At 61.2% G+C, this 197,837-nt stretch carries 171 protein-coding genes, 1 tRNA gene, 1 other RNA gene and 1 pseudogene (1 of these 174 cut by a window edge); 110 read left to right on the top strand and 64 right to left on the bottom strand.

Annotated features, from left to right (window positions below):
* Window positions 1-516: 516 nt before the first annotated feature.
* The 3 genes from ACIROW_RS12680 to ACIROW_RS12670 form a co-directional block, all read right to left on the bottom strand.
* Window positions 517-858: a DUF6572 domain-containing protein gene (locus ACIROW_RS12680; RefSeq protein WP_402275931.1), complete on the bottom strand. Its 342-nt coding sequence runs from the start codon at window positions 856-858 to the stop codon at window positions 517-519.
* Window positions 859-951: 93 nt separating this feature from the next.
* Complete coding sequence (locus ACIROW_RS12675) at window positions 952-1,629, bottom strand: hypothetical protein (protein ID WP_402275929.1); 678 nt, start codon at window positions 1,627-1,629, stop codon at window positions 952-954.
* 95 nt (window positions 1,630-1,724) lie between these two features.
* Window positions 1,725-2,012: a hypothetical protein gene (locus ACIROW_RS12670; RefSeq protein WP_402275926.1), complete on the bottom strand. Its 288-nt coding sequence runs from the start codon at window positions 2,010-2,012 to the stop codon at window positions 1,725-1,727.
* Window positions 2,013-2,043: 31 nt separating this feature from the next.
* Here ACIROW_RS12670 and yecR point away from each other — a divergent pair, with 31 nt between their 5' ends.
* Window positions 2,044-2,370 carry a YecR family lipoprotein gene (yecR, locus tag ACIROW_RS12665; RefSeq protein ID WP_402275924.1) on the top strand — a complete coding sequence of 109 codons (327 nt, stop codon included), beginning with the start codon at window positions 2,044-2,046 and terminating at the stop codon, window positions 2,368-2,370.
* Between the two features lie 443 nt (window positions 2,371-2,813).
* On the opposite strand, the gene ACIROW_RS12660 is transcribed toward yecR, so the two are convergent.
* The gene (locus tag ACIROW_RS12660; RefSeq protein ID WP_402275921.1) at window positions 2,814-3,470 is read right to left on the bottom strand and encodes a DsbA family oxidoreductase; all 657 of its coding nucleotides are present in this window, start codon (window positions 3,468-3,470) and stop codon (window positions 2,814-2,816) included.
* Window positions 3,471-3,683: 213 nt separating this feature from the next.
* Between ACIROW_RS12660 and ACIROW_RS12655 the strand changes: the two genes are divergently transcribed.
* On the top strand, window positions 3,684-4,115 hold the full coding sequence (locus tag ACIROW_RS12655) for an SRPBCC family protein (RefSeq protein WP_402275918.1): 432 nt from the start codon (window positions 3,684-3,686) through the stop codon (window positions 4,113-4,115).
* Between the two features lie 40 nt (window positions 4,116-4,155).
* Window positions 4,156-4,611 carry a MarR family winged helix-turn-helix transcriptional regulator gene (locus ACIROW_RS12650; RefSeq protein WP_402275916.1) on the top strand — a complete coding sequence of 152 codons (456 nt, stop codon included), beginning with the start codon at window positions 4,156-4,158 and terminating at the stop codon, window positions 4,609-4,611.
* A gap of 9 nt (window positions 4,612-4,620) precedes the next feature.
* Here the strand turns inward: ACIROW_RS12650 and ACIROW_RS12645 are convergent, their stop codons facing one another.
* Window positions 4,621-5,082: a hypothetical protein gene (locus ACIROW_RS12645; protein ID WP_402275914.1), complete on the bottom strand. Its 462-nt coding sequence runs from the start codon at window positions 5,080-5,082 to the stop codon at window positions 4,621-4,623.
* Between the two features lie 178 nt (window positions 5,083-5,260).
* On the opposite strand from ACIROW_RS12645, the gene gcvA reads away from it, so the two are divergent.
* From gcvA to ACIROW_RS12630, 3 genes are all read left to right on the top strand, one after another.
* A complete protein-coding gene (gene gcvA / locus ACIROW_RS12640; RefSeq protein WP_402275911.1) occupies window positions 5,261-6,166 on the top strand; it encodes a transcriptional regulator GcvA in 906 nt (301 codons plus the stop codon).
* A gap of 85 nt (window positions 6,167-6,251) precedes the next feature.
* Window positions 6,252-7,079, top strand: coding sequence for an EamA family transporter (locus tag ACIROW_RS12635; RefSeq protein ID WP_402275909.1), 828 nt, complete (start codon window positions 6,252-6,254; stop codon window positions 7,077-7,079).
* A gap of 58 nt (window positions 7,080-7,137) precedes the next feature.
* Window positions 7,138-7,911, top strand: a complete 774-nt coding sequence (locus ACIROW_RS12630) for an SDR family oxidoreductase (RefSeq protein ID WP_402275906.1) — start codon at window positions 7,138-7,140, stop codon at window positions 7,909-7,911.
* Window positions 7,912-7,951: 40 nt separating this feature from the next.
* Here the strand turns inward: ACIROW_RS12630 and ACIROW_RS12625 are convergent, their stop codons facing one another.
* Entirely contained in the window at window positions 7,952-8,635 is a 684-nt protein-coding gene (locus ACIROW_RS12625) for an alpha/beta fold hydrolase (RefSeq protein ID WP_402275903.1), read from the bottom strand.
* A 616-nt stretch (window positions 8,636-9,251) separates the two neighbouring features.
* Here ACIROW_RS12625 and ACIROW_RS12620 point away from each other — a divergent pair.
* Window positions 9,252-11,984, top strand: coding sequence for an autotransporter domain-containing protein (locus tag ACIROW_RS12620; protein ID WP_402275901.1), 2,733 nt, complete (start codon window positions 9,252-9,254; stop codon window positions 11,982-11,984).
* A 19-nt stretch (window positions 11,985-12,003) separates the two neighbouring features.
* Here ACIROW_RS12620 and ACIROW_RS12615 read toward each other — a convergent pair whose 3' ends face one another.
* The 3 genes from ACIROW_RS12615 to ACIROW_RS12605 form a co-directional block, all read right to left on the bottom strand.
* A complete protein-coding gene (locus ACIROW_RS12615) occupies window positions 12,004-13,563 on the bottom strand; it encodes an FAD-dependent monooxygenase (RefSeq protein WP_402275899.1) in 1,560 nt (519 codons plus the stop codon).
* Window positions 13,564-13,799: 236 nt separating this feature from the next.
* The gene (locus tag ACIROW_RS12610; protein ID WP_402275897.1) at window positions 13,800-14,504 is read right to left on the bottom strand and encodes an ArsR/SmtB family transcription factor; all 705 of its coding nucleotides are present in this window, start codon (window positions 14,502-14,504) and stop codon (window positions 13,800-13,802) included.
* A 29-nt stretch (window positions 14,505-14,533) separates the two neighbouring features.
* On the bottom strand, window positions 14,534-15,025 hold the full coding sequence (locus tag ACIROW_RS12605) for a VOC family protein (RefSeq protein ID WP_402275894.1): 492 nt from the start codon (window positions 15,023-15,025) through the stop codon (window positions 14,534-14,536).
* 383 nt (window positions 15,026-15,408) lie between these two features.
* On the opposite strand from ACIROW_RS12605, the gene ACIROW_RS12600 reads away from it, so the two are divergent.
* From ACIROW_RS12600 to ACIROW_RS12520, 17 genes are all read left to right on the top strand, one after another.
* Window positions 15,409-17,175, top strand: a complete 1,767-nt coding sequence (locus ACIROW_RS12600; RefSeq protein WP_402275892.1) for a diguanylate cyclase domain-containing protein — start codon at window positions 15,409-15,411, stop codon at window positions 17,173-17,175.
* 90 nt (window positions 17,176-17,265) lie between these two features.
* Window positions 17,266-18,234, top strand: a complete 969-nt coding sequence (locus ACIROW_RS12595; protein WP_402275889.1) for a LysR family transcriptional regulator — start codon at window positions 17,266-17,268, stop codon at window positions 18,232-18,234.
* A 96-nt stretch (window positions 18,235-18,330) separates the two neighbouring features.
* Window positions 18,331-19,524: a CaiB/BaiF CoA transferase family protein gene (locus tag ACIROW_RS12590; protein WP_402275887.1), complete on the top strand. Its 1,194-nt coding sequence runs from the start codon at window positions 18,331-18,333 to the stop codon at window positions 19,522-19,524.
* Window positions 19,521-20,480, top strand: a complete 960-nt coding sequence (locus tag ACIROW_RS12585) for a hydroxymethylglutaryl-CoA lyase (RefSeq protein ID WP_402275886.1) — start codon at window positions 19,521-19,523, stop codon at window positions 20,478-20,480. The genes ACIROW_RS12590 and ACIROW_RS12585 overlap by 4 nt, the downstream gene beginning before the upstream one ends.
* Window positions 20,481-20,553: 73 nt before the next feature.
* Complete coding sequence (locus ACIROW_RS12580; protein WP_402275883.1) at window positions 20,554-21,900, top strand: MFS transporter; 1,347 nt, start codon at window positions 20,554-20,556, stop codon at window positions 21,898-21,900.
* 396 nt (window positions 21,901-22,296) lie between these two features.
* Complete coding sequence (locus ACIROW_RS12575) at window positions 22,297-23,244, top strand: TauD/TfdA dioxygenase family protein (protein ID WP_402275880.1); 948 nt, start codon at window positions 22,297-22,299, stop codon at window positions 23,242-23,244.
* Window positions 23,245-23,348: 104 nt separating this feature from the next.
* A complete protein-coding gene (locus ACIROW_RS12570) occupies window positions 23,349-24,899 on the top strand; it encodes an ABC transporter substrate-binding protein (protein WP_402275877.1) in 1,551 nt (516 codons plus the stop codon).
* Window position 24,900: 1 nt separating this feature from the next.
* Window positions 24,901-25,818, top strand: a complete 918-nt coding sequence (locus tag ACIROW_RS12565; protein ID WP_402275875.1) for an ABC transporter permease — start codon at window positions 24,901-24,903, stop codon at window positions 25,816-25,818.
* A complete protein-coding gene (locus tag ACIROW_RS12560; RefSeq protein WP_402275873.1) occupies window positions 25,811-26,710 on the top strand; it encodes an ABC transporter permease in 900 nt (299 codons plus the stop codon). Before ACIROW_RS12565 ends, ACIROW_RS12560 begins: the two co-directional genes overlap by 8 nt.
* Window positions 26,710-27,729, top strand: coding sequence for an ABC transporter ATP-binding protein (locus tag ACIROW_RS12555; RefSeq protein WP_402275870.1), 1,020 nt, complete (start codon window positions 26,710-26,712; stop codon window positions 27,727-27,729). The genes ACIROW_RS12560 and ACIROW_RS12555 overlap by 1 nt, the downstream gene beginning before the upstream one ends.
* Complete coding sequence (locus ACIROW_RS12550; protein ID WP_402275867.1) at window positions 27,726-28,805, top strand: ABC transporter ATP-binding protein; 1,080 nt, start codon at window positions 27,726-27,728, stop codon at window positions 28,803-28,805. The genes ACIROW_RS12555 and ACIROW_RS12550 overlap by 4 nt, the downstream gene beginning before the upstream one ends.
* Window positions 28,806-28,846: 41 nt before the next feature.
* A complete protein-coding gene (locus ACIROW_RS12545) occupies window positions 28,847-30,010 on the top strand; it encodes an acyl-CoA dehydrogenase family protein (protein WP_402275864.1) in 1,164 nt (387 codons plus the stop codon).
* 10 nt (window positions 30,011-30,020) lie between these two features.
* On the top strand, window positions 30,021-31,487 hold the full coding sequence (locus ACIROW_RS12540; protein ID WP_402275861.1) for a hypothetical protein: 1,467 nt from the start codon (window positions 30,021-30,023) through the stop codon (window positions 31,485-31,487).
* A 26-nt stretch (window positions 31,488-31,513) separates the two neighbouring features.
* Window positions 31,514-32,935 (top strand): LLM class flavin-dependent oxidoreductase, encoded by a 1,422-nt coding sequence (locus ACIROW_RS12535; protein WP_402275858.1) that lies wholly within the window; start codon window positions 31,514-31,516, stop codon window positions 32,933-32,935.
* A gap of 16 nt (window positions 32,936-32,951) precedes the next feature.
* The gene (locus ACIROW_RS12530; RefSeq protein ID WP_402275857.1) at window positions 32,952-33,794 is read left to right on the top strand and encodes a TauD/TfdA dioxygenase family protein; all 843 of its coding nucleotides are present in this window, start codon (window positions 32,952-32,954) and stop codon (window positions 33,792-33,794) included.
* A gap of 19 nt (window positions 33,795-33,813) precedes the next feature.
* Window positions 33,814-35,283: an FAD/NAD(P)-binding protein gene (locus ACIROW_RS12525; protein WP_402275855.1), complete on the top strand. Its 1,470-nt coding sequence runs from the start codon at window positions 33,814-33,816 to the stop codon at window positions 35,281-35,283.
* Between the two features lie 19 nt (window positions 35,284-35,302).
* Window positions 35,303-36,700, top strand: coding sequence for an LLM class flavin-dependent oxidoreductase (locus ACIROW_RS12520; protein ID WP_402275852.1), 1,398 nt, complete (start codon window positions 35,303-35,305; stop codon window positions 36,698-36,700).
* A 324-nt stretch (window positions 36,701-37,024) separates the two neighbouring features.
* Here the strand turns inward: ACIROW_RS12520 and ACIROW_RS12515 are convergent, their stop codons facing one another.
* From ACIROW_RS12515 to ACIROW_RS12485, 7 genes are all read right to left on the bottom strand, one after another.
* Window positions 37,025-37,282, bottom strand: coding sequence for a hypothetical protein (locus ACIROW_RS12515; protein ID WP_157137835.1), 258 nt, complete (start codon window positions 37,280-37,282; stop codon window positions 37,025-37,027).
* A gap of 95 nt (window positions 37,283-37,377) precedes the next feature.
* Complete coding sequence (locus tag ACIROW_RS12510) at window positions 37,378-38,139, bottom strand: amino acid ABC transporter permease (RefSeq protein WP_402275849.1); 762 nt, start codon at window positions 38,137-38,139, stop codon at window positions 37,378-37,380.
* Window positions 38,139-38,891 (bottom strand): amino acid ABC transporter permease, encoded by a 753-nt coding sequence (locus ACIROW_RS12505; protein ID WP_402275847.1) that lies wholly within the window; start codon window positions 38,889-38,891, stop codon window positions 38,139-38,141. The genes ACIROW_RS12510 and ACIROW_RS12505 overlap by 1 nt, the downstream gene beginning before the upstream one ends.
* Before the next feature lie 96 nt (window positions 38,892-38,987).
* Entirely contained in the window at window positions 38,988-39,824 is an 837-nt protein-coding gene (locus ACIROW_RS12500; RefSeq protein WP_402275845.1) for an ABC transporter substrate-binding protein, read from the bottom strand.
* A 352-nt stretch (window positions 39,825-40,176) separates the two neighbouring features.
* A complete protein-coding gene (locus ACIROW_RS12495) occupies window positions 40,177-40,464 on the bottom strand; it encodes a DUF4148 domain-containing protein (RefSeq protein WP_402275843.1) in 288 nt (95 codons plus the stop codon).
* Between the two features lie 258 nt (window positions 40,465-40,722).
* Complete coding sequence (locus tag ACIROW_RS12490) at window positions 40,723-41,508, bottom strand: DUF2145 domain-containing protein (protein WP_402275841.1); 786 nt, start codon at window positions 41,506-41,508, stop codon at window positions 40,723-40,725.
* 50 nt (window positions 41,509-41,558) lie between these two features.
* A complete protein-coding gene (locus ACIROW_RS12485; RefSeq protein WP_402275839.1) occupies window positions 41,559-41,981 on the bottom strand; it encodes a hypothetical protein in 423 nt (140 codons plus the stop codon).
* Window positions 41,982-42,160: 179 nt separating this feature from the next.
* On the opposite strand from ACIROW_RS12485, the gene ACIROW_RS12480 reads away from it, so the two are divergent.
* On the top strand, window positions 42,161-42,898 hold the full coding sequence (locus ACIROW_RS12480) for a helix-turn-helix domain-containing protein (protein WP_402275838.1): 738 nt from the start codon (window positions 42,161-42,163) through the stop codon (window positions 42,896-42,898).
* A 22-nt stretch (window positions 42,899-42,920) separates the two neighbouring features.
* Here ACIROW_RS12480 and ACIROW_RS12475 read toward each other — a convergent pair whose 3' ends face one another.
* Window positions 42,921-43,811, bottom strand: a complete 891-nt coding sequence (locus tag ACIROW_RS12475) for a LysR family transcriptional regulator (protein ID WP_402275835.1) — start codon at window positions 43,809-43,811, stop codon at window positions 42,921-42,923.
* Between the two features lie 214 nt (window positions 43,812-44,025).
* On the opposite strand from ACIROW_RS12475, the gene ACIROW_RS12470 reads away from it, so the two are divergent.
* A complete protein-coding gene (locus ACIROW_RS12470; RefSeq protein ID WP_402275832.1) occupies window positions 44,026-44,832 on the top strand; it encodes a TauD/TfdA dioxygenase family protein in 807 nt (268 codons plus the stop codon).
* 6 nt (window positions 44,833-44,838) lie between these two features.
* On the opposite strand, the gene ACIROW_RS12465 is transcribed toward ACIROW_RS12470, so the two are convergent.
* Window positions 44,839-45,873 carry a response regulator gene (locus tag ACIROW_RS12465; protein ID WP_402275830.1) on the bottom strand — a complete coding sequence of 345 codons (1,035 nt, stop codon included), beginning with the start codon at window positions 45,871-45,873 and terminating at the stop codon, window positions 44,839-44,841.
* Window positions 45,854-49,315 (bottom strand): ATP-binding protein, encoded by a 3,462-nt coding sequence (locus ACIROW_RS12460; RefSeq protein ID WP_402275827.1) that lies wholly within the window; start codon window positions 49,313-49,315, stop codon window positions 45,854-45,856. The genes ACIROW_RS12465 and ACIROW_RS12460 overlap by 20 nt, the downstream gene beginning before the upstream one ends.
* A 510-nt stretch (window positions 49,316-49,825) precedes the next feature.
* Between ACIROW_RS12460 and urtA the strand changes: the two genes are divergently transcribed.
* The 8 genes from urtA to ACIROW_RS12420 all read left to right on the top strand — a co-directional run bounded on the left by urtA (window position 49,826) and on the right by ACIROW_RS12420 (window position 57,503).
* Entirely contained in the window at window positions 49,826-51,088 is a 1,263-nt protein-coding gene (gene urtA / locus ACIROW_RS12455; protein WP_016834172.1) for an urea ABC transporter substrate-binding protein, read from the top strand.
* A 142-nt stretch (window positions 51,089-51,230) separates the two neighbouring features.
* Window positions 51,231-52,148 carry an urea ABC transporter permease subunit UrtB gene (gene urtB / locus ACIROW_RS12450; RefSeq protein WP_402275823.1) on the top strand — a complete coding sequence of 306 codons (918 nt, stop codon included), beginning with the start codon at window positions 51,231-51,233 and terminating at the stop codon, window positions 52,146-52,148.
* A 34-nt stretch (window positions 52,149-52,182) separates the two neighbouring features.
* On the top strand, window positions 52,183-53,370 hold the full coding sequence (urtC, locus tag ACIROW_RS12445; RefSeq protein WP_402275820.1) for an urea ABC transporter permease subunit UrtC: 1,188 nt from the start codon (window positions 52,183-52,185) through the stop codon (window positions 53,368-53,370).
* Window positions 53,367-54,134, top strand: a complete 768-nt coding sequence (gene urtD / locus ACIROW_RS12440) for an urea ABC transporter ATP-binding protein UrtD (protein ID WP_007884565.1) — start codon at window positions 53,367-53,369, stop codon at window positions 54,132-54,134. The genes urtC and urtD overlap by 4 nt, the downstream gene beginning before the upstream one ends.
* A 31-nt stretch (window positions 54,135-54,165) precedes the next feature.
* Entirely contained in the window at window positions 54,166-54,855 is a 690-nt protein-coding gene (gene urtE, locus ACIROW_RS12435) for an urea ABC transporter ATP-binding subunit UrtE (RefSeq protein ID WP_007884563.1), read from the top strand.
* A 27-nt stretch (window positions 54,856-54,882) separates the two neighbouring features.
* Window positions 54,883-55,905 carry an aliphatic amidase gene (locus tag ACIROW_RS12430; protein ID WP_402275816.1) on the top strand — a complete coding sequence of 341 codons (1,023 nt, stop codon included), beginning with the start codon at window positions 54,883-54,885 and terminating at the stop codon, window positions 55,903-55,905.
* 41 nt (window positions 55,906-55,946) lie between these two features.
* Window positions 55,947-57,125: a formamidase gene (gene fmdA / locus ACIROW_RS12425; RefSeq protein ID WP_402275813.1), complete on the top strand. Its 1,179-nt coding sequence runs from the start codon at window positions 55,947-55,949 to the stop codon at window positions 57,123-57,125.
* 81 nt (window positions 57,126-57,206) lie between these two features.
* Window positions 57,207-57,503, top strand: a complete 297-nt coding sequence (locus ACIROW_RS12420; RefSeq protein ID WP_402275810.1) for an FmdB family zinc ribbon protein — start codon at window positions 57,207-57,209, stop codon at window positions 57,501-57,503.
* 28 nt (window positions 57,504-57,531) lie between these two features.
* On the opposite strand, the gene ACIROW_RS12415 is transcribed toward ACIROW_RS12420, so the two are convergent.
* Window positions 57,532-58,488 carry an AraC family transcriptional regulator N-terminal domain-containing protein gene (locus ACIROW_RS12415; protein ID WP_402275807.1) on the bottom strand — a complete coding sequence of 319 codons (957 nt, stop codon included), beginning with the start codon at window positions 58,486-58,488 and terminating at the stop codon, window positions 57,532-57,534.
* Window positions 58,489-58,665: 177 nt separating this feature from the next.
* Here ACIROW_RS12415 and ACIROW_RS12410 point away from each other — a divergent pair, with 177 nt between their 5' ends.
* The gene (locus ACIROW_RS12410) at window positions 58,666-59,517 is read left to right on the top strand and encodes an oxidoreductase (protein ID WP_402275805.1); all 852 of its coding nucleotides are present in this window, start codon (window positions 58,666-58,668) and stop codon (window positions 59,515-59,517) included.
* 222 nt (window positions 59,518-59,739) lie between these two features.
* The gene (locus tag ACIROW_RS12405) at window positions 59,740-59,994 is read left to right on the top strand and encodes a hypothetical protein (RefSeq protein ID WP_402275803.1); all 255 of its coding nucleotides are present in this window, start codon (window positions 59,740-59,742) and stop codon (window positions 59,992-59,994) included.
* Between the two features lie 84 nt (window positions 59,995-60,078).
* On the opposite strand, the gene ACIROW_RS12400 is transcribed toward ACIROW_RS12405, so the two are convergent.
* Window positions 60,079-60,522, bottom strand: a complete 444-nt coding sequence (locus ACIROW_RS12400; protein WP_402275801.1) for a winged helix-turn-helix transcriptional regulator — start codon at window positions 60,520-60,522, stop codon at window positions 60,079-60,081.
* 168 nt (window positions 60,523-60,690) lie between these two features.
* On the opposite strand from ACIROW_RS12400, the gene ACIROW_RS12395 reads away from it, so the two are divergent.
* A complete protein-coding gene (locus tag ACIROW_RS12395; protein ID WP_402275798.1) occupies window positions 60,691-61,461 on the top strand; it encodes an SDR family oxidoreductase in 771 nt (256 codons plus the stop codon).
* A gap of 95 nt (window positions 61,462-61,556) precedes the next feature.
* Here the strand turns inward: ACIROW_RS12395 and ACIROW_RS12390 are convergent, their stop codons facing one another.
* Window positions 61,557-63,656: a TonB-dependent receptor family protein gene (locus tag ACIROW_RS12390; RefSeq protein WP_402275795.1), complete on the bottom strand. Its 2,100-nt coding sequence runs from the start codon at window positions 63,654-63,656 to the stop codon at window positions 61,557-61,559.
* A 354-nt stretch (window positions 63,657-64,010) separates the two neighbouring features.
* On the opposite strand from ACIROW_RS12390, the gene ACIROW_RS12385 reads away from it, so the two are divergent.
* The 8 genes from ACIROW_RS12385 (at window position 64,011) to ACIROW_RS12350 (ending at window position 73,032) form a co-directional block, all read left to right on the top strand.
* Window positions 64,011-64,715, top strand: coding sequence for an SDR family oxidoreductase (locus ACIROW_RS12385; RefSeq protein ID WP_402275792.1), 705 nt, complete (start codon window positions 64,011-64,013; stop codon window positions 64,713-64,715).
* A 15-nt stretch (window positions 64,716-64,730) separates the two neighbouring features.
* Entirely contained in the window at window positions 64,731-65,366 is a 636-nt protein-coding gene (locus ACIROW_RS12380; RefSeq protein ID WP_402275789.1) for a LysE family translocator, read from the top strand.
* Between the two features lie 313 nt (window positions 65,367-65,679).
* Complete coding sequence (locus tag ACIROW_RS12375; RefSeq protein ID WP_402275786.1) at window positions 65,680-66,453, top strand: enoyl-CoA hydratase/isomerase family protein; 774 nt, start codon at window positions 65,680-65,682, stop codon at window positions 66,451-66,453.
* A gap of 86 nt (window positions 66,454-66,539) precedes the next feature.
* Complete coding sequence (locus tag ACIROW_RS12370; protein ID WP_402275783.1) at window positions 66,540-67,613, top strand: ABC transporter substrate-binding protein; 1,074 nt, start codon at window positions 66,540-66,542, stop codon at window positions 67,611-67,613.
* Window positions 67,614-67,627: 14 nt separating this feature from the next.
* Entirely contained in the window at window positions 67,628-68,695 is a 1,068-nt protein-coding gene (locus ACIROW_RS12365; protein WP_402275780.1) for an ABC transporter ATP-binding protein, read from the top strand.
* A 30-nt stretch (window positions 68,696-68,725) separates the two neighbouring features.
* Window positions 68,726-70,477, top strand: a complete 1,752-nt coding sequence (locus ACIROW_RS12360; protein WP_402275777.1) for an ABC transporter permease subunit — start codon at window positions 68,726-68,728, stop codon at window positions 70,475-70,477.
* Window positions 70,478-70,505: 28 nt separating this feature from the next.
* The gene (locus tag ACIROW_RS12355; protein ID WP_402275774.1) at window positions 70,506-72,065 is read left to right on the top strand and encodes an AMP-binding protein; all 1,560 of its coding nucleotides are present in this window, start codon (window positions 70,506-70,508) and stop codon (window positions 72,063-72,065) included.
* Between the two features lie 109 nt (window positions 72,066-72,174).
* Window positions 72,175-73,032, top strand: coding sequence for an IclR family transcriptional regulator (locus ACIROW_RS12350; RefSeq protein WP_402275964.1), 858 nt, complete (start codon window positions 72,175-72,177; stop codon window positions 73,030-73,032).
* Here ACIROW_RS12350 and ACIROW_RS12345 read toward each other — a convergent pair.
* Window positions 73,029-73,919 carry a DMT family transporter gene (locus ACIROW_RS12345; RefSeq protein ID WP_402275771.1) on the bottom strand — a complete coding sequence of 297 codons (891 nt, stop codon included), beginning with the start codon at window positions 73,917-73,919 and terminating at the stop codon, window positions 73,029-73,031. The genes ACIROW_RS12350 and ACIROW_RS12345 overlap by 4 nt on opposite strands.
* A gap of 132 nt (window positions 73,920-74,051) precedes the next feature.
* On the opposite strand from ACIROW_RS12345, the gene ACIROW_RS12340 reads away from it, so the two are divergent.
* A complete protein-coding gene (locus tag ACIROW_RS12340; RefSeq protein ID WP_402275769.1) occupies window positions 74,052-74,498 on the top strand; it encodes an Lrp/AsnC family transcriptional regulator in 447 nt (148 codons plus the stop codon).
* 48 nt (window positions 74,499-74,546) lie between these two features.
* Here the strand turns inward: ACIROW_RS12340 and ACIROW_RS12335 are convergent, their stop codons facing one another.
* The 3 genes from ACIROW_RS12335 to ACIROW_RS12325 all read right to left on the bottom strand — a co-directional run bounded on the left by ACIROW_RS12335 (window position 74,547) and on the right by ACIROW_RS12325 (window position 77,034).
* Window positions 74,547-76,100, bottom strand: coding sequence for a methyl-accepting chemotaxis protein (locus ACIROW_RS12335; RefSeq protein WP_402275766.1), 1,554 nt, complete (start codon window positions 76,098-76,100; stop codon window positions 74,547-74,549).
* 208 nt (window positions 76,101-76,308) lie between these two features.
* Complete coding sequence (locus ACIROW_RS12330) at window positions 76,309-76,542, bottom strand: hypothetical protein (RefSeq protein ID WP_402275764.1); 234 nt, start codon at window positions 76,540-76,542, stop codon at window positions 76,309-76,311.
* A gap of 111 nt (window positions 76,543-76,653) precedes the next feature.
* Window positions 76,654-77,034 carry a hypothetical protein gene (locus tag ACIROW_RS12325; RefSeq protein ID WP_402275761.1) on the bottom strand — a complete coding sequence of 127 codons (381 nt, stop codon included), beginning with the start codon at window positions 77,032-77,034 and terminating at the stop codon, window positions 76,654-76,656.
* Window positions 77,035-77,260: 226 nt separating this feature from the next.
* Between ACIROW_RS12325 and ACIROW_RS12320 the strand changes: the two genes are divergently transcribed.
* The 8 genes from ACIROW_RS12320 (at window position 77,261) to ACIROW_RS12285 (ending at window position 91,144) form a co-directional block, all read left to right on the top strand.
* Entirely contained in the window at window positions 77,261-78,055 is a 795-nt protein-coding gene (locus ACIROW_RS12320; protein ID WP_402275759.1) for a MipA/OmpV family protein, read from the top strand.
* 9 nt (window positions 78,056-78,064) lie between these two features.
* Entirely contained in the window at window positions 78,065-78,763 is a 699-nt protein-coding gene (locus ACIROW_RS12315; protein WP_402275756.1) for a response regulator transcription factor, read from the top strand.
* Entirely contained in the window at window positions 78,760-80,118 is a 1,359-nt protein-coding gene (locus ACIROW_RS12310; RefSeq protein ID WP_402275753.1) for a sensor histidine kinase, read from the top strand. Before ACIROW_RS12315 ends, ACIROW_RS12310 begins: the two co-directional genes overlap by 4 nt.
* A gap of 157 nt (window positions 80,119-80,275) precedes the next feature.
* Window positions 80,276-81,526, top strand: coding sequence for an Hsp70 family protein (locus tag ACIROW_RS12305; RefSeq protein ID WP_402275750.1), 1,251 nt, complete (start codon window positions 80,276-80,278; stop codon window positions 81,524-81,526).
* Window positions 81,527-81,715: 189 nt separating this feature from the next.
* Window positions 81,716-83,899 (top strand): CHASE2 domain-containing protein, encoded by a 2,184-nt coding sequence (locus ACIROW_RS12300; RefSeq protein WP_402275962.1) that lies wholly within the window; start codon window positions 81,716-81,718, stop codon window positions 83,897-83,899.
* 543 nt (window positions 83,900-84,442) lie between these two features.
* Window positions 84,443-86,083, top strand: coding sequence for a ShlB/FhaC/HecB family hemolysin secretion/activation protein (locus ACIROW_RS12295; protein WP_402275747.1), 1,641 nt, complete (start codon window positions 84,443-84,445; stop codon window positions 86,081-86,083).
* A 1-nt stretch (window position 86,084) separates the two neighbouring features.
* On the top strand, window positions 86,085-90,353 hold the full coding sequence (locus tag ACIROW_RS12290) for a beta strand repeat-containing protein (protein WP_402275744.1): 4,269 nt from the start codon (window positions 86,085-86,087) through the stop codon (window positions 90,351-90,353).
* Between the two features lie 20 nt (window positions 90,354-90,373).
* Entirely contained in the window at window positions 90,374-91,144 is a 771-nt protein-coding gene (locus ACIROW_RS12285; RefSeq protein ID WP_402275741.1) for a FecR domain-containing protein, read from the top strand.
* An 81-nt stretch (window positions 91,145-91,225) separates the two neighbouring features.
* On the opposite strand, the gene ACIROW_RS12280 is transcribed toward ACIROW_RS12285, so the two are convergent.
* Entirely contained in the window at window positions 91,226-91,999 is a 774-nt protein-coding gene (locus ACIROW_RS12280) for a 3',5'-cyclic-nucleotide phosphodiesterase (RefSeq protein ID WP_402275738.1), read from the bottom strand.
* Between the two features lie 427 nt (window positions 92,000-92,426).
* Between ACIROW_RS12280 and ACIROW_RS12275 the strand changes: the two genes are divergently transcribed.
* The 6 genes from ACIROW_RS12275 to ACIROW_RS12250 all read left to right on the top strand — a co-directional run bounded on the left by ACIROW_RS12275 (window position 92,427) and on the right by ACIROW_RS12250 (window position 101,263).
* Window positions 92,427-94,067 (top strand): GAF and HD-GYP domain-containing protein, encoded by a 1,641-nt coding sequence (locus ACIROW_RS12275; protein ID WP_402275736.1) that lies wholly within the window; start codon window positions 92,427-92,429, stop codon window positions 94,065-94,067.
* A 125-nt stretch (window positions 94,068-94,192) separates the two neighbouring features.
* On the top strand, window positions 94,193-95,107 hold the full coding sequence (locus ACIROW_RS12270) for a LysR family transcriptional regulator (RefSeq protein WP_053194735.1): 915 nt from the start codon (window positions 94,193-94,195) through the stop codon (window positions 95,105-95,107).
* Between the two features lie 300 nt (window positions 95,108-95,407).
* Entirely contained in the window at window positions 95,408-96,745 is a 1,338-nt protein-coding gene (locus ACIROW_RS12265) for an MFS transporter (RefSeq protein ID WP_402275733.1), read from the top strand.
* 120 nt (window positions 96,746-96,865) lie between these two features.
* Window positions 96,866-97,849, top strand: a complete 984-nt coding sequence (locus tag ACIROW_RS12260; RefSeq protein WP_402275731.1) for a M14 family metallopeptidase — start codon at window positions 96,866-96,868, stop codon at window positions 97,847-97,849.
* A gap of 33 nt (window positions 97,850-97,882) precedes the next feature.
* Window positions 97,883-99,505, top strand: coding sequence for a methyl-accepting chemotaxis protein (locus tag ACIROW_RS12255; protein WP_402275728.1), 1,623 nt, complete (start codon window positions 97,883-97,885; stop codon window positions 99,503-99,505).
* Between the two features lie 258 nt (window positions 99,506-99,763).
* Window positions 99,764-101,263, top strand: a complete 1,500-nt coding sequence (locus ACIROW_RS12250) for a SulP family inorganic anion transporter (protein WP_402275725.1) — start codon at window positions 99,764-99,766, stop codon at window positions 101,261-101,263.
* On the opposite strand, the gene ACIROW_RS12245 is transcribed toward ACIROW_RS12250, so the two are convergent.
* The 11 genes from ACIROW_RS12245 to ACIROW_RS12195 form a co-directional block, all read right to left on the bottom strand.
* Window positions 101,247-101,873 (bottom strand): DUF2325 domain-containing protein, encoded by a 627-nt coding sequence (locus tag ACIROW_RS12245; RefSeq protein ID WP_402275722.1) that lies wholly within the window; start codon window positions 101,871-101,873, stop codon window positions 101,247-101,249. The two genes, ACIROW_RS12250 and ACIROW_RS12245, sit on opposite strands and share 17 nt — an antisense overlap.
* 36 nt (window positions 101,874-101,909) lie before the next feature.
* Complete coding sequence (locus ACIROW_RS12240; RefSeq protein WP_402275720.1) at window positions 101,910-102,521, bottom strand: superoxide dismutase; 612 nt, start codon at window positions 102,519-102,521, stop codon at window positions 101,910-101,912.
* A 203-nt stretch (window positions 102,522-102,724) separates the two neighbouring features.
* Entirely contained in the window at window positions 102,725-103,498 is a 774-nt protein-coding gene (locus ACIROW_RS12235; RefSeq protein WP_402275717.1) for a hypothetical protein, read from the bottom strand.
* 615 nt (window positions 103,499-104,113) lie between these two features.
* Window positions 104,114-104,725: a hypothetical protein gene (locus ACIROW_RS12230; protein WP_402275715.1), complete on the bottom strand. Its 612-nt coding sequence runs from the start codon at window positions 104,723-104,725 to the stop codon at window positions 104,114-104,116.
* Window position 104,726: 1 nt separating this feature from the next.
* Window positions 104,727-106,973, bottom strand: a complete 2,247-nt coding sequence (locus ACIROW_RS12225) for a hypothetical protein (RefSeq protein WP_402275713.1) — start codon at window positions 106,971-106,973, stop codon at window positions 104,727-104,729.
* Between the two features lie 17 nt (window positions 106,974-106,990).
* On the bottom strand, window positions 106,991-109,312 hold the full coding sequence (locus ACIROW_RS12220; protein WP_402275710.1) for a type VI secretion system Vgr family protein: 2,322 nt from the start codon (window positions 109,310-109,312) through the stop codon (window positions 106,991-106,993).
* 124 nt (window positions 109,313-109,436) lie between these two features.
* Complete coding sequence (locus tag ACIROW_RS12215; protein WP_402275708.1) at window positions 109,437-109,940, bottom strand: DUF1993 family protein; 504 nt, start codon at window positions 109,938-109,940, stop codon at window positions 109,437-109,439.
* 244 nt (window positions 109,941-110,184) lie between these two features.
* Complete coding sequence (locus tag ACIROW_RS12210; protein WP_402275705.1) at window positions 110,185-111,729, bottom strand: efflux transporter outer membrane subunit; 1,545 nt, start codon at window positions 111,727-111,729, stop codon at window positions 110,185-110,187.
* A 29-nt stretch (window positions 111,730-111,758) separates the two neighbouring features.
* Window positions 111,759-114,983, bottom strand: a complete 3,225-nt coding sequence (locus tag ACIROW_RS12205) for an efflux RND transporter permease subunit (RefSeq protein WP_402275703.1) — start codon at window positions 114,981-114,983, stop codon at window positions 111,759-111,761.
* Between the two features lie 63 nt (window positions 114,984-115,046).
* Window positions 115,047-116,261 (bottom strand): efflux RND transporter periplasmic adaptor subunit, encoded by a 1,215-nt coding sequence (locus ACIROW_RS12200; protein ID WP_402275700.1) that lies wholly within the window; start codon window positions 116,259-116,261, stop codon window positions 115,047-115,049.
* An 11-nt stretch (window positions 116,262-116,272) separates the two neighbouring features.
* A complete protein-coding gene (locus ACIROW_RS12195; protein ID WP_402275698.1) occupies window positions 116,273-117,115 on the bottom strand; it encodes an alpha/beta hydrolase in 843 nt (280 codons plus the stop codon).
* A gap of 342 nt (window positions 117,116-117,457) precedes the next feature.
* On the opposite strand from ACIROW_RS12195, the gene ACIROW_RS12190 reads away from it, so the two are divergent.
* The 3 genes from ACIROW_RS12190 to ACIROW_RS12180 all read left to right on the top strand — a co-directional run bounded on the left by ACIROW_RS12190 (window position 117,458) and on the right by ACIROW_RS12180 (window position 121,351).
* A complete protein-coding gene (locus ACIROW_RS12190; RefSeq protein ID WP_402275696.1) occupies window positions 117,458-118,477 on the top strand; it encodes a LysR family transcriptional regulator in 1,020 nt (339 codons plus the stop codon).
* Window positions 118,478-119,251: 774 nt separating this feature from the next.
* Window positions 119,252-120,256 carry an AraC family transcriptional regulator N-terminal domain-containing protein gene (locus ACIROW_RS12185; protein ID WP_402275693.1) on the top strand — a complete coding sequence of 335 codons (1,005 nt, stop codon included), beginning with the start codon at window positions 119,252-119,254 and terminating at the stop codon, window positions 120,254-120,256.
* Window positions 120,257-120,343: 87 nt separating this feature from the next.
* Window positions 120,344-121,351 (top strand): aldo/keto reductase, encoded by a 1,008-nt coding sequence (locus ACIROW_RS12180; RefSeq protein ID WP_402275690.1) that lies wholly within the window; start codon window positions 120,344-120,346, stop codon window positions 121,349-121,351.
* A 25-nt stretch (window positions 121,352-121,376) separates the two neighbouring features.
* On the opposite strand, the gene ACIROW_RS12175 is transcribed toward ACIROW_RS12180, so the two are convergent.
* From ACIROW_RS12175 to ACIROW_RS12160, 4 genes are all read right to left on the bottom strand, one after another.
* Window positions 121,377-122,054: a hypothetical protein gene (locus ACIROW_RS12175; protein WP_402275688.1), complete on the bottom strand. Its 678-nt coding sequence runs from the start codon at window positions 122,052-122,054 to the stop codon at window positions 121,377-121,379.
* A 283-nt stretch (window positions 122,055-122,337) separates the two neighbouring features.
* Entirely contained in the window at window positions 122,338-123,093 is a 756-nt protein-coding gene (locus ACIROW_RS12170; protein ID WP_402275686.1) for an HpcH/HpaI aldolase/citrate lyase family protein, read from the bottom strand.
* 98 nt (window positions 123,094-123,191) lie between these two features.
* A complete protein-coding gene (locus ACIROW_RS12165; protein WP_402275683.1) occupies window positions 123,192-124,460 on the bottom strand; it encodes a D-amino acid dehydrogenase in 1,269 nt (422 codons plus the stop codon).
* 188 nt (window positions 124,461-124,648) lie between these two features.
* Window positions 124,649-125,833, bottom strand: coding sequence for a branched-chain amino acid ABC transporter substrate-binding protein (locus tag ACIROW_RS12160; RefSeq protein ID WP_402275680.1), 1,185 nt, complete (start codon window positions 125,831-125,833; stop codon window positions 124,649-124,651).
* Window positions 125,834-126,014: 181 nt separating this feature from the next.
* On the opposite strand from ACIROW_RS12160, the gene rnpB reads away from it, so the two are divergent.
* Together rnpB and ACIROW_RS12150 are read left to right on the top strand one after the other, a co-directional pair.
* An RNA gene (gene rnpB, locus ACIROW_RS12155) (RNase P RNA component class A) lies at window positions 126,015-126,347 on the top strand.
* Between the two features lie 86 nt (window positions 126,348-126,433).
* Window positions 126,434-127,576 carry an enoyl-CoA hydratase/isomerase family protein gene (locus ACIROW_RS12150; RefSeq protein ID WP_402275677.1) on the top strand — a complete coding sequence of 381 codons (1,143 nt, stop codon included), beginning with the start codon at window positions 126,434-126,436 and terminating at the stop codon, window positions 127,574-127,576.
* An 11-nt stretch (window positions 127,577-127,587) separates the two neighbouring features.
* On the opposite strand, the gene ACIROW_RS12145 is transcribed toward ACIROW_RS12150, so the two are convergent.
* Both ACIROW_RS12145 and ACIROW_RS12140 read right to left on the bottom strand, forming a co-directional pair.
* Window positions 127,588-128,151, bottom strand: a complete 564-nt coding sequence (locus ACIROW_RS12145) for a TetR/AcrR family transcriptional regulator (protein ID WP_402275674.1) — start codon at window positions 128,149-128,151, stop codon at window positions 127,588-127,590.
* Complete coding sequence (locus tag ACIROW_RS12140; RefSeq protein WP_402275671.1) at window positions 128,151-128,624, bottom strand: DUF1348 family protein; 474 nt, start codon at window positions 128,622-128,624, stop codon at window positions 128,151-128,153. Before ACIROW_RS12140 ends, ACIROW_RS12145 begins: the two co-directional genes overlap by 1 nt.
* 586 nt (window positions 128,625-129,210) lie before the next feature.
* On the opposite strand from ACIROW_RS12140, the gene ACIROW_RS12135 reads away from it, so the two are divergent.
* The 5 genes from ACIROW_RS12135 (at window position 129,211) to ACIROW_RS12115 (ending at window position 134,866) form a co-directional block, all read left to right on the top strand.
* Entirely contained in the window at window positions 129,211-130,038 is an 828-nt protein-coding gene (locus ACIROW_RS12135) for an NAD-dependent epimerase/dehydratase family protein (RefSeq protein WP_402275669.1), read from the top strand.
* Between the two features lie 12 nt (window positions 130,039-130,050).
* A complete protein-coding gene (locus ACIROW_RS12130; protein ID WP_402275666.1) occupies window positions 130,051-130,929 on the top strand; it encodes an SMP-30/gluconolactonase/LRE family protein in 879 nt (292 codons plus the stop codon).
* Window positions 130,930-131,012: 83 nt separating this feature from the next.
* Window positions 131,013-132,044: a TRAP transporter substrate-binding protein gene (locus tag ACIROW_RS12125; protein WP_402275664.1), complete on the top strand. Its 1,032-nt coding sequence runs from the start codon at window positions 131,013-131,015 to the stop codon at window positions 132,042-132,044.
* 37 nt (window positions 132,045-132,081) lie between these two features.
* On the top strand, window positions 132,082-133,995 hold the full coding sequence (locus tag ACIROW_RS12120; RefSeq protein ID WP_402275661.1) for a TRAP transporter large permease subunit: 1,914 nt from the start codon (window positions 132,082-132,084) through the stop codon (window positions 133,993-133,995).
* Between the two features lie 91 nt (window positions 133,996-134,086).
* Window positions 134,087-134,866, top strand: coding sequence for a 2-keto-4-pentenoate hydratase (locus ACIROW_RS12115; RefSeq protein ID WP_402275659.1), 780 nt, complete (start codon window positions 134,087-134,089; stop codon window positions 134,864-134,866).
* Window positions 134,867-135,048: 182 nt separating this feature from the next.
* Here ACIROW_RS12115 and ACIROW_RS12110 read toward each other — a convergent pair whose 3' ends face one another.
* Complete coding sequence (locus ACIROW_RS12110) at window positions 135,049-135,333, bottom strand: HU family DNA-binding protein (protein ID WP_007880659.1); 285 nt, start codon at window positions 135,331-135,333, stop codon at window positions 135,049-135,051.
* A gap of 653 nt (window positions 135,334-135,986) precedes the next feature.
* Here ACIROW_RS12110 and mraZ point away from each other — a divergent pair.
* The 17 genes from mraZ (at window position 135,987) to lpxC (ending at window position 155,624) form a co-directional block, all read left to right on the top strand.
* Complete coding sequence (mraZ, locus tag ACIROW_RS12105) at window positions 135,987-136,415, top strand: division/cell wall cluster transcriptional repressor MraZ (RefSeq protein ID WP_402275655.1); 429 nt, start codon at window positions 135,987-135,989, stop codon at window positions 136,413-136,415.
* 12 nt (window positions 136,416-136,427) lie between these two features.
* Entirely contained in the window at window positions 136,428-137,387 is a 960-nt protein-coding gene (gene rsmH, locus ACIROW_RS12100; protein ID WP_402275652.1) for a 16S rRNA (cytosine(1402)-N(4))-methyltransferase RsmH, read from the top strand.
* Entirely contained in the window at window positions 137,384-137,656 is a 273-nt protein-coding gene (gene ftsL, locus ACIROW_RS12095; RefSeq protein WP_402275649.1) for a cell division protein FtsL, read from the top strand. The genes rsmH and ftsL overlap by 4 nt, the downstream gene beginning before the upstream one ends.
* Window positions 137,653-139,434, top strand: coding sequence for a peptidoglycan D,D-transpeptidase FtsI family protein (locus tag ACIROW_RS12090; RefSeq protein ID WP_402275646.1), 1,782 nt, complete (start codon window positions 137,653-137,655; stop codon window positions 139,432-139,434). The genes ftsL and ACIROW_RS12090 overlap by 4 nt, the downstream gene beginning before the upstream one ends.
* Window positions 139,434-140,975: a UDP-N-acetylmuramoyl-L-alanyl-D-glutamate--2,6-diaminopimelate ligase gene (locus ACIROW_RS12085; RefSeq protein WP_402275644.1), complete on the top strand. Its 1,542-nt coding sequence runs from the start codon at window positions 139,434-139,436 to the stop codon at window positions 140,973-140,975. Before ACIROW_RS12090 ends, ACIROW_RS12085 begins: the two co-directional genes overlap by 1 nt.
* The gene (gene murF / locus ACIROW_RS12080; RefSeq protein ID WP_402275641.1) at window positions 140,975-142,411 is read left to right on the top strand and encodes a UDP-N-acetylmuramoyl-tripeptide--D-alanyl-D-alanine ligase; all 1,437 of its coding nucleotides are present in this window, start codon (window positions 140,975-140,977) and stop codon (window positions 142,409-142,411) included. Before ACIROW_RS12085 ends, murF begins: the two co-directional genes overlap by 1 nt.
* 1 nt (window position 142,412) lies before the next feature.
* On the top strand, window positions 142,413-143,582 hold the full coding sequence (gene mraY / locus ACIROW_RS12075) for a phospho-N-acetylmuramoyl-pentapeptide-transferase (RefSeq protein ID WP_016835724.1): 1,170 nt from the start codon (window positions 142,413-142,415) through the stop codon (window positions 143,580-143,582).
* 34 nt (window positions 143,583-143,616) lie between these two features.
* Window positions 143,617-145,689 carry a UDP-N-acetylmuramoyl-L-alanine--D-glutamate ligase gene (gene murD / locus ACIROW_RS12070; protein WP_402275638.1) on the top strand — a complete coding sequence of 691 codons (2,073 nt, stop codon included), beginning with the start codon at window positions 143,617-143,619 and terminating at the stop codon, window positions 145,687-145,689.
* Window positions 145,689-146,954, top strand: coding sequence for a putative lipid II flippase FtsW (gene ftsW / locus ACIROW_RS12065; RefSeq protein ID WP_402275636.1), 1,266 nt, complete (start codon window positions 145,689-145,691; stop codon window positions 146,952-146,954). Before murD ends, ftsW begins: the two co-directional genes overlap by 1 nt.
* Window positions 146,951-148,027 carry an undecaprenyldiphospho-muramoylpentapeptide beta-N-acetylglucosaminyltransferase gene (gene murG / locus ACIROW_RS12060; protein ID WP_402275633.1) on the top strand — a complete coding sequence of 359 codons (1,077 nt, stop codon included), beginning with the start codon at window positions 146,951-146,953 and terminating at the stop codon, window positions 148,025-148,027. Before ftsW ends, murG begins: the two co-directional genes overlap by 4 nt.
* Entirely contained in the window at window positions 148,024-149,445 is a 1,422-nt protein-coding gene (gene murC / locus ACIROW_RS12055) for a UDP-N-acetylmuramate--L-alanine ligase (RefSeq protein ID WP_402275630.1), read from the top strand. Before murG ends, murC begins: the two co-directional genes overlap by 4 nt.
* Entirely contained in the window at window positions 149,445-150,476 is a 1,032-nt protein-coding gene (locus ACIROW_RS12050) for a D-alanine--D-alanine ligase (RefSeq protein WP_402275628.1), read from the top strand. The genes murC and ACIROW_RS12050 overlap by 1 nt, the downstream gene beginning before the upstream one ends.
* Before the next feature lie 9 nt (window positions 150,477-150,485).
* Window positions 150,486-151,259 carry a cell division protein FtsQ/DivIB gene (locus tag ACIROW_RS12045; RefSeq protein ID WP_402275626.1) on the top strand — a complete coding sequence of 258 codons (774 nt, stop codon included), beginning with the start codon at window positions 150,486-150,488 and terminating at the stop codon, window positions 151,257-151,259.
* Between the two features lie 10 nt (window positions 151,260-151,269).
* Window positions 151,270-152,502 carry a cell division protein FtsA gene (gene ftsA, locus ACIROW_RS12040; RefSeq protein ID WP_007878109.1) on the top strand — a complete coding sequence of 411 codons (1,233 nt, stop codon included), beginning with the start codon at window positions 151,270-151,272 and terminating at the stop codon, window positions 152,500-152,502.
* Window positions 152,503-152,651: 149 nt separating this feature from the next.
* Window positions 152,652-153,845, top strand: coding sequence for a cell division protein FtsZ (gene ftsZ / locus ACIROW_RS12035; protein WP_402275624.1), 1,194 nt, complete (start codon window positions 152,652-152,654; stop codon window positions 153,843-153,845).
* Between the two features lie 176 nt (window positions 153,846-154,021).
* The gene (locus tag ACIROW_RS12030) at window positions 154,022-154,528 is read left to right on the top strand and encodes a peroxiredoxin (RefSeq protein WP_402275622.1); all 507 of its coding nucleotides are present in this window, start codon (window positions 154,022-154,024) and stop codon (window positions 154,526-154,528) included.
* Between the two features lie 160 nt (window positions 154,529-154,688).
* Window positions 154,689-155,624: a UDP-3-O-acyl-N-acetylglucosamine deacetylase gene (lpxC, locus tag ACIROW_RS12025; protein ID WP_402275619.1), complete on the top strand. Its 936-nt coding sequence runs from the start codon at window positions 154,689-154,691 to the stop codon at window positions 155,622-155,624.
* Window positions 155,625-155,732: 108 nt separating this feature from the next.
* Here the strand turns inward: lpxC and ACIROW_RS12020 are convergent, their stop codons facing one another.
* The gene (locus ACIROW_RS12020; RefSeq protein WP_402275617.1) at window positions 155,733-156,242 is read right to left on the bottom strand and encodes a DciA family protein; all 510 of its coding nucleotides are present in this window, start codon (window positions 156,240-156,242) and stop codon (window positions 155,733-155,735) included.
* Window positions 156,243-156,295: 53 nt separating this feature from the next.
* Between ACIROW_RS12020 and ACIROW_RS12015 the strand changes: the two genes are divergently transcribed.
* The 7 genes from ACIROW_RS12015 (at window position 156,296) to ACIROW_RS11985 (ending at window position 164,448) form a co-directional block, all read left to right on the top strand.
* Window positions 156,296-157,270, top strand: coding sequence for a M23 family metallopeptidase (locus ACIROW_RS12015; protein ID WP_402275615.1), 975 nt, complete (start codon window positions 156,296-156,298; stop codon window positions 157,268-157,270).
* Between the two features lie 295 nt (window positions 157,271-157,565).
* Window positions 157,566-160,337 (top strand): preprotein translocase subunit SecA, encoded by a 2,772-nt coding sequence (gene secA, locus ACIROW_RS12010; RefSeq protein WP_402275613.1) that lies wholly within the window; start codon window positions 157,566-157,568, stop codon window positions 160,335-160,337.
* Window positions 160,338-160,529: 192 nt separating this feature from the next.
* On the top strand, window positions 160,530-160,850 hold the full coding sequence (gene sugE, locus ACIROW_RS12005; RefSeq protein ID WP_029363820.1) for a quaternary ammonium compound efflux SMR transporter SugE: 321 nt from the start codon (window positions 160,530-160,532) through the stop codon (window positions 160,848-160,850).
* 4 nt (window positions 160,851-160,854) lie between these two features.
* Window positions 160,855-161,610 carry a DUF2272 domain-containing protein gene (locus tag ACIROW_RS12000; protein ID WP_402275611.1) on the top strand — a complete coding sequence of 252 codons (756 nt, stop codon included), beginning with the start codon at window positions 160,855-160,857 and terminating at the stop codon, window positions 161,608-161,610.
* A gap of 78 nt (window positions 161,611-161,688) precedes the next feature.
* Window positions 161,689-162,924, top strand: a complete 1,236-nt coding sequence (gene argJ, locus ACIROW_RS11995; RefSeq protein WP_402275609.1) for a bifunctional glutamate N-acetyltransferase/amino-acid acetyltransferase ArgJ — start codon at window positions 161,689-161,691, stop codon at window positions 162,922-162,924.
* Window positions 162,925-163,156: 232 nt separating this feature from the next.
* Window positions 163,157-164,032 carry an ATP-binding protein gene (locus ACIROW_RS11990; protein WP_402275607.1) on the top strand — a complete coding sequence of 292 codons (876 nt, stop codon included), beginning with the start codon at window positions 163,157-163,159 and terminating at the stop codon, window positions 164,030-164,032.
* Window positions 164,033-164,052: 20 nt separating this feature from the next.
* Window positions 164,053-164,448 carry an NUDIX domain-containing protein gene (locus ACIROW_RS11985; RefSeq protein ID WP_402275605.1) on the top strand — a complete coding sequence of 132 codons (396 nt, stop codon included), beginning with the start codon at window positions 164,053-164,055 and terminating at the stop codon, window positions 164,446-164,448.
* A 15-nt stretch (window positions 164,449-164,463) separates the two neighbouring features.
* Here ACIROW_RS11985 and yacG read toward each other — a convergent pair whose 3' ends face one another.
* From yacG to ispB, 9 genes and pseudogenes are all read right to left on the bottom strand, one after another.
* Window positions 164,464-164,652, bottom strand: coding sequence for a DNA gyrase inhibitor YacG (gene yacG / locus ACIROW_RS11980; RefSeq protein WP_402275603.1), 189 nt, complete (start codon window positions 164,650-164,652; stop codon window positions 164,464-164,466).
* A 33-nt stretch (window positions 164,653-164,685) separates the two neighbouring features.
* Complete coding sequence (gene zapD / locus ACIROW_RS11975) at window positions 164,686-165,441, bottom strand: cell division protein ZapD (RefSeq protein WP_402275601.1); 756 nt, start codon at window positions 165,439-165,441, stop codon at window positions 164,686-164,688.
* A gap of 150 nt (window positions 165,442-165,591) precedes the next feature.
* A complete protein-coding gene (coaE, locus tag ACIROW_RS11970) occupies window positions 165,592-166,242 on the bottom strand; it encodes a dephospho-CoA kinase (RefSeq protein ID WP_402275599.1) in 651 nt (216 codons plus the stop codon).
* Between the two features lie 27 nt (window positions 166,243-166,269).
* Window positions 166,270-167,133 (bottom strand): prepilin peptidase, encoded by an 864-nt coding sequence (locus tag ACIROW_RS11965; protein ID WP_402275597.1) that lies wholly within the window; start codon window positions 167,131-167,133, stop codon window positions 166,270-166,272.
* Complete coding sequence (locus ACIROW_RS11960) at window positions 167,133-168,335, bottom strand: type II secretion system F family protein (RefSeq protein WP_402275595.1); 1,203 nt, start codon at window positions 168,333-168,335, stop codon at window positions 167,133-167,135. Before ACIROW_RS11960 ends, ACIROW_RS11965 begins: the two co-directional genes overlap by 1 nt.
* 22 nt (window positions 168,336-168,357) lie before the next feature.
* Window positions 168,358-169,509: pseudogene (locus tag ACIROW_RS11955) on the bottom strand (ATPase, T2SS/T4P/T4SS family); the annotation flags it as partial.
* A gap of 207 nt (window positions 169,510-169,716) precedes the next feature.
* Window positions 169,717-171,015 carry an HlyC/CorC family transporter gene (locus ACIROW_RS11950; RefSeq protein ID WP_402275592.1) on the bottom strand — a complete coding sequence of 433 codons (1,299 nt, stop codon included), beginning with the start codon at window positions 171,013-171,015 and terminating at the stop codon, window positions 169,717-169,719.
* Between the two features lie 166 nt (window positions 171,016-171,181).
* Window positions 171,182-171,258, bottom strand: a tRNA-Pro gene (locus ACIROW_RS11945).
* 22 nt (window positions 171,259-171,280) lie between these two features.
* On the bottom strand, window positions 171,281-172,270 hold the full coding sequence (ispB, locus tag ACIROW_RS11940) for an octaprenyl diphosphate synthase (protein ID WP_402275590.1): 990 nt from the start codon (window positions 172,268-172,270) through the stop codon (window positions 171,281-171,283).
* A 271-nt stretch (window positions 172,271-172,541) separates the two neighbouring features.
* Between ispB and rplU the strand changes: the two genes are divergently transcribed.
* From rplU to proB, 4 genes are all read left to right on the top strand, one after another.
* Window positions 172,542-172,853, top strand: a complete 312-nt coding sequence (gene rplU / locus ACIROW_RS11935) for a 50S ribosomal protein L21 (RefSeq protein WP_116436658.1) — start codon at window positions 172,542-172,544, stop codon at window positions 172,851-172,853.
* Window positions 172,854-172,888: 35 nt separating this feature from the next.
* Complete coding sequence (gene rpmA, locus ACIROW_RS11930; RefSeq protein WP_016834239.1) at window positions 172,889-173,152, top strand: 50S ribosomal protein L27; 264 nt, start codon at window positions 172,889-172,891, stop codon at window positions 173,150-173,152.
* 377 nt (window positions 173,153-173,529) lie between these two features.
* The gene (obgE, locus tag ACIROW_RS11925; RefSeq protein WP_402275587.1) at window positions 173,530-174,639 is read left to right on the top strand and encodes a GTPase ObgE; all 1,110 of its coding nucleotides are present in this window, start codon (window positions 173,530-173,532) and stop codon (window positions 174,637-174,639) included.
* Window positions 174,640-174,760: 121 nt separating this feature from the next.
* Complete coding sequence (proB, locus tag ACIROW_RS11920) at window positions 174,761-175,879, top strand: glutamate 5-kinase (protein ID WP_402275584.1); 1,119 nt, start codon at window positions 174,761-174,763, stop codon at window positions 175,877-175,879.
* A gap of 76 nt (window positions 175,880-175,955) precedes the next feature.
* Here the strand turns inward: proB and ACIROW_RS11915 are convergent, their stop codons facing one another.
* Entirely contained in the window at window positions 175,956-176,522 is a 567-nt protein-coding gene (locus ACIROW_RS11915; protein WP_402275582.1) for a CNP1-like family protein, read from the bottom strand.
* Between the two features lie 6 nt (window positions 176,523-176,528).
* Window positions 176,529-177,122 carry an RNA pyrophosphohydrolase gene (locus tag ACIROW_RS11910; RefSeq protein ID WP_402275580.1) on the bottom strand — a complete coding sequence of 198 codons (594 nt, stop codon included), beginning with the start codon at window positions 177,120-177,122 and terminating at the stop codon, window positions 176,529-176,531.
* A gap of 237 nt (window positions 177,123-177,359) precedes the next feature.
* Here ACIROW_RS11910 and ACIROW_RS11905 point away from each other — a divergent pair, with 237 nt between their 5' ends.
* Together ACIROW_RS11905 and ACIROW_RS11900 are read left to right on the top strand one after the other, a co-directional pair.
* Entirely contained in the window at window positions 177,360-179,084 is a 1,725-nt protein-coding gene (locus ACIROW_RS11905; RefSeq protein ID WP_402275577.1) for a proline--tRNA ligase, read from the top strand.
* A 17-nt stretch (window positions 179,085-179,101) separates the two neighbouring features.
* The gene (locus ACIROW_RS11900) at window positions 179,102-179,776 is read left to right on the top strand and encodes a lytic transglycosylase domain-containing protein (RefSeq protein WP_402275575.1); all 675 of its coding nucleotides are present in this window, start codon (window positions 179,102-179,104) and stop codon (window positions 179,774-179,776) included.
* A 72-nt stretch (window positions 179,777-179,848) separates the two neighbouring features.
* On the opposite strand, the gene ACIROW_RS11895 is transcribed toward ACIROW_RS11900, so the two are convergent.
* The 3 genes from ACIROW_RS11895 to ffh all read right to left on the bottom strand — a co-directional run bounded on the left by ACIROW_RS11895 (window position 179,849) and on the right by ffh (window position 182,520).
* Window positions 179,849-180,274 (bottom strand): hypothetical protein, encoded by a 426-nt coding sequence (locus tag ACIROW_RS11895; RefSeq protein ID WP_402275573.1) that lies wholly within the window; start codon window positions 180,272-180,274, stop codon window positions 179,849-179,851.
* A gap of 195 nt (window positions 180,275-180,469) precedes the next feature.
* Window positions 180,470-180,928 carry an SWIB/MDM2 domain-containing protein gene (locus ACIROW_RS11890; RefSeq protein WP_402275570.1) on the bottom strand — a complete coding sequence of 153 codons (459 nt, stop codon included), beginning with the start codon at window positions 180,926-180,928 and terminating at the stop codon, window positions 180,470-180,472.
* Between the two features lie 224 nt (window positions 180,929-181,152).
* A complete protein-coding gene (gene ffh, locus ACIROW_RS11885; protein WP_116436621.1) occupies window positions 181,153-182,520 on the bottom strand; it encodes a signal recognition particle protein in 1,368 nt (455 codons plus the stop codon).
* Window positions 182,521-182,817: 297 nt separating this feature from the next.
* On the opposite strand from ffh, the gene ACIROW_RS11880 reads away from it, so the two are divergent.
* From ACIROW_RS11880 to ACIROW_RS11835, 10 genes are all read left to right on the top strand, one after another.
* On the top strand, window positions 182,818-183,780 hold the full coding sequence (locus ACIROW_RS11880) for an ABC transporter substrate-binding protein (protein WP_116436620.1): 963 nt from the start codon (window positions 182,818-182,820) through the stop codon (window positions 183,778-183,780).
* Window positions 183,781-183,805: 25 nt separating this feature from the next.
* The gene (locus ACIROW_RS11875) at window positions 183,806-184,627 is read left to right on the top strand and encodes an ABC transporter permease (RefSeq protein ID WP_402275568.1); all 822 of its coding nucleotides are present in this window, start codon (window positions 183,806-183,808) and stop codon (window positions 184,625-184,627) included.
* Between the two features lies 1 nt (window position 184,628).
* Entirely contained in the window at window positions 184,629-185,426 is a 798-nt protein-coding gene (locus ACIROW_RS11870) for an ABC transporter ATP-binding protein (protein ID WP_402275566.1), read from the top strand.
* Window positions 185,427-185,586: 160 nt separating this feature from the next.
* A complete protein-coding gene (locus tag ACIROW_RS11865; RefSeq protein ID WP_402275564.1) occupies window positions 185,587-186,396 on the top strand; it encodes an inner membrane protein YpjD in 810 nt (269 codons plus the stop codon).
* A complete protein-coding gene (locus ACIROW_RS11860; protein ID WP_402275562.1) occupies window positions 186,393-186,668 on the top strand; it encodes a PP0621 family protein in 276 nt (91 codons plus the stop codon). The genes ACIROW_RS11865 and ACIROW_RS11860 overlap by 4 nt, the downstream gene beginning before the upstream one ends.
* A gap of 7 nt (window positions 186,669-186,675) precedes the next feature.
* Window positions 186,676-187,284: a 1,6-anhydro-N-acetylmuramyl-L-alanine amidase AmpD gene (gene ampD, locus ACIROW_RS11855; RefSeq protein WP_402275559.1), complete on the top strand. Its 609-nt coding sequence runs from the start codon at window positions 186,676-186,678 to the stop codon at window positions 187,282-187,284.
* A 491-nt stretch (window positions 187,285-187,775) separates the two neighbouring features.
* On the top strand, window positions 187,776-190,754 hold the full coding sequence (locus tag ACIROW_RS11850; RefSeq protein ID WP_402275557.1) for a ribonucleoside-diphosphate reductase subunit alpha: 2,979 nt from the start codon (window positions 187,776-187,778) through the stop codon (window positions 190,752-190,754).
* Between the two features lie 147 nt (window positions 190,755-190,901).
* Window positions 190,902-192,092 carry a ribonucleotide-diphosphate reductase subunit beta gene (locus tag ACIROW_RS11845; protein WP_402275555.1) on the top strand — a complete coding sequence of 397 codons (1,191 nt, stop codon included), beginning with the start codon at window positions 190,902-190,904 and terminating at the stop codon, window positions 192,090-192,092.
* Window positions 192,093-192,596: 504 nt separating this feature from the next.
* Window positions 192,597-193,313, top strand: a complete 717-nt coding sequence (locus tag ACIROW_RS11840; RefSeq protein WP_265211169.1) for a histone H1-like DNA-binding protein — start codon at window positions 192,597-192,599, stop codon at window positions 193,311-193,313.
* Window positions 193,314-193,548: 235 nt separating this feature from the next.
* The gene (locus ACIROW_RS11835; RefSeq protein WP_053201110.1) at window positions 193,549-194,091 is read left to right on the top strand and encodes a YggT family protein; all 543 of its coding nucleotides are present in this window, start codon (window positions 193,549-193,551) and stop codon (window positions 194,089-194,091) included.
* A gap of 98 nt (window positions 194,092-194,189) precedes the next feature.
* Here the strand turns inward: ACIROW_RS11835 and ACIROW_RS11830 are convergent, their stop codons facing one another.
* From ACIROW_RS11830 to prmA, 4 genes are all read right to left on the bottom strand, one after another.
* Window positions 194,190-194,738 (bottom strand): peroxiredoxin, encoded by a 549-nt coding sequence (locus ACIROW_RS11830; RefSeq protein WP_402275552.1) that lies wholly within the window; start codon window positions 194,736-194,738, stop codon window positions 194,190-194,192.
* Between the two features lie 47 nt (window positions 194,739-194,785).
* Complete coding sequence (locus ACIROW_RS11825; protein ID WP_402275550.1) at window positions 194,786-195,721, bottom strand: carbohydrate kinase family protein; 936 nt, start codon at window positions 195,719-195,721, stop codon at window positions 194,786-194,788.
* 103 nt (window positions 195,722-195,824) lie between these two features.
* A complete protein-coding gene (locus tag ACIROW_RS11820) occupies window positions 195,825-197,111 on the bottom strand; it encodes a DUF3426 domain-containing protein (RefSeq protein ID WP_402275548.1) in 1,287 nt (428 codons plus the stop codon).
* An 82-nt stretch (window positions 197,112-197,193) separates the two neighbouring features.
* Window positions 197,194-197,837, bottom strand: partial view of a 50S ribosomal protein L11 methyltransferase gene (gene prmA, locus ACIROW_RS11815; RefSeq protein WP_402275546.1) — the 3' portion only. The gene runs 274 nt beyond the window's last position; the window shows 644 of its 918 coding nt (coding positions 275-918); its start codon lies off the right edge, out of view — the gene reads right to left on this strand; the stop codon is at window positions 197,194-197,196.

The following is a 197,837-nucleotide window of genomic DNA, read 5'->3' as shown; positions in this document are numbered from 1 at the left end:
ACACTGCTAACAGAATATTTTTTCTCATAAGCAAGACGAAGATTGGCAACTTGTCTATTCAGAATTGGCGTCCGCTGCTGGCCGATTGCGGACCTTCGGAAATAAAATTCATGGCAAGCGAAGGTTGATGCAGCAGCGCTCCGTAAGTTCGCGCGGGTGTGAGGGAAGCAAACGCCCCTCCATGTAGGGGCCATCAATGTTTGGGACTATTCAACCCGGATGATTACGGTGCCCTCTCCATAATCAACTTCTCCGTATTGCTTGTTAAGCACCGTAGAGGCCGGAAACTCGAAACTTCGTTCAATCAAATCGAAGTCAATTGGTTTCCTCAAGATTGCAAAATAGCCTGTCGGATTGCTTCCCGATCGGTAGGTTGTCGCGAGCTGATTACCGTGTGCAAGTAACAAGTTTAATATTGGGTCCAATAATGCATATCTTGGCAACCCGACAAAATCATCTCTACATAGCTTCACTTTCATTACTTTCTCTTTCTGGCGGATTGCGGACCCCAAGATATTAAGCGGCGTCGTCAAGGTATCCTTGTCCCGCATGCGTATATTGCAGCGCCGAGCCGTACTCTTTCGCCACCAAAAAAGCCGCATCAAGAAAGCGCAGGGTTTCATCAGTAGGTCGAAAGTGGCAATATATTTCAATAACGCGCGGTCGGCCCTGAGCTGCGGGATAGGCTTCGAAAATTTCCCCAGACTCAATAAATCCAAGATAGCGATTTATTTTCTCCTCGAGCAATAGCAGGCTCTCCCTATCCCATGGCATATGAGCAAAGATGCTGAGGACAACACTCCCGGTTTCTTTGTCAATACCGGCAGCATCAATGACCGAGGAATTTTCTATTGTCATATTAAGAACTCATGAAGCATGAACGTCTGTTCTTGGCCCAAAGCGGGCCACTTCGCTTCGGTCGTCAGTAGTTCTATTTTAAGAACTAACAAGCTATTTCCTTTCCACGCAACTCGGATAAGGCATCGTCTCCCCAGTAACAATTTTACAAAGCTTAAACGGCATTAATAATTTAAACCGATCTATCCACTCGGTGCTATCGATTTCTAATGCGGTTGAAGAAGCTGTTCCTTGTATTGCCCACTGAAGACTGTAGTAATCCTCCATCCCCTTCACCGCTGCGATGATCATCGCCTCGCTAGTATGTCCGGACGATGTAGGCGACGTTCCGCAACTCACAACAGCAGTAAATGCATCGTTGCCATCAATCTTGGCTTGCGATATTGCTTTGACACTAAAGGATTCCGGGCATGCCCGTTTATACGCGCCGGCAAACGTCTCAACAAATTTCTGAGGCGTGACATTCATATTGGAGGAGAGTCCCTTTACTGCGGTGAGGGTAATCATCTGCGTCCAGCTCTTAACGGACTCTCCGCTCGGAACAGCTTCTCTTATGTAGTTAGGTCCATTTGTCTTTTCAAACGCTGACTTGAAATTGGATGGCATAGAAAATGCCACTATTTGTCCGTAGACCGGACTGACGTTGGTATATGACTTGGCGTTCCTGAGAATTTCATCCAATTTTTCTTTTGATACATCTGTCTGAGCAAATGCGGAGAGCGATACCGTAATAAAAGCCAATAGACCGAAAGATACTATTTTTTTTATCAATTTAATTCCCCGTTGTTTTTAATCTTTTTATCTAAGAACTACTATTCAACTGAAATAACGAATTTGCACGGAAAAATGCAGAAAGTCGCCACAGCTTATTTCCGCTCCTGGTCGATTGCAAACGTTGACGCCCAATCTACTCGAAACTGTATCAGAATTTCTTGCTGGGGAATATTTTGTCCAAACCGGCGCAAATCGGCGAATCCGCGCACTGTATGCGCGACCAGTGATCCTTGCCCGGCCTGACTTTGCGGCTCGCCGTCCACATGCTCTTTTGACTCATAATCCGTTGGTACCCTCGTAATTCGATCGGCATCATGCGGTTCGGCGCTTCGGTGCTTGATCGCAATCAAAATATAAAATCGGCTAGAATGCGCGCTCAAATAAAGTCATTACAAATAAACGGGGGGCAGCATGAAGAACGTTTGGGGCATTACTTTGTTGATTATATTGGCACTCGCAGGATGTGCAACACAGAAGCAACTCGTACCGACAGGTGGCAGTAAAGCCGACGGCACGGTGAAATTATCTTTTGAGCATGGGCCTTTCGAAACGCCAAGAATAAACATGACTCAAGGTACCGCTGCAGCCAAACGACGTTGCGAAGCGTGGGGCTATTCGGGAGCAGAACCATTCGGCGGTTCGACGAAGCAATGCGTTGAAAATTCGGGGAGAACCTGCGGCACCTGGCGCGTGACATATGAGTTCCAATGCACCGGCACCAACACCCATGACAGATAGTTAAACAATATTTAACCGTAGCAGCCCATCTCGGGCATCAAAGAAAAAGCCCGCTGAGCGGGCTTTTTCTTTGGACTTGGATGCCGGCTTCTGGCCGATAGCGGAACATCTACTCCAATTTTTGCCCAAAAGAAGACACGATCGTAGAACGGAGATGCCCTTCAGCTATTTCAAGACTCTCGAACATGGATCCCTTCTCAGTGTTATGCCATATGGGAAGACGCCACTGGGGTTCCTCAGCGCAAAAGCGGAAAAAAGGAGGGGGAGGCAACTTGCCGGAAGCGGACAACTTGACTTCAGGTCTTGATGCAAAAGAAGCGCCAGCTGCCGACTGGTATTGCTGCGACAACTACCATGTCGATTTGATTCCTTCCTCGCTGGCGGTCGCTTCCGGCGCCCGACCTCTCCGGTCAGCGCCAAAGCGCGCACAGTCCTTGCCGCCATCACTCTCCGTTGTCGCCTGCCAGAATAGCCCGAAGCTGCTCTTCAAATACTTCCGGCGGCTGGCCTCCCGAAATCAGGTAGCGGTCATTCACGATGACGGCCGGCACGCTGCGGATGCCGCGCTGGGTCCACAGCGTTTCTTCTTGCCTCACTTCCTGAGCGAATCGATCGGACGCCAATACTTCGCTTGCCTCGGCGCCATCCAGGCCGGCTTGTGTGGCGAGTTCCGCCAGCACGTGTCTGTCTGCGATGTTTTTGCCGTCAGTGAAATAGGCCTTGAGCAGGACCAGTTTGAGCGCCGCTTGTGCATTCTTCTCTTTCGCCCAGGCGAGCAGGCGGTGCGCGTCGAAGGTGTTGTAGACGAGGCTGGCGTCATCGCGGTTCATGGTGAAACCGACGGTGGCCGCCCGGGCGCGGATCTGTTCGCGGTTGATGCGCGCCTGGTCGGCGGTGATGCCGTATTTCTCGGTGATGTGTTCCAGTTGCGGCTGCCCGGCTGCGGGCATGCCGGGGTTGAGCTCGAAGGGGTGGACGGCGAAGTCGATGCGCGTCTCCGGACCGAGGCGTTCGAGCGCGATATTGAGGCCAGCCAGTCCGATCGCACACCAGGGGCATACCACGTCGGAAACGAAATCGATTTTCAAAGCATTATTCATGGCGATACCTTATGGCATGGCGCCCGTCGTCGGGCGGCGTTGATGGATGAAGACATTGTAAGGCGGATGCGCGAGTGCCGTCCGGGGCGTCCCGGAGATGTGCGGCGCCGGCCGCGTGCCGACATCTCCAGGTGACCCGAGTGACGGCAATAAAGGGTTGATCATTTAAATATGTACGCTTATAATAAGTTTACTTATTAAATGGAGTTCAACATGCCAGTCACCACGCACGCCACTGCTTCCTATCATCACGACACCATTGCATCGGCCGCCGCCATCTGGGAATTCTTCAAGGCCGTTTCCGATTGGAAGAGCTGGAATGCGGGCGTATACTCTTGCGAGCTTGACGGCCCCTTCGCCGAGGGCGTCTGGATGAGGATGGTGCTGCCTGATCAGGAAGTCATCCGGTCGCAACTGATCGAAGTCAGCGCGCCCAATTCGTTCACGGACGAGACCATGCTTGGCGACGTTGCGGTGCGCGTAAAGCATGAAATCCGTCCGCTCCCGAACGGGACCCATCGGATTGTGTATACGATCGATGTCGAGGGGGAGGGCGCCGAAGATATTTGCGCCGGTGTTTCCGCAGACTTTCCGGATGTCTTGCGCGCACTCGCGGCCCAGGCAGAAACGCAGCGCAGCCAGTGAGCCAGGCAATCCACGTTGATTTCACAGCACCGAGGTATGAATGTCAAAGACCAAGCCGCTTCCGACCAGCCATCACGGACCTTCAGACAGTCCGGGTTTTTTGCTCTGGCGCATATCCAATACGTGGCAGCGTGAACAGCGCGCCGCCTTGCAGCCGCTGGGTTTGACGCATACGCAATTTGTGATGCTGGCAGTCGCCACATGGTTTGGTTCGGACGAGCCGCTCACGCAGATGCGCTTGTCACAGCTGACAGGCAGCGATCCGATGACGACTTCTCAGGTAATCAGGGCCTTGCTTGCAGATGGGTTGTTCGAGAGGGAGGCCCATCCTACCGATACCAGGGCCAAGGTCATCTCGGTGTCCAAGGCAGGACGTGATCTTGCGCGCAAGGCGGTGGTTGTCGTCGAGGCGGTCGACCGCAAGTTCTTTGCACCCTTGGGCGAGCAACAGTCCAGTCTCGTGCATCTCTTCCAGAAATTGCTCGACAAGCAATAAGCGCCGGCATCACACTGCCGGATTCTCCTGATGCCGGTAAAGAATCGCTTTCAGGAACAGCTTGAGATCCCGCTCCAGGTCGACGCCAAAATCCTGTCTGGCGATGCCCCGAAATGTCGCCGGCTCCAGCAAAGGATCGATGTCATCGGTCGTCCGCACGGCGCCACCCAGCGCGTCGAATCTGACGGCATAGGAGTAGTCGGGATTCGCTACGGAATCGGGATTGTGCGCATGACGCCGCACGTGGAAACTCAGGCTCAGGTATTCCGGCTTCTGGGCATCCTCGCACACTTCACCGGCCCACCAACCCGCCGCCTGCAATTCAGTTCTCAATGCTGCGACCGTGTTCTTCACCGTGTCCGCGGCCCTGGCGGTGATCATGTCAAAGTCCTCCAGCGCCTGCCGCAATTCATCTTCCGCCGCTTGCTTCTCGGACGCTATCTCGCGCAGCGCCTCAGCCAGTATTCCCATGGTTCTTCTTTCAGTTCGTCGAAGAGGGAATGGTAGCCGACAAGCGCCGGAAATCCATGAAGAATTTACCGGCAGGGCGACTCGCTGGCTGATCCTTTGCGGCGAACGTACAGAATGTTCTATCATGAGCTTCCATTCATGAAGAGCGGCTTGCGACTTGTCCGCCGGGAACGATACGATGAGAGACTTGCCGCCTACCGCCACCCTGCGCGCCTTTGAAGTGGCGACACGCCACGCTACCTTCACCTCCGCCTCGGAGGAACTGCATGTCACCCAGAGTGCGGTCAGTCATCAGCTCAGGCATCTTGAGGAAATCTGGGGACTGCAGTTGTTCCAGCGCGGGAAGTCGTTGACGCTGACACCGGCCGGCGCAGCGCTGGCGCCGATCGTGCGCGCGTTCTTCATGAATCTGGAGGCGACGCTCACTGACCTGCGCGAGCAGAAGGGCCGGGTCCGGCTCAAGGTCAGCACCACCTATTCCTTCGCGCTGAAATGGCTGCTGCCCCGATTGCCCGCCCTGGCCGAGCAACATCCAGAAATCCTGGTCACGCTGGAAACCACCGACAAGGCCATCAACTTTTCCAGCGCGGAGCCGGACGTGGCGATTCGGTTCGGCACCGGCAACTATCCGGCGCTGCACTCGGAATTCATGTTCAGGGAACAGATCTTCCCGGTCGCCAGTCCCGACCTGCTCAAACGCTTCGGCATGCCGCAGGAGCCCGCCGAATTGTTGCGCTATCCACTGTTGACGCGAGACGGCGCAGACCTGGTGCCGAAGTGGGAGTTCTGGTTCCAGCAAATCGGCGTGGGCATTTCTGCGCTCAAGGAAAACGTCCGCTTCGCCGACACCAACATGACCATCGAGGCGGCATTGCTAGGCCAGGGAGTTGCGCTGGCGCGCAGCGGCCATGTCGAGACCGAGCTCGGGGAAGGCAGCCTGGTGCGGTTGTTCGACCTGCCGTTTCCTTCTCCGGTCGCCTACTATTTCGTCTGCCCCAAAGGCGTCGAATCGCAGCCGCACGTCGTCAGCTTCCGCAACTGGCTGCTGGAGGAGTCGGGCAGGGCCGAGCAGGGCTACAGATAAGAGTGCAGAGGGGTATGAAGAATTGCTCATCCCTGAATGAAGAGACTTCGCTTTAGTCGGGGCGCCGGTTTGCTTAGTATGGCGCATGCCCTTTCACATCATTGCACTGATACTTTTTGCGGCGCTCCTGCACGCAAGCTGGAACGCCCTCTTGCGAGGCGGCGCCGACAGGCTGTGGTCGATGACCATCATGTGTCTGGCGGTGGCGCTTGCCAGCGGCGCTGTCGCCTTGTTCCTCGCACCACCGGCCAGGGCCAGCTGGATGTACGCGGTGCTGTCTGCGGTGCTGCATGTCGGCTACAACCTGTTTCTCGTGCGCAGCTATCGCGCCGGCGACCTTGGACAAACCTATCCCATTTCACGCGGCTCTTCCCCGCTGCTGATCACCATCGCGGCATCGGCTTTTGCCGGCGAGCGGGTGGCGCTGAGCGCCCTGCTTGGCATCGCACTGGTGGCCGGCGGCATCATTTCGCTGGCCTTCAACGGCCGCAAGCTGGCCGTGCCGAGCCTGCCGTATGCGCTGGGTACCGGCTGTTTCATTGCCGCCTACAGCGTGGTGGACGGCATCGGCGTACGCCTGTCGGGCGCGCCGATGGCGTACACGGCATGGATGTGCGCCTTGTGGGGTGTGCTGATGCCGGCGGTCTACATCGGCCTGCGCGATGCCGGCAGTTTATTCACCATGCGGCCGGGATTCCTCACCGCCTTCGTCGGCGGCCTGGTCTCGCTGCTGGCATATGGCATCGTCATCTACGCCATGTCCGGCGCACCCATGGGCGCCGTGTCGGCGCTGCGTGAAACCAGCGTGCTGTTTGCCGCGCTGATCGGCTATTTCTTCCTCGGCGAGACCCTCACCGTGCGCAAGATGCTGGCGTGTGCGGTGATTGCCGCCGGCACCATCATCATCGGTTGACGGCGCATTGCTGCGCACGCCTGCCTGTTTTTTTCACCACCACACAAAGGTCCTTAACATGGATACGGTCTCACATGCCGACTCACAGGCGCCGCTGATTCTGATCACGGGCGGAAGCCGCGGCGTAGGCGCAGCGACCGCTCGGCTCGCCGCCGCGCAAGGTTATGACGTCGCCATCAGCTTCGTCGCCAATGAGCCCGCCGCGCTCGCGGTCGTGGCCGATGTCGAGGCGCTCGGACGTCGCGCACTGGCGGTGCGTGCAGACAGTGCCGATCCTGAACAGGTCGTACAGTTGTTCGCCGCCATCGACCGAACCTTCGGCAGCATCGACGTACTCGTCAACAACGCCGCGATGCTGGCGCCGCAGTCGCGGCTGGAAGATCTTGGATTCGTGCGCATGCAGCGCATCTTCGCCGTCAACGCGATCGGTCCCATCCTCTGTGCGCAGCAGGCGGTGAAGCGAATGTCGACGCGTCACGGCGGGAGCGGCGGCGTCGTCGTCAACATCTCCTCGGCCTCCGCCCGGCTCGGCAGTCCCAACGAATATGTAGACTACGCTGCATCGAAGGGCGCCCTCGAGACCTTCACCACGGGCTTCGCCAAGGAAGTGGCGCGCGAGGGGATACGCGTCAACTGCATTCGCCCCGGGCACATCTATACGGAGATGCATGCCAGCGGCGGCGAGCCGGGACGGGTGGATCGCGTCAAGGATTCGATCCCGATGGGAAGAGGCGGCCAGCCGGAAGAAGTCGCGCGCGCGATCCTGTGGCTGGCAAGCGCCGAGGCGTCCTTCATCACCTGCACCTTCCTGGACGTCACCGGGGGCAAGTAAGTTGCCGGACGCGCTCAGTTGTTCCGCCGCCGCGTTTTTCTCATTTGCAGCGCGGTTGGATCGCCAGCAATTGAGGCCAGCGCACATCCCAGTCTCCGTCGTGCGCCATGCCGCTGACCACTTGCTCTTGCGCGCAAGCGCCGACGTGGGTGACGAAGCTGTGCACGATGGCCGGCGGAACGATGCTGTCGTCGGCGCCGCTGAAATGGCGTTGCGGCAGGCCGGCGACCTTGGCGGCAACATCCATCGGATTGAGCGAGTCCGGCATCAGCGAAACGCGGTGCAGGCGATTGACCGCGTCATGGTCGAGGTTGCCCGCCACCGTGCGCAAGGACGCGACATCCTGCCGTCTGGCGGCAAGCAGCACGGCAATTGCACCGCCGCCCGAATAGCCGACCAGGTTGACGCGCTGCCCTGGCAAGCGCGCCATGTAGCGGCTGACGGCGTCATTCATCGCAGCCACCACTTCGGGCGCGAAACGTTTTCTGGTCCAGTAAGCGGCATCGCATTGTGGGTTGTCGCTCATCGGTGTGAACTGGCACGGCCGCGCCAGATACACCACGTTGGCGCTGCGGTCCGCCGCCGCCAGCCGCAGGCCCAGTGCACGGTGCGGCGTCGGGTCGTCCGACGGCTGGGTGCGCGTACGCCAGGCCAGGCCGTCGCCTTCGATATACACGGTGACGGGCAAGTCGGTACGCAACAGGCGCACATACGCCGTCAACACAAAAGATCCCGCGGTTACTTGTTCATGCTGCAAACCAGCCGACTGCGCGATCGCGTCCGCCTGCCTGCGTGGCGCCTCGGCACATCCGGTAATCAGCATGCATAGCCCGACGTACAAGACTACGCACAGTATGTGCGTGAGTGCTGCCGGCATCGTGGTGCATGCGTTCCTGGGTTGATGGCAGAGCATGTTTGTCGGCATTGTTGAGTGTTTTTTGCAGCAGGCCATAACGTAACTGCGGCGCTCCATTCGCGCAAGTCGTTTGGCAGGGCCGCCGTCGCAAACAAAGCAAATCTACTGCTTGTCCATTTGATAATTAAAAATTTCAAAATAGCGAGACAGGCGATCAAGCGGCGGCGGGCGCCCTTGTAGTATTGCCCGCAAAAAAAGGGGCAATGCAAATCTGGTCGGTTTCAAACGCCCCTCCACGGCGTGACTTTTGATCGTTTTTTCGTCGTCTTATCCGGCAAAAAACACCGGCGTTGTAGCGCGTTTGGGCTACATACCGGATGGGGGTTTCTCTATAGCCTGTGGAGGCTATGCAGCGCGTAATTTGCGTTGTTGCCCACAAGATAAAAATATGAACCGCAACCAAAATGATCATCCGGGGGGATGCATGTTTCGACTCGGCAACGACCGCGTCGCACGTCGCTTTCTTTCGTCGTCGCTATTGACCTCGGCATCGAACTCACTTTGGCGGCGTGTACGCATCGTGGCAAAAGCTGCATGGCCAAGTGTCATCGCGTTGACGACGGCTCTCCTGCTGCTGATGCCGGCGAGCTGGTTTAATCCGGCCTATGCGGTCGGGCCGACGATTACCGTGTCGATCGGAGCCGCCAATCTGCAGCGCGGCCTCGCCGCCACTTTGCAGGCAACCGCCAGTGGCGGCACTGCCCCGTATACATACGCCGTTACCGGCGGTGCGTTGCCGGCAGGACTGAACCTTGCCGCAGCTACCGGCACCATCACCGGGATACTTTCCACCGCCGGCGCATATTCGTTCACGCTTACCGCCACCGACAGCAACAGTTTCACCGGCGCGCAAGCGTTCATCGGCACCGTCGGTGCGGGCGCACCGGTGACCGCCAATAGCGGAGCAACGGTGGGCTACGGCAGCAGCAACAACAGCATCCCAGCGTCGATTAACGGTGGCACCCCAACTTCCCTGAACATCACCACGGGGGCGGCGCACGGCACGGCAACACCCAGCGGCGTCAACACATTTACCTATACCCCGACCGCCGGCTATAGCGGCACGGATGCCTTCAGCTATACGGCGACCAATGCAGTCGGCACCTCGGGCGTGGCGACCGTCACCGTCACTGTCGGCGCGCCGACGATCGTGATTGCGCCATCTACGGCATGGTTTGCCACGCAAGGTGCGAGCTATACCCAGACGCTGACCTGGAGCGGTGGCGCTGCACCCTACAGCACCATCACCGTAACCGGCTTGCCGACGGGATTGACCTTCTCCACAACACCTTCGAGTGCGACGATATCGGGCACGCCGACGCAGGTGGGAAGCTTTTCCGTGACGGCATCGGCAACCGACAGCAGCACGCCGACACCGATCCCCAAGATGCAGACTTTCACGCTGACCGTCAGCGCCGGCGTTCCGGTTGCGGTGGCTGACAGCGCCAACACGCAGGCGAATCAGGCGGTGACGATTCCGGTGACGGTCAACGATAGCGGGTCCATCACCTCGGTTTCGGCAGGCGCACCTGCGCACGGCACAGCTGTCGTCAATGGCCTGAACGTGCTTTATACGCCTGCCGCCAACTATGTCGGCGCCGACAGCTTCACCTATACCATCATCGGACCGGGCGGCACGTCTGCGCCGGCTACGGTGAGCGTGACCGTGACATCGCCGGGCGCGCCGACTTCGGCGGCGCAAACCGCTACCATGCAAGCCGGGCAAGCCGTCACGCTACATGTCGGCGCGGCTGCCGCCAACGGCCCGGTCACGGCTGTCGCGATTGCCGCAGCACCGGGATCAGGCAGCGCGGTAGTGAGCGGCACCGACATCATCTATACGGCAGCGGCAGGATTCAGCGGCAGCGTGCAGTTCAGCTATACGCTGACAAATGCCTTCGGCACATCCGCAGCGATCATCGTGAACATCACCGTCGCCGCACGCTCCAATGCCGCCAACGATGTGCAGGTCAAAGGACTGGTCGCAGCGCATGGACAGACCGCCAGCCGTTTCGCCACGGCGCAGCTGGGCAACTTCAGTCGTCGTCTGGAAAGCCTGCACGGCGACGGTTGGGCGCGCTCCAGTTTCGGTCTCGGGTTTGCACAGCCGGTCGCACCGGCCAAGCCGCTGCTGGCGCAATGGAACGAGGGCGAAGTCGATCGCGTGGTCGGAGCACCGTTGCAGGCGGGCATGCGTAAAGTGGGCTGGCCGCTGCTGAGTCAGGCGAGTCCGGTCGGCACGACGCCGCTCGCCGGCGCCGGCAAGGATCTCGACGCCTTGCCTGAACTTCCGAACAAGACCTCCAGCAATGCCAAGCAGGAGTTGTCGCTGTGGATCGCCGGCACGGTCGACTTCGGCCAGCGCAACGCCAATGGCCAGCAGGAAGGTTTCCGCTTCACCACCAACGGCATCAGCATGGGCGCCGACTATCGCCTGAGCGATCAGCTGACCATCGGCGTGGGTACCGGCTATAGCCGCGACCGCAGCGACATTGGAGAGAACGGCAGCAAGAGCGTCGGACAAAGCGTGGTGGCTACGGTGTACGGCAGCTTCCGGCCAACGCCGAACATCTTCGTTGACGGCATGCTCGGCTACGGCGCGCTCAACTTTGACTCGACCCGTTATGTGACGGATGACGGCAGCTTCGCCACCGGTCAGCGCGGTGGCAATCAACTGTTCGTCGCGCTATCGAGCGGCTATGAATTCCGCGGCAATAGCTGGATGTGGTCACCTTACGGCAAGCTCGACCTGGCCTCGACCACGCTGGGGCAATACACCGAAACTGCCGCCGGCAATAGCGCGCTGACCTACTTCAAGCAAAGCGTGCGCACCAGCAGCGGCACGCTCGGCCTGCGCACCGAAGGCCAATACCTGAGTCGTGTCGGCATGTGGACGCCGCGCGGCCGCATCGAATACCGCCGGCAGTTTTCCGGCGCGGGCGAAGCGGGGATTTCGTATGCCGACCTGGCGTCGTCAGGGCCGGCCTACGTGATCCGCTCCGACGACAGCTTCACCGGCAACTGGACCGCCGGTATCGGCATGCGCCTGCTGCTGGCCGGCGGTACGTCCTTCATCGTCGACTACAGCAGCAATCTGAACGTCGGGCAAGGGCGCTATTCGTCGATCCTGTTCGGGATCAATATGCCCTTGCGTTGATGAGCGTTCACAGGCGCTTTCAAAACCATCGCGCAGCGGCCTGAGCAACTTCCTCAGGATCAGCAGCGCCGTCGCCGGCCCAGGCGACGATGCCGTCCGGCCGCACCAGCAACGCGCTCAGGCCGAGTTTGTTGCTGGCATCGCTTGCGAAATACGTGATGCGTCCATGCCAGCGCTGCATCATTGTTTGCAGCGGCGCATCGGCGCCAAAATCCAGCAACAAACCTTTGCCGTTGCGAAGATGCTCGCCGAGCCGGCTGCCGTCGGCCAGTATGAAATCCGGAGCGCTACGACCAACCAGCGGATGCTTGTCACCGAGTTCATAACGCAACGACAAGCCCCAGACCCGTTCGGCGAAATAGGTCGCGCCGTCGCGTGTGGCGATCAGATCGCGGATCACGGCGGCGAGCGCGCGCGGACTTTCACCCGGACGCATGAGGCCGACCTGAGCGCGCGACCAATCGAGTATTTGCGCACCCACCGGATGACGCTCTGTCTCATAACTGTCGAGCAAGCCATCCGGCGCATCGCCGCGAATGGTCGCCGCGAGTTTCCAGCCGAGGTTCATCGCATCGCCGAGTCCGAGGTTCAGTCCCTGACCGCCCAGCGGTGAGTGGACATGTGCGGCGTCACCGGCCAGCAGCACGCGGCCTTTGCGATAAGTCGCAGCCTGGAAGGCGCGGTCGGTCCAGGTCGCGGCGAGCCTCAATGCCGTCACCGTGACGTCAACGCCGGAGATGCGGCGCAACACCGACTCCACATGTTCCCGCGTGACCGGTTGCGTGCGATGAAAAGCGCCGCCGTCGAAGTCGACCATGGCGATGGTACCGGGCGGCTGGAAGGTGAACATGCCGGCGGGCGTGTAGTGGCGACCCGGCGGCAGCAATTGCGGATCGGCCATCTCGGCTTCGACCGAGTAGCCGGTGAACTCCGGTTCGGTGCCCGCAAATCCAAAGCCGCCGATCTTGCGCACCGTACTGCGTCCGCCGTCGCATCCGACCAGCCAGCGCGCACGGAAAGTCTGAGCGCCGGCGTGAATGTCCACGTGCTCATCCGACTGTTCGACGCCATCCACGCCGGCGCCGCGCATGATCTCCGCGCCCACCGCGTCAGCGCGTGCGCCGAGAACCGCTTCGATGTGTTGCATGTCGGTGGCGATGCCGGCATCGGCCGGACCAGATAAGTGATAGGGCCACTTCGCGTGATCGACCTGATCGAGATAAAACTGCATGCCGGCGAAGTGGCCGCCGGCGCGACGCTGCTGTTGCAGCCAATGCGGCGTCGAGGCTGTCGCATTGGCCGCAGGCGAGGGCGCGTTGACGGCCTCCAGCAGGCCGCGCCGATGAAGAGCTTCGACGGTCGGAATGGACAGGCCGCGCATACCGAAGGGCAATTGCTTCAGCGGCGATTGCGGATTGCCGGCCTGCTCCAGCACCAGCACCGATACGCCGGCAAGGCGCAATTCGCAGGCGAGGAACAGGCCGACCGGACCGGCGCCGGCGACGATGACATCATGGATGGGGAGAAGGGGGGGAACTGATGAAACGGATGGAGCAGGTGGAACGGATGACGCGTGCATGAATGACTCCCTGATGATCGTTCGACCGGAGCGGTTCGTTGTCTTGAGAACCGCACAGACGAACAGAAAGCGCCGGATGGCGCCGATGTTCGTCGTGGGACTCATGCACGGGCATGGACAGAGCTTCTTTTAGAGAAGGACCTGGGCTGGACCACACCAAGTCTGCCTTTTTCGACCTGCGTAATATAGCCGCCGGATGGCGGACGCGCAAGAGCGCGATTTTTTTCTTGCAATACTTAACGAGCCGCCAGGGAAGGAATCAACACGGCCTTGCCGCTGGCGGTGACGGTCAGGGCACGGCTGGCTTCATCGCGCCGAAGCCAGCCGCGGTCAATGAACGCATCCAGCAAGGCCACCGCCAGCGGGCCGGCAAAGTGGTCGCGTCGCTCCGACCAGTCGACGCAGCCGTACAGCGCGTGTTTGCTTTGCAAACCATCCACCAGCTCCGCCGGCAGGCCGAGTTCCTTCAGACCAACGACGCCCGCCTGCGTCAACGGATAGTCATGCCCGTCGCCTTCAGCGCTTGCGACCCAGCCCCGTTCGACGAAGCTCCGGCACAACTGCACACCCAGCTCGCCGGCGAGATGGCCGTAGCAACTGCGCGCATGGCGCAGCCCGCGCATCGCCGGCGCTTGCCAGCGCGTGTTTTCCGGCAAACTGCCATCGGCCACGCGCAGCAGGGCTTCGAGCGCATGCGCCACGTTGCCGTCGGCCAGCATGAAATAACGATGCCGGCCTTGCGCGCGGACGCTTGCCAGCCGCTCGTCCACCAGCAGCTTCAGATGTTGCGACGCCGTGGGCGCCGTCACGCCGGCGTGGTCGGCCAGTTCTTTCGCCGTGTAGAAGCGGCCGTCCAGCAAGCGCGACAGCATGAGCGCCCGCGTCGGGTCGCCGATGGCGGCGGCGACACGGGCAAAGCGGGGTTGGGCAAGTGGATTCATGTCGGATTCCCGGAAGATGACGTCGGATACTACGATACACGTCCCGGGCCGGACGCGAGATCCGGCCGGTACAGTGAAATGTCGTCGTACTGCGCCAGTTCGATGTAATTTCCTTCCGGGTCCTGGAGCAGTGCAATGCGCAAATCGGGCCTGATCCTGACAGGCGCAGCGAGGGATGCGGCGCCGCATTCCAGCGCGAGCTGCGACGCTTCATCGATGTCATCGACGATGAATGTCAGGAATGCCGCGCAGGGCTCCCGCAATATATTCGTGGCGGCCCTGGATCGGGGCGCATGGACCGTCGGATTGCTCGGCGCAAGCAATTTCAGCCGCTCGCCGAACGGCGCCTGCAGCCTGGCAACGGCATAGCCGGCGTCACAAAAGAGGGAGCCGCCGGCAGGCACGGGGGGCGCCACGATCTTGTTGACCAGCGAGAACGAAAACGCAGACACATAGAACGTGATCAGTTCGTCGATGTTGATGCAGGACATGCCGATTTCGGTCGGTGCGAGAATGGCCACGGAGTACTCCAGTCAGGAAAGAAGCGATGCGATAAGTGTAGAGCCGTCTGCACCGTGAATGCTTCGGTCCGGAACGAACTGTCGCCGCAGCCTTGCGCCCAGCCAATGTGTCGCGCTTCCGTGTCACTTTCATCTCACTTCGGTCTTGCTTCCTCGACATCCTGCGCACGGACCTTGCGCAATAGCGCCAAGTCATGAATGATGTCCCGAGACGTCCTTGATGCCGCGCGCTGAAAAAAAGCACGCTCAGTCGCTTCAATTTTCTCTCCCGGCAGCCGATAAGCAACAAGGGGAACACCGTCCGCAGCGGATCGCATCGCATCGCATCTTGCGCGGCGACGGAAAACATTAAAACAAGCAGGCAAAAAAGCAAGGAACGGCACATGATCCACCTACTCCGCTCATCATCGTCGCTGGCGAAGGTGTTGGTGTTGCCGTTCATCGGACTGATCCTGCTGGTGTCGCTGCTGGTCGGCGTCCTGTCTTATCTTGCCGGGAGGCATGCGGTGGTGTCGGTGGCTGAGCAATTGCTCGACCAGACCGCCGATCGCGTGGCGCTGACCGTCGAGCGCCACATCGACGGCGCCGCCTCGGTGCTGGAATCGGCCTTTCCACGCGGCTTGCCGGCGGCAACCGACCTCAACACCGACCTCGACAACCTGCGTTCGCGCTTCTGGATTTCGACCTCCCTGCATCCGGAACTCAATAACTATGTGTTCTACGGCAACCGCAGCGGTGACTTCGTCGGCCTGTTCCGCTACGCGCTCGACGACGCAGAACTGCGCGTCAAACGGGCCACCGTCGGCTATCGCAGCGCCTACCGTTTCACCAGCGTGGACGGCCAGCTCAGCATGCCGAAGAACGACGCCACCGACTTCGATCCGCGCGCGCGGCCGTGGTACGTCGCCGCCCAGCACAGCGACCGTGACGTCTGGAGCGACATCTACATCAACTACTGGGACAAGGACCTGGTCGCCACGCGCGCGCGCCGCGTGCTGTCGAAGAGCGGCCAGTTTGAAGGCGTGGTAGCCACCGACGTTTCGCTCAAGGCGCTCAATGACTTCGTCAGGGGTTTGCATGTCAGCCGCCACGGTGAAGTCTTCATCATGGAATCCAACGGCCATCTGATCGCCTCCTCCAACGGCGAGAACGTCTATACCGAACAGCAAGGCAAGGTCGGCCGCCTGCGCGCCGAGAACAGCCGCAGCCTGATCATCCGCAACGCCTACGGCACGCTGCAGAAGCACCTCGCCGAGATCGAAAACATGGGCGGCGCCGACACTACCTTCACCTTCAGCGGCCAGGACGGCGAACTGACCTACGCCGCCTATTCGTGGGTGCGCGACGGCGCCGGCCTGTCCTGGGTGACCGTGGTGGCGGTGCCGCGCAGCGACTTCCTCGACACGCTCGACCAGAACGCGCGCTGGACCGTGGTGATCGCGGTGCTGGCGGTGGCCATCGCACTGGCGCTCGGCCTCAGTATCGTCCAGTGGGTGGTGCGCGACGTGCGCCGGCTGTCGCGTGCGGCGGCGCGCATCGGCAAGGGCCAGATGAACGTCGCGCTGAAGATCGAGCGGCGCGACGAGATCGGCCAGCTGGCGCAGAACTTCATGGAAATGCAGAACGAGCTCAGCACCGACAAGCTGACCGGCGTCACCAGCCGTGCGGCAGTGCTGCGCTACCTCGACGCGGCTGTCCACAAGCGCGGCCGTCGCGCCGCCGAGCTGTTCGACAAGTTCACGGTGATGTTCATCGACCTGAACCGCTTCAAGGCAATCAACGACAAGCTCGGCCATGAGTATGGCGACCTCACGCTGATCGAAGTCGGCCAGCGCCTGCGCTCCATCATGCGCGACGACGACGTGGTGGCGCGTTTCGGCGGCGACGAATTCGTGCTGGTGTTCTGGGGCGTCGCCGACGCTGCCTTCGCCGACAAAGTACGCAAGAAAATCGAAGGCGTGCTGGCGCCGCCGCTGCTGTGCCTGCAGGATGTCGAGGGCGCCGACGGCATGACCGTGGGCGCTTCCGTCGGCGTGTCCTTCTATCCGCAGGATGCGAAAGATGCCGAGACACTGATCAAGCTGGCCGACCAGGGCATGTATGAAGACAAGGCGGCCGGCCGCAAGGACGGCGAAGAGCCGCGTCGCTGATGCAGGGATGATGCAACTCGAGCAGAGGCGCCGGAGTAGTGGCACACTGCACGCTGAAAATATCGATCCACCGCGACCCTCGGCAACTCCATGACGCTCACCAGCAACCTGCTACGCCGCCTCGATCTCACCACCTTGCGCCTGTTCGTCTCGGTGCAGGAAGAGGGCACCCTCACGCGGGCCGCCGCACGTGAGGCGATCGCGGTCTCCGCCGCCAGCAAGCGCCTGGTCGAACTGGAACAAGCCATCGGCGTCGCCCTGTTCGTGCGCCACGCGCGCGGCATGGAACTGACGCCGGCCGGCGAGACGCTGTTCACGCATGCGCGCCGCGTGCTGCTCAGCGTCGAGACCATCGGCCTCGAATTATCCGAACATGCACAGGGTGTGCGCGGCTACGTGCGCATGGTCGCGAATCTGTCGGCCATCGTCGAGTTCCTGCCGGAAGACCTGATGGCGTTTTCACGCTTGCATGAGCAGGTCAAGCTCGACCTCGAAGAACGTCCCAGCGGCAGCGTAGTCAAGGGCGTGCAGGACGGCTGGGCCGATCTTGGCATCTGTTCCGGCGACACCGAGACCCACGACCTGCAAACCGGCCTGTATCGCCGCGACCGGCTGGTGCTGGTGATGCGCGACAACCATGCGCTGGCCGGCGGCAAGACGGTCGCCTTCGCCGACACGCTCGACTTCGACCACGTCGGCCTGCATGCCGACAGTTCCATCAACGCGCGCACTCACCTCGCCGCACGCAGTAGCGGCAAGTCGCTCAAGATGCGCATCCATGTGCCCGGCTTCGACGCCGTGTGCCGGATGGCGCAGGCCGGCATGGGACTGGGTGTGATTCCTTCCGGCGTGTACGAAGCGATCGGACGCTCGCTCGGCCTGACCGCGATTCCGCTGAGCGACGACTGGGCCAGCCGTGAGCTGAAGATCGTGGTGCGCGACCTCAAGGGTTTGTCGCCGGTGTCGCGTGCGCTGTACGATTACCTGGTCACGGCGGAAGACCGGGCCGGAGCCGGTGCAGCGAGCAAGCCTGGACAAGAAAAGAAAAAGAAAAAATAGCGAGCGTTCGCGTTTGGCGAACGCTGCTTGCCGATTTGCGGTTGGACGTCGGAGACAGTCATTCCTATCCTGTAAAAAAGGAAGAAGGAGACTGTAATGAGTGGACCACTCAAAGGAATACGCGTCATCGAGATCGGCACCCTGATCGCCGCACCGTTCGCCGCGCGCGTGATGGCCGAGTTCGGCGCCGACGTGATCAAGATCGAAGCCCCCGTCAACGGGGATCCCATCCGCAAATGGCGCAAGCTGCACGAGGGCACCTCGCTGTGGTGGTACCTGCAATCGCGCAACAAGAAATCGCTGTCGGTCAACCTGAAGTCGACGCAAGGCATCGCGCTGATCAAACAGCTCGCGGCCGATGCCGACGTGCTGATTGAAAACATGAAGCCCGGCGCGCTGGAAAGCCTCGGCCTCGGCTGGGACGTGCTGCAGGAAATCAATCCCAAGCTGACCCTGGTGCGCATCTCCGGCTACGGCCAGACCGGCCCGTACAAAGACCGTCCCGGTTTCGGCGCCATCGGCGAAGCCATGGGCGGCATCCGCTACACCACCGGCGAACCCGACGGCGTACCGGCGCGCGCCGGCATCAGCCTGGGCGATTCGCTGGCCTCGCTGCATGCGGTGATCGGCGCACTGATGTCGCTGCTGCGCGTGAAGACTGGACAAGGCCTCGGCCAGGTGGTCGACGTCTCGCTGGTCGAGAGCGTGTTCAACCTGATGGAAAGCCTGGTGCCCGAATACGACCTGCTCGGCCACGTGCGCGAACGCAGCGGCGGCGCCTTGCCCGGTATTGCGCCGTCGAACACGTATCCGACCCGCGACGCCGGCTACGTCGTCATCGCCGGCAACAGCAACCCGATCTTCAAGCGCCTGATGCACGCCATTGGCCGCACCGACCTGGCCGACGATCCGGCCTTCGAACACAACGACGGCCGCGTGCGGCAAGTCGCGCTACTCGATGCCGCCATTGCCGGCTGGACCTCCCTGCACAGCATGGAACACGTGCTGGCGGTGTTGGAACAGGCCGGCGTGCCGTCGGGCCGCATCTATTCCATCGCCGACATCGTCGCCGATCCGCATTACCAGGCGCGCGACATGATCCTGTCGGCGCAGCTGCCCGGCGGCGTCAAGGTCAAGATGCCGGGCATCGTGCCCAAATTGTCCGACACGCCCGGCGAGATTCATTGGCAAGGTCCTGCGCTCGGTGAACACACCGTCGAGGTGCTGTCCGGCCTCGGACTGGATGCAGCGGAAATCCGTCGCCTGCAACAGGAAGGAGTGGTGCAATGAGCGCCGTCAAAAACAACGACGCCAACCGCCTGATCGTGCAGGAAGTGGCGCCGCGCGACGGCTTGCAGATCGAGCCGAGCTGGGTGTCCACCGAAGACAAGATTGCGCTCATCGACGGACTGTCGCAAGCCGGCTTCACGCGCATCGAAGCGGGCTCCTTCGTATCGCCGAAGGCGATCCCGGCGCTGCGCGACGGCGATGAAGTGTTCCGCCGCATCGCCCGCCAGGACGGCGTCACCTATGTCGCGCTGATTCCCAATCTCAAGGGCGCCGAGCGCGCGCTGCTGGCCGGCGCCGATGAACTCAACATGGTCATGTCGGCCAGCCAGACCCACAACCGCGCCAACATGCGCATGAGTTGCGAAGCATCGCTGGCCGGCTTCGGCGACATCGTCGCGCTGGCGCGCCGGCCGGGCATGGATGTCACACTGAACGCGACCATCGCCACCGCCTTCGGCTGTCCGTTCGAAGGCAGCATCGACGAAGACCGCGTGCTGGCCATCGTCGACGCCTATCTGCGGCTCGGCGTCGACGGCATCACGCTGGCCGACACCACCGGCATGGCCAACCCGCGCCAGGTCGCGCGCATCGTGCGGCGCGTGCTGGCGGTGTTGCCGGCGGCGGCGCTGACGCTGCATTTCCACAATACGCGCGGGCTCGGACTGGTCAACGTCGTGGCCGCCTACGAAGTCGGCGCGCGCCGTTTCGATGCAGCGCTCGGCGGACTCGGCGGCTGTCCGTTCGCGCCGGGCGCCTCGGGCAACATCTGCACCGAGGACCTGGTCAACCTGTGCGACGAAACCGGCATCGCGACCGGCATCGACCTGCCGCAACTGCTGGCCCTGTCGCGCAAATTGCCGGCGCTGCTGGGCCATGAAGTGCCGGGCCAGCTCGCCAAGGCGGGACGCAACTGCGACCTGCATCCGATACCGGCCGCGCTGCAAGCGGCCGCCTGAAGAACAACCACAAGAGCACATCGCCATCAACCACCGGCGCGGCATTCTCCATGCCGCGCCCACAGGAGACAACATGCATACCAACACCGCAGCAGGGTCGGCATCGGCCCCGCAAGAACTAGTCACGCCGCACGAGCTCAATCATGACGACAGCCTGGTCGCCATCGTGCGCAAGGCCGCCTGGCGCATCATGCCGCTGATCATGATCTGCTATTTGTTCGCGTTCTTCGATCGCATCAACATCAGCTTCGCCAAATTCCAGCTGCAGGGCGACCTCGGCCTGAGCGACACCGCCTACGGTCTCGGCGCCAGTCTGTTCGTGGTCGGCTACGTCTTGTTCGAAGTGCCGAGCAACATGTTCCTCTACAAGGTCGGTGCGCGCCGTTGGATCGCCCGCATCATGATTTCATGGGGACTGGCGACGGCGGCGATGGTGTTCGTCTCCAGCGAATGGCAGTTCTACGCGCTGCGCTTTGTGATCGGCGCGATGGAAGCGGGCTTCGCACCCGGCGTGCTGTACTACCTGACGCTGTGGTTCCCGGCCTCGTATCGCGGCCGCATCACTTCGATGCTGTTCCTGGCGTCGGCGTTCGCCGGCCTGATCGGCGCGCCGGTGTCGGGCATGATCCTCGGTCACATGGAAGGCGCCTTCGGCATCCGCGGCTGGCACTGGCTGTTCATGCTGGGCGGCTTGCCATGTATCGGTCTTGGCCTGGTGGTGTTGTGGCAGCTCAAGGACAAGATCGAAGACGCCGGCTGGCTGACCAAGCGCGAGCAGCAGATCCTCGCCGCCAACGTCACGCGTCCGAGTGCGCACGAGCGCGGCCACTCGCTGCTCAGCGCCATCAGGACGCCGGGTTTCCTGATGCTGGGCCTGGTGTACTTCCTGATCCAGGTCGGTTCCTACGGCCTCAACTTCTGGGCGCCGCATCTGATCCGCACCGCCGGCACGCAGAATCCGACCATCATCGGCCTGCTCACTGCAGTGCCTTATATCTGCGGCGCAGCGGCGATGATCATCGTCGGCCGCTTGTCGGATGCACGCGGTGAACGCCGTCGCTTCGTGATCGGCTTGCTGGTGCTGGCGACCATCGGCTTCTTCGCCGCCGGGGTGTTTGAAAAACAGACCGTGTTGCTGATCGTCGCGCTGGGCGTCATGGGCGCCGGCGTGGTGGCCGCCATCCCGGCCTTCTGGGCGCTGCCGCCCAAACTGGTCACCGGCGCCGGCGCAGCAGCAGGCATAGCATTAATTAATACGCTGGGCCAGCTCGGCGGCATCGTCAGCCCGGTCATGGTCGGCCGCATCAAGGACCTGACCGGCAGCACCACGCCGGCGTTGTATGCGATCGGCGGCATGACCCTGCTGTGCGCCTTGCTGCTGACCTTTGCGATGCCGGCCAGCTTGCGCGAGAAGGAATGAGCTCTCTGCCATCGCAGTAAAAACTGCGATAAAACGCGCAGTAAAGAAAGCGCTCCGGCTCTCCGCCGGCGCGCTTTTTTCATGTGCAGAAAACTTGCTGCAACGTCGTATTCCACAACAAAACGAAGGCCGTAAACCGCATACCCATATTCGCTTTGGCGCCGCCTCTGCTTGACCGGAGGAAACGCAACAATCCCTTCTAAAGTTATACGAAATCGTTCTTGGACTCGGACGATTTTCGCTTCCTATAATCGCCTTCACCCCATCGCATCCTACCCGGACTGTAGGGATGCACTTCTCCATACCTGAAGATCGCGAGCGTTATCCGTTGCGTTGAAAGTATGGACCACGACTTCCGATATTTCGTTGCTGCGCGCAACTACGCATGGAGAAATGATGAACACGATCACCCGTAACGCCATCCCGACTTATCAACGCATCAGCGTCAAGCCATCGGCCGTGCACATCGGCGCAGAGATTTCCGGCGTCGACCTGGCTCGTCCACTGGCGTCTGAAGAAATCGCCGAGATCCGCGCGGCGCTGCTGCAATGGAAAGTGATCTTCTTCCGCGACCAGCACCTGAGCCACGCCCAGCACGTCGCCTTCGGCAAGCAGTTCGGCGACCTCACGCTGGGGCATCCGGTGTTCGGCTACGAGCCCGGCTATCCGGAGGTCTATTCGGTCGGCCGCGATCGTTTCAAGAGCCGCTTCGACGGCGCACGCCTGGTGCGGCCGTGGACCGGCTGGCATACCGATGTCACCGCCGCGATCAATCCGCCGGCCGCCTCCATCCTGCGCGGCGTGGTGATTCCGCCCTATGGCGGCGACACCCAGTGGACCAACCTGGTGGCCGCTTACCACGGCCTGTCGCCGGCCTTGCGCGCCTTCGTCGACACCTTGCAGGGCGAGCACAAGTTCACGCCGCCGGAAGGCAACAAGGCCAAGCAGGAATTCGTCAGCAAGGTCGCGGCCACGCCGCTGGTCAGTCACCATCCGCTGGTGCGCGTGCATCCCGAGACCGGCGAGAAGGCCTTGTACGTCAGCCCGTCCTTCCTCAAGAACATCGTCGGCCTGCATCCGCGCGAGAGTGAGCAGTTGCTGGCGCTGCTGTTCGAACACGTGGTGCGTCCGGAATACACGGTGCGCTTCAAATGGGAAGAAGGTTCGCTGGCGTTCTGGGACAACCGTTCCACCGCCCACCTGGCGCCGGTCGACATCTACGAGACCGAGTTCGAGCGCCAGCTGTACCGCATCACGCTGGTCGGCGACGTGCCGGTCGGCCCTGACGGCAAGCCCTCGGTCAGCATCGAAGGCGAGCCGGTGGCGGCGCACAGCGTCGAGTAATTCCGGATCATCGGCGACGCCTGCGTCAGTGCGGGCTGTCGTTCACTTTTCATTTATTTGTCTACAACAAACAGGGCGCGACCGCGTCACGAGGGAGTTTTTGCATGGTGTTTTCCAAAGTCATCAGGGCGTTGCTGGCCGGCGGCGTACTCGCCGCATCGGTGCTGGCGTCCGGCGTCGTTCATGCCACCACCGACAAGCCGGCGGTCGATCGCGACACGCTGGTGGTCGGCGTGGAAAAGGAGTTCCAGAACCTTGACGGCCTGGTCACCATCAGCGGCGATTCGCTGCGCTACGGCTGGCAGATCTACGACACGCTGTACGGCTTCGACCTGGAGGGCAAGATCGTGCCGCGCCTGGCGACCAGCGTGACGATTTCACCCGACTCCAAGGTGTTCACCTACAAGCTGCGCAAGGGCGTGAAGTTCCATAACGGCACGCAATTCACTTCCAAGGACGTCAAGGCCTCGGTCGAGCACATCCTCGATCCCAAGAGCAAGAGCACGCGTCGCCCTTACTTCGCACCGATCGTCGACAGCATCGAGACGCCGGACCCTTACACTGTCACCTTCAAGCTGAAAGTGCCGGACGGCGCCTTCCAGAACAAGGTCGCCGGCTACCTGTACATCTTGCCCGGCGACTACCTCGCCAGCCTGGCCAATCCGGATGCCTTCGCCCAGGCGCCGGTCTCGCTCGGCCCCTACAAGGTCAAGCGTTATGCACCGGGCGGCAGCGAACTGGTGCTGGAGCGCTTCGACGATTTCTGGGGTGAAAAACCGAAGATCAAGACCCTGATCTTCAAGGCCATCACCGAACCGGTCAGCCGCGTCAACGCCATCCTGCGCGGCGAGATCGACGTCGCCGTGGTGTTGCCATTCCCCGACTACGACCGCCTGAAGAAGGAAGCCGGCCTCGACGTGATTTCGTCGCCGGTAGCCTCGCCGCTGTACATCCGTGTCTACACCGACGATCCGGCCTCGCCGTTCTCCAAGCGTGAAGTGCGCCAGGCGCTGAGCTATGCGATCGACACCAACGCCATCATCAAGAGCGTGCTGCACGGCGTCGGCGAACCGCTCGGCACCTTCATCTCCAACTACTATCCGTACGGCGCGAAAAAATCGATCAAGGCCTATCCCTACGATCCGAAGAAGGCCAGGGAATTGCTGGCCAAGGCAGGCTATCCGAGCGGCTTCGAGACCACGCTGAACATCCAGGGCGACCTGCCGAAAGAATTGTCGGAAGCCGTCGCCGCCTACTGGGGCCAGATCGGCGTCAAGGTCAAACTCAATCGCCTGACCTACGCCGCCTTCCAGCGCCTGAACAATACCCATGCCTCCGGTCCGCTGGCCCTGTCGCAATTCACCAACGCCTTGTATGACCCGATCCATCCGGTCGGCGGCGCGTTCTCCAAGGACGGCTCCTGGTCCAACTATAACAATCCGGAAGTCGAGGCCTTGCTGCAAAAGGTCAACAGCGTCTCCGGCGCACAGCAGCGCGGCGAGATCTTCGAGCAGGTCGGTCAGATCCTGCATGACGACGCCGCCGGCTTCTTCCTGTCCGAGTATTTCTACATCTACGCCAAGAAGAAGAGCGTACAGTGGGATGTGCAAAAGGGCTCCGGCTTCCTGAACTTCCGCACGGCAGGCTGGAAATAACATGCCGGCTTTCCTGCTGCGCCGCATCGGCTCCGCCCTCGTCACCTTGCTGCTGATGTCGGTGCTGATCTTCGTCATGGTGAGAATGGTCGGCGACCCGGCTCACCTGATGATGCCGCCGGAAGCAACGGAAGCCGACCGCGCGCTGTTCCGCGAACAGCTCGGCCTCAACGATCCGGTGCCGGTGCAATATGCGCGCTTTCTCTCCACCATCGTGCGCGGCGACTTCGGCAATTCCTTCCACTTCGGCGTGCCGGCGCTGAGCATCGTCGAAGACCGGCTCGGTCCGAGCCTGCTGCTGACCTTGAGCGCGCTGGCGTTTGCAATTTTTACGGGCGTGCCGCTGGGCATTGCGGCGGCGGTGAAGAAGGATGGTTTCGCCGATCAGTTCTCAAAAATATTTGCGGCGCTCGGCCAGGCCGCGCCGCCGTTCTTCTTTGCGCTGTTGTTCATCCGCCTGTTCTCGGTCGGCTTCGGTTGGCTGCCCACCGGCGGCTACGGCAGCTGGCAGCATCTGGTGCTGCCGGTGATCGCATTGGGCTGGTATTCGGCCGCCGGTTTGTGCCGGCTGACGCAGGCCAACCTCACCGCGGTGCTGCAGTCGGAGTACGTCAAGATGGCGCGCATCAAGGGCGTGCCGGAACACGTGGTGGTGCTCAAGCACGCGCTCAAGAATGCGGCGCTGCCGGTGATCACTTTTGCGGCGTCGCAGTTCGGCATCCTGATCGGCGGCGCGGTGTCGATCGAAGCGGTGTTCTCCTGGCCCGGCTTCGGCAGCCTGATGGTGGAATCCATCAATCAGCTCGACTTCACCGTGGTGCAAGCCGCCGTGATCGTTTCCACCCTGCTGTTCATCGTGATCAATTTCACGGTGGACCTGTTGTACGCCCTGATCGATCCGAGGATTAGCCATGTCTGACGCCATCATCCAGCACGCTCCATCGTTGCCGCAGTCGTCCGTGCCGGCAGTACGCTCGTCCCGTCCCGCCTGGTTGCGCTGGACGCGGCACTGGCAGTTCCATCTGTCGGTCGCGGTGCTGGCGGTGGTCATCGTTTCGGCCGCGCTGGCGCCATGGCTGACCGCCTACGATCCCAACGGCATCGACCTCGGCAGCGCCTTGCAGGCGCCGTCGCTGGCGCATTGGTTCGGCACCGACCAGCTCGGCCGCGACGTGCTCAGCCGCACCATGTTCGGCGCCCGGCTGTCGCTGTTCATCGCGTTCTGCGCTGTCTTCCTGGCGGGTTGCGGCGGCACGCTGATTGGCATTCTGTCGGCGTATTTCGGCGGCTGGATCGACAGCGTCACGATGCGCCTGGCCGACATTCAATATTCCTTGCCGCCGGTGATCCTGGCGATGGTGGTGATCGGCGTGATCGGTCCCAACACCGCCAACGTCATCATCGTTGTCACTATCGCCAACTGGGCGCGCTTCGCCCGCGTGATCCGCGCCGAAGCGCTCAGCATCAAGCACCGCGACTATGTCTTGCTGGCGCGCCTGGCCGGGGCTTCGCCGTTGCGCGTGGCCTTGCGCCATATCCTGCCGAACGTACGCAATACCTTCCTGGTGCTGTTGACGCTGGATATCGGCCTGATCATCATCCTGGAAGCGGCGCTGAGTTTCCTCGGCCTCGGCGTGCAGCCACCCGATCCGTCGTGGGGCACCATGATTTCCGACGGTCGCGGCCAGCTCGAACACGCGTGGTGGACTTCGGTCATGCCCGGCATCGTGATGATGCTGACTGTGCTGGCCGCCAACCTTGCGGGTGACCATTTGCGCGAAGGCACGCGCCTGATCGGCGAGGTCGACTGATGGGCGCGGCGGATATCCCTAATCACGAAGTCTTGCGCAAGGAAGTGTTGAGGGTCAGCGGCCTGACCTCCGACATCGCCACACCGGGCGGTCGCGTCAAGGTGGTCGACGGCATCAGCTTCGGCCTGCGCGCAGGCGCGACATTGGGGCTGGTGGGCGAGTCCGGTTCGGGCAAGAGCATGACCTGTCTGTCCATCCTCAACCTGTTGCCGGCATTCGGCCGAGTCACCGGCGGCTCGGTGCTGTTCAAGGGCGAAGACCTGGCGACCAAGTCCGCCGACGAGATGCGCAAGATCCGCGGCGGCCAGATCGGCATGATCCTGCAGGATCCGATGACCTCGCTCAATCCGCTCTACCGCATCGGCGACCAGATCGGCGAAGTCTTCAAATACCATCACGGCGAGCGCAGCAAGCGCAGCCGCTGGCAGCGCGCCATCGACGTCATGAAGCGCGTGCACATTCCCGCCCCGGCGCAACGCGCGGCGGCTTATCCGCACCAGTTCAGCGGCGGCATGCGCCAGCGCATTTCGATCGCCATCAACGTCGCCTGCCAGCCCGACCTGCTGATCGCCGACGAGCCGACCACTGCGCTCGACGTCACCATCCGCCAGCAGATCCTGCGCCTGCTCAAGGAAATCCAGCGCGAGCGCGGCACCGCCATCATCCTCGTCACGCATGACCTGCACACGGTATCCAAGTTCTGTGACGAGGTGGCGATCATGTATGCCGGCCGCATCGTCGAGCAAGGTCCGGTGGCGCGCATCTTCGCCAGGCCGGCGCATCCCTATACACGCGGCCTGCTCGACGCCACACCGAAGATCAGCACCGACATGGCGCGCCTGCAGGAAATTCCGGGCCAGCCGCCGGCCGCCGGCCAGCACTGCAGCGGTTGCCGTTTCGCTTCGCGCTGCACCCGCGCGGCTGCGTTGTGCAGGGAATCGTATCCGCCGCTGGCGGCCACTGATGGCGATGGGCAGCATCAGGTGGCGTGCTGGTATCCGCTCGAGACCGCAGCATGAATAAAACATCTGAAAGCGCTTATATCGAGGTCAGCGACCTGAAGAAGGATTATCAGGTGCGCCGTCATTTCCTCGCCCGTCCGGCCACGCTGGCGGCGGTGGCGGGGGTGTCGTTCACGATCGAGCAGGGCGGTACCTTCGGCCTGGTCGGCGAATCGGGCTCGGGCAAATCGACCATCGCCAAACTGATCATGGGCGCCGAGCGCCCGACCTCGGGGCAGGTCGTCATCGACGGCCATCGTTTCGGCCCGCAGGCATCGGCGAGCGAGGATGCCTGGCGTTACCGCGCCCTGCAGCCGGTGTTGCAAGACCCTTACGGCGCGCTCAATCCGCGCATGAAGATCGGCAACATCATCGCCGAACCGCTGCGCATCCAGCGCTGGAAACAATGGAGCCGCCACGCCGGCAATCCTGGCGCGGACGGAGCTGTCCCCGCGCTTGCCAACAGCGATGCCTACGCCCGACGCGTGGCCGAGCTGCTGGAACTGGTCGGCCTGCGCGCCGACTATGCCGAGCGCCTGCCCAACGAACTCAGCGGCGGCCAGCGCCAGCGCGTGGCGATCGCCCGCGCACTAGCGCTGGAGCCGCGCATCCTGGTGCTGGACGAACCTGTGTCGGCGCTCGACGTCTCGATCCAGGCGCAGGTGCTGAACCTGCTCAAGGACGTGCAGGCCGAACTCAATCTGACCTATCTGCTGATCTCGCACGACCTCGCCGTGGTCGCCTACATGAGCACGCAGATCGGCGTGCTCTACCTCGGCCAGTTCATGGAGATCGGCAGCAAGGAGCAGGTCGTCAATCGTCCGGTCCATCCCTATACGCAAGCCTTGATCGCCGTATCGGATCCCGACAGCGGACTCGATGACGACGTCGTGACGGGAGAAATCCCGTCGCCGCTGAATTCGCCATCGGGCTGCCCATTCCATCCACGCTGCCCGCGCGCCGACAGCCGCTGCGCCGAGAGCAAGCCTTTGCTGCGTCAGCTCGGACCGGGGCACTGGGCCGCCTGCCACTACGCCGAGGCAATTGCACAGACAGATGAGAGCACCGACATCGTGAGCGCCATCGCCGCATAAGCGCAGCGGCCGCTCATCCCATATTCATATCAGGAGACAACATGGCAAGCCCCCACACCATCCTCGAGCGCGACGAATTCCGCACGCTCGACCAGCTCGCGCGCACCGATTTCCGCGCCTGGAGCATCGCCCACGAACGCGACGGCAAGCTGCCGGTCGAGAACCTCACGCGCATCCATGCGCTCGGCCTGCTGCACGCCGCAGCGACCAGCAACAACGGCGGTCGCGACGGCAGCCTGCTGGGCCGCGATCCCGGCGTCTTCCTGCAGGCGGTGCGCACCATCGCGCGCGGCGACAGTTCGACCGCGCACTGTTATCAGGTGCACAACCACACGCTGTGGCTGCTGGAAGAACTCGGCACGCCGCAGCAGCGCGAGCGCTTCCTGCAACCGCTGACTTCCAAGTTCAGCCTGCTGGCCTCGGTCGGCAGCGAGCCGGGCCGCACCAACATGTACGTGATGCAGACCAAGGCCAAACGCGTCGACGGCGGCTGGCAGCTCAACGGCGTCAAGAACTTCGCCACCAACGGCCCGCTGGCCGACTACATCATCGCCTTCGTGGCGATCGATGGCGTCGACGATTATTTCAAGAACCACATGATGGTGATCCTCGAGCCGGACATGCCCGGCATCACGCTCAGCGACGACTGGTACCAGCCGCATGGCATGCGCGCCGCGCGCAGCTCGGTGATCACGCTGCAGGACGTGTTCGTACCGGACAGCCACGTGCTGGGCGAGCCGGGTTCCTATCCCAAAGGTCGTTGGCAAGGTCGGTATCACCTCGGCTTCGCGGCAAATTACCTGGGCGCGTCGGAAGGTCTGTATGGCTGGTATCTCGACTACATCAAGGGACGCGGTCGCGCCACCAACGCGATCACGCAGCTGCGTACCGGTGAGATGCGCATCACGCTCGACAGCGCCGCCGCCTTGTTCAACGTCGCCATCGAGAGCTGGCAGAAGTCCGACGTGGTGGCGTCCGAACTGATTTCCATGAGCGCCAAGTCGGCCGCAGCGCATGCTGCCTTCAAGCTGACGCAGACCGTGGTGCACGCCTCCGGCGCGACCGCGCAGTTCGACGAACATCCGCTGGGCCGCTATATCCGCGACCTGGAAACCCACGTACTGCACGCCGGTCACGACCGCACCGCGCAGATCCTCGGCCAGGCCGAGCTGGGCGAGCAGTTCGACTCGACCTTGCAACGCTAGTCATCTTGCCGTGAACCGACTCGCCGACAAATTGCCGCTGACCGCATTCTTCCCACGACTGTCGTTCGGCAGTCGCGCGGTGTGGTCGACGCTGGCTTTGAGCACGGTGGGTGTGGGTGTGTTGTTGCGCGACTTGCTGGCGGGACATGCAACGGCAATCTGGTTCGGCTATGCCGCCGATCTCGGCCTGACGGTCTACCTGCTGTGCGAGGTGCATGTGCTGGCGCGCATGGTCAAGACCACCGTGTGGCTGACCTTGCTGCTGGCGCTGGCGGCGCTGCTGTCGTGGCCATCCGGCTGGCAGGTGGTGGCGCAGGGACTGGACCGCTCGACCACGGTGGCGGCGATTCTGGCGGCGATGGGCTTCATGGTGGAAGCGGCGCGCACTTCGTCGCTGATCCGCCGCGTCGGCTACACCGTGATCGGCCAACCGAAGTCGCGCCGCTACGTGGTGCTGACCACCGGTGCGCATCTGTTGGCGATCGTGCTCAACGTCGGCGCGATCAACCTGCTGGGCAACATGGTCCGGCGCAGCAACACGCTGGCAGCCGCCGGCGGCGACGCGCAATTGCAGGCGCAGCGTCTGCGCGAATCGTCGGTGGCGATCATCCGCGGCTTCGGCACGATGGCGATGTGGTCGCCGCTGTCGATCGGCTTTGCGGTGGCGCTGGCCTCGGTGCCGGCCTTGCACTGGCAGGAATTGCTGCCGTACGCGATGGCCCTGTCGCTGAGCTATCTGCTGCTCGGCTGGCTGCTGGACGGGGTGCACTGGAAGACTGCTGCGGCGATCAACACGTCATCGCCGCGCGCCGACTGGCGTGCGGTCCACGACTTCGTCGCATTGATCCTGGCCGTGATCGCCGCAGCATTAGCGGCGGCGTTCGCGCTGCATGCCAGCGTCAGCGACGGCGTGATGCTGGTGGTGCCGCCGGTGGCCCTGCTGTGGCTGGTGCGCCAGTACGCACGCGCCGGCGTGTCGTCAGCGCTGGCGCTGACGGCGCGGCGCATGCGGCAGCGCCTGTTTCAGATTTTCCCTGGCTTTCGCACCGAGATTTGCATGATCGCCTCTGGCGCTCTGCTCGGCACGCTGCTCGGCCACGCGCTGCATTTGCAGGCAATCCCGGCTTTGCTGGCGCAGGCGGCTTTGCATCCGGTGCTGCTGGCCGGCTTGCTGCTGCCGGCGATTATCGCGGTGGCGCAGCTTGGTGTCGGCGCGGTGGTCGGCATCGGCATCGTCAGCGCGGCGATTCCCGATCCGGCTTTGCTGGGATTGAAGCCGGTGGTGCTGGCCTTCGTGTTCCTGTCGAGCTGGGTGCTGGCCGGCGGCATCACGCCATACGGCGCCACCATCGCCATCATGGCGCGCGCCGCCGACGTACCGGGACGCATCGTCGCGTTGCAATGGAACGGCCGCTTTACGCTAGCCGGCTACGGAGTCAGCCTGGCGTGGTTCGCGGCGCTGCAGGCATGGACCTGAATACAAATTTTTGAAATGAGGATGACATGAGTAAAAAAACCGGCAAGGAAATCAGGATCAACGCCTTCGTGACGTTTGCACCCAGCCATCTGTCGCCGGGCTTGTGGTCGCATCCGCAGGACAAGTCGCTCGACTACAACACGCTGGAGTTCTGGAGCAATCTCGCGCGCGTGGCCGAGCAGGGCAAGTACGACGGCCTGTTCTGGGCCGACGGCATCAGCACCTACGACGTCTACGGCGGTTCGCACGATGCCGGCATCCGCGGCGCCCTGCAATTCCCGCGTCTTGATCCGTTGTTGCTGGTGGCGGCGATGGCGCAGGTCACCGAGCATCTCGGCTTTGCCGTGACCAGCAGCGTCACCTACGAGCCGCCGTACCTGTTCGCGCGCCGCATGTCGACGCTCGATCAGCTGACCAGGGGACGGGTAGGCTGGAACATCGTGACCAGCTTCGGCGACTCCGGCAGCAAGGCGCTCGGGCTCGGTCCCAGCAAGCCGCACGACCTGCGCTACGAGATCGCCGACGACTATCTCGACGTGGTCTACAAGCTGTGGGAAGGCAGCTGGGAAGACGACGCCGTCAAACGCGACCGCGCCACCAAGACCTTCGCCGATCCGTCCAAGGTACACGTGATCCGTCATGAAGGGCCGCACTACCAGATCGAGGGCGTGCACTTCAGCGAGCCGACGCCGCAGCGCACGCCGCTGCTGTACCAGGCCGGTTCGTCGGGACGCGGCAAGGACTTCGCCGCGCGCCATGCCGAATGCGTGTTCGTCAGCGCGCCGTCGAAGAACATCATTCGCGCCTCGGTCGCCGACACACGGCAGCGCGCCGCACAACTGGGTCGCAATCCCGACGACATCCTGTTCTTCATGCTGCTGACCGTGATCGTCGGCCGCACCGAGGCCGAAGCCCAGGCCAAGCTCGAAGACTACCGCCGCTACGTCAGCCCGGAGGGCGCGCTGGCGCTGTTCTCGCGCTGGAGCGGCGTCGACCTGGCCGGACGCGACGTCAACGAGCCGCTGCAATACGCCAAGAGCGAAGGCATGCAATCGACCATCGAAGGTTTCACCGTGGCTGATCCCGATCGCGTCTGGACCATCGGCGAGCTGGCGCAGCACAACGCCATCGGCGGCAAGGGGCCGGTGCTGGTCGGCACGCCCGAACAGGTCGCCGACATCATGCAGGAATGGATGGACGAGACTGACATTGACGGTTTCAACCTGAGCTACACGCTGCTGCCGCAAAGCCACATCGATTTCGTCGAACTGGTGGTGCCGGAGTTGCAGAAGCGCGGCGTCTACAAGAAGGAATACCGCGCCGGCACGCTGCGCGAAAAACTCTATGGCGCCAGCCCGCGCTTGCCCGACACGCATCCGGCGGCGGCGTTCCGGCGCGGCGCCGATGCAGCCGCAGATGCTCCCGCCGCCGCTGCCGAAATTCAATAACATCAAGGAGACTTTCATGACAACAACAGCAACACGTTACGAAACCATCAAGGTCAAGCCGGTCACGCCGCTGATCGGCGCCGAGATCGACGGCATCGACCTGACCCGTCCGCTTGAGCCGCAGCAAATTGCGGAAGTGCGCCAGGCGCTGTTGGACCACCTGGTGATCTTTTTCCGCGACCAGCCGCTGACGCTGGAGCAGCACAAGCGCTTCGGCCGCTATTTCGGCGAATTGCACGTGCATCCCAACACCAAAGGTCCGGAAGGCCATCCCGAAATCCTGCCGATCCACGCCGACCACAACACCGTGCGCATCGCCGGCGACCGCTGGCATTCGGACGTCTCGTGCGACGCCGAACCGCCGCTGGGCAGCATCCTGCATCTGCAGACCTTGCCCGAGCACGGCGGCGACACGCTGTTCTCGAATACCTATGCCGCCTATGAAGCGCTGTCGCCGGGCCTGCAGACTTACTTGCTGGGACTCACCGCGACGCACGACGGCGAGCAGGTGTATCGCAGCCGCAATCGCGGCAAGGGCATCGACGACCGCGACCGCGTCTATCCGAAGTCTTCGCATCCGATCGTGCGCACGCATCCGGAGAGCGGCCGCAAGGGCTTGTTCGTCAATTCCAATTTCACGACGCACATCGACAATGTGCCGCGGGAAGAGAGTGCGGCGATCCTCGCTTTCCTGTACCAGCATCTGGCCAAGCCGGATTTCCAGGTGCGCTTTCGCTGGCAGCCGGATTCGATCGCGTTCTGGGATAACCGCAGCGCCCAGCATCTGGCGGTGTGGGACTACTACCCGCAAGTGCGTTCCGGCTATCGCGTGACCGTCAAGGGCGACAAGCCGTTTTAAATTCCACCCAGGAGGCCGCATGTCCAACCACACCACACAACGCTCGGTCGCCATCGTCGGCGGCGGCATGGCCGGCACGCTGGCCGCGATCCGTCTGCTGCGCCAGGCGCAGACGCCGCTGCTGATCCGCATCTTCGATCCGAATCCCGAACTGGGACGCGGGCTGGCGTATTCCACCCCCGACTTCAGCCACCGCCTCAACGGCCCGGCCAAGGCCTTCAGCCTGCGTCCCGACGACGCCGCGCATTTCGCAAACTGGCTGCAATTGCGCGCCGACCGATCGGGCTGGAACGAGTTCGACGACAAGCTGCTGGCGTTCGCGCCGCGCTGGATGTTCGGCGACTACCTGCGCGACGAGTTGCGGCTGGCGCTGCAGGACGCTGCACCCGGCGTTGAAGTCGAACACATCCTGGCCAAGGTCAGCGACGTCAGCGAAGATCACGGCCGCGTGCGCGTGACGGTCGACAACGGCCACGCCGTGCGCGAGTTCAGCGCCGACCATCTGTTGCTGGCGCCTGGCGTATTCAAGTCGCGTCCCGGTTTTGCCGTCACGCAGGCGCTGGAAGACGATGGCCGCTACCTGGCCGATCCGTGGAATCCGGATGCACTCGACAAGCTCAAGGGCGCCACCGACGTGCTGCTGATCGGCAGCAGCCTGACCATGATCGACGCCGTGGTGGCGCTGGAGGCGCGCGGCTATCGCGGCAAGTATCACGTGGTCTCGCGGCGCGGCCTGGTGCCGGTGGCGCGCCATGAAGTGGCGGCGTGGCCCGAGTTCCTGACCGACACCGGCGCACCCACGACCGCGCGCGACATCTTGCGCACTGTGCGGGCGCAGATTGCGAAGGCCAAGGACAGTGGCGACGACTGGCAACGCGTGGTGATGGCGGTGCGTCCGCATCTGACGCGCCTGTGGAAGGCTGCTGCACTGAGCGAGCGCCAGCGCTTCATGCGCCACGTGCGCGCGTACTGGGACATGTTCCTGCATCGGGTGCCGCCGCCGAGTGCGGAGGTCTTTGACGCAGTGCGCGCTGCCGGTCGCTTGCAGGTGCATACCGGCACGCCGGTCGAGCTGCATGAAGAGTCGGCCGGCAAGGTCGCGGTGGCGGTGCGCCTGCGCGGCCAGCAGCAAGTGCAGCCGGCATTGACGCTGGTGGCCGACGCCGTGATCAATTGCACCGGCTTCGAATACGTGTGGAAGCGCGTCAGCGGCGAACCGTTGCTGGGTCGTTTGCTGGAGAAGGGTTATGTACGCCCGAGCGCACTCAATCTCGGCATCGACGCCGATCCGCAGACGCTGGCCGTGATCGGCGCCGACGGCCAGCCCTCGACCCTGATCTCTACCAGCGGCCTGCCCTTGCGCGGCGTGCTGTTCGAGTCCGGCACCATCGCCGAATTGTTGCGCCAGGCAGTGCTGCTGGCGCCGCGTCTTGATGCGGCCGGCAATCACAGCAATCAAAACTACGCGGCTGCGTTGAACGCGGCCTAGTTGCATTCGAGGAAAAATCATGGCAAAAGAAATCCGCATGAACGCCTTTGCGCTGCACAGCCCGGTGCATCACTCGCCGGGCCTGTGGCGCCATCCGCGTGATCGCTCGCTGACCTACAACACGCTCGACTACTGGGTCAATCTGGCCAAGGTGCTGGAGCGCGGCTTCATCGATGCGCTGTTCATGGCCGACAGCATCGGCGTCAACGACGTCTTCGGCGGCAATCTCGACACGGCGCTGCGCTACGGCGCACAGGTGCCGAAGCAGGATCCGATGCTGTCGATTTCGGCGATGGCTTACGCGACGAAGCATCTCGGCTTCGGCGTCACCAGCAACGCCAACCACGAGCCGCCGTATGTGTTCGCGCGGCGCATGTCGACGCTGGATCACCTGACCAACGGCCGCATCGGCTGGAACATTGTCACCGGCCACAGCACCAGCGGCGTGCGCGCGCTCGGCCACAGCAAGGTGACGGCCCACGACGAGCGCTATGACATCGCCGACGAATACATGGACGTGGTCTACAAGCTGTGGGAGTCGAGCTGGGAAGATGGCGCCGTGCTGCGCGACGTCGCCACCGGCGAGTTCGCCGATCCGCGCCTTATCCACAAGATCGTGCACGAAGGAAAATACTTCAAGCTGGAAGGCGTGCACCTGACCGAGCCGTCGCGCCAGCGCACGCCGGTGTTGTTCCAGGCCGGTTCGTCGACGCGCGGCAAGGCCTTCGCCGGCCGCCATGCCGAATGCATCTACCTGAGCGGCCCGAGCATCAAGACCATCGCGCCGGTGGTGGCCGATACGCGCAGCCAGGCAGTGCTGGCGGGGCGCCACGCCGACGACATCAAGTTCTTCTCGATGGCGACCATCATCGTCGGTCGCACCGAAAAGGAAGCGCAGGAAAAATTCCGCGACTACCAGAACTACATCAATCCGCAGGCGGCGCTGGCGATGTTCTCGGGCTGGACCGGCATCGATTTTTCCAAATATGATCCCGACGAGCCTATCCGTTACCTCAAGCTCGACGCCGGCATCAGTTCGGCGCTGGAAAATTTCACCATCGGCGATCCGGACCGTGTCTGGACTGTCGGCGAACTGGCGCGCCACAACGCCATCGGCGGCCGCGGTCCGTTGTTCATCGGCTCGGTGGAACAGGTGGCCGACGCCATCGAGCACTGGGTCGATGCCACCGACGTCGACGGCCTCAACCTGAGTTATGCCGTGACGCCGGAGGCCTACGAGGATTTTGCCGACCTGGTGGCGCCCGAACTGCAACGGCGCGGCCGCTACAAGACCGCGTATCAGGAGGGTACGTTGCGCGAGAAGCTGGGCGGCGCCTCGCCCTTGTTGCCGGCACGGCATCCGGCGGCGGGATTCCGCCAGGGACGGAATCCTGAGGTAGTGGCGGCGGCAGCGTAGTTATGAAAAATCCGCGCATGCATGCTCGGATTGATTCGTAGCTGCGCGGCGGCGGGGCAGGTATAGTGAACCCACGCTATCCTCTCCTGCGCAGCAGCGCCAACATGTGAACAGATTCAGTGAGCGGATTCAATGAGCAGCCACTTTGCAGATAGCACTGGGCCGCGCGAATCTCCTCACCGAATCTGTTCACATGTCGGGGTTGCAATATGAACAGATTTTCACAATCTATTTGCGCAAATTCAAAAAAGCCCCGTCACGGCAACGTGCGGGGCTTTTTGTTTGGGGATGCGAGATCAGGTGGAGCAGTCCTGCAAAAATTCTCTATTTTTTGTAGCTGTACACGCCGATGCGCGCATTCGGATCGATCTGACGAATGTAGAGCTGGTAAGTATCGCCGCTGCTGGTCTTCAGCTTGGCCATCTTGCTTTGTTTGCAACATGACGGGCAGGCCACCTTCTTTTCCTGGATCGGGCGCGCGTCGGGCGACAGCTGCAGCATGAGCTGGCCGCAGTGCGGGCACGCCAGGCTGATGTCTTGCCCGTAGATTGTTGCGTGGGATGTCTGTGTGTTCGATTTCATGGTCGATTATTCTTATGGGGGGGGCGATTATAACCAAAGCCGCAAGGACAACAAGGAACAGCAAGCGGACGAATGTATCACATTTTCCTGACGCGTCAGGCGATTTCAGGCCAGGTTTCCGGCAGCGTGTTTTCCTGCTCTTTTTTCATCGCCCGGCGCACATGTCGCGTGGCGATTGCCTCAGGATGGAAGTAGCGTCCAACCCATGCCGCGAATTGTTCCAGCGCCGAGCACAACACGAAATAAATGGCGCCGACGAACATGAAAATCTCCATCGGATAAATCATCAACCGGCTGTTCACCTGCGACGCCACGAACGACAATTCGCCGACGCCGACGATGTAGGCCAGCGAACTGTCCTTGATCAGCGTCACCCACTGATTGATGAAGGACGGCAGCATCATCTGCAGCGCCTGCGGCAGCACGATCCAGCGCAGCACATGCAGGCGCGGCAGGCCGAGCGAGAGGCCTGCGTCCCATTGGCCGCTGCGAATGCCGGCAATCCCCGCCGCCACCGAATGCGCCAGATAGGCGGCGCTCACCAGCGACAGCGCAAACATCACCGACAGCACGCCGGGCACGTCGATGCCGAACGCAATCGGCAGCAGGAAGTAAGTCCAGAAGATCAGCATCAGCACCGGAATCGCGCGGAAAAATCCCAGCGCCAGCGTGAGCAGGTTGCGCATCGCGCCGCTGCTCATCGCCAGCACCACGCCGAACACCACGCCGAGCAGCGCCGACAGCAGCGCTGAGCCGACGCTCAGCAGCAGCGTCAGTGCGGCGCCGCCGAGCGGTCCGTCTGGATACGATCCCCACAGCAGATAGGGCAGATTGTCGAGCAGCACGGCGAATTCCATCAATGCCTCCCCTTGCCGCCATGTGCGAGGCGCACCTGCAAATGCCAGTGGCCAAGGCTCTCGATCAATGCGATGGCGACGATATACAGCAGCGTGGCGAAGCCGAAGGCCTGGAAGGTACGGAAGGTCTCGGCCTCTACCTGGCGCGAGGTGTACGACAATTCGGCAAGGCCGATGGCCATCGTCAGCGAAGTGTTCTTGAGGATGTTCATGTACTGGCCGAGCAGCGGCGGCAGCGCGATGCGTACGGCTTGCGGCAGCACGATGTAGCGCACCACCTGCAAGCGGGTCAGGCCGATGGCGGCTCCGGCCAGTGATTGCGCGGCCGGCACGCCGCGCATGCCGGCGCGGAATTCTTCGCTGACGTAGGCGGTGGAGTAGAGCACCACGCCGATCATCGCCGCCAGGAATTCAAACGACGGCCAGCTCAGCGTCAGCACGCCCAGCAAGCGGATGCTGTGGGTGGCGTTGAGCCACTCCATCGCGCCTTCGGGGAATAGGGCGGGCACGCCGAAATACCAGAACAGCAACTGCACCAGCAGCGGCGTGTTGCGAAACAGCGAGGTGTAGGCTGCGGCCGGCAACCGCAAGCCGGCATGTGCGCTCGAGCGTGCCGCCGCCAGGAAGAAGCCGAGCAGCGTCGCCAGCACCACCGTCGCGGCGCTGAGCAGCAGGGTGGTCTGGAAGCCGTGCCACATCCACAGCAGATATTTGGGGGCGAGCAGCTGGCTGGTATCGAAATGGGAGAGCATGGAGATCAGGACGCCAATTAAGCGGTAGCAATCAGTGAGGTAGCCAAAACGAGAACAGCCGCACGAAGCGGCTGGTTCTCATCGCGAACGATCTGCTTATTTGTCGCGCAGCTTGGTGTCGCCGATCTTGAACAGGCGCGGCAGCGGCGATTTGCTTTGCGGGCCGAACCACTTGTCATAGATCAGTTGTGCGGTACCGGTCTTCTCGAGGTCGCGCAGCCAGTCATTCAGGAAGGCAACCAGGCGCGTCTCCCCCTTGGGAACGCCGACGCCCTCATATTCTTCCGAGATTGCGAAGGCCGGGATTTCGTATTTGTCCTTGTCCGGCAGCGCCGCCAGGATCGCGGTCAGCTTGGAGCCATCCTGACTGAACGCCTGGATGTTGCCGTTGCGCAGTGCGGCCAGACCGAGTGGGGTGTCGTCATACAGCACCACCTTGGTGTCGGGATACTTTTCACGCAGCGTGGTTTCCATGGTGGTTCCCTTGTCGGTGCCGACGCGGATGTCCTTGATGCCGTCGGCGTTCTTCAGCACGCCCTTCCTGGCGAGGAATTGCTGGCCCGAAGCGAAGTAAGGAATGCTGAAGTCGATAACCTTGGCGCGGTCTTCGGTAATCGTGAAATTGGCGAACACCAGGTCGACCTTGTTGGACGACAGCAGCGGAATGCGGTTGGCCGGATTGGTCGGGACGATTTCCACCTTCACGCCGAGTTTCTTGCCGAGCTCGTTGGCGTAGTCGATGTCGAGGCCGACGATTTTTTTGCTGGTCGCATCGACGTAGCCGAACGGCGGATTTCCGTCAAAAGCAGCTACTCGCAGTACGCCGGCCTTTTTGATGTCGTCGAGCTTGTCGGCGTGGGCGGCAGCCGGCAGCAAGGTCAGCGCAAGGGCGGACGCAAAGAACAAAGGGGACAGTGAAGCACGCAATTTCATGGATATTTTCCTTGTTGTCGTGAAATGGTGGGATGCGTTTCAATGCAGGCGGATAGCCGGCGAGGTCCTGCATCCCGTTGGCGCGGATGCACCAAATGGGAGCGAGTATAGGAAGACGCGACGGGATCTGGGAACGACTATTTACGGCTTTGTTTATGCGGAAAACAGCGCAGGAAAAATGCGTAAGGGGAGCAGCGGAAGGTGGTGGAAAATGAAAAGAAAAACGACGAGGGAAGAATGCGACAAACCGGCGTCATTGCAGAGATTGCAGTTCGCCGGTCAGTTAAACAACTTCAGTCCGCGGCGGCGCGATGCCGGGGCGGACTGTCTGTCATCGACATGCAGCGGTCGATCAACGTGTGGTGTTGATGTAGTTGTTGCGAGCGACGTCGCCGCGAGTCTGGCTGAGTTCGGCCAGGACGTCAGCGCGGGTCTTGCTCGATACGACAGGAGCAGGATTGAACGTGTCCTGATAGTTGCGGCGACCCAGGTCACCACCTGCTTGCTTCACTTCGGCGACGACTTCAGCACGTGTCTTGGTCGAGGTGAACGCTTGTTGTGGTGGATATGGAGTTTCGGCAAGTGCGGAACCGGCGGCGGCGATCAGGGCAGTAGCGGCGATAATTTTAGCGATGTTCATTTTATTCTCTCTGAGTAAGTGGCAATTAAGTTGAAGTACCTGGTTGAAACAACAGCGATGCCGGCAGAAAATTAATGAGTACTGCCGGGCGCATTACCGAGATAGGTTCAGAGTTTTGTTTTGCAACCACTTATTTTCGTGTTATCCGAACATGAAATGACTGATATAAAAATATCGTCTGACTGAAGGCCTTTGTTCCTGAGGCCCGGACAATCGTCTGCATTGTTCGGGTAAATCCGCCGGTTTTTTCCGCTGCTGTCAGAGGCCGACGACGAAATGGGAAGCCTGCAAGCCCGATTGTTCCAGAAAGGCGAACACAGAATCAGCGCCGATGGTTTCAATGCGATCGCTGAAACGCTTTTCGTTGGGATGATCGTCGAAGGCAATGTTGGCTTTGAACATCCGCGCGCCGAGCCGGGTCATGGGGCCGAGGTCGAGCACGGTCGGCTGGTAGCCCTTGAACTTGAGCCATGCCTGGGCTTGCTCGCGGGTGTGGATGCTGTTTTCCTGCGCCATCGCCAATGTTTCCAATACCCATTGATTCGATTGCTGGTACTTGTCGCCCCAGGCGTACGACAGCATGTTGTAGGCGGCAATATGTCCGGCCAGCACTTTTGCCGGGTCGGTCAGCACGGTGCGCAGGCGTTGCTGCACTTCCGGCGCCGGCACGGCGACCGCCGCTTCGAAGCGATAGGGATCGTCGAGGAAGAACTGGCCCATGCCTTGTTCGTAGATGTTGCTGACGGCGGTGCCGCATTCGTTGAGCTTGTGCACGATGGTCCAGTGGCCATCCTGCTTGTAGGCGAAGCCGAGATGCGAATAGCGTTGCCGGTATTTGCTCAGATCCTGGCCGGCGCGCGCGATGATGACCACATCGGCGCCGCTGGCGTCGAGCTGGGCGACGGTCTTGACGGCCATGGCGATGCCTTGTGCCACGCGTGTTTCCGTCGGCGGCTTTTGTTCGCAGGCTTGCCCGGCATGCGCGATGGCAGGCAGCGCCAGATGCAATGCCACGAGTGCGGCGAGGACGATTTTTTTTATCATGTTGTGCTCCGTGTCGTTGAATGATCGTGTGCTGCGGTCGTTTAAATTTTTCAGGAAACTTTCTTGCTCTTCATGAGCGCCTTGCCGAGTTCGTTCGGGATGATCGCCAACACCTTGCCGGCGCTGACCAGCAGCATGCCGGCCGAGGTGGCGGTGGCCTGGATGACCGAGCCGACGCCGACCGACACGGCGCCGCTGGCGTTGGCGGTGATGGTCACCGAGCCGCGCACGCCGGCGCCGATTTTCTCCACTACATAGACCGAGCCCTTGCCCGAGGCTTCGACGCTCTTGACGAGGTACTCGCTGCCTTCGGAGATGAAGTAGGCCGGCGCCGCGATCGATGCCACTACCGACAGTGCGGAGGCGTCGCTGGCAGTCGATTGCGCCGATGCAGGTTGCGCCAGCAAGGCCGACGACAGGGCCACAGCCAGCGACAGGGTGGAAACGATGCGGCGCAGGTTCAATGTGTTCATGATGTTGTTCTCCGGTTTTTACGTTTAAGTGGTGTTGAGGGAAGCGCGTCGTTGAAGCGCAGGCGGACTTTATCAACGGTATCGGTATTTGTATTTATTCAATCAAAAGTAGCGAACGACTTATACGAAAGTATTGATATATGATACTTTTCAAGAAATTCGAATTGAAGGAGATGCAGATGGCCCAGGCCCAGGCGCTGATAGACGCCCTCAAGAACGTGCTCAAGGCGCGCGGCATGACGTATGCAAAGCTCGGCAAGGGACTCGGCCTGAGCGAGGCCAGCGTGAAGCGGGTATTTGCGGAGAAGAGTTTTTCGCTGGAGCGCTTCGACCAGGTGTGCGGCCTGCTCGGCATCCAGATCAGCGATCTCGCACGCATGGTGGCGCACGATGCGGCCACGCCGGCGCAGCTGACGATCGAACAGGAGAACAAGCTGGTATCGGATCCGCGGCTGTTGCTGATCGCCGTGCATGCGGTCAATCACTGGAGCATGGAAGAGATCCTGGAGGCTTTCGATTTTTCGCGTGCGGAATGCGTGCGCCTGCTGGCGCGCCTCGACAAGCTGGGCATCATCGACCTGCTGCCCAACAACAAGATACGGGTACGCGTCGCGCCGGATTTCAGCTGGCTGCCGGGCGGCCCGATACAGCAATATTTCCGCGCCCAGCTGCGCAACGATTTCTTCAACTCACGTTTTGACGGCGAGCGCGAAAAGATGAGCATGGTCAGCGGCATGTTGTCGCCGGCCAGCAATGCGCTCATGCAGCAGCACATGCGCCGCATCGCGGCGGAATTCTCGGCGCTGCATCATCAGGACCTGGAGTTGCCGCTGGCGCAGCGCGACGGCACCAGCCTGATCCTGGCGATGCGGCCGTGGTCGCCGGAGTCGTTCAAGGCCATGCAGAAGAAGCGCTGACTTGCCACGCCGGGCCGTTCGCTCAGGCCGGCGTCGCCAGCAACTCTTCCACGTAGGCGACGAAGGCGCGCGCCTTGGCGCTGGCCATGCGCCCGCCCGGGTACAGCGCCCACAAGTCGATCGGCGGCAGGCTCCAGTCGGTCAGCACACGCACCAGCTCGCCGCTCGCGAGTTCCGGTTCAAACATCCATTCCGATGAAATCGCCAGCCCCATGTCGGCCAGCACGGCGGCGCGCACGCCTTCGGCGGCGTTGACCTTGATGCGTCCGGAGACCGATACCGTTACCTCGTCGGCGCCGCGGCGGAACGACCACGTCGTGCCGCCGCTGCCGCGTCCGTAAATCACCGCCGCGTGCCGGCTCAGCTCGGCCGGCCCGGCCGGTACGCCATGCGCGGCGAAGTAGGCCGGCGTGGCGATGACCGAGCGCGCGCCTTGCGCAATCTTGCGCGCCGTCATGCCGGAGTCGCTCAGCACGCCCATGCGCAGCGCGACGTCGATGCCTTCTTCCAGCATGTCGATATGCCGATCGTCCAGCACCACGTCGAGGCTGAGCTGGGGATGGCGGTCGAGGAAAGGTTTGAGATGGGGCAGGATGCGCAGGCGCGCGAAGGTCAGCGCCGCCGAAATCCTCAGCGGTCCGGACAGTTCGTTGCCGGCGCCGCGCGCGCTGCGGTCGGCTTCGTCGGCTTCGCCGATGGCGCGCAAGGCGCGTTCATAAAAACGCTGGCCGGCTTCGGTCGGCGTCAGGCCGCGCGTGGAGCGCAGCAGCAAGCGCACGCCGAGACGTTCTTCCAGTTGCGCCACCGCTTTCGAGACCGCCGGCTGGCCGACTTCCAGACGTCGTGCGGCGCTCGAAAACGAACCTGCTTCGACCACGTTGACGAAGGTTTCCATTGCGTTCAGGCGATCCATGTTGATTCCTCCATGGAATGAATAATAGCGTCTATCGCACCAATTTCGTCTGATATGACGCTCTTTATTCATTTTTGGAATGAATCATATGCCCAATGCAGACGTTCCGCCCATGCCCGATCAAGGCCAAGATAAGGGCGTCGATTGCCATCGCGATCCCCGGGCGACCCTCAGGCTGGACCTGCGCCTCGTCATTCTCACGAAAGGAAGCACCATGAACATCATCCCCATGAGCGCCGGTTTCGGCGCACGCATTCACAACGTCGACCTGGCGCGGCTGGGCGACGATCCGGACTCCGACATGCAGCAGGCGTTGCAGGCGGCGCTGCTGGAGTACGGCCTGCTGGTCATTCCGGGACCGGTGCTGTCGCCGCAGGACCAGATCGCCGCCTCTGAAGTATTCGGCGCGCTGGAGGAATTTCCACCGGCGCCGGGACAGATTGCCGGTTATCCGCAGATCTTCCGCGTCGCCAGTCGCGCTACCGAAGGTTATACCGGCGTCGGTCGCTACTGGCATTCGGACGGCTCGTTCCGCACGGTGCCGACGCCGATGTCGTTGTGGCATCTGGAAGCGCGCCCGGACGTCGGCGGCGACACCCTGTTCACCGATCTGCAGCAGGCCTGGCGCAGCCTGCCGGAGGAGCTGAAATCGCAGATACACGACTTGCGGACCACGCATCGCAATCATGTGGTACATCCGCTGGTGATGCCGCATCCGCACACCGGCGTTGAAGGTTTGTACCTCAACGTCGGCCTCACCAACAGCATCATCGACATGGAACGCGACGCCACCGAGCAACTGATCGCCACGCTCGACCGTCATCTGTCGCGCGAAGGTGCGGTATATCGGCATCAATGGAAGGAAGGCGACTTCGTGGTGGCGGACAACTTCCGTGTCGCGCATCGCGCCACGCCCTTGTCGCCATTGCAGCGGCGCGTGCTGAACCGCACCACGGTGCGCGGAGACGGTGCTTTCTGGGAGACGATGAAGGGGGATCAGGCAGTCGCGGTTGCTGCCTGACGGCGTCTACTGCAACAGGCCGCTGCCGCTCCTCGGGGTTGGCATCTGTTGCAGGCTGCTCGCCAGCACCGCTGCCGCCGAGCGCGTCTCCACGCCGAGTTTGACGAAAATGTGTTCGAGGTGCTTGTTGACCGTGCGTGGACTCATGCCGAGGATTTCGGCGATGTCGCGGTTGGTCTTGCCTTTGCCCAGCCACGCCAGTACGTCGCTTTCGCGCGGCGTCAGGTGGACGCTGCCCGGCGCCATCGGGGGGATCGCGGCGTCAGCGCTACCCAGCACAGCGGCATGCAGCAATGCCGTGCCAGCGCCTGCTGCGATGCCGGCAGCAAGATTCTTCTCTTCCAGCAGCAAGGTAATCTCGTGTCCCTGACCGGGCGCCGACAGTGCGACGCGCAGTTCGCAGTCGCCCTGTGTCGTCACCAGCGGACGGATGTCGCCGCCGCCCTGGCGCTGGCGCACCAGGCTTTCATTGAGCCAGGATTGCAGCAGCGCCGGCAGCTTGTGGCCGGTGCTTGCGCCGGCACCGACCGGAAAGTACTTTTCCAACCACAGCGAGGCCTTGCTGGTCTGCCACAGCGGCAGGCCGTTGCCGCTGAGGACGATGACGGCGTGGGCGGCATGTTCGAGCATGCCGCGCGCCTGCGACATCATGCGTGCGGTCTTGATGTGGGCGCCGATGCGCGCGACCACTTCCTGCGGCTTGATGGGCTTGGTCACGTAATCGATGCCGCCGACCTCGAAGCCGCGCACGACATGTTCGGTTTCGGTTAGTCCGGTCATGAACACCACCGGCACGTGGTTGACGCTCTTGATCAGCTTGATGCGTTTGCAGGTCTCAAAGCCGTCGATACCCGGCATCATCGCGTCCAGCAGGATCAGGTCGGGCGTGATGTAGTCGAGCCGCTCCAGCGCGCTGATGCCGTCGGTGGCGACCAGCACGATGTGGCCGCTCTCGTCGAGCGAATCGGACAGCATGGCCAGGTTGTCGGGCTTGTCGTCGACGATCAGGACGACATGCCGATCAAACGTTGTTGACATCATGACGAATCATCTCCTTGATGCGGGTGACATATTCATTCAGGCGGAACTGCTTGATCAGTTGCCTGAGTTCCGTGGTGAAGGGCAGGTAAGCCGAATTCTGCTGTTCCATCTCGTCGAGCTTTTTCAGAATTCCCTTGGCGTAGCCGATGGAGCCGAGCTCCAGCAAGGCCTGTAATTTTTCCTGCGAGGGCACCAGCATCATCGGCTGCGCGACGACGGTTTCTTTCACGGGAATGGAAAGAGGCAGGGGCGCCGACACCCAGTCGATGCGCAGCTGCTGGCGGATCTTTGACAGCAGTTCGTTGTACGACACCGGCTTGACCACGAAGTCGTTGTACAGCGGCGGATCGTTGCCCTCATGGACACGTTCATGGCTGCGCTCGTGTCCGCTTTCGAAGGCGTTGGCCGAGACGATGATGACCGGCAGCTGCGTCAGCCCGCGCGCGCGGATGGCGCGCGCCACCGACCAGCCGTCCATGACCGGCATGGCGATGTCGAGCAGCACCAGGTCGGGCGTGCGCCGCGTCAGTTCTTCGAGGCAGGCGATGCCGCCGTCTGCCTCGACCACCTCGAAGCCCAGCGGCAGCAGCATTTCCTTGAGCAGCAGGCGTTGCGAAGCCTGGTCGTCGACCACCAGCACGCGCTTGGAGGGGCCGATGTAACCGGACATCTGGTCTTCCAGTTTCAGGCGCGGCCGCGGCACATGAACTTCCGGCAGGTAAATCTTCAGGTGGAAACTGCTGCCGCTGCCGACCTTGCTCTTGACCGCCAGTTCGCCGCCCATGATGTGGGTGAGCATGCTGCTGATGGCCAGGCCCAGGCCGGTGCCGATGTCTTCGCGCAGGTTGGCGGCATTGCTGCGCTCGAACGGCAGGAAGATGCGTTCCAGATCGTCGTCGGCAATGCCGATGCCCGTGTCGATGATGTCGAAGTAGGCGATTTCGCGCATATAGCGCACGCGCACCGTCACGCTGCCGCTGTCGGTGAACTTGACGGCGTTGCCGAGCAGGTTGATCAGGATCTGGCGCAGGCGCTTCTGGTCGGCGTGCACGATGTGCGGGATGCGGCCGGTTTTTTCGAAACGGAAGCGCAGGCCTTTTTGCTCGGCCTGCGGTGCGAACATGCCGGCGATCTGTTCGAGGAATTCCGACAGCGCCAGTTCGTCCGAGGCCAGGCGCATCTTGCCGGCTTCGATTTTGGCGATGTCGAGCAGGCCGTCGATCAGGCTCAGCAGATGTTCGCCGCTGCGGCGGATCACCGCAATCGCATCCTTGCGCGCCGGTGGAATTGTCGCATCGACATGCAGGATCTGCGCATAGCCGAGGATGCTGTTCAAGGGGGTGCGCAACTCGTGGCTCATACCGGTAACGAAACGGCTCTTGGCCAGGTTGGCGGACTCGGCGGCTTCCTTGGCGCGCTGCAGTTCGGCGTCGGTCTGTTTGTGCGCTTCGATTTCCTGCAGCAGCAGATTGGTCTGGCGTTCCGATTCTTCGTGCGCGACGCTGCGGCTTTCATTGGTCAGGATCAGCCACCACGAACCGACGCCGATCAGCACCAGCAGCGTACAGAACAGCTTGATGAAAATGCTCTGGATGGAGTCGGGACCGCTGGTCGTCAGCCCGGAGATACCCGCCATCTGCTGGAAATACAGCATCCACAACACCACCGCCAGGCCGCCCGACAACAGGCCGAACACGATCAGGTAATGACCGATGCGCGTGTTGAGCTTGAGCGTGAAGCGCGACGGCAGCAATTTCTGCAGGGTGTTGAAAACCTGGTTCGGCAAGCGCGCCGCCGGCGTCTTGCAGCGGTCGTTGCAGCGCGCGTCGAGCGAACAGCACAGCGAGCAGATCGCGCCCTGGTAGGCCGGGCAGTGCGCCATGTCGGGCATTTCGAAATGGTTGCCGCAGATGACGCACTCGATCTCTGCGTGATGATGATCTGCGGTTTTTCCCGCATGCAGATGTTCCGACAGCGTGTCCTCACGCGCGATGTAGTAGCGGCTCTTGGTGGCAATCGCGATCAGCGGCGCCATCAGCAAGGCGGTGCCGAGCGCGATGAACGGCGACATCGCCGCCGCCAGTTTGCCGAGCACGCCGGACATGGCGATGGCGGAAAGGATGGAGGCAATCGCCATCGAACCCACGCCGACCGGATTGATGTCGTACAGATGCGCGCGCTTGAACTCGATGTGCGGCGGGCTCAGCTTGAGCGGCTTGTTGATCACCAGGTCCGACACCACCGCGCCTATCCACGAAATCGCCACCAGGCTGTACAGCGCCAGCACGTGTTCCAACGCATTGAACACGCCCAGCTCCATCAGCAGCACCGCAATCAGCACATTGAACACCAGCCACACCACCCGGCCTGGATGGCTGTGCGTAAGCCGCGCGAAGAAGTTGGACCACGCCAGCGAACCGGCATAGGCGTTGGTGACATTGATCTTGATCTGCGACACCACCACGAACAGCGCCACCGCACCCAGCACCAGCGCCGGATTGGAGAACACGTACTGATAGCCGATCAGGTACATCTGGGTCGGCTCCACCGCCTTGCCCATCGGCACCTCATGCTGGATCGCGAGGAAGGCCAGCAGCGCGCCGCCCAGCATCTTGGCGCCGCCCAGCAGGATCCATCCCGGTCCGGCCAGCAGCAGCGCAGTCCACCAGCGGCCGCGATTGGCCTGGGTCTTCTCCGGCAGGAAGCGCAGGAAGTCGACCTGCTCACCGATCTGCGCGATCAGCGAAAACGCCACCGTCGCGGCCGCGCCGAACAGATAGATATTGAACGAACCGCCTTCTTCGGCCCGGCCGGCGAAGGTGATCAGATTGGTGAGGGCTTCCGGTTCTTTATAGAGGACGCAGATATAAGGCAGCGCCAGCAGCACGATCCACAGCGGCTGCGTCCACATCTGCAGCCGGTTGATCAGCGTGATGCCGTACGCCACCATCGGAATCACGATCAGCGAACACAGCACGTAGCCGTAGACCAGCGGCAGGCCGAAATAGATTTCGATGGCCTGCGCCATGATGGCCGCCTCCAGCGCGAAGAAGATGAAGGTGAAGCTGGCGTAGATCAGCGAGGTGACGGTCGAGCCGATGTAGCCGAAGCCGGCGCCGCGCGTGAGCAGGTCCATGTCGACGCCGTACTTGGCGGCGTAATAACTGATCGGCAGTCCGGTCAGGAAAAACAGCACCACCACGCAGGCGATCGCCCAGAAGGTGTTGGTAAAACCATAACTCAAGGTGATCGCGCCGCTGATCGCTTCCAGCGCCAGGAACGAGGTCGCGCCCAGCGCCGTGTTGGCCAGGCGGAACTCCGACCAGCGCCGGAACGAGCGCGGCGTATAGCGCAGCGCATAGTCTTCCAGCGTCTCGTTGGCGACCCAGGTGTTGTAGTCGCGCCGGACTTTGACGATGCGTTGGATGGCGGGATTGGTCAAATTTTGCTCGCGTTGGTGATCAATGCCGGGGTGAGGGCGGACGCGGCGACTACGGCACTCCGGGGCAATTGCCGCGCCCTCTTCCCGACGAAGCAATTTTCAAACCAATCGGCCCAGGACGGCATACGTCAAATGACGTATGCGGACAGGCGTATGCGGCCGGGTTTTACTTCCGATTCACCAAAACACGGCAGCCGCACCACCTTCTTGCCACCGTAAAACGCACCAATACCATGCCGCGCACGAGCGAAACCTGTGCGACCGGGCGGACGGAATCACGCCCACCCGCGCCCGGGTTTTACGTCAAACAACGTATTGTTGCGCCGCACCGCAAAATCTATTCTCCATCCCAGAACGAGCAGGAAGCACAGCGGGAGGGAGAGAACACTCGCATGTCGGTCCCGGCTTTCGCCTCGTTTTGTTTCAATCGAATCAGCCGATTTAACTGATTCAGCCCGATCGACACGACCAAGTCCGATTACTTCCAATAACGCTCGAAAGGAGTACCGCATGTCGCACCGTTCCTCTTCCAAACCGCCTTCATCGCAACGCCGCAAGATCATGATGGGCATCGTCGCCGGTGCCGCCGGTGCCGCCATGGCGTTCCCCGGCCTGGCCATGGCGCAGCAATTCCCGACCGCCAAGGTCAACACTACCAAGCTGGCCATCACCGACACCGAAGTCACGGTCGGCCAGCTGCATTCGGCCACCGGCACGATGGCGATCAGCGAAACCGGTTCGATCCAGGCCGAACGCCTGGCGATCGACCAGATCAATTCCATGGGCGGCATCCTCGGTCGCAAGATCAAGATCATCCAGGAAGACGGCGCCAGCGACTGGCCGACCTTCGCCGAAAAAGCCAAGAAGCTGCTCGAGAACGACCACGTCGCCGCCGTGTTCGGCTGCTGGACCTCGGCCTCGCGCAAGGCCGTGCTGCCGGTCTTCGAAAAGGACAACGGCCTGCTCTACTACCCGACTTTCTATGAAGGCCTGGAGCAATCCAAGAACGTCTTCTACACCGGCCAGGAAGCCACGCAGCAAGTGCTGGCCGGCCTTAACTGGGTGGCCAAAGAGAAGAAAGCCAAGACCTTCTTCCTGATCGGCTCCGACTACATCTGGCCGCGCACTTCCAACAAGATCGCCCGCAAGCACATCGAGAACGTGCTCAAGGGTTCGGTGGTCGGCGAAGAGTATTACCCGCTCGGCAACACCCAGTTCGGTTCGCTGATCAACAAGATCAAGCTGAAAAAACCGGATGTGATTTTTGCCGACGTGGTCGGCGGCAGCAACGTCGCCTTCTACAAGCAATTGAAAGCGGCCGGCGTCACCGCCAAGACGCAGAACCTGCTGACCATCTCCGTGACCGAAGATGAAATGCTCGGCATCGGCGGCGAAAACGTCGAAGGCTTCTACGCCTCGATGAAGTATTTCCAAAGCCTCGACAACCCGAACAACAAGAAATTCGTGGCCGAGTTCAAGGCCAAGTTCGGCGCCAATTCGGTGATCGGCGACGTCACGCAGGCAGCCTACCTCGGCCCATGGCTGTGGAAGGCCGCGGTTGAAAAGGCCGGCAGCTTCGACGTCGACAAAGTGGTCGCCGCCTCGCCGGGCCTGGAGCTGAAGACCGCGCCGGAAGGCTACGTCAAGGTCCACGCCAACCATCACCTGTGGAGCAAGACCCGCATCGGCGAAGCGCAGAAGGACGGCCAGTTCAAGGTCATCTACGAGTCCGACCTGATCGAGCCGAATCCTTTCCCCAAGGGTTATCAATAAATCGCGGCATCTGATTTGTTGGCAGAAAAGCGGCGGCGCCTGTAGTGACATGCGGGCGCTGCCGCCCACGTAGTTGCAGTTGAATTATTGAATTTTGAAGTACCCGGACATTGTTTATCAATCACCCAGGGCGGGAGTCAACATGGTTTCTCTATCCGAATTTTTCGCCATCTTCGCCATGCAGGGCTTCAACGGCCTGTCGGTATTTTGCGTGCTGCTGCTGATGGCGTTGGGCCTGGCGATCATCTTCGGCCAGATGGGCGTGATCAACATGGCGCATGGCGAGTTCCTGACCATCGGCGCTTACATCACGTACCTGCTGTCGCACCTGACCACGACCTACGCGCCCAGCCTGCAACCGTTCTATTTCTTCGGCGCGGTGGTGCTGTCGTTCATCGTCGCCTACGGCTTTGGTTACCTCACCGAGCTGCTGCTGATCAGCCGGCTCTACAAGCGTCCGCTCGACACGCTGCTGGCGACTTGGGGCCTGAGCCTGGCGATGCAGCAGACCTTCCGTTCCATCTTCGGCGCCAAGGAAGTCAGCGCGACTTTGCCGGACTGGCTGCTCGGCTCGTTCAAGCCGACCGAGAACATCGACATCCCGATCAACGGCCTGTTCATGATGTGTCTGACGCTGCTGTTGACCGGCACCATCTTCATCCTGCTGTTCCGCTCGCGCTGGGGCCTGCAAGTGCGCGCCACGATGCAGAACCGCGTCATGAGCGGCGCGGTCGGCATCAACACCCGCAAGGTCGACCGCACCACCTTCGCACTCGGTTGCGGGGTGGCGGGCGTGGCCGGCGCGGCGTTCACCACGATCGGCTCGACCGGTCCCACCAGCGGCTCGCTGTACATCGTCGACACCTTCCTGGTGGTGGTGTTCGGCGGCGCACAGAGCCTGATCGGCACGATCGCTTCGGCCTTCTCGATTGCGCAGACGCAGTCCACCGCCGAGTTCTTCCTGACCGGTTCGATGGCCAAGGTGCTGACGCTGTCGGCGGTGATCCTGATCCTGATGCTGCGTCCTCAAGGCTTGTTCTCGGTGCGTGTACGTAAATGATGTCCTTCAGACTTCCCATCCGCGAGGTTCAACAATGAATGCAGCATACGAAAAATTATTGGGCGGCAGATCCGGACTGACCGGGCTGCTGATACTGGGAGTGCTGTTGCTGGTGATCTTCCCGCTGGGCCTGGACATCTTCCGCCTCAACCTGGTCGGTAAATACCTGTCCTACGCCTTCGTCGCGGTCGGCCTGGTGCTGTGCTGGGGGTACGGCGGCATCCTGAGTCTCGGCCAGGGCGTGTTCTTCGGCGTCGGCGGCTATTGCATGGCGATGTTCCTGAAGCTGGAAGCGTCGGATCCGATCAGCACCAAGATCCAGTCCACGCCCGGCATCCCCGACTTCATGGACTGGAACCAGATCACCTCGCTGCCGGCGATGTGGCAGCCCTTCCACAGCTTCAGCTTCACCGTACTGGCAGTGCTGGCGGTGCCGACCTTGCTGGCGCTGATCATCGGTATGGCGATGTTCAAGCGGCGCGTCGGCGACGTCTACTTCTCCATCGTGACGCAGGCGATCGCCGCGATCCTGTCGATCCTGATCATCGGCCAGCAAGGCCTGACCGGCGGCGTCAACGGCATCACCGACCTGAAGACGCTGATGGGCTGGGACATCCGCACCGACAGCGCCAAGGTGATCCTGTACTTCGTCAATGCCGGTTTGCTGTTCGCCTGCATCCTGTTCGGCCGCTACATCCTGACGTCCAAGCTCGGCCGCCTGCTGATGGCGATGCGCGACAAGGAAGAACGGGTGCGCTTCTCCGGTTACGACGTCGCCAGTTTCAAGGTGTTCGTGTTCTGCGTCGCGGCGATGTTATCGGCCATCGGCGGCGCCATGTTCACCCTGCAGGTCGGCTTCATGTCGCCGTCCTTCGTCGGCATCGTGCCGTCGATCGAGATGGTCATCTACGCCGCGGTGGGCGGACGCATGTCGCTGCTCGGCGCGGTGTACGGCACGCTGCTGGTCAACTTCGGCAAGACCTATTTCTCCGAGACCTTCCCCGAGCTGTGGCTGTTCCTGATGGGCGGCCTGTTCATCGCGGTGGTGATGTACTTCCCCAACGGCCTGGCCGGCGTGTATGAAAAGCAGGGCAAGCGCCTGATGGAAAAGCTGTCCCGTAAAAAAGCAGTACCGCCCGAGCCGGTGAAGCCGAAAGCGGCGACCAAAGCCGATCCGGCGGAAGTCCATATCGACGGCGCCAACCTGGAGGCCAGCAAATGAGCAACGCACCCATCGGATTCGAATCGACCGACCATCCCGTACTGGCGATCGAGGACCTGACGGTCTCCTTCGACGGCTTCAAGGCGGTCGACAAGCTCAACCTCTATGTCCAGCGCAATGAAGTGCGCGTGGTGATCGGCCCCAACGGCGCCGGCAAGACCACGGTGCTGGACCTGATCTGCGGCAAGACGCAGGCGACCTCGGGCAGCATCCGTTTCAACAACCACGAGCTGACCAAGATGAGCGAGCACGCCATCGTGCGCGTCGGCGTCGGCCGCAAGTTCCAGACGCCGTCGATCTACGAAAACCTCAGTGTGTTCGAGAACCTGGAGATGTCCTTCCCGCGCGGCCGCAAGGTATTCGGCGCGCTGACCTTCAAGCGCACCGCCGACGTGGTGGCGCGCGTGGAATCGGTGGCGGCGGAGATCTTCCTCGACCAGCATCTGTACACCCAGGCCGACCTGCTGTCGCACGGCCAGAAGCAATGGCTGGAGATCGGCATGCTGCTGATGCAGGAGCCGGAGCTGCTGATGCTGGACGAACCGGTCGCCGGCATGAGCGTGTCCGAGCGCGAAAAGACCGCACAGCTGCTGGGTCGCATCAGCCAGGGACGTTCGGTGGTGGTGATCGAGCACGACATGGATTTCGTCAAGAGCATCGCGCACAAGGTGACCGTGCTGCACCAGGGAAAGATCCTTGCCGAGGGCAGCATGGACAAGGTGCAGTCGGATCCCAAAGTTATCGACGTGTATTTGGGTCACTGAGTCGGCCATTAATTAATCTTCGGAGCCAGCCATGTTCAACGTATCCAACCTCGCCTCCGGCTACGGCCAGAGCGCCGTCATCCACGACATCAACCTGTCGGTGGCGAAGGAAGAAATCGTCGCCGTCATGGGCCGCAACGGCATGGGCAAGACCACGCTGTTCAAGACGCTGATGGGCATCCTGCCGCTGCGCGACGGCAGCATCAAGATCGACGGCGTCGAACTGGGCGCGATGGAAAGCCATCAGCGCGTCTCGCGCGGCGTGGCCTATGTTCCGCAGGGGCGCATGATCTTCCCCGGCATGACGGTGCTGGAAAACATCCAGACCGGTCTCGCCGCCGATGCGCGCGGCAAGGTGCCGGACGAGCTGTATGCGCTGTTCCCGGTGCTGTACGAAATGCGCAGCCGCAAGGGCGGCAACCTGTCGGGCGGCCAGCAACAGCAGCTGGCGATCGCCCGCGCGCTGGCGACCAATCCACGCGTGCTGCTGCTGGACGAGCCGACCGAAGGCATCCAGCCGTCCATCATCAAGGACATCGCGCGCAGCCTGAAAGAGATCCGCAAGATCCGCGAGCTCACCATCATCGTGTCGGAACAGGTGCTGAGCTTCACGCTGGAGATCGCGGATCGTTTCCTGGTCATCGACAAGGGCCGCTTCGTCTACGAAGACACGCGCGCCAATGTCGACGCGCCGACCATCAGCAAGTACCTATCGGTTTAACGACAGCTTTGAAGGAGGAGCAGCACCATGAGGCACGGAGACATATCAAGCAGTAAAGACGCGGTGGGCGTGGCGGTGGTCAACTACAAGATGCCGCGCCTGCATACCCGCGCTGAAGTGATGGACAACGTCAACCGGATCGCGGCCATGCTGATCGGCATGAAGCAGGGTTTGCCCGGCCTCGATCTGGTTATTTTTCCGGAGTACTCGACGCACGGCATCATGTACGACGAGAAGGAAATGTATGACACCGCCGCCAGCATTCCCGGCGAAGAGACGCGCGTGTTCTCGGAGGCCTGCCGCATCGCCGGCGTCTGGGGCGTGTTCTCGCTGACCGGCGAGCGCCATGAAGAGCATCCGCACAAGGCGCCGTACAACACGCTGATCCTGATCAACGACCAGGGCGAGATCGTGCAGAAGTACCGCAAGATCATGCCGTGGACGCCAATCGAGGGCTGGTATCCGGGCGACACCACTTACGTCTGCGACGGTCCCAAGGGACTCAAGGTCAGCCTGATCATCTGCGACGACGGCAACTATCCGGAGATCTGGCGCGACTGCGCCATGAAGGGCGCCGAACTGATCGTGCGCTGCCAGGGCTACATGTATCCGGCCAAGGACCAGCAGGTGCTGGTGGCCAAGGCGATGGCATGGATGAACAACGTCTACGTCGCGGTCGCCAACGCGGCCGGCTTCGACGGCGTGTATTCCTACTTCGGCCACTCGGCGATCGTCGGCTTCGACGGCCGTACCCTGGGCGAATGTGAGACCGAAGAGATGGGCATCCAGTATGCCGAACTGTCGGTCAGCGCGATCCGCGATGCGCGCCGCAACTGGCAGTCGCAGAACCATTTGTTCAAGCTGCTGCACCGCGGCTACACCGGCAAGATCAATTCCGGCGAATCGTCGGCGGGCGTGGCCGATTGTCCGTTCGACTTCTACAAGACCTGGGTCAACGATCCGCAGGCCGCGCGCGCCCAGGTCGAGGCGATCACCCGCAAGACCGCCGGCACGCCGGAATGCCCGATCCCCGGCATTCCCAACGAATAAATCGTCAATTCACCCGCATTCCACACGAGAAGGAGAGTCGCATGCAACATTTCAAAATCAAGCCCGGCGTACCGCTGGCAGAGCAGCCTGAACTCGGACACAACCGCTGGCATCCCGACCTGCCTTTCCTGTCGTCGGTCAAGCCGGGCGAAGCGATCCTGATTGAATCGCTGGATTTCCTCGATGCCCAGATCAAGGACACCGATGACGTCGCCGACGTCAAGAACGTCGACCTCACGCGCGCCCATCCACTGACCGGTCCTTTCCATGTCGAAGGCGCCGAGCCGGGCGACCTGCTGGTGATCGACCTGCTCGACATCAAGCCGGTGACGCCGGTCGGGTTCTCGGGCGTGTTCTCCAAGGAGAACGGTGGCGGTTTCCTGGCCGATTATTTTCCCGATGCCGACAAGGCGATCTGGGACTTGAAGGGTTTGTACGCGACCTCGCGCCACATCCCCGGCGTGCGCATCGCCGGTCTCACGCATCCAGGCCTGATGGGATGTTTGCCGTCGCACGATCTGCTGGCCGAATGGAATCGCCGCGAAGCGCCGCTTGCCGCCAAAGGCCTGGCCAAGCCGCCTGATCCGAGCACCGCAGTGTTGCGCGGCCTGACCGGCGCCAAGTTCGACGAGATGGCCAAGATCGCGGCGCGCACGGTGCCGCCGCGCGAGCATGGCGGCAACACCGACATCAAGGATCTGTCGGCCGGCACGCGGATTTTCTTCCCGGTGTACGTGAAGGGCGCGGGCTTCTCGATGGGCGACTTGCACTTCTCGCAAGGCGACGGCGAAATCGGTTTCTGCGGCGCGATTGAAATGGACGGCGTCAGCCACGTCGGCTTCGACCTGATCAAGGGCGGCATGGCGAAGTACAACATCACCTCGCCAATCTTCATGCCGAGCGTGGTCAAGCCGCACTATGAGCAATGGCTGACCTTCGAAGGCATCAGCGTCGAAAACGGCGTCAACTACTACCTCGACGCCACCGTCGCCTATCGCCAGGCCTGCCTGAAAGCGATCGACTACCTGACCCACTTCGGCTATACCGGCAGCCAGGCCTACATGCTGCTGACCGCCGCACCGGTGGAAGGACGCATCGGCGGCATCGTGGATATTCCGAACTGCGCGTGCACGGTGTCCTTGCCGACCTCGATCTTCGATCAGGACATCACGCCGAAAGGCATGCTGAACGACAAGTCGTACTGGGGACGAAAGCCGTAGTCGTTCACTCCTTGTTGCGGACGGAGACTTTACTCCGTCCGCGAATCGTCTACCCGAACCATCGCCACACCGGAGCAGAACATGCCCTTATACGATATCCGCTGCAGCCATTGCGAAGGCATCTTCGAGAAATTCCTCAACATGCAGGCCTTGCATGGGCTGGTCGCGTGTCCCTACTGCAAGGAGGACACCACCGCTGCACCGCTGTTGACCGGCGGTCGCGTCGGCTTGCAGGTGACCGAACGCTGGCGTCCGCGCAACGGCGCCGAGCAGCTTGCGGGGCAGGGCGCGGCGGGACCGGGCGCGCATGCGGGCGCGGCGCGCAGCAGCGTGCTGCACAATTGCAAGGGGCATAGCTGCAGCATTTGCCTGACCTGAATCAAGAACGGCTAACAAAACGCCGCTCTTAGTGGGATGAGACAAACTGCGCGCCGTGCTCCTGCGGCGGGAGCGCAAAGCTTTTACGCATGCGCTCGACTTCACCGACCGGCGTGCGGCCGAACAGGCGTTTGAATTCACGGCTGAACTGCGACGCGCTTTCGTAACCGACTTGCGCACAGGCGGCGCCCGCCGTCATGCCGTTGCGCAGCATCAGCAGGCGCGCCTGATGCAGCCGCGTTGATTTCAGGTATTGCATCGGCGAGGTATCCGTCACCGTCTTGAAGTGGGCATGGAAGGTTGGCACGCTCATGCCGGCTTCCTTCGCCAGTTGTTCTATGCCCAGCGCTTCGTCGTAGCTGCGGTGGATCATGCTGATGGCGCGCGAGATCTTGCCGAACTGACCCTGCATGGTCAGCGCAGCGCGCATCGTTCCACCTTGTTGACCGGTCAGCACGCGGAAATAAATTTCGCGCATCAGCGACGGCCCCAGCACCTCCGCCTCCAGCGGATCATGCATTGCCTCCAGAAAACGCAGTACCGAAACTGCGAGCGCGCTTTCCATCGGCGTCGACACCATTCCGCGCGGCCTGGCAATGCTCGGGCCGACACGGTCATCGATCTGCATCATCAGTTCGGCCGCCACCTTGAAATCCAGCCGCAGATAGATCGCCAGCATCGGTTCCTTGTCGCTGGCATCGGTCTCCATCGAAAACGGCACCGGCACCGCGACAGCCAGGTAGTGCTGCGCATCGTACAGATACACATCGCTGCCGAGATAGCCGCGCTTGCGTCCTTGCACCACGATCACGATGCCCGGCTCATACAGCACCGGCATGCGCTTCAACGGACGGTTCGAACGCAGGAAGCGCACGTCGGCCAGCGGCGACAGGTTATAGCCTTCCAGCGGCGTCAGCGCCGCCAGCAAGGCGACCATGCGGCGACGGACTTCGGCGGGAGTGCCGGGTGCAGGGGAGGTGGGCATTTCATTGAATCCGGCAATCGATAATGCGGCTACTTTGCCATCTTCTGCGCTGCTCCGCCAGCAACTCAGAGAATCAGGCAATCATGTGAGAAGAATCGGCAGCCGCGGCGTGCGCGAAAATCGATAATGGCCTGGTCGATTTTCGTTTTTGTTTTCACGCACAGCAAAGGAACTGCCATGTCCGCATCCAAAACTTTTTTCATCACCGGCGTCAGCAGCGGCTTCGGCCTTGCTCTCGCGGAAGCCGCCATCGCTGCAGGCCATCGCGTGATCGGTACGGTGCGCAGCGAAGACGCCCGCCGCGCTTTCGAGGCGCAATTTTCCGACCGGCCGGGGCGGGCGTTTGCGCGCCTGCTCGACGTCACCGATTTTGCCGCGGCGGAACGGATCGCCACCGAGGTCGAGAGCAGCATCGGAGCGGTCGACGTACTGGTCAACAATGCCGGCTACGGACACGAAGGCATCTTCGAGGAATCCGGCATGGACGCACTGCAACGTCAGTTCGACGTCAATGTATTCGGCGCGGTGGCGGTGACAAAAGGCGTCGTGCCCTTCATGCGCCAACGCCGGCGCGGGCACATCATCAACATCACCTCGATGGGCGGCTTCATCACGATGCCGGGCATCGCGTATTACTGCGGCAGCAAGTTTGCGCTGGAAGGGATTTCGGAAACCCTGGGCAAGGAGCTCAAGGCCTTCAATGTCTTCGTTACCGCTGTCGCGCCGGGATCGTTTCGCACCGACTGGGCCGGCCGCTCGATGGTGCGTTCGCCGCGCAGCATCCCCGACTACGACGCGCTGTTCGATCCTATCCGCACCACGCGCGCCGAGCGCAGCGGCAAACAGACCGGCGATCCGCGCAAGGCCGCGCAGGCAATGCTGAGGCTGGTCGACAGTCCGGCGCCGCCGACGCATTTGCTGCTGGGCAGCGATGCGCTGGCGCTGGTGAGGAAGAAGCTGGGTGAGTTGACGCAGGAGCTGGCGCAGTGGGAGGGGTTGACGTGTTCGACCGATGCGGCGGAGAGTTGAGCGGCGTACTCGGAGGGTCTCCGGCGATGGCGAGATGGTGAATGTATTCTTTGGCAACGTCTGACAAATTGCTGAATCTTCTTACAGATTAATACAACTTTACAGTCTTCATTTTGCGGTCTCTCCCCGTTAAACGGGTAACAGCCTTGTTGCGTCCGGCGTCTGCCAGACCGGTCGACATGAGGCTGATCATGATCCGATTTCCCAACGAGGAGCAAAAAGATGAATACCAGAATGATCAGGATTGCAGGCCTGTTGTCGGTCGCTGCCGTAGCGGTCGCCGTCAGCGGCTGTGTAGTGACGCCGCCGTCGGTGCGCCCGGCGTATGTCGAACCGGCTTACGTTGCGCCGCCGGGCGTGGTGTATGTGCAGCCGACCTATGCCTCGCCCGGTCCGGGCTATGCCTGGGAATACCACGCCCACTACGGCTGGGGCTGGCGTCATCCGCAGTACGGCTGGCATCGCGGCTGGCGTTGAGTTTGCGACAACCGCTTGCATTCAGTTGCAGGTCTTCCGCTCTGCATTCCGTAGAAAGAATGCAGAGCGTTTTCATTTCCGCATTTATTTCGCTGTCTTGCCGTCCGTTCTCTGATCGAACTCGCGGCGCGCCTGTTCGATGCTTTGCAAGTTCTCTGCGGCCCAGATCCACACGCCGCAAAACGCCGCGCCCAGGCTCATGCCGAGTTCGGTCAGCTTGTATTCGACGCGCGGCGGCACCACCGGATGTACGGTGCGAATCAGCAAGCCGTCGCGCTCCATCTGGCGCAGTGTCTGCGTCAGCATTTTCTGGCTGATGCCGCCGACCAGTTCGCCGATGCGTGTGAAACGCGATTCGCCGTGTTCCGACAACACTTCCAGAATCAGCATGGTCCACTTGTCGGCGACGCGGCCGATCACCTCGGTGACAAGTGCTTCCAGACGCGGATCGATTTCTTTCGGCGGGGTCTGGGTGGTGTAGTAATACGCCTTGGCAATCTGCTCTTTGGTGGGTGGTGCGATCTTCATTTTCTGGCTCTCCTTTTGGTAACTCTCGCACTGTCGAGTGCCTACTTTCTAAAAGAGAGTGTAGTCCCTATACTGGGTTTTGGCGGGTTTTATGACAAGTAAAACTTGCGCAGCAAAGTTTATGAAGCGGCCATCGATTCAAGGTCAGATCCATCTACGGGAGCAGTCATGCAATTGAAGAACAAAACCATCCTCATCACAGGCGGCAGCAGCGGCATCGGCCTGGAATTGACGCGCCGCCTGCTGGCGCTCGGCAACACAGTCATCATCACCGGCCGCGACGCCGGCAAGCTGGAGGCTGCCAAGCGCACGCTGCCGGCGGTGCACATCATCCGCAGCGACGTCAGCGACGTCGAGGCGATTGCCGCCTTGCACGCACAGGTGACCACGCAGTTTCCGGCGCTGAATGTACTGATCAACAATGCTGGCATCATGCGCAACCTCGACCTCAACGACATGCGTCATGGCGTCGCCGATATTACGCGCGAGATCGATATCAATCTGAGCGGGCCGCTGCGCATGGTGCAGCAATTCCTGCCGCATCTAAAAGCGCAACGGGAAGCCGCAATCATCAACGTTTCTTCGGGGCTGGCTTTTGTTCCGTTTGTTTCTTCACCGATTTATAGCGCCACCAAGGCGGCGCTGCACTCCTACTCGCAGGCGTTGCGCGTGCAATTGCGCGGCAGCAGCGTCACCGTGATCGAATTGGCGCCGCCGGGAACAGAGACGCCCCTGTTCCGTGACGAGTTCAAGGACGAGGTGAAGGACATGAAGGCGATGGATGTAAGAGAGCTCGCCGACCGTGCGATCAAAGGCATCGAAGCGGGCAAGCTGGAGATCCGTCCGGGATTGAGCAACGTGCTCAAGCTGATGAGCCGGCTGGCGCCGGAGTTCATGTTGAATCAGCTGGCGAAGAGTTTCAGGCCGGCCCGGGTGTAAAGATGCTGCCCGGGCGCCGCTGAAGGGGAAAATCCGGAAGACAGGCGACGTACGCCCGATGTACACCCGGGGGCATACGTCGGGACATCACCTCATCAGAATGCGTAGCGGCCTTGCACGTAGATTGTGCGTGGTGCGCCGACCATGCGACCTGCATTGCCGTCGATGTTGCGTGTGTAGTAACGACGGTCAGTCAGGTTGTTGACGCCGGCCAGGAGATCAAGGCCCTTGGCGTTTGGCATCTTCCAGCTGACCTGAGTATTCCAGGTGCGGAAGCCGGGGATCTCGCCGACGGTTGCTGCTGCGTTTTCCTGGACTGTATTGGCGACGTCCATGAACTGGCGGCTTTGATGCGTGGTGGACAGGTTGAATGCCCACGGGCCCGTTTCATAGCGTGCGCCGATGGTGTCGGTTGTGCGCGAATAGAACGGCACGTCGAGGCCCGAGGTGGTGCCGGAGCGTTGCAAGGCGCGTGTGTAGGTATAGGTCGCATACAGATTCAGGCCGCGCAGCGCGCCGTCCTTGTCGAAGCTGTAGTCGATTGCGGTTTCTACCCCGTCATGCTGTGTCTTGCCGATGTTCTGGAAGAGCGCCGGATTGGTGCCGGGGATCTGCGAGATCTGATTGTCGAAGCGGATGTCGAATACGGTGACTTCCGACGACAGATTGTTGCCCTTCCAGCGTGCGCCGGCTTCGACCGTCTTGGCCAGTTCAGGCGACAATGGATTGCTTGCCGACAGGGAGTTGAGCTGGGTGTTCTGCACCACGCCGAAGGAGGTATTGTAGTTGGTGAAGAGCGTCAGTTCAGGCGAGTACAGATAGGCGACGTTGACGGACGGCAGCGGCTTGTTGTTGGTGGTTTCAAACTTGCCGTTGGTGGTCGAATCCACGCGCGTGGAATTGATGTGTTCATAACGCACGCCCGGCGTGATGCGCCATGCGCCGACCGAGATTTTGTTGTCGACGTAGACCGAATGCGCATCGGTAGTGTTCTTGAACGAGCTCACTGCGCCGAATGCGCCGGTGGTGATCGACTCATTGAAGCTCTTGTCGGTGCCGCGCTCACCGATGTAGCGATAGCCGACTGTCACGTCATTGGCGACTTTGCCGGTCACGAAGCGTTGCGTGTAGCGCGGTTCGATGCCGGTGGTCTGGTAATCGCGCGGCTGATGCTGGTAGGCAGCCGGCGTGCCGCTGATCAGCACGCTTTGACGGAAGCTTTCGACGAAGTAAGTGCGGACTTCAACTTCCTGGGTATCCGAAATTGCATTCAGGTAGCCGAAGTCGATGGCTTTGCGATTGCCCGACCAGAAGTCGTGCTTGCGCGTGTTCTGGAATGGATTCGCATTGTATTGTGCAACCGTCAGGCCGCCCGGAGTGCGCGAGAGCACGTCGTAGTAGGACACCTTGCCGTAGATTTCGGAGCTTGGATCGATTTCAAAGCGGAATTTCAACGCGAAGTCGTTCAGGCGTTCGTTGCTGTTGTCGCGCCAGCCCGATCCTTCCGACCCCGAATACAGCATCGCCAGACCCAGGCCGTTGTCGAGCCGGGTGCCTGCAAAGGCGCTGTACTGGTTGCTGGAGCCGCCCTGGCCGTAGCTGTTGTAACGCACGCTGGCGTCCGCGGTCAGGCCCGCCTGGTTCGGGATCGAACGTGTCTTGAAGTTGATGATGCCGCCAACGTTTTGCGGACCGTAACGCACGGCGCCGCCGCCGCGCACGACGTCGATCGACTCGATGTTGTTGAGGCTGACCGGCGCAAACGAGATTTGCGGCTGGCCGTAAGGCGCCACCGACATCGGCAGGCCGTCGAGCAGAATGGTCGAACGCGGCGAATAACGTCCGGTCAGGCCGCGCACGCCGATGTTGAGCGAGATCGCGCTGCCGGCGGTGCCGGAGTTGTCGGTCGCCTGCACGCCGGGGATGCGGCGCATGACGTCGCCGATGTTGACGGCGCCGGTGCTTTCGATCTCGGTCTTCTTGACCACCGTGCGGGCGCCCGGGAAGGTTTTCACGCTGGCGTCCAAGCTGTTGCTGCCCAGCCAATCGCCGCTCACCTGGATAGTCTCCAGGGTATTAGGGGTTTCAGTCTGCTGCGCATACGCAGCGCCGGACAGCGTCATCAACGCAGCGGCGATGGCGGTGGCGCAGCGGGTTTGCGCGGCAATGGCGCGGGGAAGCGGGAGCGATGTCATGGTGTCTTCTGGAAGGATAAAAAACGATGAGGGCGACGCCGGCGTTTTCCTCGTTCGATGCAGCCGGAGGCATGCAAAGAAAACGTAAGCATCTGTAATGGATAAGAATCATAACCATTTACATTTGCATGATCAAACCAAACATGCATCTTGATAGGCTCTGGAAAGCCAATACCCGCCTGCGCTTGCTCCAACCGTTGTAAAACGTCTACAGAATTGCACGGTGCCAAAATGTCAATTGCGGATAGCCGCAGCCTGGTCGTGCTCTTCGGGAAATGATGGCGTCCGGCAAATCCCCGGATGATCGTGTACGCTGTCGCGTTCTGATCGGATCGCATTTTCACGGAGCAGCAAATGAGCACAATCAAAGTAGCCCTTGTCATCGGCGGCGGTAGCGGCATGGGCGCCGGCGTGGCGCAAAAACTGGCGGCCGACGGCTTCGGCGTCGGCATTCTTTCTTCCTCCGGCAAAGGCGAGTCGCTCGGCAACAGCCTGGGCGGTGTCGGCGTCACCGGCTCCAACCGTTCGGTCGTCGATCTGCAAAAAGCCGTCGATGCCTGCCTCGCGCGCTGGGGCCGAATCGATGTGCTGGTCAACAGTGCCGGTCACGGTCCCAAGGGCAAGGTGCTCGAACTCAGCGATGAAGAATGGCTGCTCGGCATGGAGGTCTATCTGATGAACGTGGTGCGCAGCGCGCGCCTGGTGACGCCGCTGATGCAGCAGCAGGGCGGCGGGACCATCATCAATATATCTAGCTTCTCGGCGGTCGAGCCGTCGCAGTCGTTCCCGACCTCGAGCGTGTTCCGCGCCGGCCTGTCGGCCTACACCAAACTGTTCGCCGACAAGTACGCGCCGGAAAACATCCGCATGAACAATATCCTGCCCGGCTTCATCGACAGCCTGCCGGAAAAGCCCGGCATCAAGGAGCTGATCCCGATGGCGCGTTACGGCAAAGTAAGCGAAGTCGCGGCGCTGGCCTCGCATCTGGCGTCCGATGCGGCCGCCTACATCACCGGCCAGAACATCCGCATCGACGGCGGCATCACGCGTTCACTGTAAGAGAGGGACATCGACATGGTGCAATGGCCTGCCGTACTTGCGGTACTGTCCGTCTATATCACCGGCGTGACAATTCCCGGTCCCAATTTTGTCGCCGTCGTACACAAGGCGGTGTCGTCCACGCGTGCTGCTGCACTGGCGCTGGTGGCCGGCATCGTGATCGTGAATCTGTTCTGGGCCACCTGCGCCATCCTTGGCGTGGGCATCGTGTTCGCGGCGTTTCCATGGGCGGCGCTGGCGGTCAAGATCGCAGGGGCCGCTTACCTGATCTGGTTTGGCGGCAATCTCATCCTCAAGGCGGGGAGCGGATCTGCATCGTCGAACGAGGCGAGCGCCGCAGTCAACATGGAAGAGGCGGCGGGATTGCGCCAGGCTTTCGTGCAAGGCTTCCTGACCAACATCGTCAATCCGAAATCGATGGCCTTCTTCGCCGCGGTGTTCGCGTCAGCAACGCCGGCCCACGTCTCGTGGCCGACCTTCGCCGCCATGCTGGGCGTGGTCGGCGTGGTGGCCACGTCCTGGTATTCCATGGTGGCGATCCTGATGTCGCACGCGCGCATTGCCTCCCACTACCGTGCCGGCAAACTCTGGATCGACCGTCTCTGCGGCGGCGTCATCGTCGCGCTTGGCATTCGTCAGCTGGCGCGCTGAGCCAACCAATTTTCTCCCGCTCTTCAAGTAATCCCGCCTGAGTACAACTCTTCGCAGTGACGCAGTCCATTCCGGGCAGCGTCACCGCGTCTGATCGACCCCTTCCGCTCTCTTTTCCTCTTTTCGCTGCCGTATCTGCTTGCACCGCCGCCGATCGCGCGCGGCGCAATCGTAGTGCACCGCACCGTAAAAGCAGATGAAATGCACTGTTTACAAGCGAAATAATCCATCTTGCAGCGCATATAGACAGGCATGGTAATTGCTGTACCATGAACTAGCGGTATAACATATTACTTATTGCATAGGAATAGTTATGGAAAAATTCATCAAGGTTTCACAGGACGGCAACGTCGCCATCATCACCCTCAACCGCCCTGAAAAGCTCAATGCCTGGAACAGCGAAATGCGCGCCGAGATCATCGCCGCGCTCAAGCGCAGCGATCAGGACGCGGCCATCGGCGCCATCATCATGACCGGCGCCGGCGATCGCGCATTTTGCGCAGGGCAGGACCTGGAAGAGGCGCACGGCTTCGACGAGCAACGCGCCGATGAATGGATGACCGAGTGGGAAAATTATTACCGCACGCTGCGCTCGCTCAAGAAGCCGCTGGTCATGGCGCTCAACGGCACCGCCGCCGGCTCGGCTTTCCAGGTGACGCTGCTGGGCGACATCCGCGTCGGCCACGCCGGCTCGCGCATGGGGCAGCCGGAAATCAATTCGGGCATTCCAAGCGTCACCGGTCCGTGGATCATGACCCAGATGCTGGGCCTGTCGCGCACCATCGAACTGACCCTGACCGGCCGCATGATGGAAGCCGAAGAAGCACATCGCCTCGGCCTGATCCATCATCTGGTGCCGGCCGCCGAGGTCATGAGCAAATCGCTGTCCATCGCGCGTGAACTGGCCGCCAAGCCGCCGGTTGCCATGCGCCTCGACAAGCAGCGCTTCTACGAGATCACCGAACCGAGTTTTGTCGACGCCATCGCCGCCGGCCGCCGCATCCAGGGCGAAGCCTACGCCACCGGCGAACCGGCCCGCATGATGGAAGAGTTCTTCAAGAAGCGCGGCCGCACCATCGGCGGCTGAACCGGAACCGGCATCACATTGCAGCACAAGGCACCACCGCAGTCGCAGGTCGGCAATTCCTCTAACAACCACTTATGGGAGTACGTATGACTCAGCAATTCAACAATCATCGCCGCACCGTCCTGAAAATGGCCGGCGCTGCAGGCATGGCGGCCGCGGGCGTCACCGGCGTCGCGTCGTCGGTCATGGCGCAAACCAAGCAACTGGTGGTGGCTGACCCGGGCGGTCCTTACACGGCAGCCTATCGCAAGGCCTTCTACGATCCGTTTGAAAAAGCCACGGGCGTAAAAATCGTCAACGTCGCCCGCGAAGCGCAGCCGGTCGCGCAGCTGACCGCCATGGTGCAAACCAAAAATTTCGTGTGGGACGTCACCACGCTCACGCTGGCGCAGGACATTCCGATTCTCGAAGAAGCCGGCATGCTGGAGCCGCTCGGCATCGTGCCGACCGACTTCAAGAACATGCTGCCTGGTTCGATCACATCGAGCTTCGTCGGCGTCGACGTGTACGCCACCATCCTCGCCTACCGCACCGACAAGTTCGCCAAGAATCCGCCCAAGACCTGGGCCGACTTCTGGAACGTCGAGAAATTCCCCGGTCGCCGCTCGCTGCGCCGCAATGCCATCGACACGCTGGAGCAAGCGCTGATGGCCGACGGCGTTGCATCCGACAAGCTGTACCCGCTCGACCTCGACCGCGCCTTCAAGAGCCTCGACCGCATCAAGAAGCACGTGGCGGTCTGGTGGACCAGCGGCGCCCAGGCCATGCAGCTGATCCAGTCCGGCGAAGTCGACATGATCTCGACCTGGAATGCACGTGCGCAAACCGCCATCGAAGGCGGCGCACCGGTGGCGATCAACTGGAACCAGGGTCTGTATTCGATCGAAGGCTGGGGCGTGCCCAAGGGCAATCCGCGTGCCGCCGTCGCCAAGGAATTCGTCAAGTTCTGTGCCGACGCCAAGCGCCAGAGCGGCTTTACCGACACGCTGGCATACGGGCCGACCGCACTGGAGGCCTATAAGGACATTCCCGCCGCGCGTGCCGCCATCCTGCCCACCGCACCAGCCAACATCGCCTTGATGCGTCCGCCCAGCGGCCTCTGGTGGCACAAGAACCGCAACGCCGTATCGGACCGTTTCAACGCTTGGTTACTTTCCTGATCGCGATACAAGTCATGACTGCCAGACTGCAAACACGTGCAATCAGCAAGCACTACGACAGCGTTACGGCGCTGTCGCCGACCAACCTCGACGTCCGCGACGGCGAGTTCCTGACCCTGCTGGGACCATCCGGATCCGGCAAGACCACACTGCTGCAGATACTTGCAGGCCTGGTCGAGCCGAGCGGCGGTTCTCTATTCATCAACGGCAAGGACGCCACCCACACCGCTGCCGGCGAACGCGGCATCGGCATGGTGTTCCAGAGCTATGCGCTGTTCCCGCATCTGTCGGTGTGGGAAAACATTGCCTATCCGCTGCGCATGCGCAAGATGGACAAGGCGGCCATGACGGCGGCCGTGCGCGATGCGTTGGAAATGGTGCAGATGGGCAGCTACGCCAACCGCTTGCCGCGCGAGCTGTCCGGCGGCCAGCAGCAGCGCATCGCGCTGGCGCGCTGCTTTGTCTACAAGCCGTCGGTGATCCTGCTCGATGAACCGCTGGGGGCGCTCGACAAGAAACTGCGCGAACACATGCAGTCCGAAATCCGCAGCCTGCACAAGGATCTTGGCGCCACCTTCATCTACGTCACGCACGACCAGGAAGAAGCGCTCAACCTGTCCGATCGCATCTGCCTGATGAACCAGTCGAAGATCGAACAGATCGGCACGCCGCAGGATCTGTATGACCGACCGGCCACGGCCTTCTCGGCGCAGTTCATCGGCTACTCCAATCTGCTGTCGGGACGGGTGCAGGAGAGTGCCGCCGGGGCGTCCGGTGCATGCCTTGGCAACGGCCGCTTCAACGTGCCTTTGCCGACGCAGCGTCCGGAGGGCGCGGGAATGAACGCCGAGATCTCGCTGGTGGTGCGACCGGAAGAAGCCTGCCTGGCCGGCGTCGGCGACGCCTACGTCAAGGGCATCGTCAGTGAAGTCGTGTTCGCCGGCTCGGATATCCGCGTGATGGTCGACATCGGCGAAAGCCGGCCGTTCCTGCTGCGCTGCGGCCGCCGCGAAGCACCGGCCGTCGGTGACGGCGTCGGCATTCGCTGGCATGCGGAACATGCCGCCGTCGTGACCTGCTAAGCCTCAGTTCCACCGATACGAGGATTCACCATGTCCAGTTCATTCTCTTCAAGCGCGGCGAAAAAGTCGCTGCGCGCGTGGCTGCCGGCCTTGCCGTGCTTCGTGTTCCTGATCTGCTTCTTCTGCGTGCCGGTGGTCGAGATCCTGCAGACCGGCATGGTCAACGCCGACGGTCACGCCACGCTCGACCAGTTCCGCCGCATGACCAACGACCTGGTGTTCGCCAAGGTGCTCGGCAACACCTTCCTGATCTCGGGATTGACGGCGCTGCTGTCGGTGGCGCTGGGTTTTCCGGTGGCGTATTTCCTGAGCCAGTTGAGCGACAGCTTTCGCGAGCGCTGGATGATCTGGATCATGGTGCCGTTCTGGACCAGCTACCTGGTCAAGACCTTCGCCTGGATCCTGATGCTGTCGAAGACCGGCATCCTGCTGACGCTGGCCGCCAGCCTCGGCCTGGTGGATGATCCGCACGCGCTGGCGCCCTCCATGCTGGGTGTGATGATCGGCATGGTGCACGCCATGCTGCCGCTGGCGGTGATCAACATGTTGCCGATCATGCGCGGCGTCAACGCACAACTGCTGCAGGCGGCGGAGACTTTGGGAGCCAATCGATCAATCGCCTTTTTCTCGGTGTTCCTGCCGATGGCCGGACCCGGCATCGCGGCGGCCGGCCTGCTGGTGTTCATCACCAGCCTGGGCTTCTTCATCCTGCCGGCGCTGCTCGGCACACCGAAGGAAACCATGGTCGCGCAGCTGGTGATCTCGGCCATCAACGACCTGTTCAACCTGCCGTATGCGGCGGCGCTGTCGACCATCCTGCTGATCTTCGCGGTGGCGGTGTTCATTCTGTACGACAAGCTGGTGGGTTTGTCTTCGCTCAGCGGTGACGCCCGTGCGGCGCCGAAGAAGAACAGTTCGGCCGCGACCACTGCGCTGTTGATCGGCCTCGGCCGCCTGTGCGGCAATGGCTACGGCGCGGCCGGCCCGGTGCTGCAGAAAGTGAAGGGACTGAAGCTCTACAGTGTGCTCGCGGTGGCATTACTGTCACTGCCGATTGTCGTGGTGTTCCCGATCGCCTTCACCAATTCGCCGTTCCTGTCGTTCCCGCCGCAGGGTTTCAGCCTGCGCTGGTTCGAAGCCTTCATGTTTTCGCCGGTATGGCAGGCCTCGTTCCTGCGTTCGTTCGGCGTCGCCATCGTCACCGCGCTGGCGTCCACCGCGCTAGGCGTTGGCGCGGCACTGGCGCTGACGCGTCTGCCGCCGCGCTGGACCAAGCCGGTGTTTGCCTTTCTGCTGGCGCCGCTGATCGTGCCGCGCATCGTGGTGGCGGTCGGCCTGTTCTATCTGTTCTCGCGCATGGGCCTGGTCGGCACCGATCTCGGCCTGACCATCGGTCACACGGTGCTGGCCATCCCGTACGTCGTGGTCACCATGGCGGCGGCGCTCAAGCGCTTCGATTGGCGCCTCGACGACGCCGCCCGGATCCTCGGTGCATCCGCCTTCGCGCGGCTGCGCACGATCCAGTTGCCGATGATGATCGGCAGCGTTGCAGCGGCCCTGCAGATGGCGTTCATCATTTCCTTCGATGAACTCACCATCGCGATTTTCGTCAGCGGCGGCATGAAGAACACGCTACCCAAGCAGATGTGGGACGACATGATCCTGCAGGTCAATCCGACCCTGGCCGCGGTGTCGCTGGTCATGGTGATCGTGATTGCGCTGCTGGTCCTGTTGCCTGCGTTCTACAAGATGGCGCGTCGTCGCACGCACGCCATCCATTGACAGTCATCAACATTTATCCGAATCCGATATGCATCGCTACACACACTACTTCCCGTCCCGTTGCGGCGACGACCAGCTTGACGTCGTCTCGCTGCTGCTCAAAGGCTTGCTTGAAAACAGCGACCGTACGCTGATTGTCTTCAACGGCCGCAAGACCTCCTTCGCCGAGATGGCGGTGCGTGTCGCCGCCATGCAGCAACGCCTCGTCGCCCGCGGTATCCGCCGCGGCGACCGCGTTGCGCTGATGCTGGAAAACGGCCTTGACCACATGGCGCTGATCTATGCGCTGATGCTGAGCGGCGTGGTGTGGGTGCCGGTCAACATGCGTCTGAAGGCGCCCGGCATCAGCTATCTGCTGGGGCATTGCGCCCCTACGCTGTTTATTGCCCAGCGCAGCTTCGCCGAACCGCTGGCCGAGCTGCCAGAGTTGCAGGACAGGCTGGCCTGGCTCGATGAATTCGCCGGTGAGATGCCGGTGCCGGAACAGCCGCGTCCGCGCGCCGCCGACATTGCACCGCTCGACACGCTGTGCCTGATCTACACCTCCGGCACCACCGGCGCACCCAAGGGCGTGGTGTTTACGCATCGCATGATGCGCATCGCCAGCGAAGGAACACTGCTGGTGTCGGACGTGCGTCCCGGCGACCGCATGTTCGTGTGGGAACCGCTGTGCCACATCGGCGGCGCACAGATGCTGCTGGTGCCTTTCCTGCAGCAGACCGAACTGCATATCGTCGAGCGCTTCTCCTCCAGCAAGTTCTGGCAGCAAGTGGAGGCGGCGCAGGCCACGCATCTGCATTATCTCGGCGGCATCCTCGACATCCTCACGCAGCTGCCGCCTGACATGCAACCGCCGCATCACACGCTGCGCGTGGCATGGGGAGCAGGTGTTTCTCCGCGCGCCTGGAACGGCATCCTGGCGCGTTTGAAACTGTCGCTGCGCGAGTGCTACGGCATGACCGAAGGGTCAAGCTTCACCACCGTCAACACCAGCGGCAAAGTCGGATCGATCGGTCGCGCGCTGCCGTGGCTGAAGGTCGAACTGCGCGATGCCGACGGCATGCCGACGCCGGTCGGCGCGATCGGGCAAGTGGTGGTCTCCAGCGATGTCGAAGGCTGCTTCCTGCCGGGCTATCTGGACAATCCCAAGGCCAGCGCGGAAGCGCTGCAGGGCGGCAAGCTGCACACCGGCGACATGGCGCGCATGGACGAGCAGGGCGACCTGTATTTTGTCGGCCGCAAGACCGACAGCATGCGCGTGCGCGGCGAGAACGTCTCGGCCTGGGAAATCGAACGCGTCTTCGTGATGCATCCGGCGGTGGCGGCAGCCGCTGCGGTCGGCGTCACCGGAGACATCGGCGAGCAGGATATCATGCTCTATGTGCAATACAAGGAAGGGCAGGAAGCGTCCTTTCCGGCGCTGGCGGAATGGGCGAAATCGAAGCTGGCCAGTTACCAGCTGCCGCGCTATTACATCCAGGCCGACGGTTTCGAGACCACGCTCAGCGAACGCATCAAGAAGCACCTGCTCAAGCCCGACCTCGCCGCCGCATGGGACAGTAGCCCGGTGCGGGCAGAACGACGATAATAGCGCTTTCAATCAAACCTTCACGCGGGTCTTTATCCGTCCACGCCGCAGAGCCACCAAGCCGACAAGCCAACTTATGACGAAGAAAACCGACGGCGCTGAAATCAAGATGCGCGCCAAGCCGGCCAAGCGCGCTACTGCGGCAGTTGCCGCCGACACTGACGAAGCCGGCGTGGTGGCGCCCGCGACCGACAACACCGGCATCAACTCGCCGCTGTACGTCAACTCGGTGGAAAAATCCATGCGCGTGCTGATGGCCTTCGACGGCCAGCAGCGCCAGCTGTCGCTGTCGCAGATCGCTGCACTGACCGGCTTTGACCTCAGCACGGCGCAACGCTTCACCTACACGCTGATGACGCTGGGTTACCTGACCAAGGATGACGAAGTCCGCAAGTACGAGCTCGCGCCCAAAGTGCTCAACTTCGCCTATCACTACCTGACCTCGAGCGACCTGGTGCGTCGCGCCACGCCTTACCTGCAGCAATTGAGCCAGGAAACCGAAGAGACCACCAACCTGACCATCCTCGACGGCGCCGACGTGGTGTTCGTGCAGCGTATCGTCAGCCGCAACGTACTCAATCCCAACGTCGTCACCGGCACGCGCCTGCCCGCCTATTGCACGGCCTCGGGGCTGGCGATCATGTCAACGCTGGATGATGCCGAGATCGACGACATCCTCGACCGCAGCGATCTCAAGATGTACACGCCGTTCACCATCGCCGACCGCGGCCAGATCAAGCAGCGCCTGGCGCAATTCCGCGAGCAGGGCTATGCGCACATCCGCGAGGAATATTTTCTGGGAGACATTTCGACCGCCGCAGTGGTCCGCGATTCTCGCCTGGGCCGCGCACTCGGCGCCGTCAACATGGCGGTTACCACGGCGCGCTGGAACGGTGAGAGCGACGAACGTCGCCACGCCGATCTGGTGATGCTGGCGGCGCGCGCGATTTCCATCCAGGGACGCTAGACGCCTGCGCGTTTGCGCCCAAGTACGCGCCAGCCCAGGCTCATGCCCGCCGTCGCCAGCAGCACTGCCGCGACGCCGCACCATTGCAGCGGCTGCAGCCGGTGCCCGAACGCCACCCAATCCACCGCAATTGCCGCCACCGGATAGATGAACGCCAGCGTGCCGGTGATCACGGTCGGCAGCTTCTGGATCGCGCCATACAGCCAGACGTACATCACGCCGGTGTGGACGATGCCCATGACGATCAGGTAACTCCATCCCGACCCTTGCGGCAGGGCGGAGAAATCCGCCAGCGGCGCCAGCAGCACGATACCCACGGCAACCTGGATCAGCGCGATCAGATGCGGCGGGGTGCCGGTCAGGCGCTTGGCGATCAACGCCGCGATCGCGTACAGGAAGGCGGCACCGAGCGCCAGCGCCACGCCCGCCAGGTAACTGCCGCTGGCATAACCCGCGTCCGCGCGTGCATTGACGATCACCAGCATGCCGATGAAACCGGTCGCCAGCCACACCAGCTTGTCGGCGGCAATGCGCTCGCGCAGCAGCACGGCGCCGAGCACCACCAGCATCAGCGGCTGGGTGTTGTAGACCGTCGTCGCGATGGCGATGGACGCATGCGAATACGCGGCGAACAGCAGCACCCAGTTGAACACGATGGCGACGCCACCCAGCGCGGCCCAGCCGAGCACGCGCGCGCTGAGCAGCTCGCGGCGCAACAGGCCGCGCCAGCCGCAGATCGCCAGCAGCGCCAGCGTACCGAACACGCAGCGCCAGAACACCACATTGAGCACCGACAGTCCCGACGCCAGCACGAACCAGCCGATGCTGCCCGAAATCAGCATGGCGCCGGTCATCTCGAAGGCGCCGCGCCTGATGTTTTTTGTCATGGATATTCCTCGTAGGCAGAAGCCGATATTGTGCCGGACCGGGGCGGCCGGTTCCATGCATTAAATTAGGCAAAAGCCGGATTCGGCCTTTATTATTGATGGTGTTTTCCGGCATTCAGGAGTAAAGAAAAGATGCTCGACCATATCGACAAGAAGCTGATCCAGCTGCTCGCGGCGGATGCGCGCGCCTCGCTGAAGGCCTTGGCGCAGGCTAGCGGCCTATCGGCGCCGAGCGTGACGGAACGTCTCAAACGGCTGGAAGAGCGTGGCATCCTGACGGCCTACACGATAGACATCGACACGCATGCGCTCGGCTACCAGATCCAGGCCATCGTGCGTATCCGCCCCTTGCCGGGACAGCTGCACGCGGTCGAGCGGCAAATCCTGGCAACGCCGGAATTCACCGAATGCGACAAGGTCACGGGAGAGGATTGCTACATCGCGCGGCTGTTGGTGCGCACGCTTCCGGAGCTGGACCTGGTGCTGGACCGTTTCGCCGCCAGCGCGCAGACCAATACGGCCATCATCAAGAGCACGCCGCTCAAGCGCAGGTTGCCGCCGCTGGCGGGCGGCGAGTGAGGCTACGTCCCGGACTGCATGACTGCAGTCCGGAATGCCTTGCAATGATCAGGTGCGCAAGGCTGCCTGACCGCCGCTTTGTTCCGCCAGCACGAACACGCTGACCAGTTGCGCCAGGTTGGCGGCCTGTTCCTGCATCGAGGCCGCCGCCGCTGCGGCTTGCTCCACCAGCGCGGCGTTCTGCTGCGTGACTTCGTCCATCTGGTTGATGGCGCGGTTGACTTCTTCGATGCCCGAGCTTTGTTCCTGCGTCGCCGCGCTGATTTCCGCCACCACGTCGGACACATGTTTGACGCTGGTGACGATGTCCTGCATGGTGACGCCGGCACGCTCGACCAGCTTGCTGCCGATGTCGACCTTGCCGACCGAATCCTCGATCAGCGCCTTGATTTCCTTTGCCGCACCGGCGCTGCGTTGCGCCAGTGTGCGCACTTCCGATGCGACCACCGCAAAGCCGCGGCCCTGTTCACCGGCGCGCGCCGCTTCTACTGCGGCGTTCAAGGCCAGGATGTTGGTCTGGAAGGCGATGCCGTCGATCACCGCGATGATGTCGACGATCTTGCGTGAGGAAGCGTTGATTTCTTCCATGGTGTCGACCACCTGGCCGATCACTGCGCCACCGTCGACCGCCACACCCGAGGCGGAGATGGCGAGCTGGTTGGCTTGTTTGGCGTTGTCGGCATTCTGGCGCACGATCGAGGTGAGCTGCTCCATCGCGGAGGCGGTTTCTTCGAGGGCGCCGGCTTGCTGTTCGGTGCGCGACGACAGGTCGAGGTTGCCGGCCGCGATCTGGCTGGATGCGGTGGCGATGGTGTCGGTGCCGCTTCGCACGCCGCTGACGATCTTCGACAGATTGTCGCGCATCGAGCGGATCGACAGCAGCAGGCTGTGGCGGTCGTTCTTGCGCAGGGCGATGCGCGTCGACAGATCGCCTTGCGAGATGCGGTCGACCACGCCCATGGCGTCGGCCGGCTCTCCGCCCAGCTGTCTCATGACGGTGCGCAGCGTGAGGTAGGCGATGACACCGATTACCGCCATCAGCGCGCCGCCGATCAGCAGCAGGATCAGCGCGTTGCGATAGAACTGGGTGTTGATGTCGTCGATGTAGGCGCCGAAGCCGACGGTCCAGTCCCACGGCGCGAACTTGATGACGGCATACAGTTTCTGCACTTTTTCCACCGTGTTGGGACGCGTGCCTTCGGCCTGCAGGATGCCGATGTCATGTCCGGCCAGCGCCGCGCGGTAGCGGTCGCCGTCGGCGCGCGCGGTCTTGTCCTGGATGCCGACGCGCTTGGGGTTCGGATGGACGTAGTTGACGTCGTCGGTGTAGCCGCGCACGAAGAAGTAGTTCTGGTCCTTGGCGAAGCTGCCGATGATGAGCTTGGCTTGCGCCTGCGCCTGTTCGCGCGTCATCTTGCCGGATTGCTCGAGCGCGTAGATCTTGTTCAGCGAAGCGTCGGCCAGCGTCACCAGCAGCGACAGCTGCGCAGTGCGTTCTTCCAGCATGGTGTTCTTCAGGGTGTTGAGCGAGACCATTGCGATGATCACGATGCCGAGCAAAGTCGGTGCGCATAAAAGAACGATTCTGGTGCTGAGCTTCAAGATGCTTCCCCCGTGGTGGTGATCCGGCCGTCGACTTCGATCTGGTCGTCGGCGTTGTTGTGAACGTGTATTGTATGAAAGCTGATTGTCATCAAGCTGAAATATTTCTAGTGTATAGCGCAATATTTCTAAGATTTCAGCAAGTTCTGCGCCATGCACGTAAAAAAGGCCCTGTAAGAACCGGGCCTTTCTCCTCTCTTTTTCCCGATCAGGACGGCAGAAAGGCCACCAGCCATGGCATGCGCCGGCCGGCCGACTCGAAGGCCTCCGGCTGGGTCGCGAAACGCGTCGCCGAGTAGTCCGCCGTCAGTGTCCATTTCCCTTCGTCTTCAGGATCCTTGCGAAATGCCTTGTAGCTGAAGCTGCCGTCGTCGTTTTCGATGAAGTCGACGCAATGCATGCCGTTGTCGTCTTCGATGCTGAGGATCACGTTCTTGTTCATGGCTGGTCCCTGGAGTGCCGCGCGGTAATTTGCGCCGTGGCTCCGGCGCGCCGCTTAACGGTACTACGGAATCGGCCGACCCGCGCAATGCGGCCGGTAACCAGAGCTTGGTCAATAGTGGATGGTGACGACGCGCGGCGCCTTGCTGCGGTCGGCGCCGGTGGAGTTCATACTGGCAGAAGACGTCACAGGTCTGGCCATGTTCGCCGATTCGGGATCGCGATCCAGATAATACGGATCGGCCGACGCTGCCACCGCGACGATTTCACCGAGCACGTTGTGCGCGCGTTCGGTCGCTGCAACCTGGACGCTGTTGCAGGTTTCGAAGTAGTCCGCGCTGCCTTCGCTGAAGTCGATCCGGCAACGTTCCGCCACCACCGCAGACGCGCCCAGCTGGCCCGTCGATGCTGCACGCGGCCCATGACCCAGATGAAGTTGCATGCCGATTGCCAGCGTCAGCAGTGCGAGTGAACAGGTTTGTTTGGTCATCATTTCCCCTCCCTTTGATTTAACTTTAATTGACATTTCTGCCATGCCCTATCGGAGAAATCCTGAGAGGTATGTTGGAATGATTTCCCTGGGGAAACAGGTGAAAAGCCCCGTAAGTAACTGGTAAGTCGGCCTGCCCGATGATCGTGGCGCATTCCATCCACCACGATCTCCGGGAGTTTTCGATGATCGTGGTGCATTCCATTCACCACTCTCCCCGGGAGTTTTCATGCGGCACACTACAGTTGTCCTTCGCGCCATCGTTTTTGGCGTCACCCTCGGCGGCGCTTGCGCGGCGTCAGCACAAACCGCAACGCAAGACGCCTCAGGCGGTAATGGCGTCACCGGCCAACAGGAGCCGGGCTGGGGCATCGGCCTCGGCGCCGGCTTCGAGCGTAGCCCTTACCGCGGCTACGGCACCAAGACCTCGGCCCTGCCCATTCTTCTGTACAACGGCGCCTACTTCCGCGTGGCCGGTCCGGCTGTCGACTTCAAGCTGGGCAGCCTGGGCCAGTTCGATTTCACCCTGCGCGCCAAATATGCCAACCAGGGTTACAAGTCCGGCGATGCGCCCATCCTCAACGGCATGGACGAACGCAAGGACGGTTTCCACCTGGGCGGTACGGCGACATGGCGTGCGCCGTTCGCCAAGTTCACGCTGGAGTGGCTCAAGGCCGCCGGCAACAGCAACGGCCAAACGGTTAAACTGGGCGCCGAGCGCGGCTTCACAACCGGCAGCGTGCGCCTGACGCCGCATCTGGGCGTGACCTGGATGAACAACGAATACGTCAACTATTACTATGGCGTGAAGTCGTCGGAAGCCACCTCCGCCCGCGCGGCCTACAACGGCAAGTCGACCGCCAACGTCGATGCCGGGGTGCGCGCCGACTACAGCCTGACCACGGCGCAGTCGGTGTTCCTGGACCTCGGCGTGACGCATTACGGCAGCGGCATTACCGACAGTCCGCTGGTTGATCGTTCCACCTCGCCGTCGCTGCGGCTGGGGTATGTTTATAAATTCTGAGGGTAAGCAATGAATCGCATCGCGCTGCTGGAAGATCATGAACGCATGGCGGCGCTGATTGCGAAGGCGCTGGCTGCGGCCGGCATCGAGACCGATGTTTACGCCACCATCGCGCATGCCGCCGCCGGCTGCACGCAGATGGCGTATCCGGTGCTGGTGCTGGATCGCAGCCTGCCTGACGGCGACGGCCTTGACCTGGTGCGGCAGTTGCGCGCGCGCGGCGTGCTCACACCGTGCCTGATGCTGACCGCGCGCGATGCCCTGCATGATCGCGTGGCAGGACTCGAAGCCGGCGCCGACGATTACCTGCCCAAGCCTTTTTCGATGGAAGAAATGGTGGCGCGTGTGCGTGCGCTGATGCGCCGTCCCGCGCAGCTGCAAAGTCTATCGCCCGAATTCGCCGGCTTGCGCGTCGAGCCCGACGCCGGCTGCATGCGCCAGGGCGAGGAGTCGGTGTCGCTGGCGGCGGCCGAGATGCAACTGATGCTGGCGCTGGTGCGCGCGGCCGGCAAGTCGGTGCGGCGCACGGCGCTGGAAGCGGCGGCCTGGGGTTTGTCCGAACCGGTCACGCCGAACGCGCTTGATGTCGCGCTGCATCGGCTGCGGCGCAAACTCGCGGCGATTGAATCGCCGCTGCAGATCAGCAATATTCGCGGCCATGGCTATGCCTTGCTCGATGCCGCAAAGCCGGAGCAGGTGCAATCATGAAGAGTCTTTCCTCAAGACTGCTGACCACGACGGCGATCGCGCTGAGCTGCATCAGCGGCATCGTCGTGCTGGTGCTGGCAGTGCTGTTGCGCTGGGGGCCGGACATGCTGATCAATCTGGATCTGGAGCACAATGCGGCGCGCATCGTCGCCGGCGTCCATTTCAATGCCGGCGGCGTGCCCGACAGCGTCAGGTTGAATCAGAAAATGACGGCGATCTATTCCGTGCTGTTGCAGGATGCCGCCTACCGTGTGGTCGATCAGCGCGGCGTCGCCTTGCTGTCGTCGGACCACGCCGCCACAGCCTATGCACCCGCCGGTGAAAACTTCGATCCGCAGCGCACCCGCTTCCGCGTGGTCAACAGCGGCGAAGGGCAACAAGTCCTGACCGTACCTTTCATTCACGACGATCGCACTTTCTACGTCCAGCTGATGCGCAGCGAACGCATGCAACGGATCATCGTCGGCAGCGACAGCGAAAAAGCGCAGAAGATCGCCATTGCGGTCGCCGTTGTCGCCATGCTGCTGTTCAGCCTGATCGTGGTGGCCACCTTGCATCGCGCGCTGAAGCCGCTGCGCAAGGCGTCAGCCGCCGCCGGACAGATCCAGGTCGACAACTTGTCCGCGCGTTTGTCGCTGGAAGACGTGCCGAGCGAACTGACGCCGCTGTTCACCGCTTTCAATCTGGCATTGCAACGGCTGGAGGACGGTTATCGCGTACAGCGCGAATTCCTCGCCACCGCCGCGCATGAGCTGAAGACACCGCTGGCGCTGATGCGTGGCCAGATCGAGCTGGATGAGCGCGGCGACCGCGGCGCTTTGCTGCGCGACCTCGACCACATGGCGCGCCAGGTGCATCAACTGCTACATCTGGCTGAAGCCAGCGAGCACCAGAATTACGCGATGGAACAGATCGACCTCAAGGACATCGCCGCCGAAGCTTCCGCGCAACTGGAGCGCCTGGCGCAACAACGCGAAGTGCATATCGTCGGTCCGGCCAACGAAGAACCGGTAATGATCGCAGCCGATCGCGGCGCGCTGTTCGTACTGATGCGCAACCTGATCGAGAATGCCGTGCACCACGCGCCGCCCGGCAGCGCCGTCGATGTCGACGTCAGTGCGCGCGGCGTCGCCGTGCGCGACTACGGCGACGGGATTCCGGCCGACGCCATGCCGCAATTGTTCAAGCGCTTCTGGCGCGGCCCACATCGGCGCGACGAAGGCGCCGGCCTGGGCTTGTCCATCTGCGAAGAAATCGCCCATGCCCATGGCTGGACGCTGCAGGCTGAGAACGCAGGGCCGGGCGCGCGTTTCAGGATCAACTTCAGGGCCGGCTTGCAGGCGACTGCAGTCTGACAATCAAGCCTTTTCGGCTGCTTTTGCAGTTGTTTTATTGTCGTTTCCATAATATTTTCCGCATTGCGGAAAGCCATGCCCCCGGTATCCGCTTTACTACAGACACGCGCCGCGCTTTTCTATATCATCGCGCCTTTGCAAAAAAGCAGGGATAAGTATGTCAGACGCTTGCGGCGTGGATTTCGGCACATCCAATTCCACGATGGGCTGGAGCAGGCAGGGACAACCTTCCTTGCTCGCGCTCGAAGACGGCAAGATGACCTTGCCGTCGGTGGTGTTCTTCAACGCCGATGAAAACGAATTCAGCTACGGCCGCGCCGCGCTGTCGACCTACCTGGCCGGCTACGAGGGCCGGCTCATGCGTTCGCTCAAGAGCCTGCTCGGCTCGGGCATGATCGACGGCCAGACCGAAGTGGGCGGCCGCGCGCTGCCGTTTCGCGCCTTGCTGTCGCAATTCATCGGTGAACTCAAGCAGCGCGGCGAACGCGCCGCCGGCCGCCGCTTCGACAGCGTGGTGCTGGGCCGTCCGGTGCACTTCGTCGACGACAACGCCGAGGCCGACCAGTTGGCGCAAGACACGCTCGAAGAAATCGCGCGCGCGGTCGGCTTCAAGCACATCGCCTTCCAGTACGAACCGATCGCCGCTGCCTTCGACTACGAATCCACCATCGCCCGTGAAGAACTGGTGCTGATCGCCGACATCGGCGGCGGCACCTCGGACTTTTCGCTGGTGCGCCTGTCGCCCGAGCGCGCGAAGCAAACCGACCGCCTCGACGACATCCTCGCCACCGGCGGCGTGCACGTCGGCGGCACCGACTTCGACAAATACCTCAGCCTGTCCAGCGTCATGCCGCTGCTCGGCCTCGGCAGCAAGCTGACCAGCAACAGCGAAGTGCCGTCGGGTTATTACTTCAATCTGGCGACCTGGCACACCATCAACCTGATCTACACGCGCAAGGCCTGGCAGCAATTGCAGGACGTCTACCGCGAAGTCGCCGAGCGCGACAAGTTCGCGCGCCTGCTCGACCTGGTCGAACAGCGCGCAGGCCACTGGCTGGCGCTGCAGGTGGAAGCGGCCAAGATCGGCCTGTCGGCCGATGAATCCTTCACGCTCGAACTCGACCGCCTGCGTCCGCCCGAGACGCTGCAACTGAGCCGCGCCGGTTTCGACGCCAGCATCGACCATCTGGTGGAGTCGGTCGAGCAGACCGTCGGCAAGCTGCTGGCCGACGCCGGCGTGAAGGCCGACGCCATCGATTCGGTGTTCTTCACTGGCGGCTCCAGCGGCGTGCACCTGCTGCGCAAGCGCATCGCCGCACTGGTGCCGAATGCCAAACAAGTCGAAGGCGATTTGTTCGGCAGCATCGGCGCCGGCCTCGCTTTAGATGCCGTGCGGAAATTCTCTTGATCGGTTTCTGCCACTGACGGTGCACTGACGCCGCTTCCCGTATACGGAATTCCGTTGTGATTCGCCGGTAGTGCTGGCATCATCGCAACAAAATATTCTCAGGGGAAAGCCGTGCGTCGTCTCTTCGCAAAACATGGTGCGCGCTGGTCGTTGGCGCTGGTGCTGACGCTGCTGGCGGGCGGGCAAGTGATGGGCATGCTGCCGGCATTCCTGACCGAGCGCATCGATCTGTTCTTCTACGACATGCGCATGCGCATCGCGAAAGTGGAAACCGATCCGCGCATCGTCATCGTCGACATCGACGAGAAGAGCATCGCCGAAGTCGGCCGCTGGCCGTGGAGCCGCGACGTCGTCGCCGCCCTCATCAGCAAAATGACCGACAGCTACGAAGCGCAGACCGTCGCCTTCGACGTGGTGTTCGCCGAACCCGACAACAGCTCCGGCTACGCCACCTTGGAAAGCCTCGCGCACAGCGAACTCAAGGGCCTGCCGCAATTCGGCCAGCAACTGCTGACGCTCAAATCCAAACTCGATTTCGACGCGCGCATGGCCGCCGCCATCCAGGGCCGCCCGGTGGTGATGGGCTACAACCTGTCCAATGAACCCGACGCCATCGCCAAAGGCCAGTTGCCGAAACCGGTGTTTACGCTGGCGAGCCTCGGCGGTCGCCGTCTCGACGTCACCAACTGGAAAGCCTACGGCGCCAACCTGCCGCAGTTGCAAGAGGCGGCCGAAGCCGGCGGCTTCTTCAATCCCTTGCTCGACAACGACGGCCTGATCCGCCGCGTGCCGCTGATCGCGCAAGTCGGCGACAATTTCTACGAATCGCTGGCGCTGGCCAGCGCCCGTTCGGCGCTCGGCGCCACGCGCATGAAGCCGATCTTCCTGCAGCAGGATGCGGTGATGTCGGACCAGCAGCTGCGCGACTACGGTGCGCTTGAATCGATTGCGCTCGACACCAAGCCGCGTCCGACCTTCATCCCGGTCGAGCGCCACCTGACCACGCTGGTGACCTATCGCGGCCGCGGCGGCGTGCACGGCGGCGCGTTCCGCTACGTGCCGGCGGTCGACATCCTCAAGGGACGCATCCCCAAGAACGACCTGGCCGGCCGCGTCCTGCTGGTCGGCACCACCGTGCCGGGGCTGTACGACTTGCGGGCCACGCCGGTCAGTCCGAATTATCCCGGTGTGGAAATCCACGCCAACATCATCGCCTCCATCCTCGACGGCGACTTCAAGCAACGGCCGGAATTCGCCATCGGCTTCGACCTCGTGCAGATCCTCGTGATCGGCCTGGTGCTGGGTTTGCTGCTGCCGTTGCTGGGACCGCTGTGGGCTATCTTGCTGGCGTCGGGCACGGCGTTCGGTATCGGTGCGCTCAACTTCTGGCTGTATGACAGCGCCGGACTGGTGCTGCCCATGGCCACCGCCTTGCTGCTGATTGCCGCGCTGTTCATCTGCAATCTGGGCTGGGGCTACCTGTTCGAATACCGCAACCGCCGCGCCATCGTCAACCTGTTCGGCGAATACGTGGCGCCGGAGCTGGTCGCCGAAATGGCCGCGAACCCTGCCAGCTACAACATGGAAGGCGAAAGCCGCGAACTGACCGTGATGTTCTCCGACGTGCGCGGCTTCACCACGATTTCGGAAGGCTTGCAGCCCAATGAATTGCGCGAGTACATCAACGCCTACCTGACCGCCATGTCGGAAGACATCCGCGGCAATCGCGGCACGCTCGACAAGTACATCGGCGACGCCGTGATGGCATTCTGGGGCGCGCCGATCGCGTTGCCCGACCACGCCGCGCGCGCGGTGACGACGGCATTGAAAATGCAGCAGAGCTGCCTCGTGCTCAATGAAGAATTCGCCAAGCGCAACTGGCCGCCGCTGAAGATCGGCATCGGCCTCAACACCGGCAACATGCGCGTGGGCGACATGGGCTCGAAGATCCGCAAGGCGTACACGGTGATGGGCGACGCGGTCAATCTGTCGTCGCGCCTGGAATCGATCACCAAGGTCTACGGCGTCGGCGTGCTGGTTGGCGTAGCCACGCGCGACGCCGCGCCGGAGTTCGCCTACCGCGAGCTCGACAGCGTGCGCGTCAAGGGCAAGAACGAGCCGGTGCCGATTTTCGAACCGCTCGGGCTGGCGTCGGAACTGACTCCGGCGCAACAGGCTTCGCTCGACCAATGGACGGCGGCGCTGGCGCTGGTGCGCCGGCAGCAATGGGATGAGGCCGAGCAGGCGATCCTTGCCTTGCAGCAAGAAAGTCCGCACGGTTTGTATGATCTCTACCTGCAGCGCATCGCCTATTTCCGCGCGCATCCCTTGCCGGCGGATTGGGACGGCGTCACTACTTTCGAGACAAAATAACAACGGCACCGGGCGGCGCCAATCCCGCCCGGGACGGTCGTTTCGGGGCAAAGTCGCGGATTAAATTTCCATGCGGAAATTTAAGTGACAGGCCGTTGTAAGTTAAGCGAAAACCCATAGCGAATATCAGCGATTTTTGTCGACAGGCAATACGCTCAATCTTATACTTGCCGGTATGTAGCGTCGTCGGGGTGGGTGGCGCTCAGATGGCGGTTTTCGTCGCAGGATCGGGCAGCGCGCGCAACAAGAAGAATAAACGCGCAGGCGCTACGGATGCGGCGATGACGATCGCCGTCGCATCACATTTCTTTCCACTGGATCATCTCTGTCGCTGAATATCCCGCTGCGTGCGCAAGCACCCGGCGGTTTGGCGTGTGCATGGCATATGTACGACGAAGACGATCCGGACCGGAGAAATGCAGGGGCGTCGGGCCGCATGAAGAATGCGCACCAACGCAAGAGGGCAGGGAAGTTCACGATAAATCGAGGCGACGCCGGTCTGCAGAGTGCAGGCCGGCGTGGTCCTGAACCAAGCATAAAAAAATGAAACATCGTTTGATGCAATGTCTATTGGGGATGACGTTGACCGTCGTCGCGGCGAGCGCGCTGGCCGAGGACGAGCGCTTCAACATTACGCGTTTCCATATCGAGGGCAATACGCTGCTGTCTGCGGAAGAAGTGCAACGCCTGGTGGCGCCGATGACCGGCCCCGGTCGTGTCTATGGCGATGTGCAAAAGGCGTTGGAAGCGCTCGACAATGCCTATCGCAAAGAGGGCTACAGCGCAGTGCAGGTCTATGTGCCCGAGCAGGAGCTCACCAGCGGCGTGGTCAGGATTCAGGTGACTGAAAACATGATCAGGGACGTTACCGTCACCGGCAATAAATATTTCAGCGAAAAGAATATCCGCGCCAGTGTTCCGGCGCTCGAAATCGGCAAGACGCCCAACCTGCGCGCCATTTCCGAAGCAGTGCAACTGAGCAACGACAGCGCGGCCAAGCAAATCAACGTGGCCCTGACCTCTGCCGAGGAAGACGGCAAGATTGATGCCGAAGTCAAGGTGACCGACTACGATCCGCTGCGCGTGTTCCTGACGCTGGACAATACCGGCGCAGCCAGCACCGGCAACTGGCGCACCGGCGTGGCGGTCCAGTATGCCAACCTGTTCGATCGCGACCAGGTCGGCACATTGGCTTACACCACCTCCCCGGACAGTCCGCACGGCGTCAAGGTCGATATCTATTCGCTGGGCTATCGGATTCCGCTCTACAGCATCGGTGACAGCCTCGATTTCATCTACGGTAAATCCAGCGTCAATACGCCGGGCGGATCGCCGACGTTGGGCGGCGTGCTGGGATTCACCGGCAAGGGCGACGTCTACGGCCTGCGCTGGAACCATTTCTTTGCGCGCGAAGGCGAAACCAGCACCAAGCTGGTGTTCGGTGTGGATTACAAGAAGATCGATTCGCGTTGCAGCGTCAACGGCTTTGAAATCCCCATTACACCGCCGACGCCGCTGATCGCGTCGTGTGTGCCGTACACCACCATGCCGCTGAGCGTGACCTATAGCGGTGTGACACGCAGCACCGGCCAGAACATCGACTACAACATCGGCATTGCACGCAACTGGGGTACAGGCACCGCCTACACCAATCCCCAGGGCGGCAACCGCACTGATCGCTATTCGTATCTGACGCCGGGCAGCCGCAACACCATTGATGATTTCATCGTCCTGCGCGGCGGCGGATCGCTCTTCAAGGGCTTCGCCAATGACTGGCAAATGCGCGTTGCAGTCAGTGCGCAATATGCTTTCAATCCGCTGGTATCGGCGGAGCAATTCGGCCTGGTCGGCGCTACCACAGTGCGCGGCTTTACCGAGCGTGCGGTTGCCGCCGACAGTGGCGTGATCGTCAACGCCGAGGCCTATACGCCGGAGCTGGCGAGCAAAGGCAACCTGCGTCTGCTGGGCTTTTACGACATCGGCCGCGGCTACAACAAGAACGTCGGCAACAGCGGCATCCCGTCCGGCATGACCGTCGCCAGCATCGGCTTCGGCGCACGCTATGCGCTTGGCCGCGACTTCAACGTGAAACTGGATGTGGCGCGCGTGGCCATTGCGGGCACATCCCTGACCGAAAAACGTGGTGACTTGAACGCGCATGTCAGCGCGACATTGGGGTTCTAACATGAATAATCCAGACCAGAAGACTGTCATCGGCAAAGACACCGTGCACATCGAATTAGCGCCGCCATCGTTCACGATGCGGGTGGGCAAGCGCCGCCTCACGATGAGCTGGCGTGCACGCAAGCCGGTGCCGGTGTTGCTGACGGGTTTGTTGCGTCGTTCGTGGCGCGCGATGTTCGGTCGTGGATTGCGCATCTCGATGACGGCCGCTGCCATCTGTGCGGCATGGAACGTCCCTGCGCTGGCAGCTGCACCGCCGGTCAATACCTTGCCCACCGGCGGCGTGATCACCTCAGGCACTGCCACGATCACGCAAAACGGCAACACGCTGAACATCAACCAGAGCACGCAGCAGGCGATCGGCAACTTCACCAGCTTCAGCATCGGCGCCAACGCCACGGTCGACATCAGCCAGCCGAACTCCGCAGCAGCGTTCCTGGCGCGCGTGACCGGCACCGATCCCTCGCTGATCTACGGCCACCTCAAAGCCAACGGCATGGTGGCGCTGATCAACCAGAACGGCATCATGGTGGGACCGGGCGGCGTGGTCGACGTGGCGCGTTTCATCGCCAGCACGCTCAACATCACCGATGGCGATTTTCTGGCCGGACGCCTGACTTTCAACGCTGGCGCGACCGTCGGCAACGTCGTCAACGAGGGCACCATCAAGACCGGCACCGGTGGCAGTGTTTACCTGATTGGCGCCAACGTCAGCAACAGCGGCGTGATCCAAAGCCCGAACGGTGAAATCCTGCTGGCCGCCGGCCAGACCGTGCAACTGGTCGACACGGCCACACCGGGCGTGACGGTCAACGTCACCGGCATCGCCGGCAGCGTGACAAATCTCGGCACCATCACCGCCGAAGCAGGCCGCATCGGTATCGCAGCCGGCCTGATCAACAACAGCGGCAACATCAACGCCAGCAGCGTGGTGAGCGAGGGCGGGCGGATCTTCCTGCGTGCGTCGCAGAATCTGACTACGACCGCGAGTTCCAAGATTACTGCGGACGGCGCCACCAAGGGCGGCAGCGTGGTGTTGTATTCGGATGGCGCGGCGTATATCGACGGCGACGTCTCGGCGCGCGGTGCGCCCGGCCAGGGCGGTTTCGTGGAGACTTCGGGTCTGAAGTCGCTGGATGTGGTCAAGACTCCGACGGTGGGCAGCGGCGGCACCTGGTACATCGACCCCTACGATCTGGAAGTGGTGAGCGACGCGGTCGCCACTGCCAACACGGACGGCACCAGCGTGATCAGTTCTGTCGGCAATAGTTCGAAGATTCGTGCTTCGACCATTGTTGGTTTGCTCAACGTCGGTACCGACGTGACCCTGGCTACCGGCAACAGCGGAGGAGCGGATGCCGGCGACATCACCATCAGCGCAGCCATAAACAAAACCGGTGGCGACGCAGCCAGTCTGACGCTGAACGCGGACAACAACATCATTATCAATGCAGATATCACGAGCACCTCAAACGCACTGAATCTGAACCTGAACACGAATGTGCACGATGCAAGCGCTGGCACCCATTCGGCACAACTCAATGGCGCGAGGATAGCGCTCAATAGCGGCGTTCTTAATGTCAGTGAAGGCTCCGGCAATGTCGGGAATGGCAATCTGAACATCATCCACGGTGGCGTGTTCGATCTCGGCAGCAACAGGGCTTGCTTTTCGAACACATTCGCAGGCTCGCTGTTTACCGGCAACCTGACAGTGGACGCGACCAGTTCGGTTGTCGACACCGCCAATTACAATGGACAGTTCTTTGTCAATGGCACGCTGGCGAATCAGGGTACGGTAAGTTTGAATAATATTTCAGGAACTGTCGGAACGTTCAATAACGATGGCGTGGTGAATCTGAACCAGATGCGTGTGGGATCGGGGTTTACGGTTTCCGGAGCGTTCACCAACAACAGTAGCGGCACCCTGAATATCAACGATGCTACTTCATCGGGACTGGCACTGGGGCAGTTGGGTAATGCGGGTGCCGTCAACGTGGTCAACTCTACACTCAACGCCGCCGCGATTGCCAATGCGGGTACGGTCAATCTGACCAACACCGTGCTGAACTCCAGCTCAATCAATAATTTGGGCATTTTCAACGTCAATTACAACACGACCTTCGTCTATGCCCTGACCAACAACGGTGTGATGAATCTCGACTCCACTGCCAATAAACCGAATGGTTATACGGGCAAGACGGAAATTACTTTTAATGGCGACATCAACAATTACGGCACGCTAAACGTTACCGGACAAGTATTCGGTTTGGGCGACGTTCAGAACGGCAATAGCGACCATCCAACTGGCACCGTCAATATGAAAGGTGGCAGCTTCGCGGCCCACACATTCACGAACGCAAATGGCGCCACGGTAGCCGGCACCGGATCGATCGCGGTTGGAGGCGACGCAGGAACTTTCTTCAACAATGGTGTGTTGGCTCCTGGTGGCGACGGCACGGTCGGTACGCTGACCATCAACGGCGGCTATACGCAGGGATCGACCGGTAGCTTGTTGATCGACATCGCTGGGAATACTGCCGGCAGTTACGACGTGCTCAATATCAATGGATCAAACGGGCTCAATCTGGATGGCACGCTCCAAACTAAATTGTTGAACAATTACACGCCGCTGGTGGATGACGCATTTGCAGCGATCAACGGGCCCGCGGCGACTGGCGGCGTATTCCGTCATGTACTGGGTGACGTGCTGACCACCGGCGGCGCGCAGAGAATGATCAAGGCGCGCTACAACTCGGAGACCGGTCTCTCGCTGGTCATGTCGGCGCCGGAAACCCTCACCTTCGCCGCAGACGGGTACGACTCCTGGGGCAATGCCAGCGCCTGGTCGACAGGCTACTTCCCGACTGCCATTGATAATGTCGTGGTGGCATCGTCCTCGCAACTGTCGCACAACAACACGGATGGCATCGACATAGTCAAGAGCATCACTTTCAATGACGACTCGGGCCTGAACATCAACGGTGGTACCGTCAAGGTCGGCAACATCATTTCGCTTGGGCATTCGACCGTATCGGTCAGCGGAGAAGGCGGGGGCGGGGGCGGCGAAGGAGGCGGCGAAGGTTTTAACGGCTTCAACAATGTCGTCGTTACCGATCCGAGTCCGAATTCCGGCGTCCTCAACATATCCGGGTCAGCACGTGTGAGCAGCCTGACCCTGTCCGGCACCGGCACGGTCAACGGCGACGTGAACTCCGCGCTCAGCGTGACCGATTCTTTTTCGCAAAGCAACGGCAGCGTCATCAATAGCAACGGCTCGGTCAGCCTGAGCCAGGCTACCGGGGATCTGGTGGTGGGCAACATCACTGCGCGCAATCTGGTACTGGAATCGCAGAACGGCGCGATCATGCAGACTGCCGCCTTGCATGTGACGCGGCAGTTGCTGGCTTCATCCGTTACAGGTCTGACGCTGGACAATGGTGCGAATCGTATCGCCGCGTTCGCCGCCAACAACCGGGGCATCAATGACATCATCTTGCGCAATAACCTGGATTCGGCGGATACCTCTGTGTTCCGGATCAACGGCGTCACCAACGCCAACGGCAGCATCAGTATCATCAATACCGGTGCTACCGCGACGACGAGCTTGGGCTCCGGAGCAGATTTTCTGACGACGCTGCCGACTGCGCCTGACCTCGATCCCGTTCCTACACTGGCAGACAGGTTGAACACGCTGGGGATCGTCAGCAACGGTACGGTCAGCGCAGGCATGTTGTCGCACACGGTCACGATTGAAGCGCACAGCCCGTTGACCATCGGCAGCGGCGGCATCACTGCGGCAGGCGGCATCGCGCTTGCGGCGGGTACGGCGGGATCCGGATCGAGCAACGATAGCCTCGTCGTCAATGGCCAGCTTGCTTCTGCCGGAGGAACCATCAATCTGGTCGCCGGCGGCAGTCTCAACATCAACGCCAATATTACCGGTGCATATACCCCAGGTGTTCCTGCTCCGGTATATGGTCCGGGTGTAATGCTCAATGGTGTTCAAGTGGGGCCGTCAATTCAGACAAATCCGACCACGACGCCGATCACCGTAGCCACCGACACTACCAGCCAGATTGATCGCAGCGTCAACAATACTCAGACCACGACGACAAGCACCCCATCGACCTCAGGCACCAATCCGGTCATTGACAACACCCAGACCACCGGTGGCGGAGCCGGCAGTTTCGGTGGCGACGATGCTGAGCCTGCAAGTGGGCAAAGCAAGCCTGCCGGCGTCAAAAAAGTCTCCAAGCTGTATTGCAGCTGATATCTCGGGAACCGATCAATATGAAACAACTTAATTCCATGGGATACCAATCCGGTCGTATCAACCTGTCGCATACCTTGCGTCTGCTTTGCCTGCTCGCGCTGATAGGCTGGAGCAGCGTCTCCTATGCACAAGTGGTTGGCGTGGTTACGCACTTGTCCGGCGTGCTCACCGCCAAGCGGGCCGACGGCAGCACCGCGGTGCTGGCGATTCAATCGAAGATCCAGCAGGGCGACACGCTGATCACCGAATCCAACACTTATACCCGAGTGAAGTTTCTCGACAACGGTGAAATCGTGTTGCGGCCCGGTTCGCAAATCGTCGTCAAGAGCTATCTCTACGACGCCGAGAAGCCGGCGCAGGACAACGTTGCCATCAGCCTGGTCAAGGGCGGTCTGCGCGCCGTCACGGGCCTGGTCGGCAAGCGCAATCACGATGCGGTGAGCTTCGATACGCCAACTGCGACCATCGGTATTCGCGGCACCCACTTTGGCGCGCTGTTCTGCCAGAACGATTGCGGCGGCGTGCCGACGTCCAGCGGCAGCACGCCGCAGAACGGCTTGCACGTCGACGTCGCGCAGGGAGCCATCGTGCTGACCAACCCGGCCGGGCAGCAGGTGTTCCAGACCGGACAGTTCGGCTACGTCGCGAACCAGAATACGCCGCCGACGGTGATACCACCGGCGCAAGGCGTGCCGGTGACGATGCCGCAATCGATCAGCAGGAATGCGCCGACGACGAGCGCAAACGGCGCAGGTGGTTCCGGCGGCGTGGATTGTATCGTCCAGTAAAGTGGCGACAGGAAACAGGGAAATGCGGCGGCGCTGTGCAGACAGCGCCGCAGTTCTTTGAGATTCCGGAAAGAGAGGCGCTTAGAAGCTAAGCACCGACTCGGCCATGAGCATCTTGATGTTGCGTTTGCCGGCGCCTTGCAGCAGTTCTTTCTCGATCTGGTTGAACAGACCAGGCTTGGCGTGGGTGATGAGGATTTCCGGATTGCTGTCGAGCTTGGCCAGGTCTTCGAGCAGCAGGCTCGGACAGAAGTGCTTGGACAGCTTCGCCAGTTCGCGCTCGCTGTCGGGGAAGGCGGCTTCGACGATCAGGTAGCGCAGCTTGTCGATCGTGTTGACCGCTTTCCACAGCGCGTCGCAGCTGGTGGTGTCGCCGCTGAACACCATGCTCGCGCCGCTGCTCAAGTCCTGCAACTGATAGCCGACCGCCGGCACGGTATGGTTGGCCGGCAGCGCGGTGATGCTGCGTTCGCCGATCACCAGCGACTTGCCGACTTCGATGGTGTTGAAGCGCAGGAAGGGGTTTTCGGGCGAGGGGATTTCGCTGAAGTCGGGCCAGATCTGCCAGTTGAAGATGTGCTTGCGGATGATGTCTTGCGTCGCCTGTGTGGCGTGCATGGTCAGCGGCGTGTTGCGCTGGTCGCCGACGCTGTCGAGGATGAAGGGCAGGCAGGCGATGTGGTCCAGGTGCGAATGCGTGATGAAGACGTGGTCAATCGCGGCCAATGCATCCAGCGGCAAGTCATTGACGCCGGTGCCGGCGTCGATCAGGATGTCGCGGTCCGCCAGCAGCGACGTGGTGCGAAGGGTGTTGCCGCCTATGCCGCCACTGCAGCCGAGAATTTCTACGCGCATCGTATGGACCAGATTGAAGTGATGACTGTGGCGACCCGGAACGAATATGTTCGTGCGGAAATGTTCCGCTCCCCCGTGATTGCACTCTTGTTTTTTTCTTGAGAGATTGCCTTATGAAACCAAAAATGTAGCAATCTATACAACAGTTTGGATGGTAAGTTATCCGTCAGTCTAAATCAATAAAAAGCACGGGCTGCTTCGGCGAAACAACAGGAAAACCTGATGCAGATCAGGCGTGTGAGCAGCAGAGTTTCCGTACGTCATCGCCAACGCGGATGTGCATTGTCTCGTGACGGTAACAGGCGGCAAAAAGATGCTCTGCTTGACACTTTGTTGTCAGTATTGAAGCGTATCTTTCCAGAATCGCCCAGTGCGTCTTTTTACTGCATCGACCAATGCGATGCAGGCCAGTTGTCCCCTTGAGCCGATGAACAACATGAAAAACCAGCATCTCGATATCTCCCACCGCCTGGAAAAGCTGACCGAGCTCAGCGTCGAACTGAGCACCAACCGCGATATCCCGCTGCTGCTCGAACGTATCCTGCAGACTGCGCGCAGCATCACGCTGGCCGATGGCGGCACGCTTTACCGCACCATGGAAGAAGAAGACAGCCTGGCGTTCTACATCTCGATCAACGACACGCTGGGCATGCACCAGGGCGGCAGCAGCGCCCAGAAGATCAGCATCCCCAACATCCAGCTGACCAGCCCCGATGGCAGCAAGAACCTCAGCGCGGTGGCTGCCTATGCCGCCAACACGCGCAAGTCGGTCAACATCCCGGATGTGTACCAGGCGGAAGGCTTCAACTTCTCCGGCATGCGCATGTTCGACGAGAAGTTCGGCTACCACTCGCAGTCCTTCCTGACCGTGCCGATGCAGGATCATGAAGGCGAACTGGTCGGCGTGCTGCAACTGGTCAACGCCATCGATCCGGCCACCGGCAAGCCGCATCCGTTTTCCGAGACCGACCAATACTTCATCGAAGCACTGGCGTCGCAAGCGGCCATCGCCATCACCAATCAACAACTGATCTATCGCCTGGAAAACCTGTTCGAACATTTCATCAAGCTCATCAACATGGGCATTGACGAAAAATCGCCGCACACCGGTCGCCATTGCGAACACGTGCCGGAGCTGGCGATGATGCTGGCGGAAGCCTCGCACCAGACCACTCAAGGTCCGCTGGCGGATTTCCAGATGACCGAGCGCGACCGCCGCGAGCTGTGGGTCGCCGGCCTGCTGCACGACTGCGGCAAGATCACCACGCCCGACCATATCGTCGAGAAGTCGACCAAGCTGCAAACCATTTACGACCGCATCCACCTGGTTGACACGCGCTACGAAGTGCTCAAGCGCGACGCCGAGATTCGCGTGCTCAAGGAAAAATGCGCGCTCGGCGCCGCATTGACCGCAGAGAAAAGCTCCGAACTCGATGCGGCGCTGGCGGCGGAATGCGAGGTGCTCGACGCCGAACGCAATTTCCTGCGCAAGAGCAATGTCGGCGGCGAAGGCATGAAGCCGGACGACCAGCAGCGTGTCCTGGAAATCGCCAAGCGTCAGTGGCGCGGACCGGATGGCCAGATGCAGGACCTGCTCAGCGCCGACGAATCCGAGAACCTGCGCATCCGCGCCGGCACGCTCAACGACGCCGAACGCCAGGTCATCAACAACCACATCGTGGTCACCATCAAGATGCTGGAATCGCTGCCGTGGCCGAAGCAGCTGCGCAACGTCACCGAATACGCCGGCGGCCACCACGAGCGCATGGACGGCAAGGGTTATCCGAAGGGACTCACGCGCGACCAGATGTCGCCCCAGGCGCGCATGATGGCGATCGCCGACATCTTCGAAGCATTGACTGCCGCCGATCGTCCTTACAAGAAGGGCAACACGCTCAGCGAGGCGCTCGAAATCCTCGGTGGCTTCCGCCTGCGCGACCACATCGACCCGGATCTGTTCGACGTCTTCGTGCGCAGCAAGGTCTACCAGCAATACGCCGACAAGTTCATGCCGGCCAGCCAGATCGACGTTGTCGACCACAGCAAGATCCCTGGCTTCGTTCCTTAATTCTCCTCGCGTCTGAAACTGCTTTCTCCGTTCGTGGCATGAAACCTGCCTCGAACGGAGACGCATGTCTGATGCCCGTCCGCACTGCGCTCGGATAGAATCAGCAAAAAACAAGGAGTGAGACGGTGCACCTGATCTGGCTGGAAGACTTCATCGAACTGGCGCGCACGCGCAGTTTTTCGCGCGCGGCGGAAAACCGCTTCGTCACGCATCCGGCTTTCGGTCGCCGCATCAAGGCGCTGGAGCAATGGGTCGGCGCCGAGCTGGTGGTGCGCACGCATCCGGTGTCGCTGACGGCGGCCGGGCAACTGTTCCTCGATGCCGCGACGCATTCGACCGACGTGCTGTACGCCGCCCGGGCGCAGCTGCAGGACGGCTCCGGGCCGGCCGAGAAGACCTTGCGCGTGGCGACCGGTCGTACGCTGGCGCGCACTTTTTTTCCCGATTGGTACGAGAACATCAACCAGCGCTTCGGACCTTTCCCGGTGTCGGTCAGCACCGGCGGCGCGCAGGAAGTGATCCTGCGCCTGGGCGCCGGCGACGCCGATCTGCTGGTGATTTATTCGAGCCCGACCACGCGCCTGCTGATCGATCCGATGCGCTATGAGTCGTTGACGCTGGCGCGCGAAATCCTGCTGCCGGTGGTGGCCGCCGACGCCAGGGGGCGGCCGCGCTTCAAGCTGGCGCCGGCCAACGCGGCGACGCCGACGCCCTGGCTGGGCTTCTCGCAATCGCTGACCTTGCGCGGCGTGCTGGCCAAGCATCTGGCCGGCCTGCCGAAGAAGGTGTCGCTGCGCATGGTGTATGAAGCCGACTCCTATGAATCCATCCACGAAATGGCGCGCCGCGGCGTCGGCGTCGCCTGGCTGCCGCAGCGGCTGGTGCAGGAAGACGTCAACGAACGGCGCCTGCTGGTCATCGGCGAACCGGAGATGCGCGTCAACTTCGACATCTCGTTGTACCGCGTGCGCGGCAATGACGATGCGCTGGTCAACGCCATCTGGGACGGCGTTGCTTCAGATGCGATTGATCGCTCCTGAGGCTTGATTTGCAGCCTGGTTTGCCTGCTGCAAACGCGCTCGGCAGCAAAAAGCACAAGCCTGTGCCGAAACGGCAATAAGCAAAAAATCGCGCTCACTATACTCCCTCAAAGTTCTCGCAAGGTCTTCCGGTACGTCTGGAAAGATGCTCCCAAATACAGTGCAACGGGGTTCAACGCGCACTATTTTCGAGCATCGTGTCAGACCCGGGGAGGCATGCGAGCCAAATAGAATAAGCGGCGCAGACACGACTGCCATCTCAGCAGAATGCGCCGCACGAGAGAGAATGGGAGTCACCGCATGCCAGCTGAATTCGAGTCGTCGTCACCACTGTCCGCCACCGCACCTTCGGCAGCCAAACGCAAAAATCCGTGGAAAGAAATCTGCGCCGCCAGCATCGGCAACGCGCTGGAGTTTTACGACCTGCTGATCTACGGCTACTTCGCCGTGGTGATCGGCAAACTGTTCTTCCCAACGCAGGACGAGACCACCTCGCTGCTGCTGAGCGTGGGCACTTTCGGCATCTCCTTCGTGATTCGTCCGCTCGGCGCCATCGTGCTCGGCTCTTACGCCGACCGTGCCGGCCGCAAGGCGTCGCTGACCGTCTCGATCCTGATCATGATGGTCGGCACGGCGATGATTGCGTTTGCGCCGACCTACGCGCAGATCGGTATTGCCTCTCCGCTGATCATCATCGTGGCGCGCCTGCTGCAAGGCTTTTCCACGGGCGGTGAATTCGGCGCCGCGACCGCCTTCATGGTGGAACATGCGGATGCCAAACGGCGCGGCTTCTTCGCCAGCTGGCAGCTGTCGACGCAAGGCCTGGCGACGGTGCTCGCCGCTGGAGTGAGCGCTTTGCTCAGCTACAACCTGTCCGAGGCGCAGCTCAACGACTGGGGCTGGCGTGTGGCGTTCTGCTTCGGCTTGCTGGTCGGCCCGGTCGGACTCTACATCCGTAGCCAGATTGATGAAACGCCGGAGTTCAAGAAGATCGCCGCCGCAGCTGCTGTCGCCAAGGCCGAGAAATCGCCGCTGATGCTGGTGCTGGTGCGCGACCGCGTCAAGCTGCTGCTCGCCATCGGCGTGGTAGCCGGCGCCACCGCTTTCAACTACGTGCACAAGCTGTACATGCCGACGTATGCGTTGAAGCAGCTGCACATCCCCGCCACCTCGTCCTTCATCGGAGCACTCATCACAGGGCTGGTGCTGATGCTGACGGCGCCGGTGTTCGGCACGCTGTCGGACCGCTACGGCCGCTTCCGCGTGCTGACGATTGCAATGCTGTCGATCGGCCTGACTTCGTATCCGCTGTTCATGCTGCTGACCACCTGGCCGACCGTGACCACGCTGATCGCGGTACAGGGCATCGTCGGTGTGCTGATCGCCGCCTGCCTGGGACCGATCCCGGCGATGTTGTCGGACATTTTCCCGACAGAGACGCGCGGCACCGGCCTGGCGTTGAGCTACAACTTTTCAGTGACCTTGTTCGGCGGATTTTCGCCGTTGATCGTGACCTGGATGATCGCTGCGACCGAGAACAAGATGGCGCCGAGCTTCTATGTCATGGCGACTGCGCTGATCAGCCTGACGGCGGTGATTGTGCTGGGCCGTCGCATGGGGCGCCATCCGACGCTGTAAGCGCAGCGGATTCTTCATTCATCTGCTTTTTTATTCACCTTTATTCATTTTCAATTCTTCAGGCCGGATGCGCAGCAGCGCATCCGTTGACATCGTCAGCCTGGACGCTGGAGCAATCGCATGAAAACTTTGGAACAAGTACGCGCACAACTGAAACACTATCCGGTCGAGGTGGAGTTCCCCGACATCGCGAGATGGCAGCACGGCAATACCGGTGTCGATTATGTGCACGGCATCGACAGCGGCGTGGCCGGTCCGCACGTGATGATCCTGGCGCTGATGCACGGCAATGAAGTCAGCGGCGCGATTACCGTCGGCCGGCTGCTGCAAGCCGGTTTGCGTCCGCTGAAGGGCCGCATCACGCTCGGCTTCGCCAACGTCGAGGCCTATCGCCGCTTTGATGCACGCAATCCGGATGCGACACGCTATGTTGATGAAGACATGAACCGCGTCTGGTCGTCGGAGCGTCTTGACGGCTCGGAAGACAGCGCCGAACTGCGTCGCGCGCGTCAGTTGCGCCCCATCATCGACACCGTCGACTATATGCTCGACCTGCATTCGATGCACGAAGAAGCGCCGCCGCTGATCGTCAGCGGTCCGCTCGAAAAGGGTGTCCAATTCGCCGCCGATGTCGGCGCACCGGAACACGTGATCATCGACGTCGGCCATCCCAACGGCAAGCGCATGCGCGACTACGCAGGCTTCGGCGATCCGGCCAGCGCCAAGAATGCCTTGCTGATCGAGACCGGCCAGCACTTCTCCACACGCAGCAAGGACGTGGCGATGGATGCGGCCTGCCGCTTCCTGATCGCCACCGGCGTGATGGCCGAGCTGGACTTGCGCGCATTCATGCTGCCGGCTGCGCCGGCGCAGCAGCGCTTCTTCCGCGTGACCGAACCGGTGGTGGCGACGTCCTACGATTTTGAATTTGCCGAAGACTATCGCGGCATGGAAATCATCGCCAAGGCCGGCACCGTCATCGCACGCGAAGGTGCACGCGAATTCGTCACGCCCTACGACAACTGCGTCATCGTCATGCCGTCGCTGCGCCAGCTCGGACCCGGCGTGACCGTGGTGCGGCTGGGCCACATCGTCGCGCGCTAGTCAGCCGCATCAGCAACATCCACCGGGGGAAATATGCGCATCATGGGAAGAATGAAAATCGGCAAGCGGCTGACACTAGGCTTTGCCGCGATCATGCTGTTGTCCATCGTCATCACGGCCATCGGCATCTGGCGCCTGCAGGCAGTGTCGGACGTCACGCGCGCGATGGTAGAACAGTCGGCGCGCAAGGAACGCCTGATCTCCAGCTGGTATGGCAGCCTGCGCGCCGGCATCGTGCGCACGATTGCAATCTCGCGCAGCGCCGATCCCACGTTGAAGACGTATTTCATCGATGAGGCCAAGGCCTCGACCAACAATTCGACGCGCCTGCAAAAGGAAATCGGCGAGTTGTTGAACAGCGATGACGAGAAGGCCTTGTTTCAGAACATCGGTGAACGCCGCAAGGTCTATCTGGCCTCGCACTATCGCATCCTCGACCTGAAATCCGCCGGCAACATTGAGGAGGGCAATCGCCTGCTCGATCAGGAATTCGTGCCGCTGGCAAAAAGCTATCAGGATTCCATGCTCAAGCTGCTGGAGCTGGAACAGCGCGACATCGACAAGACCACGCAGCAGATCGACGAGATCGCCGCCGGCAGCCGTCGCCTGCTGTTGATCCTGGAAGGCTTGTCGCTGCTGCTGGGCTGCTTCTGCGCATGGTACCTGACCGTCGGCATCACGCGGCCGATCAATGCCGCACTGGGCATCTCGCGCCGCGTCGCCGCCGGCGACCTGACCACGCAGGTCAGCGGTGGCGATGAAAAGAGCGGCGATGAAGTCGGGCAGTTGCTGTCTTCCCTCAACGACATGAACGGCAGCTTGCGCAACATCGTCAGCAATGTGCGGCAAGGCACCAATACGATTGCAGTCGCATCCGCCGAGATCAGTGTCGGCAACCATGATCTGTCGGCGCGCACCGAGCAACAGGCCAGTGCGCTTGAAGAAACCGCATCGGCGATGGAAGAATTGATTGCGACCGTGCGCCAGAACGCCGACAACGCCGACACGGCCAGCCGCCTGGCTGCGGCAGCGTCCGGCATCGCGGTCGAGGGCGGCGAAGTGGTCGGGCGCGTGGTGGCGACCATGAGCGCCATCAACGGCTCGTCGCGCAAGATCGTCGATATCATCAGCGTGATCGACGGCATCGCTTTCCAGACCAATATCCTGGCGTTGAACGCCGCTGTTGAGGCGGCCCGCGCGGGTGAGCAGGGCCGCGGCTTTGCGGTGGTGGCCAGCGAAGTGCGCAGCCTGGCGCAACGCAGCGCCACCGCCGCCAAAGAAATCAAGCTGCTGATCGACGACTCGGTCAAGACGGTCGGCGAGGGCGGCGTGCTGGTGGAGCAGGCCGGCGCCACCATGGAGCGTGTGGTGGGCAGTGTGCGCAAAGTGGCGGAAATCGTCGGCGAGATCAGCCTGGCCAGCCGCGAGCAATCCACCGGCATCGAGCAGGTCAACCACGCCATCAGTCAGATGGATGAAATGACCCAGCAGAATGCCGCGCTGGTGGAGGAGGCGGCGGCAGCGGCATCTTCCATGCAGACGCAGGCGGCCTCGCTGGCGCAGCTGGTGAGCGTGTTTTCGCTTGACCATGGGGCGCGTCCGGCGGCGTCGTTGTCTTCTTCACGCCCCCTTCCTGTGCTTACCCGGCCGGCCTGAGAGCAGGCCGGAGCGCGGGCCAAAGAGCGGGATGCGGTAAAATGCACGGATCGGCGCCGCATCTCGCGGGCGCCGCTCCGGTTCGCACCTTGCCTCCTGCGCAACAATCTGACATCTCCATTTCCCTGAAGCATCGCCTGTTTTTTGTGCGGGCCTTGTTTTTTCCTGCAGGTCGTCATCGCTGTTTCTCCAGTTGCTGGTGTGCATATTGCATGAACGCAGAAGTGTGCACCGGCTTCGGATTATGGATAACGACCAATGAATACAACTACTTTTCGCGACGAATGGTTCTCGCACGGCAAAGCCAATGTGCTGGCCGGCCTGACCTCGTCGTTTGCGCTGGTGCCCGAGTGCATCGCGTTCGCGCTGGTGGCCCAGCTCAATCCATTAATGGGTTTGTACGGCGCCTTCTTCATTTGCACCGTCACGGCGCTGTTCGGCGGCCGCCCAGGCATGATTTCCGGCGCGGCCGGATCGATGGCGGTGGTGATCGTAGCGCTGGTGGCGCAGCACGGTGCGCAATACTTCCTGTTGACGGTGGTGCTCAGCGGCGTGCTGATGCTGCTGTTCGGCGCGCTGCGGCTGGGCAAGCTGATCCGCATGGTGCCGCATCCGGTGATGCTGGGTTTCGTCAACGGCCTGGCGATCGTGATCGCGATGGCGCAGTTCGAACATTTCAAACAGACCGATGCCAGCGGCACGCACTGGTTGCACGGCACGCCGTTGCTGATCATGGCGGCGCTGGTGGCGGCGACGATGCTGATCGTTTATCTGTTGCCGCGCCTGACGCGTGCGATCCCGCCGGCGCTGGCGGCGATCGTCGGTGTGGCCGTACTGAGCCAGGCAACCGGTTTGCCGACGCGCACGCTGGGTGACATGGCGCATATTGCCGGCGGTTTGCCGATGTGGCATTTCCCCGAGGTGCCGCTGACGCTGGAGACCTTGCGCATCGTCGCGCCGTACGCGGTGCTGATGGCCATCGTCGGTTTGCTGGAAACGCTGCTCACGCTCAACCTCACCGATGAAATCACCGAGACGCGCGGCCAGGCCAATCGCGAATGCCTGGCGCTGGGCGCGGCCAACGTGGTGTCGGGACTGTTCGGCGGCATGGGCGGTTGCGCCATGATCGGCCAGACCATGATCAACCTCAGCTCGGGCGGCCGTTCGCGGCTGTCGGGCGCGGTCAGCGGCGTGATGATTTTGCTGTTCATCCTGTTCCTGTCGCCGCTGATCGAACGCATTCCGCTGGCTGCGCTGGTGGGCGTGATGTTCGTGGTGGCGCAGCAGACCTTCGCGTGGGGTTCGCTGCGCGTGCTCGGCAAGGTGCCGCGCAACGATGCGCTGGTGATCGTCGCGGTCACGGTGATTACGGTGTTCACGGATCTGGCGGTGGCGGTGCTGTGCGGTATCGTGATCGCGGCGCTCAATTTCGCGTGGCAGCATGCGCGCGAGATTCGCGCCGAGGTGCAGGATGCGGGTGATGGCGAAAAAACTTATGTTCCGCATGGCACGCTGTTCTTCGCATCGACCGCGCATTTCCAGGAGCTGTTCGATCCGGCGCAGGATCCGCAGCGCGTGGTGGTTGACTGCCGCCATCTGCATCTGGCCGATCATTCGGCGATCGCGGCATTGGAAGCGCTGTCCGAGCGGTATACCCGGGCCGGCAAACGCCTGCAGCTGGCCCATCTGTCACGCCGCAGCCATCAGCTGCTGCAGCGCGTAGGCATGGATGTCGGCGAGCCTAATCTTCCGGCGTAACAGGCGCTTGCTGTTCCAGCGCGCTGCTGCGTCCGCCATCACCGTCCTGGTGAATGCGCACGATGCGTACGCTGGCAGGTTGTTCCCCCAGCATGCAGGTCTTGCCGGTGCGCTTGCAGTGGTCTTGCACCCGCCAGTAGGCGCCGTGACTGAGGCAGCCGGTCTGGCAGATCACCAGGTCGGCGGCGACGATGCTGGCTTCCAGGCCTGATAGTTCGCCCGATTCCACCGACTCCGCCGATTCCGTCTTCTCCCGTTCGTCGGTCGTCGTCGAAGAAATCGCGGGTGCATACGCCGGCAGCATTTTCTCCCGCATCAACTCCTGCAGGCGTTTGCTCAGTTCCTTCACCTGCCGCGCCAGTGCCGAGCGTTGCGGCAGGTCGGGGATCGCCGCCTCCAGCGCGGCGCGATCTTCATGCGCCCAGGCCAGCGCCGAATCGCGCGCGATCACGGCCGCGCGCAGGCGCATAGCCTGTGCCTGGAGCGCGGCGATCTCGGCGGCCTGCTCCTGGATCACCGCGCTGCAGCGATGCTGCACGCGCGCCAGGTGGGAGACCATGGCGCGCTGCTCCTGTTCCAGCAGCGCCACGTCCTGAATGTGCATGGTCATGTTGCGATCCTCCCTTCCTGCGTAAACCCGACCGCCTTACTGCACGGCTGCGGCATAACGGCGCGCGACTTCCGGCCAGTTGACGACGTTGTAGAAGGCGCCGATGTATTCCGGGAGGCGGTTCTGGTAACGCAGGTAGTAGGCGTGTTCCCACACGTCGAGGCCGAGGATGGGCGTGTTGCCGTTCATCAGCGGGCTGTCCTGGTTGCCGCTGCTTTCGACTATCAGTTTCTTTTGCGGCGTCACGCTGAGCCAGGCCCAGCCGCTGCCGAAGCGCGAGATCGCGGCTTTGGTGAATGCTTCCTTGAAGGCATTGAAACCGCCGAGTTCGGCGTCGATGGCGGCGGCCAGTTTGCCGCCGGGCGCGCCGCCGCCGGTCGGCGACATGACCAGCCAGAACAGCGAATGATTGGCGTGGCCGCCACCCTGGTTGATCACGGCGGCCTTGATGCTGTCAGGGACCTCCTTGACGCGCGTCACCAGTTCTTCGACGCTGAGTTTTTCCCATTCGGTGCCGGCTACGGCGGCGTTGAGGTTATTGATGTAGGTCTGGTGATGCTTGGTGTGATGGATTTCCATGGTCTGGGAATCGATGTGCGGCTCCAGCGCGTCGTAGGCGTAAGGCAGGGCGGGCAGGCTGTATGGCATGGTTCTCTCCGGTGGTGGATCACATGGCCGGCGCGATGGCCGGGATGGATTTTTTGGGGAGGCTGCCGTATGGGTGGCGCTATCGCTTGCAAAAATTGCAAGGCCTGAACCGCGATGGCGCAGGCGCACGAAGGATGTCGATTCTAGTTGAAAATCGCGAAGCGATATCCCTACGGTCCATAAGCCCATTTGCGATGACGCCGTCAGCGCTTGAGCGAAGGCGTCACGAATACCAGCCCCAGCGTCACGATGCGGCCCTGTGGCCAGCGTCCGAACGGACTGCCGATGCTGGCATCAAGCTGCAGACGGTCGGGAATCAGTTCGCGGCGCAGGCCGAGTTGCCAGTTGGTGCCGGTGCTCGTGACACCGAAAGTCTCGATCGACACGCGCGTGCCTGCCGAGACTTCCGCATCCAACGCCATGCCCCAGGTGCCGCGATAGTTGCCGCCGCGCTGATCACGTTGCCGGATGCCGCCCGCATTGAGATGCGCCAGCAAGTTCTCGCCTTGCAGCGGCAGGGTTGCGATCCCCTTGATGAAGGTCTCATTGTCGCCGCTGGCGCGCGCGTGCTGCCCGCCGGTGGCGATGGCGAAGCCGGTCTGCTGATCATCGTAGGTGCGCAGCAGATGCTTGACTTGCCAGCTCATCAGAGCGGTGTTGGCGCTGCTGTCCCGACGATCTTGCTGATGTGCGGCGCCGAGCGCGAACTCGGTGCTGCCGAAGGGATTGCAGGACGGGTTGAGCCAGCTGGTATTGAGGGCAGACGAGTGCTCGGTCCAAGTCTCAAGCTGGCACGCTCCTTCGTCGAGCACGGCGGCATCGTCGGTCGCCATGGGACGGCCGGCATGTGCGCTCGAAGATGCCGCTGCGCAGAAGACGGCGGCGAGAACGGTGTTGAGTTTGCGCGGGCCGCGTGCAGCGAGGAATTGTTGTGCCTGCAGCGCGCAGGGACGGATGAAAACGAGGAATTGAAACATGGGTATCTCCTGACCGGCCTGCGCCGGAGGAGCCGCGTCTCAACTCAGAGACGCGGGCATGCCTCCGGTGCGGGACCGGAATAAAGTAAACGTGAAAGCGGTGTTGACGTCGGCGAAGCGCCGGACGGGCTCAGGGTCTGGATCCATATTTTTCTCCTGAAAAAACGACGACAAAAAAGAGGGCCGCTGCGGTATGGCGCAGGACCGCGACGCCGCCGCCGCAAGCAGGCGGCAGGCAGTACGCAACAATAAAAAAGAGGGGGCTGGAGCCGGGCAGTCGTGAACCGATTGCCGGATGCCGCCACTTGCCGGACAGGCAAGGTAGCGGCGAAAGACGATGCGCGATTACCTTGGCTGTGGCCGGCCGATCAAAGATCGACTACTGGAACTGTCCACAGGAGGAACTCCGAAGTTTGTAACGGGGCGGATCGTAACACGTGAAAAAATCAAAGACAAGCATTTGCCAATGATTTAAGCACTGCCCGGGAAGCGCCAGCCACAGCCGCTTTGTGGTCGATTGATAGTTTTTATGAAACTGCTGCCGGAAAGAAAAAGATCCGACATGTGCCGGCTCGGGTTCATATAGACAGTCGCGTCGACGAGTTCCCCGGTGCTCTACAGTCTGACATCCGAACATTGGCTTCGTGCTACAACTCGGCTAACGTTGTCCGCTGTGAGTACGCATATTGGCTTTTCAAAGGTCGCGCGTAGCTTTTTTATGCAGGAGGCTTTCTTTTCAACAGATATCATATTGGTTACTCGTGATTGACTAATGCAATAAAGTCCTTCAATCATCAAAGCTTTAGACAGAGGGGACAGTGTAATTTTCCTGTCTTTGATCACGTAGTAACTAAGGTAAAGCCCACCGCCTTCTTGTTCGACGTATTGATATCGTCCTTTGGTAATTTGGTTAGCCGCCACAGGAATATCACCCGCTAGTTCAAAGCCATTTGATCCTGTCGGCCTTACGTAGACTGTGTATGCTGCACGGGGGCCTAACTCGCTCTCAGTTGGTCCGATAAAGATGCCTTCACTTTTTAAACCGTCAACATCTTCAATTAACTCGTAGCTAAACTGACAGTCAATCCTGCCAGGAATAGAAAGTTGCATGCCTCCTTCAGCTATCAATTCCACCCCCGAAGCTGCAGGGCGACATTCAATATTAGTTTTTTCGGCTAAAGAAATATTCGTAACAAATAGTGCGGCAAGAAAGATGAAAAACTTCATTTTAAATTTCTCCTAACAACTTTTTGATCCGGCTTGTCTGTTCTGTTCGTTCAGTAAAGTGTGCCGAAACTGGCCATGAGGTAGTCACACCCACAGAAGCTGCATCACCGCGAATTTTTCTCGTCATAGCTGCAACGTCATCCGAATCAGCGGCAATGAGCAAGGTATTTCTTGCCCAAAACCAGCCTGCCGTATCAATGCTGGCTTCCAATTCAGTGTTCACCCTATCTGGATTAACAATGATCGGAGGGCGCATCTGCTCCTTGAGTTGCACAACGATTTGATCATTTTGTATAGGAAGAGTAGCCAACATAGCAGGTGGAATGGAGTTTCCTGACAGCCCCCACCAGCCAGTGTTCTTCCACCAATCATCCGAAAATGAACTACTTTGTAACCATCCTTTGTAGACCCAATACAAAGCGTAGTTTGCTCGACCTGTCAACTGCTTGAATCCTCTACCCCTATATGTGCCGCCATCGTTCCATTCGACATTTCCGAGCCAACCTTTAAAATTGCTTGCTTTTGCGTAATGTCTGAAATAGTCATAGGCGCTACCGCTATATAGTTCAGACATCCACAAGAATTGATTGGTCTCAACTGCTGCTTGCCCCAAAAAATGGGCCATTCTTAGAGGGGTAGTTATTAGATACTTTCTAATGGATCTGCTTACAGGGATCCGGTATTTAGTACGATTGGCAGAAGATGCACCGGGGTAAATTTGTTTCAGTTCGTCTTCATTTAACCACCGACACTTCCTGAAATGTTTGATGAACTCCGTTGGATGGAAATGCCACTGCGCGTTCAGATATTCCTGGGGAAGTTTGTCGAAGCTGATGGCCTTGAGATGGTTTTCAAAACGCTTCCAGTCGTCCGGGCGGTCTTTGAAGCCATATTCCATCTCATTGAGCCATCCATAGCGTTGGCTGATCGTGCTTCTGTCCCATTCGTTCGGAAATTTGCAGATGGTTCTGCGCAAAGCGCGCGCCACGTCCTTATCTCCCAATCGCCTGGAGAGCTTGACGTCGTCCTTGTTGCGGTCCGGGTCGGGCTGGTCGCCTTGGGTGCGAATTAACGCTTTCAGTTTCAGCGAATCGCAACGCTGATCTTTGTCTGCGATGTCGTCGTCATAGCAATTCCAACCGAACTGCGGCAAGAAGTCAGCGTCGCTGAATTTGTAGCTGCCAGGAGCGTTCAGATCAGCCCAGACTTCGTTGCCGGCAATCGTCTTGATCTTGCGCCAATGGGCGGCGTTATCCGGCAAGGGGTCTTTGTCGGTATCGCTTCTGCCGAGGTTTCTGCCAAAGCGCAATAACTCATACCAGCCGGACGTGCTGCTCTGGGCATGGGGGTGTGCCTTGATGACGGTGCTGTGACGATCGGTGGCGTCCTTATAGAGGTTGTATTCGGCATCGTTGTCCGTGCGGGTGTTGCCCGGCTGTCCTGTGGCGCTGTAGCTGGTCAAGACACAGGCGCCGGGTGTCGAGCCTCCATCCCCGTAGTCGAGTTTGATCCATTGCGCTGCCCCCAGAGTGCTGCCTGTGTCGTGACGCAAATGGTCGGCGGGAGCGGTGTTGCTGGTGGGGGTGGCCGCAGGCAGGTACACGTACAGATTGCCGAAGACGCTGTCGGTGCGGCCGTCCTTGGCGGGCGGGTGTTGTGGGTCTTGCCAGGTCGGATGTCGACCGATGATTTTTTTCAGATTGTCGGCATCGGAGCAGATTTCAAAGTGCACCTGCTTGCTGTGACCATAGACCCGGCCGGCGCCACCCAGCACATCCTTGCGGTAGACCTTTTTACCTTCGGCCAATCCACCGATGAATTTTTCGATGTGCATGTAGACGCTGTAGTAAGTCACGCTCACCGGCCGGTCGCCTGCAGCACCGATTTCGGTCATGTGCTTGAGGATGATGCAGCCGTTGTCAGTCCAGCCTTCATCGTAGTTCAAACCTTCTAGCGGGTCGGCCGAGTGCGGCGTGGGCCTGTTCAAAAACAGGATTTCGCCGTCGGCGATGGCGTGCAATGGCAGGATGCGGTCGCCGAGGTCTGGCGCTTGCAGATGCACGCCGTTGTGCCACATCAGATGGTTACTGACCGGGAACGCGCCTTCTTCCGCGCCGGTGCCGCCGACGAGGCGGCTGGCCGAGGGTGGCATGGCGGCCTCTGTGCGCTCGTCGTCTGCTTGTTTTTTTGAGGTACTCTTTTTGTCTTGCCCAACAATGGGCAAGAGGAATGGCGGGCTGATGATCATGGGTCAATGTCCCTGGATTAAAGAGATGCTTTGAAGCTGCTGTTTGTTTGCAGATGTGGCTGCGGTAGCACTGGTAGTGTTTGCGGCAACGACGTCGGCCCTGGCCGGCCATGGCTTCCTGCTTTGACCACACTGGCACCGGGCGTGCCGTCTTCGATGCCGGAGGCAGTAATACGGATATAGGATCCGCCGCACTTGAGCAGGATTTCTTCCTTGGCGTTGATTTCCACTTTGCCGTTGGCGCTGGTGACAAACATGTTCTTGTCCGAGATCAGATGTATCTCATCGCTTTGCGCCTGGATATCGACCTTGCCTTTGGCGGCGAACAGCTTCATGCCGAGCTTGTGTGCGATCAGCGAGACGAGGCCACCTGCGGCTACCGTAAAACGTTTCATCACGCTGATGTCGGCATTGCCGCCTGCCGTGGCGATCAGATGTCCGCGGGAGCTGACTTGCAAATCAGCTCCTGATGCGAGCGCAATGCCGGCCGGTGCGCTCAGGACAATGCCGGCTTGCCGGAGTTGTTTCAAGGTGTCGTTGAGAAGTGCTTTCTGTTGGTCGTAGTCGGCGGCGATGGCTTGCGCAGATTTGGTGGCCTGAGTCAAGGCGTAGGTCTGCTCCAGGGAGGTTTCCAGATTGGCAATAGCAGTTTGCATGTCGAGCTGATGGCCCTGGGCTCCCGGCTGTGTATCGGCGCTCAGGAAGACGCCTTTGCCGCCCCGGATCGCCACATGACCGTCGGTGCGTAGTTCCGCTCCCGCGCCGCGTGCTTGCTTCTGGCTGTCGACCAGATGACCCAAGTTCAGCTGACTCTTGCCGGAATGCTCAGTACTGAGCTTGATATGCTCTTGCCCTTTCCAGTCTTCCATGCGCAGCTTGTTGTTGCTTTGCGTGCGAATGACGTTACGGCTTAACCAGCGGTCCTCGGTGGTGATGTGATCGGGGTGGCGGCTGTTGTGGTGCAGATGGGCGATGTATGGCTTGTTGGGATTGCCGTCCATGAAGGCAATCGCCGCTTCAGTGCCATCGATGATCGGGAAGTGGAAGCCGGTTTCGTTGGCGCCGGCGAAGGGTTTCGCCAAACGGAGAGCGACACTTTCACCACCCGGATTCCATTCGTCGAAATCAAGATCGAAACGCACTGTGTAGTGGCCGTGCTTGGTGAGGTGGGCATGCGGGTATTTGCCGGGCGAGGTGACCCTTGCCGAGAGCGTGCCGAAAATCTTCGGCCAATTGGTTTCGTTAAGAGGAATGCGGTAACGGCGATCGCTCGGAATGGCTGTGAAGCTGTTTTTATAAGCGGCGTCGCGTGCACCGCTGTGGGTGACGCGAATGATGACTTGGCCGTTGGGCGCATCCGGCAAGGATTGATCCGTACGCAGGATGCGCGCCGGATGCAGTTCGAGGATGTTGCTCTGGCCGCTGTAGACGATCTGACTGGTAATAGCGGCTTCATGACGAAGTTGCGCTTCCCATTTGGCGCCAGCTTGATCCAGATGGTGACTACCGTAGACGTAGGGTTGACCGTAGGTGGTCTTGTCGGCGCGGGCAATGTTGGCTTCTTGCTTGAAACGCTCCCAGGCGTCGGCTGGATGATAGTCGGCGACAAGGTAGGAGGCAGGCACAGTTTGTGATTGCGTTTGCAGACTGGAGACAGTTTCCTGACCAGACTCCAGTCCGGCGTTCTCTCGATACGGGGCCTTCAATTCTGGCTGATAGATGTAATGGTCAATGTCGTCGCCGAAGACGATGATGTCGCCGAATTTGCCGGGGATGAAGTAGCTATAGAGACCTTCCTGCCGCATGAGAAGGTGAATGTAGTCCCAGTCGCTCAATTGGTATTGCAGGTGAAAGGCGTGTTCAGGATAGGTGCGACGGGTCTTGAACTGGAACTGGTTTCCGTTGAAGCCGTGACGACGAAGAATCCCTTCGATGATCTGTGGCGCGGTTTGTTTCTGGAATACGCGGCTAGCGTGGGTCAGGCGCAGGCGTGAGACCAGTGGCTCGATGACAAACTCGTAGCTATGGAAATCGTGAGTCTGTTTAAGTTTATTGAATTGAGTAATGCAGCCCGCGAACACACGCGGATCATGCAATCCTGCGGCGATGCTGAAGCTGGCTTCCTTGCCGAGGTAGTCGGCGCGGTTGAGTTCTTGGGGATGGGTAAGTCGGATTTTTATGCAGTACGGTTCGCCCAAGGCTTCGACAGCCTCAAAGGACACGACAGACAACAGAGCGGCGTTCGCGGCGCCGGGCACGACGACTTGATAGTGCTGTTCGCCAGTGACGGATTTGGCGAGCTGAGTCGGAAGGAGGTGTGAATGGGATGGATCTTGCATGGCGAGTGTCCTTGGTTAAAGGTGTGCTCGCCATGCTAGAGGGGTTCGCTTCAAATATGAATAAGCAGCCCCTGCGAAAAGAATTCTATTTAACGAAAATCATAAATAATAGAAATCCGTCGATTTAAAACCCGAGGTAATCCATCTTGCCGATCTTCACGCCCTTGTGACGCAGGATGTCGTAGGCGGTGGTGACGTGGAACAGGAAGTTCGGCAGCGCGAAGGTCAGCAGGTAGGCCTGGCCGGTGAATTTGGTTTCGTTGCCGCGCAGCTTGATGATGATTTCGCGTTCTGCACTGCCTTCGAATTGTTCCGGCGTCACGGTGTCGAGGAAGGCAATGGTCTTGGCGATACGCTCCTGCAATTGCGGGAAGGTGGTTTCTTCGTCGGCGAAGCTGGGCGGCTGAACCGCCGACAAACGCGAAGCGCCGAACTTGGCGGCATCGCTGGCGCGCTGGATCTGTCCGGTCAGCGGATACATGTCTTCAAACAGGCGCGCGGTCAGGAGCGTGTCCGGATCGAGCTTGTTCTCTTCGGCGTGGGCGACGGCCTTGTTGAGCAAGGCCGACAGATTGTTCAGCGCGCGGATGAAGACGGGAATGGAAATCTGATGCATGGTGAGCGACATGGTGACTCCTGGAATGAATGAAATAACTGGCGACGTCCATGACGTCCGCCCTGTTTTTAATGACAACAAGGAACAACAACGGCTATTTGATTTGTCCATCATAAAGACAATGCAAAACCGTCGCAGGGAATAAAAAAGCCGACCAGCTCGGCATGGGCAACCGCTCCGGTCGGCAAGGGGACGAAACACCTCATGACGGTCCACGGCATCTATGGCAGTGGACCGCCCTTCCATACTTATATACTTACATCTTGTTGCCGGCAGCGTCGTTCTTGGCTTGTGTGTCGGTAGGAGCCGAAGGAGCATGCCAGCCGCCACCGAGTGCGCGGATCAGGTTGACGGTCGAGCGTGCACGTTCGCCATCCAGCTGAACTGCAGCGCGCTGTTGTTGCAGCACGGTGCGGTCGGCGTCGATCACGTTGAAGTAGCTGACCGAGCCTTCGCGGTATTGCACATGCGACAGTCGGGCGGCGCGGTTCGATGCCGATACCGCGTCATCCTGCGCGCGCGTCTGGTCGCCCAGGATGCGCAGGCTGGCGAGATTGTCTTCGACTTCCTGGAACGCCGTCAGCACGGTCTGGCGATAGTTGGCGACATCTTCTTCGTAAGCAGCGCGGGCGCGGTTGACGCCGGCTTCACGGCGACCGCCGTCGAAGATCGGCAAGGTTAGCGCCGTACCCACCAATGGACCCAGCAGGAAGGTGCGGCTGGACCAGTTGAACAGGTCCCCCAGCTTGGCCGATTCATAACCGAGACCGCCGGTCAGATCCAGACGCGGGAACCAGGCCGAACGGGCCACGCCGACGCGCGCATTGGCGGCGGCCATGGCGCGTTCAGCGGCGGCGATGTCGGGACGGCGCTCCAGCAGGTCGGACGGCAGGCCCGCGGGAATCGTGATCGACAAACGCTGCAGCGGTTGCGGCGTGAAGTTGAATTCCGCCGGTGTCTTGCCCAGCAGAATAGCCAGTGCATGTTCTGCATTGGCGCGCTGACGGGCGATGCCGAAGGATTCCGATTGTGCGGAAGCCAGCTCCGACTTGGCGCGGGCGACGTCGACTTCGCTGATGTCGCCTTCATCGAAACGGCGTTGCACCAGCTTCAGCGATTGCGTGCGCAGGTCGACGGTGCCGCTGTACAACTCTTGCTCGGCATCGAGTTCGCGCAACAGGAAGTATTGCTGCGCGACGTCGGCTTGCAGTGCCAGGCGCACCGAGTGGAACAACGCTTCGCTGCGTTGCGCATCGGCGGTGGCGGCATCCACGGTGGAGGCGACGCGACCGAACAGATCGGCTTCATACGACACGCCCAACTGTGCACGCCAAAGGGTGTTCGGCGTGGTGTTGGCGTCCGGCGCCAGACCTTGTGAGGCCGGCGATGGACGTTGACGGGTCGCGCCGAAGCCGGCGTTGACTTGCGGGAACAGGCCGGAGCGTGCGTCCTGGCGCAGTGCACGCGACTGGCTCAGGCGGGCGGCGGCAGCCTTCAGGTTCTGATTGGCGTCCAGCGCCTGGGCTTCCAGTGCATTGAGGCCTTCATCGTTGAAGATCTTCCACCATTCGCCGCGGGCCAGGTCTTCCGCAGGTTGCGCGGTCTTCCAGTCGGAGGCGGCTTTCGCATCGGCGGCTTCCTTGTAGGCGACCGAGGTGTTCACCGCAGGGCGTTCATAAGTCGGCGCCAGTGAGCAGCCTGCCAGCACCAGCATTGCTGCCAGCAGGGCCGAACTGATCCGAAGCGGCTTGAGCAGCTTGCCGCCCATGCCTCCGAGCTTGTTGATTGAGATTGCGTTCATGTTATTTTTCCTTTGCTCATCGGCCGCGATTAACGACCATCGTGCGAGTCGGCTGGGGCAGCATGCTGGTCGGCATGTGAACCTGCAGTCAGCGGTGCTTCATGCTTGTGGGCAGTGTGCAGTTTCTTGCTGCCGCCGATGCTGCGCAACAACACGTAGAACACCGGTGTCAGGAACAGACCAAACAGCGTCACGCCCAGCATGCCGAAGAACACTGCAATGCCCATTGCATGGCGCATTTCCGAACCGGCGCCCGACGATGTCACCAGCGGCACCACGCCCATGATGAAAGCGATCGAGGTCATCAGGATCGGACGCAGACGCAGACGGCTGGCGTCGATCGCGGCGCGGATCACGGTGCTGCCTTGCAGTTCCAGTTCACGGGCGAATTCGACGATCAGGATCGCGTTCTTCGCCGACAGACCCACCAGCACCATCAGACCGATTTGCGTGAAGATGTTGTTGTCGCCCTTGGTCAGCCAGACACCGGTCAGCGCCGCCAGGATGCTCATCGGCACGATCAGGATCACAGCCAGCGGCAGGGTCAGGCTTTCATACAGCGCAGCCAGCACCAGGAACACCAGCAGCACGCTGATCGGGAACACCCAGATGCCGGCATTGCCTGCGAGGATCTTCTGATAGGTCAGGTCGGTCCATTCGAAACGCACGCCGCGTGGCAAGGTTGCTGCAGCAACGCGTTCCGCTGCTTTCTCGGCCTGATCCGACGAGTAGCCGGGAGCCGGGCCGCCGTTGATGTCGGCAGCGGTGAAGCCGTTGTAACGCACCACCATTTCAGGACCGAAGGTCTGCTTGACCTTGACCACGGACGACAGCGGCACCATCTCGCCGGCGAGGTTGCGGGTCTTCAGGTCGAGGATGTCGTCGGCCTTGGCGCGGAACTGCGCGTCAGCCTGGGCACGCACCTGATACACGCGGCCGAAACGGTTGAAGTCGTTGACGTACAGCGAACCCAGGTAGATCTGCATGGTGTTGAACACATCGGTCACGGGAATGCCGAGCTGCTTGGCTTTCACGCGGTCGAGGTCGACGTCCAGTTGCGGTACGTTGATCTGATAGCTCGAGAACATCGGGCCCAGTGCAGGTTCCTTCTTGGCCGCCTGCATGAAGGCTTGAGCTGCGGCGTCGAGCTCAGCGTAGCCGACGGCGCCGTGATCTTCGATCTGCATCTTGAAGCCGCCCAGCGTGCCCAGACCCATCACCGGCGGCGGTGGGAAAACGGCCGTGAAGGCTTCCTTGATGCCGCCGAATTTCTTGCCCAGCGAAGCGGCGATGGCGTTACCCGACAATTCCTTGCTCTTGCGTTCTTCGAACGGCTTCAGTGCGACGAACACGATACCGGCCGACGAGCTGTTGGTGAAGCCGTTGATCGACAGGCCAGGGAAGGCGACTGCGCTTTCCACGCCGGGTTCTTTCAACATGATGTCGCTCATCTTGCGGATCACGTCTTCAGTACGGTCGATCGAGGCGCCGTTCGGCAATTGGGCGAAGCTCACCAGGTATTGCTTGTCCTGGCCTGGCACGAAGCCGCCCGGCACCAGATAGCCGATACCGACCGTCGCTGCCAGCAGCACGGCATACACGGCCATCACTGCGCCCTTGCGGGAAATCACACCGGTCACGCCCTTGCCGTAGCCGTCGGAGGCGCGGTTGAAGAAGCGATTGAAGCGGACGAAGAAGCCACCGAGGAAACGATCCATCTGGCGTGTCAGCCAGTCAGGCTTGGCATCGTGACCCTTGAGCAGCATCGCTGCCAGCGCCGGCGACAGTGTCAGCGAGTTGAACGCCGAGATCACGGTCGAGATCGCAATCGTCATTGCAAACTGCTTGTAGAACTGACCGGTCAAGCCTGTCATGAAGGCCAGCGGGACGAACACCGCCACCAGTGTCAGCGCAATCGCAATGATCGGACCGGACACTTCCTGCATGGCGCGATACGTTGCCTCGCGCGGCGTCAGGCCGGCGCCGATGTTCCGCTCGACGTTCTCCACCACCACAATGGCATCGTCGACCACAATCCCGATGGCGAGCACCATGCCGAACAGCGACAGCGCGTTGATGGAATAACCGAAGCCCAGCATCAGCGAGAAGGTACCGACAATCGACACCGGCACAGCCAGCAGCGGAATGATCGAGGCGCGCCAGGTTTGCAGGAAGATGATCACCACGATCACGACCAGCGCAATCGCTTCGAGCAGGGTATGCACCACCGCTTCGATACTGGCACGCACGAATTGGGTCGGGTCATACACGATCTTGTATTCGACCGACGACGGGAAGTCTTTCGACAAGTCCTTCATCGCGGCGCGCACTTGCGTCGACACGTCCAGCGCGTTGGCGCCAGGCGCCTGGAAGATCGGGATCGCCACCGCAGGCTTGTTGTCCAGCAGCGCGCGCAGACCATATTCGGAAGCGGCCAGCTCGATACGGGCAACATCGCCCAGCTTGGTGATGGCGCCGCCGGCATCGCTCTTGAGGATGATTTCGCGGAAGTCTTCTTCGGTCTTCAGACGACCTTGGGCATTCACGGACAATTGCACCGGTACGTCAGGCGAGTTCGGCGAAGCGCCGATCACGCCGGCCGCAACCTGCACGTTCTGTTCGCGGATCGATTTGATCACGTCGCTGGCGGTGAGGCCGCGTTGCGAGACCTTGTTCGGATCCAGCCAGACACGCATCGAGTAATTGCCCGAGCCGAACAGGCCGACTTCACCCACGCCCTGGATACGGGCCAGGCGGTCTTTCACGTTCAGCACGGCGTAGTTGCGCAGGTAGGTGGTGTCGTAGCGGTCATCCGGCGAGATCAGGTGGACCACCATGGTCAGCGTCGGCGAGCTCTTGATGGTCGTCACGCCCAGGCGTTGCACGTCTTCAGGCAGACGCGGCAAGGCTTGCGAGACGCGGTTCTGCACCAGTTGCTGTGCCTTGTCGGGATCGACGCCGAGACGGAAGTTGACCGTGATGGTCAGGTTGCCGTCGCTGTTTGCCTGCGACTGCATGTACAGCATGTTTTCCACGCCGTTGATCTGCTCTTCCAGCGGCGAGGCCACGGTTTCAGCGATGACCTTCGGATTGGCGCCGGGATACGACGCGCGCACCACGACCGATGGCGGCACCACTTCCGGATATTCGGAAATGGGCAGCTGGAACATGGCCAACACCCCGGCCAGCAACAGCAGTATCGACAGCACACCCGCAAAAATCGGGCGGTCGATAAAGAATTTAGAAATATTCATGGGAATTCCCCGTTGATAATTTTTGATGCAAACTTTGATGCGGATCTTTTGGATCGATCTTGTTTAAGCTTTCTTGTCGGTCTTGGCCGCTGCAGGTGCAGTACCGGCAGCGCCGGCAACCTTCACCATCGGCACCAGGTTCGGCGCCACGGTGTCGCCCGGACGGACGCGTTGCAGGCCGTTGACGACGATGCGTTCACCCGGCTTCAGGCCGCTTTCGATCACACGCAGGCCGTCCTGGTTGGCGCCGACGCGGACTTCACGGTAAGTAGCGTGGTTGTCCTTGTCGAGCACCAGCACGAAGCGCTTGTCCTGATCGGTGCCGAGCGCTTTTTCATCAATCAGCAAAGCGTCGCGCGGTGCGCCGCCGCCGAGGCGGATGCGTGCATACAAGCCTGGCAGCAACTGGCCGTCGGCATTGTCGAAGACGGCGCGCACGCGGATCGTGCCGGACGAAGTGTCGATGCGGTTGTCGATCGAACCGACCTTGCCTTCACGCGAGTAAGCGTCTTCGTTGGCCAGACCCAGGAACACCGGGACCGAGGTGCCCTTGGCGCGCGCCGGGTTGACGTACTTCAGGAAGCTTTGCTCATCGACGTCAAACGATGCGTAGATCTTCGACATTGACACCAGTGTCGACAGCGATGGTGTTGCCGAACCGACCGAAACGATGTTGCCGACGGTGACTTCGGCACGCGACATGCGACCGGAGACCGGTGCGACGATTTGCGTGTATTCCAGGTTCAGCTTGGCCGAACGCAGGGCGGCTTGCGCAGCTTGCACGTTGGCGGCGGCTTCACGGGAAGCGTTCTGCTTTTCTTCGTAGTCGCGCTTGGCGATGGCGTTGTCGCCCAGCAGGCGTTGGCCGCGCGCCACATCGGAGGCGGTGTAGGCGGCACGGGCTTCGGCGCCGGCCAGCTGCGCTTGTGCGCGAGCAACTTCAGCGGCGTAAGGGCGCGGGTCGATGGTGAACAGCACGTCACCCTTCTTGACCATGGCGCCATCCTTGAAGTGGACGGCGGTCAGGGTGCCGGACACCAGCGGACGGATCTCGACGCGGTCGACTGCTTCGAGGCGACCGGAATATTGCTGCCAGTCGGTGATCTGTTTGCTGACGACTTCGGCGACATCGACGCCGGCCGCTTGCGGCGCTTGTTGCGCGTTGGCGGTGGAGTCCACGCCGATGGCGGACAGGGTGCCGGCGACGGCGATGGCGATAACGGCGAACACGGCGGCCGTGACGGTGTAGCGATGACGCAAGGTAATTTTGCTGGACATGATGGACCTCATTAAGACGGTTGGAATTGGAGAGCTGGGTTTGTTGGGCCTGCGATCGCACTGAAGCGACGACGCAGGAATTCGACGATTTCTTTAAGCAAAGGAATATGGCTGCGCAGCGCGTCGTGCGTGATGCCGGCGAAGCGCGCGACTTGCGTATGCACGCCGGCGTGGATCAGCGAGGCGGCGTATTTTTCCGCTTCGGTGTGCAGCACGTCGCAGCCGGCCGTGGCGATGTAAGCCGGCGGCAATCCCGCCAGGCGGCTGGCTTCCAGCGGTGCGGCATACGGGTGCAGGCGTTGCATGGTCTGCGGAAGGTACTGGCGATAGCGCAGCGCGCAGGCTTCGGCGGTCATGTCCGAGTTCAGGCGTTTGGCGTCGCCCAGCAAGGTCATGCTGGGATCGAGCATCGGGCTGATCAGCACTTGTGCGGCAAACGGCGCCGAGCAGCGGTCACGCGTGATCATGGTCAGGCTGGCCGCCAGGTTGCCGCCGGCATCGTCGCCCGCAACGGCGATCTGGTGCGGATCGATGTGCAGCATGCCGGCGTTCTTGACGGCCCAGCAGGCGGCGGCGTAAGCGTCTTCCGGTGCGGCCGGGAACGGCTTGGCCGGTGCCAGCGCGTAGGCCACCGACAGCACCACGGCACGGCTGTGCTCTGCGATGTAGCGGGCTTGCAGGTCGGCATCATCCAAACCGCCGGAGACGAAACCGCCGCCGTGGAAGTACAGCACCAGCGCTTGCAGGTCGCCGCTTTTCACTCGGCCTTGCGGTTGATACAGGCGCACGGGAATCGCGCCGATCGGACCGGGGAGGGTGAAGTTGGTGACGGTTGAAGCTTGTTCGACTTCCATGATATTGGGGCGGCGGTTAACGCCGGATTCGCTAAGTTGAAGCGGATTGTGCGCCACAGCATGCGGGCGGATAAAGCAGGCAAATCCAACAACACTGTTCGCCGAGTTCGAACAATCGGCGTAAAATACTCGAATTAGTTTGAGGTAAATTGGCGCGCGGCCAATGCAGATGCGGTTTTCCAATGTTTTCGGATAGGCGGCAATAAGCATCAAAAAGCCCGCCAATGGCAGCAAAAGATGGCAAATTGGCAGTGAAAAACACGCTTTTACCGCTGTTGCAAAACAATCGCGGGACGTGATTTGTACAAATGCGACGACAAAATCGTTGCCTGGGAGAATCGAATGGACAGATTTCAAGCAATGCAGGTCTTCAGCGCCGTGGTCGACGCCAACAGCTTCACGCGCGCCGCCGACAATCTCAATTTGCCGCGCACCACAGTGACGACGATTGTTCAGGGTCTGGAAAGCCTGTTGCAGGTGCGCCTGCTCAACCGCACCACGCGTCGCATCAGCCTGACGCCCGACGGCGCGGCTTATTACGAGCGCTGCGTGCGCATCCTGGCGGAAGTCGACGAGACCGAGGCCTCGTTCCGCAACGTCACGCGCGGCCCGCAAGGGCGTTTGCGCATCGACGTGCCGGCCTCGATCGGCCGCCTGCTGCTGCTGCCCAATCTGTGCGACTTCTATAGCAAGTATCCCGACATCGAACTGGTCATGGGCATGAGCGACCGTCCGGTCGACATGGTGCAGGAGGCGGTTGACTGCGTGATCCGCGTCGGCGACCTGCAGGACTCGAGCATGGTGGCGCGCCGCATCGGCACCTTCCAGGCGGTGACCTGCGGTTCGCCCACGTACTTCGAACGTCACGGCATGCCGCACACCATCGAGGACTTGCAGAACCACAAGTCGGTGCACTACTTCTCCAGCCGCACCGGCCGCACCATCGACTGGGACTTCATGGTCGACGGCGTCACCCGGGAAGTGAAGATGGCCGGCAAGCTGTCGGTCAACGACGGCGATGCTTATGTCGCCTGCGCGCTGCAGGGTTTCGGCCTGGTCCAGGCGCCGCTGTACATGATCCAGCCGTTCCTCGAAGACGGCCGGCTGGTGGAAATCCTGTCGCAGTGGAAGCCGGTGCCGATGGCAATTTCGGTGGTCTACCTGCACAACCGCCACTTGTCGCCCAAGGTGCGCGCCTTCGTCGACTGGGTCGCCGAACTGTTCGCCACCTGCCCGCTGCAGAAGGGCTGCCAGATGGGTATAGCGCCCGACGCCAAGGAATCCCATTTCACCAGCAAGCCGGAGAGCAACACCATCCGCGCCGTCATCGAACAGCACAACATCGCCGAAAGCGTGTTCTAGAACGCAGTTCAGTTCATTCGTTTTTCCATGCAGCGGCCCGCCTGATATCGATATCAGGCGCGTCGCTGTTTTTGCGTGGGCGATCGTTGCTGGCATGCTGATGATCCTCGTCAGGCCAGACCGTCGACGAGACCGCGTGCTTCCTGATGCGGAAAGCAACGCGTCCTTCCGCCGGCAGGGCGAAAAGCGTCGGATGGTGTCTGGAAAGTTGGTGAAGTGCCGGGGCGGCAGCGCGAATATGCGCGCCGGTGGTCGGCGGTCCGGTGAAGCGCTGTCTTGCATGGCCGTACCGAAAGCGGGACGACGGACAGTTTGAATCGTGTGGAATCGTGTATTTGGGCGTGAACAGATTATGCGCGCAGTGCAACAATTTCTGTTTGCTGAAAGCTGTCGAATATTTGCCTGATTCTCCAGTGTGATGGCGAATCAGGCAGTTTTTTTGATTTTCGGATTCGATTTCGCTCGCGTTACCGATTTGGTTCGATCAAGTAATCGGGAAAGCAGAGTGATCTTGCAAATACGAGTTGAACGAGAGGGAACCGCTGGATAGCAGGTGGTGCAGGACTTTCTGGCGGGTGACGCATCGAAGGGTGGGAATGCAAGGTGGGGCTGGTTTGGCGAACAGTGCCGGCCAAATTCAGAAGTCGGACATGGCTCGGATACCCAATTCTCCTGATTATTTGCCTATTTCTCCAGTTGGATGTGATGGAGATTCAGGCAAGTCGGCAATCTGGAGTAAGCTGGCTGCTTCCACTCTCCCGACCCGGAACCGCCATGGATCTGAACGACGCTCCCACCGATAACGACTTCCACGCCGACATGCCTGCGCCCGTCCCTTCCGCGCCTGTGAGTCCGGATCTCGAAGCAGATGATCGGCTGCGCGCAGCGCAGCGCGAACTGGTCACCCTGATTGCGCGCCTGACCGAAGACGTCGAAGGCTCTCGTGAAACCGGCATCGAAGGCTTCTTCCTGCATCGCATCACCAATCCGCAGGGACCCAAGCATGCGGTGCAAAAGCCGGTGTTCGCGGTGATCGCGCAGGGCGCCAAGCGTTTGTACGTCGGCGACGACGTCTATGATTACGATCCGATGCACTATCTGGTGTCGTCGGTGGATTTGCCGATGGTGGGCAAGGTGACCATGAGCAGTCCGGAAACGCCTTACCTCGGTTTGCGCATCGATCTCGACACGCGCGAAATCGGTTCGCTGATCGGCGACGAGCATCTGCCGCAGGGCATTCCGTCGGACGCGTCGCGCGGCCTGTTCGTCAATCGTCTCGACATCACGCTGCTGGACGCGGTGCTGCGGCTGTTGCGCCTGCTGGAGACGCCGCGCGATATCCCGATCCTGGCGCCGATGGTCAAGCGCGAAATCCTGTATCGCCTGTTGATGAACGGCCAGGGCGCCTTGCTGCGCCAGACCGTGTTGCAGGACAGCCAGATGAACCGCATCGCCAAGGCCATCCGCATGATGAAGGAAAGTTTCGCACAGCCGCTGCGCGTGGACGACATCGCGCGCGATGTGCACATGAGCGTGTCGTCGCTGCATCATCATTTCAAGGTAGTGACGGCGATGAGTCCGCTGCAATATCAAAAGAACCTGCGCCTGCAGGAAGCGCGCCGGCTGATGCTGGCCGACGACGTGAGCGTGGCGACGGCGTCGCAGACTGTGGGTTACGAAAGTCCGTCCCAATTCAGCCGCGAGTACAGCCGCATGTTCGGCGCTCCGCCGCTACGCGACAAAAGACGCTGGCTGGAAGAGGAAGCCCCGGCGTTATAGCAGACAGGGCGGGGCTCCGGCGCGTTTCCGCACAAGCGGCTAGAATCATCTTCCTTTACAGACCCACCTTCCCCAACGGAGACTCCCATGCAATATCGACGCCTCGGCAAAAGCAATCTGAAAGTCTCGGCCCTGTGCCTGGGCACCATGATGTTCGGCGATCAGACGCCGATCGACGAAGCGCGCAGCATCGTCGCCTCGGCGCGCGAGCATGGCATCAATTTCATTGATACCGCCGACGTCTACTCCAAGGGCAAGTCGGAAGAAATGGTCGGCAAGCTGCTGCAAGGACAGCGCAGCGATTGGGTATTGGCGAGCAAGCTGGGCAACGCCATGACCAGTGCGCCGAATCAGTCGCACTATTCGCGCCACTGGATTGTCACCGAGACCGACAACATTCTGCGTCGCCTCGACACCGATTATCTCGACGTGCTGTACATGCACCGCGATTACCATGAAGAAAACCTGGAAGAAGCGATCCAGGCGCTGGGCGACCTGATCCGTGCGGGCAAGATCCGGGGCTTCGGCGTGTCCAATTTCCGCGGCTGGCGCATTGCCGAGATCGCGCGCCTGTGCGAGAAGAACAACGTGCCGCTGCCGCTGGTGTGCCAACCGTATTACAACCTGTTGAACCGCATGCCCGAAGTGGAAATCCTGCCGGCCTGCGCCAACTACGGCCTCGGCGTGGTGCCTTACAGCCCGATCGCACGCGGCGTGCTGACCGGCAAATACAAACCGGGTCAGAAGCCGGCGCAAGACACGCGCGCCGGTCGCGGCGACAAGCGCATCCTGGAAACCGAATTTCGTGAAGAGTCGTTGGTCATCGCCGAGAAATTGCAGCAGCATTGCGCTGCGCGCGGCGTCAAGCTGGGGCAATTTGCGACGGCGTGGGTGCTGGCCAATTCGGCGATCAGCAGCGTGATTGCCGGCCCGCGCACCCTGGCGCAGATGGAAGACTATTACGATGCGGTGGAGTTGAAGATCAGCGCGGAAGAAGAAGCGCTGATCGACGGACTGGTGACGCCGGGTCATTCATCGACACCGGGTTACAACGATCCGAGCTATCCGTTTTTCGGACGCGTCGCGCTCAAATAAATCCGGCTCAGCCTCGCGGCCTGCATCAGCTGGCCGTCGCGGGCCGCGCAGCTTTTTTCGGCTGCAGCGGAAGTTCTTCCAGGCGCGCCGCTTCGGCGCGCTTTTCTTCATGCCAGCATAGATTGAGCATCATGAAGTGGCTCTGCATGCCGACGTCGCGCGTGAACGTGCAACTGGCGGGCGGCAGTGCCTTGCGGCTGATGGCCAGTTGTATCTGCGCCTCGCCGACAGGCAGCGCGCGCCGACTGGAATCGTCGACCACGGTGCGGCCGGTTTCATCCGGCGTCAGGCCGCCGTATTCGTGATCCGACAACACATCAATGCTCACGCTGCGCACGATCTGCGTGGCGCAGCCGTTGTCGACCTGCATGTTGTCGATGGCGACGCCGACGTGTTCCGAGCGCTTGATGCGCTTGCCGTGTTCATTGAGATAGGTCACGCGTTCGCTGGTCTCGGGAAATTCCCTGACCGGCATGCGGCGCAGCGCCGCTTCACGCGCGCAGGCGCGGTAAGCCAATTCGGCTTCGCGCTGGGCGGTGCTGTCGCTGATGCGCTCCCATGCCGTCGCTGGTTCTTCCGGCGCAGCCACGGTCGACCGAGCGAGCGCACTGTCGCGTTCATGGTCGTGGCAGGTGGTCAGAACGACTGCTGCCGACAGCGCCGCGGCTGCGGCGATAATGAGCTTGTTCCTTGATAGCGTCATGATGTTACCCCTTCGTTTCCCTTGAATGACGCGGCCCTGGCCCAAGATGGGCGAGCCGTTCATCGATGTCGCGGTCACGATTATGCGAGTTAGTTCAGGACGCTTAAATAGGACAATTCTCAAAAATCTGTTTTTCGTTTGAAAAACAAAATAACTTCCATCGCAAGATCTTTGTCTTACGATGAACGTATCGAATCAGGAGGAGATGGGTGTGGTTTTTGGGTTCTTGCGGGAACCACGACGGCCGTCGTCGTGAGGAGACGGCGGCCTTGGAGAAGTCGGGTCAGCCGCGCAGAATATTGATGCGGCGGCTGGTTTCAGCACGCAGCAATTGCACGTCGGTGCCTGGTGTCAGCATGTCGACACCGTAGGCCTTCATGCGTTCCGCCATTTCCACGGAGCCGCAGAAGATGCCGACGTATTTTCCACGCGCGTGCGAGACTGCAATGAGGTGCTTGATGGCCTGGTCGACCTTGTCGTCGCTCCATGAGTCCGGCGTCAGGCCGAGTTCGATGGCAAGGTCGCTGGGGCCGATGAAGATGCCGTCGAGGTCCGGCACCGAGAGAATGTCCTCCACCGCCGCCAGGCCCTGGCGCGTCTCTATCATGGCCAGCGTGAGCACGGTGCGGTTGGCGTGTTCGAAATAATCCTTGCCGCCGTACAGCACACCGCGCGCCGGTCCATAGCTGCGTCCGCCGCGTGGCGAGTAATGACAGGCGCGTACGAAACGTTCGGCGTCTTCCTTGCTGTTGATCAGCGGGCAGATCACGCCATAGGCGCCGGCGTCGAGCAACTTGTTGATTTCACCCAGGCCGTTTTCGGAGCAGCGCACCAGCGGCGCGGCGTTGGTGGTGGAGATCGCCTGCAGCATCGGCACCGCCGATTCGATCGAGAACAGGCCGTGTTGCAAGTCGACGGTGACGGCGTCATAACCGCAATCGGCGACCACTTCGGCGAGGAAAGAATTGCCGATGGACGCCCAGCCGTTGAGGGCCAGTTTCTTTTGCGCGAACAAGGTGCGCAGGGGGTTTTGCCGCATTCCGGTCTCCATATGTTATTGGTTGGTTCGGATATGGTATGCGGATTCCACCGATCACGCAGGGCTCTGCATAAATCGCCGGACAGCGGCGTTAACGCTTATCTCGTGTAGCTGAACGGCGCGTCGTCGATCGCCGTCTTGCGTCCAGCGATCTGCGCCGCCAGCAAGGCCGCGCTGCCGCATGCCAGCGTCCAGCCGAGCGCACCCTGGCCGATATTCAGATAGAGATTCCTGACCGGGGATGCGCCGATGACCGGCACGCCGCTCGGCGTGGCGGGACGGAAGCCGGCCCACGGCGACAAGCGTGCGGCGTTGGCGGCGTTGATGCTGCCCGGGAACAGTTCGTCGGCGCCGTTGCTCAGCTCCTCGACGGCGCGTTGCGGAATGCCGGTGTCCATGCCGACCAGTTCGACGCGGCCGGCCACGCGCAGGCGGTTGCCCAGGCGCGCGTAGACGATCTTGCGCGAGATGTCGGTGATCGACACTTGCGGCGCGGCGGCTTGCGACATCGCGTCGTCGAGCGGCACGGTGATGCTGTAACCCTTGAGCGGATACAGCGGCAAGCTGAAGCCGGCCCGGCGCGCGAAGTCGGCGCTGTCGGCGCCCAGCGCCAGCACGAATGTGTCGGCATCGATGGCACTCGAACCGGTGCGCACCGATGCCATGGCGCCGTCGCGCATCGTTACGCCCGTGACCGTGGTGGACGGCAGGAAGCGGAAGTTCGGATTGGCCTGCATGCGCTCGACCAGCGCCTGGCAAAACTGCGCGCAGTCGCCGGCTTCTTCGCTCGGCGTATAGACGCCGCCGGCCCAGTTGCGGCGCGCCTTGCCCAGCGCAGGTTCGATTTCAAGGCAGCGTGCGGCGTCGATCACTTCCTGCTGGCAGCCGTGCTGCGCCTGAAAGGCAATTTGCTTGCGCGCCGACGCCAGTCCGGCCGGATCCGTGTACATCACCAGCTTGCCGGCGGTGCGATGGTTGAATTCGATCGGCGCCGCTTGCAGGATGTGCGTCATCTCGTCGCGGCTGTAGAACGCCAGTTGCAGCAGTTCGATGGTGGTGCGCTGCACCCGTGCGGCATTGCTGGCGGCGAGGAATTTGATCAGCCAGCGCCATTGCGCAGGATCGAGTTTCGGTTTCAGTGTCAGTGGCGAATCGGCGCTGAACAGGTAATGCGGCCAATGCGTCCACACCGACGGGTCGGCCAGCGGCGCGACATAGGAATAGCTCAGCTGGGCGCCGTTGCCGAGGCTGGTGCCGGCGCCGGCTTGCGCACGTCCGTCCAGCAAGGTGACCTGGTGGCCGTCTTCGAGCAGACGATACGCTGAGGTGACGCCGATGACGCCGGCGCCGAGTACGCAAATGTGCATTGCAGGTTCCTGTTGGGCGGGACATTCCTGGCGCGGAATTTCCGCTGTCAACTTTCCGGCTTGCGCGGGCAAAGATGCGGCCAGGATGGCGGTCGCCGATGGTGATGATGGATAGCGCCAACTATACGCAATTTCAGTTTTCCTGTCGTATGCCGAATCGGCATTGTCGGCGCTGTCCCGTCAGCAGGTTACTTGCCGCCGAAGGCCTGCACGGGCATCCATTTGCCGCTGCGCACCTGGTAAATCGTATAAGCCGGATTGAGCAGGTTGCCTTCGGCGTCGAACGCAATCGTACCGGTCAGGCCCTTGTATTTCAGCTGGTGCAGGGTGGCGGCAATGCGCGCCGGTTCTAGCGAGTCGGCCTGCTGGATGGCGGCGACAATGGCGTAAGCAGCGTCGTAGGCGAATGGTGCGAACAGTTCGATGGGGCCGCCGTAGGCCGCGATGAATTTGTCCTGGAATTTCTTCCAGCCTGTCATTTTTTCCTGGGCCTGGCCGGGTGCGAGGCCGAATGTTCCCTCGCCGTCGGCGCCCGCCAGCCTCAGGAAGGTCGGACTGACGATGCCGTCGGCGGCCAGCAGCGTGGCGTTGACACCGGCGCGCCGCATCGCCAGCTTGAGCGCCGCGGCTTGCGGTCCGAGGCCGCCGAAGAAAATCAGGTCGGCGTCCGCGTTGCGCGCTGCAGCCAGCGCAGCATTGAAGTCGGAGGTCTTGCTGCTGATGCTCTGTTGCGCCACGACGGCCGTGCCTTTGTCTTGCAAGCCTTGCATGAACTGGCTCGCCAGCATGGTGCCGAAGCCGGTGTCGTCGTTGATTACCGCGATGCGCCTGGCCCTGAGCTGCTGCAAGGCGAAGGCGCTGGCGTAACGGCCGCCGTCGTCGTCATGGCCGACGATGCGAAAGCTGTCGGCGTAGCCGTTTTGCGTATAACGCCTGCCGGTCGAACCCGGTGCGATCTGAGGAATGCCGGCCGCATGATAGATGTTGGCGGCCGGTATGCTGGCGCCGGTATTCCAATGGCCGATGACGGCGACGACCTCGGATCTGACCAGGTAATTGGCTACCAGCGCCGCCGTGTGGATGTCGCCCCGGTCGTCTTGCGTGAGCAATTTGAGCAGGATCGGTCGACCGCCCACGGCGATGCCGCGCGCATTGATTTCGGCCAGTGCAAGCTCCACGGCATGCGCCTGGCTCTGGCCCATCGACGCGGAACTGCCGGATAGCGGTCCGGCAAAGCCGATCTGGACCAGTCGCGGCGTTTCGGCGGCGTATGAGGCTGGGGGCAGGCAGCAAACGCATGCCATCAGCAGGGCCGCGAAGAAGCGCCGGCGCTGAAAAAAATAAGTGAGGGGAAAGAATGAAGGACTGGCCATATACGATGCTCCCCCGGAAGCGTGAGATCCAGTATCGATTATCGGCAACAAGCCACCGGCATTGAAGGCTTGTGCCGGATATTTACCAACAATTCTGCGAATTGTTGTTTCCGCGGACGTGCTTTGATGCCGCAGGGCAAGCCTGCGCAGCCGGATGGATGCCTGAGGTACAATGACGCCCGAAGCAAGCCAGACAGCCGCTGGTCATCGTGTAATGCGATGGCGGGAGGAAGGTCCGGACTCCATAGAGCAGGGTGACGGTTAACGGCCGTCCGCTGAAAGCCGGCGCAAGCCGGTATAAGGCGAGGAACAGGGCCACAGAGACGAGCGTATTAAGTTACGGTGAAACGCGGTAACCTCCACTCGGAGCAATCTCAAATAGGCACGCGTTGATGTTGCTCGCGGAGCGTGCGGGTAGAGAGCTTGAGCGCCGGAGCAATCCGGGGCCTAGAGGAATGGCTGTCATAACGGGCAACCGTCGTAACAGAATCCGGCCTATCGGCTTGCTTCATTGAATTCATAGAAATAGAGAAGATCGATCTCCCGGCTCACGAGGCGGGCGAGGTCGCACAAAACGATTTCAGAGACATCAGGATCCCCATGAGCCAACCGGTTTTGTTTGAAGAACTGGCCACGCAGAATGGCCGCCGTATCGGCGTCGCCACGCTGGCTTCCGAAAAAACCTTGAATGCGCTGTCGCTCGACATGGTGCATCTGCTGACGCCGCAGTTGCGCCAGTGGGCCAGGGATCCCGAGATTGCGATGGTGCTGTTGCAGGCGCAGGGGGAAAAAGCTTTTTGCGCCGGCGGCGACCTGCAGAAGATCTACACCAGCATGCGCGAGCATCATGCCTCGCCGGCGCGCGACGACATTCGCGGCAATCGGTACGCCGCAGAATTCTTCGAGCACGAATATCGTCTCGACTACGAAATCCATACCTATCCCAAGCCGATCCTGTGCTGGGGCCATGGCATCGTCATGGGCGGCGGCATCGGCCTCATGGCCGGCTGCAGCCACCGCGTGGTCACCGAGCGCTCGCGCCTGGCCATGCCGGAAATCACCATTGGCCTGTATCCCGATGTCGGCGGCAGCTGGTTCCTGAGCCGCACGCCGGGCAAGCTGGGCGCGTTCCTGGCGCTGACCGGCGCGCTGATGAACGCGGAAGACGCCAAATTCACCGGGCTGGCCGATTACCGCGTCGCCCACGCCGACAAGCAAAAAGTCATTGACGCCCTGCTGCTGCAGAACTGGGGCGACGGAGATGACGCCGCCGTTCTCGGCCGCGTACTGCAGCAAGCCGAGCGCGACGTCGCCGCCGATGTGACGTTCGCACCTTCGGCCTTGCGCGACAATTTCGATCTGATTAATACACTGTGCAGCGGCCAGACCGTGCCCGATATCGTCGATGCCATCCTGGCGAACAAGAGCGACAACCCGTGGCTGCAAAAAGCCATCGCTACGCTGACGGCCGGCGCGCCCGGCTCGGCTGCGCTGGCGCTGGCGCTGCAACGGCGCGTGCGCCACATGTCGCTGGCCGAAGTGTTCCGCCTGGAATTCGTGGTGACGCTGCATTGCGCGACGCGCCCCGATTTTGTCGAAGGCATCCGCGCGCTGATCATCGAAAAGGACCAGAAGCCGAAGTGGAATCCTGCCCGCCTGGCCGACGCCACGCCGAAATGGGTGGACGGCTTCTTCATCGATCCGTGGCCGGCGAGCGAGCATCCGCTGGCCGACCTGGTCTGATCAATCTCTGATTACACCGTAGACGCTTGCAGCCGCTGCTGCAGGCGATCGAGCGTGCGCACGAAAATCTGCGGATCATCGACCGCCCGCGCCAGCACCAATGCGCCCTGAATTCCGGCCAGGATTTCCTCTGTAAGGGCAGCGGCTTCATCGGGCTCATAGCCGCTGCGTTGCAGGGCCACATGCAGGGCCGCCGCCCAATCCACAAAGTAACTCTTCACCTTGTCGGCGAAACGGTCACGCACGTTGACCAGTGCAAAGACGCCCACCAGGCATACCTTTCTGCCCGACAGAAAATATCGTTTCACTTCATTGAACATGCGATCGATGCCGGCCATGGCGTCGGCGCTCTCGCGCAAGGGGACGTATACCTCGCGCTGGAACCAGCCGTCGATGTGGCTCAGCACCGCGTTGACCATCTCATCTTTGCCGCCCGGGAACAGGTTGTACAGGCTGCCCTTGCCGAGACCGGTGCCTTCGGTGATGCGCGCCAGGCTGGCGCCTTCATAGCCATAGGCACGGAAAATCTCCGCCAGCACCGGAATCAGTTCATCGCGTTGCGTACCTGCCGCCATTACAGGCCGAGGTCGCTCAGGCTGGGATGATCGGCCGGGCGCGGCGCCGATTGATCCCAGTGGAATTTGCGGTCGCTTTCCTTGATCGGCAGGTCGTTGATCGAGGCATGGCGCGCGCGCATCAGGCCGTGTTCGTCGAACTCCCAGTTTTCATTGCCGTAAGAGCGGAACCAGTTGCCCGAATCGTCGTGCCATTCGTAGGCGAAACGCACGGCGATGCGGTTGCCCTCGAACGCCCACAATTCCTTGATCAGGCGGTATTGCTGCTCGCGCACCCACTTTTTGTTGAGGAAGGCGACGATGGCGGCGCGGCCCTGGACGAAGTCGGCGCGGTTGCGCCAGCGGCTGTCTTCGGTATAGGCCAGCGAGACTTTTTCGGCGTTGCGGGTGTTCCAGCCGTCTTCGGCGGCGCGGACTTTCTGGATCGCGGTGTCGCGTGTGAAAGGTGGAAGCGGAGGGCGGGATGTCGTCATGTGAGCACCTGTGTCTGATGGGAGGTTGAACTGCGGATGAAGGATTTGTACCGATCGGTAAACAAAGTCTAGTGCGGCCTCAATACGGAAGCAAGTCGAATCACCCCGATTGGAGCCACCCCCAACTGTGCTTCATCCGGCAGCGATGAACTGTGTACTTTGACTGTCCCCCCCCCCAGGAAGGCGTATGAGCAAAAATTGTTATCAGTCATCAGATGACATTAAGGCAAGTCATTCTTTTTTCTCAGGGGAAGTCGCAGCAAGGCTTTCAAGGCGATCTATCCTGTTAAAACGACTATGAGGATGATGAAAAAAATAGCGTCATAAATCTCCTTGCGTTCAAAATTTTCATGTTGTACGATGACTGTCAATTAAAAATAACGATCTGCCGGAGACACTCCATGACTGCTTTCAACTTGCTTGCGCTGCCCAGTACCTGACCCTGATATTGCGCGCGCCGCGATGACGGCGCGCTGAAGTTGTTGTTCCTTCTTTGCTGAGCCGGCATCGACTTGCCATGCGCGGATTCCATCCGGGTGGTGTCGCGTCGTCTGCTTGGCGTCGGTAGTTCAACCAGCGACGATTCATGACCATGAGCAATTTGCAAGATCAGGTACGACCCTTTAAGCGCCTGCTGCTGACCGGCGCCGCCGGCAATCTCGGCCAGGTGCTGCGTGAGCGGCTGAAACCCTGGACCGATGTGGTGCGGCTGTCCGACATCGGCGATCTCGGCGGCGCAGGGCCCGGCGAAGAAATCGTAACCTGCGACCTGGCTGACAAGGCCGCCGTGTACGACATGCTGGAGGGCGTCGACGCCGTGCTGCACTTCGGCGGACGTTCGCTGGAAGCGCCGTTCGAACAACTGATGCACGCCAATATCCAGGGCACTTACAACCTCTACGAAGGCGTGCACAAGCGTGGCATCCGCCGTGTGATTTACGCCAGCTCCAGCCACGCGGTCGGTTACTACCCGACCACCGAGCGCATCGACGCCGACAGTCCGCCGCGGCCCGATGGTCTGTACGGACTGACCAAGTGTTTCGGCGAATCGCTGTCGCGCTATTACTTCGATCGCTTTGGTGTGGAGACGGTGTGCCTGCGCATCGGCTCTTGCTTTCCGGAGCCGCGCAACGCACGCATGCTGGCGACCTTCCTGAGCTACGAGGACTTCGTCGAACTGGTGCGGTGCGCGCTGTTCTCGCCGCGCGTCGGCCACACTATCGTCTATGGCGTCTCCGACAACCGCATCGACTGGTGGGACAACAGCAAGGCCGGTCATCTCGGTTTCGTGGCGCAGGACAGCGCCGATGCATTCGCCGGACGCTTCCCTTTCAGCGGCACCTGGCCGGCAGCCGACGACGCCGGCAATTTCCAGGGCGGGCCGTTTATCCTGGCCGGTCCGCAATACGAATAGAAAACATACATCATGCAAGTTTTCCCGTTCAACGATCAGCGCTACGACGTCGCCGAAAGCCCGTTCTGGTACGCAGCCCAATCGGCCTGGTACTGGGTCGACATTCCGCGCAAGCTGATCAGCCGTCAGACCGCCGACGGTACTTACCGAGAATGGCAGTTGCCGGAAATGGTCGCGTGCATCGCGCCGGACGGCGACGGCGGCCTGATCGCCGGCATGCACACCGGTATTTTCAGCGTGCAATTGCAGGACGACGGCCATACGCGACTGAGCAAGCTGGCGCAGCCGGCAGGAATGCAAGCCGACCAGCGCTTCAATGACGGTCGTTGCGATCGCCAGGGCCGCTTCTGGAGCGGCGTGATGTGTCTCGACATGTCGCTGGCGCGTGCTGACGGCAAGCTGTATCGCTATGACGGCGCGGGTTTGTCGGCGCCGGTGGTGGACGGCCTGATTGTGCAAAACGGGCTGGCCTGGTCGCCCGACGGCAAGACCATGTACCTGTCCGATTCGCATCCGACGAGCCGTCTGATCTGGGCGTTCGACTATGACCTCGACAGCGGCGTGCCGTCGCGCCGACGCGTATTCGCCGACCTCAATCAACACCGAGGCCGTCCGGACGGGGCCGCGATGGATGTCGACGGCTGTTACTGGATTTGCGCCAACGATGCCGGTTGCCTGTTGCGCTTCACGCCGGACGGCAGGCTGGATCGCACGATCGAACTGCCCGCCAAAAAGCCATCCATGTGCGCCTTCGGCGGCGCCGACATGAAGACCATGATCGTGACCAGCATCAGCCTCGGTGCGCCGCAAGGCGACGAAGGTGCCGGACGTATCTGGACTCTGAATCCGGGTGTCGCCGGCATGCGCGACACACCGTTTGCGAAAGGATAGCGCCACCAGACATCGCAGCGGGCAGCAAAGGACAGGCATCAGACGCACCAAAAGTAGACCCCTATAAAACTACAGGAGACATGATGAACACGACCAACGCATCCAAACGACAATTCCTCAAGACCGGCTTGGCCATCGGCGGTGCAGCAGCAGCCGGCCTGTCCGGCAATCTCGCCTTCGCACAAGAGAAACCGCTGGTCACGCTGCGCATGTCGTCGACCTTGCCGCTCGACGCCAACTCGGCCCACTATGTCTGGTACAGCCGCTTCGCGCAGAATCTGAAGACCGCCGTCGGCAACAAGATCGTGGTCAATTATTTCCCCAGCGATCAGCTCGGCAAGGAGTCCGACGTGGTCAATCAGGTGCGCATCGGCAGCGTTGACATGATGATCTCCGGCTCGTCGATCTGGTCCACCACGGTGCCGGAGATCGGCGTGTTGGACATGGGCTACCTGTTCGCCAACCTCGACCATTCCGGCCGCGCGCTGGACGGCAAGGCCGGCGCCATCCTGAGCAAGATGATGTACGACCGCGTCGGCGTGCAGGTGCTGGGCTGGGCCTATTCGCTGGGAGCGCGCAATGTGTTCACCAAGAATCCGGTGCGCAGCGTTGCCGAGTTGAAGGGCATCAAGCTGCGCGTGCTGCCGGTGAAGAATTTCATCAGCACCTTGCGCTACATGGGCGCGGTGCCGACGCCGATTCCGTTCGGCGAAATCTACACGTCGCTGCAGACCGGCGTGGTCGACGGGTTCGAGCATGATGCGCCGACTGCGCTGGCGGGCAAGTTCTTCGAGGTCGCCAAGTATTGCGCGCTGACCCAACACATCTACAACCCGCAGACGCCGGTGATCAGCAAGCGCTCGTTCGCGCGGATTCCGGCAGACCTGCAAAAGGCTTTCCTGGACGCCGCCACCGAGGCGACCAACTATCAGCGTCAGCGCGCCGCCGACATGGAGCGCGATGCTTTCGAAAAACTCAAGGGACTGGGCCTGACCGTCTCGACGGTCGATCGCGAAGCGCTGCGCAAGGACGTCGCGCCGCTGTGGGGCGAGTTCACCGCGCAATATCCGGCGGTCAAGCCGGTGGTCGACGAGATCGTTGCGGCGCGCGGCTGATACCGCGCGCAACGGAAGGAAACCCAAGGAAGCCATGATGAAAACGATCACCGCGCCGCTGGCGTCACCCGAAGAAGCTGCAGCAGTCGAAAATGCGATTCAATCGCTGCATGCTTCGCCCAACGATGTAGTCGACTATCCGCGCCTGCAACGCGCGCTGGAACTGGCTTCGGCAGCGGTGCTGGCGGTCGACGTGCTGGTGGTGTTCTTTTCTGTGATCTGGCGCTACGCCTTGCACGATCCGCTGGAGTGGTCGGAAGAAGTGGCGCGCGCGCTGATGATCACACTGGTGTTCTTCGGCGCCGCCAGCGTGCTCGGCCGTAGCCGTCACGTCGGCATCGACAGCCTGCGCGGGGTTTTCCCGAAAACCTGGCTGCCGTATGTGCTGAGGCTGTGCGATTGGGTGATCGCCTTCGTCTCCATGTCGCTGGCCTATACGACCTGGCTGCTGCTGGAAATCTCCAACGACCAGACCACGCCATCGGGCCTGCCGCAGACGATCTTCGTCTTGCCGGTGCTGGTCGGGAGCCTGCTGCTGTCGGTGTTCGCCATCACGCATGCGCTGAAAAAGTTCGGCCGTCACGCGCTGGTGTCGGGTCTGATCGGCGCGGCGGTGGTCGGCGGCGTGCTGGCGCTGCAGACATTCTGGCCGGATCATGCGCTGCGGCCGATGCACGTCTTGTTGTTCGGCTTCCTTTTCTGTCTGGTGGCGGGCGTGCCGATCGCGTTTGCACTGACCTTCGGCGCGCTCATGTTCTTCCTGCTGGAGCCGAGCTTGTCGGTGATGGTGTTCGCCCAGCAGGTTGCGGCCGGCACCGATCACTTCGTCATGCTGGCGGTACCGTTCTTCATCCTGGCCGGGATGGTCATGGAATGCAACGGCATGTCGTCGCGCCTGATCGAGCTGCTGCTGCGCATGTTCGGCCGCCTGCGCGGCGGCCTGAACCTGATCATGGTGACGGCGATGGCGTTCTTCTCGGGCGTGTCGGGTTCCAAGCTGGCCGATGTCGCGGCGGTGGGCGGCATCCTGATGCCGGCGGTGCGCCAGACCAAGCAGAATCCGAATGAAGCCGCCGGTTTGCTGGCGGCCTCGGCCATCATGGCGGAAACCATCCCACCCTGCATCAACATGATCATCCTCGGTTTCGTCGCCAACCTGTCGATCGGCGGGCTGTTCCTGGCCGGGATCCTGCCGGCGCTGGCGATGGCCATCGCGCTGTGCATCATGGCGTATTACACCGGCCGCAAGGTCGACGTCAGCGTGGTGTTCATCAAGCCGCGCCCGATGGGCAAGCTGATCGGTGGTGCGCTGGTCGGGCTGATCATGATCGTGATGATCGGCAAGGGCGTCGCCTCCGGGGTCGCGACCTCGACCGAGATTTCTTCATTCGCCGTGGTCTACGCCATCGTGGTCGGCTGGCTGGCGTTCCGCGAACTCAACCGCAAGGTGCTGGTCAAGCTGTTCGTCGACGCCGCCTCGATGTCGGGCATGGTGCTGTTCATCGTGGCCGCAGCCAGCAGCGTGGCATATGCCTTGACGGTAGAGCAGATCCCGCATGCGCTGGCCGAGCTGATGGTGAGTCTGGCGCACGACTACGGCAGCTGGATGTTCATCCTGATTTCAGTGCTGGCGCTGATCCTGTTCGGCGCCGTGCTGGAAGGTGCGCCGGCGCTGATCATCTTCGGGCCGTTGCTGACGCCGATTGCGGTGCAGCTTGGCTATAATCCGCTGCACTTCGCCATCATCCTGGTGATTTCGATGGGTATCGGTCTGTTCTCGCCGCCGTTCGGGCTGGGCATGTATGCGACGTGCGCGATCGCGCAAGTGCGCCTGCAGGACGTGGTAAAACCCTATCTGAAGTATCTGGCGATCCTGCTGGTCACGCTGGTGGTGATCATCGTCTGGCCGGACCTGAGTCTGTGGCTGCCGCGCCGGTTTGGGTTCTCCTGACGGCTTGACGGAGATGCGCGCCTGAAAAATTTTCAAGGATTTTCAACCAGTGGCGTCCGCTTGCGGACGCGCTTTCATCATCAAGTACGTTATGGACAAGCAAAAAGACTCGCAGAAAATCAAGGCCGCGGCCGCATTGTTGCTGGCCGCGCGCAATCATGAAGTGGCGCTGGCGCGCTTGCCCGACGAGTACGTTCCGGCCGACGCCGCCGAAGCCTATGCCATCCAGGACCAGGTGTCCGCAGCGCTGGGCGAGGTCGGCGGCTGGAAGGTCGGCGCCAAGGCGCCGGGCGCACAACCGAGCTGCGCACCGATGCCGGCACAGTTCATCTTCGCTGCGCCCTATCATTTCTTTGACCTGCTGACCGCCGGCGCACGCGGCATCGAGGTTGAGATCGCGCTGCGCATGAAGCACGACCTGCCGCCGCGCAGCACACCGTACAGCGAAGAAGAAGTGGTGGCGGCGGTGGCCACGGTGCATCCGGCGATTGAGCTGGTGTCGTCGCGCTATACCGAATATCCGGCCGCCAACCCGTTGGCGGGGCTGGCCGACGCGCTCAGTAATTGCGCGTTCATCTACGGTCCGGGCCGTAGCGACCTCGGCCAGATTGACCAGAGCATCCAGCATGCCGAACTGTATTTCAATGGCCTGGAGGTCGCCAGAACCGTTGGCGGCAATCCGGTGGTCGATATCTGGCCGCTGGTGACCTGGCTGGTCAATCATCTGTGCGAGCGTTGCGGCGGGATCAGGGCGGGTCAATTCGTGACCACGGGATCATGTACGGGCTTGCTGTTTGCCGACAAGGGCAGCAGCGTCAATGCCCTGCTGCAAAACATCGGCAAGGTCGACATCTCATTCGCGCAGGCATAAGGGTAGGCAAAAGCGCAGGCAGCAGGCCGGTTTGGCTGGCTGAACGTGACTGCTTGGTCTTGATATATGGGGGGAGGGGACTGCAGGAGGGGAAAACCGGCGATCCGACGTGCAGGATCGCGGCGAAAAACAATGTATTTGAATGCCGTGAACTCCAGGTTCACAGCATTCAAATCGAACAATTATTTCTTCTTCTTGTTCACTGCTTCTTTGAACGACTTACCAGCGGAGAACTTCACTGTAGTTGCAGCAGCGATCTTGATCTCTTCGCCAGTTTGTGGGTTACGGCCGGTACGAGCAGCGCGCTTGCCTGTGGAGAAAGAACCGAAACCGACCAGTTGCACTGTGTCGCCCTTGGTAACTGCCTTGATGATGTTTTCAACGACGGAGTCCAGGGCACGTTGTGCAGCAGCCTTCGAGATTTCAGTATCAGCAGCGATTGCATCGACCAATTCGGATTTGTTCACTTTAAAATTCCTTTCACTGTTAAGGTGCCGAGATTTTAGCATTGGAATGCGCCTACTCCGCAAGCCCCATCTGATGTTTAATTGAATTGTGATGATCTATTTCATGTGAATTTCACAGGATTGAAAGAAACGCGATGCGCACTGGATGTTTTTTCGCGTTTGCATTTCTGTTTTTTGTCGCCGCGAATTTTTTCTCACCTGGTTTTTTGAGGCATACTGCGGCAGCCGGAAAATTCCGATGATGTTCCGGTCAGGTTTTCGTGCTCGCCTGTGTTGATGTTTTTTGATTGCCTGCAAAATCCCTTCCTTAGCCGTTCGCTTGTTTTCAGACCGGCCTCCCCTCCAGAACCCATGCGGAATTTGAGATAAACACATGTGTATATCTCAAGTGGAACATTCAATTAATTTCCTAAGTCCTTCATTTTGGACGAAAAAGCGCTTTTAGATGCATTTTAAGTAAGTGCGCTAAGTCTTTGACTTTATTAAAAAAATCCCTGTTTTCACCCCTGAATATCGCTTGACCTGTATTAGTGCATCCTCTAAAGTGGGCGGCAGTGTGAAAAAGTGTTTTTTTGTGGGGTATTTTCGAATTCCTTGCATCGGAACGCTGGTTTCAAGCATGCCAACAGCGACAGCAAAGAGGGTCAAACACAGTGTTTCAGGGCGCGTCATCAATCAATCTCGATGCCAAAGGACGGATGTCTATTCCGGCCAGGCACCGTGACGCCCTGGCGGTTCAGTGCGAAGGGCGGGTCACGCTGACGCGCCATCCGCACGGCTGTCTGCTGTTTTTCCCGCGTCCGACCTGGGAAAGCCACCGTGAACAGATCGCTGCCTGGCCGATGTCGGCGCGCGCCTGGCAACGGGTTTTCCTCGGCAATGCCTCCGACGTCGAGCTCGATTCGGCCGGTCGTATCCTGATCGCGCCGGAATTGCGCGCGGCGGTGGGACTGGAACGCGACGTCATGTTGCTGGGTATGGGTAGCCATTTTGAAATCTGGGATGCCGCCAAGCTGGCCGAGAACGAATCGGAAGCTGTTGCAGCGGGCATGCCGGACGTGTTGAGCAACTTTTCCTTCTGACGGCACGACGCGATGACTTTGCAATCGGTGCCCGATTTGCAGCACCGTACGGTGTTGTTGGATGAAGCGGTAGATGCCCTGGCGATCGAAGGTGTGCGCGCCGACGGCGTTTATCTGGACGGCACTTTCGGCCGCGGCGGCCACAGCCGCAAGATCCTTGAGCGACTGAGCGCGCGCGGACGACTGATCGCGTTCGACAAGGATCCGATGGCGATCGCCACGGCGCAGACCATTGCCGATCCGCGTTTCGCGATCGTGCACGACAGTTTTGCGACGCTCGATGAGGCGTTGGCGCAGCACGGCGTGACGCAGGTCGACGGCGTGCTGATGGATTTGGGTATTTCTTCGCCGCAGGTGGACGACGCGGCGCGGGGTTTCAGTTTCAGGTTCGATGGCCCGCTGGACATGCGCATGGATACCACGCGCGGCGTGTCTGCAGCGGAGTGGCTGGCAACGGCGGACGAACAGACGATAGCAAAGGTGATACGAGAATATGGGGAAGAACGGTTTGCTCTTCAGATTGCAAAGACGATTGTTGCTCGCCGGGCAGTCGAGCCAATTTCAACCACACGACAGCTTGCCGCGCTCGTGGCACAAGCCGTCAAAACCCGCGAGAAAGGCAAAGACCCGGCCACTCGTACCTTTCAGGCTATACGGATTTTCGTCAATCAAGAGCTTGAAGAACTCGAGATAGGACTGGAAAAAGCATTTCGGCAGATGGCGCAGTATGGGAGATTGGTTGTGATCAGCTTTCACTCGTTGGAAGATCGCATCGTCAAGCAGTTCATGGCATCCAAAGCCCATGTGCCGCAGCCTGACCGCCGCCTGCCGATTCGTGCGGTCGACCTGCCGCAACCCCTGGCAAAACTCCATCCGCGCATCAAGCCGAGCGACGCCGAAGTCGCCGGCAACCCACGCGCCCGCTCCGCCGTGATGCGTACGCTCGAACGTACTGTCGAGGCAGGATCATGACCGGCCGCCTGAGCTTCGCCGTCACCGTGGTGCTGGTGCTGTGCGCGCTGTCGCTGGTCAACGCCCAATATCAGGCGCGCCGCCTGTTCATCGAACTGGAACGCGCGCAGTCTTCCGCGCGCCAGCTCGACATCGATTGGGCGCAACTGCAACTCGACCAATCCACGCTGGGCAAGAATTCCCGCATCGAAGCGCTGGCGCGGCGCGATCTTAATATGGTGTCGCTCACCCCCGAGCGAACGCAGTATCTGACGGTGAGGGACAAATGACCCGCATGCCGCCACGCACCAACGTCGCCGGAGGGCGCGTCGCCGCCTCGCGCGGCGTTGCCTTTTCTGCCAGCCCGGTCTTGCAGGTCAAGATGCCGGCCTGGCGTTCGCGCGTGGTGCTGTTCGTGCTGTTCATGGCGTTCCTGACCCTGGCCGGCCGTGCCTTGTGGCTGCAGGGCATGTCCACCGATTTCCTGCAGAAGCAGGGCGCGTCGCGCTACGCGCGTACGCTTGAATTGCCGGCCACGCGTGGCAAGATCACTGACCGCAACGGCCAGGTGCTGGCGTCGTCGGTGCCGGTCAAGGCGATCTGGGCGATTCCCGACGACGTTCAGGAAGCGCCCAAGGACAAGCTGCGCGATCTGGCCAAATTGCTTGGCATGAGCGATGCCGAATTGCGCAAGAAACTCGACTCCGACCGCAACTTCGTCTATCTGAAGCGTCAGGTCGAGCAGGACACCGCCGACAAGATCGTCAAGCTCGGCATCGCCGGCATCGAGACCCGTAAGGAATACAAGCGCTTCTATCCCGAGGGCGAAGTCATGGCCCACGTGGTCGGCTTCACCAACGTCGAAGACACCGGGCAGGACGGCATGGAGCTCGGCTCGCAGAAAACCCTGGCCGGCGTGACCGGCAGTCGTCGCGTGATCAAGGATCGCCTCGGCCGCATCGTCGAAGACATCGAAGCCGTGCGCGAGCCGCACGACGGCAAGGACCTGACGCTGTCGATCGACAGCAAGATCCAGTACATCGCCTTCACGCAACTGAAAGAAGCGGTCGAGAAGAACAAGGCCAAGGCCGGCGGCATCATCGTGGTTGACGCGCGTACCGGCGAAGTGCTGGCGCTGGCCAACCTGCCGACCTACAACCCCAATGACCGCTCGGTGCTGACCGGCGCGCAGCTGCGCAATCGCGTGCTGACCGATACTTTCGAACCGGGTTCGACGCTCAAGCCGTTTACCGTGGCGCTGGCGCTGGATACGCATCGCGTCACACCGTCGACGGTGTTCCAGACTTCGCCAGGCAAGATGACCATCGGCACCGCCACCATCGGCGACTCGCACGCGCACGGACCGCTGACGGTCGCGCAGATCATCGAGAAGTCCTCCAATATCGGTACTGCCAAGATCGCGCTGGAAATGCCGGCCCAGGAAATGTGGGAAATGTTCACCAACGTCGGCCTCGGCCAGCAACCCAAGTTCGGCTTCCCGGGTGCGGTCGCCGGTCGGGTGCGTCCGTACAAGGCGTGGCGTCCGATTGAACAGGCGACGATGAGCTACGGCCACGGCATTTCGGTCTCGCTGATCCAGCTGGCGCATGCCTATACGATCTTTGCCCGCAATGGCGATCTGATTCCCTTGTCGTTTACCAAGGTCAACGATTCGCCGATCGGCCAGCGCGTGATTTCTGAAAACACCGCATTGCAGATGCGCCGCATGCTGGAAACCGTGGTGGCGCCCGGCGGCACCGCGCCGCAGGCTCAGGTGCCCGGCTATCGTGTCGGCGGCAAGACAGGTACCGCATACAAGATCGAGGGCGGCAAGTACGTGAAGAAATATGTGTCGTCCTTCGTCGGCATCGCGCCGATGTCCGATCCGCGCCTGATCATTGCCGTGATGCTGGACGAACCCAGCGCCGGCAACCACTACGGCGGCACTGTCGCGGGTCCCGTCTTCGCCAGCGTAACGGCCAACGCCTTGCGTGCGCTCAATGTCGCACCGGATTCCAGCGTGACCAACATCATCATTCCAAAAGACGCCTTAGAGGAGAGCATGTAATGCCTGCGACCATGCTTTCCGCGCAAAAAATCGTGACCTGGCTGCAGGGCGTCGCCGTCGCGGGCGCGAATTTGACTGCTGACTCGCGTCGTGTGCAGGCCGGCGATATCTTCTTTGCCTATCCCGGCGACAGCGCCGATGGTCGTCTTTATATCGCCGACGCCGTCGAGCGCGGCGCTGCTGCCGTGGTCTATGAAGAAGCTGGCCATGATTGGGATGAAGCACAAGGCGGCGTGCCGCACCTCGGTGTGCGCGGACTCAAGCACCTGGCCGGCTTCGCCGCCAATGCCTATTACAGGCAGCCGGACAAGGAAATGTTTACCGTCGCCGTGACCGGCACCAACGGCAAGACGTCGTGCTCGTACTGGCTCGGCATGGCGCTGTCGCGCCTGCAAGGCGTTAGCGCACCTGCAGCCGTAGTCGGCACGCTGGGTGTTGGCATGTTCCAGGACGGCAAGCCGCATGCCTTCGACGTTACCGGCTACACCACGCCGGACGCGGTGCTGCTGCAACGCAAGCTGTCCGATCTGCGCACCGCGCGCGCGTCGGTTCTGGCGATCGAAGCATCGTCGATCGGTCTCGACCAGGGCCGCATGAACGGTCTGCACGTGGACGTTGCGCTGTTCACCAATTTCACCCGCGACCATCTCGATTACCACGGCGACATGATCGCCTATGAAGCGGCCAAGATTCAGTTGTTCGACTCACCCGGTCTGCAGCATGCCGTCATCAATCTGGACGACCAGATGGGACAGCGCCTGATTCCTTATGTGCAGGCCAAGAACATCCCGATCATCGGTTATTCGCTGGGCGACGCCACCGTCGATGAGGCGCTGGAAGCCGTGCCCGTGCTGCGCGCCTCGGCGATCCGCAGCACCAATGCCGGCACCAGTTTTCACATCGAGTCGCCGTTCGGCACCGGCCAGGTCAAGACGCAACTGGTGGGACAATTCAATGTCAGCAATGTGCTCGGCATCCTCGGTGTGATGCTGGCCAAGGGTACCGGCTGGGACGCCGCGCTGGCGGTGATCGCAACGCTGACGGCCGTGCCCGGACGCATGCAGCAGTTCGGCGGCCAGGAAGTGCCGTTGATCGTGATCGACTACGCCCACACGCCGGATGCGCTCGAAAAGACCTTGCTCGCCTTGCGCCAGGTCGCCAACCAGCGCGGCGGTGAACTGTGGTGCGTGTTTGGCTGCGGCGGCGATCGCGATCCGGGCAAGCGTCCGCAAATGGGGGCAGTCTCCGAGCTGGCCGATCACGTGATCCTGACCAGCGATAATCCGCGCAGTGAAGATCCTGCCGTCATCATTTCGCATATCAAAAGCGGCATGACGCGACTGACGCCGCATGTACTGGCGGACCGCGCCGGCGCGATCCTGTGGGCCGTGCGTCACGCGGTCAAGCAGGACGTCGTGCTGCTGGCCGGCAAAGGTCACGAGACCTTCCAGGAAATCGCCGGCAAGAAATATCCCTTCCTCGACGCCGACCACGTCGCGCTGGCATTGGCTGCGCGCGCCACGATGATGGGGGGCGCGTGATGAAAGCAACGCTTGAACAATTGAAGCAGTGGCTGGACGGCGCAGCCGTGCACAACGACGCCGGTGCATTGGCTGATGTGTCCATCAACGGCGCCACCACCGACAGCCGCGCGGTCGTGCCCGGCAACCTGTTCATCGCCTTGCGCGGCGAACGTTTCGACGCGCATGATTTTCTTGAAGCGGTCGCTGCGCAAGGTGCCGCTGCAGTGGTGGTCGAGCACGTTCCGGCCGATCTGAAGATTCCCGCCATCGTCGTGCCCGACACCCGCGTTGCGCTGGGGCAGATCGCACGTCACTGGCGCCAGCAATTCAAGCTGCCGGTGATCGCCGTGACCGGCAGCAACGGCAAGACCACGGTCAAGGAAATGATCGCCTCGATTCTCGCCGCCGATTTCGGCGAGGAGCGCAGCATGGCTACGCGCGGCAACTTCAACAATGAAATCGGCGTGCCGCTGACGCTGTTCCGCCTGCAGCCGCAGCACCAGGCTGCAGTGGTGGAGCTCGGCATGAACCACCCCGGCGAGATCGCCGTGCTGGCCGAGATTGCACGACCGACGCTGGCGCTGGTCAACAATGCCCAGCGTGAGCATCAGGAATTCATGGCGACCGTCGAAGCCGTGGCGCGTGAAAACGGCGCCGTGTTTGCCGCCTTGCCTGCCGACGGCGTCGCCGTGTTCCCGGCTGAAGACGACTACGCCTGGGTCTGGCGCGAGCTCGCCGGCGCGCGTCCGGTCATCAGCTTCGGCCTCAATCCGGATGCCGACGTCAGCGCCACGTATCAGGTGCGTGAATTCGGCAGCGCCATCGCCGTCAACGCCAACATCGGCGGCCGCGCGCAACAATTCGGCATCAAGCTCGCCGCCGTCGGCGAGCACAACGTGCGCAATGCACTGGCCGCAACCGCCTGCGCGCTGGGCGCAGGCATCGCCGCCGCCGCCATCGTGCGCGGACTGGAAGCCTTCGCGCCGGTCAACGGCCGTCTGCAACGCAAGACCGCTGCCAGCGGTGCGCTGGTGATCGACGACACCTACAACGCCAATCCGGATTCGGTGCGCGCTGCCATCGACGTGCTGGCGCAAACCGCCGCGCCGCGCGTGCTGGCGTTGGGCGACATGGGCGAGGTCGGCAACGAAGGCCCCAAATTCCACCGCGAAATCGGCGTCTATGCGCGCGAACGCGGCATCGAGCATTTCTTCGGTTTCGGCGACGCCATGCGCGACGCCATCGAGGCATACAACAGCACGCCGGGGACAGCATTCCCGGCGCGCCATTTCGACACCGTCGACGCCATCGGCGCCGCAACCGAGGAGGTTGCCGTCGCCGCCGCGACGGTGTTGGTAAAAGGTTCGCGTTTCATGAAGATGGAACGCGTTGTGCAGCATTTGGTCGGGGCGCAGCTGCAGACCGGGGCGCCACTTCACCAGGAGACTCATTAACATGCTGCTTTGGCTGGCTCAGAATTTTCAGCAGGATTTCAGTTTCCTGCGCGTGTTCAACTTCATCACCTTCCGCGCCGTGTTTGCGACGCTGACGGCGCTGTTGATCGGCCTCGTCGCCGGTCCGGCGGTCATCCGCATGCTGACCTTGCTCAAGGTTGGCCAGGCAGTGCGCACCGACGGTCCGCAAACGCACCTGATCAAATCCGGCACGCCCACCATGGGCGGCGTGCTGATTCTGATCGGCATCGGCATTTCCACGCTGCTGTGGGCGGATCTCAGCAATCGTTTCGTCTGGATCGTGTTGATCGTGACCTTGGGCTTCGGCACCGTCGGCTGGGTCGACGATTACCGCAAGGTGGTCTACAAGGATCCGAACGGGATGCGTTCGCGTGAAAAGTATTTCTGGCAGTCGCTGATCGGCCTGGTGGCGGCGTTTTACCTGGCGTTTTCGGTGTCCGAAGTCAGCAACATGAAGGTGCTGGATCTGTTCTTCGCCTGGGTGCAGTCGGGCTTCAACCTCGACCTGCCGCCCAAGGCCGACCTGATCGTGCCGTTCTTCAAGACCGTCAGCTATCCGCTGGGCGTGTGGGGCTTCATCGCGCTGACCTATTTCGTCATCGTCGGCACCAGCAACGCCGTCAACCTGACCGACGGTCTCGACGGCCTGGCGATCATGCCGACCGTGCTGGTCGGCGGTGCGTTGGGCATCTTCGCTTACCTGACCGGCAGCGCCAGCTACGCCAAATATCTGTTTATCCCGCACATTCCGGGCGCAGGCGAATTGCTGATTTTCTGCGGTGCGATGGCCGGCGCGGGACTGGCTTTTCTCTGGTACAACGCCTACCCCGCGCAAGTGTTCATGGGCGACGTCGGCGCCTTGGCGCTGGGCGGTGCGCTCGGCACCATCGCCGTGATCGTGCGCCAGGAAATCGTGCTGTTCATCATGGGCGGCATCTTCGTGGTGGAGACACTGTCGGTGATGATCCAGGTGGCGTATTTCAAGTTCACCAAGAAGCGCTACGGCGTCGGTAAACGCGTTCTGCTGATGGCGCCTTTGCACCATCACTATGAACAAAAAGGATGGAAAGAAACACAAGTCGTGGTGCGCTTCTGGATCATCACGATGATGCTGGTGCTGTTCGGTCTGTCGACGCTGAAGTTGCGTTGAGCAGGTCACTTTAGAAAGACTCAGGTAATAAAGAATGAATTACGTCGATAAACACGCTCTGGTGCTCGGACTCGGTGAATCCGGTCTGGCGATGGCGCAATGGCTGGTCCATTGCGGCGCGCGCGTGCGTGTGGCCGACACCCGCGACGAGCAGGCCGTGGCCGAGCGTCTGGCGGCATTGCGCGCAGTGTCCGGCGATATTGAATTCGTCGGCGGCCAAGCCTTGTCGGCCGGTTTGCTGGACGGCGTCGACTTCGTTGCCGTCAGTCCCGGCCTGGCGCCCGGACGCGAACTGGCGGCCGTGTCCGCCGCCGCGAGCGCACGCAACATCCCGCTGTGGGGTGAAATGGAATTGTTCGCGCAAGCCCTGGCGGCATTGCGCGAAGAGCGCGCCTACGCGCCGAAAGTATTGGCCATCACCGGCACCAATGGCAAGACCACCGTCACCAGCCTGACCGGCATGCTGTGCCGTCGCGCCGGCTTGACCACCAAGGTCGCCGGCAACATCAGCCCGGCCGTGCTGGACGTCCTGCGCCAGGCGCTGATCGACGACGAAGCACACGCCAAGGTAGTTGCCGAGCAATTGCGCATTGAACAGGAAGCGGCAGCTTTGCAGGCCGAAGCCGATGCCGTGGAAGCGGAAAAGCTGGCCGCGGAAGCTGCACAGCAAGCTGCCATCGAGGCGGCCGAAGCTGAGCGGAAGGCGGCCGAAGAGGCTGCACTCGCAGCAGCCGCGTCGGCGCAGATGGAGTTGCGCGAGCAGGAAGAAGCGGCTGAATTGCAGGCTGCGATCGACGAAGCCGCAAATGAATTGAAAGAAGCAAACGCACCGGCGACACAGGCGGCGCTGATCGGGGGCGACGCCGTGCTGAGCGTCGAGGCATCCGCGGATCCTGACGCGGATGCGGACTCAGACTCAGACTCAGACTCGGCCACGGTCGAAGGTGACGCGCAGCAAGAGGTCATCGCCGACGCAGAGGTTCAAGCGGCGCAGGATGAGTTCGAACAAGCGTCGGCCATGCCGGAAGTTGCATCTGTCGACGAGGAAGACACGACGCCGCTGCAACTCGAATTGCCGCCGCCGGAACCCGAAAAAGTCTACACCGGCATTCTGCCGCAAGCCTGGGTGCTGGAGCTGTCGAGCTTCCAGTTGCATTCGACGCACAGCCTGCAGCCTAGCGCCGCGACCGTGCTCAATGTGACCCAGGACCATCTTGACTGGCACGGCGACATGGACGCCTACGCCGCCGACAAGGCGAAGATTTTCGGCGACAACACCGTGCGCGTGCTCAACCGCGACGATCCGCTGGTCATGCAGATGACCAAGCCGGGCGCGACCGTTTCCAGCTTCGGCATGGGCGAGCCGACGAAAGCCGGCGACTTCGGCCTGGTCGATGAAAACGGCATGCTGTGGCTGGCCAACGCCGCCGCCATCGAAGACGAAGAAAAGCCCGAAGGCCGCCGCCGCAAGAAGGATCCGAAGGAAGTGGTCGAGCAGCCATTCCAGCTCAAGCGCCTGATGCCCGCTGATGCCTTGCGCATTCGCGGCCTGCACAATGCGCTCAACGGCCTGGCCGCGCTGGCGTTGTGCCGCGCCGTCGACCTGCCGTTGGCGCCGCTGCTGCACGGCCTGCGCGAGTACACCGGCGAGCCGCACCGCGTCGAGCTGGTTACGACCATCCAGGACGTCGAATATTACGACGACAGCAAGGGCACCAATGTCGGCGCTACTGTTGCCGCGCTCAATGGCCTCGGCCACGGCGGCAAACCGAATCGCCTGTTGCTGATCGCCGGTGGCGAAGGCAAGGGGCAGGATTTCGCGCCGCTGGCCGAACCGCTGGCGAAATACGGCCGCGCCGTGTTCCTGATCGGTCGCGATGCCGGAGCGATCCGCAGCGCCGTCACTGACAGCGGCGTCGAACTGATCGACTGCGCAACGCTGGAAGAAGCCGTCGAGAAAGCCGGCGCCATGGCGCAGGGCGGCGACGCCGTGCTGCTGTCGCCGGCGTGCGCCAGTTTCGACATGTTCCGCAACTACGGGCATCGCGCCGAAGTCTTCGTTGACGCCGTGCGTGAGCTGGCCTTGTCGCGTGGCGAGGTGATGTGATGAAACTGACGCTGCCCTCGATCACCGGCTGGTTCGGCGCCAAGGATGAACCTGGCGTGCGCGGTAGTGCGCGCGCGGGCAGCAACAGCGGCAGCCTGAAGGGTATCAGCGGTATCGAGCAGCGTTCACGCATGATGGAGTACGACCAGCCGCTGGTGTGGGTGGTCTTGCTGCTGATGCTGTTCGGCATGGTCATGGTGTATTCGGCGTCGATCGCCTTGCCCGACTCGCCCAAGTACGCGAACTACAAGACGGCGCATTTCCTGATCCGCCAGGCCATGTTCATCGGCGTCTCGCTGCTGGCCGGCCTGCTGGTGTTCCGCATCAAGATCGAGACCTGGCAAAAGCTGGCGCCGTATCTGTTCGTGGGCACGCTGATCCTGCTGGCGATGGTGTTGATCCCGGGCATCGGCAAGGGCGTCAACGGCGCCAAGCGCTGGTTGTCGTTCAAGGTATTCAATCTGCAGCCGTCGGAATTGATGAAGCTGTTCATCGTCCTGTACGCCGCCGATTACACGGTGCGCAAGCAGGAAGTGATGCACAAGCTGACCAAGGGCTTCATGCCGATGACGCTGGCGGTGGGCGTGGTCGGTTTGCTGTTGCTGCTGGAACCCGACCTAGGCGCCTTCGGCGTGATCGTCTGCATCGCCATGGGCATCCTGTTTTTGGGCGGTATCAACGGCGTCTGGTTCGGCGGCATCGGCGCCACGCTGGTGGGGATATTTTCACTGGTGATCATTTTGTCGCCATGGCGGCGCGAACGGATTTTTGCCTACATGAATCCGTGGGTGGAAGAGAACGCGCTCGGCAAGGCCTATCAGTTGTCGCACTCGCTGATCGCCTTCGGTCGCGGCGAACTGTTCGGCGTCGGCCTCGGCGGCAGCGTGGAAAAATTGCACTATCTGCCGGAAGCACATACCGACTTCTTGCTGGCCGTGATCGGTGAAGAACTCGGTTTTGCCGGCGTGCTGGTGGTGGTGCTGCTGTTCTACTGGCTGATCAAGCATGCCTTCGAGATCGGCCGCCAGGCGATCGCACTGGACCTGACTTTTGCCGGCCTGGTCGCCAAGGGCATCGGCATCTGGATCGGCGTGCAGACCTTCATCAACATGGGCGTGAACCTCGGCTTGCTGCCGACCAAGGGATTGACCTTGCCGCTGATGAGTTACGGCGGCTCCGGCGTGCTGATCAATTGCGTCGGCCTGGCGATTCTGCTGCGCATCGACTATGAAAACCGCGTGCTGATGCGGGGAGGACGGCTATGAGCAAGCGCCTTCTGATCATGGCGGCCGGCACCGGCGGGCATATCTTCCCGGGCCTGGCGATCGCCGACACCATGCGTGCGCGCGGCTGGCAGGTTTCCTGGCTGGGCACGACGCACGGCATGGAGCGCGAGCTGGTGCCCAAGCACGGCGTCGAGATGGATGCCATCGTCTTCGCCGGTCTGCGCGGCAAGGGCCTGATGCATACCGTCAAGGGCGTGTGGAGAATGATTGCGAGCTTCGGCGCCTGCTACGGCATCATCGGCAAGCGCCGGCCCGACGTGGTGCTGGGCATGGGCGGTTACGTGACGGTGCCGGGCGGCGCGATGGCGCGCCTGCGCGGCGTGCCGCTGGCGCTGGTCAACGCCGACGCGGCCTTGCTGCTGTCGAACAAGACGCTGGCGCCGCTGGCGGACAAGGTGTTGTTCGGTTTTCCCGCCGATTTCGGCAAGGCGGCCGCCAAGGCGGAAGTCACCGGCAATCCGGTGCGCAAGGAAATCCTGGCGCTGCCGTTGCCGGCGACGCGTTATGCCGCTCACGACGGCCGGCTGCGCATCCTGGTGGTGGGCGGCAGCCTGGGGGCGAAAGTATTGAATGAATGCGTGCCGGCCGCGCTGGCAAAGATGCCGGCGGATCAGCGTCCGCTGGTGACGCACCAGTCGGGCAAGCAGCATATCGAGGCCTTGCGTGCGGCGTATGCGCAGGCGGGCGTGGATGCGGAAGTGGTGGATTTCATCGACGACATGCCGCGCCGCTACACCGACGCCGACCTGGTGATCTGCCGCGCCGGTGCGATCACCGTGTCGGAACTGACGGCGGCAGGTGTCGCCAGCGTGCTGGTGCCTTTGGTGGCGTCGACGACTTCGCATCAGCGCGACAACGCCAAATGGATGGCGCAAAACAAGGCGGCAGTGCATTTGCCGCAGACAGAACTGACGCCGGACGGCCTGGCGGCGTTGCTGCAAAAAATGGATCGGCCTGCCTGCCTGGAAATGGCGCTGGCGGCATATGAACAAGGCAGGCGCAACGCCAATGAGGCGATTGCGCAGGTGCTGGAAAGACTGGTAAAGCAATGAAACATCGGGTTAAGAATATTCACTTCGTCGGTATTGGCGGCTCAGGCATGAGCGGCATTGCCGAGGTGTTGCTGAATCTGGGCTACGGCGTGTCCGGCTCGGATCTGGGCAGCAACGCGGCCACGCAACGCCTGGCGCAACTGGGCGCGCGCATCCTCTACGGTCACGCGGCCGAGAACATTGAAAACGCCGACGCCATCGTCACCTCGACTGCGGTCAAGGGCGACAATCCGGAAGTGGTGGCGGCGCGCAGGAAACATATCCCCATCGTGCCGCGCGCGGTGATGCTGGGTGAGCTGATGCGCCTGAAGCAGGGCATCGCAATTGCCGGAACGCACGGCAAGACCACTACCACCAGTCTGGTGGCGAGCGTGCTGGCGCAGGGTGGACTCGATCCGACCTTCGTCATCGGCGGCCGCCTGACCAGCGCCGGCGCCAACGCCAAGCTCGGCTCGGGCGACTTCATCGTGGCCGAGGCGGACGAGTCGGACGCATCGTTCCTGAACCTGACGCCGGTGATCGAAGTCATCACGAACATCGATGCCGATCACATGGAAACCTACAACCACGATTTCGCCAAGCTCAAGCAGGCCTTCGTCGAGTTCACCCAGCGCCTGCCTTTCTACGGTGTCGCGGTGGTGTGCCTGGACGACCCGCACGTGCGCGAAATCATGCCGATGATTTCCAAGCCGATCCTGACCTACGGCTTCCATGAAGACGCCGATATCCGGGCGATTGACGCCAAGGCCGTCGACGGCAAGATGGAATTCACCGTGATCCAGGACGGCTATGAGCCGATGCAGGTGAGCCTGAACCAGCCCGGCATGCACAACGTGCAGAACGCCTGCGCCGCCGTGGCAATTGCGCGTGAGCTCGATGTCGCCGACGCCGATACGCAAAAGGCGCTGACCGAATTCAACGGCGTCGGCCGCCGCTTCACGCGCTACGGCGATGTGCAGCTGCAGGACGCCGCCGGCAGGCCAGCCGGTTCGTTCACGCTGGTGGACGATTACGGCCACCATCCGGTCGAGACCGCCGCCACCATTTCCGCAGCGCGCGGCGCTTATCCCGGCCGTCGCCTGGTGCTGGCGTTCCAGCCGCATCGCTATACGCGCACGCGCGACCTGTTCGAAGACTTCGTCAAGGTGCTGTCGACGACCGACGTGCTGGTGCTGGCGGAAGTCTACGCCGCCGGCGAGCAGCCGATTGTCGCCGCCGACGGCCGCGCGCTGGCGCACGCCTTGCGCGTGGCGGGCAAGGTCGAGCCGGTGTTCGTCGAGGACATCGCCGACATGCCGGCAACCATTCTGAATGTAGTGCGAGACGGCGACGTCGTCATGACCATGGGCGCCGGCTCGATCAGCGGCGTGCCGGCCAAGCTGGCGGCACAGGGTCAAGGTCAAGGACAGGGGGCGTGATGAATCAAATCAATCAAGCTGCCGGATTTGGCAAGGTCGGTGTGCTGTTCGGCGGTCGTTCCGCCGAGCGCGAAGTGTCGCTGATGTCCGGCGCCGGCGTGCTCAAGGCGCTGCGCAGCAAGGGCGTCGACGCGCATCCTTTCGATCCGGCCGAGCGTAGCCTGGCGGAACTGGCGGCGGAGAAATTCGACCGCGTGTTCATCGCGCTGCATGGTCGCTACGGCGAAGACGGCACGCTGCAAGGCGCGCTGGAGCAACTCGGCATTCCTTACACCGGCCCCGGCGTGATGGCGTCCTCGATTGCGATGGACAAGGTCATGACCAAGCGCATCTGGATCGGTCACGACTTGCCGACGCCGCGCTTCATCGTGCTCGACAGCGCCTCCACGCCGCGGGAAGAATTGCGCCAGGTGCCGGACGTGCTCGGCTTGCCGCTGATGCTGAAGGCGCCGCATGAAGGTTCGACCATCGGCATCGCCAAGGTGGCGGGCTATTCGGACATGCAGGAAGGTTTCGATCTGTGCGCGCAATACGATGCGGTGGTGCTGGCGGAAGAATTCGTCACCGGCCGTGAACTGACCGTGCCGGTGATGGGCAAAGGCACGAGCGGGGACAACAAGGCCAAAGCCTTTCCGGTGATCGAGATCCGCGCGCCGGAAGGCAACTACGATTATCAGCACAAGTATTTCACCGACGACACCAAGTACCTGTGTCCGGCGCCGCTCGACGAAGCACTGACGCAACGCATCCAGGAACTCGCGGTGAAGGCTTACAACGCGCTCGGTTGCCGCGGTTGGTCGCGCGTCGACTTCATGCTGCGCGCCTCCGACAACGAGCCGTTCCTGCTGGAGATCAACACGTCGCCGGGCATGACCGGGCACTCGCTGGTGCCGATGTCGGCCCGCCAGGCTGGGATGACGTATGAAGATTTGTGCTACGAGATTCTGAAGTTCGCGGCGCTCGACCTGAAGCCGTCCGACGCGTGGAAATCGCATGCGTCAAAAGATACCGACGTTTCAGATAAAGGATAAGGCGCAACCATGTGGCAAGACGTCAAGATGCTCAACGCAACCACCAACGCCCTGCTGGCGCTGGTGGCGTTGGCATTGCTGGCGTCGGGACTGTGGTGGCTGGCGCAGCGGCCGATGTTTACGCTCAGGACAATACGCGTCGAAGGCGTGGCCGAGGAGCAGTTGCGCCGGGTGAATCCGCTGACGATACGCGCCAGCGCGGTGCCGCGCATCAAGGGAAATTTCTTTACCGCCGACCTCGATGCAGTGCGTGCCGCGTTCGAGTCGGTGCCGTGGGTACGCAAGGCGATGGTGCGGCGTGAATGGCCGAACAAGCTGATCGTGACGCTGGAAGAGCATCGCGCGCTCGGTACCTGGGGCGACGACGGCCGTTTGCTGTCGGTCAAGGGTGATGTATTTACCGCCAATCTGGCGGAGGCGGAAGACGACGGCGACCTGCTGGAGTTTGACGGACCGGTCGGCAGCGAGAAGGAAGTGGTGGCGCGTTTCGACCAGTTCCGCAACTGGTTCGCGCCGATCAAGCTGGAGCCGGAATCGGTCGCCTTGTCCAACCGCTATGCGTGGACAGTGAAGCTGGATAACGGTCTCACGGTGGAGCTGGGGCGTGCTGAAAGCGACGCCACGCTGAAGGAAAGAATTGGCAGGCTGGTCTCGGTCTATCCACAACTGGTGGATCGCCTGCAGGGGAAGAAGATTGAAAATGTCGACATGCGTTACCCGAACGGTCTGGCGCTGAAGGCGGATGGACTGGTACTGGCTGCATTGAACGGAAAGAAAAAATAAGCGGAACGATATGACAAAAGACGCAAAAAACCTGATCGTCGGTCTCGACATCGGCACCTCCAAGGTGGTGGCCGTGGTGGCGGAAGTATTGCAGGACGGACGCCATGAAGTGATCGGCCTGGGCCAGTCCGAATCCAAGGGGTTGAAGAAGGGTGTGGTGGTCAACATCGAAGCCACGGTCGAATCGATCCAGCGCGCGCTGGAAGAGGCCGAGCTGATGGCCGATTGCAAGATTCGCAACGTCTACACCGGTATCGCCGGCAGCCATATCCGCAGCTTCAATTCGAGCGGCATGGTGGCCATCAAGGACAAGGAAGTCAGTGCCGCGGACGTGTCGCGCGTGATCGAAACCGCCAAGGCCGTCAACATCCCGACCGACCAGCAATTACTGCATACCGTGCCGCAGGAATTCATCGTCGACAATCAGGAAGATGTGCGTGAACCAATCGGCATGAGCGGCATCCGACTCGAGGTAAAAGTGCACATCGTGACCGGCGCGGTGTCGGCGGTGCAGAACATTGTCAAGTGTGTACGTCGCTGCGGTCTGGAAGTATCGGATTTGATTTTGCAACCGATGGCTTCGGCCGATTCCGTGCTGACGCCGGATGAACGTGAATTGGGCGTGGTGCTGGTCGATATCGGCGGCGGCACCACCGACGTGGCGGTGTTTACCGAAGGCGCGATCCGTCACACCGCCGTGATCCCGATCGCCGGCGACCAGATCACCAACGACATTGCGATGGCCTTGCGTACGCCGACGCTGGAAGCGGAAGAAATCAAGCTGCGTTACGGCGTAGCGAAGCAGATTTTGGCGGATCCGACCGAGACGCTGGAAGTGCCGGGCCTGGGTGACCGCAATCCGCGCACCTTGTCGCGCCAGGCGCTGGCGGCGGTGATCGAGCCGCGTGTGGAAGAGTTGTTTGCATTAGTGCATCAGGTGGTGCGCGAGTCCGGTTACGAAGAGGTGCTGTCGTCGGGCATCGTCCTCACCGGCGGTTCCGCGATGATGCCGGGAATGATTGAGCTGGCGGAGGACATTTTCCTCAAGCCGGCCCGCCTGGGGACGCCGGAATACAGCGGGCAGTTGGCCGACGTGGTGCGCAGTCCACGTTATTCCACCGTATTGGGGTTGTTGTTGGAAGCGAAAAAGCAGTATCTGCGCGGGTACATCGTGACCCGGCAGGAGGGTTCGGTAAAGGCAATCTGGCAGCGCATGAAGGAATGGTTTTTAGGCAATTTTTAAGCAGTCGCATTAGTCAGTATTCAGTTTTTAATTTGGTTTTCAGTTATTCAGTCTTCGGATCAGCAACACGCAGTTCTCAGTTGCTAGTCGTCACACCGCGTGATGCCTATCAACTGCAAGCTGCACATACATATATTTAAGGAGTCATCATGGAAATAAATATGCTCGACAATGCCACTCTCGGCACGATCATCAAGGTCGTGGGCGTGGGTGGTGCAGGCGGCAACGCGGTGCAGCACATGATCAACAGGGGCGTGTCCGGTGTTGAGTTCATTGTGGCCAATACCGATGCGCAAGCATTGAAAATGTCGAAGGCCGACAACGTCATCCAGATCGGTGAAACCGGCCTGGGCGCGGGCATGCAGCCGCAAGTCGGTCGCCGCCTGGCGGAAGAAACCCGCTCGCGCATCGAAGATGCACTGCGCGGCGCGCACATGGTGTTCATCGCCGCAGGCATGGGCGGCGGCACCGGCACCGGTGCTGCACCGGTGGTGGCCGAAGTCGCCAAGTCGCTGGGCGCGCTGACGGTTGCGGTGGTCTCCAAGCCGTTCTCGTACGAAGGCCAGAAGTGCATGGACATCGCCGACCAGGGGCTGGAAGAACTGGGGCAGCATGTCGACTCCCTGATCATCATCCTCAACGAAAAGCTGGAAGAGATCTACGAAGATGACAGCATGATCGAATGGCTGGGTCATGCCGATGACGTGCTCAACAACGCCGTCGCCGGTATCGCTGAAATCATCAACGTGCCTGGTCACATCAACGTCGACTTCAACGACGTCAAGACCATCATGGGCGAGCAGGGCAAGGCCATGATGGGTACGGCCACCGCTTCCGGCGTGGACCGCGCCCGCGTGGCGGCAGAGCAGGCAGTGGCATCGCCGCTGCTCGACGGCATCGATCTGTCCGGCGCGCGCGGCGTGCTGGTCAACGTGACCGCCAGCCGCAACCTGAAGGGTAAGGAAATCAAGGAAGTCATGGCGACCGTGCGTGCTTTCGCCGCTCCTGATGCATCGATCGCGCAAGGCATCGCGTACGACGACGGCATGGGCGACGACATCCGCGTGACCGTGGTGGCGACCGGCCTGGGCCGTGCACGCAAGTCGGTGCAACTGGTGCAGACCCCGATGCTGCGCACCGGTACCCACAACGAACCGATGATGGCCGGCACCGGCACGATGAACAATGCCAACGGCGGCGCGCAAACCGGCGCAGCTTTTGGCGGCATGAAGGCGCCGGCGGTATGGCGTCGCGAATCGGCTTCCGACACCGTGCGCGCGCTGGAAAAGAATGGCATGGAAACCTATGACATTCCGGCTTTCCTGCGCAAGCAAGCGGACTAAGCAACACCAGGCGTCGGTTGCGGCACGTTTCGGCGAGCAGCAACCGACGTTGTAAACAGGCATACTATCGCCTGCGCGCCGCGCCTTTGTGCGCGGCGTTTTTTTGCCCATTTGCTTGTCAGCCTCTCGCTGCGGCATTCCCGAACTACCGAATTACTCATTAGAAGGAAATCATCATGACCATCAAAGTTGGCGATCGCCTGCCGGAAGGCGCCCTGGCTGAATTCATCGAGACCGAAACCGAAGGCTGCTCGCTCGGCCCGAATACATTCAAGGTATCCGACCTGGTCAAGGGCAAGAAGATCGCCCTGTTTGCATTGCCGGGCGCTTTCACGCCGACCTGTTCGGCCAAGCACGTGCCGGGCTACATCCAGCACGCGGAACAGTTCAAGGCCAAGGGCGTCGATGAAATCTGGTGCATCTCGGTCAACGACGCGTTCGTGATGGGCGCCTGGGGCCGTGAACAGAAAGCCGCCGGCGCCGTGCGCATGCTGGCCGACGGCAGCGCCACCCTGACCAAGGCCCTGGGTCTGGAATTCGACCTGACCGAAAAGGGCATGGGCGTGCGCTCGCAACGTTATTCGATGCTGGTCGAAGACGGCGTGGTCAAGCAACTGAACCTGGAAGCGCCAGGCAAGTTCGAAGTCTCGAACGCCGAGACGCTGCTGGGTCAGTTGGGCTGATCTGCCGCTTCAGGCAGACGCAGTCTGAAAGGAAAGGCGCGGAAGGCGGTCCGAAAGGGCCGTCCCCGCGCCTTTTTACGTTTTTTTGCAGTGCGGAACTTTTTTGCAACAGTGCGCAAGCCGGCCGCAGGCCGGATGGCATCTTGGCTATAATGTCGGGATGTTAAAACAGCGCACCATCAAGAATCTCGTCCAGACCGTCGGCGTCGGTTTGCATTCCGGCACCAAGGTCGACCTGACCCTGCGTCCGGCGGCAGTCGACACTGGCATCATCTTCCGTCGCATCGATCTCGAGCCGGTCGTGGAATTTCCCGCATCGGCCACCGGCGTGGGCGATACGCGCATGGCGTCGGTGCTGTCGAAGGACGGTGCGCGGGTTTCCACCGTTGAGCATCTGTTGTCGGCCTGCGCCGGCCTCGGCATCGACAATCTGTACATTGACCTGACCGCCGAAGAAATTCCGATCATGGACGGTTCGGCGTCGTCGTTCGTTTTCCTATTGCAACAAGCGGGTTTGCAGGAACAGAACGCCGCCAAAAAATTCATCCGCGTGAAGAAGCCTGTGGAAGTGCGCGAAGGCGAAGGCGCCAAGGAGAAGTGGGCGCGCCTGGAGCCGTACAACGGCTTCAAGCTCAAGTTTTTCATCGAATTCAACCATCCCGCAGTGGACGGCACCGGCCAGACCGCCGAAGTCGATTTCGCCATCGAGTCCTACGTCAAGGAAATCGCCCGTGCACGCACCTTCGGTTTCATGCAGGATGTCGAGACCTTGCGCGGCATGGGACTGGCGCGCGGCGGCTCGTTCGAGAACGCGATCGTCATGGACGAATATCGCATCCTCAACGCCGACGGCTTGCGCTACGACAATGAATTCGTGCGTCACAAGATCCTCGACGCCATCGGCGACCTGTACCTGATCGGCCATCCGCTGCTGGCCAGCTACAATGCCCACAAGTCCGGCCACGGCATGAACAACCAGTTGTTGCGTGCCTTGCTGGATCAGCCGGATGCCTACGAGATCGTGACGTTCGACACGCTGGAGTCGGCGCCGCAGACGTATGTCATGCAGGCCAAGCAGGAGTGGGCGCTGAACTAAGCGTCCAGCCTCAAGCCTCAAGCCTCAAGCCCTCTTTCTCCCCCTGCCATCCGGCCGCCGTTCTTTCGCCAGAGCAAGAACAAGGCCGGGTTTCTTTCTGTTTTCTTCCTATTTGACGCCGGTGTTGCGACGTACCATGTTCGCCAGTGCCGCCTTCAAGGCCTGATTCTGCGGCGAGTCTTCGAGGGCACTATTGAGCTCGGCGAACGACGACACCGCCAGGCTCGGCAAAATCAGTTGCCGGCGCGGCGTCGGCGGCACCACGTAATTCTTGCCAACTTGTACTTTGATGCGGATTGCATTAACCTGCCATCCATCCTGGGCGAGGCGTTCTTGCAACTTCGGCAACTGTTGCTTGAGCTTGGTTGCAAGCGCGGCATTGGGCATGCTCAGCACCAGCTGACCGCCTTCGAAATTCATGACGTCGCACGATTGGAAAATAGCCGGCAGAATCGCTGCACAACTTTTTTGCAGCGACGCCATGCGGGTAATGGCTGGCATCAGGGTCGCCATGGCATTATCCGCCCGCAAGAAATCTGTCGCGTCCCGCGGCCTGCGCCTCAGCTGCGCGGCTGAAGGGCCGCGGCGATAAGGGGTAAATGTGGAGGCATACTTCATCTTTAAACCTTATCACATCTCCTCTCGTGCGGAGGAGAGACTAGGGAGTAAAGATGCAAATTATTCTGCTGCACCCGCGCTTCACGCGCGCCCGGTCGGTCACGCTGACTTCCAGGCATGTGGTGGCGGTGCTGTTGTTCCTGGTGGTGAGCATTGCGGCTTCGGCTGCGGGCCTGTCGTATCTGGTGTTGCGCCATGCTTCCGACGGCGACAGTTCGCCGATGCTGCACAAGCTGATGGTCTCGATGACGCAGCAGGAAGACGACCGCAAGGACAAATACCTCAAGGAAAACCTCGCCGTGATGGCGGTCAAGCTTGGCGAAATGCAAGCCCAATTGATGCGTCTCGACGCGCTCGGCGAGCGCGTGCAAGGCCTGGCGGGCGTGCGTCCGGAAGAGTTCAACTTCAAGGACAAACCGGGACGCGGCGGCGTCGAGACGTCGTCCATCGGCGGTCCCGGCCGTGAACTCGGCATGAGCGAGCTGCAGAAAATGCTGGATGCCTTGGCGGTCGACGTCGGTCATCGCGGCGACTACATGAACGCGGTGGAGTCGACGCTGATGAGCGACAAGATCAAGTCGCGCCTGTTGCCGACCAATCCGCCGGTCAATGTCGCCTACAACTCATCAAGCTTTGGCTGGCGCCTTGATCCGTTCACCGGCCATAACGCATTCCACGAAGGCCTCGATTTCCCGGCTTCGACCGGCACGCCCATCGTCGCTGCAGCAGCCGGGGTGGTGATCGCGGCGGAATACCATTACCAGTTCGGCAATATGCTGGAAATCGACCATGGCAACGACATCATCACGCGCTATGCGCATGCCTCGCAGCTGTTCGTGAAGGTGGGCGACATCGTCAAGCGCGGCCAGCACGTGGCCGACATCGGCACCACCGGTCGTTCCACCGGACCGCACCTGCATTTCGAAGTGCGCATCCGCGGCGTGGCGCAGGATCCGCGCAAGTTCCTCGCCCTCGGCAGTCCGGGCGGCGGCCCCAAAGCGGCGCCGGTGTTCGTGGCAGGGCGCTGATGCGGCCTTGCTCCGCCAGGCATATTGAATCTTTGCGCCTCGGCCCAATCTATTGACAGTATTTCTGCGCGCACGTATTCAGGTGCGTCGCAAAGATCGCAAGAACATTGCATCCTGGAAATTAGCGCATCGCCGTTGATGGCGGCCAAGCGTCTCAGTCGTGTCTGCGCCCGGCTGAGGCACTGCCTCGGGCCGCTTGCATGCTAAAATCCAAGGTTTATTGGCCTCATTCCGGTTCCGTGCGGGCAAAACTGCCGCGCAGAGTCATTTTTCGGCGCTTTTTTAGAATCCAAGCATGTCATTACTGACCCAGATTTTCGGTAGCCGCAATCAGCGGTTGCTCAAACAATATCAAAAAATTGTCCGTCAAATCAATGCGCTCGAAGCGGACATCGAGAAACTGTCGGATGCCGAGCTGCAAGCCAAGACGCCGGAGTTCAAGCAGCGCGTGGCAAGCGGAACCAAGCTTGACGACATTCTGCCGGAGGCTTTCGCGGTCTGCCGCGAGGCCAGCAAGCGCGTGCTCAAGATGCGTCACTTCGACGTCCAGCTGGTCGGCGGCATGGTGCTGCACTTCGGCAAGATCGCCGAAATGCGCACCGGCGAAGGCAAGACCCTGATGGCGACACTGCCGGCATACCTGAACGCCTTGTCGGGCAAGGGCGTGCACGTGGTCACCGTCAACGATTACCTGGCGCAACGCGATGCTGAATGGATGGGCAAGCTGTACGGCTGGCTCGGCCTGTCGACCGGCGTCAACCTGTCGCAGATGGAGCACGACCTCAAGCAGGGCGCCTACGCTTCGGACATCACCTACGGCACCAACAACGAATTCGGTTTCGACTACCTGCGCGACAACATGGTGTTCGATGCGACCGATCGCGTGCAACGCGGCCTGAATTTCGCCATCGTCGATGAAGTCGACTCGATCCTGATCGACGAAGCGCGCACCCCGCTGATCATTTCCGGCCAGGCCGAAAATCACACTGACCTGTACCACAAGATCAATGGAGTGCCACCGCTGCTGACGCTGCAGATCGGCGAAGAAACTCCCGACGGCAAGGGCAAGGTTGAAGTCCCGGGCGATTACACCAAGGACGAAAAGGGCCATCAGGTCCTGCTGACCGAAGCCGGCCACGAGCGCGCCGAACAAATCCTGACCAGCATGGGCCTGTTGCCGGAAGGCGCTTCGCTGTACGACGCCTCCAACATCTCGCTGGTGCATCACCTGTACGCCGCCTTGCGCGCCCACACGCTGTATCACAAGGATCAGCAATACGTGGTGCAGAACGGCGAAGTCGTGATCGTCGATGAATTCACCGGCCGCCTGATGACCGGTCGCCGCTGGTCCGACGGCCTGCACCAGGCCGTGGAAGCCAAGGAAGGCGTCAAGATCCAGAACGAGAACCAGACGCTGGCCTCGATCACGTTCCAGAACTATTTCCGCATGTACGGCAAGCTGTCCGGCATGACCGGCACCGCCGACACCGAAGCCTACGAATTCCAGGAAATCTATAACCTGGAAACCGTGGTGATTCCGCCCAACCGTCCAAGCGCCCGCAAGGATCGCCAGGATCAGGTCTACAAGACATCGCAAGAGAAGTACACGGCGATGGTCAAGGACATCCAGGATTGCTACGAGCGCGGCCAGCCAGTATTGGTCGGTACGACTTCGATCGAAAATTCCGAGCTGCTGTCGGGCATCCTGAACCAGTCCAAGCTGCCGCATAACGTCCTCAACGCCAAGCAACACGCGCGCGAAGCGGAAATCATTGCGCAGGCCGGTCGCCCCAAGATGATCACGATCGCCACCAACATGGCCGGTCGCGGTACCGACATCGTACTGGGCGGCAACGTCGAAAATCAGATCAAGATCATTGACGCCGATGCGTCCCTGTCGGATGCCGACAAGGCGGCGCAAGCACAAAAACTGCATGACGAATGGCAGTCGCTGCACGACCACGTGGTCGGCGCCGGCGGCCTGCACATCATCGGCACCGAACGCCACGAATCGCGTCGCGTCGACAATCAGCTGCGCGGCCGTTCAGGCCGTCAGGGCGATCCGGGTTCGTCGCGTTTCTATCTGTCGCTGGACGACGCGCTGCTGCGCATCTTCGCCGGCGATCGCGTGCGCGCGATCATGGACCGTCTGAAGATGCCGGAAGGCGAACCGATCGAAGCGGGCATCGTTTCGCGTTCGATCGAATCGGCGCAGCGCAAGGTGGAAGCGCGCAACTTCGACATCCGCAAGCAATTGCTGGAATACGACGACGTCGCCAACGACCAGCGCAAGGTGATCTACCAGCAGCGCAATGAGTTGCTGGAAGCCGCCGAAATGGAAGAGATGATCACGTCGCTGCGCGAAGGCGTGTTCACCGAAGCCTTCCGCACCCACGTGCCGGAAGAGTCGGTCGAAGAGCAATGGGACATCCCGGCGCTGGAAGCCGCCCTCGCCAACGAATGGCAACTGGCCGTGCCGCTGACGGCCATCTTGGAAGCCGAGCCGAACCTGACCGACGAAGAGTTGCTTGAGCGCGTCCTGTCCGCTGCGGCAACGACGTACAAGGCCAAGGTCGATGTGGTCGGCACCGAAGCGTTCAGCGGTTTCGAGCGCAGCGTCATGCTGCAGAGCATCGACAGTCACTGGCGTGAACATCTGGCGGCGCTGGACCATCTGCGCCAGGGTATTCACCTGCGCGGCTATGCGCAAAAGAATCCGAAGCAGGAATACAAGCGCGAAGCCTTTGAGCTGTTCGCCCAGATGCTCGATCTGATCAAGAACGAAGTCATCAAGATCGTCATGACGGTACGCATCGAAAGCCGTGAGGCGATCGAAGAAGCCGAAGAAAACCTGGCGCAGTCGCACGTCGAAAACGTGCATTACCAGCATGCCGATTTCGACGCCAATGCGGCGCCGGAAGAGCTGCTGGCGCCGACCGCCAGCGCCGCTTCCGACGACAATGCCCAGCAACCGCTGGTCAACGGTTTGCCGAAGGTCGGCCGCAACGATCCATGCCCATGCGGCAGCGGCAAGAAGTACAAGCAATGCCACGGCAAGCTGGCTTAAGCCGCTGTTAGTTGTTAGTTGTTAGTTGTTAGTTGTTAGTTGTTAGTTGTGATTGAGCCGCTCCCGATTTCCGGAGCGGCTTTTTTCTTTCGTTCTCCGCGCCGTAGTGCAACGACGGCCGGCCCCGTGCGTGGACGACCTCGCCGCGGATTCACTCGATGGGGACGGCCCCGCAGCGTAAAGGAATTGGCTATGGCCTGGATCATTCTGGTATTGGCGGGTTTGTTTGAAGTGGCGTGGGCGGTCGGACTGAAATACACCGACGGCTTCACGCGTTTGTTGCCGAGCGTGGCGACGCTGGCTGCGATGGCCGTCAGCGTCGGTCTGCTGGCGCTGGCGGTGAAGACCCTGCCGCTCAGTACCGCCTATGCCATCTGGACCGGCATCGGCGCCGTCGGCGCGGTCATCCTCGGCATCGTGCTGTTCCACGAATCAGCATCGCCGGCGCGGCTGGCCTGCCTGGCGCTGATCATCGTCGGCATCATCGGTTTGAAAGTGGTTTCACCGGAATGACAACATGACAAAGAAAGCAAGCATGCGCTTCCCGATAACTCCGTTCCGCTTTCTTGTGGCCTCGGCTTTGCTGGTGACGCTGGCGGCGTGCGGCAGCGCCCCGGTAGCGACGACGGAGGCTTCCGCCTTGGCCGTGCGTCAGGATGCACCGCCGCGTGCCGCCTTGCTGGCGGCGGCCGAAACCGAATGGTCGTTTTTCGATCGCCAGCAGATCGACATGCGCGGCGAATTCCTCAGCGCCCCACGCCTGGGTTTGCTGGAAGATGAAGGCGAGGCGGTGCAGCGCGTAGGCATGTACTGGCAGTCGGTGGGCAAGTCCCTCACCGGCGCCGATACGCAGCAAGCCTGGTCGGCGGCGTTCATTTCCTACCTGATGCAGGCGGCGGGGATTTCTTCTGATGACTTCCTGCCCAGCGACGTGCACTTCAACTACCTGAGTTATCTCAAGGCGCGCCAGAGCCTGCCGGCGCCGCTGTTCGTGCTGCGTCCGGCGGCGACCGAACCGATCGCACCGGGCGACCTGATCTGCGCACCGCGCGACAGCAACCAGGCCGCCACGCTGGACGACATCCGGCCGGGTTTGCCGGGACATTGCGATCTTGTCTACGAAATCCATCCCGAGCGCGGCTGGGCCGGCGTGATCGGCGGCAACGTCTTCAATTCGGTGTCGGAGTCGCTGATTCCCATCGACGCCAATGCACGGCTGCTGCCGCTGGCGCGACGCCCCTGGTTCGTGGTCGCCAAGAATCTGATGCCGTAAAAATATTCCGGTCATCCGATCCGATTACAATAACGCTCTCCCGCATTCCCTTTCACCTTTAACGCTGACTAGACAACCATGGCCGTCAATTCTCCTCTTCCCGTTTCCGCCGATCTGAAACCCGTTGCCGGCATCGAGCTGGGCTACGCCGAAGCCGGCGTGCGCAAGGCCAACCGCAAGGATTTGCTGGTCATGAAACTGGCGCCGGGCGCCACCATCGCCGGCGTGTTTACGCTCAACCGTTTCTGCGCGGCGCCGGTGCAAGTCTGCAAGACGCATCTGGCGCAAGCCAGCGATGCCGCGCCTATCCGCGCGCTGGTGATCAACACCGGCAACGCCAACGCCGGCACCGGCGAAGAAGGCCTGGCGCGCGCCAACGACACCTGTGCCGAACTGGCGAACTTGCTCGGCCTGAAGCCGGAGCAAGTCCTGCCGTTCTCCACCGGCGTCATCCTCGAACCCCTGCCGGTCGACCGCATCAAGGCAGGCTTGCCTGCTGCGATCGCCAACCTGAAGACCGACAACTGGTTCGCCGCCGCCGAATCCATCATGACCACCGACACCCAGCCGAAAGCGGCCTCGCGCACGATCACCATCGGTGGCAAGAAAGTGGTCATGACCGGCATCAGCAAAGGCGCCGGCATGATCAAGCCGAACATGGCGACCATGCTCGGCTACCTGGCGTTCGACGCCAAAGTGCCGCAGGCGCTGCTGAACCAACTGGTCAAGGACGCCGCCGACCAGTCGTTCAACTGCATCACCATCGACGGCGACACCTCGACCAACGACTCCTTCATGCTGATCGCCACCGGCGCCGGCGAACTGGAAATCACCAGCGCCGACAGCGCCGAGTACAAGGAACTGGCCGCTGCCGTGAGCGCGCTGTCGCAGAACCTCGCACACCAGATCGTGCGCGACGGTGAAGGCGCCACCAAGTTCATCGAAGTCACCGTGGAAGACGGCAAGAGCGTCGATGAGTGCCGCAAGATCGCCTACTCGATCGGCCACTCGCCGCTGGTCAAGACGGCCTTCTTCGCCTCCGATCCGAATCTGGGCCGCATCCTGGCGGCGATCGGTTATGCCGGTGTCGACGATCTCGACGTCTCGAAACTGAACCTGTACCTGGACGACGTCTGGGTCGCCAAGAACGGCGGCCGTAATCCGGATTACAAGGAAGAAGACGGCCAGCGCGTCATGAAGAAGAGCGAGATCACGGTGCGCGTGAAGCTGGCGCGCGGTACGGCCAAGGCGTCGATCTGGACTTGCGACCTGTCCCACGAGTATGTCACCATCAACGCCGACTACCGCTCCTGAATTCGTTCATAAGCTGCTGCGCGACTCAATCCCGGCGCTGTGATGCCCGCCGTACGTCAGTACGGCTGCGCTTCTCGCACCGACCTTGAGCCGCTCGCTAAGCTTCTGAGCGAATTCAGAGCCTGAGATGTTTTTAGTTGAACGGCTCGCGGTTCTCACGAATTTTATTCACGCGCGGCGGATCGGGTTTCCGTCACAATGTGAAATTCCTTGATCCTCCTTGCCCCTTGTCATGACTCAATTAGATCAGTTTCTTCAGCGCGCCGAGGCCTTGCTGGCCCGTATCGAATCCATCCTGCCGCAGTCGGCGACGTCGGTGGAGTGGGACAAGGGCGTGGCGTTTCGCTGGCGCCGCCGCAATGGCAATAACGGCGGCGGTTACCTGCAGTCGGTTGGCCATATCTCCCACATCGCCTTGTCCGACCTGCATAACATCGGGCCGCAGAAGGAACAGATCGACCAGAACACCAAACAGTTCGTCGACGGCCGTCCGGCCAACAACGTGCTGCTGACCGGTGCGCGCGGCACCGGCAAGTCTTCGCTGATCAAGGCTTGCCTGAACCAGTACGCCGACCGGGGCCTGCGCCTGATCGAGGTGGACAAGGACGACCTGCACGACCTGCCCGACATCGTCGACCTGGTGTCGGCGCGTCCGGAACGCTTCATCATCTTCTGTGACGACTTGTCCTTCGAAGAAGGCGAGAGCGGCTACAAGGCGCTCAAGGTGGCGCTCGACGGCAGCATCGCCGCGCAGTCGGATAACGTGCTGATCTACGCGACTTCCAACCGCCGCCACCTGATGCCCGAGCGCATGTCGGACAACTCGACGTACACCCACACCGACGACGGCGACCTCCATCCCGGCGAAACCGTGGAAGAAAAGATCTCCCTGTCCGAGCGTTTCGGCCTGTGGGTGACCTTCTATCCGTTCAAGCAGGACGACTATCTTGAAATCGTGGCGCACTGGCTGCGTCATTTCGGCTGCGATGCGGCCCAGATTGAAGCAGCGCGCGGCGACGCCCTGCGCTGGGCCCTGCAGCGCAGCTCGCGCTCGGGTCGCGTGGCCTGGCAGTTCTCCAAGGATTACGCCGGAAAGCTCAAAGCCTGATGATACTTGCCAAGGAGGCAATGCCGCCGATCGACGTGGCCGTCGGTATCCTGATGAAGCCGAACGGTGACGTCCTGCTGGGGCAGCGTCCCGAAGGCAAGCCATACGCCGGTTACTGGGAGTTTCCCGGCGGGAAGGTCGAAGCCGGCGAGTCGGTGCTGGATGCGCTCAAGCGCGAGTTTCTGGAAGAACTGGGAATTGAAGTGGTGTCGGCCGAAGCTTGGTGCGGCGTGCAGCACATCTATCCGCATGCGCACGTGCGTTTGCATTTCTACATCAGCCGGGACTGGCGCGGTGAACCGCAAAGCCTTGAGGGGCAAGCGTTTGCGTGGCAGGGCAGCGTGGATGTCGCGCCGTTGCTGCCGGCCACGATTCCGTTGATCGAGTGGATCGATAAACTCCGGCTGCCGGTCTGACCGACGCGGGCTGGTCTATTGGACTGAGGAATTGTCCTCGTCCGGCTCCTGCGGCAGGTTGACGGCGGGGATGGCGTATTTTTCTTCGGCCCATGCGCCGAGATCGATCTGTTTGCAGCGGTCCGAGCAAAACGGCCGGTATTTGTTCTTTTCGGTCCATTCCACCTTGGTGCCGCAAGTGGGGCAGTCTACGATTGTTGCCATAACGTGTACCTGAGTTCTATCTGAATCGCTTGCTTAAAACCCGCACAATGCCAGTTCGAACGGCACTTCGCCTTCGAAAGGCTTGGGTTTCATGTCGCCGTCTTGGGAAGTGAAGCGCACCCACAGCATGTACTTGTTGGCCGAAATCTCGGGGATCGCGCCCATCTCTTCGTCGATCACCAGACGCAGCATCTGATAAATCTTCCCTTGCAGCATCTGCTGGTAACTTCCGCCTTCTGCGTTGATTTTGACCGGTTGTCCCGATTCCCGCAGCAGTCGCATGACGATGCCGACGGCGTCGAACAACGGCACCAGCGGTGCAAACCAGTTGGAAATATCGGTGAAACGCTGCTCCGCCGTGCGTTTTTGCCAGGCGTAGTAAGAAGGCAGGTCGAATTCGCAGGCGCCGCCCGGGATGATGGTGCGGCCGCGGATGCTCATGAGCCATTCGTTTTCGCGGATATTCTGGCCGGTCCGGCCTTGCGAGGCAGCCAAAGCGGCGCTGGCGCGGTCGACTTCGCTCAGGATGGCGTTGAGCATCTCGGCTTCGACATTGGGATTGGATTGGTAGGCCAGCAGGATTTGCTTCTGGCGTTCCAGTTCTTGCAGCAGATCGGATTTGAGGTCGGCGCGTCCAGCCACTTCGAGCATCTCGAAAATGGTGGAGAGGGCGACATGATGTTGCAGCGGGCTTTCCTGATGCAGGAAGAACACGAACTTCTCGTGCAAATCCTCCAACCGCAACAGCGTGCGAATACGCTCGTTGAAAGGGTATTCGTAAACGATCAAAGCTGCGTCCCTTTAAAGTTGAATCGGATTCGACAACGCGCTTTATGAATATGTCTTCAACAATTGCACAATTGCAGAATAGTGAAGAGAGTGAGGATATTGATAAAGCGCGCGTTCAATTTACGTGATTCTGACCCATGCAGAGGAAAATTACAAATGCCCATCGCGATTTGTTTTCGCCATGGCCAGATAGAGCGCGTGCAGGCGTTCGATTTGCGGCAGCAACGCAGCGGTGTCGCCATTGTTTTCGATGACGTCGTCGGCTGCTGCAAGCCGCTCTGCGCGCGTGGCCTGGGCCTTCATGATGGCCTCGACTTGCGCGCGCGTCATGCCATTGCGTTGCATGACGCGGGCGATCTGGACTTCTTCGCTGCAATCGACAACGAGGATGCGCGAGGTGCGTGTGCGCCATTGTTGGGACTCGACCAGCAGCGGTACCACAAAGATGAGGTAATCTCCGCGCGCCGCTTGCGCCGCGCGCGCGGTCTCGCTGCGGATCAGCGGATGCAGCACGGCCTCCAGCCGTTTGCGCGCGCCGGCGTCGGCGAATACATGGGCGCGCATGCGGGGGCGGTCCATGGCGCCGTCGGCGCCGATGAAGTCGTCGCCGAATGTTGCACGGATGGCGTCAATGGCGGCGCCGCCCGGTGTGGTCAGCTGATGGGCGATGGCGTCGGTGTCGATCAGTGCCGCACCGCGTTCGCCGAACAGGTCGGCGACAGTGGTCTTGCCGCTGCCGATGCCGCCGGTCAAGCCGATCGAAAATGGCGTTGCGCCGACGGTGGAAGAAATGTCGTTCATCAATGCAATTTGAATTAACGCCCTGAATCAGGGCTCGAACAGAAATAGAAATTTGCCGTACAGCAGCATCAGTACGCCGCCCAGCGCCAGGTACGGGCCGAACGGAATGGTCTGATCCTTGCTCTGCTTGCGCAGGAGCACCATGGCGATGCCGACCAGAGCGCCGACGCAGGACGCCAGCACCAGGATCAGCGGCAGCGCCTGCCAGCCCAGCCACGCGCCGAGCGCCGCCAGCAGCTTGAAGTCGCCGTAGCCCATGCCTTCCTTGCCTGTGGCCAGCCTGAAGATCCAGTAAATGCTCCAGAGTACAAGATAACCGGCCGCTGCGCCCATTACCGCATCGGCCAACGGGACAAAGACACCGTCGAGGTTGACCAGCAGGCCCAGCCACAGCAGCGGCAATGTCAGGCTGTCGGGCAGCAGCTGGGTGTGGGCGTCGATGAAGCCAAGCGCAATCAGGAAATAGACGAAGACCAGTGCGGCGACGCCTTCCAGGCCGAGGCCGAAATGCCAGGCCGTCAGCGCCGACAGCAGCGCGGTGAAGATTTCCACTGCCGGATAGCGGCGCGAGATGGCAGTGCGGCATGCGGCGCAACGTCCGCGCAGCAGCAGGTAGCCGAGTACGGGAATGTTGTGCCGGGCCGCAACGGGTGCTGCGCAATGCGGGCAAGCCGAGCGCGGCGTCCACAGGCTGTAGCGCTCGCCATGCGGCGGGATGCGGCCGGCTTCATAGGCGAGGTAGTTCTCGGCTTCGCGCTGCATCATCTGCGGCAGCCGGTGAATCACCACGTTGAGGAAGCTGCCGATCAGCAGTCCTGCGCAGGCGGCCAGCGCCGCCGCTGCGGCAGTGCCGCCGGCGGGCATGTCGGCAAGAGTCAGCAGGTCGAACATCAGATAACGGATCCCAGTTTGAAAATAGGCAGGTACATCGCAATCACCAGGCCGCCGATGACGACGCCCAATACCAGCATGATAAAGGGTTCCACCAGCGTGGAGAGGGAAGCGACCGCTTCGTCGACCTCGATTTCATAAAAATCGGCGACTTTGGCCAGCATCTGGTCGAGCGCGCCTGATTCCTCGCCGATGGCGACCATCTGCCCGACCAGTTCCGGGAAAAGTCCGGTGCTCTCGATCGCCGCCGCCAGGCTGGCGCCGTCGCCGACCTCGCGACCAATGGTGGCGGTGGCTTCGGCGTATACCGCGTTGGCCGCCGCGCCGCGCACAGATACGAGTGCATCGACCAGCGGCACGCCGGCGGCAAACAGTGTCGCCAGGGTACGGCTCCAGCGCGCCAGCGCCGCCTTGCGCACGATGTTGCCGACCACCGGCAGACGCAGCAGCCAGCGGTCGGCCCGGGCCTGCAAGGCGGGCGACCTGCGCCATGCCCGCAGTAGCCAGGCGCCCGCCCCGCCAAACGTCGCGACCAGCAGCCACCAGTATGCCGTCATGAAATCCGAGATGGCGATGACGATCAGCGTCGGCAGCGGCAACACTGCGCCGAAGCTGCCGAATACCTCCTTGAACGACGGCACCACCCAGATCATGATGATGGACGTCACCAGCACGGCGACCCCCACGATGGCGACCGGATAGACCAGCGCGGCGCGTACTTTGCTGCGTGTGGCCAGCGTTTTTTCCTTGTACTGGGCCAGGCGCGCCAACAATTCATCGAGCAGGCCTGCTTGTTCGCCTGCCGCCACCAGGTTGCAATACAGTGCATCGAACTGGCGCGGATGACGGCCGAAGGCCTGGTGCAGGCCGCTGCCGCCTTCCACGTCGGTGCGCAGTCCGGTCACCAGCCGCGCCAGCGCCGGATTGGCCTGGCCGCGCGCGACGATGTCGAACGCCTGCAGCAACGGCACCCCGGCCTTGAGCATGGTCGCCAGTTGCCGCGTGAACAGCGCGATGTCCTTCTCGCCGATGCGCTTGTCGCGCTGTACGCTTTTTTTGCGGATGGATGCCGCCTGGATGCCTTGGCGTCGCAGTATCGCGCCGACCAGCGCCGGACCGCCGGCGCGCATCTCGCCGCGTGCGGGTTTGCCTTGGCGATCGCGGCCCTCCCAGGCATAGAGCTCGTCGCGTGCCGTCGTCATGCAGAGGCGTCCGGTGACATTGTCACAGATTGGTGCATGCGAGAATCTCCTCCAGGCTGGTCAGGCCATCGCAGACTTTTTGCAGACCGGCCTGGCGCAGCGTGAGCACGCCTTCGCGCACCGCCTGCGCTTCGATGTCCGGCGCCGTGGCGTGCGCCAGAATCAGGGCTTCGATGGTCTCGCTGATCGGCATGACCTGGTAAATCCCGACGCGTCCCTTGTAGCCGGTGCCGCCGCAGCGGCGGCAACCGGCGGCGCGATGCGGGGTCCAGCCGCCGTTCAGGTCCGCCGCGCCGAAACCGGCTTCGCGCAGCGCCTGCACGGGGATGTCCGCCGGCTGCTTGCAAGCGCACAGCCTGCGCGCCAGTCGTTGCGCCGTGATCATGATCACCGACGAGGCCACGTTGAAGGCCGGCACGCCCATGTTCATCAGGCGCGTGAGCGTCGACGGCGCATCGTTGGTATGCAGCGTGGAAAACACCAGATGCCCGGTCTGCGCCGCCTTGACGGCGATGTCGGCGGTCTCGAGGTCGCGGATCTCGCCCACCATGATCACGTCCGGATCCTGGCGCAGGAAGGCGCGCAGCGCAACCGGAAAGGTCAGTCCGGCGCGCGGGTTGACGTTGACCTGATTGATGCCGGGCAGGCTGATTTCAGCCGGATCCTCGACCGTCGAAATATTCGTGCCGGGCTGGTTCAGGATGCTGAGGCAACTGTACAGCGACATCGTCTTGCCCGAACCGGTCGGGCCGGTCATCAGCACCATGCCGTAAGGCCGGCGGATCGCCTGCAGCAGCAGTTCCTTCTGTGCGGCGTCGTAGCCGAGCGTGTCGATGCCCAGTTGGGATCGGCTGGCGTCGAGGATGCGCATGACGATCTTCTCGCCGAACAGCGTCGGCAGCGTCGACACGCGGAAGTCGATGGCGCGCGTCGATGACAGCGCCAGCTTCATGCGGCCATCCTGCGGCACGCGCTTTTCGGCGATGTCGAGGCCTGAAATGATCTTGATGTGCGAAGCCAGCTTGTCCTTCATCGACAGCGGCGGCTCTACGATGTCGCGCAATTGGCCGTCGACGCGGAAGCGGATGCGGCAATGCTTCTCAAACGGTTCAAAATGCAGGTCCGAGGCGCCGAGGTTGATGGCGTCGAGCAGGATTTTTTGCAAGTAATTGACGGCGGAGACGTCGTCGAAGTCAGGGATGGGCGTAGAAGCGGAAGCAAGTGCAGAAGCGCGCTGGAGCATGGTGACGGTGCCGGCAAGAGTCTAGGGAACGACCGGCGTTGCACCGGCGTCTTGCTGGCATCGTCGTATCGGAACTGCATCGGGAGTGAACCTGACGCGACCGATGATGCGGCTTGCGTACCGCCTTGTAAATCGTAGCTATTCGGCTTTCGGCGCTTTTGCAGCGGATGGCGCGAACAGCTTGACCACCTTGATGGCCTGGTTCTGCACCTGGACGATTTCGATGATGCAGCCGGCGATGCGCACCGACACGTTGGCTTCGGGGATGTCGCGCAGCCATTCCAGCAGCAGGCCGTTGAGCGTCTTGGGACCGTCCAGCGGCAGGCTCAGGCCCAGGCGCTTGTTGATGTCGCGCAGGGTAGTGGCGCCTTCCAGCAGGCATTCGCCATCCTTGTTCCAGGCGAAGCTGTCGGCGCGCGCGGCGCCCGGCACCGAGGTGGTGAACTCGCCGATCATTTCCTCGATGATGTCTTCCAGCGTCACCAGGCCCTGCACTTCGCCGTATTCGTCGACGATGATGCCGAGGCGTTCGTGGTTTTCCTGGAAGTATTGCAGCTGCGTGAAGACGTCCGTGTCCTGCGGGATGAAATACGGCGCGCTCAGCAGCGCACGAATTTCTTCGCTGGTAATTTCCTCATCCTGGCTGAACAGCATGATCGCCTTTCGCACATGCAGGATGCCGACGATCTGGTTGATCTCGCCTTCATAGACCGGCAGCTTGTTGTGATAACAGGTCGCCAGCTGGTTGCGAATTTCATCGATGGAAACCGACAGGTTGAGCGCCTCGACCTGGGCGCGCGGCGTCATGACGTCTTCCACCGAAATCTTCTCGAGATCGAACAGGTTCAGCAGGATGCTCTTGTGCTTTTGCGGAATGAAGTTGCCGCCCTCGAGCACGATCGAGCGCAGCTCTTCCGGCGACAGGCGCTGGTCGTGGGAGCGGCCGCTGGCCTTGATATGGATGATGCGCAGGATCGTCGAGACGATGATGTTGACCACCCACAGCAGCGGCTTGGCCAGCGCCATCAGCGGCTTGAGGAAGAAGCCGGTAAACAGCGAGATGCGTTCCGGATAAGTCGCACCGATGATCTTGGGCACGATTTCGGCAAAGATGATCAGCAGGCCGGCCACGCAGGCGGTGGCGATGGTGATGACTTTTTCGTGGTTGCCGAAGGCGGCGATCGCCAGCGCGGTGACCAGCGCCGTTGCCAAAGCGTTGATCAGCGTATTGGCGATCAGGATCAGCGACAGCAGGCGGTCGGTGCGCTCAAGCAGCCACAGCAGCGTGATGGCGCGCTTGTTGCCATGCTTGGCTAGATGCCTGAGGCGATGCCGGTTGGCAGCCATCAGGGCGGTCTCGGTCATCGAAAAGAATGCCGAGCAAAGAATCAGAAGTGCCAGTGCAAGAATTTGCACCCATATGGGCACGGTATCCAAAGGGTCACCGTAAGGGAAGTTGATGTAGTCGCCTGCTCCGGCCACGGGTACAAGCCCGCTTCCGTGACGCAAACGAAGCTGGATTCTAACACCAATTCAGAGGGGGAACTGAGGGTGGACCTGCGACGCCTGCTGAAAAAACATGCGTCGTGAAACACGGGAAACCTGGTCGGGGTGAGAGGATTCGAACCTCCGGCCTCTACGTCCCGAACGTAGCGCTCTACCGGGCTAAGCTACACCCCGACGGTGGGTGTCTTGTCGTTGATCAGTGATTGCGGTCAACGGCGAACGTCGATAATTCTAGCAAAGAATTTTTGTACTTGCTATCCGGCAGCGACTTCACCGCGTCGGCTGCACGGCGTGCCGCTTTTTGCGCTTCCTGGCGGGTGTAATCGAGCGCACCCGAGCTCGTAATGGCAGCCAGGATCTCGTTGAAATGCTGCTCGTCGCCGTTCTCGATACAGCTGCGCACCAGTTCGCGTTGTTCTGCGGTGCCGTTTTCCATCAGATAGATCAGCGGCAAGGTCGGCTTGCCTTCGCGCAGGTCGTCGCCGACGTTCTTGCCGATTTCGGCGGCGTTGCCGGAATAGTCCAGCACGTCGTCGATCAGCTGGAAGGCGGTGCCCAGCGAACGGCCATATTCGCCGGCGGCTTCGATGCCGGCTTCGTCGGCGCCGGAAATCAGCGCACCCAGCTGGGCGGCGGCTTCGAACAATTTGGCGGTCTTGGAGCGGATCACGCGCAAGTAATCTTCTTCGTTGACGTCCGGATTGTGCATATTGAGCAATTGCAGCACTTCACCTTCGGCGATCACGTTGGTGGCGTCGGCGACGATTTGCATGACGCGGGCGTTGCCCACGGCCACCATCATCTGGAAGGCGCGCGAATAAAGGAAGTCGCCCACCAGCACCGAGGCGGCATTGCCGAACAGGGCATTGGCGGTTTCCTTGCCGCGGCGCAATGACGATTCGTCAACAACGTCGTCATGCAGCAGGGTCGCGGTGTGGATGAATTCGATCACCGCCGCCAGCGAGTGGTGAGCCGTGCCTTTATAAGCGTAGGCATTGGCGATCAGCAGCACCAGCACGGGCCGGATGCGCTTGCCGCCGGCGCTGATGATGTATTCGGAAACCTGGTTCACCAGCGGCACTTCGGAATAAAGTTGCTGGCGGATAACGGTATTGACCTCGCCCATGTCGGCAGCTATCGGGTCAATGAAGGAATTGGGCGTAGCGGTTTGGAGAGCGGCGGACAAGGCTGAACCTGTGAAAAATCAAGATTGCCGTGATTATACGATGACAAACGCGCTGCCACGTACCGCCGCGACTGTTTCGAATTGTGCTTTTCTTGCAGGAAATTGCCGTATTGCCATTTTCATCAGGTGTTGCACACGGAAGTCAAGAGCTTTTGACGGGCAGGCTAAGTCTATGTATAATTGGAGGTTTTCCCGATTCGAAAGCCGCTTTTCATGGGCCTCGCAGAGGAGAAAAAGAAAATTTATTCATTCATTTTCGATGAGGTTTCACATGTACGCGGTCATAAAAACCGGGGGCAAACAATATAAAGTTGTCGCTGGTGAAAAATTTAAAGTAGAACAGATACCGGCAGACATTGGCTCCCAAATCACTTTGGATCAAGTGCTCGCAGTGGGCGCAGGCGATACCGTTAAATTCGGTGCGCCATTGGTCGAGGGTGCAACGGTGCTGGTTACTGTCATAGCGCAGGGTCGCCACGACAAGGTCAAGATCTTCAAGATGCGTCGTCGTAAGCATTATCAGAAGCGTCAAGGCCATCGCCAGAACTACACCGAACTGCAAATCGTCTCGATCAACGCTTAACAGCGCAGGTCAAACTAGATACAAGGAGTCCTTAAATGGCACATAAAAAAGGCGGCGGCACTACGCGCAACGGCCGTGATTCAGAGTCGAAGCGACTCGGCGTCAAGGTCTATGGCGGCCAAGCGATCAACGCTGGCGGCATCATCATTCGTCAACGCGGCACCAAGGTTCATCCTGGTGAAAACGTTGGCATGGGCAAGGACCACACTCTGTTCGCATTGACAGAAGGTAAAGTCCAGTTCGTGATCAAGGGCGTTGCGAAGCGCCAGTACGTTACTGTTGTTGCAGCGGCTGCTTAAGTTTTTACTTGAGTCCTGCAATTCAGTGACTACATAGGGCGCAAGCCTTAGCAAAAGTTGTTTTAAGGCTCTGCCTCTGGTGGAGCCTTTTTTAGTTTCTAGCTGTCTGTTTTTGTATTCATCCTGCAGCGCGCAGGTCTGCCGTCCGGTGTCACCAACGTGACCAGCGTGAGCAACGGCGTGGCTGACGCGACTGTACTTGTAGCTCTAGGAATCTCTGCCTAAGCTACCCGTGTTCCGATCATGGCCCGTGTTCTTCTGGCGCCGCTGTCGTTCGGACACTGTCTCCGGCGAACGGTCTTCATTGATGCCCACCGCTTGCCCGGCTAAGTTTATTTTAAGCAGAGCTTCTTACTTTTAAGTTAGCGGTAACAATCATGAAGTTTATCGACGAAGCAAAGATCGAACTGATCGCGGGCGATGGCGGCAACGGCGTTGCCAGTTTTTGCCGTGAAAAATTCCGTCCGTTCGGTGGTCCCGACGGCGGCGACGGCGGCAAGGGCGGCAGCATCTGGGCCGTCGCCGACCGTAACGTCAACACCCTGATCGACTATCGCTATTCCAAGCTGCACAAGGCGCGCAACGGTGAAAACGGCCGCGGCTCGGATTGCTACGGCAAGGGCGCCGACGATATTTTCCTGCGCATGCCGGTAGGCACGCTGATCGTCGACCACAACACCGGCGAACATATTGCCGATTTGACCGAGCACGAGCAGGTTGTCCTGCTGGCGCAAGGCGGCGAAGGCGGCTGGGGCAACATCCATTTCAAGACGTCCACCAACCGCGCCCCGCGTCAAAAGACCGAAGGCAAGGAAGGCCAACGCCGCGAACTGAAGCTGGAGCTGAAGGTGCTGGCCGACGTCGGCCTGCTGGGTATGCCCAACGCCGGCAAGTCGACCTTCATCTCGGCTGTGTCCAACGCACGTCCGAAGATCGCCGACTATCCATTTACGACCCTGCATCCGAACCTGGGCGTGGTACGCGTGAGCCATGAAAAGAGCTTCGTGATCGCCGACATCCCGGGCCTGATCGAAGGCGCCGCCGATGGCGCCGGCCTGGGCGTGCAGTTCCTGCGCCACTTGCAGCGTACCGGTTTGCTGTTGCACATCGTCGATCTGGCGCCGTTTGAAGATACTGTCGATCCGGTCAAGGAAGCCAAGGCCATCGTCAAGGAATTGCAGAAGTACGACGATTCCCTGTTTGACAAGCCGCGCTGGCTGGTGCTCAACAAGCTCGACGTGGTGCCGGAAGCGGACCGCAAGAAGCGCGTCAAGGACTTCGTCAAGCGCTTCGGCTGGAAGGGGCCGGTGTTTGAAATCTCCGCGCTGACCCGCGACGGTTGCGAAGACCTGATCACCGAAATCTACGGCTACCTGGAAACCAAGCGTCACCAGGAACATCGCGCCGAAGAAACCCAGATGACCGAAGAAGCGCGCGGCATTTCCTCGATTGATCCGGATGATCCGCGTTTCAAGGTACTCGACTGATCGTCTGCCGGTCAATCTGCAAGTAAATCGTTTACTATCTTGTTCTCGATGCATGTCCGTCGACACCCATGGTGCTGCGGACATTTGAATTTTACGGCCCGGCCGATCTTCCTCCAACAACATGCATTCCGTCATACAACAAGCCAAGCGGCTGATCATCAAAGTCGGTTCCTCGCTCGTGACCAACGATGGCAAGGGGCTCGACAGCGCTGCCATCGCCATGTGGGCCGAGCAGATCGCGCATTTGCGCACGCTCGGCAAGGAAGTGGTGCTGGTCAGTTCCGGCGCGATCGCCGAAGGCATGCAGCGTCTCGGCTTCGATCGCCGTCCGACCGGCGTGCATGAATTGCAGGCCTGCGCTGCCGTCGGCCAGATGGGTCTGGCGCAAATCTACGAAACCAGTTTCCGCGCGCATCAGCTCGGGACCGCGCAGGTGCTGCTCACACACGCCGACCTGGCCGACCGCGAGCGTTACCTCAACGCACGCTCGACCTTGTTCACGCTGCTGCGTTTCGGCGTCGTGCCGATCATCAACGAGAACGACACCGTCGTTACCGATGAAATCAAATTCGGCGACAACGACACGCTTGGCGCATTGGTCGCCAACCTGATCGAAGCCGACGCGCTGATCATCCTGACCGACCAGCGCGGCTTGTACACGGCTGATCCGCGACGCGATCCCGACGCCCAGTTCGTACATGAAGCCAAGGCCGGCGATCTCACGCTGGAGGCCATGGCGGGCGGCGCCGGCAGCGGCATCGGTCGTGGCGGCATGCTCACCAAAATCCTCGCGGCCAAACGCGCCGCCACCTCGGGTGCGCACACCGTGATTGCCTGGGGGCGTGAAGAGAGCGTGCTGAGCCGCCTCGCCGCCGGCGAAGCCATCGGCACGCAATTAACGGCGCAGACCGCGCAACTGACTGCACGCAAGCAATGGATGGCCGATCATCTGCAGACGGCCGGTCGCGTGGTCCTGGACGACGGCGCCGTGCAGAAGCTCACGGCCGAAGGCAAGTCGCTGCTGCCGATTGGCGTCACGGAAGTGGCGGGCGAATTCGGTCGCGGCGATGTCATCACTTGCGTCGACGCAAGCGGCAAGCCTGTTGCGCGCGGCATCAGCAATTACGCCAGTTCGGATGCGCGCCGCATCGTGCGTCATCCTTCGTCGGAAATCCTCTCCATCCTCGGCTTTGTCGAAGAGTCCGAACTGATCCATCGCGACAACCTGGTGCTGGTATAAACCGGTAAATTCGCTGAAAAAACAAAAGGGGCGCAGTGTTCATCTGCGCCCCTTTTGCATTCTGCGTCGGCAGGACTTACTCTCTGGCAGGATCGATCGGACGATTTTCACGCAGGCGGTTGCTGATTTTTCTCAGATCACCGTCCAGTATGCCAACTTGACAGAAATAGCTCTTGTAGAGAGCCGCGTCCTGGCGATTGGCGCCGGCGTCCTTGATGCGTATCCATTTGTCGTGGCGCGAACGCGACCAGCTGCCATCGCTGCGGCCGAAGGCGTACTGCTTGATCTCGTAAGTTTCGCAGCGAATGCCTGAATAAATGATATTGGTGGCGCCGCCGCTGCTCTTGGTCACCATGATGTAGCGTACGACGTTGTCAGAGCCGATGCTCAGCGACTTGAGATCGACGTAGGATTTCGACGTCGTGGTCGGGCCGACGTAGAACTCGGCAAGATTCTCTGGCAGCGGCGCCGGGGGTAACTTGACGGCGATCTCTTGCCACGGCTTCTCTTCATCGTCGAATTCTTCGTCGAAGTTGCCCAGCTGTTGAGCGAAACTGAGCGTAGCCGAACACAACAGCAGACCTGCCGCCAGGGTGCGGACAAGTCGGTGCGGAGCAAAGATATTGCGGAAACGTTGGGACATGAAGATTCACTTAATGGTGGGCGGAGTGGCGGAGCCGCAAGGATCTGCCTGTGGGGCATTGCCGGGATGATCGGATGACGCGTGCTCGGTTTTGCCAGCGGCATCGGGGCGGCGATGTCCGGCATGCGGTCGCGCCAGGAAGCGCGACAGCTCCTTGAGCGCCTGCTGATAGACGTCGCGTTTGAACTCGATGACCACATCCAGCGGGACCCAATAGTCGTGCCAGCGCCATGCGTCGAACTCGGGATGCGAGGTCAGGCGCAGGTTGACGTCGCAATCGCGGCCGACCATGCGCAGCAGGAACCAGATCTGTTTTTGCCCACGATAATGGCCGCGGATTTCACGCTTGATGAAATGATCGGGCACCTCATAGCGCAGCCAGTCGCGCGTGCGACCGATGATCTTGACGTGTTCCGCCTTCAGGCCGATTTCTTCTTCGAGTTCGCGAAACATCGCCTGTTCGGGAGTTTCGCCATGTTTGATTCCGCCTTGTGGAAATTGCCACGAATGTTCTCTAACCCGCTTGCCCCACCAGACTTCATTCTGGGCATTGAGCAGGATGATGCCGACGTTCGGGCGGAAGCCTTCTCGATCCAGCATGGTGTACCTCAAAACTTTCTGCGGCAGGGCGTCCTCTCTTGCCCTATCCGGCCTCCGCTGGCAATTGCTCGATAATTGTCAGCACGCGCCTTTATCAAGCGCGGCAAAGACCGGCACATCGACGCGCGATGTGCATGAAACAGGGATCAAATGTGCAAAGAGTGGGCGCATCAGCCAGCTAATCCTTTAAAATTAGGTTGATTATAAACCTTCCTCTTTTAAAAAGAACTCATCGTCATGCGCGCCTCCCGATTTTTTATTTCCACCTTGAAAGAAGCTCCTTCCGACGCCGAAATCGTCAGCCACAAGCTGATGATGCGGGCCGGGATGATCAAGCGGCTCGGCTCCGGGATCTACACGTACATGCCGATGGGCCTGAAGGTAATCCGCAAGGTGGAAGCGATCGTGCGCGAGGAAATGAACCGTTCCGGCGCCATCGAATTGTTGATGCCGGTGGTGCAGCCGGCCGAGCTGTGGCAGGAAACCGGACGTTGGGACAAGATGGGCGCTGAGCTGATGCGCGTGAAGGATCGCCATGGCCGCGACTTCGCCATCCAGCCGACCTCCGAAGAAGTGGTTACCGACGTTGCTCGCACCGAGCTGCGCAGCTACAAGCAGTTGCCGGTCAACTTCTATCACATCCAGACCAAATTCCGCGACGAGCGCCGTCCGCGTTTCGGCCTGATGCGTGGCCGTGAATTCACCATGAAGGACGCCTACTCCTTCGACCGCGATATCGACGGCCTGAAAAAGTCCTACCAGGTCATGTACGACGCCTACGTGCGCATTTTCACGCGCTTCGGCCTGCAGTTCCGCGCCGTCGCGGCCGACAACGGCGCCATCGGCGGTTCGGGCTCGCATGAGTTCCACGTCATCGCCGCCACCGGCGAAGACGCGCTGGTGTATTGCCCTACGTCCGACTACGCCGCCAACATGGAAGCGGCCGAAGCAGTTGCCGTCAATGCCACGCGGGGCGCAGCCACAGAAGCGCTGACCAAGACCGCGACCCCGGGCAAGGCCAAGTGCGAAGCGGTGGCCGAGCTGCTCAAGCTGCCGCTGGAGCGCACCATCAAGTCCATCGTACTGACCGTCGAGAAGGAAAAGCCGGAAGACAAGGAAGTCTGGCTGCTGCTGCTGCGCGGCGATCACGAACTCAACGAAGTCAAGGCCGGCAAGATTCCCGGTCTGGCCAATTATCGTTTCGCCAACGAAGCCGAAATCGTCGAATGGTTCGGCACGCCACCGGGCTACCTCGGACCTATCGGCACCAAGAAGCCGGTCAAGGTCGTGGCCGACCGCACCGTCGCCAACATGAGCGATTTCGTCTGCGGCGCCAACGAAGCCGACTTCCACTTCACCGGCGCCAACTGGGGCCGCGATCTGCCGGAACCGGCCGTCGCCGATATCCGCAACGTGGTCGAAGGCGACGCGTCGCCGGATGGCAAGGGCGTGCTGGCAATCCAGCGCGGCATCGAAGTCGGCCACGTGTTCCAGCTCGGCACCGCGTATTCGGAATCAATGAAGGCGACTTATCTGGACGAAGCCGGCAAGCCGCAACCGCTGCAGATGGGTTGCTACGGCATCGGCGTCACGCGTATTCTGGGTGCCGCCATCGAGCAGAACTTCGATGACAAGGGCATCATCTGGCCGGCCACGCTGGCGCCGTTCGAAGTGGTGCTGTGCCCGATGGGCTACGACCGCAGCGAAGCGGTCAAGGCGGAGATCGACAAGCTGTACGACGCGCTGGTCGCAGCCGGGGTCGACGTCATCCTGGACGACCGCGGTGAACGTCCGGGCGCCATGTTTGCGGACTGGGAGCTGATCGGCGTGCCGCACCGCGTGGTCATCGGCGACCGCGGTCTCAAGGACGGCCAGATTGAATACCAGGGCCGTCGCGACACTGCAGCCACACCGGTGCCGCTGGCCGATGCTCTCGCCTTCATCCAAGGCAAGCTGGCCTGAACGGCATTCACCGCAACATGCGGTTGGTGCGTCAGGTCCTGATGCTGGCGTGTGGTGCGCAATGGCTGCTTGCCGTTGCCGCCCACGCCGGCAATCAAAAAGAAGAGCAACTGGCGGATTCGCTCCGCTCGGTGCTCGCGCAAGCGGTGGCGGACGCCCGTCCGCCGAAGCCGCAATTTTCCATCATCGAAGAACGCATCGCCTACCTCAACTGGCTGGGCGAGATGTCCGATCGCCTGCGCGAGACGATACCCGACCGGCGCGGTCGCCTGGAATTGCTGGAGAGCGCCTGGTATGAAGCGCGTCGCGCCGGACTCGATCCGGCCCTGGTACTGGGATTGATCCAGGTGGAATCGGCTTTCCGCAAATATGCGATCTCGTCGGCCGGCGCCACCGGCTACATGCAAGTGATGCCGTTCTGGACGCGCGTCATCGGCGATGGCGACCGCCGCAAGCTGTTCCACCTGCGCAGCAACCTGCGCTATGGCTGCGTAATCCTGCGGCTGTATCTGGATCAGGAGGGCGGCGATTATTTCATGGCGCTGGGACGTTACAACGGCAGTCGCGGCCAGGCTGATTATCCGAATGCGGTACTGAGCGCATGGAGGCGTTGGGAGTACGGCAATTCCGTGAGCGGAAATCCGCTCGCTCAAAAAGGAGAGGGGATCAGCGCCGAAACAATTCGGCGCTGATCCCCTCTGTCGGCGTCGCTAGTCCAGTCTGCCGGGTAAATCGTTTACAGCCAATCTTTTACAGCCAATCTCTTACTGTGTAGTCGCGGGTACGATCGTCACGTCCTTGCGCAGGATGCCGCCGGAGGGCGCGTTGCCTTCCACGTCGGTGGGGTTCTCAATGCGGCGCTGGCAATCGGCCTGGTCGCTGGCCGGCAAGGCCTTGCAACGATTTACCGCGTTGGAAGAATATTGTGTCTGCTGGCCGTCATTGAGCTTGCCCTGTTTGGCCTGCTGGTAAGCGGCGCCGGCTTCGCGCAGACAGGTGGCCTTGTCCTGGTTGGATTGGCCGCTGGTGCAAACGGCTTTTTCACGTTGATATTGCGCGTCGAGCTCGGAGTTGCTCTTGCCAGCAGCGAAAACACCGCCGGCAGTCAGGAGGCTCACTGCAGCGATGCTGATTGCTGCGGTTGTCTTGCGCAGGCCCGCGCGGGCCGGGTTGGGTTGAGGAAATGTCATGCCGAATCCTTTCAGGTTTACGTCCGTGCAGTCTAGACTCCGGCCCAAAACCCAAAGTTCAGCCGGCGACAGAGATATCGCTCTCCTGTAGGAATGCACTGTCGGCGCATGACCCGAATCGCATCCAAAAACAAAAACGCCCGCGCGTTGCGGGCGTTTTTGTTTTGCAAGCAAGTCTGCAAAAACCTGTATTGCCTATTTCAAATGGCCGGAAATCAGCTTGGTCATTTCAAACATCGATACCTGTTTCTTGCCGCCGAACACGACTTTCAACTTGTCGTCCGCGTCGATATTGCGCTTGTTCTCAGGGTTTTGCAGATTGTGTTTCTTGATGTATTCCCAGACCTTCTTGGTCACTTCCGTACGTGGCAGAGGTTTCGCGCCCACGACTTCAGCCAGCGCTGCGGACGGTGTCAGCGGCTTCATGAAGGCGGCGTTGGGAGTACGTTTGACGGCTGGTTTCTTTGCTGCCGGCTTGGCTGCTGCTTTTGGTGCGGCGGCCTTCTTTGGTGCGGCGGCTTTTGCTGCAGGCTTTGCTGCTGCTTTTGGTGCTGCCTTTTTCGGTGCTGCGACTGCTTTCTTCGGTGCTGCTTTCGGTGCTGCTTTTGCTACGGGCTTCTTCGCTGCGGCTGCGGGTTTTTTGGCTGTGGCCATCTGTAAGCCTCCTTAATAAGAGATCAAGCAAGGAAAGAGTTGAATGCGCAAATCACGCACCAGCAATAGTGGTGCGGTTTTCCCGGCGATGCAAGTGTTTTTTAGCGCTTTTCGGGGCGAAAACACGCTATAAGCAACGACGATTGCGAAAACCCGCTTTGCTCCTCTCAAAAAGCCGCCCGGCGCGGCTTTCGCGCTGCGCCGGGACACCCTCCAAAGTGGCCTCAGCGCATGCCCGGCATCATGCCTTTCATGCTGCGCATCATCTTCATCATGCCGCCGCCTTTGAGCTTCTTCATCATGGTCTGCATCTGGTCGAACTGGGCCAGCATGCGATTGACTTCCTGCACCTGCACACCGGCGCCGGCGGCGATGCGGCGCTTGCGCGTGGCCTTGATCAGTTCCGGCTTGGCGCGCTCTTGCAGCGTCATCGAGTTGATGATGCCTTCCATGCGGCGCACCTGCTTTTCAGCCTGGTCCATGTTGGTCTTGCCGGCGGCCTGCTGCATCTGGGCCGGCAGTTTGTCCAGCAGGCCGGCCATGCCACCCATCTTTTTCATCTGGCCGAGCTGGGCCTTGAAGTCGTTGAGGTCGAACTTGCCGCCGCCCTTGATCTTTTGGGCGAGGTCGTTTGCAGCAGCGACGTCGACGCCTTTGCGTGCTTCTTCGACCAGCGCCAGGATGTCGCCCATGCCGAGGATGCGATTGGCCATGCGGCTTGGATCGAAGGCTTCCAGGCCGTCGAGTTTTTCGGCCACGCCGGCGAACTTGATCGGCTTGCCGGTGATGTGGCGCACCGACAAGGCGGCGCCGCCGCGCGAGTCGCCGTCCAGCTTGGTCAGTACGATACCGGTCAGCGGCAGCGCGTCGCTGAAGGCCTTGGCGGTGTTGATGGCGTCCTGGCCGAGCATGGCGTCGACCACGAACAGGGTTTCGATCGGCTTGACGGCGGCGTGCACGGCGCTGATTTCCTGCATCATCGCTTCGTCGATGCCGAGACGGCCGGCGGTGTCGATGATCAGCACATCATGGAAATGGCGCTTGGCGTAATCGAGCGCGGCCAGGGCGATGTCGACTGGCTTGTCGGTGGTCTTGGTCGGGAAGAAGTCGGCGCCGGCTTGAGCGGTCACGGTTTCCAACTGGCCGATCGCGGCTGGACGGTAGACGTCGGCGGAGACGGTCAGGACCTTTTTCTTGGTGGTCTCGCGCAAGTACTTGGCGAGCTTGCCGACGGTGGTTGTTTTACCGGCGCCCTGCAGACCGGCCATCAGAATGATCGCCGGCGGTTGGGTGGCGAAGTTGAGCTGCGAGGCTGCCGGACCGAGGTCGGCACCCATCAGGCTGGCCAGCTCGCGCTGGACCACGCCGACCAGTGCCTGGCCCGGGGTCAGCGAACCGATGACTTCTTCGCCGAGAGCTCTTTCCTTGACCTTGGCGATGAACTCGCGCACTGCCGGCAGGGCGACGTCGGCCTCCAGCAGCGCCAGGCGCACTTCGCGCAGCATCTCGGCGGTATTGGATTCGGTCAGGCGCGCCTCGCCGCGCATGGTTTTGACGACTTTGGCAAGGCGTTGGGTGAGATTGTCGAGCATGATGAACCGTTATCTTGAAGAAATGGGTGCGGCCCGCGCCGGAAATTTCGGGTGAAAATCGTCCGGGCGAAAACCGCAGCGTAAGCAGCCATTTTACCCGATCGCACCGCCTCTCAGCGGCTATCCCTGCAGGCCCCTGAACAAGAGTAGGGGAAAGTACGGTATTGTTCTCGCTGCAGGATTTGTGTATACAGTGGCCTTGCACAGAATGAATGGACGGTTCTTCCCACGAGGAAGACGCATATCAACCCGCGGCGTACTTCGCTCGCGGCGCAAACATAACGACAGGAGAGAGAGATGCACAAGAAACTCATCGCGGCGGCTGCAGTCGCCATCATGGCGGCAGGCGCTTCCTTCAGCGCCGGCGCACAGGAAGTGATCCGCCTCGGCAACCTCAAATTCGCCCACTACGGCGCGGTGTCCTATATCAAGGAAATCGCCCCGAAATGCGGCATCAAGGTCGACGAAAAAGTCTTCGCCAAGGGTCCCGACGTGATGCAGGGCATCCTCGCCGGTGAACTCGACGTCGGCACCACCGCTTCGGAAGCCGCCATTTCGGGCCGCGCCAACGGCGCGCCGATCTATGTCGTGGCCGGTTTCGCCAAGGGCGGCGCGCGTCTGGTGGCAGGTAAGGATTCCAACATCAAGTCGGTCAAGGATCTGAAGGGCAAGAAAGTCGGCGTCACCCGCGGCGGTATCCATGAAGTGCTGCTCGACGCCGAACTCGGCCAGAACGGCCTGACTTCCAAGGACGTGACCATCGTCTACCTGGCGTTTGCCGACCTCAACCAGGCGCTGCTGGGCAAGAACATCGACGCCATGATGCAGAGCGAGCCGCAATCCTCGCAGGCGATCAACAAGGGCTACGGCGTCGAAGTCATGAAGCCGTACGACACCCCGATCGGCGAACCGGTGCGCACCATGGTGATGACCGAGAAGTTCTACAAAGAGAAGCGTCCGCTGGCCGAGAAGTTCATGCGCTGTTTCCTGGAGGCGACCAAGACCTTTATCGACAACAAGGAAACCGCCGAGAAATACGTGCGTGAAGTGATCTTCAAGAACCAGATCACCAAGGAAGACTTCTACGACGCCATCGGCAATTCTCCATACGCCTATGACATCACCGCCGAGCATATCCAGATCACCACCGACACCATGGCCAAGTACGGCACTGGCAAGATGGCCAAGCCGCCGGTCGCCAAGGATTGGGTGAAAACCGATCTGCTGGAGCAAGCCAAGAAGAGCATGAACCTGAAGTAATTCGTCAAGTAACAAGGAAACAGCGATGGCAAAACAAAAAATTGGGGGAGCCCTGGAGGGATTGCTGGTGCCGGTGGCGGTGATCGCCATCTGGCAGGCGGCGTCTTCGCTGGGCTGGATTAATCCGCTGGTTTTGCCGTCGCCGTGGGCGGTGGTGCACAAGTGGTTCGAGTACGCCGCACCGCTGAAACCATATGATCCCGCCGAGGGCAGCTGGCTGGCCTGGCTGTTCTCCGGCGAGCTGTTGATGGACGCCCTCGGCAGCCTGTATCGCGTGGTGGTCGGTTTCCTGATCGGCGCCGGGCTGGCCTTGCCGCTGGGTTTGCTGATGGGCTCCAGCCAGCGCGTCTACGGGTTGATGAACCTGACGGTGCAGGTGATCCGTCCGATTCCGCCGATCGCCTACATCCCGCTGGCGATCCTGTGGTTCGGGCTGGGTAATCCGCCGGCGCTGTTCCTGATTTCTCTGGGCGCGTTCTTCCCGGTGCTGATGAACACCATCGCCGGCGTGCGTCAGGTCGACAGCATCTACCTGCGCGCTGCGCGCAACCTCGGCGCCAGCCAGCGCACGCTGTTCGTGCGCGTGATGCTGCCGGCTGCGGTGCCCTACATCCTGTCGGGCGTGCGCATCGGCATCGGCACCGCCTTCATCGTGGTGATCGTGGCCGAAATGATCGCGGTCAGCAACGGCCTCGGTTTCCGCATCATGGAAGCACGCGAATACTTCTGGTCCGACAAGATCATCGCCGGCATGATCACCATCGGCCTGCTCGGCCTGGCGATCGACCTCGGCATGAGCCGCCTGAACAATTACATGCTGCGCTGGCATCGCGGACTGGAGAGCTGACATGAACGCATCCCAAATCGTCATTGCCGGCGTCAACAAGGTTTTCAAAAGCGACGAGCGCGAAGTGGTGGCCTTGAAGGACATCAATCTCGACATCCCGGACGGCCAGTTCGTCTGTCTGCTCGGCCCGTCGGGTTGCGGCAAGTCGACCTTGCTCAACGCCATCGCCGGCTTCGCCCTGCCCAGCAGCGGCAGCATTACCACCGACGGCAAACTGGTCACCGAGCCGGGACCGGATCGCGGCATGGTCTTTCAGGAGTACGCGCTGTTCCCCTGGATGACGGTCGAGCAGAACGTCGCCTTCGGCCTTGAAATCAAGGGCGTCGGCAAGGCTGAGATCCAGGCGCGCGTGACGCAGTTGCTGGACAAGCTGGGCCTGATCGATTTCCGCAGCCGTTTCCCCAAGGACCTGTCCGGCGGCATGCGCCAACGCGTGGCGATTGCCCGCGTGCTGGCGCTGGATTCGCCGATCATGCTGATGGATGAGCCGTTCGGCGCGCTCGACGCCCTGACGCGGCGCAATTTGCAGGACGAGTTGCTGCGCATCTGGGACGAGTTCAAGAAGACCATCGTCTTCGTCACCCACAGCATCGAAGAAGCCATCTACCTGGCCGACCGCATCGTCGTCATGACCTATCGTCCCGGCACCATCAAGCGCGACATCACAGTCACGCTGCCACGCCTGCGCGATCCGGCCGACCCCGAGTTCAACGCCTTGAAGCGCGAACTCGGCCAACTGGTCATGGAAGAGCAGCAGCGCCATCACCACGACGAGATGCGCGCCGCCGCCGTCGACTGAGCATTGTTTTTTGCTGTTTTGCCCCCACTCTATTGTTTCGTGCCAACGCAATAGAGCGGGGTCGCATTTGCCTTCCGGTAAGTGCGCCAGGCTCTCTTCGGCGCTTTTTTGCCGCCCCTCCCGCAGTCAGCGAAGTGACGACATGGTGTAAACTTAGTCGATGCAAACTTATTTTTTCATTCTGGCTGCGCTCCTCTATCTGGGCTGTGCCTTCCTGCCTTCCGAGCGGCGCCTGCCGATTTCACTCGGGACGGTGATCGGATGGCTGCTGCACGGCGGCGCCCTGGTCTACGACATGTTTGCGCCCGACGCCGTGCGCGTCGGATTTGCGGTGATGCTGTCGGCCACGATGTGGGTCTCGGTGGCGGCTTACTGGCTTGAAAACCGCAACTTCTCGCTCGACAGCCTGCGCGTGCTGGTGCTGCCGGTGGCGGCCGTGGCGGTGATTTTGCCGAGCGTATTTCCAGGCAACATGGTCGAGCTGGCAGGCAAGTCGGACTGGTTCCTGTGGCACATCGCGATTTCCATCCTGGCCTACAGCACGCTGACCATCGCGGCCTTCCACGCCGTGCTGATGGTGCTGCAGGAGTCGCGCCTGCATACGCGACCCGGACCGGCCCGCTCGGGCTGGTTCTCGATCGCACTGGACCGCCTGCCGGCGCTGCTGACGATGGAAAAGATCCTGTTTCGCCTGATCGCATTCGGTTTCGTTTTGTTGACCCTGACGGTGCTGTCGGGCGTCGTGTTTTCCGAGCAGTTGTTCCAGAAGGCGTTCCGGTGGGATCACAAGACGATCTTCACCTTGTTGTCCTGGGGCCTGTTCGGTTTATTGCTGGCGGGACGCAAATGGCAAGGCTGGCGCGGTCGCACCGCGCTCAGTTTCACCCTCGCCGGGTTTGCCATTTTGCTGCTCGCCTATGTCGGCAGTCGCTTCGTGCTTGAAGTCGTGCTGCATCGGATACTCGTATGAAATATCTCATTTGGCTGATAGTCGCCCTGGCGGTCGTGGTTTGGTTCCAGCGCGCCAAAAAATCCATGGCGGCTGGCGCCGCCTCTTCTCCAGACCGGGAAGGCGCGCGCCGCAATCCGTTCGCGCGCAAGCGCAGCGAGCCTCAGCAGCAGATTGAGGCCATGGTGCAATGTGCGCATTGCGGCATCCATTTTCCGGCGTCGGAGTCCATCAGCAACGCTGCCGGCACCGTGTTTTGCAGCGAAGAACACCTGCGTCTGGCCTCGTCCTGAGATGAACATGCCGGCGCCGGTCCTGGACATCGAAGCCGACGGCTGGTGCGGACAGGCGCACCGCCAGCCGTCGCCCAACTTTGACGCGCGCGCCGAGGGCGTGGCGGCAGAGCTGCTGGTGATCCACAACATCAGCTTGCCGCCGGGCCAGTTTGGCGGACCGTTCATCGGCGATCTGTTCTGCAACCGGCTGGATTGCGACGCCCATCCGTATTTCGATCAATTACGCCCCTTGCGGGTGTCGGCCCATTTCGTCATCCAGCGCGACGGCGCTCTGATCCAGTTCGTCTCGGCCAATGACCGGGCCTGGCATGCCGGCGTGTCCAGCTTCCATGGACGAGAGCGCTGCAACGACTTTTCCATCGGCATCGAGCTCGAGGGAACCGACTTCGAGCCCTTCACCGACCTTCAGTACGAAGTGTTGGCGACGCTCACCGACGCCCTGCGCCGACGGTATCCGCTGACCGATGTGGCCGGTCATGAGCACATCGCTCCCGGTCGCAAGACCGACCCCGGTCCATTTTTCGACTGGGCGAGATTCCGGAAAAATTTCCATTGCCTTGCAGAACAAGCGCAATTGCGCTTCCCTGCTGGGGGCGGCGGAAGTCAAGCGTAAAACATATAAAAATATCCAGAAATAGCGGTTGCATCTGACGATTGCAGACACTAGAATTAGTCTCAATCATTCCTTTGGAACTAGATGTAGTGTTTTTGGTAAGTAAATCTTTAATCGTTCTTTGGGTTGGAAGTAGCTGTTCTCGGTTCGTCGCGGCATGTACATGGCGCCGGATCAGGCTCTCAACAGGGGCCGGGCAGGTTCAGCAGGTCAGGGCTTCATGGTTGGGCTTCATTGCGGGTGACGGGTCTTGAGGCAAGCAACAATTCAAACGATGTCTCGGCAGTCCTCTCATCTCAGGTTTTCTCAGATTTTATTAACGGTTCGGAACAGGTAGCAACCAGGCGGCTGCACACAGGCAGCGGCATTGGTGTTGTCCTGTTCCCGGTATTTCGTGAACCTCTCTCCGTTTCAGTATCTATATAGAGAGAAGGTTCTATTGGCAACGCGGGCAGTTTTGCTGTCCATCAATCACAGTTTTAGGAGGCTCAGTGCGCTCTACTCAAGAAATTTCCGCTAAATCCCCAACAGATTTTGGCGTCATCCCCGCCGCAGGCAATCATGACGAAGCCACCTCGTCGCAATTGATCAAGCCGGCTTCCGGTCTGGGCGAATACAGAATCATCCGCCGCAACGGCGCGGTGGTCGGTTTTGAACCATCGAAAATCTCGATCGCGGTGACCAAGGCGTTTCTCGCCGTCAACGGCGGCCAGGGTGCGGCATCGGCGCGCGTGCGCGAAATGGTCGAGCAACTGACTACCAGCGTCGTCTCGGCCCTGGTGCGTCGCCAGCCGACCGGCGGCACCTTCCATATTGAAGACATCCAGGACCAGGTTGAACTGGCCCTGATGCGTTCCGGCGAACACGACGTCGCCCGCGCTTACGTGCTGTACCGCGCCAAGCGCATGGAAGAGCGCGCCCAGCAACAAGGCAGCGCCGCCAAGACCGATTTCGCCGCACCGCAATTGCACGTGGTGGAAGACGGCCAGAGCCGTCTGCTGGACCTCGACGAAGTTCGCACCCTGATCACCGCCGCCTGCGTCGGCCTGGAAAAACACGTTGACGCCGACGCCATCCTGGCTGAAACGGTCAAGAACCTGTACGACGGCGTGCCGGTGGAAGAGCTGCACAAGTCGGCCATCCTGGCTGCCCGCGCGCTGATGGAAAAAGACCCGGCCTACAGCCAGGTCACCGCACGCCTGCTGATGCACACGATCCGTAAAGAAGTGTTCGGCAAGGAAGTGGCGCAAGCCGATGCACCGGCCGAGTACCTCGACTACTTCGCCAAGTACATCAAGAAGGGCATCGCCGCCGACCTGCTCGACTCCAAGCTGGCCCAGTTCGACCTGGTCAAGCTGGCCGAGGCCATCAAGCCTGAGCGCGACCTGCAATTCGGCTACCTCGGCCTGCAAACTTTGTACGACCGCTACTTCCTGCACATCCAGGGCACCCGCATCGAAATGCCGCAAGCGTTCTACATGCGCGTCGCGATGGGCCTGTCGTTGAACGAAATCAACCGCGAAGAACGCACTATCGAGTTTTACAACCTGCTGTCTTCGTTCGACTTCATGAGCTCGACCCCGACCCTGTTCAACTCGGGCACCCTGCGTTCGCAACTGTCGTCGTGCTACCTGACCACCGTTGCCGATGATCTGGACGGCATCTACGAAGCCATCAAGGAAAACGCATTGCTGGCCAAGTACGCCGGTGGCCTGGGCAACGACTGGACCCCGGTCCGCTCGCTGGGCGCGCACATCAAGGGCACCAACGGCAAGTCGCAAGGCGTGGTGCCGTTCCTGAAAGTGGTCAACGACACCGCCGTGGCGGTCAACCAGGGCGGCAAGCGCAAGGGCGCAGTTTGCGCCTACCTGGAAACCTGGCACATGGATATCGAGGAATTCCTCGACCTGCGTAAAAATACCGGCGATGACCGCCGCCGTACGCATGACATGAACACCGCCAACTGGATTCCCGACCTGTTCATGAAGCGCGTCATGGAAAAGGGCGACTGGACCCTGTTCTCGCCATCCGATGCGCCCGACCTGCACGACAAGTTCGGCAAGGCCTTCGAAGAAGCCTACACTGGCTACGAAGCCAAGGCTGCACGCGGCGAACTGAAGCTGTTCAAGAAGATTGCCGCACTGGATCTGTGGCGCAAGATGCTGTCGATGCTGTTCGAAACCGGTCACCCATGGATCACCTTCAAGGACCCATGCAACATCCGTTCGCCGCAGCAACACGTCGGCGTGGTCCACAGCTCGAACCTGTGCACCGAGATCACCCTGAACACCAACGAATCCGAAATCGCCGTCTGCAACCTGGGTTCGGTCAACATGCCGGCCCACCTGGTCAACGGTGAAATCGACCACGCCAAGCTGCAAAAGACCATCCGCACTGCCATGCGCATGCTCGACAACGTGATCGACATCAACTACTACGCGGTCAAGAAGGCGCGTGACTCGAATCTGCGCCACCGTCCGGTCGGCCTGGGCATCATGGGCTTCCAGGACTGCCTGCACATGAAGCGCGTGCCTTACGCATCGATGGACGCGGTGGAATTCGCCGACCGTTCGATGGAAGCCGTCTGCTACTACGCTTACTGGGCATCGACCGAGCTGGCGGAAGAGCGCGGCCGTTACAGCTCCTACCGCGGTTCGCTGTGGGATCGCGGCATCCTGCCGCAAGATTCCCTGAAGTTGCTGGCGCAGGAACGCGGCGGCTACCTGGAAGCGGACATGTCCGAAACGCTGGACTGGTCGGCACTGCGTTCGCGCATTTCAGAGTTCGGCATGCGCAACTCGAACTGCGTGGCGATCGCACCGACGGCAACGATTTCTAACATCATCGGCGTGTCGGCCTGCATCGAACCGACTTACCAGAACCTGTATGTGAAGTCGAACCTGTCCGGCGAATTCACCGAAATCAACGAGTACCTGGTACGTGACCTGAAGGCCCGCGGCCTGTGGGATGAAGTCATGATTTCCGACCTGAAGTACTTTGACGGCAGCCTGGCCAAGATCGACCGCATCCCACAAGACCTGCGCGACATCTACGCCACCGCCTTCGAAGTCGAGCCCTCCTGGCTGGTGGAAGCAGCATCCCGCCGTCAGAAATGGATCGACCAGGCGCAATCGCTGAACATCTACATGGCCGGCGCCTCGGGCAAGCGCCTGGACGAAACTTACAAGCTGGCATGGTTGCGCGGCCTGAAGACCACGTACTACCTCCGCACCATCGGCGCGACACATACCGAGAAGTCGACTTCCAAGACCGGCGCGTTGAACGCGGTGGCGGTGGACGGCGGCGTCAGCCACAGTGCAGCGGCGGCGGCAACAGCTGCACCGGCCTCGATGACGGCGTCTGCCGCCAGCATGGCAACCGTGGCGGCGGCAGAAGTCGAAGCCGACGGCGAAGCATGCTACCTGCGTCCCGGCGATGATGGTTTCGAAGAGTGCGAAGCTTGCCAGTAATCAAAACGCAGTAACTACAGGCAACCGCCGCCGGCAAGTCCGGCGGCAGTCTTCTCCGGAAGATGAACGAGCCGCCTGAATCAATGTCATAAGTCACATCCCGGCCGCGCCGGGACGTCAAAAGTAAATAAAGTAAAGGATCAAAAAATGCTCTCTTGGGATGATGAAGTGAAGGCGACGCCGGCACCATCCGCGCCACGCGCCTCGCAAACGCCTCAGCCTCAATTGCAATCGGCCGCCGCAAATGCACGTCCGCAGTTTTCCGACGTGGCCCTGAATCCTGCTCTGGTTACCAAAGACGAAGCGCCGGTTGATGTGACCCGCCGCGTCAACGCCGCCGACAAGCGCATCATCAACGGTCACACCGACGTCAATCAGCTGGTGCCGTTCAAATACAAATGGGCCTGGGACAAGTACCTGGCCGGCTGCGCCAACCACTGGATGCCGCAGGAAATCAACATGCAGCGCGACATCGAACTGTGGAAAGATCCGAACGGCCTGACCGAAGACGAACGCCGTCTGGTCAAGCGCAACCTCGGCTTCTTCGTCACCGCCGACTCGCTCGCCGCCAACAACATCGTGCTGGGCACCTACCGCCACATCACCGCGCCGGAATGCCGTCAGTACCTGCTGCGCCAGGCGTTCGAAGAAGCGATCCACACCCACGCCTACCAGTACATCGTCGAGTCGCTGGGGCTGGATGAAGCGGAAATCTTCAACGCCTATCACGAGGTGAAGTCGATCCGCGACAAGGACGAGTTCCTGATCCCGTTCATCAACACGCTGACCGATCCGCAGTTCACTACCGGCACCACCGAGAACGACCAGAAGCTGCTGAAGTCGCTGATCGTTTTCGCGTGCATCATGGAAGGCCTGTTCTTCTACGTCGGCTTCACGCAGATCCTTGCGCTGGGTCGCCAGAACAAGATGATGGGCGCCGCCGAACAGTATCAATACATCCTGCGCGATGAATCGATGCACTGCAATTTCGGGATCGATCTGATCAACACGGTGAAGATGGAGAACCCGCATTTGTGGACGCCGGAATTCAGAAACGAAATTAAATCGTTGTTTTTAAGCGCCGTAGAGTTGGAATATCGTTACGCAGAGGATACAATGCCGCGAGGCGTGCTAGGTTTGAATGCGCCGATGTTCAAAGGCTACTTACGGTTCATCGCTAATCGTCGCGCACAGCAAATCGGACTTGATCCGCTGTTCGCGCAAGAAGAAAATCCGTTTCCGTGGATGAGCGAGATGATCGATTTGAAGAAGGAGCGCAACTTCTTTGAAACCAGAGTCATCGAGTATCAAACCGGAGGCGCGCTTAACTGGGAATGATGTGCCCATCTCGTCAATGCTCTTCAGCGAGATCTGTGAGGCACTCAGCGGTCGGATAGCTTGCAAGATATCCGACTGCCAAAAACGGAAGGCTTTCACCAAATTTAATGAACAGTAAAAGACCGAAACGATCTTCTCTGTTATCGCCGCTTGACCCGATCAAATCGGGTCAGGCGGCTTTTCCTTTGAAAAACCTGAAGGTTTTTCGGGAATCGTATTCCTGACGCTAGCGTGTAATCCGCTGGCGTTTTTTTTGGTTGTGGCGTTCGCGAAGGCGCGAAACAAGGCTCTGAGCCCCTGAACAAGCGGGGCAGAGGCCCAGCCAAGATAGCTGAAGTGCTGCATACATGAGGGGATGCAGCAGTTCAGCTGGTGCCGAATTCATTAGCGCAAGCAGAAGCTTGCTTGTGCCGATGAATAATCCGCCTGCATCATCGCGATGGTACAGACGGGTTTCTTAAATCAAGCTTGATTTTTTCCATCACGTGAAGAAGGAGAAACAAAATGGCAACAGCAGCAAAGAAACCAGCAGCCAAGAAGCCGGCTGCAAAGAAACCAGCGGTCGCCGCTAAGAAGCCGGTTGCAGCCAAGAAGGCAGCAGCTCCTAAGAAGGCAGTCGCCGCCAAGAAGCCAGTAGCTAAGGCAGCAGCAAAGCCAGTGGCAAAGAAAGCAGCAGCTCCTAAAAAAGCAGTTGCAGCCAAGAAGCCAGTAGCGAAGAAGGCAGTTGCAGCGAAGAAGCCAGTCGCCAAGAAGGCAGTCGCAGCGAAGAAGCCGGTAGCAGCGAAGAAGCCAGTGGCGAAGAAAGCAGCAGCTCCTAAGAAAGCAGTTGCAGCCAAGAAGCCAGTAGCGAAGAAGGCCGTCGCCGCTAAAAAGCCAGTCGCCAAGAAAGCAGTCGCAGCGAAGAAGCCAGTCGCAGCGAAGAAGCCAGTGGCGAAGAAGGCAGCAGCTCCTAAGAAGGCAGTTGCAGCGAAGAAGCCAGTCGCGAAGAAGGCAGTCGCCAAGCCAGCGGCTAAGAAGCCAGCCGCCAAGCCAGCTGCAAAGCCGGCCGTCAAGGCAGCCGCTAAGCCAGCAGCGAAGAAGCCAGTCGCCAAGAAGGCAGCTGCTAAGCCTGCGGCTAAAAAGCCGGCAGCTAAGCCAGCCGCTGCAGCAGCTCCTGCTGTGAAGACTGTGCTGAACCCGGCAGCAGCTTGGCCGTTCCCAACAGGCACAACACGTCCTTAATCGGACCTGGCCTGGCGCCTGAGTAATCAGGTGCAAAAATACCGCTGTGTGATTCGTTCATGCAGCGGTTTTTTTTCGCCCGTCTCAACGCGTTGGCGTGCTTGCTTTAGTCTTTATTAATTATTCGCCGTCCCCACATAGGGAAAACGGCTGCATGGTTTAGTATGTGCACCAGAGGGCCTCCGCAGGACGGAGATCGCGTAAACAAGTAAGCAGCTTCTTATGGAGAGTGACCGTGTTGCATAGCATTTTCATGTTGATCGTTGACGCCATCGCCAGCGTGCTCGCCGGGGTGCTGTTGCTGCGTTTCTGGATGCAGGTGGTGCAGGTGCGCCCGCCGGCTTCGGTGGGGCAGTTCGTGTTCCAGTTGTCGGACTGGTTGGTCAAGCCCTTGCGCAGGATCCTGCCGGGCGTCGGCGGCTATGACTGGGCCAGCCTGGTCGGCGCTTTCCTGGTCGTGCTGCTGTCGATCATCGCGGCGCTGGGATTTGCCTCGGGGTTTGATTTTCAGCCCATCATTCTGTTGTCGCTGGTGCGCTTCTTCCAATGGATCTTTTACGGTTTCATGGCCACGCTGATCATCGAAGCGATCTTCAGCTGGGTCAATCCGTATGCGCCGCTGGCGCCGTTCGTGCGCGCGTTGAATGAGCCTTTGCTGCGTCCGCTGCGCAAGGTCCTGCCGCTGATCGGCAACGTCGACTTGTCGCCGCTGGCGGCGTTGATCCTGCTGCAGATTGCGGTGCGCCTGGTCAGCACCCTGATCCTGTCGATCGGATAACGCCAAGTCTGATCTGATGCCAGACACATCAGAAACAACAAAGCCGGCATGGGAAACCATCGCCGGCTTTGTTGTTTCTGCCTTCTTGTCTGGTCCGGCTATTTCTTTTTTGCAGCCCACTGTTGCAACGCCTGCAGCGTATTTTCGACGTGCTTGTCCGGATTCATGCTGCTGTATTCGTACAGGATGGCATGGTCCGGTGTGATGACGTAGGACGTGCGGCTGGCATAGTCCGACTTGATCATCATCACGGCGTCATAGGATTTCATGATCTTCTTGTCGGTGTCGGCGGCCACCGCGAACTTGCTGCGACATTCGCTCACGGAGAACTTGTTGAGCGTTTCGATCTTGTCGTTGGAGACGCCGATCACCGTGGCGCCGAGCGCTTTGTAGCGATCGATGGCATCGGCGAACAAATGGGCTTCAATGGTGCAGCCGGTGGTGAACGCGGCCGGGTAGAAGTAGAGCACCACCGGGCCCTTCTTGAGCGCGTCGGCCAGCGAGAATGTCGATACCTGGCCACCGAGCGAAGCCTGCGCCGTGAAGTCCGGCGCCTTGTCGCCAGCTTTCAGCGCTGCCATGGCGCCGGACGTCGCCAGCAGGAATGCCGCACATGAGACGAGGAGTGTGGAAATGAGGCGTTTCATGTTCAATCCTTCACTGAGCGGCGTGCCGATGGCGACGCGGGGTAAGATCAGACGAAGCGGTAGCCGAAGGCCTTGTGGAAACGGTCGTCGATTTCAGCCAGGGTAGGGGCGTGGTTCTGCGGTCCTTGCGACGCGATCTTGATCGAACCCATCAGGCTGGACAGGCGGCCGATGGTGGCCCAGTCCATGCCCTTTTCCAGGCCGAACAGCATGCCGGCGCGGAAGGCGTCGCCGCAACCGGTCGGATCGGCGATGGTCTCGGCCGGTACGCAAGGGATGTCGATCTTTTGGCCGTCCGCATAGATCTCTGCGCCCAGTTCGCCGCGCGTGACGATCAGCGCCGAGACTTGTCCGGCGATCTGCTCCAGGCTCAGGCCGGTGCGGGTGGTCAGCAATTCGGCTTCGTAATCGTTGACCGCGACATAGGTGGCGAGCTCAATGAAATGCTTCAGGTCGTCGCCGCTGAACATCGGCAAGCCCTGACCCGGATCGAAAATCAGCGGGATATTCTGTTGGGCGCTGTGCTCGGCGTGTTGCAGCATGCCGTCGCGGCCGTCCGGCGCCACGATGGAGAACTTGACCGCGCCGGCATCGGCGACCTTGTTCTCATGCGAGAAGGTCATCGCGCCCGGATGGAAAGCGGTGATCTGGTTGCTGCCGGCGTCCGTGGTGATGAAGCATTGTGCGGTGAACGAACTGTCGATCACGCGGATGTTGTCGGTGGAAATGCCGAGATCCTTGAAGCGCTGCAGGTATGGCGCGCTGTCCTGGCCCACGGTCGCCATGATTACCGGTTCGCCGCCCAGCAGTTTCAGGTTGTAGGCGATGTTGCCGGCACAGCCGCCGAACTCGCGTCGCATGGTGGGCACCAGAAAGGACACGTTGATCTTGTGCAACTGATCGGCCAGCAGGGCTTCGGAGAAGCGGCCGTCATATTGCATGATGTTGTCGTAGGCGAGCGAGCCGCAAATCAGTGAACTCATGGCGTAGTCTGAAAAAGTTGGGAATGCAGCATTGTAGAAGAATCCCCGTGCCTTTGTGTCGTTTGTTGCGGTCAGCGGGCAGTGGCCGGCAGCGAGCGAGGGGTCAGGGGTAGAACAGGTAAATGCGGTAGCCGGAGGCGGCGGGCTGGGCCAGCTCGAAGGTCAGCTTGATCTGCTGCTCGCCTTCGCCGGCCAGGCCGCTGTCGACCAGTTTCGCCGAAGCCAGGTACTCACGCGGCGTGAAGACGCGGCGCGTGATGGCTTTTTCGTCGCCGTCGTTGAGCGTGAGTTCCAGATAAGGCCATGCCTGCGCGCCATAGCCGCGGTTGCGCAGCAGCGCCGACAAGGTATAGATGTTCTGATTGGGCGGCACCAATTGCAGTTCGCTTGAGTCCAGCACCAGTTGGTCGATGCTGGTTGGCAGGCCCACGGAGCAATGCAACGGTGCGCAGGCCGCAGCCAGCAACGGCCGCGTCGACGGCAGCCAAGCGGCGACGGTGTTGCGCCAGACATAGGTCGCCTGCAGCAGCAGCGCGATGCCGAGGATGACGGCTCCGACGATCATGGCGACGCGGACGATCCGGCCCAGGCGTTCGCGACGTTCGGCTTTCTGAACGAAAGCGGGAGCGTCTTCGTCGTATTCTGCCTCCTCAGTCTCCTCTTCTTCAGATTCTTCTTCCGCGCCGGCTTCTTGGACAGCTTGCTGTTTCGGCGTGACAACCGCTGCCGCTTCAGTCTTCGCTTCGGCTGCGTCAGTGTCAGTCAGCGTGACGGAAGAGGTCTGAGGAACCGGGTACGACAAGGCTTGTGTCAGTGTGTTGACGCTGGCGTCCGGCACTGCAAGCGGTGCTGCCGCATTGTCGGCAGAAGCCGGCGCCGTCGTGGGCGAGCCCGGCAGCGGGAAGGAGGCTGCCGACGCTGGTTCAGGTGCGGTTTCTTGCGCAGCCGGCGGTGCCGCGTCCGGCGCGTCGTTCTTCTGCACTGGAGACGCACCCCAGGGAGCATCGTTGGTTTCCGCTGCAATGCTGGCGAAGGCGGCGGACAGATTGGCGGTGGCCATCCATGGCGGCGGTGCTGCGGGTGCCGATGAGTCCTCGGCAGGCGCCGGGATGGTTGCAGCTTGCACAGGCTGCACCGGCGGCGATCCAGGCAACGGAGGCCAGCCCAGCGGCGCATGCGGTTCTGCGGATTCAGTGGAGCGGGGAGCGGGAGTCGGCGTCGGCGGCGCGACGACCAGTTGCTGGGCGATTTCCGGCGCGACCAGATGGTCGTTGCCGTTGAAAACTTCCTTGCAAGTGCCGCAGCGGACCAGGCCGCCGCGCAGTTTGAGCTGATCTTGGGCGACGCGGAATGTCGTCTGGCAGAAGGGACATTGGGTCGCCAGCGCCATCAGCAGACCTCGCCGGGGGCTATGCAGGCCGGAGGCAATCCGGCGCTGCCGTGTCGGCGATGGGCGAGGCCGCGCTGCATGCTTACACCGTCGGCGCGCGGCCGGCCAATGCGACCCAGCCTTCGTGCTCGGCCCACACGCTCAGTTCGAGGTAGGGCGCATAGGCGGCGATGACGTCCTGGGCCTGGCGATCGAGCACGCCCGACAGCACCAGCGAACCGCCCGGCGCCACGCGTCCGGCCAGCATCGGCGCCATCAGTTGCAGCGGGCCGGCCAGGATGTTGGCGACCACGATGGCGAAGGTCTGGCTTTCGGGATAGCTGCGGACGAAGGCTTCCGGCAGGTGGTATTCGATGTCGTCGCAGGCGTTGCGCTCGCTGTTGAAGCGCGCCGATTCCAGCGCTTGCGGATCGATGTCGACGCCGATTACATGCTGCGCGCCGAGCTTCTTGGCGACCAGCGCCAGAATGCCGGAGCCGCAGCCGTAGTCGAGCACGGTCGCCGCATCGACCGCATGCTGCTCCAGCCATTCCATGCACAGACGGGTGGTCGGATGGCTGCCGGTACCGAAGGCCAGGCCGGGGTCGAGCTCCAGCACCAGCGCATCAGGTTCCGGTGCGTCGTGCCAGCTTGGCACGACCCAGATGCGTTTGCCGATGTGGATAGGTTCGAATTGCGATTGCGTCAGGCGCACCCAGTCCTGCTCTTCCACCGAACGCAAGGCGA

This window comes from Herbaspirillum sp. NPDC101397 (assembly GCF_044767325.1).
Classification (GTDB): domain Bacteria; phylum Pseudomonadota; class Gammaproteobacteria; order Burkholderiales; family Burkholderiaceae_D; genus Herbaspirillum.
Note: the sequence above shows the minus strand (reverse complement) of the source record. Positions and strands in the feature narration are given on the sequence as shown.

Excerpts from the sequence above, each read along its gene's own strand:
- ACIROW_RS12680 (WP_402275931.1), bottom strand. The coding sequence starts at position 858 with ATGACAATAGAAAATTCCTCGGTCATTGATGCTGCCGGTATTGACAAA.
- yecR (WP_402275924.1), top strand. The coding sequence starts at position 2,044 with ATGAAGAACGTTTGGGGCATTACTTTGTTGATTATATTGGCACTCGCA.
- ACIROW_RS12660 (WP_402275921.1), bottom strand. The coding sequence starts at position 3,470 with ATGAATAATGCTTTGAAAATCGATTTCGTTTCCGACGTGGTATGCCCC.
- ACIROW_RS12655 (WP_402275918.1), top strand. The coding sequence starts at position 3,684 with ATGCCAGTCACCACGCACGCCACTGCTTCCTATCATCACGACACCATT.
- ACIROW_RS12650 (WP_402275916.1), top strand. The coding sequence starts at position 4,156 with ATGTCAAAGACCAAGCCGCTTCCGACCAGCCATCACGGACCTTCAGAC.
- ACIROW_RS12645 (WP_402275914.1), bottom strand. The coding sequence starts at position 5,082 with ATGGGAATACTGGCTGAGGCGCTGCGCGAGATAGCGTCCGAGAAGCAA.
- gcvA (WP_402275911.1), top strand. The coding sequence starts at position 5,261 with ATGAGAGACTTGCCGCCTACCGCCACCCTGCGCGCCTTTGAAGTGGCG.
- ACIROW_RS12635 (WP_402275909.1), top strand. The coding sequence starts at position 6,252 with ATGCCCTTTCACATCATTGCACTGATACTTTTTGCGGCGCTCCTGCAC.
- ACIROW_RS12630 (WP_402275906.1), top strand. The coding sequence starts at position 7,138 with ATGGATACGGTCTCACATGCCGACTCACAGGCGCCGCTGATTCTGATC.
- ACIROW_RS12620 (WP_402275901.1), top strand. The coding sequence starts at position 9,252 with ATGTTTCGACTCGGCAACGACCGCGTCGCACGTCGCTTTCTTTCGTCG.
- ACIROW_RS12615 (WP_402275899.1), bottom strand. The coding sequence starts at position 13,563 with ATGCACGCGTCATCCGTTCCACCTGCTCCATCCGTTTCATCAGTTCCC.
- ACIROW_RS12610 (WP_402275897.1), bottom strand. The coding sequence starts at position 14,504 with ATGAATCCACTTGCCCAACCCCGCTTTGCCCGTGTCGCCGCCGCCATC.
- ACIROW_RS12600 (WP_402275892.1), top strand. The coding sequence starts at position 15,409 with ATGATCCACCTACTCCGCTCATCATCGTCGCTGGCGAAGGTGTTGGTG.
- ACIROW_RS12595 (WP_402275889.1), top strand. The coding sequence starts at position 17,266 with ATGACGCTCACCAGCAACCTGCTACGCCGCCTCGATCTCACCACCTTG.
- ACIROW_RS12590 (WP_402275887.1), top strand. The coding sequence starts at position 18,331 with ATGAGTGGACCACTCAAAGGAATACGCGTCATCGAGATCGGCACCCTG.
- ACIROW_RS12585 (WP_402275886.1), top strand. The coding sequence starts at position 19,521 with ATGAGCGCCGTCAAAAACAACGACGCCAACCGCCTGATCGTGCAGGAA.
- ACIROW_RS12580 (WP_402275883.1), top strand. The coding sequence starts at position 20,554 with ATGCATACCAACACCGCAGCAGGGTCGGCATCGGCCCCGCAAGAACTA.
- ACIROW_RS12575 (WP_402275880.1), top strand. The coding sequence starts at position 22,297 with ATGAACACGATCACCCGTAACGCCATCCCGACTTATCAACGCATCAGC.
- ACIROW_RS12570 (WP_402275877.1), top strand. The coding sequence starts at position 23,349 with ATGGTGTTTTCCAAAGTCATCAGGGCGTTGCTGGCCGGCGGCGTACTC.
- ACIROW_RS12565 (WP_402275875.1), top strand. The coding sequence starts at position 24,901 with ATGCCGGCTTTCCTGCTGCGCCGCATCGGCTCCGCCCTCGTCACCTTG.
- ACIROW_RS12560 (WP_402275873.1), top strand. The coding sequence starts at position 25,811 with ATGTCTGACGCCATCATCCAGCACGCTCCATCGTTGCCGCAGTCGTCC.
- ACIROW_RS12555 (WP_402275870.1), top strand. The coding sequence starts at position 26,710 with ATGGGCGCGGCGGATATCCCTAATCACGAAGTCTTGCGCAAGGAAGTG.
- ACIROW_RS12550 (WP_402275867.1), top strand. The coding sequence starts at position 27,726 with ATGAATAAAACATCTGAAAGCGCTTATATCGAGGTCAGCGACCTGAAG.
- ACIROW_RS12545 (WP_402275864.1), top strand. The coding sequence starts at position 28,847 with ATGGCAAGCCCCCACACCATCCTCGAGCGCGACGAATTCCGCACGCTC.
- ACIROW_RS12535 (WP_402275858.1), top strand. The coding sequence starts at position 31,514 with ATGAGTAAAAAAACCGGCAAGGAAATCAGGATCAACGCCTTCGTGACG.
- ACIROW_RS12530 (WP_402275857.1), top strand. The coding sequence starts at position 32,952 with ATGACAACAACAGCAACACGTTACGAAACCATCAAGGTCAAGCCGGTC.
- ACIROW_RS12525 (WP_402275855.1), top strand. The coding sequence starts at position 33,814 with ATGTCCAACCACACCACACAACGCTCGGTCGCCATCGTCGGCGGCGGC.
- ACIROW_RS12520 (WP_402275852.1), top strand. The coding sequence starts at position 35,303 with ATGGCAAAAGAAATCCGCATGAACGCCTTTGCGCTGCACAGCCCGGTG.
- ACIROW_RS12515 (WP_157137835.1), bottom strand. The coding sequence starts at position 37,282 with ATGAAATCGAACACACAGACATCCCACGCAACAATCTACGGGCAAGAC.
- ACIROW_RS12510 (WP_402275849.1), bottom strand. The coding sequence starts at position 38,139 with ATGGAATTCGCCGTGCTGCTCGACAATCTGCCCTATCTGCTGTGGGGA.
- ACIROW_RS12505 (WP_402275847.1), bottom strand. The coding sequence starts at position 38,891 with ATGCTCTCCCATTTCGATACCAGCCAGCTGCTCGCCCCCAAATATCTG.
- ACIROW_RS12500 (WP_402275845.1), bottom strand. The coding sequence starts at position 39,824 with ATGAAATTGCGTGCTTCACTGTCCCCTTTGTTCTTTGCGTCCGCCCTT.
- ACIROW_RS12495 (WP_402275843.1), bottom strand. The coding sequence starts at position 40,464 with ATGAACATCGCTAAAATTATCGCCGCTACTGCCCTGATCGCCGCCGCC.
- ACIROW_RS12490 (WP_402275841.1), bottom strand. The coding sequence starts at position 41,508 with ATGATAAAAAAAATCGTCCTCGCCGCACTCGTGGCATTGCATCTGGCG.
- ACIROW_RS12485 (WP_402275839.1), bottom strand. The coding sequence starts at position 41,981 with ATGAACACATTGAACCTGCGCCGCATCGTTTCCACCCTGTCGCTGGCT.
- ACIROW_RS12480 (WP_402275838.1), top strand. The coding sequence starts at position 42,161 with ATGGCCCAGGCCCAGGCGCTGATAGACGCCCTCAAGAACGTGCTCAAG.
- ACIROW_RS12475 (WP_402275835.1), bottom strand. The coding sequence starts at position 43,811 with ATGGATCGCCTGAACGCAATGGAAACCTTCGTCAACGTGGTCGAAGCA.
- ACIROW_RS12470 (WP_402275832.1), top strand. The coding sequence starts at position 44,026 with ATGAACATCATCCCCATGAGCGCCGGTTTCGGCGCACGCATTCACAAC.
- ACIROW_RS12465 (WP_402275830.1), bottom strand. The coding sequence starts at position 45,873 with ATGATGTCAACAACGTTTGATCGGCATGTCGTCCTGATCGTCGACGAC.
- urtA (WP_016834172.1), top strand. The coding sequence starts at position 49,826 with ATGTCGCACCGTTCCTCTTCCAAACCGCCTTCATCGCAACGCCGCAAG.
- urtB (WP_402275823.1), top strand. The coding sequence starts at position 51,231 with ATGGTTTCTCTATCCGAATTTTTCGCCATCTTCGCCATGCAGGGCTTC.
- urtC (WP_402275820.1), top strand. The coding sequence starts at position 52,183 with ATGAATGCAGCATACGAAAAATTATTGGGCGGCAGATCCGGACTGACC.
- urtD (WP_007884565.1), top strand. The coding sequence starts at position 53,367 with ATGAGCAACGCACCCATCGGATTCGAATCGACCGACCATCCCGTACTG.
- urtE (WP_007884563.1), top strand. The coding sequence starts at position 54,166 with ATGTTCAACGTATCCAACCTCGCCTCCGGCTACGGCCAGAGCGCCGTC.
- ACIROW_RS12430 (WP_402275816.1), top strand. The coding sequence starts at position 54,883 with ATGAGGCACGGAGACATATCAAGCAGTAAAGACGCGGTGGGCGTGGCG.
- fmdA (WP_402275813.1), top strand. The coding sequence starts at position 55,947 with ATGCAACATTTCAAAATCAAGCCCGGCGTACCGCTGGCAGAGCAGCCT.
- ACIROW_RS12420 (WP_402275810.1), top strand. The coding sequence starts at position 57,207 with ATGCCCTTATACGATATCCGCTGCAGCCATTGCGAAGGCATCTTCGAG.
- ACIROW_RS12415 (WP_402275807.1), bottom strand. The coding sequence starts at position 58,488 with ATGCCCACCTCCCCTGCACCCGGCACTCCCGCCGAAGTCCGTCGCCGC.
- ACIROW_RS12410 (WP_402275805.1), top strand. The coding sequence starts at position 58,666 with ATGTCCGCATCCAAAACTTTTTTCATCACCGGCGTCAGCAGCGGCTTC.
- ACIROW_RS12405 (WP_402275803.1), top strand. The coding sequence starts at position 59,740 with ATGAATACCAGAATGATCAGGATTGCAGGCCTGTTGTCGGTCGCTGCC.
- ACIROW_RS12400 (WP_402275801.1), bottom strand. The coding sequence starts at position 60,522 with ATGAAGATCGCACCACCCACCAAAGAGCAGATTGCCAAGGCGTATTAC.
- ACIROW_RS12395 (WP_402275798.1), top strand. The coding sequence starts at position 60,691 with ATGCAATTGAAGAACAAAACCATCCTCATCACAGGCGGCAGCAGCGGC.
- ACIROW_RS12390 (WP_402275795.1), bottom strand. The coding sequence starts at position 63,656 with ATGACATCGCTCCCGCTTCCCCGCGCCATTGCCGCGCAAACCCGCTGC.
- ACIROW_RS12385 (WP_402275792.1), top strand. The coding sequence starts at position 64,011 with ATGAGCACAATCAAAGTAGCCCTTGTCATCGGCGGCGGTAGCGGCATG.
- ACIROW_RS12380 (WP_402275789.1), top strand. The coding sequence starts at position 64,731 with ATGGTGCAATGGCCTGCCGTACTTGCGGTACTGTCCGTCTATATCACC.
- ACIROW_RS12375 (WP_402275786.1), top strand. The coding sequence starts at position 65,680 with ATGGAAAAATTCATCAAGGTTTCACAGGACGGCAACGTCGCCATCATC.
- ACIROW_RS12370 (WP_402275783.1), top strand. The coding sequence starts at position 66,540 with ATGACTCAGCAATTCAACAATCATCGCCGCACCGTCCTGAAAATGGCC.
- ACIROW_RS12365 (WP_402275780.1), top strand. The coding sequence starts at position 67,628 with ATGACTGCCAGACTGCAAACACGTGCAATCAGCAAGCACTACGACAGC.
- ACIROW_RS12360 (WP_402275777.1), top strand. The coding sequence starts at position 68,726 with ATGTCCAGTTCATTCTCTTCAAGCGCGGCGAAAAAGTCGCTGCGCGCG.
- ACIROW_RS12355 (WP_402275774.1), top strand. The coding sequence starts at position 70,506 with ATGCATCGCTACACACACTACTTCCCGTCCCGTTGCGGCGACGACCAG.
- ACIROW_RS12350 (WP_402275964.1), top strand. The coding sequence starts at position 72,175 with ATGCGCGCCAAGCCGGCCAAGCGCGCTACTGCGGCAGTTGCCGCCGAC.
- ACIROW_RS12345 (WP_402275771.1), bottom strand. The coding sequence starts at position 73,919 with ATGACAAAAAACATCAGGCGCGGCGCCTTCGAGATGACCGGCGCCATG.
- ACIROW_RS12340 (WP_402275769.1), top strand. The coding sequence starts at position 74,052 with ATGCTCGACCATATCGACAAGAAGCTGATCCAGCTGCTCGCGGCGGAT.
- ACIROW_RS12330 (WP_402275764.1), bottom strand. The coding sequence starts at position 76,542 with ATGAACAAGAACGTGATCCTCAGCATCGAAGACGACAACGGCATGCAT.
- ACIROW_RS12325 (WP_402275761.1), bottom strand. The coding sequence starts at position 77,034 with ATGATGACCAAACAAACCTGTTCACTCGCACTGCTGACGCTGGCAATC.
- ACIROW_RS12320 (WP_402275759.1), top strand. The coding sequence starts at position 77,261 with ATGCGGCACACTACAGTTGTCCTTCGCGCCATCGTTTTTGGCGTCACC.
- ACIROW_RS12315 (WP_402275756.1), top strand. The coding sequence starts at position 78,065 with ATGAATCGCATCGCGCTGCTGGAAGATCATGAACGCATGGCGGCGCTG.
- ACIROW_RS12310 (WP_402275753.1), top strand. The coding sequence starts at position 78,760 with ATGAAGAGTCTTTCCTCAAGACTGCTGACCACGACGGCGATCGCGCTG.
- ACIROW_RS12305 (WP_402275750.1), top strand. The coding sequence starts at position 80,276 with ATGTCAGACGCTTGCGGCGTGGATTTCGGCACATCCAATTCCACGATG.
- ACIROW_RS12300 (WP_402275962.1), top strand. The coding sequence starts at position 81,716 with ATGGGCATGCTGCCGGCATTCCTGACCGAGCGCATCGATCTGTTCTTC.
- ACIROW_RS12295 (WP_402275747.1), top strand. The coding sequence starts at position 84,443 with ATGAAACATCGTTTGATGCAATGTCTATTGGGGATGACGTTGACCGTC.
- ACIROW_RS12290 (WP_402275744.1), top strand. The coding sequence starts at position 86,085 with ATGAATAATCCAGACCAGAAGACTGTCATCGGCAAAGACACCGTGCAC.
- ACIROW_RS12285 (WP_402275741.1), top strand. The coding sequence starts at position 90,374 with ATGAAACAACTTAATTCCATGGGATACCAATCCGGTCGTATCAACCTG.
- ACIROW_RS12280 (WP_402275738.1), bottom strand. The coding sequence starts at position 91,999 with ATGCGCGTAGAAATTCTCGGCTGCAGTGGCGGCATAGGCGGCAACACC.
- ACIROW_RS12275 (WP_402275736.1), top strand. The coding sequence starts at position 92,427 with ATGAACAACATGAAAAACCAGCATCTCGATATCTCCCACCGCCTGGAA.
- ACIROW_RS12265 (WP_402275733.1), top strand. The coding sequence starts at position 95,408 with ATGCCAGCTGAATTCGAGTCGTCGTCACCACTGTCCGCCACCGCACCT.
- ACIROW_RS12260 (WP_402275731.1), top strand. The coding sequence starts at position 96,866 with ATGAAAACTTTGGAACAAGTACGCGCACAACTGAAACACTATCCGGTC.
- ACIROW_RS12255 (WP_402275728.1), top strand. The coding sequence starts at position 97,883 with ATGCGCATCATGGGAAGAATGAAAATCGGCAAGCGGCTGACACTAGGC.
- ACIROW_RS12250 (WP_402275725.1), top strand. The coding sequence starts at position 99,764 with ATGAATACAACTACTTTTCGCGACGAATGGTTCTCGCACGGCAAAGCC.
- ACIROW_RS12245 (WP_402275722.1), bottom strand. The coding sequence starts at position 101,873 with ATGACCATGCACATTCAGGACGTGGCGCTGCTGGAACAGGAGCAGCGC.
- ACIROW_RS12240 (WP_402275720.1), bottom strand. The coding sequence starts at position 102,521 with ATGCCATACAGCCTGCCCGCCCTGCCTTACGCCTACGACGCGCTGGAG.
- ACIROW_RS12235 (WP_402275717.1), bottom strand. The coding sequence starts at position 103,498 with ATGTTTCAATTCCTCGTTTTCATCCGTCCCTGCGCGCTGCAGGCACAA.
- ACIROW_RS12230 (WP_402275715.1), bottom strand. The coding sequence starts at position 104,725 with ATGAAGTTTTTCATCTTTCTTGCCGCACTATTTGTTACGAATATTTCT.
- ACIROW_RS12225 (WP_402275713.1), bottom strand. The coding sequence starts at position 106,973 with ATGATCATCAGCCCGCCATTCCTCTTGCCCATTGTTGGGCAAGACAAA.
- ACIROW_RS12220 (WP_402275710.1), bottom strand. The coding sequence starts at position 109,312 with ATGCAAGATCCATCCCATTCACACCTCCTTCCGACTCAGCTCGCCAAA.
- ACIROW_RS12215 (WP_402275708.1), bottom strand. The coding sequence starts at position 109,940 with ATGTCGCTCACCATGCATCAGATTTCCATTCCCGTCTTCATCCGCGCG.
- ACIROW_RS12210 (WP_402275705.1), bottom strand. The coding sequence starts at position 111,729 with ATGAACGCAATCTCAATCAACAAGCTCGGAGGCATGGGCGGCAAGCTG.
- ACIROW_RS12205 (WP_402275703.1), bottom strand. The coding sequence starts at position 114,983 with ATGAATATTTCTAAATTCTTTATCGACCGCCCGATTTTTGCGGGTGTG.
- ACIROW_RS12200 (WP_402275700.1), bottom strand. The coding sequence starts at position 116,261 with ATGTCCAGCAAAATTACCTTGCGTCATCGCTACACCGTCACGGCCGCC.
- ACIROW_RS12195 (WP_402275698.1), bottom strand. The coding sequence starts at position 117,115 with ATGGAAGTCGAACAAGCTTCAACCGTCACCAACTTCACCCTCCCCGGT.
- ACIROW_RS12190 (WP_402275696.1), top strand. The coding sequence starts at position 117,458 with ATGGACAGATTTCAAGCAATGCAGGTCTTCAGCGCCGTGGTCGACGCC.
- ACIROW_RS12185 (WP_402275693.1), top strand. The coding sequence starts at position 119,252 with ATGGATCTGAACGACGCTCCCACCGATAACGACTTCCACGCCGACATG.
- ACIROW_RS12180 (WP_402275690.1), top strand. The coding sequence starts at position 120,344 with ATGCAATATCGACGCCTCGGCAAAAGCAATCTGAAAGTCTCGGCCCTG.
- ACIROW_RS12175 (WP_402275688.1), bottom strand. The coding sequence starts at position 122,054 with ATGACGCTATCAAGGAACAAGCTCATTATCGCCGCAGCCGCGGCGCTG.
- ACIROW_RS12170 (WP_402275686.1), bottom strand. The coding sequence starts at position 123,093 with ATGCGGCAAAACCCCCTGCGCACCTTGTTCGCGCAAAAGAAACTGGCC.
- ACIROW_RS12165 (WP_402275683.1), bottom strand. The coding sequence starts at position 124,460 with ATGCACATTTGCGTACTCGGCGCCGGCGTCATCGGCGTCACCTCAGCG.
- ACIROW_RS12160 (WP_402275680.1), bottom strand. The coding sequence starts at position 125,833 with ATGGCCAGTCCTTCATTCTTTCCCCTCACTTATTTTTTTCAGCGCCGG.
- ACIROW_RS12150 (WP_402275677.1), top strand. The coding sequence starts at position 126,434 with ATGAGCCAACCGGTTTTGTTTGAAGAACTGGCCACGCAGAATGGCCGC.
- ACIROW_RS12145 (WP_402275674.1), bottom strand. The coding sequence starts at position 128,151 with ATGGCGGCAGGTACGCAACGCGATGAACTGATTCCGGTGCTGGCGGAG.
- ACIROW_RS12140 (WP_402275671.1), bottom strand. The coding sequence starts at position 128,624 with ATGACGACATCCCGCCCTCCGCTTCCACCTTTCACACGCGACACCGCG.
- ACIROW_RS12135 (WP_402275669.1), top strand. The coding sequence starts at position 129,211 with ATGACCATGAGCAATTTGCAAGATCAGGTACGACCCTTTAAGCGCCTG.
- ACIROW_RS12130 (WP_402275666.1), top strand. The coding sequence starts at position 130,051 with ATGCAAGTTTTCCCGTTCAACGATCAGCGCTACGACGTCGCCGAAAGC.
- ACIROW_RS12125 (WP_402275664.1), top strand. The coding sequence starts at position 131,013 with ATGAACACGACCAACGCATCCAAACGACAATTCCTCAAGACCGGCTTG.
- ACIROW_RS12120 (WP_402275661.1), top strand. The coding sequence starts at position 132,082 with ATGAAAACGATCACCGCGCCGCTGGCGTCACCCGAAGAAGCTGCAGCA.
- ACIROW_RS12115 (WP_402275659.1), top strand. The coding sequence starts at position 134,087 with ATGGACAAGCAAAAAGACTCGCAGAAAATCAAGGCCGCGGCCGCATTG.
- rsmH (WP_402275652.1), top strand. The coding sequence starts at position 136,428 with ATGACTTTGCAATCGGTGCCCGATTTGCAGCACCGTACGGTGTTGTTG.
- ftsL (WP_402275649.1), top strand. The coding sequence starts at position 137,384 with ATGACCGGCCGCCTGAGCTTCGCCGTCACCGTGGTGCTGGTGCTGTGC.
- ACIROW_RS12090 (WP_402275646.1), top strand. The coding sequence starts at position 137,653 with ATGACCCGCATGCCGCCACGCACCAACGTCGCCGGAGGGCGCGTCGCC.
- ACIROW_RS12085 (WP_402275644.1), top strand. The coding sequence starts at position 139,434 with ATGCCTGCGACCATGCTTTCCGCGCAAAAAATCGTGACCTGGCTGCAG.
- murF (WP_402275641.1), top strand. The coding sequence starts at position 140,975 with ATGAAAGCAACGCTTGAACAATTGAAGCAGTGGCTGGACGGCGCAGCC.
- mraY (WP_016835724.1), top strand. The coding sequence starts at position 142,413 with ATGCTGCTTTGGCTGGCTCAGAATTTTCAGCAGGATTTCAGTTTCCTG.
- murD (WP_402275638.1), top strand. The coding sequence starts at position 143,617 with ATGAATTACGTCGATAAACACGCTCTGGTGCTCGGACTCGGTGAATCC.
- ftsW (WP_402275636.1), top strand. The coding sequence starts at position 145,689 with ATGAAACTGACGCTGCCCTCGATCACCGGCTGGTTCGGCGCCAAGGAT.
- murG (WP_402275633.1), top strand. The coding sequence starts at position 146,951 with ATGAGCAAGCGCCTTCTGATCATGGCGGCCGGCACCGGCGGGCATATC.
- murC (WP_402275630.1), top strand. The coding sequence starts at position 148,024 with ATGAAACATCGGGTTAAGAATATTCACTTCGTCGGTATTGGCGGCTCA.
- ACIROW_RS12050 (WP_402275628.1), top strand. The coding sequence starts at position 149,445 with ATGAATCAAATCAATCAAGCTGCCGGATTTGGCAAGGTCGGTGTGCTG.
- ACIROW_RS12045 (WP_402275626.1), top strand. The coding sequence starts at position 150,486 with ATGTGGCAAGACGTCAAGATGCTCAACGCAACCACCAACGCCCTGCTG.
- ftsA (WP_007878109.1), top strand. The coding sequence starts at position 151,270 with ATGACAAAAGACGCAAAAAACCTGATCGTCGGTCTCGACATCGGCACC.
- ftsZ (WP_402275624.1), top strand. The coding sequence starts at position 152,652 with ATGGAAATAAATATGCTCGACAATGCCACTCTCGGCACGATCATCAAG.
- ACIROW_RS12030 (WP_402275622.1), top strand. The coding sequence starts at position 154,022 with ATGACCATCAAAGTTGGCGATCGCCTGCCGGAAGGCGCCCTGGCTGAA.
- lpxC (WP_402275619.1), top strand. The coding sequence starts at position 154,689 with ATGTTAAAACAGCGCACCATCAAGAATCTCGTCCAGACCGTCGGCGTC.
- ACIROW_RS12020 (WP_402275617.1), bottom strand. The coding sequence starts at position 156,242 with ATGAAGTATGCCTCCACATTTACCCCTTATCGCCGCGGCCCTTCAGCC.
- ACIROW_RS12015 (WP_402275615.1), top strand. The coding sequence starts at position 156,296 with ATGCAAATTATTCTGCTGCACCCGCGCTTCACGCGCGCCCGGTCGGTC.
- secA (WP_402275613.1), top strand. The coding sequence starts at position 157,566 with ATGTCATTACTGACCCAGATTTTCGGTAGCCGCAATCAGCGGTTGCTC.
- sugE (WP_029363820.1), top strand. The coding sequence starts at position 160,530 with ATGGCCTGGATCATTCTGGTATTGGCGGGTTTGTTTGAAGTGGCGTGG.
- ACIROW_RS12000 (WP_402275611.1), top strand. The coding sequence starts at position 160,855 with ATGACAAAGAAAGCAAGCATGCGCTTCCCGATAACTCCGTTCCGCTTT.
- argJ (WP_402275609.1), top strand. The coding sequence starts at position 161,689 with ATGGCCGTCAATTCTCCTCTTCCCGTTTCCGCCGATCTGAAACCCGTT.
- ACIROW_RS11990 (WP_402275607.1), top strand. The coding sequence starts at position 163,157 with ATGACTCAATTAGATCAGTTTCTTCAGCGCGCCGAGGCCTTGCTGGCC.
- ACIROW_RS11985 (WP_402275605.1), top strand. The coding sequence starts at position 164,053 with ATGCCGCCGATCGACGTGGCCGTCGGTATCCTGATGAAGCCGAACGGT.
- yacG (WP_402275603.1), bottom strand. The coding sequence starts at position 164,652 with ATGGCAACAATCGTAGACTGCCCCACTTGCGGCACCAAGGTGGAATGG.
- coaE (WP_402275599.1), bottom strand. The coding sequence starts at position 166,242 with ATGAACGACATTTCTTCCACCGTCGGCGCAACGCCATTTTCGATCGGC.
- ACIROW_RS11965 (WP_402275597.1), bottom strand. The coding sequence starts at position 167,133 with ATGTTCGACCTGCTGACTCTTGCCGACATGCCCGCCGGCGGCACTGCC.
- ACIROW_RS11960 (WP_402275595.1), bottom strand. The coding sequence starts at position 168,335 with ATGACGACGGCACGCGACGAGCTCTATGCCTGGGAGGGCCGCGATCGC.
- rplU (WP_116436658.1), top strand. The coding sequence starts at position 172,542 with ATGTACGCGGTCATAAAAACCGGGGGCAAACAATATAAAGTTGTCGCT.
- rpmA (WP_016834239.1), top strand. The coding sequence starts at position 172,889 with ATGGCACATAAAAAAGGCGGCGGCACTACGCGCAACGGCCGTGATTCA.
- obgE (WP_402275587.1), top strand. The coding sequence starts at position 173,530 with ATGAAGTTTATCGACGAAGCAAAGATCGAACTGATCGCGGGCGATGGC.
- proB (WP_402275584.1), top strand. The coding sequence starts at position 174,761 with ATGCATTCCGTCATACAACAAGCCAAGCGGCTGATCATCAAAGTCGGT.
- ACIROW_RS11915 (WP_402275582.1), bottom strand. The coding sequence starts at position 176,522 with ATGTCCCAACGTTTCCGCAATATCTTTGCTCCGCACCGACTTGTCCGC.
- ACIROW_RS11910 (WP_402275580.1), bottom strand. The coding sequence starts at position 177,122 with ATGCTGGATCGAGAAGGCTTCCGCCCGAACGTCGGCATCATCCTGCTC.
- ACIROW_RS11905 (WP_402275577.1), top strand. The coding sequence starts at position 177,360 with ATGCGCGCCTCCCGATTTTTTATTTCCACCTTGAAAGAAGCTCCTTCC.
- ACIROW_RS11900 (WP_402275575.1), top strand. The coding sequence starts at position 179,102 with ATGCGGTTGGTGCGTCAGGTCCTGATGCTGGCGTGTGGTGCGCAATGG.
- ACIROW_RS11895 (WP_402275573.1), bottom strand. The coding sequence starts at position 180,274 with ATGACATTTCCTCAACCCAACCCGGCCCGCGCGGGCCTGCGCAAGACA.
- ACIROW_RS11890 (WP_402275570.1), bottom strand. The coding sequence starts at position 180,928 with ATGGCCACAGCCAAAAAACCCGCAGCCGCAGCGAAGAAGCCCGTAGCA.
- ffh (WP_116436621.1), bottom strand. The coding sequence starts at position 182,520 with ATGCTCGACAATCTCACCCAACGCCTTGCCAAAGTCGTCAAAACCATG.
- ACIROW_RS11880 (WP_116436620.1), top strand. The coding sequence starts at position 182,818 with ATGCACAAGAAACTCATCGCGGCGGCTGCAGTCGCCATCATGGCGGCA.
- ACIROW_RS11875 (WP_402275568.1), top strand. The coding sequence starts at position 183,806 with ATGGCAAAACAAAAAATTGGGGGAGCCCTGGAGGGATTGCTGGTGCCG.
- ACIROW_RS11870 (WP_402275566.1), top strand. The coding sequence starts at position 184,629 with ATGAACGCATCCCAAATCGTCATTGCCGGCGTCAACAAGGTTTTCAAA.
- ACIROW_RS11865 (WP_402275564.1), top strand. The coding sequence starts at position 185,587 with ATGCAAACTTATTTTTTCATTCTGGCTGCGCTCCTCTATCTGGGCTGT.
- ACIROW_RS11860 (WP_402275562.1), top strand. The coding sequence starts at position 186,393 with ATGAAATATCTCATTTGGCTGATAGTCGCCCTGGCGGTCGTGGTTTGG.
- ampD (WP_402275559.1), top strand. The coding sequence starts at position 186,676 with ATGCCGGCGCCGGTCCTGGACATCGAAGCCGACGGCTGGTGCGGACAG.
- ACIROW_RS11845 (WP_402275555.1), top strand. The coding sequence starts at position 190,902 with ATGCTCTCTTGGGATGATGAAGTGAAGGCGACGCCGGCACCATCCGCG.
- ACIROW_RS11840 (WP_265211169.1), top strand. The coding sequence starts at position 192,597 with ATGGCAACAGCAGCAAAGAAACCAGCAGCCAAGAAGCCGGCTGCAAAG.
- ACIROW_RS11830 (WP_402275552.1), bottom strand. The coding sequence starts at position 194,738 with ATGAAACGCCTCATTTCCACACTCCTCGTCTCATGTGCGGCATTCCTG.
- ACIROW_RS11825 (WP_402275550.1), bottom strand. The coding sequence starts at position 195,721 with ATGAGTTCACTGATTTGCGGCTCGCTCGCCTACGACAACATCATGCAA.
- ACIROW_RS11820 (WP_402275548.1), bottom strand. The coding sequence starts at position 197,111 with ATGGCGCTGGCGACCCAATGTCCCTTCTGCCAGACGACATTCCGCGTC.